The 212,534-nt window shown below is 49.6% G+C and carries 186 protein-coding genes, 7 pseudogenes and 1 other annotated feature; of the genes and pseudogenes, 70 read left to right on the top strand and 123 right to left on the bottom strand.

Translation table 11 applies throughout. The features are described 5' to 3' along the window. Nucleotides 1–335 precede the first annotated feature (335 nt). The 3 genes from D3P07_RS19145 (at nucleotide 336) to D3P07_RS27165 (ending at nucleotide 3,484) form a co-directional block, all read left to right on the top strand. Complete coding sequence (locus D3P07_RS19145) at nucleotides 336–1,070, top strand: SDR family oxidoreductase (RefSeq protein WP_259391594.1); 735 nt, start codon at nucleotides 336–338, stop codon at nucleotides 1,068–1,070. Between the two features lie 46 nt (nucleotides 1,071–1,116). Continuing rightward, nucleotides 1,117–1,334: a binding site (T-box leader), on the top strand. Nucleotides 1,335–1,380: 46 nt separating this feature from the next. Next, nucleotides 1,381–3,267, top strand: coding sequence for an arginine--tRNA ligase (locus tag D3P07_RS19150; protein WP_119801857.1), 1,887 nt, complete (start codon nucleotides 1,381–1,383; stop codon nucleotides 3,265–3,267). Nucleotides 3,268–3,292: 25 nt separating this feature from the next. Further along, nucleotides 3,293–3,484, top strand: a complete 192-nt coding sequence (locus tag D3P07_RS27165; RefSeq protein ID WP_182914424.1) for a hypothetical protein — start codon at nucleotides 3,293–3,295, stop codon at nucleotides 3,482–3,484. 16 nt (nucleotides 3,485–3,500) lie between these two features. Here the strand turns inward: D3P07_RS27165 and D3P07_RS19155 are convergent, their stop codons facing one another. The 3 genes from D3P07_RS19155 to D3P07_RS19165 form a co-directional block, all read right to left on the bottom strand. Then, the gene (locus D3P07_RS19155) at nucleotides 3,501–4,766 is read right to left on the bottom strand and encodes a cell wall-binding repeat-containing protein (protein WP_119801858.1); all 1,266 of its coding nucleotides are present in this window, start codon (nucleotides 4,764–4,766) and stop codon (nucleotides 3,501–3,503) included. Nucleotides 4,767–4,901: 135 nt separating this feature from the next. Further along, nucleotides 4,902–5,984 carry a sensor histidine kinase gene (locus tag D3P07_RS19160; RefSeq protein WP_119801859.1) on the bottom strand — a complete coding sequence of 361 codons (1,083 nt, stop codon included), beginning with the start codon at nucleotides 5,982–5,984 and terminating at the stop codon, nucleotides 4,902–4,904. Further along, entirely contained in the window at nucleotides 5,981–6,673 is a 693-nt protein-coding gene (locus tag D3P07_RS19165; protein ID WP_119801860.1) for a response regulator transcription factor, read from the bottom strand. Before D3P07_RS19165 ends, D3P07_RS19160 begins: the two co-directional genes overlap by 4 nt. Nucleotides 6,674–6,902: 229 nt before the next feature. Here D3P07_RS19165 and D3P07_RS19170 point away from each other — a divergent pair, with 229 nt between their 5' ends. Continuing rightward, nucleotides 6,903–7,940: an LLM class flavin-dependent oxidoreductase gene (locus D3P07_RS19170; protein WP_119801861.1), complete on the top strand. Its 1,038-nt coding sequence runs from the start codon at nucleotides 6,903–6,905 to the stop codon at nucleotides 7,938–7,940. Between the two features lie 62 nt (nucleotides 7,941–8,002). On the opposite strand, the gene D3P07_RS19175 is transcribed toward D3P07_RS19170, so the two are convergent. From D3P07_RS19175 to D3P07_RS19200, 6 genes are all read right to left on the bottom strand, one after another. After that, on the bottom strand, nucleotides 8,003–8,839 hold the full coding sequence (locus tag D3P07_RS19175; protein WP_119802043.1) for a YitT family protein: 837 nt from the start codon (nucleotides 8,837–8,839) through the stop codon (nucleotides 8,003–8,005). Nucleotides 8,840–9,052: 213 nt separating this feature from the next. Then, complete coding sequence (locus D3P07_RS19180) at nucleotides 9,053–9,703, bottom strand: TetR/AcrR family transcriptional regulator (protein WP_119801862.1); 651 nt, start codon at nucleotides 9,701–9,703, stop codon at nucleotides 9,053–9,055. 186 nt (nucleotides 9,704–9,889) lie between these two features. Then, entirely contained in the window at nucleotides 9,890–10,273 is a 384-nt protein-coding gene (locus tag D3P07_RS19185) for a hypothetical protein (RefSeq protein WP_182914403.1), read from the bottom strand. A gap of 136 nt (nucleotides 10,274–10,409) precedes the next feature. Further along, nucleotides 10,410–10,889, bottom strand: coding sequence for a transcription elongation factor GreA (gene greA / locus D3P07_RS19190; RefSeq protein ID WP_119801864.1), 480 nt, complete (start codon nucleotides 10,887–10,889; stop codon nucleotides 10,410–10,412). Between the two features lie 59 nt (nucleotides 10,890–10,948). After that, entirely contained in the window at nucleotides 10,949–11,290 is a 342-nt protein-coding gene (locus tag D3P07_RS19195) for a zinc ribbon domain-containing protein YjdM (RefSeq protein ID WP_119801865.1), read from the bottom strand. Between the two features lie 326 nt (nucleotides 11,291–11,616). Then, nucleotides 11,617–12,498 carry a VOC family protein gene (locus D3P07_RS19200; RefSeq protein WP_119801866.1) on the bottom strand — a complete coding sequence of 294 codons (882 nt, stop codon included), beginning with the start codon at nucleotides 12,496–12,498 and terminating at the stop codon, nucleotides 11,617–11,619. Between the two features lie 206 nt (nucleotides 12,499–12,704). On the opposite strand from D3P07_RS19200, the gene D3P07_RS27915 reads away from it, so the two are divergent. After that, nucleotides 12,705–12,884: a DUF4234 domain-containing protein gene (locus D3P07_RS27915; RefSeq protein WP_119801867.1), complete on the top strand. Its 180-nt coding sequence runs from the start codon at nucleotides 12,705–12,707 to the stop codon at nucleotides 12,882–12,884. Next, nucleotides 12,881–13,291, top strand: a complete 411-nt coding sequence (locus D3P07_RS19210) for a DUF2752 domain-containing protein (protein WP_119802044.1) — start codon at nucleotides 12,881–12,883, stop codon at nucleotides 13,289–13,291. The genes D3P07_RS27915 and D3P07_RS19210 overlap by 4 nt, the downstream gene beginning before the upstream one ends. Nucleotides 13,292–13,390: 99 nt before the next feature. Here the strand turns inward: D3P07_RS19210 and D3P07_RS19215 are convergent, their stop codons facing one another. The 3 genes from D3P07_RS19215 to D3P07_RS19225 form a co-directional block, all read right to left on the bottom strand. Next, a complete protein-coding gene (locus D3P07_RS19215; protein WP_119801868.1) occupies nucleotides 13,391–15,925 on the bottom strand; it encodes a J domain-containing protein in 2,535 nt (844 codons plus the stop codon). 3 nt (nucleotides 15,926–15,928) lie between these two features. Further along, entirely contained in the window at nucleotides 15,929–17,626 is a 1,698-nt protein-coding gene (locus D3P07_RS19220; protein WP_119801869.1) for a molecular chaperone HscC, read from the bottom strand. A 249-nt stretch (nucleotides 17,627–17,875) separates the two neighbouring features. Beyond that, on the bottom strand, nucleotides 17,876–19,291 hold the full coding sequence (locus tag D3P07_RS19225) for an MFS transporter (RefSeq protein ID WP_182914404.1): 1,416 nt from the start codon (nucleotides 19,289–19,291) through the stop codon (nucleotides 17,876–17,878). Nucleotides 19,292–19,412: 121 nt separating this feature from the next. On the opposite strand from D3P07_RS19225, the gene D3P07_RS19230 reads away from it, so the two are divergent. Both D3P07_RS19230 and D3P07_RS19235 read left to right on the top strand, forming a co-directional pair. Then, nucleotides 19,413–20,309, top strand: a complete 897-nt coding sequence (locus tag D3P07_RS19230) for a LysR family transcriptional regulator (RefSeq protein ID WP_119801871.1) — start codon at nucleotides 19,413–19,415, stop codon at nucleotides 20,307–20,309. A gap of 59 nt (nucleotides 20,310–20,368) precedes the next feature. Then, complete coding sequence (locus D3P07_RS19235) at nucleotides 20,369–22,063, top strand: M3 family oligoendopeptidase (RefSeq protein ID WP_119801872.1); 1,695 nt, start codon at nucleotides 20,369–20,371, stop codon at nucleotides 22,061–22,063. A 90-nt stretch (nucleotides 22,064–22,153) separates the two neighbouring features. Here the strand turns inward: D3P07_RS19235 and D3P07_RS19240 are convergent, their stop codons facing one another. Together D3P07_RS19240 and D3P07_RS19245 are read right to left on the bottom strand one after the other, a co-directional pair. Further along, nucleotides 22,154–22,927: a DODA-type extradiol aromatic ring-opening family dioxygenase gene (locus tag D3P07_RS19240; RefSeq protein WP_119801873.1), complete on the bottom strand. Its 774-nt coding sequence runs from the start codon at nucleotides 22,925–22,927 to the stop codon at nucleotides 22,154–22,156. Further along, complete coding sequence (locus D3P07_RS19245; protein WP_119801874.1) at nucleotides 22,927–23,595, bottom strand: alpha/beta hydrolase; 669 nt, start codon at nucleotides 23,593–23,595, stop codon at nucleotides 22,927–22,929. The genes D3P07_RS19240 and D3P07_RS19245 overlap by 1 nt, the downstream gene beginning before the upstream one ends. A 153-nt stretch (nucleotides 23,596–23,748) precedes the next feature. Between D3P07_RS19245 and D3P07_RS19250 the strand changes: the two genes are divergently transcribed. Next, nucleotides 23,749–24,300 carry a helix-turn-helix domain-containing protein gene (locus D3P07_RS19250; protein WP_119801875.1) on the top strand — a complete coding sequence of 184 codons (552 nt, stop codon included), beginning with the start codon at nucleotides 23,749–23,751 and terminating at the stop codon, nucleotides 24,298–24,300. Between the two features lie 159 nt (nucleotides 24,301–24,459). Here the strand turns inward: D3P07_RS19250 and D3P07_RS19255 are convergent, their stop codons facing one another. The 3 genes from D3P07_RS19255 to D3P07_RS19265 all read right to left on the bottom strand — a co-directional run bounded on the left by D3P07_RS19255 (nucleotide 24,460) and on the right by D3P07_RS19265 (nucleotide 27,873). After that, nucleotides 24,460–24,735, bottom strand: a complete 276-nt coding sequence (locus D3P07_RS19255) for an alpha/beta-type small acid-soluble spore protein (RefSeq protein ID WP_119801876.1) — start codon at nucleotides 24,733–24,735, stop codon at nucleotides 24,460–24,462. 207 nt (nucleotides 24,736–24,942) lie between these two features. Beyond that, a complete protein-coding gene (locus D3P07_RS27315) occupies nucleotides 24,943–27,012 on the bottom strand; it encodes an S-layer homology domain-containing protein (RefSeq protein WP_259391595.1) in 2,070 nt (689 codons plus the stop codon). Between the two features lie 135 nt (nucleotides 27,013–27,147). Then, on the bottom strand, nucleotides 27,148–27,873 hold the full coding sequence (locus tag D3P07_RS19265) for a DUF2332 domain-containing protein (RefSeq protein WP_119801877.1): 726 nt from the start codon (nucleotides 27,871–27,873) through the stop codon (nucleotides 27,148–27,150). Nucleotides 27,874–28,201: 328 nt separating this feature from the next. Here D3P07_RS19265 and D3P07_RS19270 point away from each other — a divergent pair, with 328 nt between their 5' ends. The 3 genes from D3P07_RS19270 to D3P07_RS19280 all read left to right on the top strand — a co-directional run bounded on the left by D3P07_RS19270 (nucleotide 28,202) and on the right by D3P07_RS19280 (nucleotide 31,237). Next, a complete protein-coding gene (locus tag D3P07_RS19270) occupies nucleotides 28,202–28,849 on the top strand; it encodes a pentapeptide repeat-containing protein (protein WP_182914406.1) in 648 nt (215 codons plus the stop codon). A gap of 433 nt (nucleotides 28,850–29,282) precedes the next feature. Continuing rightward, entirely contained in the window at nucleotides 29,283–30,122 is an 840-nt protein-coding gene (locus D3P07_RS19275) for a putative RNA methyltransferase (protein WP_397334609.1), read from the top strand. A gap of 71 nt (nucleotides 30,123–30,193) precedes the next feature. After that, nucleotides 30,194–31,237 carry a hypothetical protein gene (locus D3P07_RS19280; RefSeq protein WP_119801880.1) on the top strand — a complete coding sequence of 348 codons (1,044 nt, stop codon included), beginning with the start codon at nucleotides 30,194–30,196 and terminating at the stop codon, nucleotides 31,235–31,237. 158 nt (nucleotides 31,238–31,395) lie between these two features. On the opposite strand, the gene D3P07_RS19285 is transcribed toward D3P07_RS19280, so the two are convergent. The 11 genes from D3P07_RS19285 to D3P07_RS19335 form a co-directional block, all read right to left on the bottom strand. Next, complete coding sequence (locus D3P07_RS19285) at nucleotides 31,396–32,301, bottom strand: GNAT family N-acetyltransferase (RefSeq protein WP_182914408.1); 906 nt, start codon at nucleotides 32,299–32,301, stop codon at nucleotides 31,396–31,398. Between the two features lie 180 nt (nucleotides 32,302–32,481). Continuing rightward, nucleotides 32,482–33,693: an MFS transporter gene (locus D3P07_RS19290; protein ID WP_119801882.1), complete on the bottom strand. Its 1,212-nt coding sequence runs from the start codon at nucleotides 33,691–33,693 to the stop codon at nucleotides 32,482–32,484. A gap of 14 nt (nucleotides 33,694–33,707) precedes the next feature. After that, complete coding sequence (locus D3P07_RS19295; protein ID WP_119801883.1) at nucleotides 33,708–34,835, bottom strand: Gfo/Idh/MocA family protein; 1,128 nt, start codon at nucleotides 34,833–34,835, stop codon at nucleotides 33,708–33,710. Nucleotides 34,836–34,850: 15 nt separating this feature from the next. Continuing rightward, nucleotides 34,851–35,666: a sugar phosphate isomerase/epimerase family protein gene (locus D3P07_RS19300; protein WP_119801884.1), complete on the bottom strand. Its 816-nt coding sequence runs from the start codon at nucleotides 35,664–35,666 to the stop codon at nucleotides 34,851–34,853. Nucleotides 35,667–35,681: 15 nt separating this feature from the next. Next, nucleotides 35,682–37,184 (bottom strand): ABC transporter substrate-binding protein, encoded by a 1,503-nt coding sequence (locus tag D3P07_RS19305; protein ID WP_119801885.1) that lies wholly within the window; start codon nucleotides 37,182–37,184, stop codon nucleotides 35,682–35,684. A gap of 60 nt (nucleotides 37,185–37,244) precedes the next feature. Next, a complete protein-coding gene (locus D3P07_RS19310; RefSeq protein ID WP_119801886.1) occupies nucleotides 37,245–38,129 on the bottom strand; it encodes a carbohydrate ABC transporter permease in 885 nt (294 codons plus the stop codon). Nucleotides 38,130–38,146: 17 nt separating this feature from the next. Further along, the gene (locus D3P07_RS19315) at nucleotides 38,147–39,070 is read right to left on the bottom strand and encodes an ABC transporter permease (RefSeq protein WP_387477610.1); all 924 of its coding nucleotides are present in this window, start codon (nucleotides 39,068–39,070) and stop codon (nucleotides 38,147–38,149) included. A 204-nt stretch (nucleotides 39,071–39,274) separates the two neighbouring features. Further along, nucleotides 39,275–40,897, bottom strand: coding sequence for a response regulator (locus D3P07_RS19320; protein ID WP_119801887.1), 1,623 nt, complete (start codon nucleotides 40,895–40,897; stop codon nucleotides 39,275–39,277). An 11-nt stretch (nucleotides 40,898–40,908) separates the two neighbouring features. Beyond that, nucleotides 40,909–42,600 carry a sensor histidine kinase gene (locus D3P07_RS19325; protein WP_182914409.1) on the bottom strand — a complete coding sequence of 564 codons (1,692 nt, stop codon included), beginning with the start codon at nucleotides 42,598–42,600 and terminating at the stop codon, nucleotides 40,909–40,911. A gap of 59 nt (nucleotides 42,601–42,659) precedes the next feature. Continuing rightward, nucleotides 42,660–43,601: a P-loop NTPase family protein gene (locus D3P07_RS19330; RefSeq protein ID WP_119801889.1), complete on the bottom strand. Its 942-nt coding sequence runs from the start codon at nucleotides 43,599–43,601 to the stop codon at nucleotides 42,660–42,662. A gap of 290 nt (nucleotides 43,602–43,891) precedes the next feature. Continuing rightward, entirely contained in the window at nucleotides 43,892–51,121 is a 7,230-nt protein-coding gene (locus D3P07_RS19335) for a pullulanase (protein WP_119801890.1), read from the bottom strand. Between the two features lie 358 nt (nucleotides 51,122–51,479). On the opposite strand from D3P07_RS19335, the gene D3P07_RS19340 reads away from it, so the two are divergent. Next, nucleotides 51,480–52,541 carry an endonuclease/exonuclease/phosphatase family protein gene (locus tag D3P07_RS19340; protein WP_119801891.1) on the top strand — a complete coding sequence of 354 codons (1,062 nt, stop codon included), beginning with the start codon at nucleotides 51,480–51,482 and terminating at the stop codon, nucleotides 52,539–52,541. A 70-nt stretch (nucleotides 52,542–52,611) separates the two neighbouring features. On the opposite strand, the gene D3P07_RS19345 is transcribed toward D3P07_RS19340, so the two are convergent. Further along, entirely contained in the window at nucleotides 52,612–53,616 is a 1,005-nt protein-coding gene (locus tag D3P07_RS19345) for a helix-turn-helix transcriptional regulator (protein WP_119801892.1), read from the bottom strand. Between the two features lie 87 nt (nucleotides 53,617–53,703). On the opposite strand from D3P07_RS19345, the gene D3P07_RS19350 reads away from it, so the two are divergent. Further along, on the top strand, nucleotides 53,704–54,888 hold the full coding sequence (locus D3P07_RS19350) for an epoxide hydrolase family protein (RefSeq protein ID WP_119801893.1): 1,185 nt from the start codon (nucleotides 53,704–53,706) through the stop codon (nucleotides 54,886–54,888). 102 nt (nucleotides 54,889–54,990) lie between these two features. Here the strand turns inward: D3P07_RS19350 and D3P07_RS19355 are convergent, their stop codons facing one another. Continuing rightward, a complete protein-coding gene (locus D3P07_RS19355) occupies nucleotides 54,991–55,329 on the bottom strand; it encodes an MGMT family protein (protein ID WP_119801894.1) in 339 nt (112 codons plus the stop codon). Nucleotides 55,330–55,502: 173 nt separating this feature from the next. Between D3P07_RS19355 and D3P07_RS19360 the strand changes: the two genes are divergently transcribed. Further along, a complete protein-coding gene (locus D3P07_RS19360; RefSeq protein ID WP_119801895.1) occupies nucleotides 55,503–56,009 on the top strand; it encodes an NUDIX domain-containing protein in 507 nt (168 codons plus the stop codon). A 22-nt stretch (nucleotides 56,010–56,031) separates the two neighbouring features. Here D3P07_RS19360 and D3P07_RS19365 read toward each other — a convergent pair whose 3' ends face one another. The 6 genes from D3P07_RS19365 to D3P07_RS19390 all read right to left on the bottom strand — a co-directional run bounded on the left by D3P07_RS19365 (nucleotide 56,032) and on the right by D3P07_RS19390 (nucleotide 62,739). Then, nucleotides 56,032–56,820 (bottom strand): hypothetical protein, encoded by a 789-nt coding sequence (locus tag D3P07_RS19365; RefSeq protein ID WP_119801896.1) that lies wholly within the window; start codon nucleotides 56,818–56,820, stop codon nucleotides 56,032–56,034. Between the two features lie 25 nt (nucleotides 56,821–56,845). Next, entirely contained in the window at nucleotides 56,846–57,631 is a 786-nt protein-coding gene (locus D3P07_RS19370; protein ID WP_119801897.1) for an inositol monophosphatase family protein, read from the bottom strand. 161 nt (nucleotides 57,632–57,792) lie between these two features. Further along, nucleotides 57,793–59,295, bottom strand: a complete 1,503-nt coding sequence (locus tag D3P07_RS19375) for a serine hydrolase domain-containing protein (protein WP_182914410.1) — start codon at nucleotides 59,293–59,295, stop codon at nucleotides 57,793–57,795. A 50-nt stretch (nucleotides 59,296–59,345) separates the two neighbouring features. Further along, nucleotides 59,346–60,155 carry a CPBP family intramembrane glutamic endopeptidase gene (locus D3P07_RS19380; RefSeq protein WP_119801899.1) on the bottom strand — a complete coding sequence of 270 codons (810 nt, stop codon included), beginning with the start codon at nucleotides 60,153–60,155 and terminating at the stop codon, nucleotides 59,346–59,348. Between the two features lie 222 nt (nucleotides 60,156–60,377). Beyond that, the gene (locus D3P07_RS19385; protein ID WP_119801900.1) at nucleotides 60,378–61,028 is read right to left on the bottom strand and encodes a fibronectin type III domain-containing protein; all 651 of its coding nucleotides are present in this window, start codon (nucleotides 61,026–61,028) and stop codon (nucleotides 60,378–60,380) included. Nucleotides 61,029–61,263: 235 nt separating this feature from the next. Further along, a complete protein-coding gene (locus D3P07_RS19390; RefSeq protein WP_119801901.1) occupies nucleotides 61,264–62,739 on the bottom strand; it encodes a protein adenylyltransferase SelO in 1,476 nt (491 codons plus the stop codon). A 367-nt stretch (nucleotides 62,740–63,106) separates the two neighbouring features. Between D3P07_RS19390 and D3P07_RS19395 the strand changes: the two genes are divergently transcribed. Next, a complete protein-coding gene (locus D3P07_RS19395) occupies nucleotides 63,107–64,084 on the top strand; it encodes a diaminopimelate dehydrogenase (protein ID WP_119801902.1) in 978 nt (325 codons plus the stop codon). Between the two features lie 67 nt (nucleotides 64,085–64,151). Continuing rightward, nucleotides 64,152–65,522 carry an NADP-specific glutamate dehydrogenase gene (gdhA, locus tag D3P07_RS19400; protein ID WP_259391597.1) on the top strand — a complete coding sequence of 457 codons (1,371 nt, stop codon included), beginning with the start codon at nucleotides 64,152–64,154 and terminating at the stop codon, nucleotides 65,520–65,522. Between the two features lie 124 nt (nucleotides 65,523–65,646). Here the strand turns inward: gdhA and D3P07_RS19405 are convergent, their stop codons facing one another. After that, nucleotides 65,647–66,372, bottom strand: a complete 726-nt coding sequence (locus D3P07_RS19405; RefSeq protein ID WP_119801904.1) for a sulfite exporter TauE/SafE family protein — start codon at nucleotides 66,370–66,372, stop codon at nucleotides 65,647–65,649. A 289-nt stretch (nucleotides 66,373–66,661) separates the two neighbouring features. On the opposite strand from D3P07_RS19405, the gene D3P07_RS19410 reads away from it, so the two are divergent. Continuing rightward, nucleotides 66,662–69,811: an ATP-binding response regulator gene (locus D3P07_RS19410; protein ID WP_119801905.1), complete on the top strand. Its 3,150-nt coding sequence runs from the start codon at nucleotides 66,662–66,664 to the stop codon at nucleotides 69,809–69,811. Nucleotides 69,812–69,992: 181 nt separating this feature from the next. Beyond that, nucleotides 69,993–70,682, top strand: a complete 690-nt coding sequence (locus D3P07_RS19415; protein WP_397334610.1) for a GNAT family N-acetyltransferase — start codon at nucleotides 69,993–69,995, stop codon at nucleotides 70,680–70,682. A 224-nt stretch (nucleotides 70,683–70,906) separates the two neighbouring features. Here the strand turns inward: D3P07_RS19415 and D3P07_RS19420 are convergent, their stop codons facing one another. Both D3P07_RS19420 and D3P07_RS19425 read right to left on the bottom strand, forming a co-directional pair. Next, nucleotides 70,907–73,081, bottom strand: a complete 2,175-nt coding sequence (locus D3P07_RS19420) for a glycoside hydrolase family 3 N-terminal domain-containing protein (protein ID WP_220482035.1) — start codon at nucleotides 73,079–73,081, stop codon at nucleotides 70,907–70,909. Nucleotides 73,082–73,083: 2 nt separating this feature from the next. Continuing rightward, entirely contained in the window at nucleotides 73,084–74,448 is a 1,365-nt protein-coding gene (locus tag D3P07_RS19425) for a glycoside hydrolase family 30 protein (RefSeq protein ID WP_119801907.1), read from the bottom strand. A gap of 133 nt (nucleotides 74,449–74,581) precedes the next feature. On the opposite strand from D3P07_RS19425, the gene D3P07_RS19430 reads away from it, so the two are divergent. Continuing rightward, nucleotides 74,582–75,376, top strand: a complete 795-nt coding sequence (locus D3P07_RS19430; protein WP_119801908.1) for a helix-turn-helix domain-containing protein — start codon at nucleotides 74,582–74,584, stop codon at nucleotides 75,374–75,376. A 50-nt stretch (nucleotides 75,377–75,426) separates the two neighbouring features. Continuing rightward, nucleotides 75,427–76,251, top strand: coding sequence for a lipid II flippase Amj family protein (locus D3P07_RS19435; protein WP_182914411.1), 825 nt, complete (start codon nucleotides 75,427–75,429; stop codon nucleotides 76,249–76,251). A gap of 56 nt (nucleotides 76,252–76,307) precedes the next feature. Here the strand turns inward: D3P07_RS19435 and D3P07_RS19440 are convergent, their stop codons facing one another. Together D3P07_RS19440 and D3P07_RS19445 are read right to left on the bottom strand one after the other, a co-directional pair. Beyond that, a complete protein-coding gene (locus D3P07_RS19440) occupies nucleotides 76,308–78,530 on the bottom strand; it encodes a patatin-like phospholipase family protein (RefSeq protein WP_119801910.1) in 2,223 nt (740 codons plus the stop codon). Between the two features lie 495 nt (nucleotides 78,531–79,025). Then, entirely contained in the window at nucleotides 79,026–79,379 is a 354-nt protein-coding gene (locus tag D3P07_RS19445; RefSeq protein WP_119801911.1) for a helix-turn-helix domain-containing protein, read from the bottom strand. A 142-nt stretch (nucleotides 79,380–79,521) separates the two neighbouring features. Between D3P07_RS19445 and D3P07_RS19450 the strand changes: the two genes are divergently transcribed. The 4 genes from D3P07_RS19450 (at nucleotide 79,522) to D3P07_RS19465 (ending at nucleotide 83,645) form a co-directional block, all read left to right on the top strand. Continuing rightward, entirely contained in the window at nucleotides 79,522–79,932 is a 411-nt protein-coding gene (locus tag D3P07_RS19450; RefSeq protein ID WP_119801912.1) for a hypothetical protein, read from the top strand. Between the two features lie 78 nt (nucleotides 79,933–80,010). Beyond that, nucleotides 80,011–81,150: a winged helix-turn-helix domain-containing protein gene (locus tag D3P07_RS19455; RefSeq protein WP_182914412.1), complete on the top strand. Its 1,140-nt coding sequence runs from the start codon at nucleotides 80,011–80,013 to the stop codon at nucleotides 81,148–81,150. Between the two features lie 61 nt (nucleotides 81,151–81,211). Beyond that, a complete protein-coding gene (locus D3P07_RS19460; protein WP_119801914.1) occupies nucleotides 81,212–82,447 on the top strand; it encodes an MFS transporter in 1,236 nt (411 codons plus the stop codon). Nucleotides 82,448–82,607: 160 nt separating this feature from the next. Further along, entirely contained in the window at nucleotides 82,608–83,645 is a 1,038-nt protein-coding gene (locus D3P07_RS19465; protein ID WP_259391598.1) for a Gfo/Idh/MocA family protein, read from the top strand. An 87-nt stretch (nucleotides 83,646–83,732) separates the two neighbouring features. On the opposite strand, the gene D3P07_RS19470 is transcribed toward D3P07_RS19465, so the two are convergent. From D3P07_RS19470 to D3P07_RS19480, 3 genes are all read right to left on the bottom strand, one after another. Next, a complete protein-coding gene (locus tag D3P07_RS19470) occupies nucleotides 83,733–85,643 on the bottom strand; it encodes an SH3 domain-containing protein (protein WP_119801916.1) in 1,911 nt (636 codons plus the stop codon). Nucleotides 85,644–85,648: 5 nt separating this feature from the next. Beyond that, nucleotides 85,649–86,212 (bottom strand): hypothetical protein, encoded by a 564-nt coding sequence (locus tag D3P07_RS19475; RefSeq protein WP_119801917.1) that lies wholly within the window; start codon nucleotides 86,210–86,212, stop codon nucleotides 85,649–85,651. Nucleotides 86,213–86,432: 220 nt separating this feature from the next. After that, complete coding sequence (locus D3P07_RS19480; protein WP_119801918.1) at nucleotides 86,433–87,983, bottom strand: tetratricopeptide repeat protein; 1,551 nt, start codon at nucleotides 87,981–87,983, stop codon at nucleotides 86,433–86,435. A gap of 213 nt (nucleotides 87,984–88,196) precedes the next feature. On the opposite strand from D3P07_RS19480, the gene D3P07_RS19485 reads away from it, so the two are divergent. The 11 genes from D3P07_RS19485 to D3P07_RS19535 all read left to right on the top strand — a co-directional run bounded on the left by D3P07_RS19485 (nucleotide 88,197) and on the right by D3P07_RS19535 (nucleotide 95,471). Further along, nucleotides 88,197–88,442 carry a spore gernimation protein GerQ gene (locus D3P07_RS19485; RefSeq protein WP_119801919.1) on the top strand — a complete coding sequence of 82 codons (246 nt, stop codon included), beginning with the start codon at nucleotides 88,197–88,199 and terminating at the stop codon, nucleotides 88,440–88,442. 13 nt (nucleotides 88,443–88,455) lie between these two features. After that, the gene (locus D3P07_RS19490; RefSeq protein ID WP_119801920.1) at nucleotides 88,456–88,842 is read left to right on the top strand and encodes a spore coat protein; all 387 of its coding nucleotides are present in this window, start codon (nucleotides 88,456–88,458) and stop codon (nucleotides 88,840–88,842) included. Next, a complete protein-coding gene (locus tag D3P07_RS19495) occupies nucleotides 88,839–89,975 on the top strand; it encodes a zinc-dependent alcohol dehydrogenase (RefSeq protein WP_119801921.1) in 1,137 nt (378 codons plus the stop codon). The genes D3P07_RS19490 and D3P07_RS19495 overlap by 4 nt, the downstream gene beginning before the upstream one ends. A gap of 30 nt (nucleotides 89,976–90,005) precedes the next feature. Then, nucleotides 90,006–90,215, top strand: coding sequence for a hypothetical protein (locus tag D3P07_RS19500; protein ID WP_119801922.1), 210 nt, complete (start codon nucleotides 90,006–90,008; stop codon nucleotides 90,213–90,215). A gap of 4 nt (nucleotides 90,216–90,219) precedes the next feature. Further along, nucleotides 90,220–90,516 carry a spore coat protein gene (locus D3P07_RS19505; RefSeq protein WP_119801923.1) on the top strand — a complete coding sequence of 99 codons (297 nt, stop codon included), beginning with the start codon at nucleotides 90,220–90,222 and terminating at the stop codon, nucleotides 90,514–90,516. A gap of 893 nt (nucleotides 90,517–91,409) precedes the next feature. After that, on the top strand, nucleotides 91,410–91,832 hold the full coding sequence (locus D3P07_RS19510; protein ID WP_119801924.1) for a hypothetical protein: 423 nt from the start codon (nucleotides 91,410–91,412) through the stop codon (nucleotides 91,830–91,832). A gap of 26 nt (nucleotides 91,833–91,858) precedes the next feature. Next, a complete protein-coding gene (locus D3P07_RS19515; RefSeq protein WP_182914413.1) occupies nucleotides 91,859–93,610 on the top strand; it encodes an ABC transporter ATP-binding protein in 1,752 nt (583 codons plus the stop codon). After that, the gene (locus D3P07_RS19520) at nucleotides 93,579–94,046 is read left to right on the top strand and encodes a TlpA family protein disulfide reductase (RefSeq protein WP_119801926.1); all 468 of its coding nucleotides are present in this window, start codon (nucleotides 93,579–93,581) and stop codon (nucleotides 94,044–94,046) included. Before D3P07_RS19515 ends, D3P07_RS19520 begins: the two co-directional genes overlap by 32 nt. 29 nt (nucleotides 94,047–94,075) lie before the next feature. After that, nucleotides 94,076–94,606 carry a MauE/DoxX family redox-associated membrane protein gene (locus tag D3P07_RS19525; RefSeq protein ID WP_119801927.1) on the top strand — a complete coding sequence of 177 codons (531 nt, stop codon included), beginning with the start codon at nucleotides 94,076–94,078 and terminating at the stop codon, nucleotides 94,604–94,606. Then, entirely contained in the window at nucleotides 94,603–95,079 is a 477-nt protein-coding gene (locus tag D3P07_RS19530) for a hypothetical protein (protein ID WP_119801928.1), read from the top strand. Before D3P07_RS19525 ends, D3P07_RS19530 begins: the two co-directional genes overlap by 4 nt. Then, nucleotides 95,076–95,471 carry a hypothetical protein gene (locus D3P07_RS19535; RefSeq protein WP_119801929.1) on the top strand — a complete coding sequence of 132 codons (396 nt, stop codon included), beginning with the start codon at nucleotides 95,076–95,078 and terminating at the stop codon, nucleotides 95,469–95,471. Before D3P07_RS19530 ends, D3P07_RS19535 begins: the two co-directional genes overlap by 4 nt. A gap of 165 nt (nucleotides 95,472–95,636) precedes the next feature. Here D3P07_RS19535 and D3P07_RS19540 read toward each other — a convergent pair whose 3' ends face one another. Continuing rightward, complete coding sequence (locus tag D3P07_RS19540) at nucleotides 95,637–96,119, bottom strand: SRPBCC family protein (RefSeq protein WP_119801930.1); 483 nt, start codon at nucleotides 96,117–96,119, stop codon at nucleotides 95,637–95,639. Between the two features lie 47 nt (nucleotides 96,120–96,166). After that, entirely contained in the window at nucleotides 96,167–96,310 is a 144-nt protein-coding gene (locus D3P07_RS27170) for a hypothetical protein (RefSeq protein WP_182914414.1), read from the bottom strand. 108 nt (nucleotides 96,311–96,418) lie between these two features. Between D3P07_RS27170 and D3P07_RS19545 the strand changes: the two genes are divergently transcribed. Next, nucleotides 96,419–97,852, top strand: a complete 1,434-nt coding sequence (locus tag D3P07_RS19545) for a catalase (RefSeq protein WP_119801931.1) — start codon at nucleotides 96,419–96,421, stop codon at nucleotides 97,850–97,852. A 208-nt stretch (nucleotides 97,853–98,060) separates the two neighbouring features. On the opposite strand, the gene D3P07_RS19550 is transcribed toward D3P07_RS19545, so the two are convergent. After that, nucleotides 98,061–100,166 (bottom strand): TerD family protein, encoded by a 2,106-nt coding sequence (locus tag D3P07_RS19550; protein ID WP_119801932.1) that lies wholly within the window; start codon nucleotides 100,164–100,166, stop codon nucleotides 98,061–98,063. Nucleotides 100,167–100,587: 421 nt separating this feature from the next. Between D3P07_RS19550 and D3P07_RS19555 the strand changes: the two genes are divergently transcribed. Next, complete coding sequence (locus D3P07_RS19555; RefSeq protein ID WP_119801933.1) at nucleotides 100,588–100,965, top strand: hypothetical protein; 378 nt, start codon at nucleotides 100,588–100,590, stop codon at nucleotides 100,963–100,965. Between the two features lie 65 nt (nucleotides 100,966–101,030). On the opposite strand, the gene D3P07_RS27640 is transcribed toward D3P07_RS19555, so the two are convergent. The 9 genes from D3P07_RS27640 to D3P07_RS19590 form a co-directional block, all read right to left on the bottom strand. Next, nucleotides 101,031–101,162, bottom strand: coding sequence for a hypothetical protein (locus tag D3P07_RS27640; RefSeq protein ID WP_259391599.1), 132 nt, complete (start codon nucleotides 101,160–101,162; stop codon nucleotides 101,031–101,033). Nucleotides 101,163–101,398: 236 nt separating this feature from the next. Further along, nucleotides 101,399–101,944, bottom strand: coding sequence for a 50S ribosomal protein L25 (locus D3P07_RS19560; protein ID WP_119802047.1), 546 nt, complete (start codon nucleotides 101,942–101,944; stop codon nucleotides 101,399–101,401). Nucleotides 101,945–102,253: 309 nt separating this feature from the next. Beyond that, entirely contained in the window at nucleotides 102,254–103,753 is a 1,500-nt protein-coding gene (locus D3P07_RS19565; protein ID WP_119801934.1) for a malate:quinone oxidoreductase, read from the bottom strand. Nucleotides 103,754–104,092: 339 nt separating this feature from the next. After that, a complete protein-coding gene (locus tag D3P07_RS19570) occupies nucleotides 104,093–104,749 on the bottom strand; it encodes a GAP family protein (protein ID WP_119801935.1) in 657 nt (218 codons plus the stop codon). Continuing rightward, nucleotides 104,742–105,518, bottom strand: a complete 777-nt coding sequence (locus D3P07_RS19575; protein WP_119801936.1) for a MerR family transcriptional regulator — start codon at nucleotides 105,516–105,518, stop codon at nucleotides 104,742–104,744. The genes D3P07_RS19570 and D3P07_RS19575 overlap by 8 nt, the downstream gene beginning before the upstream one ends. Before the next feature lie 27 nt (nucleotides 105,519–105,545). Further along, on the bottom strand, nucleotides 105,546–105,695 hold the full coding sequence (locus D3P07_RS27175) for a hypothetical protein (RefSeq protein WP_182914415.1): 150 nt from the start codon (nucleotides 105,693–105,695) through the stop codon (nucleotides 105,546–105,548). A 263-nt stretch (nucleotides 105,696–105,958) separates the two neighbouring features. Then, nucleotides 105,959–106,447, bottom strand: a complete 489-nt coding sequence (locus D3P07_RS19580; protein WP_397334611.1) for a pyridoxamine 5'-phosphate oxidase family protein — start codon at nucleotides 106,445–106,447, stop codon at nucleotides 105,959–105,961. Between the two features lie 162 nt (nucleotides 106,448–106,609). Then, nucleotides 106,610–107,452 carry a DUF5666 domain-containing protein gene (locus D3P07_RS19585; protein WP_119801938.1) on the bottom strand — a complete coding sequence of 281 codons (843 nt, stop codon included), beginning with the start codon at nucleotides 107,450–107,452 and terminating at the stop codon, nucleotides 106,610–106,612. Then, nucleotides 107,433–107,930, bottom strand: a complete 498-nt coding sequence (locus D3P07_RS19590) for an RNA polymerase sigma factor (RefSeq protein WP_119801939.1) — start codon at nucleotides 107,928–107,930, stop codon at nucleotides 107,433–107,435. Before D3P07_RS19590 ends, D3P07_RS19585 begins: the two co-directional genes overlap by 20 nt. Before the next feature lie 360 nt (nucleotides 107,931–108,290). Here D3P07_RS19590 and D3P07_RS27810 point away from each other — a divergent pair. Then, a pseudogene (locus tag D3P07_RS27810) lies at nucleotides 108,291–108,395 on the top strand (hypothetical protein); the annotation flags it as partial. A gap of 50 nt (nucleotides 108,396–108,445) precedes the next feature. Here D3P07_RS27810 and D3P07_RS19600 read toward each other — a convergent pair. The 3 genes from D3P07_RS19600 to D3P07_RS19610 form a co-directional block, all read right to left on the bottom strand. Then, complete coding sequence (locus tag D3P07_RS19600; RefSeq protein WP_119801940.1) at nucleotides 108,446–108,652, bottom strand: hypothetical protein; 207 nt, start codon at nucleotides 108,650–108,652, stop codon at nucleotides 108,446–108,448. Nucleotides 108,653–108,803: 151 nt separating this feature from the next. Beyond that, entirely contained in the window at nucleotides 108,804–108,977 is a 174-nt protein-coding gene (locus tag D3P07_RS27645) for a hypothetical protein (protein WP_259391600.1), read from the bottom strand. 23 nt (nucleotides 108,978–109,000) lie between these two features. Beyond that, entirely contained in the window at nucleotides 109,001–112,078 is a 3,078-nt protein-coding gene (locus tag D3P07_RS19610) for an ATP-binding response regulator (protein ID WP_182914416.1), read from the bottom strand. A 418-nt stretch (nucleotides 112,079–112,496) separates the two neighbouring features. On the opposite strand from D3P07_RS19610, the gene D3P07_RS19615 reads away from it, so the two are divergent. Beyond that, nucleotides 112,497–113,264 (top strand): class I SAM-dependent methyltransferase, encoded by a 768-nt coding sequence (locus D3P07_RS19615; protein WP_119801942.1) that lies wholly within the window; start codon nucleotides 112,497–112,499, stop codon nucleotides 113,262–113,264. A 96-nt stretch (nucleotides 113,265–113,360) separates the two neighbouring features. Here the strand turns inward: D3P07_RS19615 and D3P07_RS19620 are convergent, their stop codons facing one another. The 10 genes from D3P07_RS19620 to D3P07_RS19665 all read right to left on the bottom strand — a co-directional run bounded on the left by D3P07_RS19620 (nucleotide 113,361) and on the right by D3P07_RS19665 (nucleotide 126,407). Then, a complete protein-coding gene (locus D3P07_RS19620; RefSeq protein WP_119801943.1) occupies nucleotides 113,361–113,921 on the bottom strand; it encodes an AAA family ATPase in 561 nt (186 codons plus the stop codon). Nucleotides 113,922–113,971: 50 nt separating this feature from the next. Further along, on the bottom strand, nucleotides 113,972–114,415 hold the full coding sequence (locus D3P07_RS19625; RefSeq protein ID WP_119801944.1) for an SMI1/KNR4 family protein: 444 nt from the start codon (nucleotides 114,413–114,415) through the stop codon (nucleotides 113,972–113,974). A gap of 105 nt (nucleotides 114,416–114,520) precedes the next feature. Continuing rightward, entirely contained in the window at nucleotides 114,521–115,087 is a 567-nt protein-coding gene (locus D3P07_RS19630) for a hypothetical protein (RefSeq protein WP_119801945.1), read from the bottom strand. A 48-nt stretch (nucleotides 115,088–115,135) separates the two neighbouring features. Next, nucleotides 115,136–115,870: an SMI1/KNR4 family protein gene (locus D3P07_RS19635; protein WP_310732563.1), complete on the bottom strand. Its 735-nt coding sequence runs from the start codon at nucleotides 115,868–115,870 to the stop codon at nucleotides 115,136–115,138. A 234-nt stretch (nucleotides 115,871–116,104) separates the two neighbouring features. Beyond that, the gene (locus D3P07_RS19640; RefSeq protein WP_119801947.1) at nucleotides 116,105–118,723 is read right to left on the bottom strand and encodes a family 16 glycosylhydrolase; all 2,619 of its coding nucleotides are present in this window, start codon (nucleotides 118,721–118,723) and stop codon (nucleotides 116,105–116,107) included. 537 nt (nucleotides 118,724–119,260) lie between these two features. Beyond that, complete coding sequence (locus D3P07_RS19645) at nucleotides 119,261–120,832, bottom strand: response regulator (protein ID WP_119801948.1); 1,572 nt, start codon at nucleotides 120,830–120,832, stop codon at nucleotides 119,261–119,263. A gap of 3 nt (nucleotides 120,833–120,835) precedes the next feature. Further along, nucleotides 120,836–122,674, bottom strand: a complete 1,839-nt coding sequence (locus D3P07_RS19650) for a sensor histidine kinase (protein WP_119801949.1) — start codon at nucleotides 122,672–122,674, stop codon at nucleotides 120,836–120,838. A 155-nt stretch (nucleotides 122,675–122,829) separates the two neighbouring features. Then, nucleotides 122,830–124,494 carry an extracellular solute-binding protein gene (locus tag D3P07_RS19655; protein ID WP_119801950.1) on the bottom strand — a complete coding sequence of 555 codons (1,665 nt, stop codon included), beginning with the start codon at nucleotides 124,492–124,494 and terminating at the stop codon, nucleotides 122,830–122,832. Between the two features lie 89 nt (nucleotides 124,495–124,583). After that, nucleotides 124,584–125,468: a carbohydrate ABC transporter permease gene (locus tag D3P07_RS19660; RefSeq protein ID WP_119801951.1), complete on the bottom strand. Its 885-nt coding sequence runs from the start codon at nucleotides 125,466–125,468 to the stop codon at nucleotides 124,584–124,586. Nucleotides 125,469–125,486: 18 nt separating this feature from the next. After that, nucleotides 125,487–126,407 (bottom strand): ABC transporter permease, encoded by a 921-nt coding sequence (locus D3P07_RS19665; protein ID WP_119801952.1) that lies wholly within the window; start codon nucleotides 126,405–126,407, stop codon nucleotides 125,487–125,489. 147 nt (nucleotides 126,408–126,554) lie between these two features. Here D3P07_RS19665 and D3P07_RS19670 point away from each other — a divergent pair, with 147 nt between their 5' ends. After that, entirely contained in the window at nucleotides 126,555–127,298 is a 744-nt protein-coding gene (locus D3P07_RS19670; protein ID WP_119801953.1) for a glycoside hydrolase family 16 protein, read from the top strand. 249 nt (nucleotides 127,299–127,547) lie between these two features. Here D3P07_RS19670 and D3P07_RS19675 read toward each other — a convergent pair whose 3' ends face one another. After that, complete coding sequence (locus D3P07_RS19675; protein ID WP_119801954.1) at nucleotides 127,548–128,066, bottom strand: DinB family protein; 519 nt, start codon at nucleotides 128,064–128,066, stop codon at nucleotides 127,548–127,550. Between the two features lie 160 nt (nucleotides 128,067–128,226). On the opposite strand from D3P07_RS19675, the gene D3P07_RS19680 reads away from it, so the two are divergent. Beyond that, complete coding sequence (locus D3P07_RS19680; RefSeq protein ID WP_182914417.1) at nucleotides 128,227–128,847, top strand: class I SAM-dependent methyltransferase; 621 nt, start codon at nucleotides 128,227–128,229, stop codon at nucleotides 128,845–128,847. A gap of 1 nt (nucleotide 128,848) precedes the next feature. On the opposite strand, the gene D3P07_RS19685 is transcribed toward D3P07_RS19680, so the two are convergent. After that, nucleotides 128,849–129,421 carry a hypothetical protein gene (locus tag D3P07_RS19685; protein WP_119801956.1) on the bottom strand — a complete coding sequence of 191 codons (573 nt, stop codon included), beginning with the start codon at nucleotides 129,419–129,421 and terminating at the stop codon, nucleotides 128,849–128,851. Nucleotides 129,422–129,729: 308 nt separating this feature from the next. Between D3P07_RS19685 and D3P07_RS19690 the strand changes: the two genes are divergently transcribed. Continuing rightward, nucleotides 129,730–131,403, top strand: a complete 1,674-nt coding sequence (locus tag D3P07_RS19690) for a copper amine oxidase N-terminal domain-containing protein (protein ID WP_220482036.1) — start codon at nucleotides 129,730–129,732, stop codon at nucleotides 131,401–131,403. 163 nt (nucleotides 131,404–131,566) lie between these two features. Here D3P07_RS19690 and D3P07_RS19695 read toward each other — a convergent pair whose 3' ends face one another. The 6 genes and pseudogenes from D3P07_RS19695 to D3P07_RS19720 all read right to left on the bottom strand — a co-directional run bounded on the left by D3P07_RS19695 (nucleotide 131,567) and on the right by D3P07_RS19720 (nucleotide 138,077). After that, on the bottom strand, nucleotides 131,567–132,589 hold the full coding sequence (locus tag D3P07_RS19695; protein ID WP_119801957.1) for an HD domain-containing phosphohydrolase: 1,023 nt from the start codon (nucleotides 132,587–132,589) through the stop codon (nucleotides 131,567–131,569). A 29-nt stretch (nucleotides 132,590–132,618) separates the two neighbouring features. Then, nucleotides 132,619–132,984, bottom strand: coding sequence for a response regulator (locus tag D3P07_RS19700; protein ID WP_119801958.1), 366 nt, complete (start codon nucleotides 132,982–132,984; stop codon nucleotides 132,619–132,621). A 27-nt stretch (nucleotides 132,985–133,011) separates the two neighbouring features. Then, entirely contained in the window at nucleotides 133,012–135,381 is a 2,370-nt protein-coding gene (locus D3P07_RS19705) for a hybrid sensor histidine kinase/response regulator (protein WP_119801959.1), read from the bottom strand. 259 nt (nucleotides 135,382–135,640) lie between these two features. After that, a pseudogene (locus D3P07_RS19710) lies at nucleotides 135,641–135,829 on the bottom strand (DinB family protein); the annotation flags it as partial. Between the two features lie 58 nt (nucleotides 135,830–135,887). Continuing rightward, nucleotides 135,888–136,793: a methyl-accepting chemotaxis protein gene (locus D3P07_RS19715; RefSeq protein ID WP_119801961.1), complete on the bottom strand. Its 906-nt coding sequence runs from the start codon at nucleotides 136,791–136,793 to the stop codon at nucleotides 135,888–135,890. A 312-nt stretch (nucleotides 136,794–137,105) separates the two neighbouring features. Then, nucleotides 137,106–138,077, bottom strand: a complete 972-nt coding sequence (locus D3P07_RS19720) for an aldo/keto reductase (protein WP_119801962.1) — start codon at nucleotides 138,075–138,077, stop codon at nucleotides 137,106–137,108. A 336-nt stretch (nucleotides 138,078–138,413) separates the two neighbouring features. Between D3P07_RS19720 and D3P07_RS19725 the strand changes: the two genes are divergently transcribed. Then, nucleotides 138,414–138,764, top strand: coding sequence for a MarR family winged helix-turn-helix transcriptional regulator (locus tag D3P07_RS19725; RefSeq protein ID WP_259391602.1), 351 nt, complete (start codon nucleotides 138,414–138,416; stop codon nucleotides 138,762–138,764). Nucleotides 138,765–139,051: 287 nt separating this feature from the next. On the opposite strand, the gene D3P07_RS19730 is transcribed toward D3P07_RS19725, so the two are convergent. Further along, complete coding sequence (locus D3P07_RS19730; protein WP_119801963.1) at nucleotides 139,052–139,750, bottom strand: DUF4386 domain-containing protein; 699 nt, start codon at nucleotides 139,748–139,750, stop codon at nucleotides 139,052–139,054. A gap of 77 nt (nucleotides 139,751–139,827) precedes the next feature. Between D3P07_RS19730 and D3P07_RS19735 the strand changes: the two genes are divergently transcribed. Beyond that, entirely contained in the window at nucleotides 139,828–140,730 is a 903-nt protein-coding gene (locus D3P07_RS19735; protein WP_119801964.1) for a helix-turn-helix transcriptional regulator, read from the top strand. 579 nt (nucleotides 140,731–141,309) lie between these two features. On the opposite strand, the gene D3P07_RS19745 is transcribed toward D3P07_RS19735, so the two are convergent. The 4 genes from D3P07_RS19745 to D3P07_RS19755 form a co-directional block, all read right to left on the bottom strand. Then, nucleotides 141,310–142,056 carry a MerR family transcriptional regulator gene (locus tag D3P07_RS19745; protein WP_119801965.1) on the bottom strand — a complete coding sequence of 249 codons (747 nt, stop codon included), beginning with the start codon at nucleotides 142,054–142,056 and terminating at the stop codon, nucleotides 141,310–141,312. Further along, on the bottom strand, nucleotides 142,031–142,957 hold the full coding sequence (locus tag D3P07_RS19750; protein ID WP_119801966.1) for a DUF2268 domain-containing putative Zn-dependent protease: 927 nt from the start codon (nucleotides 142,955–142,957) through the stop codon (nucleotides 142,031–142,033). Before D3P07_RS19750 ends, D3P07_RS19745 begins: the two co-directional genes overlap by 26 nt. An 86-nt stretch (nucleotides 142,958–143,043) precedes the next feature. Then, nucleotides 143,044–143,178: a nitroreductase family protein gene (locus D3P07_RS27650; protein WP_259391603.1), complete on the bottom strand. Its 135-nt coding sequence runs from the start codon at nucleotides 143,176–143,178 to the stop codon at nucleotides 143,044–143,046. Nucleotides 143,179–143,266: 88 nt separating this feature from the next. After that, nucleotides 143,267–143,845 carry a TetR/AcrR family transcriptional regulator gene (locus D3P07_RS19755; protein WP_119801967.1) on the bottom strand — a complete coding sequence of 193 codons (579 nt, stop codon included), beginning with the start codon at nucleotides 143,843–143,845 and terminating at the stop codon, nucleotides 143,267–143,269. A gap of 160 nt (nucleotides 143,846–144,005) precedes the next feature. Here D3P07_RS19755 and D3P07_RS19760 point away from each other — a divergent pair, with 160 nt between their 5' ends. Then, nucleotides 144,006–145,475 (top strand): MFS transporter, encoded by a 1,470-nt coding sequence (locus D3P07_RS19760; RefSeq protein WP_119801968.1) that lies wholly within the window; start codon nucleotides 144,006–144,008, stop codon nucleotides 145,473–145,475. Between the two features lie 435 nt (nucleotides 145,476–145,910). Here D3P07_RS19760 and D3P07_RS19765 read toward each other — a convergent pair whose 3' ends face one another. Continuing rightward, entirely contained in the window at nucleotides 145,911–147,251 is a 1,341-nt protein-coding gene (locus tag D3P07_RS19765; RefSeq protein WP_119801969.1) for an aminotransferase-like domain-containing protein, read from the bottom strand. 180 nt (nucleotides 147,252–147,431) lie between these two features. Between D3P07_RS19765 and D3P07_RS19770 the strand changes: the two genes are divergently transcribed. The 6 genes from D3P07_RS19770 to D3P07_RS19795 all read left to right on the top strand — a co-directional run bounded on the left by D3P07_RS19770 (nucleotide 147,432) and on the right by D3P07_RS19795 (nucleotide 152,429). Next, nucleotides 147,432–148,379, top strand: a complete 948-nt coding sequence (locus D3P07_RS19770; RefSeq protein WP_119801970.1) for a DMT family transporter — start codon at nucleotides 147,432–147,434, stop codon at nucleotides 148,377–148,379. Nucleotides 148,380–148,577: 198 nt separating this feature from the next. Next, nucleotides 148,578–149,321 carry a GntR family transcriptional regulator gene (locus tag D3P07_RS19775; protein ID WP_119801971.1) on the top strand — a complete coding sequence of 248 codons (744 nt, stop codon included), beginning with the start codon at nucleotides 148,578–148,580 and terminating at the stop codon, nucleotides 149,319–149,321. A gap of 210 nt (nucleotides 149,322–149,531) precedes the next feature. Beyond that, entirely contained in the window at nucleotides 149,532–150,248 is a 717-nt protein-coding gene (deoD, locus tag D3P07_RS19780; RefSeq protein WP_119801972.1) for a purine-nucleoside phosphorylase, read from the top strand. A 30-nt stretch (nucleotides 150,249–150,278) separates the two neighbouring features. After that, nucleotides 150,279–151,616 (top strand): MFS transporter, encoded by a 1,338-nt coding sequence (locus tag D3P07_RS19785; protein WP_119801973.1) that lies wholly within the window; start codon nucleotides 150,279–150,281, stop codon nucleotides 151,614–151,616. 221 nt (nucleotides 151,617–151,837) lie between these two features. Next, nucleotides 151,838–152,083: a helix-turn-helix transcriptional regulator gene (locus D3P07_RS19790; RefSeq protein WP_119801974.1), complete on the top strand. Its 246-nt coding sequence runs from the start codon at nucleotides 151,838–151,840 to the stop codon at nucleotides 152,081–152,083. Beyond that, nucleotides 152,073–152,429, top strand: coding sequence for a DUF2178 domain-containing protein (locus D3P07_RS19795; protein WP_119801975.1), 357 nt, complete (start codon nucleotides 152,073–152,075; stop codon nucleotides 152,427–152,429). The genes D3P07_RS19790 and D3P07_RS19795 overlap by 11 nt, the downstream gene beginning before the upstream one ends. A gap of 48 nt (nucleotides 152,430–152,477) precedes the next feature. On the opposite strand, the gene D3P07_RS19800 is transcribed toward D3P07_RS19795, so the two are convergent. Continuing rightward, nucleotides 152,478–153,071 (bottom strand): DinB family protein, encoded by a 594-nt coding sequence (locus tag D3P07_RS19800; RefSeq protein ID WP_119801976.1) that lies wholly within the window; start codon nucleotides 153,069–153,071, stop codon nucleotides 152,478–152,480. A gap of 67 nt (nucleotides 153,072–153,138) precedes the next feature. Then, complete coding sequence (locus tag D3P07_RS19805) at nucleotides 153,139–154,086, bottom strand: helix-turn-helix transcriptional regulator (protein WP_119801977.1); 948 nt, start codon at nucleotides 154,084–154,086, stop codon at nucleotides 153,139–153,141. Nucleotides 154,087–154,410: 324 nt separating this feature from the next. On the opposite strand from D3P07_RS19805, the gene D3P07_RS19810 reads away from it, so the two are divergent. Then, entirely contained in the window at nucleotides 154,411–155,217 is an 807-nt protein-coding gene (locus tag D3P07_RS19810) for an AAC(3) family N-acetyltransferase (protein WP_259391604.1), read from the top strand. Between the two features lie 113 nt (nucleotides 155,218–155,330). On the opposite strand, the gene D3P07_RS19815 is transcribed toward D3P07_RS19810, so the two are convergent. From D3P07_RS19815 to D3P07_RS19830, 4 genes and pseudogenes are all read right to left on the bottom strand, one after another. Then, nucleotides 155,331–157,463, bottom strand: coding sequence for a sensor domain-containing diguanylate cyclase (locus D3P07_RS19815; RefSeq protein WP_182914418.1), 2,133 nt, complete (start codon nucleotides 157,461–157,463; stop codon nucleotides 155,331–155,333). Between the two features lie 297 nt (nucleotides 157,464–157,760). After that, nucleotides 157,761–158,366: a hypothetical protein gene (locus D3P07_RS19820; protein WP_119801979.1), complete on the bottom strand. Its 606-nt coding sequence runs from the start codon at nucleotides 158,364–158,366 to the stop codon at nucleotides 157,761–157,763. A gap of 368 nt (nucleotides 158,367–158,734) precedes the next feature. Next, nucleotides 158,735–158,872 (bottom strand): annotated as a pseudogene (locus D3P07_RS27920) (DUF402 domain-containing protein); the annotation flags it as partial. Nucleotides 158,873–159,063: 191 nt separating this feature from the next. Next, on the bottom strand, nucleotides 159,064–160,032 hold the full coding sequence (locus D3P07_RS19830; protein WP_259391605.1) for a helix-turn-helix transcriptional regulator: 969 nt from the start codon (nucleotides 160,030–160,032) through the stop codon (nucleotides 159,064–159,066). Between the two features lie 82 nt (nucleotides 160,033–160,114). Here D3P07_RS19830 and D3P07_RS19835 point away from each other — a divergent pair, with 82 nt between their 5' ends. Both D3P07_RS19835 and D3P07_RS19840 read left to right on the top strand, forming a co-directional pair. Next, nucleotides 160,115–160,594: a hypothetical protein gene (locus tag D3P07_RS19835; RefSeq protein WP_119801982.1), complete on the top strand. Its 480-nt coding sequence runs from the start codon at nucleotides 160,115–160,117 to the stop codon at nucleotides 160,592–160,594. Nucleotides 160,595–160,618: 24 nt separating this feature from the next. Beyond that, a complete protein-coding gene (locus D3P07_RS19840) occupies nucleotides 160,619–161,095 on the top strand; it encodes a GyrI-like domain-containing protein (protein WP_119801983.1) in 477 nt (158 codons plus the stop codon). Nucleotides 161,096–161,261: 166 nt separating this feature from the next. On the opposite strand, the gene D3P07_RS19845 is transcribed toward D3P07_RS19840, so the two are convergent. Then, nucleotides 161,262–163,811, bottom strand: coding sequence for a right-handed parallel beta-helix repeat-containing protein (locus D3P07_RS19845; RefSeq protein ID WP_182914419.1), 2,550 nt, complete (start codon nucleotides 163,809–163,811; stop codon nucleotides 161,262–161,264). A 390-nt stretch (nucleotides 163,812–164,201) separates the two neighbouring features. Continuing rightward, nucleotides 164,202–165,464 (bottom strand): MFS transporter, encoded by a 1,263-nt coding sequence (locus D3P07_RS19850; RefSeq protein WP_119801985.1) that lies wholly within the window; start codon nucleotides 165,462–165,464, stop codon nucleotides 164,202–164,204. Nucleotides 165,465–165,598: 134 nt separating this feature from the next. Here D3P07_RS19850 and D3P07_RS19855 point away from each other — a divergent pair, with 134 nt between their 5' ends. Next, nucleotides 165,599–166,201, top strand: coding sequence for a TetR/AcrR family transcriptional regulator (locus D3P07_RS19855; protein WP_119801986.1), 603 nt, complete (start codon nucleotides 165,599–165,601; stop codon nucleotides 166,199–166,201). A 341-nt stretch (nucleotides 166,202–166,542) separates the two neighbouring features. Here D3P07_RS19855 and D3P07_RS19860 read toward each other — a convergent pair whose 3' ends face one another. Then, entirely contained in the window at nucleotides 166,543–167,223 is a 681-nt protein-coding gene (locus tag D3P07_RS19860) for a TetR/AcrR family transcriptional regulator (RefSeq protein ID WP_119801987.1), read from the bottom strand. Between the two features lie 131 nt (nucleotides 167,224–167,354). Between D3P07_RS19860 and D3P07_RS19865 the strand changes: the two genes are divergently transcribed. Continuing rightward, nucleotides 167,355–168,716 carry an MATE family efflux transporter gene (locus D3P07_RS19865; protein WP_119801988.1) on the top strand — a complete coding sequence of 454 codons (1,362 nt, stop codon included), beginning with the start codon at nucleotides 167,355–167,357 and terminating at the stop codon, nucleotides 168,714–168,716. A gap of 252 nt (nucleotides 168,717–168,968) precedes the next feature. Here the strand turns inward: D3P07_RS19865 and D3P07_RS19870 are convergent, their stop codons facing one another. Beyond that, a complete protein-coding gene (locus D3P07_RS19870) occupies nucleotides 168,969–169,424 on the bottom strand; it encodes a DinB family protein (protein ID WP_119801989.1) in 456 nt (151 codons plus the stop codon). A 268-nt stretch (nucleotides 169,425–169,692) separates the two neighbouring features. On the opposite strand from D3P07_RS19870, the gene D3P07_RS19875 reads away from it, so the two are divergent. The 4 genes from D3P07_RS19875 (at nucleotide 169,693) to D3P07_RS19895 (ending at nucleotide 174,055) form a co-directional block, all read left to right on the top strand. Then, nucleotides 169,693–170,802 (top strand): PRK06851 family protein, encoded by a 1,110-nt coding sequence (locus tag D3P07_RS19875; RefSeq protein WP_119801990.1) that lies wholly within the window; start codon nucleotides 169,693–169,695, stop codon nucleotides 170,800–170,802. Between the two features lie 319 nt (nucleotides 170,803–171,121). Then, entirely contained in the window at nucleotides 171,122–171,643 is a 522-nt protein-coding gene (locus D3P07_RS19885) for a MauE/DoxX family redox-associated membrane protein (protein WP_182914420.1), read from the top strand. A 13-nt stretch (nucleotides 171,644–171,656) separates the two neighbouring features. After that, on the top strand, nucleotides 171,657–172,229 hold the full coding sequence (locus D3P07_RS19890) for a TlpA family protein disulfide reductase (protein ID WP_119801993.1): 573 nt from the start codon (nucleotides 171,657–171,659) through the stop codon (nucleotides 172,227–172,229). Then, on the top strand, nucleotides 172,223–174,055 hold the full coding sequence (locus tag D3P07_RS19895; RefSeq protein ID WP_119801994.1) for an ABC transporter ATP-binding protein: 1,833 nt from the start codon (nucleotides 172,223–172,225) through the stop codon (nucleotides 174,053–174,055). Before D3P07_RS19890 ends, D3P07_RS19895 begins: the two co-directional genes overlap by 7 nt. A 274-nt stretch (nucleotides 174,056–174,329) precedes the next feature. On the opposite strand, the gene D3P07_RS19900 is transcribed toward D3P07_RS19895, so the two are convergent. From D3P07_RS19900 to D3P07_RS19950, 11 genes and pseudogenes are all read right to left on the bottom strand, one after another. Beyond that, nucleotides 174,330–174,560, bottom strand: coding sequence for a helix-turn-helix domain-containing protein (locus tag D3P07_RS19900; RefSeq protein ID WP_119801995.1), 231 nt, complete (start codon nucleotides 174,558–174,560; stop codon nucleotides 174,330–174,332). A 241-nt stretch (nucleotides 174,561–174,801) separates the two neighbouring features. Next, nucleotides 174,802–175,719, bottom strand: a complete 918-nt coding sequence (locus D3P07_RS19905; RefSeq protein ID WP_119801996.1) for an endonuclease NucS domain-containing protein — start codon at nucleotides 175,717–175,719, stop codon at nucleotides 174,802–174,804. Nucleotides 175,720–176,041: 322 nt separating this feature from the next. Continuing rightward, nucleotides 176,042–177,049, bottom strand: coding sequence for a carbohydrate-binding protein (locus D3P07_RS19915; protein ID WP_119801998.1), 1,008 nt, complete (start codon nucleotides 177,047–177,049; stop codon nucleotides 176,042–176,044). Nucleotides 177,050–177,419: 370 nt separating this feature from the next. Next, a complete protein-coding gene (locus tag D3P07_RS19920) occupies nucleotides 177,420–178,328 on the bottom strand; it encodes a hypothetical protein (protein ID WP_147384546.1) in 909 nt (302 codons plus the stop codon). Nucleotides 178,329–178,876: 548 nt separating this feature from the next. Further along, nucleotides 178,877–179,161, bottom strand: a complete 285-nt coding sequence (locus tag D3P07_RS19925) for a hypothetical protein (RefSeq protein WP_259391606.1) — start codon at nucleotides 179,159–179,161, stop codon at nucleotides 178,877–178,879. Between the two features lie 125 nt (nucleotides 179,162–179,286). Further along, a pseudogene (locus D3P07_RS27655) lies at nucleotides 179,287–179,391 on the bottom strand (VOC family protein); the annotation flags it as partial. A gap of 267 nt (nucleotides 179,392–179,658) precedes the next feature. Beyond that, complete coding sequence (locus D3P07_RS27925; RefSeq protein WP_119802001.1) at nucleotides 179,659–179,832, bottom strand: IS3 family transposase; 174 nt, start codon at nucleotides 179,830–179,832, stop codon at nucleotides 179,659–179,661. A gap of 88 nt (nucleotides 179,833–179,920) precedes the next feature. Further along, complete coding sequence (locus D3P07_RS19940) at nucleotides 179,921–180,610, bottom strand: phosphoribosylaminoimidazolesuccinocarboxamide synthase (RefSeq protein WP_119802002.1); 690 nt, start codon at nucleotides 180,608–180,610, stop codon at nucleotides 179,921–179,923. A 220-nt stretch (nucleotides 180,611–180,830) separates the two neighbouring features. After that, nucleotides 180,831–181,082: pseudogene (locus D3P07_RS27930) on the bottom strand (DUF6892 domain-containing protein); the annotation flags it as partial. Between the two features lie 104 nt (nucleotides 181,083–181,186). After that, nucleotides 181,187–181,771, bottom strand: coding sequence for a GNAT family N-acetyltransferase (locus tag D3P07_RS19945; protein ID WP_119802003.1), 585 nt, complete (start codon nucleotides 181,769–181,771; stop codon nucleotides 181,187–181,189). Nucleotides 181,772–182,047: 276 nt separating this feature from the next. Continuing rightward, nucleotides 182,048–182,620, bottom strand: a complete 573-nt coding sequence (locus D3P07_RS19950; RefSeq protein WP_028608637.1) for a TetR/AcrR family transcriptional regulator — start codon at nucleotides 182,618–182,620, stop codon at nucleotides 182,048–182,050. 199 nt (nucleotides 182,621–182,819) lie between these two features. On the opposite strand from D3P07_RS19950, the gene D3P07_RS19955 reads away from it, so the two are divergent. After that, nucleotides 182,820–183,755 carry a ketopantoate reductase family protein gene (locus D3P07_RS19955; protein ID WP_119802004.1) on the top strand — a complete coding sequence of 312 codons (936 nt, stop codon included), beginning with the start codon at nucleotides 182,820–182,822 and terminating at the stop codon, nucleotides 183,753–183,755. A 143-nt stretch (nucleotides 183,756–183,898) separates the two neighbouring features. On the opposite strand, the gene D3P07_RS19960 is transcribed toward D3P07_RS19955, so the two are convergent. Further along, nucleotides 183,899–184,609 (bottom strand): ABC transporter permease, encoded by a 711-nt coding sequence (locus D3P07_RS19960; RefSeq protein ID WP_119802005.1) that lies wholly within the window; start codon nucleotides 184,607–184,609, stop codon nucleotides 183,899–183,901. Continuing rightward, nucleotides 184,609–185,550 carry an ABC transporter ATP-binding protein gene (locus D3P07_RS19965; RefSeq protein WP_119802006.1) on the bottom strand — a complete coding sequence of 314 codons (942 nt, stop codon included), beginning with the start codon at nucleotides 185,548–185,550 and terminating at the stop codon, nucleotides 184,609–184,611. Before D3P07_RS19965 ends, D3P07_RS19960 begins: the two co-directional genes overlap by 1 nt. A gap of 148 nt (nucleotides 185,551–185,698) precedes the next feature. Between D3P07_RS19965 and D3P07_RS19970 the strand changes: the two genes are divergently transcribed. Together D3P07_RS19970 and D3P07_RS19975 are read left to right on the top strand one after the other, a co-directional pair. Beyond that, nucleotides 185,699–186,373 carry a response regulator transcription factor gene (locus D3P07_RS19970; protein ID WP_119802051.1) on the top strand — a complete coding sequence of 225 codons (675 nt, stop codon included), beginning with the start codon at nucleotides 185,699–185,701 and terminating at the stop codon, nucleotides 186,371–186,373. Nucleotides 186,374–186,549: 176 nt separating this feature from the next. After that, complete coding sequence (locus tag D3P07_RS19975; RefSeq protein WP_259391610.1) at nucleotides 186,550–187,449, top strand: HAMP domain-containing sensor histidine kinase; 900 nt, start codon at nucleotides 186,550–186,552, stop codon at nucleotides 187,447–187,449. A gap of 119 nt (nucleotides 187,450–187,568) precedes the next feature. On the opposite strand, the gene D3P07_RS19980 is transcribed toward D3P07_RS19975, so the two are convergent. The 3 genes from D3P07_RS19980 to D3P07_RS19990 all read right to left on the bottom strand — a co-directional run bounded on the left by D3P07_RS19980 (nucleotide 187,569) and on the right by D3P07_RS19990 (nucleotide 192,024). Continuing rightward, entirely contained in the window at nucleotides 187,569–189,143 is a 1,575-nt protein-coding gene (locus D3P07_RS19980) for an ABC-F family ATP-binding cassette domain-containing protein (protein ID WP_119802008.1), read from the bottom strand. A gap of 45 nt (nucleotides 189,144–189,188) precedes the next feature. Continuing rightward, nucleotides 189,189–190,049 (bottom strand): S1 family peptidase, encoded by an 861-nt coding sequence (locus D3P07_RS19985; protein WP_119802009.1) that lies wholly within the window; start codon nucleotides 190,047–190,049, stop codon nucleotides 189,189–189,191. 235 nt (nucleotides 190,050–190,284) lie between these two features. Continuing rightward, the gene (locus D3P07_RS19990; protein WP_119802010.1) at nucleotides 190,285–192,024 is read right to left on the bottom strand and encodes an ABC-F family ATP-binding cassette domain-containing protein; all 1,740 of its coding nucleotides are present in this window, start codon (nucleotides 192,022–192,024) and stop codon (nucleotides 190,285–190,287) included. 230 nt (nucleotides 192,025–192,254) lie between these two features. Here D3P07_RS19990 and D3P07_RS19995 point away from each other — a divergent pair, with 230 nt between their 5' ends. Next, entirely contained in the window at nucleotides 192,255–193,439 is a 1,185-nt protein-coding gene (locus D3P07_RS19995) for a hypothetical protein (protein ID WP_119802052.1), read from the top strand. Then, nucleotides 193,436–196,444, top strand: a complete 3,009-nt coding sequence (locus D3P07_RS20000) for a DEAD/DEAH box helicase (RefSeq protein WP_119802011.1) — start codon at nucleotides 193,436–193,438, stop codon at nucleotides 196,442–196,444. The genes D3P07_RS19995 and D3P07_RS20000 overlap by 4 nt, the downstream gene beginning before the upstream one ends. A 69-nt stretch (nucleotides 196,445–196,513) precedes the next feature. Here the strand turns inward: D3P07_RS20000 and D3P07_RS20005 are convergent, their stop codons facing one another. The 12 genes from D3P07_RS20005 to D3P07_RS27935 all read right to left on the bottom strand — a co-directional run bounded on the left by D3P07_RS20005 (nucleotide 196,514) and on the right by D3P07_RS27935 (nucleotide 207,086). Further along, a complete protein-coding gene (locus D3P07_RS20005; protein ID WP_119802053.1) occupies nucleotides 196,514–197,182 on the bottom strand; it encodes a DNA alkylation repair protein in 669 nt (222 codons plus the stop codon). Nucleotides 197,183–197,387: 205 nt separating this feature from the next. Beyond that, the gene (locus tag D3P07_RS20010; protein ID WP_119802012.1) at nucleotides 197,388–198,104 is read right to left on the bottom strand and encodes a response regulator transcription factor; all 717 of its coding nucleotides are present in this window, start codon (nucleotides 198,102–198,104) and stop codon (nucleotides 197,388–197,390) included. A gap of 1 nt (nucleotide 198,105) precedes the next feature. Next, nucleotides 198,106–199,587: a sensor histidine kinase gene (locus D3P07_RS20015; protein WP_119802013.1), complete on the bottom strand. Its 1,482-nt coding sequence runs from the start codon at nucleotides 199,585–199,587 to the stop codon at nucleotides 198,106–198,108. Between the two features lie 3 nt (nucleotides 199,588–199,590). Next, nucleotides 199,591–200,313: an ABC transporter permease gene (locus tag D3P07_RS20020; protein ID WP_119802014.1), complete on the bottom strand. Its 723-nt coding sequence runs from the start codon at nucleotides 200,311–200,313 to the stop codon at nucleotides 199,591–199,593. Continuing rightward, nucleotides 200,310–201,032, bottom strand: coding sequence for an ABC transporter ATP-binding protein (locus D3P07_RS20025; protein WP_182914421.1), 723 nt, complete (start codon nucleotides 201,030–201,032; stop codon nucleotides 200,310–200,312). The genes D3P07_RS20020 and D3P07_RS20025 overlap by 4 nt, the downstream gene beginning before the upstream one ends. Before the next feature lie 28 nt (nucleotides 201,033–201,060). Further along, on the bottom strand, nucleotides 201,061–202,032 hold the full coding sequence (locus D3P07_RS20030; RefSeq protein ID WP_119802016.1) for a hypothetical protein: 972 nt from the start codon (nucleotides 202,030–202,032) through the stop codon (nucleotides 201,061–201,063). A 442-nt stretch (nucleotides 202,033–202,474) separates the two neighbouring features. After that, nucleotides 202,475–203,557: an alkene reductase gene (locus D3P07_RS20035; RefSeq protein ID WP_119802017.1), complete on the bottom strand. Its 1,083-nt coding sequence runs from the start codon at nucleotides 203,555–203,557 to the stop codon at nucleotides 202,475–202,477. Nucleotides 203,558–203,614: 57 nt separating this feature from the next. Further along, nucleotides 203,615–204,400 (bottom strand): SDR family NAD(P)-dependent oxidoreductase, encoded by a 786-nt coding sequence (locus D3P07_RS20040; protein ID WP_119802018.1) that lies wholly within the window; start codon nucleotides 204,398–204,400, stop codon nucleotides 203,615–203,617. After that, entirely contained in the window at nucleotides 204,397–205,098 is a 702-nt protein-coding gene (locus D3P07_RS20045) for an SDR family oxidoreductase (protein WP_119802019.1), read from the bottom strand. Before D3P07_RS20045 ends, D3P07_RS20040 begins: the two co-directional genes overlap by 4 nt. Nucleotides 205,099–205,146: 48 nt before the next feature. Then, nucleotides 205,147–206,139, bottom strand: coding sequence for an NADP-dependent oxidoreductase (locus D3P07_RS20050; protein ID WP_119802054.1), 993 nt, complete (start codon nucleotides 206,137–206,139; stop codon nucleotides 205,147–205,149). Between the two features lie 90 nt (nucleotides 206,140–206,229). Next, entirely contained in the window at nucleotides 206,230–206,808 is a 579-nt protein-coding gene (locus D3P07_RS20055; RefSeq protein WP_119802020.1) for a TetR/AcrR family transcriptional regulator, read from the bottom strand. A gap of 131 nt (nucleotides 206,809–206,939) precedes the next feature. Further along, the gene (locus tag D3P07_RS27935; RefSeq protein WP_119802021.1) at nucleotides 206,940–207,086 is read right to left on the bottom strand and encodes an S-layer homology domain-containing protein; all 147 of its coding nucleotides are present in this window, start codon (nucleotides 207,084–207,086) and stop codon (nucleotides 206,940–206,942) included. A 300-nt stretch (nucleotides 207,087–207,386) separates the two neighbouring features. On the opposite strand from D3P07_RS27935, the pseudogene D3P07_RS28035 reads away from it, so the two are divergent. From D3P07_RS28035 to D3P07_RS20070, 4 genes and pseudogenes are all read left to right on the top strand, one after another. Next, nucleotides 207,387–207,614, top strand: a pseudogene (locus D3P07_RS28035) (response regulator); the annotation flags it as partial. After that, a pseudogene (locus tag D3P07_RS28040) lies at nucleotides 207,591–207,696 on the top strand (DNA-binding response regulator); the annotation flags it as partial. The pseudogenes D3P07_RS28035 and D3P07_RS28040, both read left to right, overlap by 24 nt. Continuing rightward, nucleotides 207,669–208,022: a winged helix-turn-helix domain-containing protein gene (locus D3P07_RS28045; protein ID WP_483870199.1), complete on the top strand. Its 354-nt coding sequence runs from the start codon at nucleotides 207,669–207,671 to the stop codon at nucleotides 208,020–208,022. The pseudogene D3P07_RS28040 and the gene D3P07_RS28045, both read left to right, overlap by 28 nt. Continuing rightward, nucleotides 208,019–209,428 (top strand): sensor histidine kinase, encoded by a 1,410-nt coding sequence (locus D3P07_RS20070; RefSeq protein ID WP_119802023.1) that lies wholly within the window; start codon nucleotides 208,019–208,021, stop codon nucleotides 209,426–209,428. The genes D3P07_RS28045 and D3P07_RS20070 overlap by 4 nt, the downstream gene beginning before the upstream one ends. Nucleotides 209,429–209,659: 231 nt before the next feature. Here the strand turns inward: D3P07_RS20070 and D3P07_RS27940 are convergent, their stop codons facing one another. Both D3P07_RS27940 and D3P07_RS20080 read right to left on the bottom strand, forming a co-directional pair. Beyond that, nucleotides 209,660–209,839, bottom strand: coding sequence for an S-layer homology domain-containing protein (locus tag D3P07_RS27940; protein ID WP_119802055.1), 180 nt, complete (start codon nucleotides 209,837–209,839; stop codon nucleotides 209,660–209,662). A 65-nt stretch (nucleotides 209,840–209,904) separates the two neighbouring features. Next, on the bottom strand, nucleotides 209,905–211,983 hold the full coding sequence (locus tag D3P07_RS20080) for an S-layer homology domain-containing protein (RefSeq protein WP_119802024.1): 2,079 nt from the start codon (nucleotides 211,981–211,983) through the stop codon (nucleotides 209,905–209,907). Between the last annotated feature and the right edge of the window lie 551 nt (nucleotides 211,984–212,534).

Here is a 212,534-nt window from a genome sequence, read left to right on the forward strand (position 1 = left end):
TAAGAGAAAAGACTTGCGAATGTCCTGAGAAATGCACTTGGCATTCTACAGGAGCTGCCGCATCGCTTGCAGAATTAACTAGAAGCGGAGTAATGTCGTCGATTAAGGAGCCGTTTGTATGGAAGTCGAATTAAGATAGCTTTATGCCTCACTCCAAATCCCTCCTTTTCTTCCCATAGAGGAATGGTTGATCTTGAAAGCGAGATTCCGCAATACCACATCGCCTCTTATCTGGGCATTACACCCGTGGCGCTCAGCCGAATTCGAAGGCGCATAAACCTGGGTTAATGCGCCTTATTCTCCTCCGCTCTATAGTGATGCAAGGAGGAGTGGTGATGATGCAAGCAACCGGACATACCGTCCTGATTACGGGCGGAGCCTCGGGTATCGGATTGGCGTTAACTGAGCAATTCATTCAATACGGCAATAAGGTGATCGTCGTGGGGCAAAACAAACAGAAGCTGGATGCACTAAAGGATAGGTATCCAGCCGTCTCGACGTATGCATGCGATCTTCGCAGCAAAGATGCCATTCAGGGACTGGTCGCAGCGCTGTATGAGCGGCATCCGACATTGAATATTCTCATTAACAATGCGGGCATTCAGCATAATTACAACTTTATGAACGGCGTTGAAGCTGACTTGATCGAGGAAGAGATCGGGATCAATCTGACCGCCCCTATTCTGCTGATCGATCAGTTGCTGCCGCTGCTGGCTCGCCAGCCGCAATCAGCCATTATTAACGTGTCCTCAGGACTCGGGATTGTCCCCAAAAAATCGGCACCCGTCTACTGCGGCACAAAGGCTGCACTGCATATTTTCACCAAGTCGCTGCGCGATCAGCTCAGAGAATCACCTGTTCAGGTATTCGAGATCATACCGCCGATTGTGGACACTGCGATGACACAGGGCAGAGGCCGCGGCAAGTTATCGCCGGAGCAGCTTGCCGAACAATTCTTTCGCGATTTCCGGCGCGGCCGTCTGGAGATCGCCATCGGCAAGGTCAAACTATTGAAATGGCTGAATCGCTGGTTCCCTTCTGTAGCTGAAGCTATTTTGCGTCATTCATAAGGGGCTTGCGTTTTGCTGCCGAATCGTTATAATTGGTAAACATATCGAACAATCGACGATTGGGAGAGTAACTGCCAGCGGAAGTTCAAGCGAGCCGGGAGAGTGGGAGCCGGTACGGATGCAGCAGCGAAGCGGACCCATGAGATAGGCTTCTGAACCTTCAGAGTAGGAAGTCTCGGCTGCGGCCGTTATCCGTTAGAGTGGCTGAACGTTGCGTTCAGCAACAAGAGTGGTACCGCGAATGCATACGCCTTCGTCTCTTTTCCAAGAGACGGGGCGTTTTTTTATTTTGCCAAAGGAGGAAGCAAAGATGTTAATCGAATGGATGAGAACGCGCATAGCCGAGTCTGTGCTGAAATTGCATGAGGAATGCGGAGCGGAACGACCGGGAGAGCTGAAGATTAATGTAGAGCAGCCCGTGCACTTGGAGCATGGGGATTACTCGACGAATATCGCCATGCAACTGGCCAAGACGCTGCGCAAGCCGCCCCTGCATATCGCCGGGCTGCTGAAGAGCAAGCTGGAGAGCAATTCCGACTTCTCCGCTCTGGCTCGCCTGATCGAAGTTGCGCCGCCCGGCTTCTTGAATATGCATATCAACTGGAACGTCTGGGCCCGCGGCGAGTTCCATTCGCCTGCAGCTTCGCCTGGCGGCAAAGCGATTATCGAGCATACCTCGATCAATCCGAACAAATCCGCCCATATCGGCCATCTGCGCAATTCCTGTATCGGCGATACGCTTGCCCGTATTCTGAAGAAGACCGGCCGCGAGGTGGAAGTGCACAACTATATCGATGATCTGGGCAATCAGCTTGCCGATACCGTGGTTGGACTGCTTCATGTTCCGCTGAACAAGGACCACGCCCGCTTCGGCGACTTCTGCTGGGATATCTATTCCGGCGTCAACCGGGAGTATACGGCCGATCCCGTCAAACTTGGGGAACGGACGAATGTCCTTCATGCGTTGGAAGAAGGCGGCAATGGCTTGTCCTGGATTGGACTGCTCGTCGCTGAGCGTATTGTGCGCGAGCATCTGGAGGAGATGACGGCGTTCGGCATCGACTACGACTTGCTCGTATGGGAAAGTCAGATCGTAAGGGAAGGATTCTGGGAGGCGGCGTTCAAGCTGCTGAAAGATACTTCCTCCTTCGAGCAGGAGAAGTACGGCAAGCTGGAAGGCTGCTGGGTGCTCAGACAGTCGGCGGCTGGTACAGAGGAGACTCTGACAGAGGAGGCATCCGAGCAGCAGCATCAAATGGATAAGGTGCTGGTGCGCTCGAACGGCATTCTCACCTATACAGCCAAGGATATCGCCTACCATCTCTGGAAGTTTGGATTGCTGGACAAAGACTTCTCGTATCAGCCATTCTCGGATGGACTATGGTCGACGCATCATGGAGGCACCACGTCCTCTGCATACGGCAAAGCCGAAACCGTCATTAACGTCATCGACTACAGACAGCAGTATCCGCAGGCAATGGTGAAGCAAGCGCTGGAGGTGCTGGGATATACCGAGCAAGCAGATAAGCTTCGCCATGTCAGCTATGGGGTTGTGTCGCTGAGCCCCGCCGCTGCGGAAGAGCTTGGGATCGATGTTTCATCCGGCAAATCCTCCTATGCCATGTCCGGCAGACAAGGCGTAGGCATCAAGATCGCCGACCTGCTGGACCGGATGGAAGGCATCATTGATGAGAAGCGCTCGGACGCGACCGGATTGTCCAGCCGCATGATCGGAGCCGCAGCCATCCGTTATTACCTTCTTCGCTTCGCCTTATCGACGGAGGTTGTATTCGATCTTCAGCAAGCGACCGAGGTAACCGGCAATACCGGCGTATATCTCATGTACGCCTACGCCCGCGCGGCGAACATTATGGCCAAGACGGCAGCGAACGGCAGCAGCGGCCCCGTCTTTCCGGCAGAAGCGCAGCCGAAGGAGAATGCGGAGCTGGCTTTGATCCGCCATATCGCTTCTTGGCAGGATACGCTGCATGCCGCCGCCCGGGAGCTGTCTCCGACGATCGTCTGCAACTACGCCTACGAGCTGGCCTCCCTGTTCAATAATTTCTATGCGGCCTGTCCGATTCTGAAGGCCGATGAGGATACGAGGACTTACCGCCTATGGCTCGTCTCCTTGTTCCGGCAGACGATGGGCGAGGCGTTGGATGCACTCGGCCTGCCAGCGCCGACGCGCATGTAAGACGCCGGGCCAGAGGCCAGGATTCATGCATCCGCCACTCAAGTTGCGGGAGGCGCAGGCAGCTGCAGTGCGACCGGTACTAACTCCGCGATTGACAGCCCCGGGCACGAAGCAGCAGCACGCCGTTGGCGGCGGCAGTGTCGGGGAGAATAAGCTTGGTGCAAGGCACCCCAACAGTACAAAAAGAAGCCTCTACTCCGCGATTACCGTGGAATAGAGGCTTCTCTGCCGGGTTAATGATGGGAGCTTCCGCCCCCGCCTTCATTTTCGTCTTCACCAGATGAAGACTGCTCTCCATCTGCCGTTCCGCCGCCATGTGCTCCATGTCCAGCACCCGACTCCGAGACTATCTCCAGCATAGCGTCAATCTCACCTTGCGCTGCTTCAGACAGCTCGTCTGTCGAGCCTGTGAGCCAAGCGTGATTGTAAGGACCTTCAACCGGAGAGTTCTTGTACTTCGGCTGAACGGACATGACATAGGCCATGACGGAGTCCGGCATGCCCTTCTTATCGGTCCAGAGCAAAGGCGCATGCTTGCCCAGATGAGAGAAAGGGGCGGCTGCAAGAGCCAGCTCCGGCGAAGCCTTCGGCACGAAGGAGAAGTTATGGCCTGGCGAGTCAATGCCCCAGCCGAAGCCCGTCTCTGCGTCCTTGTACTTCGCGAACGCTACTGCGTTCTCGTAAGGATCATCCCCGGCAATGCGGACAACCTTTCCATATTGGCCCAGCTGCTCTTCGACTTTGGCCGATACGGCTGCTTCCGGTCCCAGAATATAGATATTTGCTTGTCCGCCGCGCGCGCTTAACGCTTCGATCGTTTCTTGGGGAATCTCGTCCTTCCGGACATACAGCAGCGGCTCCGGCATATGGGCAATCCAATTGACTGCCGGCATGGTGTACTCAGCGCTATCCATCGATCCCACAATTACGGATTGCGGCAGCTCCTTCGTCAAGTCAGCATAGTAGGCATCCACCGCCTTAGCGATAGCGGGAGCATTGATCCCTGCGATTCTGTCCGTCTTATAGCCAAGCGCTTTAATTTGAACCTCTACTTGCTCATCCAGATTGCCGACTAGCATAACTTGAATACCGTCGTTGCCCTCCACTCCTTTGGGACGAAGACGCTTCAGCTCCTGCAGCGTCACGTCCGGAACGCTGTCCTTATTGGCGAATAAGACGGGACCATCGTTGGGATGGTGAATGAGATTCGCACTGACAAGAGCCGTCTGCCAATCCTTCGGGTCGGCAATAATGACCCCCCCAGGTCGATTACTGTCCTTCGTTGCCATCCATAATGTCTGTGATACGATAGCCGCCGCTTCCGCAGGGTGGTCCGCATTGATCCGCGTCGTATTTTTGGAAGCGATCCACGACGCCGATAGCCTCCCCGCATTCTCCGCGCTGCCGGCATCCGCCACAGGCTTGTCCGCGCCGAAGCATCCCGTAAGCGTCACTAGAAGCGCGGCGGATACGATCCCCGCTTTCATTACATTTTTCATTATCCAAAGCCTCCTGCATCCAAAAAAGATCACCAAACGTCTCGTCTCTCTATCCTTCCCTTACTCCATGGCATAGAGACCTCCGCCGGTTAGGATAAGTATAGATCGAGGTTTTGAAGATCTTGTGTAGATCATCTACAGCTGCTTCGGAAGCTTGATATACATCGAAGTGCCTGCCTCGCCGCTTTCCGCATATAGGGTACCGCCATGCGCCGTCACCAGCTGTTTGACGATTGTAAGTCCGAGACCGCTGCCCCCGGTTCGGCGACTGCGGGATTTCTCCGCACGGTAGAACCGCTCGAAGATATAGGGCAGCTCCTCTGCCGGGATTCCGCTTCCGGTATCCTTCACCAGCAGGCTGACTTGCGCCCCCTCGTCGACCGCTTCTACGTAAACGGCGCCCCCTTGCGGGGTATGCTTCAGCGCGTTGCTAAGCAGATTCACCATAATTTGCATCATGCGGTTCGGGTCCATAGCCAATTGAAGCCCCGGGTCTGTCCGGCAAATGAAGTCAACGCCCTTTTCCCTGAATGCTGCATACACAAGATCGCCTGCCCGCCGGATTACCTCTTCTAGCGAGGCCATCCTGCGATCCAATTGGAAGGTGGGAGACTCCACATGCGTCAAGTCCTCCAGTTCCGCCACCAGCTCCGCCAGCCGCTCAATCTCTTCACAACAAGCATGGATACGCTCCGGTGTCGGAGCCCAAATGCCGTCCTCCATCGCCCGCATATGGCTCTTAAGCGTCGCCAGCGGCGTACGCAGCTCATGGGCGATATCCTCGGTCATCGTCACCCGAAGCTGCTCCTGCTGGCGAAGCTGATCGGCAAGCGAATTCAACGAGGCGCCAAGCTGCGCCAGCTCGTCCTCGCCCTTCACATGCACACGCGAATGCCACTGTCCGCTCGACATCCTCTCCGCAATTCGCTTCATATGAACAAGCGGCTCGGAGATGCGCCGCGCGACATAGAAGCCCAGAATAACAGCCAGCGTAATGGAACCGAGGCCCGTCCAGAGTATCGTCTGAATGAGTGCCTGCTCCAAATGATAGGCGAGCGCGCCGGCATTTCCATCCATGCCCGACGCTTCGTGCTGCTCCTGGTACATCGTGAAGTGATAGTGCGTCTCCAGCACGATGCTGATCGTCGCGATCGCGACAATGCCCGCAGCCAGTGCGATGATAACGAGTGCCAGCCGCAGATGAAGACGCCGCTTCATAGCTCTCCCCCCGCAAACCGGTATCCAGCTCCATATACCGTGACAATGTAGACCGGCGACTTGGGGTCGGGTTCGATTTTGGACCGGATATTTTTGACATGCTGATCGATCGTACGAATATCTCCTTCGAATTCATACCCCAGCACTTTCTCCACCAGCTCTTCGCGTGTGAAGCGCCGCTGCGGATGCTTCGCCAGTGCAAGCAGCAGCTTGTATTCATTCGGCGTCAAGCTTACCGCTTCGCCGCCGCAATATACATCATGCTTGAGCGAATCGATCACCAGATGGCCGCCATGGAATACCATGCGGTCGGCCAGCAGCTGGCCATCATCCGTACGGCGCAAGATCGCGCGCACGCGAGCCACGACCTCGCGAGGATCGAACGGCTTCACCACATAATCGTCCGCTCCAAGCGATAAGCCCCTGATCCGGTTATTCCCTGAGGCCTTGGCGGTCAGCATCAGAATCGGGATGGAATGAATCCGGCGTATCGCCTCGCACACCGATTCCCCGTCCATATCCGGCAGCATCAGATCCAGAATAATCAGGTCGGGCGGCTGCTCTTCGACGATCCGCAAGGCCTCCCGCCCCGTTCCCGCTTCTACACACCGGAAGCCCCCTTGGGCCAAATAAGAAACGATCACGTCGCGTATTTTATGCTCATCATCAACCACTGCGATTGTTTTCATGTCCATCCTCCATTAAGCATAGAGATACCTCCATTCTACCTTGGACTTGTGTAGATGCGATATAGAAGACGATGGCGGCGGCAATAATGTGCAAAGCGAATGGTTAGGACCGTGTAATGCGGACTGTTCTATGCCACAATAAGGAAGAGTCAGCTTATTAACTTACTATAATTGATTTACATTCATTTTTATAGTAATATGTATAAAAACAAAGGAGGCGTCGATTAGCATGGAAATTGGAATCAGTACGTTTATGGAAGCAACGCCGCACCCGGTCACAGGCGAGAAGATCAGTCATGCGGAGCGGCTGCGCAATGGGATAGAAGAGATTGTCCTTGCCGATCAAGTCGGCCTTGACGTATATGCCGTAGGCGAGCATCACCGCGCAGACTATGCGGCCAGCGCTCCGGCCGTCTTGCTTGCAGCGGCAGCATCCCGCACGAAGAACATCCGGCTCTCCAGTGCCGTAACGGTCTTGTCTTCGGATGATCCTGTTCGCGTATACCAAGCCTTCTCCACGCTGGACGGCATCTCGAACGGACGGGCGGAAATTATGGCTGGACGGGGATCGTTCATCGAATCCTTCCCGCTCTTCGGCCAAAGCCTGGACGATTATGACGAATTGTTCGAGGAGAAGCTGGAGCTGCTTCTTTCCGTACGCAAATCCGAGAATGTCACCTGGCGCGGAGGCCACCGCCCTGCCATTAACAATCGCGGTGTCTATCCGCGCTCCGTTCAGGAGCCGCTCCCGGTCTGGATCGGAACAGGCGGCAACCCGGAATCGGCCGTCCGCGCCGGCACATTGGGCTTGCCAGTCGTGTTCGCCATTATCGGAGGCATGCCAGAGCGATTCGCCCCGCTGGTGAACCTGTATAAGCAAGCGGCAATCAAAGCCGGGCATGATCCGCGGAAGCTGCAGATCGCGACACACTCACATGGTTTTATCGCCGATACGACCGAGGAAGCAGCGAATTCCTTCTTCCCATACACTCAAGCCCAAATGAACACAATCGGCCGTGAGAGGGGCTGGCCGCATTATGACCGCGAGGCATTCGATGCCGCACGCAGCTTAAGAGGCTCCCTGTATGTCGGCGACCCGGAATATGTAGCGGAGAAGATCCTATTGCTTCATAAGAACCTTGGCCTTACCCGCTTCTTCCACCATGTCGACATCGGCTCCATGCCGCATCGCGAAGTTCTGCGCTCTATCGAGCTGCTTGGCACAAAGGTTGTGCCAATCGTGCGCAAAGAGCTGGCTCGTTCGTAAACTGAAAACGCCGCCCCTGTATGGGACGGCGTTTTTGATTCCACTGTTATTGCTAACGCATGTTATTTCGATATATCGACAAATCCCTCGCCGAATACGTTGCGCACATCGTGAATCGTTATAAACGCATTTTTGTCGACCGACTTCACGATTTTTTTCAGCATGCTGACCTCGGGTTTGGTGATGACGATGTACAGAATATCCTTCGGTGTATTGGTGTAATTGCCTTTGCCGTAAAATACCGTTACCCCGCGGTCCATCACCTTGTTGACTCTCTCCGCAATCAGCTTCTGTTCGTTGGAGACGATCATAACTGCCTTCTGCGAGTTCAAGCCTTCAATAATAAAGTCCATTACTTTCGTGCCTACATACAACATGACAATCGTGAACAGCATGCCCTGAATGCCGATAATGAAATACGAAAGAAGCACAACGATTAGATCAAAGAACAGAAGCGCATAACTGATATTCCAGTCCAAATACTTGTTCATTATTCTGGCCAGGATCGTCGTCCCCGCCGTTGTGCCGCCTACCCGGATAATGATGCCGATGCCGATGCCGGTAAAGACGCCGCCGAAGATCGTATTGATCATCAGGTCATGGGTGGAGATCGTCCAGCTCTCCGTCAGATGCAGGAACAGGGAGTTGAACAAGACGGCAATGATCGTATAGATCGTTGTCGTTTTATCCAAAAATTTATAGCCGACAATAAGCAGGAATGAATTGATGATCAGGCTGACCAGGCCGGGTGACCACTGGAACTGATAATAAGCGATAATCGTCAGGCCGGTAACGCCGCCCTCGCCCAGATCGTTCGGGATGACAAACACATTGATCGCAACCGCAAAAATAAACGCGCCTACCATGATCATCAAAATGTCTATCAGTCGTTTTTTCATTTCGTTCACATGTCCTTTCGCCAGTGCTTTACCCATGATAAAAAAGCGAATACCGCAAGGGCATTCGCTTGAAGTTGTGTCGTTCATGCGTGTGCTTGTTAGGCCATCCCGATTATAGCAAATCAGCAAAAGTTCGGCAATTGAGCGGACTAAAGCGTGCATGATGCCATTGCCTGTACGAGGCACCACCGGTTGATGAGCCAGACGACGATTCTATGCTTTCAAATAATCCATCAAAATATGCTTGAGAACCGCAAGCTGTTTCTCCGGCTCCAAATCCGACTCCAGCCGTAAAATATTGCGTTGCAGAGACAACTTCCGCGAGAAGATCGCGAATGCGTTAATGACTGTCGTCAGCGTCTCGCGCACCGAGATATCGCCGCGCAAGGAGCCGTCCTCTTGGCCGTCTTGAATAATGCGCGAGAACATCAGCGATACCCGCCGATACAGACGATTGAACTCGTCTATGTCTTCCAACGGCTCATCCGAATGGGCGGCATAGTTCTCAAAGTCTTCGAGAAACTTGATGTTGCTGTCGCGGTGATTCGGAAGCGGCGCCATAAAGTAGTCAAATAACAAATCCATCTTCTCCAGACAGGTTTTATCCATCTCGCTAATCGTCTGGAATTCAAGGAATACCTCTTCGATCATTTTCGTTGCGACGGCTACGATCAGCTTCTCTTTCTTAGGAAAATACCGGAATAACGTCGCGATGCCGATGCTTGCTTCCTTCGCAATATGGTGCATCGTCGTCTGCTCGATGCCGTTCTCGGTAAATACGCGCTCTGCCGTCTCCAATATGACGTTTTCGCGATGCTGTTTCAGATCGCTCAATTCTTGCTTGTATCTTTTTTTTGGTTCCATTCTACTCGAACCCTCTCTGCCCATCCAATTTCTTCTTTATGCTATTATAGCTTTACATTTTTTCACTCGCAACAAGTGTTGAATTGCGATATTCATCATCCTTTACGCCATATCATAGTGATCGTTTGTGCCGAAGACAGCCGAGGCTCCCCCAGCCATTGCGAACCATGTTGACACAGATTCAGATCAGAAACCCGTAGAAGTGAGTACAGGCGTCAGCAAATACAACGCATCCCTTTGCTCCCGAATTGGAACAATCATAACCGGACCCCGGCTTCCCGTCAGCTGTAAGCTGACTTGCTCACTATGAATGCACCGCATAATTTCCGTCAGGAATGATCCATTCAGCGCTACCGAAAATACCTCTCCATGAACGGAAGCCAGCTGCACTTCATCCTCGACATCCCCGACCTCTGCCGTCTTCGCGAGCAGCTTCAGACGGTCGCCCAATACGGTCAGCCGGATCAGATTCCCTTCCGCCATTACGGAGACGCGCTCTGCCGACCGCTGCAAAGCCTTGCTGCTTAATCGAATCTCGGATTGGAACGATGCAGGCATCAGCTTAGCCACGCTTGGCATGCTGCCCGCAAGCAGATACCTGAATGAATCCTACACCGCGATGCTTCACCATTTTTGAAGGAACATAAAAAAAAGACAGGTCCAATGACCTGTCCCGCTTCTGTAATGCTGTTGTTGTTGCTATCACTTAGACTGCTTTAATCTCCAGCAGCTCATACTTGATGATGCCCATAGGTGCATCGACATTGATGGTATCGCCGACTTTTTTGCCCATCAGCTCTTTGCCGAGCGGACTTTCATAGGAAATCTTGTTGTCCGTGACATCCGCCTCCGCAGGACCGACTACACGGTACTCGATTTTCTCGTTAAATTCGATGTCGTTCAAAATAACCATGGAGCCAATGCTCACCTGATTACTGCTTAAGCTGCTGGCATCTACAACGCGTGCAATCTTCCGCATTCTCTCCAGCTGCAGGATTCTCGTCTCCATGAATGCCTGATCGTCCTTGGCAGAATGGTATTCGCTATTTTCTTTCAAATCGCCATAGCTGATCGCAACCTTCAGGCGCTCCGAAAGCTCCTTGCGCTTGACTGTCTTCAGCTCCAACAATTCTTCTTCAATCTTTGCCAAGCCTTCCGGCGTCAAAATCAATTCTTCTTTAGCCACTACAGATACTCCCCTTTCACAATCCAATCTTATTGTACCCTATTTGGCCTTACCTTTTCCTATATTTTCTTCACAAATTCCGATTTCAGCTGCATCGCGCCAAACCCGTCGATCTTGCAGTCGATATCGTGATCCCCTTCGATCAAGCGGATATTTTTGACTTTCGTACCGATCTTGATCACCGACGAGCTTCCCTTCACCTTCAAATCCTTGATGACCGATACGGTATCTCCATCATTCAATACATTGCCGTTCGCATCTTTAATCATCCGTTGCTCTTCAGCATGCTCCTCTTCCGCTGTCAGTGACCATTCATGCGCGCATTCCGGACAGACGAACAGATGACCGTCCTCATAGGTATACTGTGAATTACATTTAGGACAATTAGGCAGATTAGACATGTTATCGATCTCCATTGTTTTTATACTAGTATATCGGAACAAGTGCTGGAGATACAGACAAGCCAAGGAAACGATGGCCATTTCTGACAAATATCTGGGTGATCTTGCTCTACGGCTGAATGGGTACCAGACTTTGCGTTGTCGAATCGTGTCGGCAAGTCCGTACTGGCTAGCCTGCATCGCTATTCTTATCCCGAATGGAACTCCCGATTGCAGCTAATCGCCAAAGAAGATATCTGCAAAAAAAAAGAAGCAGTGCGCCACATCAGCACACCGCTTTATTTGAACATATTTCTTGCCTGCAGCGACGCGTCGCTAGCCAAGTCTCACATGCTGCAAATCGCCAGCGAGTTGCCCTCAGGATCATAAAAGCCGCTAATGCCATTCATCTGGATGCCCCGTCCCCGGAGCTGCTCCAGCATGGACTCGACATGATCCGTGCAGAAATCAATAACACTGTGTACGACCTTGGTATCCGATTGGCGGAAGGCCAAGCGGCGTTCGTCTTCCGTCTCGACCAGATATATATAGGGTCCGCTCAACCGTCCCCCTTCATTCAGATAAAGCATGGCGGACTCGCCGTTCCCGGACGGCTCGTCCAGCAGCCTCAAGCCAAAAACCGATGTATACCATTCAATTGACTTTCTTAAGTCTGTGACCGGTATTTCCACACCTGCAACGCCCCAAATATAAGAGTGACCCTTAAAGCCATCCAACTGAGCGCGGTCATTCCCCTCCGCATGTTCCGCCTTGCATACGCCCAGCGAATTGCCGTCCATATCCCGGAATCCGAAGCCTTGGCGATAGGGTTCCTTCTCCCAATCCACTTCGTTCACATCGGCATGGCGTTCTCTCAGAAAGCTGTAATAGCCCTGAAGATCATGCGTATATAGATCCACAACACTATGGGTATAGCCATAACGCGTACTATTGAATGTCAGCCTCGCCTTGTCATCCGTCTCTACAAGATATAGCGCAGGCGAACCCGCCGCTACAGGGTTGTCCCGAAAGTGCAGCATCGCGAACCGGTCACCTTCCTGCCAAAGCGCCTCCGGCTTTGCGCCCAGCATCTCTCCGTACCAATCCATGGAGCTTCGTAGGCTGGATACCGGAATTTCAATTGCGGCCAGGCCAGATACATGCCATCGTCTCTCTGCTTGATCGGGTTCAGCCTCAGATCCGTTCGCTCGCTTTGCTTCGTCCATCATTCGGAAACAACTCCTCGTTTTCTATTGTTTCTATTTTCCCTTGTCTAGATAGTCATATTTTCATATACTTAGTTCGTCGTCATTTGTAAAATACCTCTAGGATAGTTAAATTTCGTAATAAACCGTTCAATTAAAGCGAATGCTGGAACGATTCCTGCATATCCTGACAAAGCCCAATAATCAACTGGAATGGATGGTGCACGTTCATGATTCGTCAACAAACCCTGGTCACCTGCGGTATCTGGAGCCTCGTTTGGGCTTGCCAAGCGGCTAAGCATATCAAAGACGCACAAATGCGGCGCAGATTCAAACCATCGGACAACGCCATGATCTATGTCCTGCTGTCACTCTTTGGATTCGGCCTATGCCTTGGCTCAATCCGATGACAACAAAATGGCAATACCTTAAACGATTGCCGCAGCGGCATCCCAAGCTCTTCTGGGGCACGATGCTTGGAGCCGGCGGACTGCTGTACGCCAAGGTATGGCTGCCCATTACCGGACTAGCCATACCTTGTCCAATTCACACCGTGACCGGACTGTACTGTCCGGGCTGCGGCATAACCAGGGCGGCGCTATCCTTGCTGGAGCTGGATGTCCACCAGGCACTCCGCTACAATGCCTTGCTTTTCGTGCTGGCGCCTTTGTTCGCCCTGTACGTATGGGCGAATGCCAGGAAGAAACGAAGGTATGGCGGGACGCTATTGATAGTTATGCTGGTAATCACTCTGTTATACGGTCTGGCCCGCAACCTGCCGCCTTGGTCGTATCTGGCTCCAACCGAGTTGACTTAACAAGTACCAAAAGGGATATCTCTGCATCCGCACCCCGGATGCAGAGATATCCTCTTTTTGTAACCCACTCTATTCACGCCGCTTGTTCCGATCTATTCGCTACTTCCTTCCCAGCCAAGAGAACACTGACTTCTTCGGTTCCTCGTGCAGCAGCCTTGCTCGCTGTGCCAGTGTATCCTCATGATCCGGCTCCAGCTCCAGGATACGGTCACAGACTGCCAACGCTTCCCGGGTCTGTCCATTCTCAATGAGCATCGTCATGCGAAGGTGAAGGATGCTCACGAACTGCGAATCCAGAGCAAGGCCCTGCTGAATATAGGCGGCAGCCTCTTCCTTACGCTCCAGCATATAATGCGCCCATGCCAGGAAATCGTATGCGTACGCACTCTCCGAATCAACAGCCAGCAGCTCGTGGCAGAGAGTAATGCACTGCTCATAGTCCTGTGCATGATCATATGTCACATGAATCCTTTTCTCGTAAGCCCTTGTCAGCATAGGATCGATGACTATCGCTTGGTCCAGATGATGCAGGCTCTCCTGCCAGGTCTCATCCTGGTGAAGCAGAATGCCAAGCTGCAGATGATACGACGCGACAGCCGGATCAATCGCAATGGCATTGCGGTATGCCTCGATCGCCTCGCTTCGATCTCCATTATCCCTATGAATATCCCCGATCAAATCGTAGAACAGATCCGCTTGCTCGGCCTGCCCGATCTCCTCGTTCGCCAGACGATAAGCCTCATCCAGCTGTCTCATATTGTAGTAGCTCAGAGCCGCATAATAGACTGCCTGCTCCATACGCTGCTGCGCATTGAGCTTCTCGAACTCTGCCACCGCATCATCGTACTGCTGCATACGGAAGTAGCACATACCTTTGCATAGCAGTGCGTCCCGCTGATCGGCCTCGAGATCCAATGCATAGTCGCAGTTCGCCAGCGCTTCTTCGAATTCACCCATGTTCCGCAAGGCGTTGGCTTTCTCCACATAGAGACTTACATCCCTGAGGTCGTGCCTGACCGCCTGCTGGAAGACATCGATCGTATGGCGATACTGACCAACGCGGTTAAGCATTCTCATCTTGACGACATACGCCTCCGTGTAATACGAATTGATCGACAGTGCTTTGTCCGCTGCTTCAAAACATTCTCCATACCGGCCCAGCGACAGCAGCGCATCGGCCTTCTGTCTGTAGCTGTTCGCAAAGCTTGCATCGTACCGGATCGCCAGATCGGCAGACGCCAGCGCCTCTTCATGCCGTCCCAACAAATTAAGCGTATACGCCTTGTTGTTATACAGCGATGCCTCATCCGGCTTTAACTCGATTGCCTTGTCGTAACAGACCACCGCTGACTCCAGCTCTCCCAGCTCCTCCAGCAGGACCGCCTTCCAATGATGAAGGTCCATATGGTCCGGATAGAGCGCCAGCGCCTCATTCAGCTTGGTCAGCGCAAGCTCCTTCTTCTGCATCGTGTGCAAGGCGACACACAGCTGCACTTGCAGCTTCGCGGAAGGATGATGCGGCTCTAGCTCGCACAGCAGCTGATAAGCCTCCTCCACACGTCCTGTTGCCAAATACGACGTCACCAGCTCATGCGCGGCATCGACATCATCCGGCCTTCCACTCGCTCCCCCCGTCATCTCGTCAATCTGGAAGCGATGCGCGGAAGCCATCAGATTAATGACCTCATGGTCATTCGGCAAAATCTGCTTCAGCTGATTCAGATAGGCAGAAGCATCCGCATAGTAACCCAGACTTACCGCACACTTCCCTAGCGAGAAGAGTACATCCGCCGCATCGGGTCTAATCGGCAGCACCCGCTTATAATCCTGATAAGCTTCCTCATAGCGCCCTAGCCGGAACAGCAGACCCGCTCGGTAATAGCGCGCATAATAGTCCGCCTCATCCCTGTCCAGCAGCTCATTAAGCTTCTGCCCGGCCTCCGCCAGTCTGCCCAAAGCCATGCTATATCGGGTTCCCAGAATAATCGCATCGGGATGAGACGGACACAGCTTCGCCAGTTGAAGCAGCGACTCATGCGCCGTGTAATAATCATAGTCGTCAATCGCTTGCATGCCAGTACGGTAATGCTTGATGAACATCTCCTGCTGACCCGGCTCGCAGCTCAGCAGTTCCTCATAACGAAAAAACTGGTCTCTCTCGATCCGGTTCATGACAAATTCAATAAAGTTCTGATGGTAGTCTTCCAGAAGCTTTTCCTTCTGCTTGCTCCATTCAAAATGAGTATTCAACACCACCCATATCCGGTGAGGGATATGGAAATATTCCGTCAAGAAGGTAAGCGTCTCACGGCTTGCCGCTTCTCTCGTATCAATCAGGTGGCAGACATCCAGTTCAAGCAGCGCTTGCCAGGCTTCCACATCGAGCCTTGACTCGTAGCGATCATAGACCTGCTTCAGGCGGTGAACATACTGCTCCAGCGGAGTCTCAGGCTCGCCGCCCGTCAGTATGCCGGCTTTGGCAGCATTCATCGCTTTCTCGTAAGCTTCCCGGATGTGCTGGAATTCCTCAGGATGCGTCTCCGGGTTATAGATTTTCAGGAGCTGTGTATAAGCCCGCTTAATGATCTTCTCATCCGTCGTCGGTTCGATACGTAAGACTGCAAATTCCTCCATGCTCTACTCTCCCTTTGCCTCAATAGCGTCGAATACGTCCTTCAGCAGCTTCTTCATCTCTGCAATTTTCTTCGGCTCCTGCTTGTCCAGCGCATCCTCAAACTCTCGCAGCAGCTTCGCGATCTCCATCCGCTCGTAGCCGATATGCTCCTCGTACAGCCTCTCGCCCCTGGCAATGATCCACTTGTTCTCCTGCTGCTCGCGAGGATGAATCTTAAGGCTCGCGAGCTGCTCGATGCGTCTCGCCATCTCCTCGGGAGACATTTCGCCGGGATTGCGTTCGATCATCATTTGCTTCACAAGCCCGGTGGAAGGCACCTTCACCTCGACCTCCAGCAAGCCGTTAATGTCGTAGGTATACCGGACGTCTACACTCTCCTGCCCGGCTGGCCGGATCGGCACGGGTACGTTAATCTCACCGAGGAAGATGTTGTCCCGCGAAAGCCTGGCTTCCCCTTGCAGGATATCGACCTTGATCATCCGCTGATTGCCACTAGTCGTATAGAAACGTTCAATCCGGCTCACCGGAATCGCTGTATTGCGCTCAATAATCGGAAAGAAATGCCCGCTCTCATGGTAGCCATTCGACTTCGTGACCGATACCGAGGTGCCCAGCGTATAAGGACACACATCCGTCAGAATGACTTCCTTTAGGCTCTCGTGGCGCTCCTTCAAGCCTGCCTGAATGCCGGCCCCCACGCCAACCACTTCATCGGGGTTCACATTGGCATAAGCCAGCTGCCCGAACAGCTTGCTGACGAACGTGCGGATGAAAGGCAGTCTTGTCGCGCCGCCTACGAGCAGAATAGCGTCCAAATCCCTCACCTTCAGCGAAGCGTCGGACAAGGCGCGCTCGATCGGCGCCCGCAGCCGCTGCAGCAGCGGCTTCGTCGCCTGCTCGTATTCATCCAGGCTGACCTCAAGGACAAGCTCCTTCTCCTTATGCATATGTACAATTCGTGCGGCGCGCTTTTCGCTGAAGGCCAGCTTCCCCGCCTCCGCCTGCTTGCGCAGCTTCGCGAATTCCTTCGGCTCGAATACGTCCTCCGTCAGTTCGTATCGGCTCAAGAACAAATCGATCAGCACCTGCGTGAAGTCCTCGCCGCCCAAGTAATTGTCGCCAGCCACAGCCCTGACTTCCATGACCTGGTCAAACAGCTCCAGGATTGAGACGTCGAAGGTCCCGCCGCCAAGATCGAAGACGAGGAACTTCGTGTCGGCATCCCGCTGATGAAGTCCGTATGCAATAGCTGCAGCTGTCGGCTCGGTAACCAGTCGCTCTACCCTAAGACCCGCCAGCTCCCCGGCGCGCTTCGTCGCCTTGCGCTGCACATCGTTGAAATAAGCGGGCACGCTAATGACCGCCTCATGCACAGGCTTGCCCAGCATGTGCTCCGCATCCTTCTTCAGCGCTTTAATCACAAGTGCGGACAGCTCTTCGGGGAGAAACTCCTGATCGCCAAGCTTAAGCAGCTTCTTGGTGCCCATGTACCGTTTGAAGAAGGAAGCGCTGAGCTCAGGATGAGAAACCTGCCGCTCCAGCGCGATTTGTCCCACGACAATTTCACCGTCGCTATCCACGCTGACAGCCGATGGCGTCAGATGCCGTCCAAGCCCGTTCGGGATCATGATTGGCCCCTCTTCCGTCCAATAAGTAACCAAGCTATTTGTAGTTCCCAGATCAATGCCTATAATCGTCATAATTCCTCCGTCAATCATTCCGTTAATGGTGATATCATCAATATCTTACAAGATTGCTCTATCTCTTGCTATATCAAAGTATATCGGCAGAAAGCCCGGCTCTTCATAACGCGCTCCCCAACCCTCAGACCGAGAATAAGGGCGGCATCAACTGTGCTGGGGAACCTATTCAAAAACAGTCCGAACGGCAGCAAAAAAAGCGGCAGGAACCGTCCGAAGACGGCCCCTGCCGCTGTTGGCATCACAGATTCAATTGAGCTTTCGCGATAGACTGATGAGCAGCAGCACTACGCCGATGCATGCACCAGCCAGAGCAATGATGTGCAGACCTGCAGTTGTCACCGTGCTGCTGAACGCGATACCGAGCAGGCTGGTCGACAGAATGCCGCCTACCGACCGGAATGTCTGGAAGAGACCGGACGCTGCTCCTGTCTCGCCAGGCTTGGTATGCTGATAGAGTGCGGTCTGAAGCCCCATATTGTTCATGCCGTTCGTTATCCCTACGATAGAAGTAGCCAATAAGATGAAGAAGATCGGTGTATTCTCGCCCATAAACAACAGCAGAAGCGTACCTAACAACAAAGCACTGCTCCCGGCGATAATAGCGGGACGATAACTCCAGCGCTGAATGATGCGAACGGCAATAGGTGTAGCCAGCATCCCGATCCCGGCGAATGGCAGCATCAGAAGTCCTGCCGTCTGCGGATCGTAGCCCTTCACCTGGCCCAGCCATAACGGCATACTGAAGAACAAGGAGTAGAACACAATATTCAGTCCGGCGAACTGCGCATATACCGATTGCAGCCGTACATTGCGGGCCAGCATGCGGAGATCGATAAACGGCTTATCGATCCTTAGCTCTCTCATCCCAAAGAGAACCGCGCAGATCAGTACGATCGCAAGCAGCCACCACATAGCGCCTGAGCCCAACGAAGTTAGAAACAGCATAAAGCTGATCAGCATCCCCATGAATAAGAGAACGCCAGGCACATCCAGCAGCTGCAACAAACCGACGCGGGCCTCCTTCTCCACTGACCGCTTGCGATCTGCGGGCATCCAGCGGTAAGCCAGCACCATCACGGCGAGCGCAAGCGGAATATTGATCCAGAAGATCGAGTGCCAGCCGCTGTGTTGCACAAGCAGGCCGCCTAGTGTCGGGCCGAATGCCGCCATGACATTAGCGGATACCGAGATGATGCCCAGCGACGATGTCATGCCTTTTGGCTGTTCGCCACCTGCAGCTGGCTGTGCCACGGACCGGATAATCGCCATTCCGGCCGGAAAAGCTACCGTGCTGCCAAGCGCCAGCATGATGCGGAATGCCAGCAGCCATCCGAAGGACGGCGCCCATACGGAGAGCAGGCTGCTTGCGACCACAATCGCGAGTCCCGTCATCATGACGCGGCGTGCGCCAAGCAGATCGGCCAGCTTGCCCATCAGCGGCTGTCCCGCGGCCGCGGCCAGGTAGAAGCCTGTAATGAGCCAGGTTGCCGTTGACACATCAATGCCGTAGCTAGCGCCAATGCCCAGCAGCGCCACGGCGATCATGGAGGAATTAAGCGGATTGAGAATGACGCTGAGCGCCACGACCCATGTCATTTTACGAAGCTTATGTGTCGATGAATTGGTAGTCATAGTAGCCCTATGTTGTTCCGTTGCTTCCATCTTCATTCATCCCTTTACCTAAAGTATGTCTTGCCCTTATTGTAAGAGGGAACACTCATAAAGAAAAATAGATGTTTTCGAATCAATTGATAATACTTTTATTATAAGGGAGGAGATTTGAATGGACTTGCAGCATCTGAAATATTTTCAGACCGTCGCCCGCCTGGAGCATATGACCTATGCTGCCCAGCAGCTGCACATGGCCCAGCCTGCGCTTAGCGTCATCATCTCCCGCATGGAGGAGCAGCTCGGCATGCCTTTATTCAATCGAGAAGGCAGACGCATTAAGCTGAATGCCTATGGCAAAATTTATTTGGAGAAGGTCAACATCGCGCTACATGCGCTGGAAGAAGGACAGCGCGAAATGGCCGACCTTGCCGGAATCGAGACATCGACAATTACGATCGCCGCTACGACGCTGAACCGCTTCTCGAGTGTGCTCGGCCCGTATTTGGCCGCTCATCCGCAAGCCAACTTCCGCATTACACAGACGGCTGCGGAGGAGATGAAGGTCCAGCTGCTGCACAGCGGCGAGATCGACTTCGTATTTGCCGCGCCTCCGGTTACGTCGGACGGAATTGCGGGCGTGAACCTGCTGACGGAGGAAATTATGCTGGTCGTCCCTCCGACCCATCGTTTCGCCAGCCGGGGCAGCATCCGCCTTAGCGAAGCGGCCGACGAGCCGTTCATTAGCCTTAGACCCGGATACAGCTTTCGTGATCTGACGTTCTCGTATTGCGCGCAAGCCGGATTCGTCCCGCGCGTCGTCTGCGAAGGCGACGAGCCCGCTTCCATTGGAAGCCTGGTCCGCGCCGGGCTGGGCGTCGGGTTCCTGCCCGCTGCAGCGCACAAGAACAACAGCCCGCTGACCTTCCTGAAGATTGAGGAACCGGTATGCAGACGAACGATGCAGCTTGCTTGGCTGGAAGGTCGTTATTTATCGGAGGCCGCCCGGTCATTCCGAGATTATGTTATCAGCTGCTTCTCATCGGACAACAGCAAATTGGAGGTAGACTAACCCCATTCCATCAGGCGTATAATGGAGTATGAATATGACAGGAAAGCAGGTGCAAGCACATGAAATTCAGTACATATGCCTACGAACGGCCAGACGTGAAGACATTCGAACTGCAATTCAAGGAATTGCTGAACGCATTCACGAGCGCAGCCACGTATGAACAACAGGATGAAGCCATGACTGCGATCAATAAGCTGCGCAGTGAGTTCGATACGATGCAGACGATCGCCAGCATCCGCCATTCGATCGATACGAACGACGAGTTTTATAAGACGGAGCAAGACTTTTTCGATGAAAATGGTCCTGTCGTCCAGGAATACATTACCGATTACTATCGCGCGCTGGTGGAATCCTCGTTCCGCGGGCAGCTTGAGGCGAAATGGGGACGGCAGCTCTTCCAGCTGGCCGAGCTGTCGCTGAAGACGTTCAGCCCCGAGGTCATCGAAGACCTTCAGCTTGAGAATAAGCTGACGACGGAATACAGCAAGCTGCTTGCCTCCGCCAAGATCCCGTTCGAGGGCGAGGAGCGGACACTGGCTCAGCTCACTCCCTTCCAGCAATCACCGGATCGCAGCATGCGCAAGCGCGCTGCTGAAGCGTCCTTCGGCTTCATGGCTGAGCATGAGGCTGATTTCGACCGAATCTATGACGAGCTGGTCAAGACGCGGACGAAGATCGCGCATAAGCTCGGGTTCGGCAACTATGTCGAGCTAGGGTATGCGCGAATGAGCCGGACGGATTACAATGCCGAGATGGTCGCACGCTTCCGCGAGCAGGTGCTGGAGCATATCGTTCCGGTCGCCTCGAAGCTGAAGGAGCGCCAACAAAACCGTATCGGCGTCGATGAATTGCTCTACTATGACGAGAACCTGGCATTTCTGTCCGGCAATGCTGCGCCGAAAGGCGATCCAGACTGGATCGTAGAGAACGGCGCCAAGATGTATGCCGAGCTGTCGCCCGAGACCGATGAGTTCTACCGCTTTATGCAGGATAATGAATTGATGGATCTCGTCAGCAAGAAGGGCAAGCGCGGCGGCGGCTATTGCACCTATATCAGCGAGCATCGGGCGCCTTATATCTTCTCCAACTTCAACGGAACATCCGGCGATATCGACGTCCTGACGCATGAGGCGGGGCATGCCTTCCAGGTGTACCAAAGCCGAAGCTATGCGGTGCCGGAGTACAGCTTCCCGACCTACGAGGCTTGTGAGATCCATTCCATGAGCATGGAGTTCTTCACCTGGCCGTGGATGGACCTCTTCTTCAAGGAAGATGCGGACAAATACCGCTTCGACCATCTGGCAAGCGCATTGATCTTTATCCCGTATGGTGTAACGGTCGATGAATTCCAGCATTTCGTCTACGAGCATCCGGAAGCGACCCCTGCGGAGCGGAAGGCGGCATGGCGGAGAATCGAGCAGAAATATTTGCCGCATCGCCAATATGGAGATAATGCCTACCTGGAGCAAGGCGGATTCTGGCATAGACAAAGCCATATCTTCAATTCGCCGTTCTATTACATCGACTACACGCTCGCGCAGATTTGCGCGTTTCAATTCTGGAAGAAGATGCACGAGGACCGTTCAGCCGCGTGGACGGATTATCTGAACCTGTGCAAGCTCGGGGGCAGCTTGTCCTTTACTGAGCTTGTTGCCAAAGCAGGCCTGGTCTCTCCATTCGAGGACGGCTGCGTCACCTCGGTCATTGGAACGATCGACAACTGGCTGAATGAGGTAGACGACCAATCATTATAACTACGCAGCGGGCATAAAAACGGCTGCCGGTGTACAACCGGCAACCGTTTTTTGCTTATCATGGATATGCGCCCCGTAAAGTTTCTTCTTTTAATTAAACTGCCAGCAGCTCAAGCTTAAATTGCCGTACTGATAGCTGCGGTGAAGCAGCTTCGCCTGACGGTTCCCATCACCTGTGCCCATGGCAAGCAGCAATGGGATGAAATGCTCGCTTGTCGGAACTGCATCGCGCGCATGAGGGGCCAGCTCCATGTAACGGAACAGGGCCTCCACATCCCAATCCTCCAGCTTGCTCTGCAACCAATGATCGAAGGATTCCGCCCAGTCGTCAATGCCGTCGCCCGACCGCCAGTTCAACCGGCGCAAATTATGAACCGTTCCTCCGCTGCCGATAATCAGAACATCCTGTTCCCTTAGCTCGCCAAGCGCCTTGCCAATCTCATACTGCTGCTCCGGCGTCAAATCCCGGTTCACAGACAGTGCGATAACCGGAATATCCGCATCCGGATACAGCAGCTTCAGCACGGCCCATGCCCCATGGTCAAGGCCACGCTCTTCATCTAATATGCTTTCGATGCCCTGGCGGGAGAATAACGATTGGATACGCTCGCTTAGCGCGCGATCGCTTCGGGCCGGATAAGTCATTCGGTACAGCTCATCCTGGAATCCGCCAAAATCGTAAATCGTGCTGTATGGCTCTGCCGCGCCAATGGTCTGGACAGGCTCCTCCCAATGCGCGGAAAATAATATAATCGCCTTCGGCTTAGGCGTATTCGCGCCAAATTGCTTCAACAAATCTGTGTAGGCATGTTCCTCCAGCACAAGGGAGGGCGCTCCATGCGCGAAAAAATAAGAAGGCATCATTATCCCATCGCTCCTTTATCATTTTTTAATGCCGCATCCTGCTGCAGCCAGCTCACATAATCAGTCATGTTCTCCTCTGTCACCCCATGATCGGCCAGGTAGGTTTTAAAAGTCAGCTTGGAGGTTACGCTACCCATATATTCGGCTGTCTCATGGCCGATTCGAATCGGGAATACGGAATCGTACACGCCATGAGAGACAAATACCAAGACGTTCCACATCGATTGGACGGCATATTCGGTCTTCACGAATTGCGGAATATATCCGTTCAGCGCCACAATGCCCCTCAGAGCGTTCCCCAGCGTATGCGCAAGCGTCAAGGAAAGAATAGCCCCCTGGCTGAATCCGAGCAAATAGCGGCTCTCCGTATCCACCGGATATTTCTCTGATGCATATGCTATAAAGGCTTCGAGCTGCTGCACAGCCCGGTCGAACGACTCGCGCAAAGGATTGCCCAGGCTTTTTAGCTCATAATACTGATAGCCTGCCCCCAGCAGCAGATCGCCGCGAATATGAATCGTAATAAAGCGGTCTTCAAGCGGCTTCGTCAGACCCGCCATATTGCCCTCATTGGATCCTTTCCCATGGAGCGTGAATAGGGTGGGGTATTTCATGCCTGTCTCCATGCCCTCTGGCAAGTGTATTTGGTAAGCGTACGCCGGTATCATATATAACTCACCTCTCGGCTTAGAATATTAGTAATAAAGAAATTAATTTTATATAAGTAATTTATACGAATGAACACTGGCAAGTCAATGGAAAAATTGATAATATAAATATATCATTCATATTGCAAATATTTTTGAGGATGCGTGAACCCTATGGATATCGGCTCCAACATTCGGGCCATAAGAAAGCGAAAAGCGATCACGATCGCCCAAATATGTGAAGAAACCGGCCTGTCACAAGGCTTCTTAAGCCAGGTTGAGACAAACAAGACCTCCCCCTCCATTGCTACGCTGGAGAATATTGCGAACGCCTTGAAGGTGCCGCTTGCTTATTTGCTTTTGAAAAAAGAAGACCGCATGCACATCGTGCGCAAGTCGGAGCGTAAGGTGACGACTAGCGGCAGCGAGCAGCTGAAGGTGGAGCATCTCAGCTCCTCCAAAAATGTAAAAATGATGCTTGTCGAGTTCCCGTCCGGCGCATCTACGGGCGATACTCCCCATGCCCATGAAGGAGAAGAGGTTCATGTGGTGATCAAAGGCCGAGTCTATGCCGAGCAAGGCGAGGATTCGGCCGAATTCGAGGAAGGCGACTCCTTCTCCTGGAATGCCTGCACGCCTCATCTCGTCCGCAATATCGGCGATGAGCAGGCGATCGTTCTGATCTCCGTCTATACCGAGACCGAACAGCAGCAGCCTTATGCCTAATTGGATTGATCTCTATAAAAGAAGCACCCGATTCAATGATCGGGTGCTTCTTCGCGCTGGTGTCTTAATAGACAACACAGCCACAGTTATTTGAACCCCAACGCTAGATGGTGTCTAACAATTGGGGAGCCGTTCAAGTTATTCCCTGGCGGTTCTATATTATTGCTTGGACAGTCGGTCCTGCGCCATGCGTACGAGCTCTCGCACCATCGAGCCGCCGATCTTGCCGCCGATATGTCCGGCAGATTCCGTCGACAGATCGCCGTTGTCGCCTTGTCTGAGCGGAATGCCCAGTTCCTTGGCCACCTCATACTTTACATCGTCAGGCCGCTCGGGATTCACATCGTACCCTTCTTGCTTCATCACATTGGCTTTGAATGCCTGCATGCCGCGCGCTGCCTCCGGCACAATATACTTTCTTCTTCTCCGGGCCATGCTGATCGCTCCTTCTGCTTTTAACCATAGGATGCCCGTATAAGCCCGGCTTACGCCATGTGATTATTGGCAACAAAAAGAAGCATACGATCTCGAAAATTGGGCATTTCCGTAATAGAAGAATCTATAGTCTAACCTAATTGATGTCCACAACAAAAAAGAAGCAGCCCTTGCCCGATAAGGGGCTAGAACTGCTGTACATTAATGTTAAGCCTCAATGTTCACTTTAAAGGAGAAAGGCTCCTCAGGGTTTCCCACAAAATGAAGCTTTCCGTCACTTGTTTCTAGTACCATATATACGTATAAAGTCTCGCCGATCAGGTTTACAATATTCGGTGTTGCGATGGTAATACCGCCTTGTCCGCCCGAAAGCTCCTGTCCCTCATGAACAAATACGTATTCGCCGTATTCCGATTCCAAATAAGCAATATCCTCGGCTGCCGGGGCTTCATCATACTTGACGGTTGAGATCAGATAATAAGACATGACAGGCTGTACAGGTGCATATTGAACATGAAGAAAGATGCCATACACCGGCGGATCGCCTTCGTATGATCTCCATGAGCTTCCGCTGACTTGTGCGCTTAAGGGCTTGGAAACCATAATGGAGCTGATCTCGGAAAGACCATGTTCATTCTCTCCAACGACAAACAGCGTATAAGTCTCATCCGGCAAAAGCTGAACAGAATATACCGTGCATGGCTCGGTAGCTGTTCTTACACTCATTGGCTCATAGGAAGATGCTGCAATAGCTTTCTTCTTAATTTCCCCATTTGTAAAGGGAGCATGCTCCATGCCGGAATGATAAATAAAGTACAGCTTATCCGCATTCGTCGATTCCACCATAAAATGAATGCCTACATCCGTGAATACAACCGGCTCCACCAATAAAACCTCTGGCACCTGGCTGGGCTCAGGTGTTACAGTCGGCCCTGGCGATTCGGTCGGCTTCGGTGTTCCTGTCGTTCCTGGCGACTCCGATGGCTTCGGTGTTCCTGTCGTTCCTGGCGACTCCGATGGCTTCGGTGTGCCTGTCGTTCCTGGCGACTCCGATGGCCCCGTGCTCTCGTTCGGGTCCGGCGACTCCGACGGCTTCGGTGTTCCTGTCGTTCCTGGCGACTCCGATGGCCCCGTGCTCTCGTTCGGGTCCGGCGACTCCGATGGCTTCGGTGTTCCTGTCGTTCCTGGCGACTCCGATGGCCCCGTGCTCTCGTTCGGGTCCGGCGACTCCGACGGCCCTGTGCTCTCGCTTGGTTCCGGCGTCACCGTTGGTACCGGCGTACCGGTCGGTGCGGTGGTCGGACTTGGCGTCGGCGCCGGAATGTACGGTGCTGGCGGGTTGGTAACCGTTACGGCAGGCGCTGGTGCTTTATCATCCAGCTTATTTCCGAATAGCGATTGGACTGAGCCAATCTCAATAACCGGATTCGAGCCGGAGCCCCAGTGGAAGCCCGGTCGGAACGTGATGATCAGCGTTTTCCCATCCTCGGATAGCGTGAAGCGATCTTCCTGATTACTCAATACGTAGCCATTAACGCTGAACTGAGAGAGATCAACCGATTTCGGATCAATCGCACCCGTGAACGTCAGCTTCAGTTCGCTCGTACCGTCCACCGATACGCCTGACAGCACTGGCGGAGGCTCAACCTGTTTCTTTGTTTCAAACGAAGCTTGGATCAGCTCATCCCTTTTGGCTTGGGACATTCCATCGAATCCACCTGTCTGGTCACCGTTGAGCAGCTTTAATTCAAGCGCTAGCTGAACATAGCCTTTGGCCCAGTCCGATACCATGCCATTTGTTCCGGGTTTTTGATTGGCTTCTCCCTCCAGCCCTAATCCGCGCACCAAAAACGCAGCCAGTTGTTCCTTGGTCACGTTGCCCGCAGGGTTGAACTCTCCCGAGCCTGTGCCCGTCGTAATGCCGGCTTTCTTTATCGCTTCAATATACGGCAGCGCAAACCCGTTAGACGGATCATTGGCCTGCACGTCACTGAAGGTGGAGCTCTTGAGTGATGTGTCCACTTTGAGACCAAAAATCAAAGCTGCAACCTTAGCAAATTGAGCGCGATTCATCTCTTCCTGGAGACCCAATTGCCCGTTGCCGGTTCCATCGAACACACCCGCTTGAATCAAGGCGTCAAACTTCGCTTTCGTCGCCGCATCCAAGTCCTTTAAATCTTGAAAATCTGTCGTTGTTCCATCCTGCGCATAGGCTCCAGCTGCCACCGAAAACATCATGCAGCATATTAAGAGCCATGACACGACAACTCTTCCCATGTCACTCCCCCCCATCGTTTATACATTAAATATAACGGATTTTTCACTGAAAAACATGAGCATTTCTGAAAATTAAATCCATTTCACATTGTGTGCAATCTATTTATATTTACTTATGCCAGATTTAAATCAAATTCAAGAATAAATTCTGCCAAACCATCGGCCGTGGCCGTCTGTTTCTGCAAGAATGGTCTCTTGCGGTACGCCGCCTGTATAGTGATCCAAGCGCAGTTGTCGATCCCGCATATTATTGTAAATATGGCAAATATCACGATGATGGCCCAGCTTCGCAATCGTCTGAAGCAGCTCCTCTTTGTCCCGCCCGGACAATTGGTTTGCCACATGGGTATGATAGACGCATAATACCGATTCCGCGTCGGTTTCCGCCGCCAGCTCGGCAAGCAGCTTGACCCCGTTGCCTTGGACAAGCCGCGCCTTATTTCTCTTCGCAATAGCAGCCGCCCTATCGAAGTCGGCTCTACGCTCGGCATGCTCCGGCCAGATTAGCGCTTGAAGCCAGAGAAGATCTTCCGCTTCCGATAGATCATTCACATGCAGATCGATGCCAATCCGGTCGGTCACCGGCGGACTTAAGTGCAGCAATTCCGGCCAATCCTTCCCTCTCATCTCCGAGGCAAGCACCAGCTCAGAATCCGGATTGCCGTAGATCGTACCAGGCTTCGACGAGTAGGAGTAGCCGTAGCGGTCCCCATGCAGCTGAAGTCCGGCACTCGTTCCAATTTCAATCAAGGATAGCGGTCGCTGCATCGACGCGTAGATTGAGCAAAAGACAGGGTACAGGTAAGCACAGCGTCTAACCTCGTTTGTCTGCACATTTTTACTTGCCAGAATCGGAATGATATCATCCCTCTCTCCGACAGATACTTATACAGACGACTCGACCCGTTGCAATCCTTGGCAAATTGACGAAAATAATCCGCAATGACATCACGCTTCACGATGTTCACTCCCGCCGCTATTTCCATCCACTTTACCATGTTATGGCGATAAGGAAAATTTAACCTCTTCTATATCCTATATAAATATTTCTTATCACTTGAGGGCTAGTATATAACCGCCTGCTGCCACCATTCTCCCTGGTTCCTTCAATATTGATTCATGAATCTGCTATGTTAGTATGAAAGTAGGAAATATCGATCGGAGCCTTACTATATAGGAGATGAAAGCTATGACGAAAAAAAAAACATTAAAAATCGAATCGCCCATTCTGCCCGCAGATCTACCTATCCAGCCAAAGCCTGACCTGGCTGTACAGGATTTCGTGGAGATGGGCATCATCCAGGATTGCGTCTTCGACGATCGCGATGTCGACCGGGTCACGTTCGAGAAAATCATATTCAAAAATGTGACATTCGCGGGTACGTCTTGGACCAGAATGGAGCTGACCGACACCATCTTCGAGAAATGCGACTTCTCCAATGCCGAATGGACAGACGCTGTCATCCATCGTACCGAATTCCGCGATTGCAAAATGATCGGCATGCAGCTAACAGGGGCCACGATTCGAAACGTGCTGATCGATAACGCCCTTGCCGACTATGCTTCACTGCGGGTATCGAATACGAAGCAATTTATCTTGCAGGACAGCTCCCTCAGCCGAGCTGACTTCTGCTTCGCCAAGCTTCAGAAAACTGAGCTGTCCCGCTGCAATATCGACAAGGCCCAATTCTCCGGCACACCGCTCAGCGGCATCGATCTAAGCGATTGCGAGTTCAATGGACTAAGCGTTAATATCGAGGACTTGAAGGGCTGCATCATCTCGCGTGAGCAAGCGTATGTATTCGCAGCGCTGTTCGGTCTCGTTGTGAATGAATGACCCCGGATACATCTAATAAAAAGCTGCCCTCAGGCAGCTTTTTCGATGATAACGGCGCCTTAGGCCGACTACGACATTATCACCGCTGTTGACGCCAGGATTATTGACTGCCGTCCTCCAAGCCAGACAATTGCTTCCTCCATGATAGCGAATCCCAACAGCTTCTGCCGGTCAGATTGTTTCTCGCCCCCGGAACAGCATTCATGTTATGCTGATATAGTACCGCTAATAAGCTCTTTGCGACTGGAGGCAATATTCACCATGATTCATTTCATTCGTTGGCGTTAATGAGAGGCACGGTAGATAAGACTCGGCTTTTTTTCTGAGAGAAAAAGTCAGGTTTATTTGGCTGTGCCTTTTTCATTCAACGAAACGAATGGAAGGGTGTTTATTTGTGCTGAACAAACGCAATCGTATTCTTGCTGCCGAAGCAATGGCTAATCACAGCCATTTATTCCTATGTCCACTGTGTTCAACCTCAATGCGTGTCGAGGAACTTCGGCAGCTTATCTGCCGCAAAGGTCACAGCTTCGATATCGCCAAGCAAGGCTATGTTAATTTCCTGCCGCGTCCCGCGGCATCCAAATACGGGCAATCCTTATTCCGCTCAAGAAGCATGATGAGCGAGAGCGGCTTCTTCGAATCTCTCGATCGACTCATAGCTTGCCAAATACTTGCGCATATCGGGAACCAACCTGTCCGTCTGCTTGATATGGGATGCGGAGAAGGCTCCCATCTGACGCGCATACTGGACATGATGCAAACCGCAGGCTGCCATGGAACGGCTGGCGTCGGACTGGATATTGCCAAAGAAGGCGTCAGGATGGCCGCCAGCCGTCAGCCCCATCTCCTGTGGTGCGTCGCCGATCTGGCTCGCAGTCCGCTGGCGGGTCGCAGCTTCGACTTCATTCTCAATATTCTGTCGCCGTCCAACTATGCGCAATGCCAACGCTTGCTAAAGGATGATGGTTTTCTGATCAAGATCATTCCTGGCGACGGGCATCTGCAAGAGCTGCGTACGGCTTTCCGCACAGCTAATAGGTCAAACTCTGGCTCCAAGCTGGAAGAGAGATTCCGGGATAACTTCAAGCTGATACAATCGCTTCCGCTGCGCACCCGATCGAAGCTCGATGCCGATCTCATCCCCCACGCCATTGCGATGACCCCGTTATCATGGCATGCGGACATAGGGAGTATCCATTCTTTGCAGGAGCTAAGCTTCCTTGACCTTACGCTGGATGTCACCCTACTAATCGGGCAAAAACATCGCTAACAAACACAGACATCCCCTCCCTTCTTCATTCGGAAGAAGGGAGGGGATGATCTCAAAGGGGGATCATTCCCATGAAAGTAAAGGACGCACGCCGGGCAGCGGCGAATTGGGTGCAGACGCATGCCGCTCCAGAAGAATGGTTTCGCGGCGCTTATTTCAACGGCTCGACGATCGATATGCCAGATGACGCCGAACTCCCCGCCAGCTCCGATGTCGATATCGTGGTCGTCACCGCAGAAGACGAGCCGCCGGTCAAGCCGGGCAAATTGGTATTTCAAAACGCGCTGATCGAAGTGACTTTAATATCCTGGAACCAGCTCACCTCTGCGGAAGAGGTGCTCGCTAACTATCATCTGGCAGGAGGCTTTCGCAAAGATACGATCATATCCGATCCTATAGGGCAATTGCGCAAGCTCCAGGACGAAGTAGGAGTGAGATTCAACGAGATGGCATGGGTACGGCGGCGCTGTGAAAGTGCCCGTGACCGGATCGTGAGCGGGCTTGGAGCGCTTGACGTCCACGCGCCGCTGCATGACCGCTTGACAGCATGGCTGTTCCCGACGGGTGTGACCACCCACGTTCTACTCGTAGCCGCTCTTCGCAATCCTACCATTCGGCTGCGTTATGCCGCTGCACGAGAAGTTCTGAAAGAGTACGGCCAGCAACATCTGTACCCGCAGCTGCTGCGATTGCTCGGCTGCAGCCACCTGACAGCTTCACGCGTGGAGCATCATCTAGGCGAGCTTGCCCGTACGTTCGATGCCGCCGCTGAAGCAGTCCGCACTCCCTTCTTCTTCCGATCCGACATCTCGGTTCTGTCCAGGCCCATCGCCATAGATGGCAGCCGGGATCTGATTCACTCTGGCCAGCACCATGAAGCAGTGTTTTGGATAGCCGCAACCTTCGCCAGATGCCATCAAATTTTTGCCGCCGACGCGCCCCACTTGCAGCAGGCTTACCTGCCCGCCCTTCTGGCGCTAAGCGATGATCTCGGCGTGACAGATGCATCCGCCATGGCAAGCAGAGCCGAAGGCGTGCTGCAATTCCTGCCTGAGCTATGGGAAGCTGCGGAGCGTCTGCTTCAGCTTAATCCGGCTATTCAACAGAACGAGTAAGCACAGACGCTTAGCTGCGTCTGGCAACCAGCCCATACCGTCAGCTTACCAGGTCGGAGCCGTACATATAAGCAGCTTATTGCTCTCCTGGTCATACACGTGACAGCCTTGCATACCAGCCGGAAAGTCTTCAATCCGGTCATTCTGAACAATAATTATCACGAATTCGTCGTTCCAGCGGTCCACTCATAATAATCCGTTGCCTTGCTTATGCGGAAGCCTGTGGACTCATATAGCCCCAGCGCTCGTTCATTCTTCACAGCTACCTCAAGGGCGATAGACGCTTGCGGATCTTCCGCTCGGACGGCCTCAATCGCCTGCTCCAAGATTACTCTGCCATATCCGCGTCCACGCTCGCCAGCTGCTACGACAAATCCATAGAGGAACGCACTGCCGCTCACAATGCGGGCATGAATCTTCCCTATCGTACGGCGAACGCCATCCTCGCCTTCGATATCCGCCATATACACACGGCTCGTCCGCGTCCCATTCGGCTTCTCCAATAGATTCGTCGCATCCTCTTCCGATAGCCCGAAACCTTCCACATTAAATCTTATAATGGCAGGCCCGTCGCCCGAATCAGCCTCACGAAGCTTCAAAGCACCAACAGCACGCTCTTGATCGCTCTGAACAGGCGGCTCCGTCAGCCCCATCCAATACTCCGAGTAGCCATAGGGAATGACCCATCGATCCATGACAGCCTTCGCAGATGACGAGCCCTGCTGGCACATAAAGACCAGCTTCGGAACCTCCCTCCGCTGACACTCCTCTTTTGCAGCCTCTACCAGCTTGCCGAATATGCCCTTCTGCCGGCATCTCGGATGCACCATACCGCTAATCTCCACTTCCGTAGACTGGAATTGATAGATGCCCAGAAATCCGACCAGTTGTCCAGATTCATAGTAGAGGAAATCGCTCGTCTCTGAATCCGAACGCTCACGCAGCATATTCCAGTTGAGCTTCAGCTCAATCCCATCATGCCGGTTGCACGTATCGGCCAGCAGCCCAATCGCATCCAGCTCCGCTGCATTTAATGTCTCTCTTGTATGCAAGCCATCCATCATGAATCGCATCCTCCTATATAAGGGCCTTAGCCGCACACTAGATTTTCCAATACCTGAATGATTACTAGTGTACCCTGAATGAACCATGCTGCCTACCCGAACACGCCGCAAACCCGTAAGCGGCTGCTCCATGCGAAGCGCCGGCTTACGGGTTCTTCTAATCTCACCTGTTCTCTATCCTTACATCGTCTCTTGTTTATTGGTTGCGCCGACCGGACTTCCCGCTCTAAGGAACAACTGCCGCAGCAGGAAAAATCCGAGCACACCGCATAATGTAAAAGCAAAGCAAATTTGGTACAGTGTCGATGCGCCCAGGTTCTCGAACATCCAGCCGCCGAGCACACCCGCGACAATTCCGGATACGCCGCCCCATGTCAGCCCGTATACAGCCTGGCCGCTTGATCGATATTCGGCAGGCACCAGATGGGAAGTAAGCTGCGTTCCGATATAGTAATACCCGCCGAACGTGATCGAATGCAGCAATTGGATGAAGATGACCTGAATCGCCGAGCTTGCAATGGACATGAGCAGCCATCGGATTGAGAAAAGCGCACTAATAATGACCAGCCAGCCCAGCATCGTACGGGAATTTTTCTTCAAATACTTATCCAGCAGCAGGAATACCGGCACTTCCAAAATCGCCGTCGCGAAGGCGGACCATCCCACCACCGTATCCGTCCCTCCCAAACCCTTGATATAGATGCCAAGGAAGGTCATGTTGATTGAATTGGGAATCGAGATTAGTACGCCCAGGCAAACGAACATGAGAAAGTACTTGTTCTGAAATACCTTCAGATACCCCTTATTCGAGAATTTCTGTTTTAGCGGTCGTTCATTGCCGCTTGGCATCAGGAAGGTAAAGAAGATGGCGAACAGCAGCATCACATCAAATACGATCCACAGCTTGTTAATGCCCAGCATCCCGATAATCGGTCCCGCTGCTACCGCAATCAGCGCCCATCCCAGCGAGCCCCATGCCCGGAACTCGCCGAACTTGCGGTTCGTGCCTTCGATGACATTCAGAATCAAGCTGTTGCTCTGCGTGAACAACGGGCTTTGGAAGGCGAAATAAAACAGCATAAGCGTATAGATCAGCGTATAGGATTCCGTCATGAACACGAACTGCATACAGACGAAATTGCCGATTAAGCAAATAATCAGGATGCGCTTATTGTTGCGAAGACGATCCGCCCAATACGCCCAGAAAGGATTGGCTACCAGCCCGATGAGCGGGCCGCCTGCTACCAGTAATCCAATCTGCACATTAGAAAGCCCGATATCCTTGAGATAGAGCGCAAAGAACGTGCTGTAGATCGCAAGGGCCCCATAGAGCACAAAGTTGAATACTTTCAGCATTCCTAGCATATTGCGGCTTATCGTGTGGTCCGACATGATTCCTTCATCCCTTATACTAAGACATTGGTGGATTGCGAATGCGCGATAATTTCTTCGGCTGTCACTTCACGTCCCAGTCGATCCGACAGGTATACGCCTTCGCTGATCAGCATCGTCTGCAGCGCGATCTCCGCCGTAGGCAGCAGCGGCACTCTGCCTTGAATCGCGGCAATCCAGTGCTGCTGCGAGGAGGCGTAAGCGTCATAATCCGGCTTCAGCCTGCCCCAGCGCAGATCCATGTCATCCAGATTAACGGTGCTGTCCAGATCCATGTCGGCTACCGTCGTATGGAAGGTGAGTGCGCTTGTCTGCGAGATGGACGAGTACGACGGCAGGCGAACCCCGCCTTTGCTTCCCAGCACGCTGGAGCCTTCGAAGCCGCCCATGTGGACCGACCACGCCTCGATCAGATCAAGCGTTACGCCTTCCTCGAAGCGGACAAAGCCAAGTCCAAGCTCCTCCACGTCGAATTGGGATTCTTCCCGTCTCGCCGCATCCATATCCATCTCCTGATACACCTTGCCAGAGACGCTCTTCAGCGTCGGCACGCCGAGCAAATACAGGATCTGGGCAATGTGGTAGACGCCCATATCCAGCAGCGCGCCGCCCGCAGCCGTCTCCTTGCGATTGAAGAACTTCGTTCCGTAGCCGTCCACAAACGGACGGCCGCGGCGCCGGAAGCCGGTCGATCTTGCATGGTACAGCTTGCCGAGGCTTCCTTCATCAATCAAGGCTTTTGCGGCTTTGGTCTCTTTCTTATATAACGTATTGAGCTGGATATGAAGCATGTTGCCCGTCTCTTTGGCTGTCTCCAGCATCGTGACACCGTCATAGTACGTGCCTGCGATCGGCTTCTCGCAATAGACATGCTTGCCGGCCTTAAGCGCTTCGTTCGTCACCGGGGCATGGAAGTTGTTATGCAGGCAGACGTCGATGGCATCAATATCATCCCGCTTCAGCAGCTCGCGGAAATCCGTATACACATCCGGAATACCGAACTGGCTGGCCACAGCTTGTGCCGCTTGTTCATTAATATCGCAGACCGCTACCACTTCGGCGTCTTGGATTTTCGCATAATTGCTTAAGTGAGTTTGGCCGATCAAGCCAACTCCAACAATACCGATTCTGATTTTGCTCACGGTGCTTCTCTCCTCCTATTGTGCGTTTCCTAGTATCTTTTTCATCGTAGCGAGCGTCCACTCTACCTCGACATACTGATTTTTCGGCGCGTTATGCTCGACTGCCCAGTAGTCGTCAAACCCTGTCCCGACCAGCATCTTCGCAATTGCCGTCGCACGCTCCTCCATCGCAAGCGTATTGCCGCCAAAATGAATATGGCAGGCCCAAGGAGCGATAAGCTCATCGCCAAGTGCCGCGTCGACCTTCCAACGATCCACATGCAGCAGGACGCCAAAGCTCGGATGGTCAATACCCTCAGCGATCTTCTTCAGGAAATGCGGGTTCAGCGACGGTCCCATATGATTCTCCGGGCCAACCTTGAAGCCGTAGTCGGCACCAATCTTGCAATACTCTTGGTATCTCGTCACCAAATGCTCGTATTGCTCATTGCTCATCTCATAGAAATCGCCATTCTCTTCCTTGGAGTACGAGCCGCCTGTATCGATACGGACCGTTTTGGCGCCCAATATTTTCGCCGCCTTCAGATGCTCCAGCGCATTCTGGTATTGCAGCTCGCGCTTCTCCTCATCCTGATCCCATAGCGAAGCCGTATCGATCGCAAAGTTGACGACTGTCATCCCTTTCTCATCCAGCGCCTCGCGAATCTTCACCAGGTAGTCCTCGTCAGCGAGCTTCCATACCGGCTTGCTCTTATCCACGAAGAAGCCATTGTACAGATCGACCGTGTCCAGACCGTAACGGTACTTGACCGTCTCCAGGTAGCCGAATACGTCCATCTTGCCTTCCAGGAATGTATTGTTGAAAGAATATCCACCGATTGAAAGCTTCATTGAATTGCCTCCCGATTACTTATTTTTGGCCCATTCGTCCAGCTGCTTCTGTTTCTCTGCTATGACTTTATCAATTCCCGCGGCCTTCAGAGCGGCGATGAACTTCGGCAGATTCACCTCAGGATCAATCGTGCCGGTCTCCAGCCCCATGGCATATTGCCGGGTAACATTCGTAATGGCCGCCAGCTCCGTCTTCACCGGAATCGGATTATAGGTGAAGCCCAGCGCTGCCGATTTCTTCGCTTCCCGGTTATACTTATCCATCTCTTCCCACAGATTCGGCACATCCGTCGCCCAAGTGTAGGATAAGAGCTGATTGCCGAACATCCAGCCTTGTCTGAGGTTGAAACCGCTGTTGGAAGCGTCCACGCCCGGCGGGAAGTCGATCGAGCTGTCTCCGACCTTGACGTAATGCTTGCCTTCAATGCCCCAGTTGATCAGGTTGACCAGATCCGGGTCAGAGTAAAGCAGGTCCAGGAACATCATCGCCCGATCCGGGTCCTTCGAGTTGGTCGGAATGCCAAGCATGATGCTTGTAATGGATGTGGTGCTCGTGATTTGAGAGCCGATGTCCACCGAAGCCAGCTTCGTGTCGACTCTGTTCTCCGTCTGACCAACCGCCCCAGGCTTTCCTTTATTAATAACGGAGAATCCAATGTTCGCCTTAATGTAATCAACCGCTGTTTCCTTGCTTGTCGCCGCATCCTTATGGATATAGCCTGCTTGATACCATCTTCTGATCGTATTCAGCATGTCGGCATACTCCGGCGTCTCGTACAGATTGACGACCTTCAGCTCATCCAGGTTCGGCAGTACGCCGATGTAGTCGCCAAGGATATCCCATCTCGTCTCAAGCAGCCTGTTCGCAATGGATGCAGCTGCGCTTGCTTTGCCCAGAACATTGACATTCGGCTCATTCTCATGAATAACCTTGTAGATGGCGTCCAGATCATCAATGGTCTTAATATTGCTAATATCGAGCTTATACTTATCCAGCAAATCCTGGCGCATCAGAATAATCGGATGGGATGCAAAATCCCGGTTGGTCGGAATGGCATAGGTTTGCCCGTTCACCTTCGACGCGCCCAACACCTCCGGCTCGAACGCCTTCACAATGCCCTGCCCGTGCTTCTGGACCAATTCATCCAGCGCCACCAGCTGCCCCTGCGCCACTTGCCTGGAATAATCACCTCCGCCCGTCACAATCAAATCGACTTGTTCATTGCCCGTCAGCATGAGAATGGACTGCTCCGCCCACGCAGCGGGTTCAATTCTGACTAACTTCACCGTGGCATTGATCTTTTCCTTCGTGATCTTGCTCATTTCTGCAGCAACCTCGTCCAGATCCTTCTGCGGCGGCCCATAGAACACCATATTAATCTCGTAAGGCGGCAGCCCTCCGTCATCCGTCCCGTTCTGTCCGCTGTTCGCGGGCTCATTCGACTTGCCGCAGCCTGCAAGCACCAAGCTTGCCGTCATCGTCAGTGCCAATACCGTTGTGCTGATTTTTTTGAACATATCCCAAGCCTCCCCTTTTTTTTGGCCATTCGTATGTCGTTGCTATTCTCAATGCGAGCGCTAGCCCTTTACGGCTCCAACCGTAAGTCCCTTTGCAAAGTATTTTTGGAAAAAAGGATACGTAATCAAGATTGGAATGACACCAATGACCGCAATGGCCATCTTCAGGCCATGACTCGGAATGTCTCCAGCCTCAACCATGTTGTCCGCCGCCTGAACATTCGTCATCAGGTACTGCGAGTTAAGCAAAATCGTATTCAACATGACCTGAATGCTATGCAGCTTGCTGTCGGTAATATAGATCAGCCCGTTGAACCAGTCATTCCAATAGTTGATAATTTGGAAGATGCCTACAGCCCCCAGCACCGGCTTCGATAACGGAAGCACAATGCCGTAGAAGATGCGGAATTCTCCCGCGCCGTCGATCTTCGCTGATTCGATAACCTCTGTCGGAATGTTCATCGTGAAGAAGGTCCGAATCAGGATGACGAAGAACGCACTGACGAGCAGGCCCGGCACCAGATAAGCCGTTAGCGTGTTTTTGATCTCGAAGACATTCGTATACATGAGATACGTTGGCACGAGACCGCCATTGAAGAGCATCGTGAAGAACACAATGAATGCGATGACGTTGCGGAACGGCAGATCCTTTCTGGAGATGGGATACGCCAGTAAGGTCATCATGATCAGGCTTACCGCCGTACCGAGCACCGTGACGAAGATGGAGATGCCGTATGCATTCAGAATCATCATCGGCTCCTTCAGTAAGTAGCGGTAGCTCTCCACGCTGAACACGCTAGGCCAGATGGAGTAGCCATTCTGGATAATCGCGCTCTCGCTGGTCAAGGAAGCGGAGATGAGCACGGCGAACGGAATTAAGCAGATGCAAGCGAATAGAAAGAAAATGATATGAATAACCGTCTGTTCCAATCGATTGGCGCGCATAGTCTCTGTCTCCCCCCTTAGAACAACGAATTATCCGGATTGATTTTTTTCACAGCATAATTGGATGCAAGAATAATGATAAATCCAACCACCGACTGGTACAGTCCGGCAGCGGATGACATGCCGATATCGCCATTGCGCAGCAAGGAACGATAGACATAGGTATCAATTACGTTGGTCGTCGGCAACAGCACGCCCGAGTCCAGAGTAACTTGATAGAACAAGCCAAAGTCCGAGTAGAAAATACGTCCGATCTGCATGAGCGTCATAATGACAATGACCGGGGTAATTAACGGGATCGTAATCTTCAGGATTTGCTGGAACTTGTTCGCCCCGTCAAGCGTCGCCGCCTCGTAATACTCCTGGTCGATGCCGACCACAGCCGCGAAGTAGATGATGCATAGATACCCTGCCGTGCTCCATATTTTCACAAAAGTTAGAATGTAAGGCCAATACCCAGGTTCGTTGTACCACATAACGGGATCAATACCGAGCCAAGGCATGATCGTCTTATTCATCAGTCCCGTCTCTGCACTAAGCAGCGAGAATACCAGATAACCGATAATAACCGATGAAATCAGATACGGAAGCAAGACGACGCTTTGATAGAACCGCGACAGAAACCGGTTCTTCATTTCATTCAAGAGAATCGCCAGCCCAACCGCGACCACCAGATTCACAACGATAAAGACGAGGTTGTACAGGATCGTATTGCGGGTAATGATGTAGGCATCTGCTGTCTTGAACAGATATTCGAAATTTTTGAAGCCTACCCAGTCGCTGCCGAGAATCCCCTTTGCAAAGTTGATGTCCTTGAACGCGATGATCATCCCAAGCATAGGCACATAGTTGTTAATCAGCAGATAGACAATGCCCGGAATTAACATGATGTACAACATCTTGTATTTCATAGCTTTCTTCAGGGTACTCCCGTTAGCCATCGCCTTCATGGCCAGCCTCCCTCCCTCTTTCACATGATCGTAACGCCGGCTACAACACCTATTGTAGAGGATCATGTAAGCGCTAACCGCCAACATACTGACCTGTTCATCGCAATATTCTGACTTCTCGACAGAATGGGGGGAGGGGACTTGCCCAAGGTACGGCTTGTCCAAGGGCCGAAAGGCAGCCGGCGTCCGCCGATGTTACGGCTTCCTGCCAGCCGCCTTTCTGGCCGCCTTGCGGTACTCATTCGGATTCATCTGGATAGCGCTCTTGAACACCTTTGAGAAATAAGAGAAGTTCGAATATCCTACTGAGGAAGCAACGTCGCTGACAGACAGCTCTGTGCCGGTGAGCAGCTCTCTGGCAATCGCCATCTTCTCGTCCAATATATATTCCACGATCGATTGACCCGTCTCTTTCTTGAACAACCGCGACAGATAGTCGGGATGGAGATGCACATGCCTCGCAATATCCTCGCGGGAGATGCTTTGGCTGACATGCTGCGAGATAAAGGACTTCACTTTATCCATCACGGTCACGTTATCCTCTCTCTGACGGGCGTAGGCGATGGTTCTTGTCAACGCCGTGCTTGCCCATATCCGCAAATCCGTAAGCGACCGAACGGCTTGCGACATGCGCTCCAGCGACACTTCCTCGCCCAGCACTTGATAGGCCTGCCATTCTTTGTACTGGAAGAAGTGGTACAGCATCTGCAGGAAGTTCTGAAGAAACTGCTGCAACACCTCTGCCTTAAGGAAGCCCACCTCCTGCAGCGATTGCAAATAATGCTCCGTCTCGGAGAGAATGGCATCGTAGGCGCCTTGCTCCAGCATTTTCAGCCACACGTTCATGCGAATGATATCTACAGCTCCCGAGCTGCCAAGCTCCTCGCTCCAGAAGATAACGTCATTGCTGCGGTTCAGCACATTGTCCTTCAGCCGAATGAGGCTGTCGTACCGCGTAGCGATCTCATGCGACAAGCCGAGCTCGCCGACGTAACACGAGATGTCACAGCGGAAGTATCTATTGCAGGCTGCAATATAGTCGGTCAATATCCCTTTCAGCCGCTCCCGGTCATCTCCCAGATACTCCGCGGGCAGAATGGCGACATACAGGTCACCGCTCATGCGTACGAACGGGCGGTGCTCGCAGCCCCGCCATATAATGTCGTCAGCAGCATTCCGAAGCGCGTACTCCATCAGCTTCTCATCGCGCAGGCTCAGCTTCTCCGCCCATCGCTGGACGTAGACCAATACAGGCAGGAAGGCTTCCGTCTCCTTGATCGGCAGACTTTGGTTATGGAGGGCATCCCGTATGCGATCGGGATGAGAGGATTGGCGGCGGTCCATCACATCATGCCAGAACCGCTCCATCAAGACGGGACGATGCGTCTGCCAGAGCATCGAGTAGTACTGGCCTTCCGCCTTGCTCGTATGCTGCTCCCGCTTCTCGTTAACCTTCTCGACTCCCTTCTGCACCACGTTCCGCAGCTCGTGATATTTGACTGGCTTCAGCATATAATCCAGGCTGCCCAGCTGCAGCGCTTCCTTCGCGTAATCAAAGTTGGAGTGGCAGGTGAGGAAGATGGATTCTGTGAGCGCATGCTTCTCTCTCACCCACGACAGCAGCTCGATACCGCTTCCCTGAGGCATCTCAATATCGCAAATCATAATATCAATGGGATGCTCCCCGAATATATCCTTCGCTTGCTTCATATTGTGAGCGATATGAATACGGGAGATCGACAGCTCCTCCCAGTTCACGCCCCCTTGTACGGCCCTTACCGCATGGATCTCGTCGTCAACGATCAATAATTGATACATCGTATCCCTCCTTAGGGCTGGTCTTCAAACTGAAGCGGAAGCCGGATCTCGACATTCGCGCCACCGTCCGGATGATTGGACAACCACAATTGAGCTTTATCCTCATAGATGAGCCGGAGCCGCCGTCTTGCATTCCAGATGCCGATATGATCGCTTCCATGATGCTCTGCGGCGGGTTCCTGCTGCCACTTGCCCAGCGACTCGTCCGAGAAGCCTTGCCCCGTATCCCGAATGATTAAGCGCAGCACATCGCCCTCACTCCGCCCGATCTCGACACGCAGATGAATAGGCTCATCCATTGTAATCGCGTGCTTGATTGTATTCTCCACGAACGTCTGAATCATAAGCGGCGGAATACGCGCTTGCATCAGTGACGCATGGTCGCTGCGAATCTCGTACGTGAAGCCGTCCTGGAACCGCATCGCTTGAATGTTCAAGTAGTTGCGGGTATGAGCGATCTCGTCCTCCACCGTAACCAGCTTCAGATTGCTCTGGAACATAAATCTCATATATTGGATCAAATAATCCGACATGTCCTGAATCAATTGATAGTTACGGAATTGGGCCAGGTTATAAATCGTATTCAGCGCATTCAAGAAAAAATGCGGATTAATCTGCAGCTGAAGATGCTTCAGCTCCGCTTGCTGGCTGAGCAGCTTCTCTTCGTAGACATCGATCTTAAGCGCCTTGATCTGATCCACCATGCTGTTGAACACGTCATTCATCAATTCAAATTCCGAGGAGACGGAATGACGCTCGACCCGTTGATCCAGATTGCCGTCGCGCACCCTGCGCATGACCGTCACAATTCGATTAATCGGGATTAGAATGTTCTGCCGCAGGAACATATAGAAGATTGGCAATATAATGAGCGCGCCCAGGATGACGATATACCAGATGCGCTGAAGAAACGGCAGATGCTCCAGAATGACGCTGTACGGAATTAAGATCAGCAGGGAGAATTGGCCTTGCTCCGACTGGGTGCTGACTTGCAGATAATCATCCACGTTATCCATGGGCATGACACCGTTCATCGGCTCCAGGTTATCCGTTACCAGCAACGACTTTCCCTCCGGCCCCATATCGAGCAGGCCAAGCGGTCTCATCAGCTTCGATGCCTTCACCCAGCCGCCAATATAGACGTTGCCGATCTTCTGGATTTTGGCAATGTAATAGTCCTCGCCAAGCTGGTAGGGGAACCACTTCTCGAAGGACTGCTTCGGCCATGATTCCCGCTCCCGCAGCATGTTTGTCATGCCCTCCCGAATTACCTTCAGTCGATCCATCGTCTCGCCAGCCGGCTGATTCGTAATCAACTCCTGATTGACGGAAGAATAGACGAACAGATACTCCATTTCCTTGTACGTATTGATGTCGCGCTCCAGCTTGTTGAACAAGTTGATTTTGGCCAAATAATAGTTATCGCTGCCGATCTCCTTTGGAGTGTCCAACATAATTAAATCGCTTTCAAAAGCGACCGTTGTTCGCAAATACTTGTCCACTTCCTCCAGACTTCGGTCAATCTGATCCATATAGAGGGCAGCGAGATTGCGGTTGGAATTGGCTACTTGCTCATTTACGACTCTCATCGCGTAATAGTTATCGAAGATCAGCAAAAGCTGAAGCGGAATCACAAATAAGAGAAACCCGACCAGCAGCTTGAAGCGAATTGACTTGTTCGACAGCTTGTGCGTCCATTTCATAACACGCTCTCCCCTCGATGTGAAGCGTTTCTGCCGCGTCATGCTTATTTAAGTCATTGCTATTGCGCATCTCTCTTGGCAAATACCGTCCCAGGCATTGTCCATCGTTCGCACAAGGACTCTCCCTCGATAACGAGACGTTCCCGCTCTATTCTCACAATGACAGGAATATCATTCAAATCATACCTGCCATCCGCTTTTGGAATCAGCTTCTTATGCACACCGCCCGGCGTGATGAGCACACCATTCTTAATGGCAATTTGCCGATTCAAGTGAGCGCTTACATAAATCCCATCGGCGTACACGCCGGTAGAGTGAAGACGGGTCTCCTCCCCCAACTGCAAAAAGGTACTTAATTCCCAGGTATATTGGTCCCATGCTCCATCGGTGATATCCACACCCAGCTTCCGATAAGGGAAGCTCTCATAGAGTCTGCCAGCCCATTGATCATAATCTCTTAGAAAAACCCTATAACCCTCTGCGCCTGCGGGTTTGTCCGCGTAATAAGGATTGTGACGATCTCTGGCCCATATTTGTTCCATAAAAGCTCTGCCGCGACTCTCCTCCATATAGTGAATCGTATCCTCCACCCGTTCCCGATAGTAAAAAACGAGAGCAGGATTCAATCCCTCGATAATCGAGTATATGCGGCTAATGAATAGCTGAAGCTGCCGGAACGATGCCCGGGCAAGAAGAAACGTGTAGATTTGAAATTGAAAGATGCTGCTATCCAGCACGATGATCTCATCGGGCTTCTCTCTCTGCCTCTCTGCGAACAGCTCCCATTTGGCCAGCGCCGCGTCCATATATTCCTCCAGCGAGAAGTTCCAGACATCATATTGCTTGAGATGATCGTACGCTTCTTGTCCGAATTCATGGTCGTGATTCCATTCAATCTCCAGAAGGTCGAGGCCGACAACCTGCTTTCTTGCGACCTTCAACAACTCCATGGTCCCCTTGGTATGCGGGTATTTGCGCACGAATTGGCGGTATTCCTCCAAGGTTAATTGCGCCTCATAAAAAAACAACACGGGATAAGATGAGCCCCGAATTGGTGGACTTCCCTGTAGAGGGGAGTCCCTCCAGCATAATAAGTTTGGGCTTCGTTTGTTTTATCATAGGACCGCTCCCCCTTTAAATCCAATACTATCATATAGGCAAATGATGCAATGCTCCTAAAATAACTTAAAATATGTAAAACCGCCGCGCATAAAAAAAGACCCCGACCATTGGTTCGGGGCCTGCTCTATTCGGAAGTGGCGAACGTCAAATTGCGCCGTCCAGCATCCGTTTAATTGCGAATGTTCAGCATGTTGTAGATCGCTTGCGCGCTCTCTGCGCGCGTCAGATTCTCCTGCGGGGCGAAGCGTCCGCCTGTGCGTCCTTGCACGAGACCAAGCTCGGCAGCTGCAATGACATCCTCCCGTGCCCAATCGCTTACCTGGCTCTGATCGGCGAAGGATGGCACGTCCTTGGATGCCACCTTGGCTTCCATTGCGCGATAAGCACGGAGCAGCATGACCGCCATCTCTTCACGAGTGATTGCGTCATTCGGCGCAAACCGCTCCTCAGCGCGGCCCGTTACAATGCCAAGACGGAAGGCAGCTTCCGCATATGGCGCGTACCAGGCATCGCGAGGCACATCGGCGAAGACGCCTGTCGCAGGCTTCTTGCCCGCTTCCGCATCCAGCGCCCGTACGAGCATCGTCGCGAATTGCGCGCGCGTCACTTGGACTTCCGGCGCGAACTGCTTGCTGTTCATGCCTTCAATTATGCCCTTCACAGCCAGAGACTTAATGGCCTGCGCACCCCAGTGGCTGCTTGGCACATCGGTGAAGCTGCGGTCGGCCTCCAGCACGCCGTACATGCTGAAGTGATTCAGCTTCGCCGTCATGACTCCGGCTTGAAGACTTCCGCCGACATAAGTTGCCATGCCATCCTCGCTGATCAAGTAGACTCCGCTTAGCTCGCCATTGATGCCTGCTTCTACGGCAAAGGTGACCGTCACAGGCTCCTCGAACTGTGATAGCACGCCAACCTCGTTGTTGCCTTGCAGCAGAGAGATGCGGAACGCATAAGCGGTCGAGCCTTGCTTGAACGACCAGCCTTCCCGGTCCTGTTTGCTCAGCAGCGCATCAAGCTCTTGGTCCGTCAGCGGCTTCGCCTGAAACCGGATAACTGTATGCTCAGCCGAACCGCCCGCAGGCAGAAGCGCTGTCGCTGCGGCCAGCACTTCATTCGGCAGCAGGACAGTCAGTCCGTCGGCTGCCAGTTCCAGATCGCGGTCTCCCAGCAGCTTGGCAGCCTGCAAGGGTAGGATAGCGGAGGTGTTGCCGTTGGATAGTTTTACAGTTGTTTTGCCGTCTGCTCCAGTCGTAAGGGCGCTATCCGGGATCACGTCCGCTCCCGGCCCTTGCGGGATCTCCACAACCGGATCGCCGCCGCCTTGCTGCGGAGGCTTCGGCGAGATGCCGCTTAGAATCGCAGTACCTCCGTCCGCTCTTCCCGGAAGCCCAATAGCAACGGTGCGGTTTGCCGAGACTATATACGTCTCGCCGCTATATTCATCCACTGCCTTTGTACCCGGCACGAATGGAACAGGCAGCGTTACGGCTACCGCTTCTTCAGCCGTATTAATGGCCGTTACAATATTGTCATGGCCGTATTTCTTGTTGAATGCCAGATAACCCAGCTCATCCGAGCCTGCCAGCTTCGTGCGGTCGCCCTTGGCGTAGAGCTTCGAATACTTCGCCCGAATGTTGAGCAGCTTTGTATAATGCTCATGCAGCTTATGCTCTTCGTCCAGACGATCCCATGGCATATCCCCACGGTTCTCGCTGAATTGGCCTTGGCTCATATCTCGTGCGTTCGCGCCAGAACGACCGAGCTCCTCACCATAGTAGATGACCGGCATGCCCTTCGCCGTAATTTGCAGCGCGGCTGCAATCATCAGCTTGCTCTTGTCGCCCTCCACGTAATGGGACAGGAAGCCGTCCTCATCGTGGCTGCTCAGAAATTGCGCCATCATCCTCGTATTCGACAGCTTCGATTCACGGTCTTGCAGATAAGCGTCCACCGCGTCGATGCTGCCATTCGCGAAGTTTTTCGCTTGCACCTTGAAGCCGAAGTCGAGTAGCGCATCCATCTGGCCGCTCTCCAGCATGCCGCCGTCACCCTCTACCGTGCCGCCAAAGTATTCGCCAAGCAGCTTGAAGCTTGGATCGATAGCGGTCAGCGCGTTTTTGAATGCGACCCAAGTCGTCGTCTCCACATGCTTCACCGTATCGACACGGAAGTAATCGATAGTGTCGCCGCGATCCGTTCTGGCTCGCTCCAGCCAGCCCGTCTGCCATTCGATAATCTGCTCGCGTACGTCGGCATTCTCCGTCATGAAGTCCGGCAGACCGTCGAGCTCGCCTTTGATCGGATTAATGCCCGCCGACAAGCCGTTCGTGCGCAGCATATCCTGAAAGCGCGCTTTGTCCTCCTCCGTTACGCCTGCTTGATTATCTTCAAGCTTCAGGCCATAGCCCGTATGATTCAGGACGACGTCGACCATGATTTTGATGCCGCGGTCATGCGCCTTCTCAATCAGCTCCTTGAAGGTCTCGATATCGCCCAGATGCTCGTCGAGCTTCGTGAAGTCTTTTGCCCAATAGCCGTGATAGCCATATTGCTTGCCGCCGAAGCCAGCCCCCTGGTTGAAATCGATATTGTCCACGATTGGCGTAATCCAGAGCGTATTGATACCCAGCCCATCCAGGTAGTCGAGCTTGTCGATCAAGCCTCTGAAGTCGCCGCCATGGTAGGCCTCCAGATGCGACTTGTCTGCGTTGATGTTGTTCGTCGCGTCTCCGTCATGGAATCGGTCGGTCAGCAGGAAGTAGATGCGCGACTCCTCCCAATCGAAATCAAGGTCTCCTGCGAACGTTCTCGGCTTGACGGTCACTTGTATGCGCTGTGTATACGCATTGCCGTACTGGTCGACCAGCGTCACAGGGATTGTCTTCACGCCCGCGGTTACCGATTGGTTGACGGCAATGGTATGTGCCATGGCCTCTACATTGAACGGCGCCTTGGCTGCCCCGCCCAGCGCGGTCAAATCCATATAGCCCTCGCGGAATGCCAGCGGCTCCGTACTAGATGCGCTGATGCGAAGCACAGCATTCTCGTTGTAATGTATGGAACCTGGCTGAATGCTGCCCGATAGGGTGACAGCCGGCTTCCTATACACGACTTCCGACTTGCCGTCCTGCGTATTCGTCGGGTCGCCTACTTCTACAGTCGCGCCATCCTTTGTAACCAGATAGCTGTATTCATAGCTGCCTGGAGATACTTTCTGAAGCGTATAAGTAAACCATTCCTTGGATTCGTCGTAAGCCATATCGTACGACCTGCCGCCGATCTTCACCTGAACGCCTTCGATAGTATCCATTAGCCCTTTGCTGAAAAGGCTGGCATCGCGATAACGGAACGTCATATTCCCGTCATGCAGGTAAGGACCATAGATGGACGGGAATACGTCCAGCTCGCCGACCATGCTGTGCACGTTTACTTTCATGTAGCGGTCGCCTTCCGTCAGCGGAATAACGCGGTCATAGGATATGTCTTGCTTCGCCGTATTCCAGTCTGTGCCTTTGCGAAGGACAAAACCGACGCCAATGGCATCATCATGCACTTCAATGGTGGCAGTGGCGATCCCATTCTCTACTTGATCGAACAGTATTTCGTCATCTTGCACACCAGTGTTCCAAACCCAGATGTTCCAGTCCTTATAATCTCCATCAGGACGGATATAGTTGAATTGAAGCGTTCGAACCGTATCCGGCTCAGTGACTTCGATCTGCACCGCAGCCTGGAAGCCCTTGTATTCCACCGTAATCGTCGCGCGCCCCGGGCTGACTGCCTTGATGATGCCTGCCGCAGTAACGGTCGCTACAGATGGCTTATCGGAGACGAAGCTTGCTCCGCTCTTCACCTTCTCACGGCTTCCGCCCTCGTACTGAGCGTACACCGAAATCGTATGGCTGGCATCGGCCCTTAGCGTCTGCTTGCTGCTGTCCAGTTGAATCGCTACAAGCGCCTGTGCCGCCGCATTCATGCGGATAACGACCGCGCTTAGCGGATCGATCGTCAGCGTCTGCTTCGTTAGCGCAAAGCCCGACGGATCAGATACGGCTGTGGTACCGGCTTCATCGTTATCAACAATGACCGTGCCGCCCGTCAAGTCAGTCGGAAGCGTCAGCGTTCTGCTCTCGTCGTCTGCATTGACGAAAACATAGTAATGGCCCGTTCCATCCATTGCGATATTCTTGTAGCCAATTAGAAGATCGGTGTCCCCGATCTCCGGAGCGTCGATCAATGTGACGTTGGAGTTCACCAAGTCCTGATCGCCCAATCGGAACGCGTCCGTCTGTCTGCGAAGCTCAATCAGGCCTTTCGTATATTCGCTTGTCACATGATTGACCGGATAAGCCGTCTCATCGGTTGCCTTCGTCCAGTCGAACATGTTGATCGCATCCGACGAATCATAGGAGTCATGAACGAAATAGCCGAACACCTCGCCGTTCTGATCCTCCAGCGCGTGGTACTTGTGCTCCGGCGTCCCCGGCGCCAGCCACTGCTTCGTACGACCATACTCCTGACCAGCGTGAAGGAATGCCGTTCCCTGCGACGTCAAGACGAGCAGATTCCCCAGACGAATGCGCTGGTGAATCTCCAGATCGTTTTCCTTAATGGCAGGATCTTTCTTGATCGATTGTGCAATGACGTCGTACAACGGCAGATTATCATGCGCCTCAATGTACGGCACAATATCGCCCGGATCATCGACAGCCGTATTGCTTGGCTGGCCTTTAATATTGTTCAGGATGGTCTGGATGCTTCTGGCCCCGCCTGTAATGAACCGCGGTTCGCCCTCGGAACCATAGCCGGACTTCAGCTCATTGCGGATCTCGTCGGAGAATACGCCGACATCATCCGTCTTATCCATCCAATCCTGATCGGCACCCATGCCGGCAAGCGATGGATCAGCTTCATGCCCTGCGAATGTGCGCCAGCCCTCTCCGATAAAAAGCGCGTTCGGATTCAGCTCAGCCGCCGCATCGTACGCCTTCTGAACGGCTGGATACGTCGCATCGCCCATCATGTCCCAGCGCATGCCGTCGATTTTGTATTCATCGAACCAATATTTCACGGAATCCACCATCAGCTTCTCGGCCATCGTGTGGTTGGTTGCCAGGTTGTTGCCGAAGCCTCCGATGAACGTGCCGTCAGGCCGCTGGAAAGCATAATAGTTCGGTACGATGTCATGCAAGAAATCGGACTTTGCCATATGCGTGTAGACTACGTCCAGCACAACGCCCATACCCGCCTCATGAATCGCATGGATCAGCTCTTTCAGTTCCTTGACGCGAAGCTCAGGGTCCTTCGCATTCTCGGAATACGCGCCGTCCGGCGAGAAGTAGCTGTGCGGGTCGTAACCCCAGTTGTATTCATTGTCCCTGGCGGAATAATCAAGCTCGCGGGTATCCATAGCCGCTTCATCACCGTAGTACCATGCCATAACCGGCAGCAGCTGAATATGCGTTACCCCTAACGACTGGATATACGGCAGCTTGTCGATAAACGCCTTGTACGTGCCCCAGCGTGAATGCAGATCGCCTTCGATGGACGGATCGGAGGTGAAGTCGCGAATATGCGCCTCCCATATAACCGCATCCTCGCGTTGCCCGTAGCCGTCGATGGATGCATAGCCGAAGCCGGACGGGCTCGTGCCGCTCAGATCAATAATCGCCGCCTTGCCCACGGTATCGCCGTCCGGGCCTGCCTCGCCTTTCGTATTGACGCGGAACTCGGCCATTGATTTGGCGTACGGATCAAGCACTTGCTTCGTCACGCCGTCATTCGTCACTTCGTATTGATAATAATAGCCGCGCAGGTCGGTGACCGAGCCGCCGGACAAATCGCTTGGCGCCACTGTCGCAGACCATACGCCATAATCGCCTAATGTCAGTTCTGCCGTGCCCATAAGCTTTGCTGCATCGTTTTTGTCGTAGAAATACACGGCCACCTCGCTTGCCTTAGGCGCCCACAGCTTCAGCGTCACGCTGCCGCCATGATACGTTGCGCCAAGATCGTTACCGTTGTAGGCATACTTATGGTCAATCAGTCTCCAACCCACATTTGCCGCAACCGTTCTTCCCTCGTAGGTTACAGACAACGGCGCCAGCTCCAGGTCAACATTCCCGGACAGCGCAAGCTGTACCGTTGTCTGACTGGTAACCGCAGCCATTGAGGCTGTTAACGGATCTCCGTTCTTATCTTCTATCGTGACCGATTGGAGCAAGCCCTCTGCTTGCATGCCTTCTGTCGTCGTAAAGCCTAACAGCAATTCGTTATCCGATACGATCTCGGCCGATACAATCGCTTTAACCACCTCGCCGGTCGGCGAGGAATAGACCTTATCGTCGCCTTGCTTAATCCAGATCTGGTTGTTCGCAACCGATGACAGCACAACCGACTTATCGCCGCCATCCTTCTCTCCCGTCGTGCGATGTACGATGAGGAAACCAACCTTAGTTGAATCGTCTGCAAGCGGCACATCGACATAAGCGCCATAGCTGTCCCGCTTATCCGCAGGGAAAGCTGTCGCGCCGGACGGCCAGTCCGCCGATGGTGACGCTACATGATCCCATAGCCATAGGCCGAAGCCGTCGTAGCTTTGATCCCCGCGCTGATAGTGAATCCGCAGATGCCCATCCGGTACCGGGTCCGCATCGGGATCAACCGGTACGTGATAAAGAGCATTCACTTCATGCGTCGCCCCGTCGTACGTGAACGTAACCGGCAGTTCTTCCGGCAACGCAAGCACCGCGTTCATGCCAGGGTAAGCTGCTGATGTATCCCAGCTATCGCCGAGTATAACCTTGTACTCGTAGTTGCCGCCAGGAAGTGTCGCAACCGCTTCATACACACCGTTGTAATCTTCATCCGTCAGCAAAAGCGATGCATCAGCCGGGCTCCAATTGACCGCATCGCCGAGCGCCGTCTGCAGGTCGCCCACCATTCTCGGCGCCTGCACTTGCGGCAGCGGCGAGTAATAGGTCGAATCCGCAATTTTCCGGGTGGTATGATTGTAGTAGAACGTAACTTCCGTCTCTTCATCGAGATGAAGCACAATATTGCCGCCATCCTCTACTCCAGCCGGATTCGTATAGCTGCCGAAGCCATAGCTTTCGTCCCATGTGCCGTTCAACGCTACCTTGTACGAATAATCTCCAGCAGGCAGCGTTCCGGTAAGCCGATATTCGCCTCCCCCCGCATAAGTCATTGCCGTTTCATCCGATGATGGGTCCCAGTCACCGGCAGCGCCAAGCGCTGTCTGCAGCGTACCCGCCAATGTCACCTTGCCGGGCAGCTCATCGCTTGCCTGTATGGGCGGTATGCCCATCGTTGTCCAGGTCAGCGCAGCGATCAAAACCATCGCCATCAGCCTTCTGAACTTGCTTCTCATAGCCATGCATTAGTCCCCTTTCCTTGCGCAAACGTTTGCATTTTACGCAAAATAAAAACAAACGAACCCAAGTATCGAAATCCGGCCTGCTCAAAATGGCAAAAATCAACTTGAAAGCGTTTGCTTAACGTCATTTTAAGCTCTGAAATAAAGCGCTGTCAATCCTTTTATCATCCTGTTTGGGCTCAGGAAGCAAAAACACACAACTTCTTGCCGCAATGGTAACGTTTGCGCAACGATGTAAAAAGACGCTTAAAGGAGTGGACTCTTCTAGAATGAATGGAAATATAGTACATTTTAGAAAGCGCAAAGGGGACCTCACCATTCGTCCCACTACATGCTTGCTTAGGAGGCCATTCATCCCATGTTCAAAAAAACCATCAAGTGGCTGCTCTGGATTGTACTCATTCCTGTCACTCTGCTAGCCGCGTTCCTCATCTATGCCACTCTAGCTGACTATAAGCCGCCTGCCCAGGTCAAGCTCTCGAATGAGAACCAGCAAAGCAATATCATCAAGCACGGAGAGCCGTTCAAGATTACGACCTTCAATATCGGCTATGCCGGCCTGGACCGGGGGCAAGACTTCTTCATGGACGGCGGAACAGGATCGAGAGCAGCCAGCAAGGAGCAGACAGAGGCCAATTTGGAATCGGCAATCGGCTTTCTAAGTGAGTCCAACTCTGAGCTTATTCTGCTGCAGGAGGTTGACCGGAAGTCCTCGCGCAGCTACAAAATCGACGAGGCTCAGCGCATGGGCAATAGCCTGCAAGACTATGATCAGACCTTTGCCTATAACTATAAGGTGCCGTGGGTGCCCGTTCCCTTGACGCAGCCGATGGGTGCGGTGAATAGCGGACTGCTCACACTGTCTGCCTTCGCAGCCAGCTCCCATACCCGCTTCGATCTCCCGGGCAAGGAGAGCTGGCCTGTACAGCTCTTCGAGCTGGATCGCGGCTTCATCGAGAGCAGGCTGCCTGTTGATAACGGCAAAGAGCTTGTCCTTGTAAACCTGCACTTATCCGCCTTCGATAAAGGAGGCCGAATTCGCAAGCAGCAGCTCGACTTCTTAGGAGGTTATCTGGAGCAAGAGGATAATAAGGGGAACTACATCATTGTTGGCGGCGACTGGAACCATTCCCTGCCGACTACCGACCCGGAAGCTTTCCCCGCGCAGCAAGAGTGGCCGGAGTGGCTGCAGCCGTTCCCGGAGACATTCGGGCCTGACGGCTACCAGTGGGCAGTCGATCCATCGGTGCCTACCGTCCGCACGCTTGACGCCGCCTATGAGGAAGGCGTGAATTTCCTGGCGGTCATCGACGGCTTCTTCGTCTCGTCTAACGTCGAGATTGTGCAGGTTGCAGGCACGTCCCTGGCCTTCGGGCACAGTGACCATAATCCAGTGACGGGGACGTTTGTATTACAGTAACGGAGCTAAAGGGTGCCATACAAGGCGCCCTTTCTTTGTCCCTTCCATGCCCAACCTACAGAAAACACCATCATTCCGTATAACGCTGGGCAATCTGACTCGCCATGCTGTTAATCCTATCCGCTACATATGCAGGCGCAAGCACCCTTACATCTGGCCCATAGCTGAGAATCATGCCATACATCCAATGATTGTCCGGGTAGCTGGCCCTGACCAGCAATGACCCGTCCTCCTGCATCTCTACCTTGTCGATCCCAAAAGCTTCCTCTGCCCGTACCCGCAGCCGCGGGCGAAAATGCAGCAGAAGCGGAACAGCGGGACCTGTTTCGCGATTCCCCCATCGCGAATCCAGCTCCGCCATACGAACACCCCGGTCTGCAAAATGCTCCATATGAATGTTATGCTCGCTTATTCTGGAGAGCCGAAAGGTCCGGTAATCGCTGCGCAGCCTGCAATAGGCATACAAATACCATGTATAGCCTTTCCATGCCAGCCCGATCGGCTCCACCTCTCGCAGCTCGCCTACACCCTCTGTATTTGTATATAAAAATGAAAGAACCTGCCGATTCTTGGAGGCTTGTCGTAACTTAGCCAGCATGCTCCGGTCCTTCAAGCCGCCGCCATGCCAGAGGTTCGTATCGAATAATAGCGTATCTCCCGCTTCTTCCATCTGCTTCTGTTCGGATCGAGCTACAAGCGCCTTAATCTTCGTTAATAACTGCTCCATATCCTGATCGTCAAGCGAGGCCTGCACGCCTCGGAGCGCTACAAGAATAGACTGTAAATCGTCGAAGGTCACGATCTGCCGCTCGATTCGGAATTGCTCCATAATCTCATAGCCGCCGTCTATGCCGGTATAGGAAACAATCGGAATGCCTGCCGTATTGATCGTCTCCAGATCTCTATAGATGGTTCGAAGCGATACTTCGAACTTATCCGCAAGCGTCTGGGCGTTCACCCGGCGCTGGCTTAGCAATATCATGGTGATGCCAAGCAATCGCTCTATCTTCAAGCCGACCCCTCCTTTATCCATAACTTTACACTTGTACGAAAAAATAATCGATATTCTTTTCATTCGTCCTTTCTCCCTGACAGACAGTTGTCAGGGAGTGTGGCTTACACTTAGTACATAAAGCAAACCCAATCCGAGGAGGAATTCCCAATGAACCCAAACCAATCGATTACGGTTAACAAAGAAGCCATCCGTCCCTTCCGCATCCATACTTCCCAAGCCGAACTGGACGACCTGAATCTCCGCCTGCAGCTTACTCGCTGGCCCGATGAAATTGCAGGCTCAGGCTGGAATTACGGCGCATCCTTAAGCTTTGTCAAGGAAATGACCGAATACTGGCGTACAACTTTCGACTGGGGAAAGCAGGAAGACCTATTAAATGAAATCCCTCAATTCACGACGACGATCGATGGAGCCAACATTCACTTTTTCCACATTACTTCACCTGAGCCAAGCGCTACTCCCCTTCTGCTGATTCATGGCTGGCCGGGTTCGCCTGTCGAATTTCTGGATTTGATCGGCCCGCTCACAGACCCGACCTCCTATGGCGGCGACGCTGCTGACGCATTTCACCTGGTTATTCCTTCGATCCCGGGCTTCGGGCTTTCCGGACCTACGACGGAAGCCGGCTGGACCTCTGGTCGCGCAGCCAAAGCCTTTGCACAATTAATGAGTCGTCTCGGCTACGAGCTTTATGGCGTACAAGGCGGGGACATGGGGGCGATGATCGCGCCCGAGCTTGGCCGAATTGCCTCTTCAGAGGTCATAGGCGTACACGTTAATGCGGCTACGATGGGTTTCATTCCATTCGGCCAAGTGGAAGAAGAGGTGATGCAATCGCTCACCGAGCAAGAGAAAATCCGTCTTGCCAGACTCGGACAATTCATGACGGAGCGATTCGGATTCAATGCGATTCAATCCTCCAGACCGCAGACGCTTGCTTATGGACTGCACGACTCCCCAGCGGGCTTGCTCGCATGGACCTGCGAATTGTTCAACGGATTCGGCGATACCATAGACACCGTAGATCGGGATCGCTTCCTGACGAATCTGATGCTATATTGGCTGACCGGAACGGCTAATTCCTCTGCCCGCATGTATTATGAAGGCGCGCATGACCCTGCCGCGTGGGCTCCAAAGGCTCCTTCGAGCACACCTGTTGGCGTGGCGGTGTTCCAACTGTCAGACGTAGCGATTCGCCGCTATGCCGAGCAAGGCAACCGCATCGTCCACTGGAGTGAATATGACAGAGGCACGCACTTCGCTGCGATGGATGCGCCGGACCTTATGATTGGGGATATCCGCGCCTTCTTCAGAGGGCTAGATCAAGGCTAGGCACATACCTGAAAGCCTTAAGAGGTTAGCTGCAATAACGATAAGAACTATCTTCATCCATACAAAAAAGCAGGATGTCGGCGCCCGACTTCCTGCTTCCCTTTACTGCACTTCATCCGGCCAGACCAATCCCTCTCCCGGCTGGTAACGGTGCCTCTCCAGATCTACACGGCCCTCTTCATTCGCCAGCACGCCTTCACTGCTTAAATAAAGAATCTGCTTGAATCGCGACTCCTCATCCATAAGGGCGATCATCCCTTTGGCGTTCACGACTCTGTGCCAAGGCAGCTTGTGAGCAGCGCTCATCGCATGAAGGATACGAACGACCTGTCTGGCTCCTCTCGGACTTCCGGCGGCTTCGGCAATTTGACCGTAGGTCATCACATACCCCTCCGGTATGTTCTGTATAATGTGAATAACTCGTCTCGTGAATGGCTGCATGAAAGGCAATCTCCTTCTTCCAATTTCAACGTGCAGGTACTGCCTAATGTATCATACCTTCGTACAAACATAAACCGATCAGGCCGCTGCTCTCCAGCCCCTCTACGCTCATCGCTATCGAATGAAAATTATACTAGAATAAAGAGAAGCACTCATTCATTTGGAGGTTGAACATGACCACTACAATCTACGCCGACTGGGGCGGACATCACGTCAAATTAACCTGGCTGCCAGGGGCTGATCATCCTGATGCAGCTCTTGTTACAAGCATCCACGGCGTATGCATGGACCAAGGGAAAATGATGCTGGTGCATGTAACAGGCCGCGGATTCAACTTGCCGGGCGGGCATGTAGAGGACGGAGAAACGGCGGAAGAAACCTTGCTCCGGGAGTGTATGGAGGAAGGGTATGTCAGATGCGAGGACCCTCACTTGATTGGCGCCATTCAAGTCAGCCATGAGGACAATCCGCGGTTTGATCCGAGCGGCAAATATCCGTTAATCGGCTACCAGCTCTTCTATCGCGTCCGTGTCGCCGTATGCCTCCCCTATCTTGGGGAGCATGAATGCACGGCGAGAATATGGGTTGAGCCTGAGCTGGCCTCTCGCGTGATGGAGGACCACAATCTAGCGCATCTCATTGTGGAGGAAGCTGTTCGGAAAGCAGATGCCTCGACCTAATCTAAAAAAAACTCGGACCAGCTTATGGAGACAAGCCGTCCGAGTCTTTCTTATTTTCATTGAAATCCAGATGGAAGTGCAGAAACCATGCTTTGCTGAACACCGCATTGAAGGAAGCATCATCGTCATTGAATACAACATCGTATATCTTGGTGAGCTGCTTGTAGTAATGTCTGGTGAAATACAGGAGATTCGCAAGCGTAAGGACCGATGCCACAATCTCGCGAACAATGGAAAAGTCAGACAAGAGCATATACACGCCAATCCACAGCACGACTGAACTTATCAAAACCAGGATATGAAACAGGATGCTCTCGGAGCTATACAGGTTTTTCCGGTAGGATTTCCATCCGTTTACTTTGGTCTTATCATCCTTCCGATACACAAATACCCCTTCCGTGCTCTTCTTCAAATTCCGGTAGAACATATGCTGGACAAGCTCTTTGTTAATCGCTTCTTTCTCGAAGTTATAGAGCTGCTTAAGGACGCGGGACGTAATCCAGTACACTTCCTTGTACACCCGGTATCTCACAACAACCCAAGCAAGCATGATGCCGAGTACAAACAATGCGAGGAAGCTGAGTCCTTTAATCATATTAGACAGATTTAATTCAATGATGGCTGGAATGACAAAGCTGATAATTGCAATGTAAAACGCAATAATCTGGTCCCTTTTCGTTTGCTGGAGGCCCAGCTCGTTGACGCATAGGCTGTATGCTTGCTCCAGATGGTAATCCTTTTTGGAATCCATGATCCTTGGGTCTATCTCGTAATCCTTGTATTGAAATTTCTTCTTCTTTTGACCAGCCACCTGATAGCCCCCGCCTCGTCATGTCCTATTGGTCGTACGGAATCTTCGGCACCTCTTCCGTAACGACCTGCTTCAAGTAATCGTAGTTCTCTCTTGTATTCGCACAGATGAGCGGTATCGGACGATGGAATACGGTTCGATCGAACTCGATCGTTCCTACATAACCGCCCGCTTCCCTGATCAGCACTTCGCCTGCCGCAAAATCCCATGGGAAGACACGCATTTCAAAATACAAATCCACCCGTCCAGCCGCCAAATAAGCAAGCTCCAGCGCAGCAGAACCCAGTCGGCGAATATCGTCGCAGTCTTCGTATACCTTCTCGATAATCCGGAAGCAAGGCCCTGCCAGGTCCTTATTGTACAGGCTCATAGCCGTACAGAACAGCGAATGAGGCATATCATGGTCGGATACCTTCATCGGTCTGCCGTTGACATAAGCGCCCTTCCCTTGCTCGGCATAGAACATCTCATCTCGGTACGGATGATAGACGACGCCCAGCACCGGAACGCCATCCTTTACAAGTCCGACCGAGATGACGCTCAATCCGATATCCCGTATGAAGTTGGACGTACCGTCGATCGGGTCCACAATCCACAGATATTCATGATCGTAATCGCTGTCCTCGCTCTCCTCGCCTATAAATCCGCAATCCGCCACGAGCGGTACCAGACGCTCCTTCAAAAACTGCTGCACGGACAAATCGACGGAAGTCACCTGATTCGATGCCGAGCCTTTGCTCATTACGGTAAACGCTTTATCTTTGAATAAATCACTTGCTTCACGTACAATTTCAATTACTTTTTCAATCATATCTTACACCTGCCCATATATTTTTTACTATATTTAATTTATTGTTTTCGATTATGCTGCATTTGCCGCGTATTTCTACTATATTATAGGGGATATCCGACTAGTTGTGCAGTTGCATTTTCATCATAACGCTTCTTACTCCCATAAACAAAAAAAGCTGCTTATCGCAGCCCCTCTATAACCTCGTGTCCCCTGTCCGTTCTCCGTAAGCGATAAAACAGGAGGAGCCCTTCCAGCAGCCAAACGAAGATAAACAGCATAGGAATAATAAACAGGGCATGCCCCCAGCCCGGAACAAACCGCAATATTGTCCTCCATGGCGCACCCATTTCCACCGGAAATTGAAGCAAAAACAGCAAGGGCACAATCAGATCGATAACAGTAAGCAGGCTTCCGCGCACAATCAACCATTTTGAAACATGTCTGGCAGAATTAGGACCGCCAACAAGTCGGTACAACGACCAGATCAGCCATATAGCCAGCGCAGCAATACCCAGGTTCAAGTAAGGGGCTATGGCCCCAAACTTCACCGGCTCAATCAGCAAGGAGGAAAACAGGGACCCGTTGCCCGCCGCCTCCAGCAACCGGAATGACAGATCGCCATATCCATTGCCATAAAGGCTCGTAAGCAGCACATCATTCGTATTCATCAGAACGACGATTCCCCAGCTGCCGTCCGTGTGCATCATCACATCCGCATGATAATTCTCAGCGTCTCCGCCATGCGAGATCCATTCAGAGGTTGTAAACCATCCCAAGCCATAGGGAAATCCCGCCTCATATCGCTGCATCAGTCCAGTGCTGGCTGCCGACAATACCGTCGCATCCCTATACTGTCCACCATTCATTTGGGACAGCAGAAAATGCGTCATATCCCTCGCAGAAGCAGCTAGATAGCCGGCTGGCACAAGTGCCGGGGATATGTCCGGCTTGATCTCCATGAGCTTGCCGAACACGGTCTGATACCCGCTGGCGAGTCCATTCTCACGGGCTGTAGAGGGATCGGCATAGCTATCCGTCATATCCAGAGGCTGGAAGATATAATTCTCGATATAGGCCGCATACGGCTCGCCAGACACTTGCTCGATAATGGCGCCAAGCAGCATGTAATTCACATTGGAATAGCCAAAGCGTTCTCCCGGCTGCCGCTCCAGCTTCAGCTTGCCTTGCCGCTCCATGATTTCTTCGGCCGTATGTCCTTGTGCAGCCATAATAGCCCTGCCATCATAGGTAGACCATCCACTCGTTTGTCTGAGCAAATCCCGAACCGTCGCCTCTCGTCCGCCCGTTGGTCCGTCCACCTGCAGCCACGGCAAATACGCCAGCACCGGCTCGTCAAGCCTTAGCTTGCCTTGCTCCGAGAGCTGCATTATGGCTGTAGCCGTAATGGGCTTGCTAACGGAGCCCAGAATAAACGGCGTCTCCGGCGTAACCTCCCTGCCGGTATCATCCGCTTTCCCATACCCTTTCAAAAACACAATTCGGCCGTCCTTCACTACGCCGACTGCAAGACCCGGGATATGATAGTCATGCATACCCTGCCTGACTTCCTTGTCCATCTGTGACTCATTGACTATGGCATTGGCATGCGTCAACTGCGGGAGAAGTGCTGTAAGGACCACCAGTATAATCAGAATGATGACAATGAGCTGTTTGATACGCAAGTGGCAACCGCCCCTTTCAGGCTGTATTGGCCCAAAAGAAGCGGAAAGGCTCATTTTCCAGAAAAATATGGCGTTCTTCCCTGTGGACTCTTGCCTCTTGGCAACAAACCGATACAAATCAAAAGAATCGCGACTATGAGCGAGCCCACGAATAGCCCTGCCGACTCGTATTCGCGTATCGCACGGATGATCAGAATCGTAGTGGAATGAAAGGAAATATGCAAAATAACGGAGGCCCAAAGGCTCTTCATACGAATCGCTGCCCATGCAAACAGAAGGCCTAATAGAAACGTATAGCTCACTTGAAGGGGATGGGTATGGAGGAGAGCAGAAAGAATGGCCTGTACGATAACAGCTGTCGTAAGGGAGTAGACGTGACGCAGCGTCCGCAAGACGAGTCCCCGCAGCATGATTTCCTCGATGAACGGAGTCAGAATTCCGGCAGTTACCCATACCAGAAGAATGGGACCAGAGGCCATCTCATCTGCTGCTTTCTGTTCATGGCTGACGGCAAGCTGCCCCCACACATCGAGCTGAAGAATGAGGCCGAAGGCGATGCTGAGCAGCATGCCAAGTCCGATAAAGAGGCCGATTCGCCGCATTCTGATTGTGCGAAAGCCGCAAAACTCCCATAACGACCTCTTCTTCTCCTGACGGGTCACGACAGCAAGAAGGAGCAGGGCGAGCAGTACGCCGGCGATTGTGGCGGCATTCGTATCGAGATCGCTCCACGAAAAGTCTTCCTGGAGGAGGTTCTGAACGATAGCCACACCCAGCGTAGAGAGGATCAATGAGCCGCCAATCAGAAAAGCATACCCGATCAAGTCCAGCCAAACATGCTGCTCCTTATATCTTTTCATATCCGCTAGCCCCCTATCTTGTCCGTACTGCCGGGACGACGTGTTATAGAAGTTATCAATCAAACCAATGTTTATCCAATATAATCCTATTCGACATCATTATACTAATATTACAATCTTCCCGTATACTAAAAAAATGGATAGACAAAATGGTCTGACCGCCGTGCAGGAACAGCAAAAACCCCCACCCGCAATGCGGGTGGAGGCCTTTGACTGCGAAGCTTACGGTACGACGACGGTAAGCGTGTCGCTCAGAACGGTGCCGAACGGATTAATAAGCTCGACTTGATACGTATACGTGCCAGATGGGCGTCTGAAGGTCCAGCTTGCCGACTGTCCAGTCGTATTGCCGAACTCCTCGTAGTAATGCAGGGATACCTCCTGTCCGTTCTCCAATAGACGGCCGGAAGTCGCTTTATTGCCGCTCCAAATTGTCCAATTAATGACAAATTCGCCGGTTGTGTGTAATTTATTGTCATTTAGCTCTATACTAGGTTTGGCAGGCGCTCCAGTAGCCGATGTAGCTACCTGATTAATGGAGTTGGACCAGGTTGTGCCGCATGCATTCTTGGCGATAATCCCAAAGGAATATCCGATATAGCCATTGCGCAGCTCGGTGACGGTAAAGCTGGTATCTTGAATATTTTGGGCAGCGAACGGCGCTCTAGGGGAATAATAGACATCATAAGCATCAGCGCCTGCAGACGGTGTCCACGACAGCGCCATGGAGCGATTGCCCGGGGTTGCAGTCAGCGTAAAATCGCCCGGCTTCTCGCAAGCGACTGCCGGCTCAGCGCTGGCCGCTCCGATTAGGGATAAGGACAGAACAAGCGTTAAACCTAACGCCACCAGTTTCTTTTGAATCTTTCTCATAATCTCTCTCCTATTTCTATAATTGGATTGAATACAGGAGTACTCCTCTATTTGAACTCAGGGTTGGACGTCCATCTATAATATAGCAATTATTAGTATATATGTCAAAATAAGATATTGTGTAGACTCGATGGCCGCCGCGCCGAGATTGAAGCCAGGCTGATGCCGCTGGATTAAGGCTTAAACCGAAAAAGGACCTCCCCAAGAGGTCCTTTTTCCTTTGCCCGTTCCTGCCTTACGTCCCGCAGAAGGTACGATACGGGTAAGCCGACGGCTCGGACAGCGCCGCATATTCCTCCTGCTCCGGCGTATGAGCGTACGGGCTGCGCAGAACGGCAAGCAGCCTCTCCATGACGACAAGATCGCCTTCCTCCACTGCCGCCTCCAGCGCTTCCTCCACCCGGTGGTTGCGCGGAATGACAGCAGGGTTGCTCGCCTTCATCAGCTCCTGCGCCTCATCGGCTGACTCCTGCTGGCGGCCTAGCCTCTCTTGCCAGCGGGCATGCCACTCGCGGAATTCTTCGCTCCCGAATATCGGAGTACCCTCCAGCTTGCCGAATGTCAACGCTTTGAACGTGTTCGTATAATCTGCTTGATGCTCTGTCATCAGATCCAGAAGAGCCTTGATGAGAGAATCGTCGTCCGCCTCCTCATGGAACAGCCCCAGCTTAGCCCGCATGCCGCTCATCCAGTGGGTATAGAAGCTGTCGATGAACCCTTTAATTGCATCCTCCGCCAGCTCGACCGCCTTCTCTTCCTCCTCATGAAGAAGCGGCAGCAGCGCCTCCGCGAGCCTAGCCAAATTCCATGCGGCAATATTGGGCTGATTGCCGTAAGCATAGCGGCCTTGCGAATCGATCGAGCTGAATACGGTAGCCGGATCATAGGCGTCCATGAACGCGCACGGACCGTAATCGATCGTCTCCCCGCTCAGGGTCATATTGTCCGTATTCATTACGCCATGGATAAAGCCGACTAGCTGCCACTTCGCAATAAGCTCGCCTTGGCGCTTGATGACTTCCTTCAGCAGCGCAAGATAGCGGTTATCTCCGGGATCAGCGTCCGCGTAATGGCGATTCCACGTGTAATCGGCCAGCGCCCGCAAATCCTCCGCAGTCCCGCCTCCCGCAGCGTACTGGAACGTCCCGACGCGAATATGGCTGGCCGCTATGCGCGTCAGAACGGCACCAGGCAGCTCTGTCTCGCGGTAGACCGCCTCGCCCGTCGTGATAACGGCCAGACTCCGTGTCGTCGGTATGCCAAGCCCGTGCATCGCCTCGCTGATCATGTATTCGCGCAGCATCGGTCCGAGCGACGCCTTACCGTCGCCACCGCGGGAATATGGCGTTCGCCCCGAGCCTTTCAGCTGGATGTCGAACCGCTCGCCTGCTGGCGTGATATGCTCGCCGATGAGCAGGGCGCGTCCGTCCCCCAGCATGGTGAAATGTCCAAATTGGTGCCCGGCATACGCTTGGGCAATCGGCTGAGAGCCGGCAGGCATTTCATTGCCCGCGAATGCGGCTATACCTTCCTCGCTCCTTAGCGCGTCCGCGTCCAGCCCAAGCGATGCGGCAAGCGCCGCATTGAGAATGACCAGCTTGGGTGAGGGAACCGGGTTAGTGCTTATTCGGCTGTAGAACAATTCCGGCAAGCCGGAATAGCTATGATCAAAGTTCCATCCTGCTGCTTCGTTCGTGTTTTGATCCGTCATGAGATCTCCTTTTGAAAACACTGTTATGGGAAATTCGTCTGCATCATCCCTTATTATACCCTTCCCGGCTCTCGTCAAGGCCCTCCAATCTACTGGGTAAAAAATTTTTTTCGGGTTGCTTAAACGAGTTAATCCACTACTCTATCACAGCAATAAAGCCTTATTCCATGCGGCTTTCACGATTTTTGAATCGTTCGGTTTTTGGTCAAAAAAACACCATATCTTTCTAATTCCTCCCGAACTGGTTTGTACTATGTTATTATTAATTTGCATTATTGCGTTAAAAAACTTAAAATAATACGAAATCGCGCTCTGAGAGAGTGACTGGCTTTAGGCTGAATCTCGCATATTTTTAGGAGGATTTAACATGGGTAGAATCAAGATTGGCATCGTAGGCTACGGCAACTTAGGCAAAGGGGTCGAGAAGGCCCTGGCGCAAAATCCCGATATGGAGCTCGTCGCGGTATTTACGCGCAGACAGCCAGAGCAGCTGGCAACAGGCAGCGTAAAGTTCGAGCACATCTCGGCAGCAGAACAATACAAAGGCAAAATCGACGTCATGATTCTGTGCGGCGGTTCCGCAACAGACCTGCCGGAGCAGACTCCGTTCTTCGCAAGCATGTTCAACACAGTGGACAGCTACGATACGCATGCCAAAATTCCGGAGTTCTACGACGTAGTTAACGCTGCTGCAAAGCAAGGCGGCAATCTAAGCGTCATCTCCACAGGCTGGGACCCCGGCTTATTCTCGCTCAATCGATTGCTTGGCCAATCCATTCTACCTGAAGGCACCGACTATACATTCTGGGGCAAAGGCGTAAGCCAAGGCCACTCCGATGCGATTCGCCGCGTACCGGGCGTTAAGGCCGGTGTGCAATACACCGTTCCTGTCCAGTCCGTCATCGACCGCATCCGCGATGGTGAGACACCAGAGCTTGAGACACGTGAGAAGCACCTTCGCCAGTGCTATGTCGTAGCGGAAGAAGGCGCTGATCAAGACGTGATCCGCGAGACGATTGTGACCATGCCGAACTACTTCTCAGACTACGATACAACCGTAACGTTTATTACCGAGGAACAGCTGAATGCCGAGCATCAAGGCATGCCGCACGGCGGATTCGTTATTCGCAGCGGCGTAACCGGCGCAGGCACAAAGCAAATCATCGATTTCGGCCTGAAGCTGGAAAGCAACCCTGAATTCACGGCAAGCGTACTCGTTGCCTATGCAAGAGCTGCCAACCGATTGAGCCAAGAAGGTCAGCACGGAGCGAAGACGGTATTCGATATTCCGTTCGCTTACCTGTCGCCAAAATCCGGCGAGGAGCTTCGCCGCGACCTTCTGTAATCACTCGGTTTGATAGATAGAAAGTAACTAGCTAGTCATTTTCTCGATAGAAGGAGCGTCCATCCACGTGAACAATGTATTGGTAAAGGAGCAGACCGCCAAGGAATATGTCCAGTCGGTCTATGAAACGATTCTCAACCGCAATCAAGGGGAGCGGGAATTTTTCCAATCGGTAAAAGAAATTCTTGACTCCCTGATCCCTGTCATTGAGGCCAATCCGCATTACATGAAGCACAGCATCCTGGAGAGAATTACCGAGCCTGAGCGCGTCGTCTACTTCCGCGTACCTTGGGTTGACGACAACGGCAGGCCGCAGGTCAACCGCGGATTCCGCGTTCAATTCAACAGCGCACTAGGCCCTTACAAAGGCGGACTTCGCTTCCATCCTTCCGTGAACGCCAGCATTATCAAGTTCCTCGGATTCGAACAGATCTTCAAGAACTCCTTGACCGGCCAGCCGATCGGCGGCGGCAAAGGCGGCTCTGACTTCGATCCGAAGGGTAAATCGGAACAGGAAGTGATGCGATTCACGCAAAGCTTCATGACGGAGCTGTACCGTTATATCGGTCCATACATGGACGTACCAGCAGGCGACATCGGTGTGGGCGCTCGCGAGATCGGATATATGTTCGGCCAGTACAAGCGGATCAAGAGCGGCAACGAAGCCGGCGTATTGACGGGCAAAGGCCTCCTCTACGGCGGAAGCCTTGCACGCAAGGAAGCAACGGGCTATGGCTGCGTCTACTTCGTCAACGAAATGCTGCAAGCCAAAGACATGAGCTTCCAGGATCGTACCGTCGTCGTGTCCGGCTCCGGCAACGTATCCATCTACGCGATTGAGAAAGCACAGCAATTCGGCGCTCATGTTGTTGCATGCAGCGACTCCAACGGCTATATCTACGATCCGAAGGGCATCGACCTTGCACTTGTGAAGCAGCTGAAAGAAGTAGAGCGCAAGCGTATCAGCGAATACGTCCTGACTCATCCTGACGCGGTATACACGCCAGGCTGCGAGAATATCTGGACGATCCCTTGCGATATCGCGCTTCCGTGCGCAACGCAGAACGAGATCGACGACAAAGCGGCGGAGCTGCTCGTGAAGAACGGCGTAGTGGCAGTCGGCGAAGGCGCGAATATGCCATCGACGCTTGACGCAATCGATGTATTCTTGAACAACGGCGTCCTGTTCGGACCGGCGAAAGCCGCGAATGCAGGCGGCGTGGCTGTCTCCTCGCTGGAGATGTCGCAGAACAGCATGCGTTTGTCCTGGACATTCGAGGAAGTAGACGCGAAGCTGCATGACATTATGCGCCGCATCTACCACAACAGCATGGCCGAAGCTGAGAAATACGGCTATCCGGGCAACCTTGTTGTCGGCGCCAACATCGCAGGCTTCGTACGCGTAGCTGACGCGATGATCGAGCAAGGCGTAGTATAATTGCTCCTCGTTTGATATTATTCTTTTTTCCATATAGGAACATGAAGAAACCGGCTTCTGCTCGCAGAAGCCGGTTTTCGTATGTCTCATCCATCTCTTCGCAAACGTCCGCTCGCCATCCCCGTTACAGCTTTATTAGACTATCGACAAGCAGGTAAAGGCCTGTTCCGCTCAGCAGAATATACGTGACGATTCGGAATATGCGCTGATTCAACCTTTTGAACAACATCTGGCCAATCAACAAACCGAGGAACACAATAGGGATGGCATAAAGACTCGATGTCCATATCCTCTCGCTCGTGCCCGCAAAGATAATCTGGGTCAACAAACTTACAAAATAAATAAACAGATAAAAAGCGAGCGTCGTTGCTCTTATCTTCCCCTTCTCCGCATCCGTTCCCGTGAAATACAGCAATAACGGAGGGCCCGGCATCCCGATGCTGGTCGTGAGCAGTCCGGATATTCCGCCTACGACATAATCTCGCTGCCTTGTCGCTTTAACTTTGAATTTGAATACCAGCAGTGCAGTTAACGCCAGCAGAAGGATACTCACCCCTAATGTGAAGGTGTTGATATCCACAGACAACAGAATAAGCAGGCCAAAGGGCACGCCCGCTATACTGCCTGCGGTAAATCTTTTGAGAAGCATGAAATCGATATCCCTTCTTATCTTCACGATTAAGGATGCCGAGATAACCAGCGACAAAATAATGTTGATTTGAATGGCCTCTTGCGGAAGGAATAAGATGAGCAGGAATGGTGTTGCCATAATCGAAAATCCAAAGCCTGTGCTTGTCTGCAAAATAGATGCTGCCAGAATAATAGTGAAGAAAATCAATATGGAATCCACGTCAATCCTCCTATAACAAACCTGCTTCGTTACAGTGTAAGCCTTATGGGCCATCCTTTCAAACCTATAAAGGGATTTGTTCATTCCAAGTTAACATACTTGTCGCTCATTGAACATGATGCCAGAAATAGGCAAGGGTTCGGACGATACCGCGACACATCGCAGAGCATTTAAGCACCCTCACTCAGCTGCTAACCCGTATGCTGCTCGAAATCGAACTCCAGCCCAATGTCACATCCGAATTTAACGATCTGCACTATTCAATAACCTAAAGGAATATTAACCGCTAATGTCGAATTTTATGATCATGATGACGCGACTGCTCAAACATAAAAAGATCACTTATTTAATGATAGCTATTCTATTTCTAGGGTGCTTAACTGGGCTGCGGTTGGTATGGTCGGATATCTTCCCTGCCTCGAAGTCTCATCCCATTGTGGATGGCGTGCTCGACATGCGCGGTATAGACTTGGAAGCTTCGCACTCTTTCTATATGGACGGACAATGGCTCTTCTATCCGGAGAAATTGCTGTCACATCAGGATATGCAATCCGCCGCTCCGCCCCAGACCATTGAAGTACCGGGCAGCTGGGGAAATCTATTAAACCATGAGAAGGGATATGCCTACGGCTATGGCACATACCGCGTGCGCATTCTGACCGACCCGCTCGTGCAGCCCGTATCGATCTGGCTGAAGGGCATTCAAGCCTCATCGGAGGTCGAGATTAACGGAAATTTGCTAGCCAGCATAGGCAAACCCGCTGCAAGCGCCGAAGACTATATGCCCAGGAATGTGTCCTATACCGCCACCTACTCGGTAGAAGGCACGACGGAGCTCGATGTGCTGATTCGCGTTGCCAATTACGATAAGCCAAGCAAAGGCGGCATTTTGCGTTCTCTTCAATTCGGTTCCCAAGCTGCAATCGATACCGTGCGCTGGTATTCGATCGGATTCCAGCTGGTTACGTTCGTGTTGCTTATATTACACAGCCTGTACGCGTTCATTCTCTACTACTTCAATTGGAAAGAGCGTACCCTGCTGCTTACCAGCTTGCTGCTCATTGCCGTCGGCATCTCTATCGCTGCCGGACACGATCACTTGCTTATGCTGTGGCTGCCTATCAACTACACATGGGCGATTAAGATCAAGCTGGTGTCCCTCATGTGGCAGATTTTTCTCATTCTACTCTTGTTCAGACGATTCTCGGCAGCACAACCGGGCAATATATGGATGCGTGCCTATACGATATCCCTTGTTGCCTTTACAGCCGTGCTGTTTGCGGCTCCGGCGCAAATGATCGACTTCTTGATCACCTATAAAATCATTTACTTCTTTTTCTTCGTGCCGTTTATATGGTTTGCCGGCGTTGCTGGAGGCATGATCTTTCATAAGAAAAATGACATTGATATCGTATTTCTGCTGCTGTCAGCCGTAAGCATTATTTCCAATCTGCTATGGAGCTTCGCCTCTACATCCATAGATGTGACAACCACTTATTATCCGTTCGATATTATGGCGGCCATGATCGGTTTCTCTACCTACTGGTTCAAAAAATATTACCGCCAGTCCAGAGAGAACTCCGAGCTCTATGAACAATTGAAGAAGGAAGATAAACTGAAGGACCAGTTCCTGGCCAATACGTCGCATGAGCTTCGGACGCCGCTGCACGGCATTATGAATATCGCCGAAACCGTCGTGATGAAAGAAAAGGAACGGATGAACGCCAGCAGCATCAAGGATATGGAGCTGTTGATCCAGATTAGCCGGCGCATGTCCCATATGCTGGGCGATCTGCTCGATGTCGCACGGCTCAAGGAGCATCGCATCATGCTGAAGCAAGAACCGATGCATATTCAGGCATTGGTTCCCGGCATTATGGCCATGCTGGCGTTTCTTATGGAGGGCAAGCCCGTTCAACTGCAGATGAGCATACCGGACTCCACGCCGCTTGTCATGGCCGATGAGAAGCGGCTGGTGCAAATTCTGTACAATTTGCTGCACAACGCGCTGAAGTACACGGAAGAGGGCCAGATCGACATATCCGCTGAAGTCCGTGACGGCTTCGTGATGATTCATGTAGCCGATACTGGCGTTGGCATGGATGAAGAGACCCAGGCACGCATATTCCTTCCTTATGAGCAAGGAGCTTACGGGGTTAGCGACGGCAGAGGCATGGGGCTTGGACTCAGCATATGCAAGCAGCTGATCGAGCTTCACGGCGGCGAGCTCGCCGTCCAGTCAACACCCGGCCATGGCTCGACATTCAGCTTCCAGCTTCCGCTTGCAGGCGCGGAGCATCTTACTTCCGCACTTAATCCGGCCCTATCCGCAGCCACCGGCAGCGAGGCCGAGATTGCTGCCGGAATCGGCTCGCTGTACGATCCAGCATCATTCACGCAGGAATCCATTCCTGCGCTGCTGAATGACAGCAGGGTTCATATTCTTGCCGTGGACGATGATCCGGTTAACCTGAGCGTACTGGCTGGCATCCTGTCGGCAGAGCCCTATCAGCTGACCACCGCCCATTCCGCACGTGAAGCCTTGGAGCTGCTGCCGACTCGGACTTGGGACCTCGTCATTGCCGATGTGATGATGCCCCAAATGTCCGGTTACGAACTGACTCAGAAAATCAGGGAGCACTATTCCTTATCCGAGCTTCCGGTATTGCTGCTGACCGCGCGCAGCCAGTCTACCGATATTTATACCGGATTCGCTTCAGGGGCCAATGATTATGTGACCAAGCCGGTAGACGCGTTGGAGTTGAAGTACCGGATTAAAGCGCTGATCACACTCAAGCAATCGATACACAAACGGCTGCGTATGGAGGCCGCTTATTTGCAGGCGCAGATTCATCCGCATTTCTTATTCAATACGCTCAATTCGATTATGGCGCTAAGCATGACGGATACCGAAAAGATGCGTTCACTTGTTGAAGCTTTCTCTTCGTATCTTCGCATCAGCTTTGATTTTCTGAATACAGAGGAATTGGTTGAGCTGTCTCATGAGCTGGAGCTGGCGAAAGCCTATCTCTTCGTCGAGCAGGAACGGTTCGGGGAGCGCTTGTCTGTCGAATGGGAAGTGGAACCCGGCCTCAATCCGCTGCTTCCTCCGCTCACCATACAGCCGCTCATTGAGAACGCCGTCAAGCACGGCTTGCTGAAACGCAATAAAGGCGGTACCGTCTTTATTCGGGTCGCTCGCCAGCATGACGCTACGCGGATAGAAGTGCGGGATAACGGGACCGGCATGAGTCAGGAGATCATTCATCAATTGCTGAACCGAACGATGAGCGGGAAGAGCGGAATCGGCGTCTCCAACACGAACCGCCGACTCCTTCAGCTGTATGGCCAAGGCTTGTTGATTCAGAGCACGCCTGACGAGGGAACGCGTGTATCGTTCATCGTGCCTGATCAACAAACCAATGGAAGCAGCCAGTAACTGGCTTAAGCGCAGCTTTCACCGTTAAAATTAAAAAGGACGTGATCGTTCAATGAGACCTCCTGTTCTAAATGAAACGTTAGCAGCGCGCATACAACAATCCGAAGCAGCATTCATGACTTCGCGCATCAGCTCGATAGGAGAAAGAATCGGAAATCCCGAAGGAGTAGAAATATTGAAGGTGGGCCGAACGACGGCTTTTTATATCAAGACAATGCCCTGGGGATTGTTCAATTCAGTAAAAGGGTTCTCTAATGAGGATATCGGCCATCTCGAAGAGATTCTGACCTTCTATCGGGAGAGAGAACGCCGCTTCCAGATGGATATTCAGCCTGCAAGCAGCAGCACGCAGATGCTTCGAATCTTGACTGGGAAAGGACTGTTCCAAGAGGGCTTTCACTCCGTGCTCTACGGGCTTCCGCGAGCGGAGCGACCGGAACTGCCCGCTTCTATTACAATTCAGCCTATCGAGAATGAAGCGGAATTTGATGTGTATGCGGGCATTCACTGCGTCGGCGCTGGCATGAGCCTGGACGATAAGCATCACTTCGTCAACAACAACATCGGTCTGTTGTACCGACCGGGATGGAAGCTGTTCCTGGCCCGCTGGAACGACATTCCGGCTGCTGTAGGCGTCATCCATATTCATGATGGTACAGCCTCGCTTGCACTGGCCGCGACGTTGCCTGAATACCGGCGGAAAGGACTGCAAACCGCGCTTCTGCAATGGCGTCTTCATGAGGCTCATCATGCCGGCTGCAATCTCGTTGCAGGCCAAGCCAGCTTCGGGAGCTCCAGCCAGCACAACATGGAGCGGCTTGGCATGAACCTCGCTTGGACACGGGCGGTGTGGGGGCCTATAGGTAACTGAAATAACTGGCTTAACCAGCTTCACTTTCACCTGAATCCGGCATGACGAAAGACGCTAGAATGCTCCTAAAGGTAAAACCATGTTGCTACACACCACTACTGGCGTTAACCTTTAGCATACCAACCAGTATGATCATCAGATCGCGATCGCTCTATGTATCTCTTTTGCGCATTAAGATCATAAAAAAGGGGGCCTCTGCTTAATAAGCAGAAGCCCTCCTTGCGTTATACAACTTTAACCGTAATCGATTGTCCTTCACTGGAGTTTGGTCCGATCCATAGCGTGAAGTCGCCCGGCTCGACGATCAGCTTCATATGCTGATCGATAATCGCGAGCTGCTGCATACCAACCTTGAAGGTGAGTGCAGCCGATTCATTCGGCCCTATGCTCACTTTGCTGAAACCAATCAGCTTCTTTAGCGGCTGGGTGACGCTTGCCACCTCGTCCCGCAAATAGACCTGCACGACCTCTTCACCCACACGTTCGCCTATATTCGTTACCGTCACCGAAACAGTCAGCTTGCCATCAGCCGCAATTGAGGTCCGGTCGGCTGTAATGTCGCTGTACTCGAACTGAGTATAGCTCAAGCCATAGCCAAACGGAAACAGCGGCTCAGTCGTCGAATCGATGTAGTAGGAAGAGTAGACGCCACCCGGTGGTCGTCCGGTCTTCTTCCGATAGTAATAGATCGGAACCTGGCCGACATTGTGCGGGAAGGTTACCGGCAGGCGTCCGCCTGGGTTGTAATCGCCGAATAACACATCGGCAATCGCATGACCGCTTTGTACCCCGAGATGCCAAGCCTGAACGATGGCATCTGCCTTCTCCTGCAGCCAAGGCAGCGCGAGCGGTCTTCCGCTCAGAAGCACAGCCGTAACCGGCTTGCCCAGCGCGGCCACAGCCTCGACGAGCTTGCGCTGCGCGCCCGGCAGGCCCAGCGACGTTCGGGAACGGGACTCGCCGCTCATCTCCAGCGCCTCGCCCAGCGCCAGAACAACGACATCCGCTTGACGGGCCGCTTCTAGAGCGGCCTCGAAGCCTTCCTCGCTGTCCGACTCCATAGAGCAGCCTTCCGCATAATGGACGGAGGCCGCTCCAGCCGCTTGGCGGATGCCCTCCAGCAGGCTGACGACTTCCTCCGGATTGCCGTCGAATGCCCAGCAGCCGAGCGGGTCCTTGCGGTTGTCCGCAAGCGGCCCGATCACGGCGACCGACGCCCCTTGCTTGCTTAGCGGCAATGTCTTTCCTTCGTTGCGAAGCAATACGATCGATTCTCTCGCCGCCTCACGCGCCAGCTCGATGAACGAAGCGCGCGCTTCAGCAGCCGCTTCTTCCGTTGGAACTGTCACGTATGGCTGCTCGAACAAGCCCAGCTTGATCTTGACTGCGAGAATGCGCAGCACCGATTCGTCTACAGCACTCTCCGGCACGCGGCCCTCACGGACCAGCTTCGGCAGGTGGCGCATGTAGAAGCCGGAATGCATGTCCATGTCGCATCCCGCCAAGATACTGCGCTCGCAAGCTTCTTCTTCACTGCCGGCGACGCCATGCGTGATCAGCTCCTGAAGCGCATTGTAGTCACTGGCTACAATGCCCTCAAAGCCCCACTCTTCACGCAAAATCGTTTTCAGCAAATATTCGTTGGCACAAGCCGGGATGCCATTCACTTCGTTGAAGGAGGCCATAATGCTTAGCGCCCCGGCGTCTACCGCTTCGCGGAACGGCGGGAGAATCACCTCGCGCAACACCCGGTCAGACAAGTCGACGGTATTGTAGTCGCGACCCGCCTCCGCTAGTCCATACGCTGCGTAGTGCTTCGGACAGCTTGCGGTCGCTTGGCCTGCTCCGTCATCTATTTGCGAGCCTTCAACCCAAGCTTTCGCATATTCGCCTGTCAGCAACGGGTCCTCGCCTATGCTCTCGGCGATACGTCCCCATCTCGGATCACGGCTGATATCGATCATCGGCGCGAACACCCAAGCTACGCCATCCGCCATCGATTCACGGGATGCCGCTTCAGCTGTTCGTCTCGCCAGATCCGGATTCCACGCCGACGCCTGCGCCAGCGGGATCGGGAATACCGTCTTATAGCCGTGAATGACGTCACGTCCAATCAAGAGCGGAATACGGCTCACTGTATTTTCTTGAATGAGCTTCTGCAGTTCATTCGCTTGCTCGGCACCGGCCAGATTGAAGATCGAGCCGACGCGGCCTTGTCGAATCTCCTCAACCAGCAGGTCTCGCTGGGACACACCTGTCTCCGGGTTGATCGGGTTATAGCCCCAATCGTATTGCGTCATCTGTCCGACCTTCTCCTCAAGCGACATGCCGGAGAGAATCTGCTTCGCCTGATCAAGGATCTCCGTCGTCATCCAAGTACGCGGTGAAGATGTTGTCATCGTCAAGCCCCCTTATGCACGCTTGGGAAAATCAGCGTTTGGATAGAATGCGCAGGAATATAACCCTCCGCGATTTGTTCGTTGTTGCGAAGCACATACGGGTGCTGCTCGTCAGAACGGTTCAAGATTACGACTACAAGCTCACCGTTCGGGTTTTTGAATGCTGTCGTTTGCAAGGCTTCCGTATATTTGGAGCACGCGACACGAACAGCGCCTGGACGAATGTATTTGCTGAAATGCCCGATGTAGTAGTACGAAGATTGGAACGTCAGGGAGTCGGACTTCGTGTCTGCAATTATGGGCGCGTCACAATAGTTGCCTACATGGTTCGGGCCGCCTTGCTCGTCCAGTACGATGTTCCAGTCTGTCCAGCCCTCCATACCGTTGTTCAGATTGCCGATAATGTCATGCGCATAACGCTCGCCGCTCTTCCATGAGCCGATCTGCACGCCGCCCTCATGGCAGCCTTCGGTGAACATCAGACCCTTATTCGGGAAGCGATGCTTCACAGCCGACAAGGCATCGAAGTGGTCGCCAGAGTACCAGTGGAAGCCAAGACCCCAAATGTACTTGGACGCTTCCGCATCCTCGAATGCCGTCTTCGCGCGATCATATACGCGTTCCTTGTTATGATCCCAAATCATGATCTTCACATCTTGGCGGCCCGACTTATGCAGCTCCGGTCCGAGATAGTCGCGCACAAAATCACGCTCCTCCTCCGCCGTATAAATGCAGGAATCCCAAATCTGCACCGCTTTCGCCTCATTCTGTACCGTCAATCCCCAAAGCGGCAGACCTTCCGCCTCATAGGCTTCAATGAACTTGATATAATAGCGAGCCCAGACATCCCAATATTCCGGCTTCAGCTTGCCGCCATGGTTCATCTCGCCATTGGTCTTCATCCATGCTGGAGGGCTCCAAGGCGAAGCATAGAACGCAAAGTCATCCCCTGCCAGTTGCTTAGCCTTCTGGATGTATGGAATCATAACCTCGCGGTCATGGCTAATATCGAAGGTGTTCAGTTCCACATCCCCGTCCTCCACGTAGGAGTAGTTGCCCAGCGCAAAGTCGCAGCTGTTGATATGCGTGCGGCAGATCGTATAGCCAATGCCCTCCTCCGCGTCGTAATAAGCATTCAGGATACGATTGCTGTTCTCTTCGCTCAGCTTCGCCGCAGTCACAGCGGAGGCCTCGGTAATCGCGCCGCCGAAGCCGATAATCGACTGGTATTCGACGTCTTCATATACATTAATTACCTGGTTCTCTACACCAGCTTCATCCTGCCGCAGCGTCAGTGATGCTACCTCCGTAAGACGGTCTTGCGTACCTTGCGATGTTTGAATCGTTTTAACCGTACGAGTAGTCATAATGAATGCATACTCCTTCCTAGATCCGTGATGCTTTCATTATAAGGGGAGGCCCTCCCTTCTTTGTAGAAACAATATAATCGAATACATCAACAATCTGATTGAATGTTATAATGATGCGGAGGGGAAGTGAATGTCGATGAATCCCATTAACGTCCAACTGAGTGAGTTTTCCAGACATGAGGAACCATTCCGCCAAACTTATGGCACTGGTTTAGATACTTATATTATAAGGCTTCAGGTTGAGGGGATCTGCCAGGCGCTCGTCCATGGCGAGATGAAGGAGATTCGTCCGGGGGACCTGCTGCTATTCCAACCGGGAGATATCTACGATCTGCGCATCGGATACCTGCAAGGGGCGTCCAAGCTCTCCGGTGATTATTACGTCATGAGCAACGGTCCCGGCATGCGGGAATGGTGGAATCAGAAGGCGAGGCCGACACGGACCAAGATTGCCGAAGACAATCGGCTGAAGACGGTCTGGTATCAAATTATTCTGGAGAAGCGTCGTCTTGACGGCGGCAATCCCGATATTGCCTCAGCGCTGGTATGGTCACTGCTCATGCTGATAGACCGCGCAATCGAGGAGTCGCCAGAGGACCAATCTCCGCTCGCCTATCATGCGCTTCGAATGCGGCAATACATCGAGGAGCATGCGTCGGAGTCACTGTCGCTGGACCAGGTGGCCCAGCATACTGGCCTAAGCGTATCCCGTGCCGTTCATCTGTTCAAAGCGCATTTTGGCGTCTCAATTATTGGCTATGCGCAGCAGCTGCGGCTAAGCCATGCGATCAAGCTGCTGGATCACAGCCCTATGTCGCTGGAGCAGATTGCAGTGGAGAGTGGACTGGGCAGCTATGCGTACTTCCACCGGTTATTCCGGGAACGGTATGGAATCTCGCCGGGAGCTTATAGGAAGAAAAGGTAGGATATGGTATGATAGTGTCCATATACAGTAGAAAGAGAGAAGTGTGCACATTGGATGTTCTAACAGGCAAAGTTCTATTTATCGCCTTATTTATCCTCATCATTCATAGCATTGAGACGCTCGCCTACGCCGTGCGGCTGTCGGGAGCCAGGGTCAAGCTGATCGCCTCGGCGCTGTCGCTGTTCAATATGATGGTCATTGTCTCACGTATGGCCAATATGATGCAGCTGCCCGTCACGGGCAGTCTGGTCGATACTGCTCCCAAAGAAAATACGCTTGCTTTCGTGGAGCAGCAATACCGCATATTGATCGGCGCTTCTACGCTCGGCACAATTGTGGGCATTATCTTGCTTCCTACATTCACCGCTCTCTTCTCCCGAGCAATCATCCATATGTCCCAGGAGCGCGGCTCTATTCCATCTCTGGTCAAAAAGGGCTTCTCCCTTGCATATATCAAACGGGGCATTAAGCACATTCATGTTCCGAAGCTCTCCTATCTCAAGGATATCAAGCTAAAGGATGTGCCTCTCCGGCTGTTTTTCTTCAATATGATCGTCACGGCCGTGTACACAATCGGAGTTTTATCGGCACTATACGCATCACTTCTCGCTCCTGACCGGTACGGATCCACCAGTATGGCTTCCGGTCTGGTTAACGGAGTCGCTACCATTCTGCTAGCCCTCTTCATCGACCCCAGAATATCGGTGCTCGCCGACGATGTTGTGAACGGCAGAGGCAGCTATATGCATCTGAAAGGCATCTCCGTCATCATGATCGCCTCCCGCCTGCTGGGTACGCTTATTGCGCAGCTGCTCTTTATTCCTGGCGCTCACTATATTGCCTGGATGACGAAGTTTTTGGTGGAATTTAATTAGCGCAAAATAAATCGCCGCCCGCTCCCTTTAGTGGAAGCGCGCGGCGATTGTCCTATCTATCCTCTTGTCGACCACACCGCACGGCCGTCCGGGCGATAGATGACGACATTGCCGTCGTCCTGTACGACGAGGCGGCTGCCAGGATTATTGAAGGTATTGGAATGCCAGCGGGAGCGGTTAAGCTCATCGTAAACAACCAAATTCCCGTCCGGCTGCATGATGCACACGCCTGCCGGCGCTCCCGTGCCGCTTGCCCAGATCGCCGTCCGCTGAATATTCACCTGCGGCGGGTAGGTTACGTTGCAATTGTTCAGCGCTGTCTGCTTTTGCCCTATGAGGGTGTTTAACTGTCGGATTTCGGCTATGATACCTGGCTTCTCCCTTGGCGACGCTGTAGATAATTCCGCTTGGAGAAAAGCGACGTTGTTTTGCAAATTCTCTATTTCCGTTGCGATCGGACGGCATTGAGACGATAGCGCTCCTGTCGTTCTCGTAATCTTGTACAGGACGAGATTGCCGTCTCCCTGGAAGACAAACGAATACTGCCCGTTCGGCGAATGAATGCCTTGTTCGAAAGCGAGAGTTTCCCCCGGCAGCATATCATCGCCTTGCGCCACAGGACCTGTGGACAACCACAAGCCGCGTTCTGGCGCCCAGGGATGGCGCTCCCATGTCGTCGACCAGCTCTCGGCTTCCGACGGAACATAACCCCCTTTTTGCTGACGCTCGCGCACTAAATCTCGCAAGATATTTTTGAGCGCACGGACCTCCCGCATGGCCTGCAGGCTGGCCTCCATTCTCTGCGCAGGGTGAACCGGCCTGCCGTTGCTGTCGTATTCCAGCTTGAAACCGTTCGCCGCATACTCCAGCTTCCATATCTCATGCCGCGTCTCATAGATCAGAATCGTATTCCGGTCACGAGAATACTCCTCCGCTACCTGTCGGTAATTCGCTGCATTAGCTTGCTTGGCCTGATACGTATCGTCTGCCCTCATATAGCCATGCGCCATGCGGATATCAATGAGGCCAGGATCAATCGTCATAATATCGTGAATATCGTTATCCGGCTGAATAATGGTCACGTTGATGCCTGGACTCCAGCCGTTATGCGGCTCTACCTCGTTAAGTACAATTTCATTGGTCATAATATCGCTTGTCGAGCGGTTAATGACATCCCCTACATTCGCGACACCTACATCAAAGGATGGCAGCAGATGGCCGCCTATGGCACTGCGGGCAGGGTCCATTCGGCTATCCGAAGCCAATACCGCATAAATTTCAGTGGCACCAGCCTGAATAGCCGACTGGATCGGCGCGATCTCCCGTACGCCGCCGTCTACGTAATTCTCACCGCCAAGCTTAACAGGCGGGAAAGCCAGCGGAATGGAAGCCGATGCGAGTGTGCCTTGAATTAAGCTGACATTCAAAGGATTCGTCTGAGAAGGATGCGCCGCTTTGCACGCGGACAACAAGTTGCTCTGATGCGAGATTTGGGCATTCAGATCGCGTATTTGCGCGACCAGCTGCGCCTTCTCCCCGGTAGCGGCTCTATGAAGCTCTTCCTGAAGATTGGCCCTGCTGAGCTCCAGGTTCTTAATCGTATCTGCAATCGGACGGCATTCCGGGGCCAGCATGGGTCCCGTCTGGACATAGCTGACGCTGTCGCGTTCCATCAGCTGGCCGGTCTCGGTCACATATCGCAGAGCGCCGCTCTCCAGGGCAACAACACCCAGCCGCAGCTTAATACCGCTCTGTCTTACCTTGTTCAAATCCAGCTTGGCGGGATCATTCAGCTTCGCTAGAATCGGTCCCAGATTGTATAAGGAACGAGCCTGTGCGTTGACGACTTTGCCAAGCTCTCGTTTCAACTCATCCAAATCGCCTACTACCTGAGCAATATCATAGGCGACCCATGCCCAGCCGATCGGCCCCAGTCCCAGCTTCGCTACCTCCAACGCAACCGTCCCGAGCTGGCGGCCAGCCGACTCGTTCAGAAATTTGATAATTTCCGAGTTCTGAACGTTCACCAGCCAAGCTTCCTCTTTCCACATATCCGCACTCGTTTTCAATTCGCGCCATATCCCCATCAGTCCGCGCAGACCGCGAGTGGCATCGTTGCCGTCTCCCTCGCCTTCCGTAAGCTTGATTGCATTAATCGCACCCACCGACGTGCCTGTTATAACCGTGGGTTTAATGTTGCGTTCATAGAGATAGCGCACCGCTCCTACCTGAAAATCTCCGCGCGCTCCTCCGCCGCTAAGTACCAATCCGACAGCCATTTCCGTTCCTCCCAATTTCCTTTTATTTGCAGACCCGTATAGAGCATATTCTGGGGATTTCGGCTAAAGACTGCGGAGCAAAAAGTTTATATTGCGGAAATTTTCAGTTTTTTATATCCATTCATTTATCGGACCCGAAAGGAGCATACGGTGTAATAGAACAACGGAGTGAGTTGGTGTGATGCATGCAATTCATAAGAGGTGAATTTCATGCAGCCTTTTCGATATCGGTTGGCTCATGAACATCCGATCTTCTTGTTAAGGATAGCTATGGGCTTGTGAAAGGCCGGGGGAGTCTATTAGAGGTTTTGTGAACATGTGGAATCCATTAACCTCGCCATAGGAGGTATTCAATCCGATAGCAGCCCGCCGCATCGTAGCTGTCAAGAATGAATACGGGAACGGACGAAATGATGTCCTGCTTGAGTCAGAATGAATACGCTCCGCATGCGATAAGCGATGAAAAATTAAGGGAAGCTCTTTCAATATGACGCCTTATACCGAGGTATTGCCTTTTACGATCTCTCTCAACACATTCCTGGCGAGCCTTGCCTTCTCTTCATTCGCTTCACGAAGCATGCTCACGACTTCCTGGATGCTTTCATCCAGCGGCGTAGCCTCAAACCCCTCATCTATGTAAGCAAATAGCTGAATCAAGTTCACATCAAGCGACTCTGCGATCTTGGCCAGATTCAAGAGCGACACATTCTTTTCGCCCCGTTCAATCTGTCCGATATATGAAAAATGAAACCCGCCCTTCTCTCCAAGCGACTCTTGCGAAAGCCCTTTCTCCTTCCGCAGCACCCGAATACGGGTTCCCACAAGCTTCAGTACTTCTCTGTCCTTCATGATGGCTCACCTCTCTCTATGACAAAAGTGTAGACAAGTTTCTCAAAGGTAAACACCAAATAAATGATATCATTGATTTTTTTGATATCTATATGTATTATTGTGAAGATTGTACTTTTTCAGGTTCAAGGAGGCTGCCAACGTGGAGGATCACGTTCAGCGTAAGATCGAGGGGTATTATACCCTGGCACATTACCATATGCTGCTGGCCTATCGGTTGCAGGATGACAACCAAAGCCGTACTTCTCTACAGCTCTGCAACTCCGCATTTCTAGCCATGTTGAGAGCGCTATGCTGGCATGAGAACAGGTTCAAGCTTCACGCCAACCTCTCCATGTTGGACTTAATCGCGTGCATCCATACGGATACGAACCCTGGAGACGACCTGCTGATTCACTACACGAAGCTGAGCGACTTGGCGCTCGGCCCTCCTCCTGGCAACGGCACGTTGGAGAACCATAACCTGGACCACATCATCCGACAAACGGATATGTTCCTGAACCGCTTATTCTCACGGATAAGCGGATTGCATCGTTCCTGGCGCTTTGACTAGTCTCCCTTGCTTTCTCCCCGCGGCCATGCCATCATCACTATATAGAAACTTTGCGAAAGAATGGCAAGGAGGGGCACGATGATTCATTTTGAGTCGGATCGTTATGAAGCCGTCTATGCGGGAGAACGCATCCAGCTTCTGCCCAAGGAATTCGCCTTGCTGCGCTTCCTCTATGAGCATGCGGGTCGCTCCTTCTCAAGAGACGCCTTGCTCGATGCGGTCTGGCCGCTGGAGGAGCCAAGCGACCGGACGGTGGACGATCATATCTACCGGGTTCGCAAAAAAGTAGCGAAGTGGTCGCATTTGCTCCAGATTGTGACGATTCGCGGCCAAGGCTATAGGCTGGTGCGCCATGATACGACGGAGCAGCATAGCCCGCTTCTGCAAGACGATCAATTCGCTGCTGATGTAAGCCGCATGTTCTCCAAATATCATAGTCTCGGCATGGGGGCCGCTATGCAATTGCTGGCTGCGAATCGCGAAGTGCTCAGCCTGCCTGGCGATCCGTACTACGACGTCTATATCCACTTTGTGAGGGGAGATTTCAAATCGCTGCTGGAGGCGGACAGTATCAATAGCCTGCAGAAGGCCGCCTATGCGATCTTTATTTACTCCGCCTTGCAACCAGAGCCAGCAGCTTCGATCCCTTTCTTTGAAAAACTGATTGCGCGAGAGCATATCCTATCACCGGCATGGCGGAACGACTTGCGATTAAACGCGGTGCTCATGTATCTGGAAACCGGGATGCTGCTTAGAGCGCGAGAAGAGCTGGATGCGATTCGCGACGACATTGCTGAGCTCCACTCCCCGAGCTTTTCAGCCATATTTCTGTTGAAAGAAATGTACCTTCATGTGGAGGAGGGCCAGCTTCAGGAAGCCGAAGCCAAGCTGCAAGCATGCGAAGAGCTTCTCGCCCTTCACCCGATCCAGCGGGAACGGGGAGCTTGTCTTGTCGCCAAGGCTATGCTGCTGTACCGCCAAGGTGACATCCGCTCCGCGAGACAAGCGCTAGACGACGGCATCGATACAACGAGACGGACGCAGTTCATCCCCCATCTGCTTGCCAACCTGAGATTGGCGCTGTCTTACCTCGGCAGACATCCGTATGATGAGACTTATCGCCAGAACTATCAACGGCAATGGGACCAACTAGACGAACAATATCGCTTCGACGAGCTGCGAACCAAGGCGGAGCGCATGCTTCGAAAGTGTCTCTGATCATTCTCTGACATTCCCCTGTTACGATCATCTTAACGATGTCGTCAGGGGGGTTTTTCTTATGTTAAAAAACAATCGTTCATTCGCCAAAATGTTCACCGCATACGGCCTCGCTGCATTCGGAGACTACTTCGACTTTATGGCGGTCTCCATTCTGCTCGGCTTCATCTGGAAGGCGGATGCCATGACCATTGCGCTCGTTCCGCTCACCTTCGCCGTGCCCAGCATCCTGTTCAGTCAATTGGCCGGCATTCTGGCAGATCGATGGAACAAGCGGAATTTGATGATCGCCACCGATCTGATCCGCGCCATGATTACGATACTGCTGATCTTCGCGCCGAATGCCTGGGTGCTGCTTGGACTTATTGCGATCCGTTCCACCGCTCGCGTCTTTCATTATCCCGCTCAACAGGCGATGACCCGAAGTGTGGTGTCGCCCGAACAGCTTCTGCAGGCCACTTCCTTGAACGGCGCGGTGTTCCAGCTGTCGAAGGTGCTCGGTCCGCTGCTTGGCGCATCGGTAGCCGCTGCCTTCTCTCCCGCAACCTGTATGGCTGTCAATGCCGTCTGCTACATCCTGTCGGCGATGCTGCTTCTGCGCATCCCTGTGAGAGAAGGACGAACCGCCGCCGCTGAATCCGGAGCGACCCTCTCTCTGCGTGCCGCTTGGCGAGATGGCTGGCATATTCTGCTGAGCAGCCGGGCGCTGCAGGTCAGCCTCCTCTTCTGTCTCATTGGACTCGCGGGCATTCAGATGATTGACGCCCAAATTACAGTCCTGCTGCGGGACATCGCACCGGACCAGCCTCAGTTGGTCGGCTGGCTCGTGACCGCGATCGGCCTGGGCGGCCTCGCCAGTGTCGCCTGGCTGCGCCGGTTTCAGCAGCTCTCCGCCTATGGATGGCTGCTGGGCGGAGGGGTTATGCTGATCGGCATCATGTTCGCCGCTGCGGGGATGTTCGAGCCGGGCTTCCCGCTCTGGCTTCTGCTGGGCGCATCCTTCGTCGGCGGGATCGGAACGGGATTCACGTCCATTGGCATGACTTATATTCTGCAGCAGGAAACGCCGCCGGATGCCATAGGCAGGGTTAGCGGCATATTCGATTCCTTGAGCAGCGTGATCTTCGTGATCGCTCCGCTCACCGGCGGCGTTCTGATCGGGCTATGGGGCGCTTCCTCCACCTTCCTGTATGTAGGCTTGTTCGTCGGGGGGATTGGTCTGATCGGCCTCTTTATGCAACGATTATTATGGAGATCGGACCGGACTGCGAAGCAGACCACTTCTATGACAGCGTGAATGATGGACAACAGCAAAAAAGGATAAGAAAAGGACAAGATGCATAAATAGTGGGTCGCGCATACCCGCGGTTATTCGTGATACGATAGGGATGCATGCCAAAACCTTATCTTTTTGCACATCACAACATCCGTCACTATCCACTTAAGGAGAGATCATCATGACATTGAAAGTTGGCGCTATCGGAACAGGCGGCATATTCAAGGCTGTACATTTGCCGGGCTGGCTTACTCATAAAGAAGTCGAAATCGTGGCGTTCTGCGACCCGTTCCGCGCTTCCGCTGAAGCTCTAGCCCTTGAATATCCGGGCACACAGGTGTATGAGGATTACAAGGAGCTGCTAGCAGACCCCTCCATCGATATCGTAGACATCAGCACGCCGAACCTGCTGCATTCGGAAATTGCGATTGCCGCTTTGCAGCAAGGCAAGCATGTTTTCTGCGAGAAGCCGGACGCGATTAACCCGATCGAAGCGCAGAAGATGGCCGATGCCGCTCGTGCTTCCGGCAAGCTGCTGATGGTGATGCGCAACAACCGCTTCACGGAGTCGGCGAAATTCGCGAAGCGCATCATTGAGCAAGGCCAGATGGGCGAGCTGTACATGGGCCGCTGCGGCTGGATTCGCCGCCGGGGCATTCCGGGCCGCGGCGGCTGGTTCACGACCAAGGAGCTGTCTGGAGGCGGCCCGCTGATCGATCTCGGCGTGCATATGATCGACATGGCGATGTGGCTGAGCGGCAATCCGAAGCCGGTGACGGTATCGGGCTCCACCTATCGCAAGTTCGCCGATCGCCCGGATGCCTCAGGTAAGATTCCGGCAGGCACCTTCGATGTAGAAGACTTGGCAGCTGGCTTTATCCGGTTCGATAACGGCGCTTCGCTGCAGATTGAATTCAGCTGGGCGTCCAATATTGAGGAGGAAAAGAAATTCCTCGAATGGCGCGGCACAGAAGGCGGCTTCAGCCTCGTGAATGACAAGCTTAGCCTCTTCACGGAGAACGAGGGCACGCTGATCAATCAACAGCCGTCCTTCAAGGCGGACGAGGTCCCGCAGCATACAGCGAACATTCACCACTTCATCGAATGCGTACTGGGACGCGAGAAGCCGATTATAACGCCAGAGCATGGCGTGGATATGATCAAGATTCTAAGTGCGATCTATGAGTCCGCAGAGCGCGGCAGAGAGATTGTATTGTAGGTCAATTCAAAGAAGGCTTCGGTCACATACCGAAGCCTTCTGCTTATATACCCGGTGCCTTCACAGCGCCGGGTGTATGCTTTTATTTCAATCCCACTGGACTGTTTTACTGCTGATCCAGCCGGCTTGTCCGTCTTTTAGAATGACTTTATACCATAACCGTCCATCCTCATCTTCCATTTGTTCGTTCGAATATACAAGCCGATCTTGGTGATTCACGACAGAGACGGCCTTCGCGTCAAGTGAAGGCTGAACCCTGATATTGGCTTGATTAGTCGTTACGATCAAATAATCATTCTGTTGTTCAACCGACTCAGGCACAGGGGTTATCTCCACAGCAGCGGGCTTTGCCAGCCAAGATTGAATCTTATCGTGCTGGGAATACCCCAAAAATCCGATCAGCAGGACCAATAAGACAGCAGCTACTCTCCATTTCCTTATCAGTACAGGTTTCAGGAAGCTCAAGGCTGTTGTTAGACGAATCACTTTAGAAGTGAATTTGTAGAACTGATCAGGACTATAGACAGCATACCTGCTTCTCAATTCTTTTAATGCAGATTGACGAGGGAAATACTTGAGATCGGTGAACTTCTGTACTAAGGCATGCTCAGACTTATAAGTCTCCTGCAGGAAGTGTGTGAGCATATACAATACTGTCTCCAAGTCTATTGCTGTATCCTCATAGCCTTGCTCACCGCTATAGAAGCCCGTATCATAACTGCGATCCAGCATGGACAACCCGTAGTCTAATCCCACATTCAAATCAGCAGCCCGGCCATGCTTCAAGCTTATGCTGGTCCATGCCAGGATGATTTCCGTTTGCTGAGGAGCACCTATCTTCTTCAAATCATCATCATGAACCATATATGACATTTGCTTATAGATCTCTTGGACCAGGTTCAGAAATTCGAGCTCGTCCTTCCCTTTGATCTCCAACGCCCTCGTCGCCAGGACGGCATACTTATACATATTGGCCATATAGATGAGATCAAATTGCTCATTGAACGGCACCTCTCTAAGCAACGAGCTGTGTTGAACGGCTTGATACCATTGCTCGCTAACCTCCAGAGCTTTCTCTAGCTTGCGGTCTTTCATATGCTTCTCAATTTCTTGAGCAGATTTGCCAGCCCATTCCCTAATCTTAAGCAACTGAGCTTCAGTGAAACGAACGGTGAAGTTATAATCGCCCATGGAGAGCTGATCCATATATAGATTAGCCTTACGAAGGTCCCGGTCAAATTGCAGGACAGTTCCGCCGAATAGAGTAGCCGTGATATGCAGATAGCTGTATTCGTAGCTCTTAATCAGTTCGTCAAAAGCCTCGGCGAATAATTCCCACTTTTTCAAAATCTGATTGGAGAGCTGAATCATCTTGTCTTCATCACTTAGCAATGAAGAGGTAATCTCCCTCGCAATGACCGAGCCGAATATCCCTCCCGCAAGTCCTCCCAGAATGGATGCCCCCATTCTCAGGAATGCTTTTTCCCCCACGCTGTCTTTCATTTTATGGAGCAAATCAGCGAAAGCCTTAATCGCATGTGCATATTCTTTCAGCGCGGTGACGGCTGTATTGGCGGTCGCGTGAATTCCCGATTGAATAAAGCTTTTTAGCTGCGGATCAAGCTGGTAGCGTGTATATCGTGCACCATGATTTCTGGATGCCATGGTTTCAATGAACTGCTTATGCCCATCAAATAATGGATCCAGGGACACCATTTTTTGAATGGCCTGCATCATGTCGTTAGGATTTGTTTTCTCTATGAACAAAATCGTTCTCATCTTTCGATCCATCTTGGGATCGTTTCTCTGAAACAGTTCGTTTAACGGGTTCAGCCGTTCATCCACGATTTGCTTAATATGATTGTACTTTTCATCACGCATATGATAGACAAATGCAGTCAGCTCTTCGGCAACCTCTGCCGGCAAGCGGTCAGTGAATGTATCGAGCATCGCTTGAAATTGTTCGTTGGGTTTCTCAAATTGGACCGCTGCATTCATTTTCGCTAGCTCCAATCCGAAAATAATTTGAAAATTTCAGACAGCATGTCGACACTGCTATCCAAATCAATATCAACATTAAACGAATCTCCGATTGTGGACCAATCCTGTGATGCCAGATCGAACCCGCTCATATCGGTTGCGATTGAGGCATACGAAAAGTCCATATTTCCGAACGCATCCGGACTAGACAATTGCGCAATCTTCTCGTAGTTACCGTTAAAAAAATCAATCCCGCCGGTCAACGCATTAGGTTCTGTATGACCCACTACATCAGTAAGACTATGAAAAGTCTCCCCGTTATGAATATTCTCATAGCTATTAATGACATCACCGTTGCCAAAATCGATTTTACTCCCGCCCATCACGTTATCTGTAATGGTGGCTGTTTCATCGCCAATCGTCATGTTCAACTGCCCCAGAACGCCTTCATGGATTTCGCCAATTACTTCCCCATTTCCCGTCCTCATCTCTAGGTTGCCTGTTACACCTTCAGAAACCTGCAGAGACTGCAAATGCTGATTACGAACTTCAATCATGTTGAACAAAGCGGAATATAAATCCGACACGTCTGGTCCCTCCGATAGGTAGCGTATGTGTAAAAATAAGAAAAATACAGAATGAGTCTATATAGGTATATTGAATTAGTTGAGAGAAAGAATCAAGGGAAATATTAGTAGATTATACCTAATGCACATACATCGCAGTCAGGGCTGACTACCATAAAAAATGTGGCTTTAAGGAAATAGAAAAGGACCCTGTCTCCATCAAGACAGGGTCCCGCTCTTCCTATTCAAAATGTTGGATCAACGCCCGCGCCTCTTCATGATCCGGCTCCGCCTCAAGCAGCTTTCGCGTATAGTCCAACCCTTCTTCAATTAGCTCCAGCTCGAAGCAGCATATCGCAAGACAGTAATGTACAGTCGGCACAATCGTATCGGTGTCTGTCTGGACGGACGCTTCCAGGAATCGCCGCGACTCCTCGTACATCTCCATCTCGAACAGAATGAGACCTGCATCAAGCGCCAGATCATAACGCTGCGCCATGACGTAATACGAAGACCACATCAGCTGAATGCCTCTCCATAGATCCAGCCTCTCTTCGTCATTGGCTTCCGGCAGCAGGCTCGAGATCTGCTTCGCGCTCTGGATGAAAAACTCCGCGTCGTACCCGCCCAGCCGCCAGAATCCCAGTATTTGCTGCATGCCCATGCTGTCGAGATGACGGTCTACCCATTCCTTCAAGCTGAAAAAGTCGTCCGGGCCAAATCGCTCTACGAACCGGCGGTAAGCCAATCTCGTATTGGTATAGCTCTTCGGTGCATCCAGATGAAGCAAACAGCCTACGTTGATATTCTTATAATGATGCGGCGGAAACAGCGCTTCGGCCCCCTGCTGTTCGTACTTATGCAGAAGCGCATGATAGTTGGTCGTTAGCGAGAAGCTTCCGTGCAGAATCAATTCCGGCGGCTCCGCAAACTTCCAGTTATCCAGCAGATGGTCTCCCTTGTCCGCGGTAATCAGCAGGAATCCTTCGTTGGACAGCTTATTCAACCGCTCCAGACAGGCCAATCCTGCAACAGGGAATAGAATATGCGAATCCTCCAGCTGCTCTTGATAGACCGCAATGATATCCCGGTATGGATAGGACTCCTGCTCATACTCCGGCGCACGCCGGTGCTCGTATTGCAAGGAGAGGTTATTCAACACTTCGGACGGTCGATGTGTATCTACCCCTTCTGGATAGTCCATGATGATATCCGTCTCGTAAATCTGTCCGTCGCCCACATAGATCAGCTCTTGCGTAATGCCGTCAAAAAAGTAATTGGCGACGAGAATCAACGGCTGCTTTAAATCACCCTCGCGAATAATTTCGCCTGTAACAACCAGATGGAGTTCGGTATCTTGGATCGCATCAAAACGCGCAAAATCTAGCAATCCCTCTGCGATAAAGGCTTGCAGAGCAGGATGCTCTCTCCACGCCAGCACGTTGCTCATCGCCAGATCGGTCATGACATAACGGAACGGCGGGAGTGCAAGACCCGCATACTCCCTCAGCCGACACAGCTCTTGCAAGACGTGGAAGGCGAAGCGACCCGCTCCTGCGCCCAGCTCGACAATCTGGACGAGCTCTGTATCTTCCCCTTTGCTCGCGCGGTCTTGAAGAAATCCGAAGATCATCTCCGCATAAGCCGCCGCAATCATCGGATTGCTCGTAATATATTGAGGCACCTGGTCATTCTTCCAGGCGTTCAAGCCCTCTTCTTCGTAATATTCCCGCTGCAATTGCCATATAGGCGATTCACTGTAACGGTAACGCTGTTGTCTAGAATTGGTCATGTCTGCTTATCCTGCCCTCTATTCATTATTCATGGTCCCTCAGAAAACCCCTTCTGCCATCATACCCTTTTTTGCAACCAATCACTAATGCAAATCCATTTGAATGAGAAATGACGGCCTAGTGGATGCATCCTTCACTCCTTATATTCGCATAACTTGAAGGGCTTAGGAGATGCTATCTCTGGATATGAAATCGGAGGTGATTCGTTCACAATGAATACTCAGCCACTAGCGCCTCATGAGTCTATGGAATTGCACGAAGCCCTTAACTTTAAGACGCTTTGCCTGGCCAAGTCCAAGCTTATGCAAGGTATCGTATTTGACCAAGAACTTAAAGATTTATTGCAAAAGGATGTCGAGCAATCCACCCAAGCCATTGCGGATTTGCAGGCTATCTACGCAAGAGCCCCATTCCAAGGGCCTGTCCCTCAGAATCGCCCGACACCTATCTTAAATTAAAGGGGAACAAACCGTGAATAACGACTACTTAGACCCGATCAACGCCTTGCATATGCCGGAACTGACGGATATGACCTTGGCGATGGACTTCCTTGTTCGTGCTAAAGAGGGTGTAAGAAATACCGCGGTTGCCCTTACGGAAGCCGTATCGCCGGATGCTAGAGCACTGCTACGCAATCAGCTAAGACAAGGTATTGCCCTGCATCAGGAAATTACAGAGCTTATGATTCGCAAGAAGTGGTTCCACCCGTATGAGTTGGAGGAGCAGTACCAACTGGACATGCTTTCGGCGAGTAACACCGTCAAGATTGGAAAAATGAACTTATTTCCGGAGGATACCCGGCGCAAAGGCATGTTCGATCGGACACCAGATGAACATATTGGGGGACATTTTGCATGAAAGCAGTCACGTATCAAGGGATTAAAAATATTGCCGTCAAGGAAGTCCCAGATCCTAAGATCGAGAAGCCCGATGATATGATCGTAAGAATGACGACCACGGCGATTTGCGGCTCCGACCTGCATCTGATTCATGGAATGATACCCAACCTGCAGGAGAATTATGTGATCGGTCATGAGCCCATGGGCATTGTGGAGGAAGTCGGGCCCGGCGTTACGAAGCTGAAGAAAGGAGATCGAGTTGTCATCCCGTTCAACATCGCTTGTGGCGATTGCTTTTATTGCAAAAACCAGCTAGAGAGCCAGTGTGATAATGCCAATGATAACGGGGATATGGGCGCCTACTTCGGCTATTCCGGCAATACGGGCGGATATCCGGGGGGACAAGCAGAATATTTGCGCGTGCCATTCGCTAATTTCACCCACTTCAAAATTCCCGAAAGCTGTGAGGAACCGGATGAGAAGCTCTGCTTGATTGCCGACGCGATGACTACGGCATTCTGGAGCGTGGATAATGCCGGCGTCAAAGACGACGATACGGTCATTGTGCTTGGCTGCGGCCCGGTCGGGCTGCTGGCACAGAAGTTTGCCTGGCTGAAGGGAGCCAAGCGGGTCATTGCCGTCGATTACGTAGACTATCGCCTCCAACATGCGAAGCGTACGAACAACGTGGAGATCATCAATTTCGAGCAGCATCAGAATACCGGTTCTTATCTGAAGGAAATCACCAAAGGCGGAGCCGATGTTATTATTGATGCAGTTGGAATGGACGGAAAAATGAGCGATCTCGAATTTCTGACCAGCGGCTTGAAGCTGCAAGGCGGCACATTAAGCCCCTTGATTATCGCCTCCCAAGCTGTTCGCAAAGGCGGGACAATCCAAATTACAGGCGTATACGGCGGACGGTATAACGGATTCCCACTTGGCGACATTATGCAGCGCAACGTGAATCTTCGAACCGGTCAGGCACCGGTCATTCACTACATGCCTTATATGTACGAGTTAATTACATCAGGCAAGGTGGATCCGGGCGACATCATCACCCACGTCCTTCCGCTAAGCGAGGCGAAGCGAGGCTATGAGGTATTCGATACGAAGACGGACAATTGTATCAAAGTTGTATTAAAGCCGTAAGACATCAAACAGATAGGAGGATCGTTCATCATGAATAGAACCTATGCTTTGCATGAAACATTGGAGGTTCATGAGATAGCTGCCTTCAAGGCGATCTGTATGACCAAATCCAAGACGATGCAGGCTCTGGTATCGGACCCGGAGCTGCTTCGCATTCTGCAGCATGACGTGCAAGTGTCCACGCAGCAGCTTCAAGAACTGAGCGGCCTGCTCTCTGACTCGCAGCAGCAAGGGAGATGACGAGATGAATCCAATACTGGAGTATTTGACGGGTATGAACACGCTAACCGATGAGGTCATTGCCATGGATCTGCATATGAATGCCAAGAGCGGGGTACGGAACTATGCCATGGCCCTCACGGAATGCGCCACCCCGGAGATTAAAGCCATCCTTGCCAAACAACTCGAGGAAGCGATCGATGCTCATGAGATGATTACCGACTATATGATCCAACGAGGCTTGTATCACCCTCACCAAATGAACGAGCAGATTCAACTGGATCTGCAAAACATTCAGACCGCAATGAAGATCCCAACCTAACATCTAGATGCCAAAGCAGCCGAGGGACCGTCATCGGCTGCTTGCCATTTAAACCTATTATTTTTTATAGTTGACAGACTCTATCACGTTCAAATAATATGAATATTGTTACATTTATTACAATTGTTATATCCTTTTATGAAGGAGGTGAGTCGACATGGCTTGCTCGAATTGCATTAAAGAGTTCTCTTCCTGCACCGCTCAAGTATGTACCAACGGTCTTAGACTTCAGTACAGAATTTGCGGACAAGACGGTAGTACTTGCACAACTCCTGAAGGCTGCATTTGCTAATTTCACTAGCTTTCCACTTTAATTGTTGATCAAATATGCGGGCGTCTGTCGCCTCATCTTTGAAAACGCATACAGTCGCTCGCATTTTTCCCCCACTCTCCCGCCTTTTTCACCTCTATCGTTGATTCATCCTTTGTCTTACTAAGATCAGACAAATTTTGAACACATTATTCAAGTATACCAAAAACCTATTAATTGTAAAATAGTTGACATGTTACACTTTTTTTAATAGAATTCACATTGTAACCATATTATACAATACTTGTTTGCGACAATCGCTTTCCAGGCGACAGGTACATGTATGGCAAAGGAGGTGAAATGCGAGATGTCATGCTCCAATTGCATTCGAGAATTCTCTTCCTGTTCTTCTAGCGTATGTACGAACGGCAACAGACTTCAATACCTGGTTTGCGCACAAAGTGGAAGCACATGTACAACCCCCGAGGGCTGCATTTGTTAACAACTAGTCGATTAGCATAGCATGATTACATATGCGGACTCCTGATGCACGCGTTATGAAAGCGCATTCAGAGTCCGCATATCTGCATTTATAAGCGTTGCTTTGCCTATCCATAGAGAATAGCATAAAGGAGCCCATATCATGCGACAGCATATCCAAATCGGTGATTACTTTCCAGATGTACATCTATCCCCTGATTTAAAGCTATATACGCTGCTGAAGGACTACTTGCTCATCGCGATGGTGAGTACCGAATGCGCGTTATGTTTGCCCGCTTTTGACGAAATCGAGCGATTCGCAGTGGACAATCCCGACTACCGTCTAGTCGTTCTTATCGATACATCGGAGGAGAAATTCGAGCTGGCGAAGCAAGCCTTTTCTCCCCATATACAGAGCTACCGGATTGAAGCCCGACTTGATACCGAAATTAACGGCTATGGCTATCCCTGGGCTTACGGCCTCAATTCCGAGGGCCAGTTGATCACGCACTACAGCTGCAGCGAACCCGGCCATCTGGACATCATTGCCTCACCTTTCGGGCTGTTCCATCCTATAGCCAAATGACGACTTCGCTTCGTTGGTTCCGGATTATGATTCAAGGCTCGGTTGTCAGCGTTAGTATGGTTGTTCTTCTTCTAGCGATACAACCCGGCGTTGGCTGGCTGACCTTTCATCTGAACAAGCAGCTGTTCGACCAAATGGCTGGCCAAGCCATCTGGAAGGAGCTGGCGATCGTCGCGGCGCTGCTAGCTGGATTGAAGCTCGTAGAGCTTGTGTTAGCCGAAGGCTCCCGGCTGGTACAGACACAATTATCCCTTCGCATTCATAACCGCTTGGAGCATCATTTGTACAGCTCGATTCAACCTTCAAGCATTACTCAGCTGGAGACTCCCGCCTTCAACCATGACACCACTACTCTCAAGAACAGCCTGACCCAGATCGAGCAATCCATATCGTCGATTATCGGTTTGGTACAGCAGACGCTTATGCTGGGCGTCTACGGATATATTATTTTCACCTACAGCTGGCTAACGGCGCTTATCCTATTGCTCTTTTCCTTGCCGCTCTTTTGGGTGGAGCTGCTGAGCGCCCTTCGATTAGAGAAATACTTTCACAAGGTCGCCCAGCAGCAGATCGAATCTATGCTGGCATCCGATCTCATCCTGAGGCCGCAAGCGCTCAAGGAAACGATGATCTTCGGCAGCCAGCGCTACCTGCTTCGCCGATGGTCCGAAGCCGCTGAGGCCGTCATTCGCAAGACGTTCTCCTTGAAGCTGGGGGAGTTCAATCTGCGCAGCTTTGCGGTTATCTTTCAGCCCATAGGCTTCTTGCTGGCACAGTTTATCTTCTTCAACAAGCTGGTCGACCATTCGATCACCTTGGGCGATTATGCTGCGTTATCCGCAGCCGCAGTAACCGTATTCGCCAATATGACGCAAATTGCCGGAAACTCCCGGATTTTCAACCAGATTCCGATTGCTACACGAAATTTCAAGACATTTATAGCCAAGTATATCGGGACCCCCGAGAAAGAGCATACCGCTCAGCCCCCATCTGTGCAGCACATTAGGCTGAACCGGCTTACCTTTACGTACCCGAATGCAGCCGCACCCGCCTTGTCGGATATCAGCCTGGACCTATCCGATCGCGATGTCGTCGCCATTGTCGGAGAGAACGGATCAGGGAAGTCCACGCTGGCTAAGGTATTGCTTGGTCTCCATACTGTCGAACCCGATATGCTATACATTCAAAATCATGATATCAACGATATGGAGCGCCAATCTTGGTTCAGGCAAGTATCCGTCGTCAATCAGGATTATATGAAATATTCGTTCTCTGTCTATGAGAATATTGCACTCGATCATCCAAGTGAAGAGATTCGGCATAAAGTAAGGAGCCTCATTGAAGCTTATCCGATGCTTGTTCCAGCCGAGCTGCATCGCGAGCTCGACACGGTACTGGGCAATAGCCTGCAAGGCGGACGCCAGCTGTCCGGCGGACAATGGCAACGAATCGCGATTGCCAGAGCGCTTTATAAGGATTCGCCTTATCTGCTGCTGGACGAGGCAACCTCCGAGCTTGATCCCATTACAGAGCTGGATCTGATCAATCGGATTATTACGGACCGGGCCGGGAAGACGACCGTTCTGGTGACACACAACCTCTCTGTCGCTTCCATGGCGAAGCAGATCATTGTCATGCATGAAGGACGCATTATGGAGAGAGGCAGTCACCAGGAGCTGCTGCTTAGCCGAGGCTTGTACTATGAAATGTGGAATAAGAGAGAACAATACGAAGGGGATAGGGTACATGAGCAAAGTTACGTTTCGGGACTTGTTTGACGCAGAGCTGCTGCAGAGAGAATCGGATAAGAAGAAGAATACGCAGCCGGCGGTACGGGGTGACCTGTTCATCCGAGAGCCGCTTCCCGTCGATGTGGAAGCCATGGAATCCGCCATTGTGTGCTTTGTCTCCCTTAGCTGCGCCAGTTGCATTGACCTGTTGCCTGAGCTTGGCGCATTTGCAGAAGGCTATGAGGGCGACTTTATTCTGGTAAGCAGCGGCACCGAGGAAGAGAACAACGATCTGATCCGCCACTTTCAATTCTCCTTCCCTGTTCTTACGATGTCCAAGGAAGAACGTCTGCAGAAGTATGCGTCAAGCACTACGCCATACGCCTATTTTCTTGAGGATGGCTATATCATGAACACGGCTGTGGTGGACAGCATTCAGGAGCTTGACGCTCTCATTGGACGAGTAGAGAGAAACGAAGCTTAGGCCAGCAAGTGGAAGCAGGAGGTGATTCTATGCATGTACTGGCTTATGGGACCGATATGCTGCTGGCTGCTATGTTTTTCTTGGCGGCATTCTCCAAGCTGGGAGCTTTCTTTGCCGATTTCCGCCTATCAATTGCTGCCTATCGCGTACTGCCAAGGCAGCTCTTATCCTTAGCGGCAGGCAGTGTGCTAGCTGCTGAGTTTGCTTTATGTTTGCTATACGGATTCGGCCTCTTGCATGTATGGAAGGATCTATTTGCGGTGCTGCTTTTCGCGGGATTTACGATCATGCTGTTCCGGAAACGCCGCCTTCAAGAAAGCGACGATACCAGCTGTTCTTGCTTCGGTAAGATCGAAGTTCTGAATAAGTACCCTGTCGTTCGCAATGTCATTCTCATGCTGCTGGCAGGCGGACGTATGGCTTTGCCCGATCGTGTCCCGGCCGACATGGATGCGGCCGTACTCTCACTCACGGGATTAACGATTATCGTCAGCGGCACGATGCTGTGGGAGCTATATTCGAGCCTGAAGCGGAGCAAGGAGATTACAATAGACTTATGACACTATACGCTATTCTATTATGTATGATTATGGCCATCGCAGCCGGGCTCCTGTGGCACTACAGGAAACGCGTAAGCGAGTCCGAATTAGCCTTGCTGCACCGATTGATGGCTTACCATGGTATTCCTGTACACGCACAGATTACGGTCCTGCGCATTGACTATGCTCATGCTTCCTTCAAAACGCTCGAACAATGGCTGCCCGTCCAGACTTCCCAGCCTCATCAATCGCTTATTATTCTGCTGACCGCCCCCGAGTGGCTATGCGGCATCAAACGCAAAAGCTGGGGTACCCAAGCTACTGTCCTGGATGCGTCTGAGTGTCACCCCGCATGGGACACGCTTGTACGTTCCGGCTATACAGTGGCAGAATGGAGCGATAATCGCATTCGCCGCTTCACCGATCAACAGCTTTATTTGAACCATTTCACACCCAGCCCATCATCATCCAAGCAGGAGGTAATCAAGACATGACAGCCGCATTAGCAGGACAATTGGTCGTTGCAGAGAAAGTCGAGTTTGATTCAAGCATTAAAAATCATTCCATTATTCATATTAAGAATCGGGTCGACGTCCGTACATACCCTGCCGTTGCCATCATTCAAGTATGGATCAAGTTATGGCTGAAAAACGAGGAGCGCCAATCGGTCATTCTGTCCATGTACAATCCCAGTGGCCATATGCTCATTCACAATCGAATTGACCAGATTGTCAGCGTCCGGCCTGCCGGCATGCCGCCCGGCATGGACATGCAGCGCGAGATTCGAGTAGTTGTGACGCAGCCGGGGATCTATCCCCTGATTCTTCGCGATGCGGAGCAAAATGTCATTGCGGAATATCCCCTCTATATATCAAAAGAATCATGACGGTTCACACGATGTATCTCTAATCAAGCAGCAAATATTTGCAGCAAAAGGATATGGCTATTCCAACAGCAAGAAAGGAGCCCGTCATATGGCACCCGTCAAGACGTGAACCTGCCTAACAAAAAGATCGGCCCGCCGTTCAACGGCGGGCCAGACTCATAGACATCAGCTCTTCTGAAGCAACTCTACAAGCTGCGCATATTCGTTATACCGTGTCTCCCATACGCTCTTGCGCGATTCAAGCGTCTTGTCCTCCAGCAGAGCCTCAATGACATCCAGACATACATGCCAGCCCGCCAGATCCTTTGGCGTATGGTCTGTTAAGACACGAATCTTCTCGATTAGAACCAGCCGGCACCCGCCCGCTTCCGAGTACAGTTCGAACCGGACTTGATCCTCGCCCCACGTGTATTCAAGTACGGATTGCTCTTTCAACGCCAGAATCGCCATCTCCTCGAACGTGCCATCCTGCATATCAAATTTAATAACTCCGCCTTCCCGAAGGTCGTCCACATACAGCTCGGAAAACCACTTCTTCAGCTGCCCGTTTTCGGTAAGCGCCGTCCATACCTTCGCCACAGGGTGGTTCAACTGGCGCTCGAATCGAGCTCTATATCCCTCTTGGACTTGCCGTAATACCGCTAACATCTATGTCCTCCTCTCTGCTTTTCCTGCTCCTTTACCTTACCATAATATCAACCTTGCCTGCCTTTCTCTGTGAGGATGAGGAGAGAATATTCCTTGTCCGCTTCCACCGCCTGGAACCCGCACAGCTGTATATGCTTAATAATCAGCTCGTGTATACGCTCATCATCTTCGGCGCTTAGAATGGCAGCCATCCCGATTGGGTCACTCCTCCTTTACCCCTTTCATTGTAGTGACATGGAAGCCTGGCCCAAGTCATATGGTAATAAGGATATAATCCTATAGACATAGGAGGTAGAAGCATGGTCGACCCGAACGATAACTCCCGGAAACCGTCAGATCTGACATCGCGGCCTACGGCAGGAGATGAACACCGTCAAGTTCATGTCTCCGCTCAATGGGCAGGCGATAAGCCCGCCGAATTGCATTCGCAGACGATAGGCGATCGCGGTCCTGTACTCGAGCAAGACAACATCCTGCATGAGACGCTGGAGACCTTTGTACATGAGAAAATCATTGAAAGACCCGTACATGTAAAGGGATACGGCGCCTTCGGCTACTTCGAGACGGTTCACTCCATGACGCCGTATACCCAGCTTAGCTTCCTGCAAAGCCCCGGCCAGCAGGTTCCTGTCACTGTACGATTCTCCTTGGCTGTCAGCAACCGGGGCACGCCAGACACATCCCGCAATGTGCGCGGATTTGCCACCAAATTTTATACACATAAAGGAGTATTCGACCTGATCTGCAACCATATTCCCGTCTTTTCTGTGCGGGATGCCATTCGCTTTCCGGAGTCGATCAAGGCGTTCCTGCCATCGCCGGTGAACAACCTGCTCGATCCCGAGCGATTCTGGAGCTTTGTCGCCAGAGCGCCCGAGTCGACGCATTTTCTTCTTTATCTCTACTCTGATGCGGGCACGGTCAAGAGCCTGCGCCACATTCCGGGGCATGGCGTCAACACCTATGTCTGGAGGAACGCGCAGGGCGCCCGCGCTTATGTGAAGTATCACTGGATTCCAACGGCCGGCATTCAATACATAGACCGCCAAGAGGCGGCCAAGCTAAGCTCCGAGAACCCGGATTATGCAGGCCAGGATCTGTACGATACCTTAGCAGCGGGCAAAACCGTAGAATACGGGCTGTACGTGCAGCTAATGAATCCGCAGGATGAAGCGATTCTTCCCTTTGATCCGCTGGATGACACGAAGGTATGGGACGAGGGACTATACCCCATGAGGCCAGTAGGGCGCCTGGTACTTAACCGCAACCCCCATAACTACATGGAGCAGGTGGAGAGGCTCGCTTTCTCGCCCTCCAATCTGCTGGAAGGGGCTGAATTATCGGATGACAAGATGCTGCAGGGACGGGCGAATATCTATTGGGATTCGCAGAGGCGAAGGCTGGGGCCAGACTTCCGCAAAATCCCTGTCAATCATCAGGAGGACTGGACGCCCGCTTCTCTTGTGACCAGCGGTGACGGCAGGCAGGTAGAAGGGCGTCTCCAGCGTTCCGATATCTCGAAGCCTGATGATTTCACGCAGGCCGGCCAGTTCTATCAAGCTCTCTCTCCTGTGCAGCAAGAGCATCTGGTCGATAACCTGGCCGCCGATCTTGTCGGCATCACCAGAGAAACGCAGAGCGTTGTGCTGAACTATCTGTCCCAAGCATCGCCCGAGCTCGGCGATCGGGTGGCGCGGCAGATTCAACACTTGTCTACGAACGGCACTGGCTAGAGAATACCGACTGTATAACCCGATTGGATCGGTCATTGCTGGCTGAACCGAATAGAACTGCACCTGCAGGGATGGTTTCGTGCCAGCCCGCAGGATGCAGTTCTTGTCTGTTACAAAGCAGCGTGAAAGGTTGCTGCTCTCCAATTTATGACGAACCTTTATGGAGCGAATTCCCTAGTGCTTCACGAGCAGCAGGAGTTTTTTTGGATCAGGCCAGATATTCCGCCATAATCTCTTCCACTGCAAACGGCGTAACGCCTTTATCCATTGAGAATACCGCATCAGCCTCATTCACATTCCCGACCAGTTCTCCCCTTGCTATCGCATGGAGCGTGAACAAGTCATGCAGATTAGGCTTCCGCAATGTACACATCGCCTGGCCCATGATGACGATACCGTTTCGGTTCCCTTCCACATTGTTATGGTAGCCGGGATGTCTCGTTAGGGACAAATCCGTCCACACCACTGTACGTGTCACCAGATCCAAAATAACAGGAATCGCAATCCTGGTATTAGCCGTCACATCGATTTTGTCCGCCACCGTAGAAGGCTCAAATATCTCGCCCGAACCAGGCTTTTTGCGCATCATCCAGCCTACGAAGCACTCTGGCAAGTCACAATAAGGCTGGTCTGTATAGGACTGAAGCGTAGCGATGACATAACGGCCGCCCTGTTCGACGATCGAGGGGATATGCAAATCGATGAACTCGCACGCGCCGTGCGGTGCCGCTACAATATCGCCGCTGTGCACTGCACGCATGCTGGCGGATCTTAGATTCGTATACGAGATATGCTCCATATACCTCCAATTCGTGTCATACATGACAGCGGACAAATCGATATCCACACGACCGGTAGGCTTGCCGCTCACGTCCCCTTCCTTCCACCAGCTGAAGAAACGGATCGTATCTCCCTCCGGCATCGCCAGACGGCTTCCCCGGACAATGGTACGCAATGCCTTGCTTGCCGACCGCTGGGAGAACGGAACCAGACAATTCGCCAATCGCCGATCAATATAGGTCTTCCCCAGCGGCGGCAGCGACGAGAAGCGCTCGACGAGCACTTGGTCACAGATTTGCACAATTCCCTCGCACAGCCCACGGTCTATGCCAGGTAGCTGATGCGGAATCGCAACCGCCTTGGCTGCATTTCCTTTTGGAAAGAAAGTCCGCAGCTCGATCCGCTCATGACGGTGTGTGAAGTGCGTTTTCACTTGCAGCAGAACGGGCGTAGCTGCTTGCTTCGCAATCTCGCCGAAAGCCGCTGCAACATATTCCCGATCGTCATCACTTATTCGCAGCAGATGATCCAGTCGTCTGGCAAACTCACCGGGACGCTGCATCAAAAGATCGATCGACGTCCATACATCCCGATATTGCAGAGCCAGCTCGACGCTTCCGCGAAAGGTCGTAAAGGGTTTATTGTTGCGCAAAATATCGAAGGCTTCTTGGCAGCGCGAATAGCGCTCCTTATATTCCGAAGGATGTAAAATTTCACCAAGCCGAATCCAGCGTTGCTTGTACTTCAACATCTCCTCCGTTATGGGGTAGCATTGCTCCAGCAGCCCAAGCAGCAGCCGTCTCTCGGAACGCTTGAATTTGCGGAAGCGTGCAGTCTCTGCGAGACTGACATCGCCTCCCGACCAAGCAACAGCCAGACGAAGAACATCGGTTGCGCTCTTAACGTATCGCCCGATTAACGCTGTATCCGCTTTGTCATGCTTCAGCAGTGCGCCTGTAATGAAGCCCACATTCTCCTTAAACGGGATGTGCTCAGGTAATAGTTCACTCAACTTATGCTGCTCCGCGATTTCAATTACCGCCTCAATATCCGCCTTGTCGGTCTCGGAGATTGATGTATTCGCCTGCATCAGCCTGGACATCATGACGTAGAATTCGGCTTCGCTTCCCAGATCAATCATTTTCAATTTCGTTATATCCAATAATGGAGTTCTCTTGGATGCCTCGTATTCGGGAACGTCCAAGGTGTAATCGTGATAGATTGCGTTCAAATACAGCTCTGCCTCATAAACCGCCATCACTTGGTTCGGAAAGTCAGGATACATCGGTTTATACGTTACATGGGCGCCTGTCAACACCTTCAGTTCGGCCAGCAATTGAACATAAAGCTCCTCGAACTGCCGAACAGGCAAGATGCGTACAGCTTGCATTAATGCAGGCGAGAACGTATAGCCCAGCTGTTCAATATTGTTCAGCGCTGTCGCCAGGTAAGCAGGGGGCAGGCTGCAGCAATTCTCCCCCCGGTTCACAATCAACTTGTTTGCTCTTCGCAAATAAATGGTATGGATGTTCATAAGGACTACCAGGAAAGCTATATCCCTAATCATTGGAAGTTGGTTTAGAAGGAAGGAATATAATAGCCTGGTTGCCTCCTCTCATGAGTACTTCTTCAGGAAAGCTGCGCCCCTAGTTCACCTTTAATGGAATAATAGAAGGAAGGATCCGCGGTAGCCTGAAGGCCAAAACCAGCAGCCGGGGCTGCTCGCCTTGATGTCTCCATCTTCACATAACCGCCACGCTCCGAACAGGGCGGAAGTATTACAAAGCGTTAATTCCATCCTTCATAAACGAATTGCGCAGGCTTATTTAGTTCTCGCATTAAGGGTGGCATTAGAATAAATATGAAAATAATTACCATCCTGGATGATTTCACCTTATAATTAAAGCAAGCGGGCCCCCATTTGCTCATTCCTTATGATCAGAGAGGTGAAGACCATGATTATTTTTATTACAGCTTTAGCCATTATGTCTTTGATTTCAACAACCGTGATCATTGTGCTTATCGTTAAGCAGTTACGCTCCAACAGCCAACACAGCAAACAGAAGAAAATGATTCTTGAGGAAGGCACAACAGCCCAAGCCGTCATTCAGTCCATTCAGCAAACCAATGCACAGGTCGACAATCAGCCGGAGGTACTGCTCCATCTGGAAGTGACCAAGCCGGATGGTGAGGTTGTTCATACCGAAGTGAAGGCCGTTATTCCGATTATCTCGATTCCTTCGTTTCAGAAGGGCAGCGTTATTGAAGTCAAGTATATGATGATCGGCCAGGAACGGCGCTATGAGGTTGTCGGAGCCTACCTGCCATCATAATGCGCAGACCCGCAGAGAGCACAGGAAGTGCTTACTGCGGGTCTTTATCTGAAAGAGCTGATTCGCTATTTGTTGTTATCCTCAAACAGGAACCCTATAATGCCATCCGGCAGCCAATAACGTCTGACGATGATTACTGCCGCAATTACAATGACGGCTATAACTAAATTTTTCGCCAGCTTATTTTTATCCAACACTAGCCCCCCTTCCGCTCTCGTCTGTTCCTCTCTTACTTGTCAAAGCTCTTGCTGGCGCAACGAGACATGGGAAACATACGCCAATTCATTGAGGATTCCATTGAAATCATTGAACATGCGAGGAAAAAAGGGCCTAACTCTGTCATCATTGAATCCTTTCGTATATAGTTGAACACAATACAAATAGCTTTCCCCTTCATAACCATGGAGAGGAAAGCTATTTTTTTGATTCAAGCTTAAGGCTTGGCGACGGATACGAGGAAGTCATTCTCCCCCGAGAGAACCGTTACTTCCGCGGCAAACTCGACATCTCGAATGTACAGAGACTCGCCAATGTCCATGCCGCTAATATCAAGTTCAATGACATTCGGCAAGTGCTGAGGCAACGTTTCCACCTCGATAAATTCTTTATGGATTTGTACGACGCCTCCAGACTTGGTGCCCACTGCTGTGCCCGTAAATTTAACGGCAACCTTAGTGCGCACACTCTCATTCGACTGCACATGCTGGAAGTCGATATGGATAACATCCTGTGTGACCGGATGACGCTGAAGATCCTCTAATAATACCGGCAACTTCATGTCTCCCTCAAGCTGCAACTGAATAATGCCCGATCCGTCTTGCCTGAGCCATCTCTGAAATTCTATGGCTGAAATATGAACCATCTCATTCCTTTTGTTCCTGCCGAATACGATGCCGGGAATACGGCCCGAGTGACGCAGATTTCGAAGCGCCGATGTGTTCATATGAGTACGTTTTTCCGCTAGTAAGCTTTTTGTCATAATAAATTCGCTCCTCTTCATGAATTTAGCGTAAATTGCCTAATCGCTGAACCCTCCCCTGTCGGGGATACAAAGAGAAACATAGCATCACCTCCCCTAACCCTGCCCGCATCCAATTGAGCTATACATTTAATGTAAAAACCCCTTAATACGCGCGAAGGCACTCCACTCAGGAAAGAGTGGAATGCCTATGGATTAAAGATACCTTATCATAGAAGCCGCGTTTTGTCTAAGGTCTGTCTGTTTTTCTGAGAAAGCTGCCGTACAACCTTCCCGTCCTTCGGACAGCCGCCCCATAGATTACATGAATTAGACCGGTTGCAGTTCACGGCTTAAGCGAAGCGTCTGTGCCGTCGTCGCATGAACTTCCTCAAGCAGTGCAGGGTTCTTCAATAAAGATTCTCCGTAAGAAGGAATCATAGCTTTGATCTTCGGCTCCCATTCCTTGATATGCTGCGGGAAGCATCTGTTCAATACTTCAAGCATAACGGAGACCGCTGTCGATGCGCCCGGTGAAGCGCCTAGCAAAGCGGCGATTGAACCATCAGCTGCGCTGACAACTTCCGTACCGAATTGAAGCGTGCCTTTGCCGCCAGCTTCGGTATCTTTGATAACCTGTACGCGTTGACCCGCGACGACCAAATCCCAATCCTCGATTTTGGCGTCAGGAATAAACTCGCGCAGCTCTTCCATACGTTTTTCCTTCGACAACAGCACTTGCTCGATTAAATATTTGGTCAGCGACATGTTTTTAGCGCCTGCTGCCAGCATCGTGAAGAGATTATTCGGTTTGACCGAGGTAATGAGATCGAACATGGAACCTGTCTTCAGAAACTTCGGCGAGAAGCCGGCAAACGGACCGAAGAGCAGCGATTTCTTATTATCGATAAATCGGGTGTCCAGATGCGGCACCGACATCGGAGGAGCGCCGACTTTCGCTTTGCCGTATACTTTGGCATGATGCTGCGCGACAACATCCGGGTTCTTGCATACCATGAATATACCGCTTACCGGGAAACCGCCCATACGCTTGCCTTCAGGGATGCCCGATTTTTGCAGCAGGTGAAGACTGCCGCCGCCGCCGCCGATGAACACGAATTTGGCTGTATGATGTTCGACCGTACCCGTAGCTTCATTCCGCACTTTCAAATCCCAAGCGCCATCGCTGGTACGTTTCATATTGTTTACACTGTGTTTGTACTTGATATCCACGTTCTGGCCCTTCAAGTAGTCAAACATCATGCGCGTTAAAGCACCAAAGTTCACGTCCGTACCCGTGTCGATTTTGGTAGCCGCAATCGCTTCGTTCGCATCACGATTCTGCATAATGAGCGGAATCCACTCCATCAGCTTCTTCGGATCTTCGGAATATTCCATTCCTTTGAACAATGGATTAGCAGACATCGCTTCATAGCGCTTCTTCAAGAACGACACATTCTTCTCACCTTGGACTAAACTCATATGCGGCAAGGACATAATAAAGTCCTGGGGGTTGCGCAGCAGATTGCTATTAACAAGATGAGACCAGAACTGCATGGAAACCTGAAATTGCTCATTGATCTGAATCGCTTTGCTAATGTCTACAGATCCGTCCTTCTTCTCGGACGTGTAGTTCAGCTCACACAGAGCCGCATGCCCGGTTCCAGCATTATTCCACTCATTCGAGCTTTCTTCGCCTGCGCTTGGCAGCTTCTCGAACACCGTGATTTTCCAGCCCGGGACCAGTTCCTTCAGCAATGCTCCCAATGTCGCACTCATGATTCCAGCACCGATTAAGATAACGTCTGATTTGGTTTGTTTGTCACCCATTTTTACCGCCCTTACACACTAATATTTAAAGAAAAGATGTAAGTCTTCCCGCTCTTGTACATAGCAAAGCAGGGTGCGACTCAGTCACGCACCTTTTCTAAATGAACGATTCAGCCGAACAACGAAATATTGTGAATTTAATATATATACTATTATATGATAGTTAGATGGTATTTGAAAGCCGTTAAATTTTAGTGCTGCGACCCTGTTGCTGTTAAGAAGGGAGAAAGCTTCCTCTGCCGCCTGATTGAACAAAAAACCAAAGCTTTGCCCTCATTATATGCTGGGGTTTTGGCTTTGGTCTTGGGTAATGACGTTATAGGCGCCGGACTTCGCGCGTTAAAGATAGTCCAAGGTATTAAAGATAAGGATTAATCCGACGATACACATGATCCAAGAGATTGCCGATCCTGAATGCTTGGAGATATAGGCTTGAAGCTTCTCTAGCGGCCTCTGCATCACTCTTCCTAGTAAAACATGCAAGGCGAACACGACGAGCGGCGGCAAAACCATAATCACATTGTATCCTGCCAGCATCGGCAGCCATTGAAATATCGGCAAGTGATGGGTCGTCATCAACCCGATCGCAGCAAAATACGGAAAGGCTGTCCCTACCTCGATCAAAGATGTTGTGAACCCCAGCGCAATCATGGCCGCCATGCTTTTTGACTTTGGTCTGGGCACACTCTTCTTTTTGCTTTTCGGATAATAAAAGCTGGCTATGAACAATATGGCGCCTATGATGAACAATCCCCAGCTAACCATCCGGTTTTCCAAAATGGTTGACACAGCCGGAAGCAAAGCATCGAGCCCCAGCATTAATGCAACGCCAACTGAAAAATAAAAGGCAGCCACTGTTGCCAAATAAATCATGAGGCGCGAGCTTAACCGTTCTTTTTCCGTAAGGAGCAAATAAACCGTCACGCCCAAGGCTGCTGGACTTAGCGTATCTAATATGGCCAAGCCGCCAACCGTAATCAGAAGCTCATTACTCATCATGCTCCTCCCTTTTTACAGAATCCTCACTAGAGGTGGAGAGATAGACCTCGAAGGCTTTTTCCATAAAGTCGAGAACCTCCTTTTCGATCGGATAAAGCCCGTGCTTCTCCGATTGCTTAGGAGACTTCCTGATGTCCCACAGTTCATTGACGAACTCATCTTTATCGCCGAATTGCTCCGCCTGCTTTTCTGCCATGCGCCGTATGATGTTCTGCACCTTCGATGAAGACGGATCATCCTTGACCAATCGTTTGATTTGGCCCAGCAGGGCAATCCACTCCAGCGAATCCGGGTCTTCTCCGTTCATCTTGGGGAGCTTGGCCCAGAGATCCTGTTCATTCACGTTCAATTGGCGCTCCTTTAAGGCTGGCAAGCCCTTCTGATGTTGATTCGACAGCTGGATCAGCTTCTGGATCGCCAGCGACTCATTCCCGCCCTCCACTGCAATTCCGTTAATCAGCTCACGGAGGGACAACTCCATGCTCCTTAGTCTCTTCTGCTCCTCAAGGATAAAGGACAGCTGGCTCTTCAACCCTGCCGACCAATCCCAGTCAGGGTCTGACAGCATGTCTTTAATCTCTTGCAATTTATAGCCCATACGCTTGAAAAAATGAATATATTGCAGCTTCTTCAGCTCCTCCTCGGAATAAAGGCGATGTCCCCCCTCTGTCTTGGACGGGGCTGAAAGCAGACCGATCTGGTCGTAATAACGAAGTGTTCTAACTGTGATCTTTGTTTGTTTGGCGACATCCTTAATATGAATCAAGTATTCGACACCTCCGGCTGTAGAAACCTAATTTTCCGTTTTGTTATCTATAGCATACTTAATCAGGTACCCTAAGCCTAATCCAATCAGCACGCCGGGGAGTGCCTGATCGAGCATAAGGCCGATCCCGGCACCAACAATGACGCAAGCATAAATGATAATGTCTCCCGATTTCATGAAAATCATCTCCTTTACATCTTCTAGCTGACCCCGCCCTTAAACGGTTATTCTTTGCGTGTTCAGTATGCGGCTATGATGCGTTGAGTTGATTATACAAAATGACGCAACGTCACTTTCAAGGACTTTTTCAAAATTGAAGAATCACAAAAAAACCTGCTACCCACAATTGGAGTGGATAGCAGGCTTCTGGCGCGACGGGATATATGGAATCAGCTATTGCTGAGCCGTATCGCCGCCGCCTGAATCTGACCAAGTGCCAGCTACTTCAACTGAACCGTCTCATTCAGCTTGCTGTCCCCTCCCGCTCCCGTCAGCTGATGCAGAAGCAGCTTCACCGACTTGATCACGCTGCCGCTCTCCCAATACTCAGCAGTCTCCGCATTCACCTTAATAAGGACGACATTCGGATCATCATAGGAAGCGTGAAGCAGCTTCTCATAGGCTTTATTCCAATATTCCTTCTTTTTCTGCAAGTCCTCAACACATTCGGCACTGCCCCTGATCGATACATAGGATTGTCCCGCATACGAGACATTCACGCTAGGATTGTCCCGTATTTCATCGAATTTGCCCGTATCCTTCATTGTCACGAACCATAGATCTCCGTCAAACTCGATTTCTTGTGTCTTCATGGGACGGGACACAAGCCCCTCGCTGGAGATCGTCGTCAGCATGGCCGTATCGATCCCTTTAATCAGTTCTCGAACCTTTTGAATCGCCTGATCACGATCTGTCATTTCTTCTTTCATCATGGTCACCTCTGCTTTAGGATTCCTTGATTGCTTCTCTTCGATTCCAGATAGCGGCAAGCTTGAGTGGTATAAAAAAAACGACAAGACCACCGTCCCATAAGGGAAAATGCTCTTGCCGTTTTTGCACGTTATTAATGGAGGTACAATGTAATCTATGTCTTATTGTTGCGGAGACATGTTGTTGTAGATGCGTGTGGCATTCACTTTGCCCGTGCTGAGGTCCTCCGATGTATAACCGGATACGAAATTGCCGATTTTGAATTCCTTCCCCAGCAGCTCTTCGGATGGCTCGGCGGCAGTCGGGCCGGAGATGCCTAGCATCGTGTCAGGCGTTACCGTTACCCACAGATCGCCTACCTTAAAGCTCTTGCCGTCCGCGCTTACTTCTGTAATCTGTCCGTCAATGTTCACCATAGCTTTGCCCGTAATCGGCGGTGCGCTGGCTTCTTCCTTCGCCGGAGCCATGTTGTTGTAGATGACGTCCGCCGTTACTTTGCCGCTGCTCACATCTTGGGAGGTAAAGCCCGAGACAACGTTGCCAACTTTGAATTCCTTCTGCAGCAGCTCTTCGGAAGGCGCTGTCGCCGTTGGCTCGTTGCTGCCCAGCTTGGTTTGATCTGTCACTTGAACCCAGAGATCTCCGACCTTGAAGCTTTTGCCGTCCGCGCTCACTTCTGTAATCACGCCATCGATATTAACAGCTACTTTGCCCGAGATTGGAGGCTGTGTAATCGTCGTTGGGGGCTGAGTTGGCAGATTAGGCGCCTGCTGATTCGTCGCAATCAGACTAACCGACAATACTGCACATGCTGCAATTCCAACCGTCCAACCTGTAATCGTTCTTTTTTTCGCTGTATTCATTCTAACCCGCTCCTTTTGATCGTTTCTAGTTGATGGTGTAGTTTTATCCATTTCGTTCATCAGCTTCCGGTACGTTGCTTCTTGAAAATCCTCGCTAGTTTTCACACGGGACATTGCAGATTTATAAACTGATTTCTTCATCCTCCAGGCCTCCAATCTTTTCTTTTAAGATAAGGCGTCCTCTTGCAAGCCATGTTCCAACCGTTGCCGACTTGGTCCGCATAATAGCTGCAATTTCCTGGATAGAATATCCCTCATAATAGTGCAGATGAATCGGAATTCGATACTTCTTGTCCAAAGCCAGCACGGCCTGTAGAACCTCGTTTTCTTCCTTCGGGAGGTAGCTTAAGTGTTCGGGAACAGGATTCCTGCTTTTGAACCATCCGGTTTTCAGCATATTTTTGCTTTTATTAATGGTTGTTCGAATCAACCATGCTTTTTCGTGTTCACTGTTTTCAAAGACGGGGCGCTTCTGCAAGTAGGTCAGGAATACATCCTGCGCCACTTCCTCCGCGTCCGCTATATTCTTCAAATACGTAAAAGCAATCTTGATCATGCTTTGCGAATATAGATCCAAGGCCCGCCGTACAGATTCATTGAGCTCATATGAATTGTACACCTCAGCACCTCCTTTCACTTTTAATACAACTGAGGAGGCTTATATTTTTCATCGCGCCCAAACTTTTTTTAGCATCCGGCTATTTTTGACTAATTAAACGCGGTATAAACGAAAAAAGGTTTCAGGGTTTATTTGAAAAAATCAATTGCCCATAGGTCCGGCATGAGCCGTATAGTGGAGAGAGAACGAACGTCTATTGGATTGACTAAAGGAGGTAATGAAGATGCATGTTGTGGTTACGACGTACAGCGAGGGTTGGGTACGTGAATATAACGAGGAGTCTCGTCGGATTCAACAGATCTTCGGGCACATTCTTATGAGGCGCAACGATATGGAGAATTAAAAGAAAGCCTCGCTGTCCGTTTCCCGCAGAACATTGAGGCTTATATGAACGGCAAGGATGCCTTTGTGAAAGAATTGGAGAGAAAGGCGCTGAGGTGGTACGGCGTGAGCAAGAACGTATAAAACCTGAGCAGTTGAAGCCGGTAGAGATTCAAACAGTAGACTGCGACTCCTTACCAGCCCTCATACTCCACTACTGCAAGGAGCACCGCCGGGGAACCAGGCTGCGCACCTGTCTTGGCCATTTGGAACAGCTCTTCGTGGATCGGACCATACGGCGAACCACTCCCAGATATGAGAATAATGGAGTTATAATCCTTCAAGGCATCCCCAATCGTGGCGGGCAGTTGATCCGCGACTGCATCATGCGGCGCATACATCAAATGAAGAGCTATGATTGCTCACCAGTGCTTCTCCATAGCTTCTTCACATAACGCAAAACCGTTCCTTGCATAGAACTCGGTACTGTTGCTGCTAGGCCACAACACAAGAAACTCAACCGCTTGCTCTTTGGCCCATTGCTCCATTGCGCTATGAATCTCGGTGCCAATCCCCGCCACCGATCGCTCTCGTCAAAAACGAGCTGCACACAGTGTGAAACTCCTCATATCGGGCTCCGCTTTGCTTATCCTCTTCCGAGAACTCCCACCGCATTCGAACAAGCTGATCGACGTCTTCTTGTCCAGCCAATCGCACAATCACCATATCACCGCTTCCTCCGATCCATGCTACTTATTTCGAACCTGAAAGGTTATCTTGGTTCCTTGACCTACGGCACTGCTAATATGCAGTCCGGTTCCAAAATGCCGCTTTAATCGCTGGTCCGTATTGATCAATCCGACACCTGTCCTGCCGTTCGCCGTCCTTTCGAATATAAGTTCCAATTGTGCTTCGGTCATTCCGACTCCATCGTCTTCAACGGTGATCTCCGCATGCGATTCATGGACAGCAATCCTGATAACGATCTTGCCGCCTCGACTGCGCTTCATCACGCCATGCATGATCGCGTTCTCCACCAGAGGCTGGATTGACAGAAATGGAACCTTCAATTCCTCGCAATCCTCCTCTATCTCCCACATCACCTGCAGCCTTTCATCGAATCGAACCTGTTCAATGTATAGATAGGAGTTCACCAGACTTAGCTCCTCCTCAATCGGAACAAGTCCATCCATATTGGTAAATCTAAATTTATTTCTCAAATAATTGCTAAACTCATCAAGCAAGGTACGCATCTTATCCAAATTAATGTTACTTAAGGCCGTTACAGCGTTTAGTGCATTGAATAAAAAATGAGGCTGGATTTGCGCTTGTAGCCATGCCGCCTCCAATCGCTGCTGCTCCCGAACAAATCGTTTGATCGTAATTAAGGCCTCAATCCGCGACTTTAACTCTATCGCCTCCACAGGCTTGGTTACATAATCATTCGCCCCCGCCATAAAACCGCCGCGAATATCCTCCGGCTGGCTTCGTGCCGTGACGAGCAGAATGGGCAGCTCCGTAAGGGAGAATCGTCCGCGAAGGATTCGTGTCAGCTCGTAACCGGACATCTGCGGCATCATGATATCCGAGATGACCAGATCCCATTCCTTCTGATTCAGTACAGCCAACGCTTCTTTGCCGCTTGTAACCATCGTTGTGTCATATTCGTCCGGAGGCAGGATCGCTTCCAGCACTTGAAGATTGACAGGATCATCATCCACAATGAGCAGGCGCGGACGGTCGCGATTCCCCTCTATTACATGGGTTGGAGGCAGCGCAGTTGCTTTCTTCGAAGGAATTAATACGTCTTCCATCGGCAGCGATGGCCTATTGATCGGCTCCAATGAGCTAGCAGCCGCGACCTCATCCTTAGCGCTGAACTCGGCAAGCTCTAACGAAAAGGTAAAGGTGGAGCCTTCCCCTGCTACAGAGGACACATCCAACATTCCTCCATGAAGCTCAACCAGTTGCTTGCAGATGCTTAAGCCTAAGCCAAAGCCGCCCTCAATCATGGTCTCGCCTCTACCCGCTTGCTCATAGGGACGGAAGAGACGCTTCAGCATCTCTTCATCCATGCCGATTCCTGTATCCGTAATTCGGATATACGCTCTTCCGTTCTTGACGGCAGCCTGAATGACAATACTTCCTTCATTCGTATACTTCACGGCATTATGCAGCAGATTGAAGATGATTTGAATGACCCTGTTTTCGTCTGCATAGACAGGAGGGAAATCTACCGGTATTCCATTCGTGATGTTAATCGGCTTCACCTCTGCATTATAGTGCAGCATATCCAGCACGCCGGTTACGATAGACTGAATGGAGACGGATGTCTTCTGCAGTCGCGGATTGCCCTCGCGCAAGCTCATCACATCTACCAAATCATTCAGGATCAATGTAAGCCTGCGCCCTACAGTCAGCACCGTTTCCAGTTCCTTCACACTCCGGGCCTGCATCAAATGCCGTTCCCTGTTCAAGACAGTCTGAGACATGTTCAGAATGCTGTGGAGCGGATTGCGAAACTCATGCGAGGTGTTGGCCAGGAATTGATCCTTGTGGTCATTCATTCGCTGCAAGGTTGATGCTATTTCTTTTGTATGAGCATGCATACTGAAGTACTGCTTAAACCAGACAGAAGCCAGGCATCCCATCGCAAAGATCTGATCGAACGGATAGTATACCAGACTAAGGCCGCTATCCCGCCAAAATAACGACCATGCAAAATGATGCACCAGCATAAGAAAGGAAACAAGCAGCAGCAAGTTGCTCCCAATATCCTTCACAACGGTTTTGAAGATGGCCATGATCGTAATGATAATGGCTATAGCTCCACCTAGCATATAAACCGGGAACAGCTGAATAATCTGATCGGGCTGCAAGAACAACGTAATGCCGGCAGACCCTAAAATCATGGCCATCACGAAGGGGTACATACGGCGCCAATACCGAATCTCGCGATGATTCGTGCATTGCAGCAAAGCATAGATGCCCAGCATTAAGGCACAATTCGCCAGCCGGAAATCCCAGGTGGTGCCGATATAAAACAATTGGTGAAATAGCTTCTCGTCGTTACTTAGCAAATTGGCAAATGAGATACATAAGGTCAGCAAAGAGAAGTAAAGGAGCTTCTTCTCCTTATTGCCGAGTAAAAATAAGATAAACGCGTAGGCCGAATGCATGAGAAAGATCACAGTGACCAGAAGCTGCATGGAAACAGAGATTTTCATCTCCTTGGCGATTGCTTCCTCCGAGCCAAATTTAATCGACCGCGCAATGCCACTATTGCGGCTGTCTACATAATTAGCCGCTTGAATGATAAGCTCGATGACACCATTCTCATCGGCTGTAAACGTCGTGGAGTAAGGAAGATTTTTCGCTATATAATCATGCTCCGCGTCAGCAATACGTCCCGTTCCGGCCAGAAGTCTACCGTTGACATATAACTCGGATGAAGTTCGCACGCTCGGCACTCGAACACTGTAGTTCTGGTCCTTCGCAGGGTCTACGTAAAGAAGCAGACGATAAGAGCCATAGCCGTATGGAGTCGGGCGCTCCGCATTCAGCGCGTTGTTCCATCCTCCCGGGACTTGAAGGAGCGCCGGATCACGCTCTCCTGTTGCTTGCTGCCGGTTGCCATTCATCAACCATTGCGAGGGATAGAATTCCCATACCCCATCAAGCAAGAGAATGTCTCCATTCTCTGCATGCCAATCACGCAAGTCCAACTGCCCATTTTGAATGGATACCTGTTTTTGCAGATGGAACCACTCCATCCATAACAGCCGTAAGCCGGATGCAGCAGCTAGTACTACCAGCAGTATGATCATAATACGTGCTTTCTTAAATGGGTATCTTAATGAATCATGTGGCAAGAAGTCTTCTCTCCTAGTCCTATTCTTCTAAGACATTCATATAAAGGCTAACATTATGTCTATTATACGATATAAACTTAACAGATGTTGGGTATTCAACAGAAACAAAAAAAGAATGGTGAACGGAAATCCGTTCATTCATTCTTCCATGATGGTGTAGCTTTTCCATCAATTTATCCGAAAGTTTGGTTTAAATCGTTTTGTAACCTTGTTCTATTTCTAAATAGAAGCCTATACTAGGGTTAATTTTACAAGAAGGTGTGTGATTTATATGACAGTCCTTACATCCGCGATGTCCATTCATAAGGTGCGGAAGGGATAATTTCAACCAATCCCCATCCGTCCTACATTCAGATAACGGAGGGAAAACAATATGTCTTTTAGTCATTATGGTGAGCTATGTACAGAGGTCTATGACTTAACGAAAAAGGTCGGTCAATCTTTTGGAAGAGAACTTGACTACTACCGCGACAGACTGAAGCCTTGCAAAGGACGAATTCTAGAGGCGATGGTCGGGTCCGGGCGTGTGATCATCCCGCTGCTTGAAGCTGGGCTTCTAGTAGATGGCGTGGACTATTCTCCGGAAATGCTGGCTTCTTGCCGTAGGCGCTTCGAGGAAAGAGGGCTCGTCGCCAATCTGTACGAGGCGGACCTTCAAGAGTTGTCCCTGCCCGAGCGATATGAGGCGATCATTATCCCGGCGGGTTCCTTCTTGCTTATTGAGAAGCGCGAGGAATCCATCCAAGTATTGAAGCGCCTATATGAGCATCTTGAGCCGGGCGGACGACTCATTCTGGATCTCTTCCTGCCTGACGCTAATTTCGAAATTGGCAAGGTTGGACCAACATCGACCTTCCACTTGCCGAATGGCGACAGCATTACGCTGGAGGAGAAGCTCGTAGAAGCGGACCTGCTCCATCAATACAAGGTCTCGCACCTCCGATATGAGAAGTGGCGCGACGGGGCCTTGATTCAGACGGAGTTGCAGCGCTTTGGCCTCCGCTGGTACGGGATTGAAGAATTCAAGCTTGTTTTGGAAAGCATCGGCTTCTCGAATGTGGTCATATCTGCTGATTTTGAATACGGGAAAGCGCCCGCCCATGCGAGCCAGACGTATGTGTTTGAGGCTACTAGAGCGTAAATGATTATTGAAACTCAATAGAACATTTAAGCCATCCTATAGAGGATGGCTTTTTCGGGTTAACTATTGCTTAGCCGTGGCTTTGTTCGATGAACCCTATTCCTTGCGAGAAATCGCTACTATACGTTGAATGACCGACTGAACGTCATAGGGTTCTTTTACAACAAATAAATAATTCGCCTCATCTGCTTGAGGTGTGTGATCAGCATCGTTAACCGATTCTGCTTGTTGCCGAAGAAGGACCTCTTCAAACGAGGAAGCACTCCTAAATATGGCTGTGCTCCGAGTGCTATTAGCGACTCGCGCTTGAATGATATCATCTGCAAGATCAAAGTGGACCAAAATGCTGATGAACTCTTCGTTATGAAACTTGGAGAGCAGCTTTAACCGATCCTTGCGATTCCGATTGGAATTGCACAGAATCAGATGAAGACCGGTTTGATGAATGGCGTACTCTACAATAGTCTGGGTCATGGCAAACTTGATTCTATTGGGGCCTTGTTTGGGCAGGAGACTTTGATAATAGGTATTAATGAATTCGGCATGGTTATCTTGATCAATGACAAGTGCGTCCTGAAGCTGTTGCTCTAACGCCTTGGCAAAGGTCGTTTTCCCGCTATGGGTTTTCCCTACTGTAATAATGACTAGCCTGCTCATGAACACAACTCCATTCCGATAAGTCCATCAATCGCCCTATATGTACCTGCTCACCATTCATAAAAGTTGTCTTGTATGAGCTCCTCGAATGAGCTCGCTAGTACCTTCAGTTCCCCGGTGTCGTGATAGCTAATGAGCACTTCTCCTGCCGGATTGATGAATATCGGATCGCCAGAGCCATCCATCGAGATGACATAGCTCTTTTGCAGAACCTCCGCACAAGGCAGTTCCTTGCATTGCTCGCGGAACTCCAGCGTCATATCGGTAACCGTCTCCCTTCCGATGCTGGAGCCGTTAGAGAACGCATGCACCGCAATGCCTGCATACGCCCCTCCGAACGTGCGGATAAATTGCACATAATCCTCATGAAAGCTTACTCCCAGCCGCTGCTCTGCATAATCCACTTCCTCCTGGCTCGCAGGAGTGCCTGCTAAGGTGCTATTATCCTCACGATGAAGAAAGGTTGTTAGCCTCTCCATGAGTGCCTGATTCATCGAGTAACCCTCCCTGTCATTTGACCATTACGTTTTATTTGCCATCCATTCAAACAGCTCGCGAGCGCGGTTAATCTCGTCATGACTAGCCCACTCCCCTTGCTCTTACAAATGATAAGGCGTCGCTTTTCCTGCAACGATGTTGTCAGGATGTTCGTCAGTCTGCTCATAACCACTCATACGAATCAGGATATACTCCACTTCCTCCAGAGGCATGTGCAATTGCTGACTCACCTCGTAAAGCCCCATATCTTGCGCAAGAAGCTCTCTCGCCTGCCCGATCTTCCCCTCCAGCCAATTGTTCTCCAGCATCCATCTTCTCACCTTCGCCAATAATTGCTGCTGGTCTTCCGTACCCGCATACTTCTTGTACTTCGCAATCGACTCCGCCAAATAGGAATAGAGTTCAATTCCTAAAGCCTCTCGCTGCTCGTTTTTGGACATTCGCAGATACTTCTCATAAGGGATGCTCATGTCCAGCGTTAACGTTTGATCCCGGCTATCCATTCGCCGGAATGTCTTGCGGCCGTAGCTTTCCGGCAATACACGCCACATAAAGGCGATATGATAAGGAAACCTCCACGCCTTCGCCAATTCGGTGAGCGGCGACAGCTCGTCTATTAATTGGCCTACGCATGTGCCATATGTATCCAAGCCAAAGGTTATGTCCACTATCCCATCTCCCTTAGTAGACCGAATGATTTGCCTGTCTCGCTGAAGTTACCCTATGCATCCTTGCGACAACAACCATTGCTCCATCGTAACGAATGCTTGCGCAGCATCCTCTTCATATATAACAGCCACCTCTTGCCCGTAGGCATAATTAAACCGAATATAGCCGCCTAATTCCTGATAGAACAATAGACAGGTATATTCGTTTTCGACGACCAAATCAGGTGGAAAAACCTCCCGGAACATGCCCGACAGCCCCTGCAGCGTCAGTCCATTCGTGCCCGGCAGCAGACGCAAAAAACGATGATTCCGTGTCTCCGTCCACGGTTCATAATAGGCCGCCTCCCGCTGGCCACATCCGTATACTTGGCGATAGATGGCATCCAATGATTTAGCGTATGTCTCGTCATTCACCGGCTCCTGTACCTGCACAGCCATACTCTCAATACGCTCTGCATGCCGGGGCAGCCAAAGCAGCTGCTTCGTCTGCGGATGCACCGCCAGAAAGTCGCCATCTGCGGTATGGCCTATTGCGATGCACTCGCCAATCTGCTCTTGTGTAATCGGGCTGTCCGCATCATGCTCCCATAGTTCATATTCCGGGAACGGACGAAGCACCTCGTTATCCGGTGTGTAGACATTCATCCAGCCCCTATACGTCCCTGCACCAAACCGCTTCAGAAACCGAAGATATCCTGGCGGAAAAGAGATGGCTGAATTCAGCTCTATTGCTTCGATCTGAGCCGATGATAGCGGCCCTGGCTGTGACACCAAATACATCATTTTCCTCCTTTGCACTCTGCTTTTATTCTATGTACGGATACCGCACGCCTTAAGTTGCTGGAACTGCTAAGTTTAGCCAATAGGGACTAGCTTGACCGCAAAGGAAGCCTATGCCCATAATGCCAAGAACCTATATGACGTTAAGGCGATATAACAAGATAGGCGAGGGGAAATCTTGCTTCCCCTCGCCTATCTATGGCATTACTCTGTTATGCTCCAAACCAAGCACATCGCTTACTCAGGCGTGCCTTGCGTTACCCCATGGATATACGTGAACCATGTGGTATCCAATGCTCCTTGCCCCGGATTATAGGTGAAGGAATACTCCACGGTATCCCCTTGCTGCAGGTTATTGACCGCGTAGGTATAGTTGCCGTTGCCTGTAGAAGTCATCGCTACGTTAAGCTGCCCGCCGTTATTGATCTTATAGTGCAAGTCGGCAAAGGTGGCGCCATTCACGTAAAACTGCAAGTCGTTACCGATTTTCTTGAGCCCGCGTACCGCGTCGCCAATGACGATAACAGTAGATGCCGCAGGCACAACCGTAATGGTGCTTACAGCCGTCTTATTGCCGTCTGCGGTGGTCACCGTAACGGTGGCTGTACCCGGAGCGAGTCCCGTCACCTTGCCGCTCTGATTCACGGAAGCTACACTCGAGTTGGACACTGTCCACGATACCTGCTTATTCGTGGCGTTGGATGGCGCTACCGCAGCATTCAGCTGTACGTCCTGACCTACTTCCACTTGTGCGGCTGTCTGATTCAGCGTTACGCCAGTAACGGATACATTCCCTGGATTCTCGCTGTCGCCTTCTTTGTACACACGAACATAATCGACCTGCATCGTTGCCGGGATATCCTCAGGGTCCGGGCTCAGAAGTCCGTCAAAGTAACCGCCGATTGCCAAGTTCATAATCAGGTAGAACGGCTGATCGAACGGAGCGTTCGGATTATTCGGCGCTGCCACGGAATACCATTGGTCTCTCGTTACTTTGAAGAAAAACTTGCCGTCGACATACCACTTGAAGTTGTCCTCTTCCCATACCATGGAATAGACATGGAAATCATTTTCGAACGTTTGGCCTTCAGGGAAGTGATACTCGCCTGCTATATAGCGGTTCACCGGCCATTGTCCGCCGAAGTGCAGCGCACCGCTGGTCGTGCCAGGCAGACGTCCCTTTGCTTCCATAATATCGATCTCACCGGATGCGGCCCATGCGCCGTAAGCGGCATCTTCCGGAAGCATCCACAGGGCTGGCCAGACGCCATTGCCTGTAGGCAGCTTCGCGCGAATATCCACTCTGCCGTACTGGAAGGAGAAGTTATCCTTCGTATTCAGCTTGCCGGAGGAGTATTGCGCATAGCGGCTAGGATCCTGCGGGAAGTTTTTCGGATCGTTCAAGGCCCTGAGATTCAGCTTTCCGTCTTGGACAAATACGTTCTGTGCACTGTCTGTATAGTGCGCCAGCTCCGCATTGCCCCAGCCCCAGCTGTTAGGGTCGTCATTGATGTAATAGCCTGTTTCATAATTCCATTTGCTCGTATCAAGCTGCGTACCGGCGAACTCATCATTCCAGATCAGGTTCAAGCCATCGATCGCCGAATCGGTTGGCGTTCCGATTTCAATATCATCATGGTCGGTGACATCCGGTCGCGGGGCGTTCGGGTTGCCAATGAAGGTGTAGTAGACGTAGTTGTTGCCTACATTGCCGCCGGACTGCCCGTTCAGCGGATAGCCGATACGGATCTGCATGTCTACTTGGATAGGCTGGAACCACAGACCGTAGATATAATCGGCCCAGTAACCCCATTGGTTGGCATCAGACATATTGTTGTAGCCATTCGGGGAGTAGGCAAATCCGCTTTGACTGGAGTTCGCCATATCTACCCATTGTCCGCCCACATTAATCTGATAGACGAAGTTACCAAGCTCTGTGCCGATTGCCGCCCCACCGTCAATCTTAGGCAGCGGTATGCCGATGACGCCGCTCTGATCTGCGGTGTAGGTTGTTCCGTCATACGGAGTTATGGTATATGAATTTCTGACCGGCACATTAAAGTTGATCGTATATATGACGTTGGCCGAAGAGGTTTTGGATTCCAGCTTCACATTAATGGATTCCGTAACGGTGAACCAGTAGCCGCCGCCGCCTTCAGTGAATTGACCGAAGTTGTTGTCGTAGATCCAGCCGCTGGCTGCGTTATTCTCAATATCAATCCATGTGCTGCTGCTTACTGGCTTGACGTATACCTTCAAATCATCCGCTACGGCTGCATAAGGGATGGCCGCATTATTATTGAAGGTAGGATAAGTGAAGCCTGCTCCGCCTGTAAAGCTTGCTGTAAGCTGCGGTCCTTGCGTAGGAGTCATAGAAGTAATGGTTGTTTTGTTAATGTTCTGGAATTGCAGGGTGTAGGCAAGCGTCACCCCTGGATTGGCTTTGGAGTACAGCTGAATCTCGGTTGTAGCGGAGAGGGTGAACCAGTAGCCATTCATGCCGCCGTCGCTCCAGTGCCCCCAGTTCTGGTTGTAGACATAGCCGCCTACACTGTCGATGTCGACCCAATTGCCGCCTACTTTCACATTTACGCCTACATCGCTGGACACATCATTCCAAGTAGCCGAGCCTCCATTGAAGATCGGCATCACGAACCCGTAGCTGGCTTGCCCAACCCCGGATTGGGAGATAACAGGTCCGTCTTGTGGGGAGAAGTAAGTCATGGAAGTAACAGCGGTTCCTGCCGCCTGGACCTTGGATGGCGGCAATAAGCCCACGCTGGCGATCATAGCGATGACTAAGAACATACTCAGTACTCTGTGCTTCAATCTATTCTCCATCGGGTAATATTGCATTACACTTGTCCTCCTTTAATATATAGATGTTTGTGATTTGTCACGATTAACAGGATAATATTAATTAAAAAGCATAAATATGTCATTTCTTGGGTGTTGGGAACTATCTCATTAAGCGCAGCTATGCCCTAATGACCAGATGGCTCCCCGTCTATCCATGCTTCACTGGTCATCGCCGTTCATTGACGACCCCTTCTGCATATAGATGTTACTCCCATATGAAGCCCGAGCGATCGACGCGCTGCATGGTCCGCTTGCACAGATAAAGTACTCCCGCTCCGAATACATGGCTAGCTCATGTATAAGTCGCTGTTATACCTTCTGTAAGACCATAGAGCCTCAAGCTTTCCTGCCCGTTTCTTCGCTCTCTTCGGCCTTCGGCTCCTGTGTCCGATGATACGGATACGTCTGCGTCTATCTCAAGGAAACCGCTTACATAGGAGAATATCTTTATTCTAACGAATTTCGCGATCCCCTGAAAAGGTACAATTGTTTTTGTTATGACCCAATATTTTAGATTACAGCGCTATGGTTGGCTCATAGCGCTGTATCTTGGTATTTTCCTTCTCTCTCATACTTCCGCCGCATGAGCACCCTATACTCGGTGGGCTGCATGTTCATGACATCCCGGAAAGCCCTCGTAAAGCTCTTATAGCTTTCATAGCCTACCATGGCCGCCACTTCGACGATCTTGTGCTCCGTCTCCGCCAGCAGCCGCCGGGCTTTATCCAGGCGTACATCACGCAAGTATTCCGCGAAGCCCTTGCCTATATTTTTCTTGAACAGGTTGGAGAAGTAAGCGTAATTCAACGATACGTGATTGGAGACCATCGCCAGATCCAGCGGCTTGTGATAGCTCTCATGGATGAATCGTATCGCCTCATTCAAGTCCTGCGAGTTGCGGTAGCTGCACTTGAATTCATAATAGAACTGATTCAGCCGCAGCAGCTGCTGCTGCAGCGCCTGGATGTAATCGCGGATGCCTGGATAATCGAATAGATTGCGCAAGCAGTCGATATCCAGCGCTTCCTCCCCCATATAGGGACGAATAACACGCTCATACTCCTCCAGCATCTCTACCATGGCTCGACAGAGCTGCTGCGTGTAGCGGATATGATAACGCTGCAGGATATCTTTGTGGAACATCGAGGAGATGCCTTGGGCGATTTTGCCGCTGTTCTTGGTGCCTATTAGCTGGAACAGCGCATATATGTCCTCATAAGGAAGCTGCCACTGCTGTTCCAGCCGATCCACATGCGAGGGCAGAATACATCGTTTATCGGGGAACAAATAGCTATGGCGGTACAGCTCCTGTACTTGCGTGTAGCTACCCGGAAGCTCCTTTAGCCCTTTCTGCGGGCCGGTCATGACCGTAGTGGCATCAATCTGTGCGGCCTTGAGCGCGGTGGGCAACGCCCCCGTATCTACATCCGCAGCAACCGCGAGGATCAGATGCGGGCCGTGCTGCAGGCATATACAGCCCCGTCTGCCATAGACGCGGTAGGCAATGGATTCCATGCTATGAGCACTGATGGCTCCCGGCTGGTTGATCCGCAGCTCCTCACGCAGCAAGCACAGGCGGTAATGGCGCCATAAATCTGGATTTTGCTGCTGGGTCTGGATAATCCACGACTCGTCATTGGCAGCGCCCTGCATATACATGCACAGCTCCTTGCGATCCGCTTCCTTGGCGCGGCGAGAGACATGCTTCATATTGCGCGAGAGCGCCTGCCGTGTCTTAATCTCTTGCCATACATGCTCGACCGCCGTCTGCAGATCCTCCCGCTTCACGGGCTTGAGCAGGTAGCCCTTGGCTCCTAGCCCGATCGCCTTCTGGGCATAGGCGAAATCGCTATAGCCGCTAATAATCAGATATTCCACCTTGATCCGTTCCTCTTTGGTGTGCGCCATCAGCTCCAGCCCATCCATATCCGGCATCATGATGTCGGTAATCACCAGTTGGATGCTGTGCTGGCGCAAGATGCTCAGCGCCTCTACCCCATTGGCTGCACAATAGATGGTGTCAAGCTCCAGAGGAAATTGGCGCAGCATGGCCTGCAGGCCATCGCGTATATGCTTCTGATCGTCCACAATCAACATGTTGATCATGCTCTACCACCCTCCAAGATTCACATTTTCCCAAGGCAAACGAATTGTGACACAGGTATAGGCGCCCTGCACACTCTCAATCCACAGACCGCAGCCCTTGCCATAATGAAGCTGCAGCCGCTTATGCACATTCTCAAGTCCCAACCCATTCTTGCTGGTCACAATCGGTGTATCCGAGTCACCCTGCAGCACAGCCTGCAAGCTGTCCAGCATCTGCGGGTCTACACCCGCTCCATCATCGCGGATGTTGATAAGCAAACGACTGTCATTCTCCACGGAGACGGTAATCCCAATCCGTACGCTGCCGCCACGCGGCGCCGCATGATGAACGGCATTCTCCACGATCGGCTGCATGCACATTTTCGGAATGGTGTAACGCAGCACCTCCGGCGGGAGATCCGCTGTCAGTTCAATGCTGCCGCCTTCCATGAAGTTAATAAATTGAATATAGCTTTGAATGTTCGCCAGCTCCTCGCTGAGGGCCACGGTATCGCTGCGCCACTGCATGCTGTATCGAAGCAGCGAGCCTAACGAGACCAGGGCATCGGCAATAGCTGGCTGCCGCTGAACCTCCGCCTGCATACGGATAGACTCCAGCGCGTTATACAGAAAGTGCGAATTGATCTGAGAATGCAGCGAGTGCAGCTGCGCGTTCTTGGCAATCAGCTGCTTATCCACCACCTGCGTCATCAATCGCTTGATTTCATCCAGCATGTTGTTGTAGCTTACAGCCACTTCATCAATCTCATCGCCGCTCTCTTTGTCATCGAGGCCCGTATCGATCTTCGCATCGAGCTGCCCTCTTCGCACCTTGCGCATAGAAACCAATATACTCTCGAGCCTGCGGAACATGCGCCGGGTCGTATGCGAGACGAACAGCATAATGAGCAATAGCACGCTCAAGGTAATAGCTACGACCAAGGCATACCAGTTGCGCGGACCTTTCATTAGCGCCTGGTGAGAAGCTATATCCACCACATAAGCGTCCAGCGGGGCAATATACTTGTACAACGCATAGTAGGTATGATCCCCTACCTTGACCTTAACGGGGTCATCCTGCTCCAGCACATCCAGCTGCCGGTGAATGCTGCCCAGAATATCGCCCAGTTCCTCCCCTGCATTGCCGGTAAATTCATGCTGAGAATTATATACCGTACGGGCAGGGTCCTTGCCATCCATCACAACCGAAAAGAAATTCCCGCCGGTCTCCTCCAGCATGTCTTTGAAAAATGTGCTGTGCTCTACGCGAATCTCCATAATGCTGGGACGTTTCTGCTGCTGCCCCTGAAGGCGAACGAGCCGGTAGTAGGACAGCGTATGCTCCCCATCCTGTAGAGCAAAGATGCGGTATGCCGTCCCTCCTTCATCCCGCAGCGTGACCCAATAATCCTGCGGATAAAAGTTGTCATAATGGTAAATTTCCGGCCAAATTTCATGCAAATTCGGATTATCGACATAAAAGCTGAGCTGACTAATCATCTCATGGCTTTGAATAATATTGTGCATCTGCTCATATTGGTTCTGTCTGAATTTCACCAGCCTAAGGCCGTCGCTGCGCATATTGGAGTGGATAAAATCGACAAACGCCTTCTGCGTCAACGCCGTAGAGGAAGCGTTTTCAATCATATCCATTCGACTGCGCAGCTGCTCGTTCAGCCTGGACACATGGCTGCTTCCACTCGCCATCGCATCCTTGTAGAGTTGAGTTTCCTGCGTTCGGATAAACAGAAAGGATACCAGCACGGCAGGAATCGCGATCGTCAGGCTAAAGGCCATAAAGAACTTTTGGGATATGCGGGAATTGCGGTACAGCTTTCTCATTCTCGTCAGCAGAAATTTCATTCTAGCGCCCTCCCCTACCTCTGTAATATACCATGTATTACAAACCGGCAGGTAGGTAATCAGGCAATATAGCACCCTTTGGCTAGTTCCCGTAAAAGTAGGGAATACCGGCCACCATTATGGCAGCCGGCAATTAATATCCTATAACTATTCGATTACTCCGCCATTTTGGCTTTGCGCACATCCAGCTCGGCCTGACGGAATTCCATCACCTTGTCAAAGCCGTAGCTTTCGCGGCGTGCAAGGAAGCTCTCGAACACTTTGTCGAAAGTAGCCTCGTCCTTAGCGGTAATCAGCTCCGGCATGACTTCCTCCCAGTTCTGGGAGATACGCGCCCATGCTACTGCTACATCAGAATCGCCAAGCGGGTCGAGACCCTTGTAGATGCCGCTGTCAATATCGGCTTGAGCGTTCGCGAAATCCTCCATCTGCTTCAGAACAGGAGCCTTCTCCGGTCTCCATTGGTTAATAATAACCGGGTTGCGAACCATCCAGTACGTATCCATGACGCCGTATTCCTTCTCCAGCTTCTCAATATCGTTCGAGAGAAGATCCACCATCTCCGACTTCAGCGTCGGCTTGCCGTCGACCATATCCCATGTCTCGCCTTCTTTGCCAAGGAATAGATCGCGCTGGCCTTCTTCGCTGGCCAGGTACGTCAGGAAGCGAATGGCACGCTCAGGGTTTTTGGTCGTTTTGCTGATCATGGTAACCATCCAGCCGTCCATATTGCCCGGGAACAGCTTCGCGCTGTCGCCGTTGCTGTTCTGTGGTCCATCCACAGCAATGTAGTATGAGTCCGGGTTGGCGCTTGCAGCCAGCAGCGGATTAACCGCCGCCATACCGTTCCATTCGCGAACCATCATGAAGTAACGGGCGTTGTTCGTTTTCTCCTCCACTTGCGTATCGGAATCGACCAGGAAATCGACGTTGATCAGTCCGCGCTCGTACGCCGTGCGGAAGGTCTTCAGCCAGGTAATATAATTCGGATCGGTAATGCGGTCGTAAACTTTGCCTTCTTGCTCATGCGGAATAGCCAGCAGGTTCTGCAGATACTCGGTCATGCCGTAAGGCACATTGCCTTGTGCAAAGAACGGGCTAATTGGCTGGCCTTTGTATTCCGGATACTTATCCTTCAGCAATTGCAGAGCGTTCAGGAAGCCCTCCGGCGTGCTTAGATCCGGGCTGCCCATTTCCTCATACAGATCCTTACGCACCAAAAACGTTTGGTTAGCGGCAGTCATGCCCGTTTCTTGCATCAGGTTCGGGCTATACGAATCATTGGGTATACCGTACGTATTGCCATTGTCTTGACGATACCACTTCAGTGTGCCGTCGCCCGCTACCTTGTAGAAGTAGGGGTCGTACTGGTCTGCCAGTTCATTCAAAGCATACACGAAGTCGCCTTCCCATAGCTTTTTGACAGCGTTTTCCCAAGAGCCCATTGTAATAAGATCCGGCAGTTTACCGGAAGTCATCATCAGCGTAATATGCTCGTTCGCTTCGCCCGAAGGCACTTCAAGCTTGACTTTGACACCTGTTTTTTCAGTTACATACTTGGAGGCCAAGCTTTCGCCCCAGGAATGCGGATACCAGGAAGCCCCTACGAACCACGATAATTCGATCGGGCTAGTATCCAGCTGCCAGGCCGGAACCTCAGGGTTCGGCGTTGCTTCGCCAGCTGGCGGCTGCGAGTTGTTCGAAGGCTGTGAAGTTGGTGTGTTCTCATTGTTCTTCGACCCGGTACACGCGGCCAAGCTTAGCACCATAATTAAAGCCAGGGCCATAATGATGCTTTGCTTCATGCGGTTGCGCTTCATGACATGATCATCCTCTCTTTGTTATCCCTTTTTTAGTGTATATGGATCATACGCCTCTCCGCTTATAAGCTTAGATCGGCGTATGACGCTTACCCTTTAATGGCGCCAATCATAACACCTTTGACCAGATAGCGCTGAATAAAGGGGTAAACCAACAGAATAGGTAATGTAGCTACCATCATGGAGGCGAACTTGATCGAGTTGCCAGGCAGCCTTGCGCCGAATTGCGCCATCGCTTGCTGCTGCATGAACGACATGGAGTTCTCTGCAATAATCTTGTAGAGCATTGTTTGCAGCGGCAAATTTTCTTGCGAGTAGATATAGATGACACCCTGGTAATAATCGTTCCAGTGATATACCGCCGAGAATAGCGAGATCGTCGCAATAACAGCCATACTGTTCGGCATGACGATGCGGAACAATACGCCGTAATCAGAAGCTCCGTCTACCTTCGCCGATTCCTCCAAACTATCCGGAATGGTGCGGAAGAAGCTCATGAAGATGACCATATTGAAAAACGTGTACATCGCCGGAATGATGAAGACCAGGAAGTTGTCGTAGAGACCCAATTTCGTCATGAGAATGAACGTAGGAATTAGTCCGCCTGAGAACAGCATCGTAATTAGGGCAATCTTCATATAGACCTTACGGCCGATCAGATTTGTCTTGCTCATGCCATACGCTACGATTGCCGTGAACAGCACATGCGCGGTCGTACCGATAAGGGTACGCATCGTGGTGATGTAGAAGCCATTCATTAAACCTTTATCATTAAAGACAACGCTGTAGCTTGCCCACGAGAACGCTTCCGGAAACCAGTTGACCGTACCCAGTATCGCCTTCTCCGGCGCATTAAGCGAGTTGATAAATACGAACCAAATCGGGTACAGCGTCAGAAAACAAACCGCCAGCATAACCAGGGTATTGCAGACTTCAAACACTCCGATGCGCCGCACTCTTCTGCGTAATTCCATGGATCTGCCTCCCCTTCGTTAGAATATGCTGTCGCCTGTCAGTTTTTTGGACATGTAGTTGGCCAAGAACAACAGTCCCAGCGCCACGATCGAGCGAGCGAACAACACTGCTGTCGAGAAGGAGTGACGCCCGGATACCAGACCCATGTTATAAATGTACAGGTCCAAGCTTTCCGCCATTCTCATGTTCATGTTGTTCTTAAGCATGAAGATCTGCTCGAAGTTGCTTCCCAGCATCCCGGCTACTGCCAGAATGAACAGGATTGCGATGGTCGGACGAATGCTCTGCACCGTAATATGCCACATTCGCTGCCAGCGGTTGGCACCATCAAGCTCTGCTGCTTCATACAGCGCCGGGTCAATGCCGGCAATGGCAGCAATATAGATAATGGCACTCCAGCCCGTTTCCTTCAGCACGTCGGAGAAATACGTAATCCACCAGAAGTACTTCGGATCGCTGTTGTATAGAATCTCGCGGTCCTGAATACCAAGCCCCATCATCAATTGGTTCATGACACCGCCTTCACCCAGCCAGTTCAGCATGATGCCGCCGAAGATTGTCCATGCGATAAAATGCGGCAAATACGAGATCGTTTGAACCGTGCGCTTAAAGCGTATACTCCGTATTTCATTCAGCAACAAGGCGAAGAAAATAGGAATCGGAAAACCGAATACCAGCTTGATTGCGCTCATGCCCAGCGTGTTGCGAATCGAACGCCAGAAGCGGTCATCCCCTATAAACTCCTCAAAGTGCTTCAGCCCGACAAAGGGTGATTGCAGCATAGGCTTGGCAATGCTGTAGTCCATAAATCCGATAATCAGCCATAACATGGGGATGTAGCAAAAGATCAACATCCAGATAATCCCGGGGATTACCATGCTCTGCAGCTGCCATTGCCTGAGCAATGACTTAACTAGTCCTGTCCTCTGTTGGAACATATTCTGTGCCCCCTTCCATTTCATCGTATGAGAATAGGCCTAGGAAAAAAAGGCCATGATTTTTGACCCTATCCCATTTTTTTGGATTTGTTCCACCAAGCCCTAAATTTCGATATGCTGGGATGAAATGAAGGGAGTGTGCAGAAGATGAACAAGCTAATATGGCAGCAGGATTTTTTGGACAGCCGCACGGATTTAAGCTCTTGGAATATTCGCCTCGGCAACGACTTGCTGGATAACGACGGCAAACCGATCCACCCGGGCTGGGGAAACGGCGAGCAGCAGTATTATACGGATCATGACAGCAATCTGTATATGGATGAAGCTGGACTAAACCTGTGTGCGCGCCGCGAGAAAATCGATACCGCTGACGGACGGAGCTTTCACTATACGTCCGCGCGTCTGGATACGAAGGACCACTTTTCTTATCTCTACGGCAAATTAGTGATACGCGCCAAGCTGCCGGTCGGACAAGGGTTATGGCCTGCCATCTGGCTGCTTCCGCAGGAACAAGTTTACGGGCCATGGCCCGCTTCCGGCGAGATCGACATTATGGAAGCCAGAGGCCGCCTGCCTCAGCAGGTATCCGGCACGCTTCACTACGGGAAGGACTGGGACCACAAGAAACTGGATGAGTATTCATACCAATTGGAAGACGGCAGCATCAACCAGTTCCGGGATTACACGCTGGAGTGGAGCGAAGACTCCATCCGCTGGCTCGTGGACGGCCATTGCTATGCCGAACGCCGCATGGAGACGGACATGCCGTTCGACAAGTCCTTCTACCTGGTGCTTAACCTCGCAGTAGGCGGCTGGTATGACAATGTAGCGATCGATGAAGCCGCGTTGCCGGCTGTGATGACGGTATCGGGGATATGGTTGTATCAGTAGTTTAAGAAAGTAGAAAAGCCGCTGCAGATGCTGCAGCGGCTTGCTTGTTGTTATCGAGCAGCTATGTAAGTAAACGAATTTCTACTTGACGGGGTAATACCAGTCCCTGCACCGCCATCTTTGGGCTTTCGGTTTCTTTTACAATTTAGAGGAGGGCGTCCCTTAATTTTGGACAATCACACACTTTCGGCGCGATTAGCTGTTTGTGATGCTACTATTTCGCCTTTAGGCACAGCCTCTTTGCAGTGGCTAGTTCTCACTCCCGCATGCCAAATCATACGCAGCTTCAAGCTCGCGCTGCTGTCGTAGATGATGCCGAGAGTGCATACCAATAAGACTGAACCACTCCAGCGCATTCAACCAGCCGAAGCCGCCATGCCTTACTTTATAATTCGGATTGATAGCCTTTAATTTATCTTCCCACTCCGATATTCTCTTTAGAACTAGGTCGAGCCCTTCCGATAGATCATCTTTACTTCTCAAATTATTGGGATTATTCTCGGGCCCGTCCGGCAACTTGATCTTGATTGCAGGGAATGCGCCAGCACGAAAAAGCTGCTCACCTACCTCCGTCTTGCCGCCAGCTTGCTCTTCATTAGCAGACGCACAGCCTTCTACTTGGTCCAGATAATCCAGTGCCGTTAGAATAAGATGATCGTACATTTGCCCAAGAGACCATACCTTTGACACGGATATGTAACGAAGCTGCTCTGCAGAATATTGCTGTAGATCACTCTTGTAGGCCTTTATACATTCAATATGGTTCATCTGAACACTCCTCCAAGATTTGAGCTTCCACTCCCTCTACTTTACAATATTATACACAACCATATTTCTTAAAAATTGCTCCGTTTCCATACTTGCCAAAATGCTGAGACGGTATCGCTTCCACCAGCGATCCATAATCAAGAAAAGAAGGTGCCCTAAAATGAGCAAATCCGAACGCTTCTGGGACAAAACAGCAAGCAAGTATGATCAAATTGAGATGAAAGATGCTCAGACTTACCAAAACGTCATCAACCGGACAAAGAAGTATCTCAAATCATGCGACATAGTCATGGACTTCGGCTGCGGGACTGGAATAATAGCCAATGAGATCGCAGAAGATGTGCAGGAGCTTCATGCCATTGATATTTCTGCGAATATGATTGAGATTGCCGGGAAAAAGGCATACGATCGGAGTATCGCCAATATCAGCTATGTACACACGACCATTTTCGATGAACGGTACAAGGAAGGCTCATTCGATGCTATCCTGGCCTTTCATATTCTGCATTTGCTGGAGAATGAACAAGTTGTACTGCAAAGAATAAACGAGCTGTTAAAGCCCGGAGCATTATTGATTTCGGCAACACCATGCATGGGTGAAAAAAGAATACTTAAAGGCCTGTTGTCCGTTGCAGGTAAAGTGGGTCTAATGCCCGCTATTCAAGCATTCAAAATTAACGATCTCGTCGATGCATTTAAAAGAGGGGGCTTCTCCATTGTAGAGACAGATTGCTTAAACCCGCGCTCCCAGGAATATTTCATTGTGGCCAGGAAGAACTAATCTATCCTTGAACGTACAAATCGCCAGAAAGCTCCTTGGCCACATCCCCGTTCATACCAAGCTCTCCACTCCAAGCTGCCCACGGCATCTCCATATCCGAGCGGCCTTTTGTATTCGTAAGCTTCTCTTCTTGGTTCACCATAACCTCATAACCCGTCCATCTTCCGAAATCAGTCTGGACCAGCAGGTTTGGAATAACCCCTGCTATAGCGAGCGAGTTCATTATCCCCCGCCGCACGTATTTGTTTTTCGGCATGGTCTTCTCTGCCGCCAGCCGTTTCTCGAATTCACCCGGAGTTTCATCCGGCCCCGAACGCGCCAAGCTGCCCAGTAAGCTTCGAAATACGTCGATATCCTCATTCGTCGGCTTGACTGGCGGCTGCTCGGCCAGCTCCTTCAGGTCGAGGAGCGCCCCCCAAGGGTTCGAGCCATACGCGTTGCCTAAATAAAGGGCGTAGTGAAGGTAGGAAGCATTTTCCCAAAAGCCATCCTTCTTGTCCTTCGAGAAGGAACATACCCGGCAAGCCGCATAACGCTCCCCCTCCTGAAACTCATGCTCCGGGATATTCTGCATCGTGATTGACCGGCCAATTCATTTCCTTCAGCAGCTCTTTCTCCGATCTGATAATGAATCCTCCTGGTACAAGCTCACTTCCCGTTCGCGATCATAGATGTAGTTAGTGGCTTGATAAAGCTTTTCTTTTTATCCATATCCGCATACCTCCGAACGATCAAGATAGTTCCTATACGCTTCCATGGAATGGAAGCAGAGAGGCACGGCTCGCCATTTTCGATTGATCCCGTTTAATAAATAACATTTGACGGCAATAGAGCATTGTGAAAAAATGGGCATGACAACCACAACTTGGGAGGCAACCAAACGTGAAAAAGTTCCCTTGGACTTCTGCATTTCTAATTGTTCTCATCTCTACTTTGCTACCCTTCGGCAGCTTTACGGCTGCCAGCGGGGGAAGCCCCGAAATTACGGCTACTATTGACAGCCGTCCCGTCTACTTTGATGTTGCTCCTCAGAAAATAAACGGTCGGGTAATGGTTCCACTACGCGCCATTTTTGAAAGTATGGGTGCAGTGGTAGGCTGGGATGACTCCACTCAGACCATTACAGGCAAGAAGGCCGACATTGTTGTCACCCTTCGCCTTAATGACACCAAGGCTGTGGTCAGCGGCAAGACCGTCACGCTAGATGTGGCCGCAACCAAGATGGAAGGAAGAACCTTCGTCCCGGCCCGTTTCGTTGCTGAGAGCTTTGGAGCTGACGTCCAATGGGACGATAACCGCAAGCAAGTCATCATCAGCACAGGTGCGGCTGCACCAGAAGGTCGCTACTACTTCGTCTACAACAGTGAGAAGGTAACGGCCCAAGACATGGCATCCATTAAGCTATTCGCTAACAAATTCAAGCAAACCCATAACATTCTGCTGGATGCCGCGCAGTATAAAACCGCGCCACAATTGTATGACGCTCTAAAAACAGAGCAGAAAAAACTCGGCGGAAAGGTTGCCGGCGTGCAAATTTTCGGAGTTGCTGGAGATGTTCCTGCCTTTTCCTACGTCCATAAGATGAAGACGATTGAGGATAATGGAAGATGGGACGGCGTTGAACATAATAAGGACGAAAAGTATGTGACTGACTTCTTCTACTCCACTTTCAAGAACGACAGCAAGCATCTGAAAGGTGACGTTACCGTCTACGGTATCATACAAGAGAATCTTCCGATCAGCATCGTTCCGGAATGGCCAGTCTCGCGTCTTCCGCTGACAAAAGGAGAAATTTCCAAGTACATCGGGGGCTATGATGCCTACCGCCAGCAGATCGATGGAAAATCGGTTCCGACCGTCGTCCTTTCGGCCCCGACCCAGTTCCAAGACGGGTACGCTCAGAACGACCTCGCTCTTTTCATGAAGCGCCTGAAGGACGAGAACGAATTTGCCCTCTTCAAAAGCACCAGCCAGCGTATCTATTACAAGGATCTTGCAGCAAGCTTGGCAAAGGAAAACAAATCCGGGGCAATGGATCTTGTGGTGAACAGTGAGGGGGACAATGAGGGAGCAAAGCAGAATAAAGCTGCCTTCTTCGACCGCAAAAGCGTCGTCAACTTAAACGCCAACCACTATACAACGTTCTTCTGGGGCATGGCTGCCGCCAAGGGCCTTGATGCAAACAGCATTGTCCACGACGGTCTTGCGAAGGGGAAGATGATTAACCCTATTTCGCATACAGTCAATGCCACCAACGGCGGCATTGCAAACTATATTTGGACGAGGGTACCTACGCCAGAAGGTGAGCAGGATGGCGACTGGCACGATTATGTCGCAGCCAATAAAGAGCTTCTAGAAGAGACAACCAGTCCCTACTTCTTCGTCTATACATACTTCGAGGCCATCCAAAACGGTAAATCTCGATTGGAAAGCTTCCATGCGGCGAAGGTAGCGTACGCCAAGCTAAGCGTAAGCAATAAGAGCAACCTGGGAGCAGCTTTCGGCTTCGAGAACGTCATCTCGCTGCACTACCTGGGTGTGGCCGACTACGAGTAACAAGACAGAAGAACTCTTGGATACCCTCCAAGGGTTCTTCTATTTCCGTGTTCTGTTTCCAATCTTGCTCCTCTGTCATCTAATTTCTGTACGAGACCAACGATGTTGTTGAAGTCTTCCATCGTCATGTAAATTTGTTGCTGACTCTCCGCGGTTGAGGATGTTACTGTTCTTCAATCAACTGAATGAACATATCCACTAGCTGCGGGTCAAAATGTTTCCCTCGCTGTGCCTCTATCTCTGCAACTGTCTCTTCTCTTGTCCATGCCCTCTTATACGGACGCTCATGAGTCAATGCGTCGTAAAAATCGGCAAGAGCTACAATTCGGGCTTCGAGTGGAATCTCTTCCCCTTTCAACCCTTGGGGATAACCGGATCCGTCCCATTTCTCATGGTGCGACTCCGCAATCAGCCTGGCTACTTTCAGAAGCCTGAAAGAGCTGCCCTCCAGTATGCTGGAGCCAATCGACGTATGTAATTTCATTCGTTCAAATTCATGGGGCTCGAATCGTCCAGGTTTGAGCAGGATGTGATCAGGGATGCCGATTTTCCCTATATCATGCAAGGGAGCTGCCGTCCGAATCATATGTACTTCCTGTTCAGAAAGTCCTAACCGTTCAGCAATTTGCCCTGATAACGCGCCTACACGCTGCGTATGCTGGCCCGTCATATCATCGCGATATTCCGCCGCGCGACCAAGAAGCTGTAAAATTTCCACTTGGGCTTGCTCCAGTTCTTCCGTTCGCTCCCGCACCTTTTCTTCCAGCAGATTATTGTGATGCTGCAACTGATTGTGCAGGAATCGGGTTCGGAGCAAATTGGTAATACGAAGAATCACTTCGGTTCGATCGTAAGGCTTAGTCAAAAAATCGTTAACACCCGCCTGCAAGCCTTGTTGCTTGGCCTCTGTGGTCATGTCAGCCGTTAGCATTAACACCGGCAAATAGTGGTCGGGATCAGACTGCTCCCGAATCATCCTCAAGGTCGCAAGCCCATCCATACCTGGCATGTGCAGGTCAAGCAGAATAACATCTGGATTAACTTCTGTAAGCAAGCGTCCAACCTGAAGAGAATCCATGGTGCTATAGACATTCTTGAATCCTGCTCGCCCCAGAATTCGTTCCAGAAGACTGACATTATACTCTTGATCGTCTACAATTAGAATGTTGGCCGTCATGACTTCCATAAATAGTCTCCATTCATATGTCGTTTCATTTATAGTCCTAATGCCATATTTATTTTTTCAAGCAGCCTTTCCAGAACAACCGGCTTGGTATCAAAATCGTCACACCCCGCGCGGAATGCCTCCGCTTCATCCCCCGCCATCGCATGGGCGGTCAAAACAATGACCGGGATATGCTTCGTGTTATCCCTGTTTTTGAGCAATCGGGTTGCTTCCCAACCGTCCATAACAGGCAAGCTCAGATCCATCAAAATCAGATCGGGATGTTGCTGAGTAGCCAGGTCCACCCCTTCTCTTCCATCTTCAGCCGTAATAACCTGAAATCCTTTGCGGCTCAGTCGCCGAGACAACATATCGCGGTTCATCTCATTGTCTTCCACAAGCAGTATCGTCTTCACTTTGATCTGTCTCCCCTCAGCTGCTTATCACTGTTCTTGTGGTTCCACCACATATCGTCTAATCTCGGCCAACAACGATTTGTGGTCGAATGAGCCTTTTTGAATGACACCCTTCACATAACCATTAAGCTTCAAACGATCTGCCACCGTAATTGATTTTGCCGTCACGACGACAATCGGTATCTCGCTCCAGGATTCCTGTTTACGCAGCTCTGCGATGAACTGAAACCCGTCCATCTCTGGCATCATGAGGTCAAGCAAGATCATTTTGGGCGCTGCTCTCATCATACAATCCAAAGCAATCCGGCCGTTTTGGGCCTGGGTGACGGCATAACCCTCTTTTTGCAAGAGCCGGGTCATTAATTCGCTTGTCGCTGCATCGTCTTCAATGACCAGCACGGTGTGATCTGTGCGCTTCGACACATATCTATCCATTACGTGGATAAGCTGTTCCCGATTGACCGGCTTCGTCAGAAATTCGGAAGCGCCCAGCGCGTAGCCCAATTGGTTATCATTGGTCATCGACCAGATCACGACTGGAATACTCTGCAATTCGGGATCGCTCTTGATCGCCGATAATACATTCCAACCATCCATGCTTGGCATGAGAATATCGAGACAGATTACCTTCGGGCGAAGCTTCTTGGCTAGCTGAAGCCCTTCCTGCCCGCTGGACGCAAATGCGAGCTTCCACCCTTCATTAGCCAGATAACGCTTCATCAATTGATGGTTAAATGGCTCGTCATCAATAAGCAAGATGCTGATTCCGCTATGATCTTCCCTATAATCGTGATTGTCTGCCCGTTCTTCAATTTCCCGTTTCTCTTCCTCCACGGATGTCGGAAGCCAGCATGTGAAGACACTCCCCAAGCCGCTCTCGCTTTCAACCTGAATCGATCCGCCTATCAAATCGCAGAAGCTTTGGCTAATGGCGAGTCCCAGACCCGTTCCTCCATATTTGCGCGTGGTAGAGGAGTCCGCCTGTGTAAAGGGCTGAAACAGCTTCCCAACTTGTTCAGGCGTCATTCCGATCCCTGTGTCCTTGACGCGGAAACAGTAGCCTGGCCGATGATTGCGAGGCTCACGATATACCTCAAGGGAGATGGTTCCATCCTGCGTAAATTTGCTTGCGTTACTGAGCAGGTTGATCAAGATTTGCCTCAATTTGGTGATATCGGTTGTCATCTCGCCTTGCTCCAAGCGGGTCTCAAGCCTATTCCCTTTCTTATCTATCAGCGGCTTAACGGTAGTAATCACATCCTGAATAAGTCCTGATATAGTAAAGGTCTCCATATGAATTTCCATCTTGCCTGCCTCAATTTTCGATATGTCTAATATGTCGTTAATCAGCGACAGCAGATGTTTGCCTGCGTTCCGGATCTTCCCCAAGTCTTCTACAAAGACCTGCTCGCCAAGCTCCTCCGCCTCTTCCGCCAGCATCTCGCTGTAGCCAATGATCGCATTGAGCGGGGTTCGCAGCTCATGACTCATATTCGCCAGGAATTGGCTCTTAATCATGCTAGCCTTTATCGCTTCATCATGAGCCTGTTCAAGCTGTTCCGTGCGTTCCTTCACCAGGCTCTCCAAATTTTCGTTCAACTGCCGCAGCTCCTGATTCATTTGATAGATTTCATTGGCCTTCTCCTGAATCTCGGAGTCTTTATACGAAAACTTATTGGAAATATAGATCCCAAGCAAGGATAAGCCTAGCGTAAATAATGTTCCTCCCGAAATGAAGTAACCGAGCCAGTTTTGATCCAAAATCATTCCCGCAGAGGACAGCGATTTATCCCCCAGATGAAAGTGGGCCGCCGTCATGCCTGTATAATGCATGCCGACGATTGCGGCGCCCATAATCAGCCCGCTTCCAAGCTTCTTCCATGCTGCTCCGCGTTTTCCGCCTCTGCGGAAGTAGAACGACAACCATAAGGCAGCAATAGAAGCTACTAGAGCAATGACAATAGAGAGAATAAAATAGAAGGGATCATACGAAATATCAATAAGCATGGCAGCCATGCCGATATAATGCATTGCGGATATGCCAATGGCAAGCAACAGCCCGCCGCCAAGCAATTGACGTAAGGTTAGTTGATCACGACCGACCACATACAATGCAATAAATGAGGCAATGATGGCTACGATAACGGACAACACAACCGTATACAGATTATAAGCAACAGGAACAGGCAAAGAAAAAGCCAGCATGCCGACGAAATGCATCGACCATATCCCCATCCCCATTGCAAATGCGCCAAAAGATAGCCATAACCAACGGACTCGTCCGGTTGATGTGGTAATTCTTCCGACCAAATCAAGGACCGTATAAGAGGCTACAACGGCAACTACATAAGAAAAAACAACTAAAACCGTATCAAATGAACCATGCACATGTTCCATTTCGTTCCTTGTCTCCTTTCAAGCAACTCTTCTTGTATCTTATGATCGTCAAAATTGTATAATATTGTATTTTAAACCTGAAAAATGGCTTTATCCTGACGTTAACAGCCATTATATTTTTTGAAATTATAGGATATAGGTATAACATCTCAAATTTTTCATCTCACTGCAACAGAATTATTCCAACTTCTGTTCAAGGCCATTGGATCATTTATAGAGCAAAATGAAAAGGCACCCGAATTGGGTGCCCTTCACTTCATTATGATAATTGTTGGCGTCGTTCCATCAAATAAAGCAAATAATCGATCGGGACCCCGGCATAGCTCTGCTGCCGCAGTATCGCCGTCACATTGCCCCGATGATACGTCCCGTGGTTGACCACATACAGCAGGATGTTGGAGAAGGACGTATGGAGAAGGCCGTAACTCGAATACTCGATTGGCATCGCAGCGGAAGCACCCTCTTTTCCTAATGTGATTGTATAATCTCTCTTCGGAGCGCTGAGTTTAGATGTTATCAGCAACATTGCGCGCCTGCTCATCCAGTTTCTGCGCGAAATCAACGATGCTGTCGAAGTCCTCCATCGTCACGCGGATTTGTTGCTGACTCTCTATAATGGAAGACTGGATGCGACTAACCCCCTTAGAAGTGTGGGATATTTCCTTTGTAATCCCGCTAATGGTTCCTTCAATTTGAGCAATGGATTCCGAGACCTCCTTGGACAGCTTGCGCACCTCGGCAGCTACTACCTCAAATCCTTTGCCATAGGGCCCCGCATGGGCCGCCTCAATGGCTGCATTCAGGGCAAGCAGGTTCGTCTGAGACGCGATGTCCCGAATAGTCTGGACAATGCCCTGGATTGACTTGGCCTGCTCCTGCAGCCCCTTAAGAGTGAGAGTATTGTCCTCTGCGACCTCAGCAATCCGATCTACACTAAATAGCAGCTGCCGGCTTCGGCTGATTCCCACTTCCGCACGCTGGTTAAGGTCGTGAGAGGTCATCTCCAACTCCTTGACCACCTCGGTTAGGCTGGATTGGCGTTCCGTAATATCTGTCGCGATTTTGGAAACGCCGATGATCTCGGATTCCTGTTCATCATATATAGGCATATAGGTAGCCTCGAGCCACACCGCTTCGCCGCTGGCATTTCTCCGTACAACCTTATTCTGAAAGCTTTGCCCGGACAATAGCGCACTCCATAGCTGTTCATAGGCAGGCGAATGAGCATAGGAGTCAAAGCAGAAATCCCGGTGCTGCATTTGCTGTATATCCTCAACTGAATATCCCATCGTATCGGCGAATACCTCGTTAACATAGGCTACCTTTCGATCCCTGTCAAAACGGATAATGGCCAGATTCCTCTCTATTGCTCGAAGAACTAATTCATTCGTTACATGTTGTTGCCTCATCATTCATGTCGCCTGCCTCTTCTATTTAATGCGAGCATTCATGCCGTTCATATCCTGTTCGTAGCTCATAGCTCAAATCTGTTTATGATTTGCCCCAATAGAAAAGTTTAATGGCTGTATCTATACAAAAAATATACAAGCTGAAAGCGTTACGATTTGGAGTATCCCCATACAAAAAACCGCCCGGTAAACGCGACGGCGGCCTTACAGAAAGGGTGGTAATCAGGCTTTTCTTGCATGGCAATATACCGATAGAATGCCGTATACGCCTCCTATACCTGACTTTCATCATGTTTTGTCCTATGTGCGTCAAATTTATACTAATGGATGTGGAATATACAACTCCTCTAAACCGGTAATTTCCTCTGAAGTCAATTTCACCGATAACGCCGAAACCGCATCTTCGAGATGGCTGATTTTGGTCGATCCAATAATCGGTGCTGTGACCTCCTCCTTTTGCAGCAGCCATGCAAGTGCAATTTGTGCTCGCGGAATCCCTCGGTTAGCGGCAACCTCCGCAACTCTATTCGCGACTATGCGATCGGCCTCTTCCGTTTTAATAAACAACGACTTTGCTACTTGGTCATTCTCGGATCGCGAGGTCTGCTCATTCCAAGCCCGGGCTAATCGGCCTGCAGCTAAAGGAAGGTAAGGCGTGACGCCAACACCCTCATCTTTGCAAAGAGGGAGCATTTCTCTTTCTTCTTCGCGATAAAGCAAGTTAAGTCTATTTTCCATAGATATGAATCGTGTCCAGCCGTTTCGCTCTGCGACATGCTGAGCCTTCGCAAATTGCCATGCCAGCATGGAGGATGCTCCGATGTATCTGACCTTGCCCATCCTAACTAAATCGTGAAGAGCCTCCATTGTTTCCTCAATAGGCGTATTCGGATCCCAACGATGGATCTGGTACAGATCAACGTAATCCGTCCCAAGTCGTCTTAGGCTATTATCTATTTCGGTCATGATGGACTTGCGGGAAAGCCCCATGGCATTGGGTCCTTTGCGCATGGGAACAAATACCTTTGTACTGATAACGACTTCATCACGACAAGCAAAATCCTTTAAAGCACGTCCGAGAATTTCTTCACTCGTTCCGTCGGAATACATATTAGCACTACTGAAAAAGTTAATGCCCCATTCTAGTGCCTTTTTAATAATCGGTCTGCTTTGCTCTTCATTCAGCGACCATGGGGTATTGCCACGTTCAGGTACTCCAAAGCTCATGGTTCCAAGACTTATTCTTGAAACCTCTAATCCGCTACGTCCAAGTTTTGCATATTCCATTTTATAACACACTCCCTGAGTTATTATATTTGAAGATCAATCTGGGTTGGTTCCCCTGTTCAAAGGAACGGACTATCATGCATGGACATTGAACTCCTTTCATGTGTATTTGCTGTTCATAAACAAAAACATTAGGTTGATACATCAACCACATGCTTGCAAACCTCCATTTAGGTTGATATGTCAACCCAAGTGTACTTTAACACCTTGATGTTGATATGTCAACCGTGCTATTATATTTGCATGGATACAAACGAATTAAACGAAAACGAGATGCAAATATGGAATATGTGGAAAGGCTCCTTTAAACGAGTCTTCGGTCGCGTGGTAAAGGAGATGTCTGAACAGACAGGACTATCAGAGGGCGATTTTGGAGTGTTAGACCGATTAGTCCAATTTGGGAATGGTACGCTTCGCCAACATGAATTAGCCATCTCCATGGACTGGGATAAGAGCCGACTATCGCACCATCTAACGCGGATGGAGAAACGCGGTCTCGTTCTGAGAAAGCCACTAGACACAGATCGTGGCGTTCAAGTCATCATTACTTCGGCCGGAAAGTCCGCCTTAGATGAAGCACTTCCCATAGTCTCAAATTCAATACGCAAGCATTTTCTAGATCTATTAACTGATCAAGACATTGAATCGATTACTAAACTGTCGGAGAGAACAAAAAAGCGATCGTAGCCTTAGGTAATCCCTATTGCTTTGATCGCTTATTTGGCGGTGTGCATATTGCATACCTCAAAACCAACAAGAAACTGAAGCAGCCATTTTTTAACCCTATTTATCCTCATACCGCCATCGGTTTGCATCCTGTTCTACAAAGGCGGGAGCGGACATTTCATTCACGACCCAGGATCCAATCTCCAAGTTATCTTCAATATAAAGGATTTCTGGAGGCATGTCGTTCTTTCTTCCGGTTTTAAGAAGCCGCTTCTGACAATGGAGCGGCTTCTTTGGATAGAGCTTCTCTATTTCGCTTTTAACTTTTCGAGGTTTTTCTTATGAAATCCCTTCACAATCAGCCAGACTGCCAAACTTAGCTCATATACACCTACCGGCAGTGCAATAACTCCTTTAGCTGCAGAGAGAGGTTCCACAACACCAAACATTTCTAATAGACCGGCTGTGAAAACGAGTACGGCTGTAATCATGCCAAATAGCGCTAACGGTCTGGGCACTAAACCTGTTCGGAATAGCAAATAACTATATATGGCCGTGTTGATACCCAGCATCAAATTGGGACCTAGCATAGAAGTCCAACGATGGAAAGCTTGCAGCATGTAGCCGACCTCGCGAAGATTTTCTTCACTTGCTATGCTGTTTGCTTCATAATGAATACTAAGCTGCAATAAACCTAATATACTCACCACACCTACTACAATAAGAACGGCTTCCATGAATCGAAAGCACAGGTGGCCCAGTGCAAAGTGTTCGTTCCAACGACGAAGGTAGGGAAACAGCATTACAGCTGTACCTACTGCCGTCATAACGAGCAAGAGATCGTTAAAAACTCCGAGTAACACCTTTGTTCTCAATCCATCTGCCACAGCCGTATACCATTGCTCTGATAATACCGGCTCATAAGAAATAACAGCGATGACCGAAGTGACCGCAGCTGCAATATATAAAATGCCAATTATAATCCCATTCTTTCTGTCTTGCGTCATAAACCTTGCCTCCTCTGGCTAGTCACTAATATTAAAATCATTACAGAACATTCCTATAATGCGGATTGGGGATATTTATGGACCATCATGAAGTGATAGAGAGTGCTTTAATCCATATTGAGAACAATTTAGGCCAGCCTTTATCCCTGGAGTCTGTAGCTCATACCTGCAACATGTCCAAATACTATTTTCACAGACTTTTTTCTGCCATGATGGGTTGTTCTTTGAACAGCTACATCCTATCCCGAAGATTGAATACATCCCTGCAATTGATTCAAACCGATCATTTGCCGCTAACAGATATTGCCTATCAGCTAAGCTTCGGAACCCCCTCATCGTTCACCCGCGCTTTCAGGCGCCAATACGGTATAGCTCCAAGCGCTTTAAGGATAAATGATCTACACATGTCCCAGACGCCTATGCCTACAGTGGTCAGAAGACCCATTAAAAACATCAATGGAGATATTGTTGCCGATTTCACCCTAACGGAGTTCGAAGCCATCAGGCTGTGCGGCATAGCCTTTGAGGTAGACCTGGCAACGGATGATTACAAGGCGAAGATTCGAGCTCATGCGCGCAAGCTGTTAAATAACATTAGCAAAGCAGTCAGAGGTCCGTGTTATGTCATTTATTCCAATTGCCAGCCTAACTCAACCCGCTTCAAGGTCTTGTTCGGAATTCCGCATGATATTCAAATCAATAAGCCTTTTTATTTTACCGTTGATGTACCACAGCTTTTCTGTGCTAGATTCAAATATTTTGGCGATCTCCTTGATATAGGAGATGTCCTTAAAACGGACTATGCCAGATTTCTGAAAATCTCCAGGCAGGAAACGGAGGATTCTCATATCGAGCTCATTCAAGTCTTTAATGATGCTCATAATCTGGAATCCACTTATCACATTTATGCTCCTATTAAAAAACTGCCTATTGATTCAGATGATGGGTATGCCCTCCCTTCTGATTCCGTCATAATCTAATGAACACAAGATAACATAGTGGACGCGACACGCACTTTCCCAATCTTGCTGTAATCAAAAAAGCACCTCATTCGAGGTGCATGTCCTGATCAAAATTTCCAATTAGCTGTTCACTCGGAATTCTCGTTTTTCCGGATTTAGGGTGGCTTGCGTTACTTAGAGTTTTGATGCTTGGTATATATTCAATCAAATCAGAACGCTGGCAATTGAATGTGTCACATATATTGCGTTTCAAGGATTACGGGAAAACTTGTACAGTTCATCCCGAAGCAGGTTTCTGTTTTCTTCGGAGGCATCTATATAAAGTATGCTTAATAAGCCCTATTCCGATGAAGGCTGAGAAGGAAATTCTATTACAATTGCTCCGCCCGGAGCTCTACACACCTGAGACCGTTGAACAGATCGTCACCCGCCATCTTCAGGAGCTATGCTCGCAAGCTATCTCCAAGTCATGCAACTCCTTCCGCTCACACGTAATGACTCCATTATGCCCATCTCTACAAAAAGTTTGCCGGCACTTATGATACGGTTCAGCTTAACGGGCCCATCAGCGGAAAATAGCAAAAGGAGCTGAGATGTCTACCGATTGATATGATGCATGATTGCACTATAAAGAAAATCTGCAAAATCCTCATTGCTGTATTGGCTAAAATAGTTCTTGAATCGGGCATCGGATTTATAGGTGTTGGCAATGCAAGCGAGCAGCTCCGCATCACATGTCATGAATTGCATTAAATTATTTTCCCATTCCCCGACTAATCGCTGAACCTCATCGGAGGAAGGATCCTGATCGACACATGATGCAATTTGTTTGAATATTTCCTCCATGGATTGAAAACGTTGCTCTTTATCATCTGGCGATAATTTTTCCAACGTTTCATTAAACTCTTTATACGTTTCGGTTTCACCATAAATGAACCTTGCCTCATTTGCATACTGTTCCTTCAATGGCAACACGGAGGAACCATTGAAGATTTGCAAATGAGTAATATCTTTCCCGGATACGTATTCTTCGAGAGCTTTCATGATCGTTTCCAGCCTTTGTTTTCTCGATAATAAGGTTTGTCTCTGCTTCTTTAATAGTTGTTTCTGTTCTTGCCTGGTCAGCTTTAATATGTCCGCAATTTCTTTTAAAGAAAAATCCAATTCTCTTAAGAACAAAATCGTTTGAAGTTTTTCCAAACTGCTCGGATCATATAGCCGATACCCTTTTTCCGTCAGATGCGTCGGTTTAAACAAATGGATTCTATCGTAATAATGCAGAGTCCGGCTTGTAATGCCTGTAATCCGAACAATATCTTTAACCGCTAACAATGGTTTCTTCATCCCAAAATCCTTTTACTTCATCTAGTATTTGAGCAGCAGGCGTTATTGTGGCCTCAAAAATCGTTTTTCCTGTCCTTTTTAAATAATATTGGATTAAATAATATCCGCAAGCGTAGCCAGCGCTATAAGGCATATTGACCGGTTTAAAGTTTTGAAGTGTGGCGATCTCGTCACCGTAAAGATACGGGGCAAATTGATCAAACCCGGTTAATTGCAATTGCTCTCTAAGCACAGGCTTTATGCGTCTGTTAAGCGTTTCTGCGTTTGTTTTCGTTACCCAAGGGCCGAGCCATTCTTCTCCAAACATGAATGTAGCATAGTTTTCGGCTAATCCCTCACTTACAATTAACTCGCCCAAATTAACGGTGTGATCCCACTGAATAAATTGATATCGCACATTATGGTTGCATTCATGCGCCAGCGCCACCTTCATTCGAGGAATCGTGTACTCATTGGGCAAGAGGGTACCCCAGATAAACCCAGGAATACCCCCAAAGCCGCTATATCCTTCGTTTATGACTAAGGCACGGCTCTCCGGATTTCCTAGTTGAATGGTAAACAAATAGTCGGATACGGGGAGATTGATATCATGTTCTATAAACTGATGGAGGCTTTTCCTTACAGCATGCTCGCACTCTGACCAAAAGGAATCGGACGAAATCAACTCTACCTCAGGCATAATCTGCCCGGTAATCTGATCAGGGGATCGATGCATCATACTATTAAACGTGACAACATCAAAACCATTCTCCTCTTCAGCTCTAAAAGGCATCTGTTGGATTTGCCATTGCTTCATAAAGGGAGCCATCATTTCGTTTCTGAATAACTCAAGCTTATCCTCGGGCGAAGCCTGGGCAACTTTTTGATAAATTTGGTCTGAACGCAATGTTTTTATATTCATATCCTTCACTCCTAGTCAGGTATTCTTAGAGTGATTATGTACTATGACCTAACGTCATAGTCAAGAACTTAATAAAGGACTCCCCTCTAGGCTGAGAAGCTGTTCCAAATGATCGTATCTTCAACAGGGATGCGGTCGGACGGATGGGCAGGGGCGACCCCTTTGCCAATGGCGACCAGCAGGACTGGAATGTACCAGGACGGGACAGCAAATGCAGCCATGAATGCTTCTCTATCACAGCCGCCCATAGGACAAGCGTCGAGCCTTTGGTCTAAGCGTAGGATTGTTCCCACGGAATAAATATCATCCTTACCCGTTCTCAGGAGCGAGCTGCTTCTCCAGGAACAGCTCCGCAGCCTTCCGGAAGTACTCCGGATCGGAATCGGACTTATCCAGGTAGCTCTTCATGACGTATCCGTCATACAACATCCTCAGCTGCACAGTCAGTTCCTCGGGCTGTCGCGCCCCTCCTTCAGCTGCAAGCTCTTGAACCCGAGACCAGAAGCTCCTCTGAATGTCCAGCAATCTAATGTGGGCAGGGTGGTTTGGATCCGGGAATTCAACCGCCGCGTTCAAGAACGGACATCCCCGGTAATCCGGCGTCCCCAGCTGTTCGGTCACATCGCGAATGAGGGTGCCGAGCTGTTCCTTAGGGGAGTTCGGATACAGCCTCCTCAATCTCTCCAGTTTTTCTACTTTTAGTTCATCCCTGGCTTCAAGATAAGCAACCGTCAGATCATCTTTCGTCGCGAAATTTCGATAGAAGCTTGCCTTGGCAACGCCGGATTCCTTGATAATCCGATCAATGCCAACCGCCCGTATTCCCTCCATGTAAAATAATTCCGAGGCGGCACGCAATATACGCTCTCTAGCCGATTCTTTTTTCATCTTCGATCCCCCGTATCTATAAGTTTGGGAAATAGTGCATTGACAGGAGACAGATCTGTCTGTATCATGTCGTCATGAAGAGACAGACCTGTCTCATCCATTATATGAATTCCTCTCGCCTCCTGTCAATCGAGCGAGCAGGGAGAAAGGGGAACTTTATATGTCCAATACACTCTCGGACGCTTCCGCCCAGTTGTCGCGGAGTCGCGAGCCCGTCTCCAAAGGAGATGGACGCAGATCGCGTCTGATGCTGCCGGCTCTGCTATTGCCTGTATTTATGGCCGTGGCGAACGTATTCATCGTGAACGTAGCTACGCCTTCGATTCAGGAAGGGCTCGGGGCCAGCTTCGCCGATGTACAATTTATTCTTACCGGGTATACTCTTACGTTCGCCGTTCTGCTGATTATCGGCGCCCGGCTGGGCGATCGGTTTGGACGCAGGAGAATGCTGTTCATCGGAGTAGCCTTATTCACGGTCGCTTCTCTGTTATGCGGCTTATCTGTCGATGTCACTATGCTCATAGCGTCGCGCATTGTGCAAGGCATCGGCGCCGCTCTGTTTATGCCGCAGGTTTTGTCCCTCATTCAAGCTAATTATACTCCGGAACGCCGAGGTGCGATCTTCGGCATGTATGGAGCGACTCAGGGAATCGCTGCAGCGGCCGGGCAGATCATCGGCGGGCTGCTTCTCCGCATGAACTTGTGGGGTATGGATTGGAGAGCAGTGTTCCTGTTCAGCGTCCTGCTCGGGGCTCTAATATTGGTCCTGATTCCGTTTATTCCGGAATCCGGCTCCCCGATTCGCGCCAAACTGGATTGGGTTGGAGCCGCACTCGCCGCGGCCGGCTTGCTGATGCTCGTCTATCCGCTCGTGCAGGGACAGCGGGAAGGATGGCCTGCCATCCTTATCATCAGTTTGCTCTTGTCGGCCCCTGTGTTAGTTTTGTTCGCCTGGTACGAACGACGGCTGTTGCACCGCGACCGGCTCCCATTCATGAATGTCGATCTCTTTAGGCATAAGGTGTTCACGTCCGGCATTCTTGTCTTGCTGCTATTGATGTCGACGCAGGGCGCCTTCTTCCTTGTCGCCGCCTATATGCTTCAGCTTGGACTTCATTTCTCAGCTCTGCAAGCAGGCCTTGTAATCGGGTCGATGGGCATGGGCTATTTCCTCGCATCGCTGTTCTCTTCCCGAGTCACTGCGAAGCTTGGAGCCCATGTACTGACCGTCGGTTCCATCTTGACGACAGCAGGATACCTGCTGCTTAGCTGGGCGGTCCAAACGACCGGTGGTTCATCCGATATCGGCCTGTGGATCCCGGCTCTGGCTGTGCTTGGCATCGGTCAAGGCCTCGTCGGCGCGCCGCTGACTAATATCGTTCTGGCGAAAATCCGCACAGCGGACATTGGCTCCGCATCCGGTGTCATGACAACCAGCATACAGATCGCCTCTACGATCGGCATCGCCCTGATCGGCATCATTTGGCTTAACGCTCTTGGGGCCCATACCGGCTCGGTCTCCGCTTATTCCGACGCGTTTGTCATTTGCCTATATGTGCTGGCCGCCGCGACTGCTCTCATCCTGCCGCTGGCATTGATGCTGGCGGGGCGGAACGGAGCCCATCTATGACCGTGGACGCCGTTCGTCATCTCCACGCACGCCAATGGAGTGGCAGCGGAAAACGTAGTGGTATCGCTGGCTAAGCGCGAGGTGCGGACATCGATTATAGAACTCTGTTCTTCGGTATATGTAGAAGAGGGGACCAACCGCTGGCCGGATATGCACCCGCCTTGACGCCGCACATCTATACCGCCTTGCTTTAGAACAGGCGCCCGCCGGTTCACGTCTAGACGGGGTCGCAGATAAAGAGTGCCCTTTCGCGATCTCGAACAGTCCCACTACTTCAACCATTGATTGGAATGCTCCCGTATGACCTCGCCAGAGGGTACGGGAGCATATTTCTTTTTACAAACCAAGAGCTGCTGCACCGGCATTATGCAAAAAGAGTAAGCTATTGTTCTGGATATGGGATCATGGGGTCAGACATGCCGCATCGCCATACTGCTACTTGCTTTCCTTTCCTATTTCCTCGATTATCACCTTAACCCCTTCATCGATCTGCTCCGGCTGGGTCTGGGAGATGCTGATCCGCAAGAACTTCTCTCGCTCCAGATAATTCAATAAATAGAACCCTTTGCCGGACACGACACTAATTTTTCTTCCAGCAAGCCGTTTTAAGAGACGTTCTATGTTAACCCTCGGCTTCAGCTTGAAGTGCGTATAGATGCCTGAACGAATGGGGGGCACTTCTATCAGCCCCTGTACATTGTACCGTTCCACCGACTCGTTCAAAGCCCTCATTCGCGAATCGTACAAGCTGACTATCTTGTGCTTGTGCCTTTCATACATGCCATTCTTGATATACACTTCGAGAGCCGCCTGCGACAACAGCGAAGTGTCGGGGTATATTTTGTATGCATGGAAGGTCTGGAGCAGCCGTTCCGGCAATACGATTGCGCCCACCCTTAGACCCGGAAAGATAATTTTAGAGAAGCTCTTCAAATAAATGACGTTCGAACCTCCATCGTAAGCGTAGATGGGATCGAATTGCCGCTCCGCACCCAAGTCAGCCATGTAATCGTCCTCCAACACGAATACGTCGTATTGGCCAGCCAACCTGGCGATAGCCTTCCTCACTTCCGCGCTATAGGTTGTGCCAAGCGGATTATGATATCTTGACATGGTATAGAATAATTTGATTTCCCCGCTTCTGAACCTCTGTTCCAATTCCTGTAAGTCAATACCTGCCGCCGTACGAGCGATGCCATATACCGGTATGCCCTCCGTCTCCAGAAATCGCAAATACAGATCGTAAGTCGGCTGTTCTACCAGTACCGCCTTCTTACCGTTTGGGAACGGCATTTTCGCTAATATTTCCAGCGCCTGCTGCGCTCCTGAGGTGACGATGATCCGCTCCACCTTGGAGAACACTTGGTCATTGGCCAAATGAGAAACAAGCGTGTGGCGAAAGGACTCCAGTCCTTGCGGTTCGCCATAGGTAAACAGATCGTACTTGTAGATATCAATCGCTTTGTTTAAACAATGTTGAAAATCCAAGAATGGAAATGCCTCCAAATCCGGCAGCACCGTAGCGAAATTAATCATTTGGCTATCTCGATTGTCACGCCAATCTCCCGGCTTCTCGACCATATAAAAGCCGCTTTGTGGAACTGAATAAATAGCATGCCGCTTCTCCAGTTCCGCGTATGCCCTCGTAATCGTGCTCATGCTGCACCCATAGGTTTCCGCTGAACTCCGAATGGACGGCAGTTTTTGCCCAGGAATGTATAGTCCCTGCCGGATCTTGTTTTCCATATCGGATAGAATCAAAAAATACTTTTTCATGATGATTTCCCCCGTCCGTACTCCTAATCTTCTCTTCACATTATACCGTACACTTGCCAACTGTATCGATACAGTTGGAGCAAAATGGCGTTGTTCCATTAGCCAGTTTGTCATATCATCAACTCAAAGGTTGAGGCGTTCGCGAACACGCTCACGTATATTGTAGAGGATGATGCCATTATGAATTCAAAAGAATTGAAGCTTCCTTATCTCTTCGCCGTGTTTAATGCGGTCATTATCGGATTGTCTTTTTTGTTTGCCAAAAAAGCGCTCGATTACGCCAGTCCGCTCGACACGCTGGCCTTTCGTTTCGCAGCTTCGTTTTTGGTCATGTCCGTCCCGGTAGCGTTCGGCTGGGTCAAGCTCGCGTACCGCGGCAAGCCGTGGCACAAGGTGCTGCTGCTCGCAGCTATGTACCCGCTTGGTTTTTTCACGCTTCAAGCGTACGGACTGCAGCATGCTACCTCAGCAGAGGGGGGCATATTGTACGCGTTCACCCCGATCGTAACGATGATCGTCGCCTCCGTTTTTTTAAAGGAAGCGACCACCCTCTTACAGAAGCTGTCGATCTTTTTATCGGTGTTCGGCGTTGTGTTCATCTTTGCTATGAAAGGCGGTGGCATTGATTGGTCCAACTTTACGGGGATCTCTTTGCTGCTGTTGACATGCATCGTTTTTGCCGGATATACCGTAATGGCCCGATCACTGACCAAGCAGTTCAGCCCGGCGGAAATCACTTATATGATGATGGCCATTGGATTCGTCGTTTTCCTCATCGTTTCGTTCACCGGTCATGTGACGGCGGGTACGCTCCATCGCTTCTTCGCACCGCTAGCCAGCCGTACCTTTGTCGTATCCATTCTTTTCTTGGGCGTTGCATCCTCGCTGGTCACAGCATTGTTGGCCAACTACATCCTGTCCAGAATGGAAGCGTCGAAAATGAGCGTATTTGCCAATCTTTCTACGATCGTCTCCATTGCGGCCGGAGCGATCGTTCTCGGAGAAGAAGTTACGGTATACCATTTGATCGGCTCCGTGCTGATTATAGCTGGGGTTATTGGCACACATCGTCTAGGGCGAAAAAAAGCAGTGGAGAAACGGTTGTCAGCAGAACATGCAAAATCATGAAACCTGAAATAAACAAATGAAGGAGTTGGACGTAAATGTTATCTGCTGCACAAAAATGGTGCGTATCTCCAGTCTGCACTTTTGGACCCAATCTTCATCCCCTCTCTTCCCGCACCCTCATTCCACCCAAACTCAACGATTACAGGTGTGCTATAATATGCTCTATCTGATGAATTAAGAGAATAGGTGTGTGAACCGATGGACATAAAGCCGGGACATCTACCCAAAGAAAAAAAACCGCTATACCTTACCGTATACGATGAGCTCTTCAAAAAGATCATGAGTGGTGTGTTCCCCTCCAATAGTCAATTGCCTACTGAACCTGAACTTGCCAAAATGTTCGACGTAAGCAGAATGACATTAAGACAAGCATTAGCTTTATTGCAGGATGACGGGCTGGTGACGAGTATTCATGGCAAAGGGAACTTTGTTACCCGATCTCGCATGATGCAGCGAAATGATGGGCTGGAGAAAATCGGAAATCCTATTTATAAGTGCCATACAGAGGACATTGACCATGTCGACATCCAGTTCAGACTGGACCTCGAGAGTGACTACACGAAAGAAGTCCTGAAAAGGAAAGCCACGGCCGTAGTCGCCATTGAGCGTTGGTATAGGAGCAAAGGACAGGCGGTGGCTTACGGGTTTACCTTTATGGCCATTGAGGCTGTAACAGAATTGAACTTAGACCTCCAAAATGAAGAGCAACTGCTGGGCATGCTTGAGAATAAGGTGTATGAGCTGGCTAACTCCGCAACGGTGGAGGTCAAGCATTCCACGGTGATGAATACCTCATCTCAAAAATATAAACTCAATGCCAGCGACGGATGTGACTTGCTGCTGGAAAGTCTATACGTAAATGAACAGTATCCTATCGTATACAATAAATATTATATTCCCAAAGAATTTAGCCAGATTGTGATCAACGCTTCGAAAAACTAGAACGAATGATCTTTGCAGGGCAGTGGTTTCTCCATAAGGGAGAGACCGCTGCCCTTTTACATAGGAGAGCGACTAAAAGGAAAGAATATGAGAAATTTATCCAGAAAAAATGAGTTGATAAGGGCATGCGATGTGTGGTACTTTATCCTTGTACCAATTAGACAACTTACTATACAACTATACCAATTTGTAAAGAGAGGGAGATTTGACATGAGCACATCTCATAAAGAAACACCGCATATTCAACCTGGAGGCGCAGAGATCGCCGAGACGATTCTATTGCCTGGCGATCCCTTAAGAGCGAAGTTTATTGCAGAGAACTATTTGGAAAATGTCGTCCAGTTCAATCAAGTCCGCGGTATGCTGGGCTACACGGGAACTTTCAAGGGCAGAAAAATCTCCGTAATGGGAACTGGGATGGGAACGCCAAGCATGAGTCTGTATTCCTGGGAGCTGATTCATGTATTCGGTGTGAAGAATCTCATTCGAATTGGTTCCGCAGGGGCGATTCAAGATCATCTGAATCTGTATGACATTGTTTTCGCGATGGGTTCTGCAACCGATTCCAATTATGGACACCAGTATAATCTCCCTGGCCACTATTCGATTACGGCCTCATTCGAGCTGTTGGAAAAAGCCAAGAAAATAGCCGATGCGCAGGGGCAGAAGGTTCATGTAGGCAATGTGCTCTCCAGTGACATCTTCTATAATGCGGATCAAACGGCACTTAAGAGATGGAGTGAAATGGGCATTCTATGCGCCGAGATGGAATCTGCAGGCCTGTATATGAACGCAGCCCATGCGGGCGTTAACGCATTGTGTATCTTGACGATCAGCGATCATATCTTCAGACATGAATCCACAACCCCTGAAGAGAGACAGACCGCTTTCACTAAAATGATGGAAATTGCACTGGAACTTGCTTAATCATCTGATTCCAAGAAGGGAATGTGGCGAATGGCTACAATAACTGAACAAGCACCGCAAACTACCCCATCCTTTCAAGCGAAAAGGGCAGTGCCTGTCATTCTGCTCTTTTTCGTCTTTGCCTTGATCATCGACAACTCCTTCAAGCTGGTTTCGGTAGCTATAGGCGATGATTTGGGAATCTCGGCAACTATGGTTAGCCTGCAAGCCTCATTAGCGGGACTTGTGATTGGCATTGGCGCTGTCATCTATGCCTCCTTGGCCGACTCCATCAGTATCAGAAAGCTGCTGATTGCAGGGATTATCTTAATTTGCATCGGTTCGATTATTGGGTATATTTTTCAAGATTCTTATCTAATCGTTGTTATTGCCCGTATGATCCAGACAGCAGGCCTGGCCGCGGCTGAAACTTTATATGTAATCTATGTAATGAAACACCTGCCCAAAGAGGAACAGAAAAAGTTCCTGGGCCTCAGCACAAGCAGCTATTCGCTTTCTCTTGTAATCGGTTCCCTTACAGGGGGGTTCGTGTCCACCTATTTAAGTTGGACAACGTTATTCTTAATCCCGCTGCTGTCCTTAATCCTGCTTCCCTTCATTCTGAAATATTTGCCGAAGGAGCAATCTAGGAAGAGTCATGTGGATCTCATCGGTCTGATCCTGGTATCCGCCATTACGACTTCAGTCTTGATGTATTTAACGGATTTCAACTGGATCTTTATTGTGAGCTTCGTAGCCACAGCAGCACTATTCCTTGGCTATATCAGCAAGAGCAAGAAGGCGTTCATCGGGATTTCCTTTTTCCAAAATAAACGGTTTGCAGCGGTTCTTGCCATCGCCTTTGTGATTTATACCGTTCAACTGGGCTACATCTTTATTTTCCCATTCCTGCTTCAAAAGATGTATAATCTTCAGCTCGACACGATCTCACTGCTGCTGATACCAGGTTATGTAACGGCGATAATCGTCGGGTCACTGTCTGGCAAAATAGCAAAAGTATTGACCAATAAGCAAGCCGTTTCCATTGCTATGGGCATTATCGTATGCAGCCTGGCTTTGCCCGGCCTTATTGGAGGCTCGGTTCCTGTATATGTGATCTCCATGCTGCTGTTCTCGGGGTCATTCGCATTCATGTACGCACCTATGCTTGATTCATGCGTACGCTCCATCCCTGCAGAAAAGTCAGGAACAGCCATTGGATTCTACAACTTGGTGTTGAATGTAGCCGCTTCTATCGGCATCACCTATACTGCGTCTCTCATGGATGTAGTTTCTTTTGGAACGGTGTTATGGATTCTTGCCAGCGTTACCTTGTTCGCTCTATTGATGTACGGGCTGCTTGTAGGCCGACTCACGGAGTCCAAATAAGGTAAGATACCCTTGGCTTAAAACGCCCGGAACACTTCCTCTTTACATCAGATCGATCGCTATGTGAACCTGACGGAATCATGAATTTCGTCAGGTTCTTTCTGCATTCTGGGCTCGTGTCCAATCAAAGTAATTTAATTAAAAATAAAGTTATTTTATTCTTTTGTATAAGTTTGCTTTACTTTTGTAAAAAGTGAGTTTATAATTTGAGTCAAGAGGTGATGGTCGTGAAGAAAGACTTTGGTGATTCGATATCAAATAAGGTTTATGAATATCGTGTACTTGCCAGAATGTCTCAGCAAGAATTAGCAGAGCAAGTCGGGGTTTCCAAACAAACCATCTTCGTAATGGAAAAAGGAAATTATGTTCCGACTCTGCTGTTAGCTTTTCGAATTGCCGAATTTTTTAATGTAGATGTAAATGATATTTTCACTTATATGAAAGGAAATGATCAACATGGAAACTAAGTCTATCTCAGATCGGATCACTAGCGCAATTTTCAACCCTTTGAAGTCCTGGGCTGAACAATCTCCGGGAAATTGGAATATTCTCATTGGTATCGGTTTTATATTGCTTTTGGTCGGAGGAATTCTAACCTACGTCTTTCACAAAAAAATGGGTAAGGCAGACGAAAGAACCACGCACATCTCTTTAAAAGGCTCCCTCATTATGTTAAGTGTAATCGTATTGTGCGACATCCTTTTCCCGAAGGAATATATGTGGCAAATTTTCTTCTTATTTAAATATTCTCTTGCATTCCTCGCTTCGGGAATCTATCTAGCTGTTCGATATACAAAAGATTTTTTTAACTAACCAGTCCGCTTGCTGCACAAGCGACGCCGAGACGACTCCGATCCAACCTCACATATGCGCTGCCCTCCAGGCGTCATCCAGCCGCTTCCTCTGCAGCAAATGATGGCGATAGTGCATGTCGATTAGTTGGAACCATTCGAGCGCATTCAATCCGCCGAAGCCCGGATGGACAACCGTATTTCGCAAGAGCACAATAGCCGTACCCTTTCCTGATTCCCAATTTGCTTGGACAACCGGATCAAGCGCCGCCATCGCCGGTTCGATCTCGGTCATCTGACGAACCGTGTCGCGCAGCCCATCCACGAGTTGTTCCTTACTTTCCGGTTGCGGCGGTGTGTACCCAGGTGATGGGGGGACCTGGACGCGATCTGGCGGGAAGCTTCCCGCCCTGAACACGTCCTCCCCCAGCTTCGTCTTTCCCGTCGAAGAAACCTTCGGATTGCCGTTCGGCGCCAGGCACATCGCGACATTCTGCAAATGCAAGAACTGTGCGGAATGGATCAAATGCACATGCATCTGACCGAGCGACCATTCGTCTTCCGCGGGCTTCCACAGTAGCTGCTCAAGGCTGAACCCCTCCAATCCCTGAATATAGCCGCTGACCGTCTCCTTGAATTTAAACAACATTTCCTTCGTATCCATTACCGAATCCAACTCCTTCTAGCTTAAGCTGGCTCCAGCATACAACAAAGCTACTGACACCAGTCTGTCAGTAGTGTTCAAGCATCTTTTCAATTTCCTCACACATTCGTTCCCGCAGCGATTCCGGCTCCAGCACCCGCACCGCTGCGCCCCAGCCGAGCGTCCATTGCAGCAGCTCCTCGATCCGCCGGACGCGGAACGTTGCCAGCCAGCCTTCCTCTCCTGGTTCGAACGATTCCATATAGAAGTTGTCCGCTTCCTGAATCCGGTCCGCGACAGCCGAGTCGACCAGCATCCGCACGATCACGTTACGATCGTCTACGGACTTGTGGTCCTGAAGGTGAAAGCCGGGAAGGAACTCAAACGATTCTTCCAGTACAACCAGCTCATTCATGCGGGATAACCGAAAGTGTCGAATGTCGCGCCTCAGTCCGCAGAACGCGATAAGCACCCACGCCCCCTGGGCTAAAACGAGCCCGTAAGGGTCAACCGTACGCTCACTATGACGATTTCCATCCGATTCCGGCATGTTTTTGGAATAGCGGAAATGGATTCTGCGCTTCTGTAGAATCGCCCGGCGCAACTGCTCGAACGTTTCTTTTTCCTGCCCGCGCGTTCTTGCCGCCCTTTCGTTCAGAAGCCGGATCACCGACCGCACCCTAGCTGTCTCCTCGCGCACGTTCTCCGGCAAAATCGCCTCGATCTTCTCCTGCGAGTTACGGGCCTTCGCGCCGTACTCAGCGTCTAGCCTCAATTCGACGAAGTCCGCCCCGATGAGCAGCGACACCGCTTCCTCCGCCGTGAAGCTGACCGGAGGGAGGAAGTAACCCTCCATTAGGGAGTAACCTGCGCCCGGCTCACCCGCCACAGGTACTCCCGCCTCGCTAAGCGCTTGCATGTCACGGTAAATCGTGCGGATACTCGTCTCGAACCGGGCAGCCAAATCCTCAGCACGCAGCATGCCTTTACGCTGTAACTCGATGACGATGGCCAACATCCGATCGGTTTTGTTCACAAACCATCCTCTTCCTTTCCTTCACGTGCACTAACGGAGCCTCTCCGTTCGTTAAGAGCAGGGTAACTGTCATCTTACGAATACCGCACCGCTCCATGATATCAGATAGAGAAGCTCCGTTTAAATCCATTTGTATTAAACAAGGCCGCCTCCCTACAACAAAGGAAAAGCTATTGCCGCATAGAAGAAGGATTGGTACAATATAGAGAGTAATGAAATTTCAGGGCACTGCTCCGCTAGCACTGGCTAGAGACAACCCCGCTACTTGTAGCCGGGTTGTTTTTTTATTTTTGATATTAAAATGACAAGGTGGAGATTCCGATTATGATCACGAAGGAAACAAGAGCCATCCTTACCAAAGAAGATCTCATCGACAAGTTCAAAGGTTGCGGACTCATGGAAGGACAAACCGTTATGGTCCATACTTCGTTAAGCAAGCTTGGTTTTGTTGTAGGCGGGGCCGAGACGTTCATTCGATCCCTTCTTGAAATCGTCGGAGCAGAGGGAACCCTGATCATGCCATCCCAAACGTGGAAAAATCTCGACCCTGCCGCAGGCGTGCACTGGGAGGAGCCCGTAGAGTGGTGGCCTGCCATTAGAGAACACTGGCCCGCTTATGACAAGGAGGTTACCCCGGCAATCGGCATGGGTGTCGTAGCCGAGATGTTCCGCAAGTGGCCGGGAGCCAAGAGGTCCAACCATCCTGCGCGTTCCATAGCGGCAGTGGGCAAGCATGCGTCATATCTAACGGAAAATCATGATTTAAGCCATATTTTTGGAGAAGGCTCCCCGCTCGACAAGCTGTACCAGTTAAATGGTTACGTGCTTTTGGTTGGTGTCGGCTACGACAAAAACACGTCGCTGCACTTGGCGGAAACAAGAGCGAATTTCCCTGGCAAGTCGTTCTCCGAGGAAAGCAGCGCCATGATGATTAACGGCAAGCGCGAATGGGTTACTTACAAGACGCAAGCCGTGGACGACGAGGATTTTATTCAACTGGGGCAGGAATACGATAACGAAAGCAAAGTGAAGATTCATCAAGTCGGAAACGCCGATGTCCGGTTCTTAGCACAACGACCGTTGGTCGACTGGGCTACAGCATGGATGGAGCGCAACAGGGTGTCGCCTTAACCGGTTTAATCCTCCAAATCCTTTAAAGGGGATTTGGCTTGATTATTCCATTGCCGGAATCATTGTCATCCTTTATCAACAAACAAGATGAAGGGCACTCTAATCAGAGTGCCCTATCTAACGCCCATATCTTCTTCTTGATATACAAATACGTTATTCTTTCCTGAGTGTTTCGCTTTGAATAATTCTTTATCCGCATAATTAATCATTTGCTCTAAAGGATATTTTTTTGTATTTAGGTTGGCTCCCCCTATACTTACGGTAATAGGAATGGAAATTCCTAGAGCTGATGTTATCACTTCCTTCTCCACATTTTTTCGGATCCTCTCTGCTTTTTGCATACATTGCTTCAACGTTTCATCGGGAATTGCCACCATAAACTCTTCTCCGCCATATCTGCCTACCCGATCCTTTTCTCCTATACTAGCTTGTATCAGATCTGCCACACGCTCTAGCACCCTATCTCCTTCCTGATGCCCGTAAACATCATTTGTCCCCTTAAAATTATCCACATCAATCATCAGGATACATAGTGTTCTATTTGCATTATTGCTTTCTTTAAGCTGCTCATACATTTGGGTTGTTTCTTCGAATAACTCTTTACGATTAATGACTTTGGTTAATGCATCATACTTGGATGTATATTCAACTTCCCTATATAGTCTAGCATTCTCTAACCCAATTCCCAGATAATTAGAAAGGGTCTTTAATGTACTCAGGTCTTTTAAGTTAAAAAACTCTTTCTCATAAGCTTGCGTACTTATCACACCTATTACCTTATCTTGCATAACGATAGGTACAAATATAAGAGAGTAAGGTATTGTCTCTACGACATACTCCTGTTTCTTCCTTACCTTCTCTAAGTATTCCTTAAAATCTTCAAAATAACGGCTATATTCCTGTTCAATATCATGAATAAGGATATCCTGCTTGTGCTTGACACTATATGCCCAAAAGCTATCCTCTAATATAGACATAGGCCCTATGACCAAACGTTGTCCCTTTTCGATAGACAACTCATTGTAAAGAATCCCTTCCTCCTCGTTATAAATGCCAATTTGAATAATATCCGCCTGGATCAAATTCTGTATTTCTTTCGCAACAATAGTAAAGATACTTTCCTTGTCCAAGTTGGACAGGATATTCTGACCCACACCGTTCAATGCTTCCGTTTGATTATACAGAAACTTGTAGATTTTCCCCTCTTCCTCTTCTCTTTTTCGATTCAGCATTTCCATACTCTCAGCACTTCGAATAGCCTGCATTTGTTTTTCTAATTCCATATGTTTTTCTAGATACGCATAGGCTTGTTCATAATTTCCCAGTCCTTTAAAGCCTTTGCTCATATTCAAATAAACTCTATTTAAATTCCTTATGGATTTGGCATTGTCTATCTCTTCTTCTACGTGTTGCAGCTTATCAACCGTTTCCTTATAGCGGCCTTGTACCAAATCTAGCTCTGCCCAGTACAATAGTGCGTCTTGAAGATACAGCTGCGCCCCTCCCGCTTTCGCCAATTCTACACTCTTGATGAAGTATTCTTCTGCTGTACCGTAGCACCCTTTAGTCGCGTAAATATGAGCCATTTCCTTTAATACATTGGGCACCATTTTGGGAATGTATTCTTCTGCTAACTCCAGCGCCTTCGTGATATACACGATCGCCTGATCTGAATCGCCCAAATGGTTGCAGCATTCTGCTTGATTCGTGTAACAGGCCACTTTAAAAGCATTGCTATAGACACGTGGTATGTTTACAATCTGATCTAATAGCTCTTTTGCCTTTTCATGCTCATCGATTTCCATATACAGCGCTGCGAGGTTCCCTTTGATTTGAGTGAGCCGCTCATAGTTACTCACTTTTTCTGCTAGTTCTATGCCTTCCATGCCATGCTCAATAGCTTGCGTAAGTTTTTGCTGAACCGAGTAACCGCTTACAAAAGCGCTGCAAGTGGCCAAATGGCCATCGTTATTGTTATTTTCTTTAAAAATAAGGTAAGCCTCTTCAAAAAGTGCGGTCGCCGCTTTAAAGTCTGTGGAATCAAAGTATAACCAGCCTTTATTATAAAGGATCCATGGGTAAGCACAGGTTAACATATTATTTTCTCTTGCAAATTTAGTAGCTGCTTCGTAGGCTTCTAATGCAATTTTAGATTCCGTTCCTCTTATTTTTTCACATATTTTGATGATGTAGTTTTCATCATCCTTCAACTTGCCCAGTTCTTTGTTTAACTCCTCCAGCAACATGTCATATTCACCTAGTTTCTCAATTGTAGTAATCTTGAAATCGTAGTAGGCAACTTTACTCATTGGGTGCAACGAGGAGATACTAGATACTAATAAAAGATGGCATTAAATATCATTGACTTCGTTCACTCTATTATAATGAATAATTGGGAAGTGTTATAGTGTTTTTGCTGTAGGAGAAGACGAACACCACTTTTTACAATGAGGAATATATAAATGGATAGGCACTTATCCCAATCATGCTTATTCTGGTAAAGATTACAGGCCTTCCAAGCAGATCAATGATTGAATATAATGTTATCGGATGTTCCATTCTTCTAATGAGAATACCCTCAAAACTTCTTTGTCCAACTTTTCCTCCAAAAGCTTCTCTAGAGGTTCACGACTTGGATCTATACCTATTTCTTCCATGACTTTTTTGATACTATCTTTAAATTGGTCTTTTATAATTGCAGATGCTATGTATTTACTATTAGTTTCGTTAATCTGTATTTCTTCTCCGTTTCTTTTAATCAATATCGCCTCATATTGTTGATTACCCCAAATATTAATATATACTCCGAACCGATAACTAAGTGGTTTCATCATCCAATTCATTTTAAGTTTGTTCATATCTTGTCGTTTATCATTGCAATTTTTCTTAGCCTCAACGACCAATAAATTGAATTTATTTGTTCTTCTTTTATGAAAAATGATATCCGGTCTTTTATTTTCGTAATTTCGTTTTGCTACATCCACTTCATTATTTAACCAAAAAATATACTTACTAAGTTCGTTGCATAAGTGATGTGTCAAATTCCATTCTGTCATGCCTGTTTGACTTGTATAATCAAAGAAATCATTTTCATTTTTAAAAAAGTTTTGAATGGATGAATAAATGATGTTCTTTATTAGGTTTTCCATTCCTTTCACTCCTTTATGGAATATCCGCTACCATTTTAATCATGAACTTCATGAGTACCTATGTTAAAACCTCGTGTCTCAATTACTAATGCATATTATACTACGGCTTAGAAAATAGTGGACGGAATACTAGTCAGAACAAACTAAATACCCCTAAACCTAAAGGTCGTAGAGGTTAAATCCTTTCCATTCCACAGGCCTGCCAACCTTACCCGGCGTACCAATCACCCCCATTTTTCGCCGTCACTTATGGCACTGCTCCTCATCTATATCATTACTTTGAGTGTTTGATAATCTCTTTTCCATCTATGAATTAAACTATTTCTGTTTTCCATTAGTATCGTTCTAATTATCTCTTTTTCCCTAACGGCTAGGTCATACTGTTCTACTGATATCACCTTGTCATTCTTGGCTGCCAATAGCTCATCCTCATCTAAAATATATACTTCATTATTGGGCAGCAGTATTACATCTATATACAGATCATCAAAGTATGGTACTCCTTTATTACGGTTGTCAACATATGATGTCCTTCATCAGGAAAATGTTCAAGCCATGTATATTGATCATCAATAATTTGAGGACTAGCGGATTATAAGCTGATTAATTTCCAAATCGTCCTCGATAACTAAAGTTCATGATGGAGTCATACAGATACTTCCCTTTGGAGCCTGTTCGTTGCCGGATCGGATAGAATTCAAGGAAATTTTAATTTTACTAAACGCTCTTCCAAAACCATGCGCAGTTCATCAGGAATCCGCTCAAACTCGACCCCTTTCCCCAAAAACAAAAGCCAATCCGCGTAATACGCCAGCGCCTCAACATCGGACACATCCAATTGAACATTAAAAATCCCGCTCGACTGGAACATCCCGGTAAGGGACAAAATAATCCCCGGCGGGTGCATACGCTTAAAGCGCCGAATCCCGGTCGCATCCAGCTTCACAACAAGATTTGACTCCCGTGCGCGAAGCAGTTTTTTATTTATAATCTCTTGCTCAGACCATTTCATCTTCTGCTCGGAAATTGCCGAATCCCGTAGCATCTCAACAGGTAAATAATGAAACTCATCCTTATCAAAATCATAAACCTCGGCAAGCCACTGAGCGTTCGAGTTGAAAATATGCAGTAAAAAAACGTCCATCAACTGCGGCCAGCCAGGACTCAGCTCATAAGTCAAACGCAAGTGCTTATCCCGCACAGCAAGCGAAATCAGCTGGTTCAGCTCCGGAGGCGCCGCATCATCCAGCTCCAGAAGATTCGGATTGGCAGGATTCGTATTTTCAAAAAGCACGATATGATTCAGCTCGATCAGCTCGTCTTGCTGGGTTTGCGACGCGATGCCAATCAGTTTTTCAGTGATAGAGCGGCGATTTTGCAGATAAGGCAGTTGCGAATTTTTCGAGGCGATAAAGCTGATAAAAATCGCCTTCAGCTCTTCTGGCGTGAAGCGAACGGCGGGCAGATACTGGTTTTGCAAGACATGGTAGCCACCACCGCGCCCAAGTTCAGTCGTCAGCGGAAAACCCAACGCCTGAATCTCGTTAATGTCGCGAATCGCCGTCGCGCGGGAAATCTTGAACTCCCGCTGAATCTCGGCAATTGTAAAATGCGCGCGGTTATTGATGTAGCGCATGATTAGGTTAATTCGTTCTGTTTTTTTCATGGTCCATAAATAGTATCATTTTTCGATACATTTGACCAATAGAATCAATCTTGTAAAATAAAACCTCAAAGGAGCGAATAAAATGACTAACTACTCCATCCAAACCATCTCAGAAAACTACAAAATGACTGCTTTCGGTGTTACACTAGAGGACTACAACGATTGGGCAGGTAATGCGGCAAAAACTGCAGCGAAAAAAGCTGAAATCACTGAAAACGGCAAGCTTGCTGAACTTCTCGCGCTCGCCGACGGGCAAGAATATCAAATCAACTACAACCTCAGCGGCAAGGCTTGGCGGGGCTTCGGCGTGATGGGTGAGTTCGACGTGGAAGGCGCGGTCTTCCTCGATTTCCTTGCCGGCGACTACCTCGTCGTGCCTGGCACAGGCGCTGACAAAGACTGTCTCGCTGACGAAATCACAGGCAAAGTTTTCGGCGGTATGTTGCAACAAATCACAGACTACAAATACGTGGGTCCGGGTAACTCCACCTTCGTCAAAGCAGCTGAAAATGGCGAGTTTTACGGCGAAATGTGGCTTCGTGTAAAAAAAGTCGAAGGCTAATCTCTCGAATAAAGGAGCGCTCGCATGACAGATTACACGCTTGAACACAAAAAATCATTCACATTGACCGCATATGGGTTCTCAATCCGGTCGAACTTCCAAGACATGTCGGCTTTGCAAAAGGAAAAAGCCGAGTTTTGGGGCAGACTCAAGGCTGATGGACGTTTTGACAAGCTCAAAGACGCCGCAAAAAACGATCGTGAATGGTCGGTCAACGAGGTTTATCAAGGCAAACCGTGGAATTATTTCGCAGTAGAGGCTGGGAAATCCGTGGTTGACGCAACGCGCATCATCGAGTTTCCAGAGAGTGAGTACATCGTGGTCGCAGGAAACGGGGAGAAGGAAGCTTTGTTTGATCAGCTGACTTACCTTGCTTTTGGCGAAGTTTTGCCCCAAATCACGGATTATGCATACATCGGCGGTCCAAATGCAACTTATCGCAAAGATTACGGTGACGGTACTTTCTACGGCGAATTTTGGGTGCCTGTGGTTAAAAAATAAGGATTCGGAGTTTTCAAGTTAAGCACTAAACTATTTGTGATACGGTTCACGTATATATAAGGGGCGCCGCTGTAGGACGCCCTTTATCGATATATGTGTTTGCTGTCATGACCAATTCTATCTACTCTTTGACAGCGGGCAAATGAAAGGAGAATCTCCTGCCGACTTAGTTCGCGTCGGCAATGACGATCTCATCCAGGTAAAGACTGTCACCCGGGACTCCTGACGGGTTATAGATCTCAAGATAGACGTTTGCAGTTCCGTTCGGCGCGGCAATGTTAGCGACAGCCTGCTGCCAGTTAGCCGACAAACCGCTCAGCGGCACAAGATCGGTTTGCAGAACCGTCTGGCTGCTATCGACCCATTTCACTCGTAACGTCACTTCGAAGATAGAACCGGCACCTTGCTTGGCCCAATAACTCACCCGCTTATTACCTGCGCTTGCTTCAAATCCGGGCCAATTAGCGGTCTGTATGCCCCAACCCCACGGATCCGTTACGTCTGCTTGAAGGCTGCCGCTCCCACGGTGTGCTTCGTTCGTCGATGCCGTTACCGCAGCCGAATACCAGGATTGCCACTGACCGGCCGAGCTTTCGCCGCCGGCTGTATCGGCATCAATCGCATTCGGCGCGTCGCCTACGACCATGTCATCCAAGTAAAAGTAATCTCCCGGGTTTCCTAATCCGTTAAGCGATACAAGCGCGGTTGCCGCTCCTTCAGGCGCATCGACCACTGCAGAGGCATTCTGCCACGCGGTCGTCAGCACAGGCAATACCACTTCGTTCGTTTGCAGAACAGCATGGCTGTCATCCAGCCATTTGACCATCATCTTGGGTTGTATGCTGGTCCCCGATCCAAGCTTGCCCCAGAAGCTGATTTTCTTCACTCCCGCTGTCGTGGCAAACCCGGGCCAGTTGGCGGTCTGTACTCCCCAGCCCCAAGGGTCGGTAATATCGACGCGAAGACTGTGCGTTCCGTTATGCGCCTCTTCCGCAGACTGCGAGATATTCCCGGAATACCAGTTCTGCCACAGTCCGATAGATTCCTCAAGACCAGCCGTGTCTGCGTCCAGATCGTTCGCGGCAGCCGCTGGCGGCGGCGTGCCTCCATTCGATCCGCCAGCTGATCCGCCATTGTCGGGATCGCCGGTGAACGTGCTGTTCGCATCTTGGTTGAACGACGCAGATCTCCATGCGTTGAACGAAACGGTCTCCCCGTATCCCTTGGCAAAGCGCCAGTCGCCGAAGTATTGATTATCATGGAAGCTGTTGTTGTTTTCGAACATCACGTCATGTTGAATACCGGCAACGGTATAGGGCGACCAGGGCATATTATCGGCACCTGTTGCAATTAAAGCTTGAACGCCGCAATAAGTGCCTGCACATGGTACAACTTGATCATCATAATGAAACTCGTTGTCAAAGACCTCAATATTATTGGCATGCCAGCGGCAGTCGGTCGTGTACGGTTCGCCCGCAATGTCGGTATAGCAAGGATGCGTATCGCTGATCGGATTCGGATAATCGTAGTTGCGTTGCTCAGCGTCTATAAGCGTTGGCGTCACGAACGGCGTACAGTACCCCTTGCTTGTATTGCCGTTCGAGTTGCAGAATCGGTTGGCATTTTCATAGATGGATACGCCCGAGAAATTATCGACGAATGAATTGTTATAAATGCGGATCTTGGGAGCTCCGCTTACTGTCGAAGCAAGACGGGAATCGCCGCCGGATTCGGATAGATAAATGGCGGGACCGGGCGAGCCTTGATTGTTATTGCCGCTTACCCAAGCGTTGCGGCTGATCCAGTTATTGCGGATCGTAGCGTTGTAACTAATTTCGTACCAAATGCCCTCGCCGTCGTTATGATCAATATAATTGCCCTCAATCAGGAAATCGATATTATTCGTATCTGCCCACAAGCCGGTTCCTTTGTTATCGTGTATATAATTGTTAGTGACCGTGGCGCCATTGACATCCCAAAACTTGCCCCCACCCGTACAGCCGCAGCCGGGATACTGAGCTTCCCAGTTATCCGTATTGTTGCCTGCAACCTCGTTATGATCAAGGACGATATTTTTAATGGCCGAGTCGCCTTCAATCGGCGGTTTAAACATACTAAAGCCATATTGTCCGTTGTCCTTCAGGCAGTTGTAGCTGACTACATTATCGGTGCCTAGAAATACCCCTGCACCGTCATTGCCGGAAATCGTGTTATATTGAATAGTCCATCCTGTGCCGGAGTCATGGTTAACAACGCCTTCATTATGATTGTCGTTGCCTCGGCCGAAGTTTTTGATGGTGAGGTACTTGATGGTTACGTTCGGCACGTCGCCTGTGAAAGCATACAAATTAATATTCCGGCCATCGAGAACGGCACCCGGAGCGCCAATATAGGTCGTGTTGGCTGTTGCGATAATCTGACCATAAATATCATCCGCAAGCGTGTGAGTCCCGGTCTCGAACCAGAACGTCGCCCCCGGCCGATTGAAATTGAAGCTGCTGTTGTCCCCTGCAGGCACGATCACAGCCCCATCGGGAGCAACGCTTGGACCGCTTAATAATCTCGAGTCGCTGCATACAGCCGCTGGCGGAGAAGTCGGCCAAGAATCATCCGCATAGGCATCATTGACGAAGGATGGCACAGTGGTTCCAGCGATAAGAAGGGTCAATAGCACGACAATGAACTTCGTTCTGTGACGATGACGAATGGCTTGCATTTGGCACTCTACCTTTCTTGGTGGCATTTTCCTTTCATAGTGACTTTCTTTGATACAATACGTCAATGATTATAAAGCCTCGTTCGTTCTGTGGGTATATTGGCCTATTAGCTAACTGCGCAGTCACCAATCGTGACCAGGCCATAAAGAAATGCTTGGAAAAGGGATTAATCTCGTAGCAATAAAAAATCGATACGGTTCAACGCAACATGCTAATGGAATTTCTATCATGATATAAATACACAATCAAAACCCTCATTGGAAGAGGGTTTTGATTGTGGTTAAGTCATAAGAACCGCTCTTACACTCCACATCTGACGAGTGCCGAGCATAGCGATGGCAAGCTCTTCCCTTTTTAGGTGAAGAGCTTGCCTTTTCTCATACACTAAGTTAAAGTGCCCCGCTTACTGCAACCTTCTTATTTTGAATGCTAAGACCCCTTCTATGTGTCATGAATAATACAAAGTATCCCAGTGTGACAAGGATACAAATCATGATGTCAACAAGGATCAAATTCTGATAATTCCGGAAATAATCGAAGGAAAAACCTCCAATTAATGCACCCGCAATGCCACCGCCCTGGTGGAAGAACAGCAATATACCGGTATGTTTTCCTTTTCCGTTTGCAAATTCATTGATGACAAGAATTCCCCCCGGCACTGCGCTTAAGTAGGTCATTCCGAACGCTATCGCAAAAACAATAGGTGAACTTCCCAAGTGCATAAAGAGGAAAACAAAGCCCAGTATACGTATACCATACAACATAGACATCATCATTAATTTATTATATCGGTCCAGAAAATAGCCGCAAATGAGTGATCCTGTAATTTCCATAATGCCAAGTATGCTCATAGATAGGGCGATCATGCTTGGTGACACATCTGCCAGCTGATGTATGGCTACTAAATTCATTTCGACGGATCCCATATTGACTCCGCAGGTGAAAAGCGCAATTGCGACCACAACAAAGATAGGAAGATGAATGAATTTTTTGGAGGATGGAGTTACTGTAAGAGGCGTATCAGGCTCTTCAACTGCAATTGAATGATCCGATTGGGGTTTCTCCATACCTTTCTGTTGCCGGCTCTTAATTCCTAGCCAAATTACAGGCAATGTCACAAAAATGCCTAGGGCAAAGGAAGCCATAAAGGCATCCTTCCAAGTCAGCCAACCAACGGATACGAAAATTGGCGTAATAATCGCTAACCCTACAGAGGATGCGCTCGCCAACAACGACATTGCTTTAGCTCGGTGATGCTTAAACCATTCTAACATCAATATATAGCTCGTCGTTGCCCCAATGCCAGCTAATCCAGAGATAACGCCATATCCAATAAAAAAGACGATAGGATCGTTCCCTAACAAGACAACGCCAGTGCCTATCGTACTCAGGATTGCACTTAAAAAAAGCACCTGCTTTGTGCCGTAACGATCGGCAAGCCAGCCTCCCAAAAGCGCGCATATAGCTGTTATAAATAAGTTGGTTGACCATGCCATTGAAATAAATCCCCTGCTAATCAGTAAATCCTCCGATATTTGCACCTGAAAAAAAGCCATGCTAAATCGGGTCAAGGCGCCAATAAATCCAACAATCCAGAGAGAACCCAATCCAATCCAAGCATGCTTGGATTCCTTAAACCATGTCGCGCCCACTCTTATCCCCCCTGTCGTTCAAAAAAAGATACCGATCGGTATCTTCAATATTAACATAGATGCATTGTTTTGCAAGAGTGGAAATTCATTTGATATACTACGTGTACAAATAGAATTAAATGAGGGGGATGACGATGGAGAAAGGCGAAAAAACTCGTGAATTTATTATAACTAAGGCCGCTGAACTTTTTAACCAAAAAGGATATTCGGGTTCATCCTTATCCGATATAACAGAGTTGACAGGCATCAAAAAAGGCGGCATCTACCGCCATTTTTCCAGTAAAGACGAAATTGCATATGAAGCTTTTAGCTATGCCGGCCATATTGTAGGAGCCCAGCTTGCTCAAGCAATCAGTCAACAAGAAACGGCCTCTGGCAAGCTGCTGGCCTATTTGCGCGTATACGAGAAAGTAGTGGAAGCGCCGCCCTTCATCGGAGGTTGTCCGCTTCTGAACACAGCTATTGATAGCGACGACAGTCATCCAGGCTTACGTGAAAGAGCCAAGCAAGCCCTAATAGACACGCTGGAATCCAAAAAGAAAATCATTTCCCAAGGCTTGCAAAGCGGTGAATTTAAAGAAGACCTCGATATAGAGGAACTGGCTACCTTCTCGCTTTCCATCATGGAGGGCGGTATCATGATGAGCAAGCTCGAAGGCAATAATCGGCATATGCGGATGAATATCAAGAGCTTTGCTGCTTATCTAGAAAATGTGTGCCTCCGTGAACCTCGTTAGGTCCTTCCATAATAAGTCCTGCCCTTATGACGGCTGCATTTATTTACTATACATCCTCGTCTACTCGCCGCTAAATGTACGTTACCATAACAAAAGCCCTCAGAGTGATGGAGGGCTTTTGAGTAAGCTTCTATATGTTAGAACAGTATTCTTTGTCCTTTAAAATCTAATTCCTATATAATTGTTTATATTTATTCGTAGGTTTAATTGACCAATGAGACAGATCGGCATACTTACGTTTCATTCTTCACTTCGCCCCTTTAGGATTGTCTCCTGATATACAGCGCAAGAATTTCGGAAATGCCCACATCCATAGTACAAGACGCGCAGCTATTTATATCCTATTTCTCTTGCTCCTTTATCACCTGCTCAATCCCCGACAGAATCAGCTTCAAGCCGAACTCAAACGCCACATCGGTCCCCATCAGCTCGAACAAGCCGTTATTGAACATCCTCCGAAACAGGCCCGCTTCCGTCTCGCTCATGGAGTCCAGCAGGCGGATCATCTCTTCACCCGAAAGCACGCCCTGTTCTTTAAGGATAGTGGATACATTGCGCTGATGCTGGTAATCGTCCAGAACAAAGTAGAAGACATAATTCAAAAGCGTAAGAACCGCCTGAAATTTCTGATCCTGCTCAAGTGGAGTCGATTCCACGCAGAGCAGCGTACGGTTGGTGAACCGGATATAATCCGGCTCGTGGGGCAGCGTCATCATCATAAGCTGCGTGGAGCAGGGGTACCGGCAAAGCACACGCCGTACCGTCTCCGCAAGCCCTGCCAACTGCTCCTTCCAGTCCCCATCGGAGTGGAACTCCTCCACAATCATTTTCGATACCTGGTTGGCCAGACGCTGGTAGAGATCTTGCTTGCTCTTGAAGTACCAGTATAGAGAGGGAGCCTGAATTCCCAGCCGATCGGCCAATCGTCTCATACTGAATTTCTCTATTCCTTCCTCCCCCAGAAGCTCCCAAGAAGCTTCTAGAATCATTTCCTCCGAAATCTGAGGCTGCTGTTTTTTCATCCGTATCCGCCCTTTTATCTAACAGTGTAAGATTGTTGTTTACAGGTTCATAGGTTCATGATATCATCTAACACTGTAAGGTTCAATCTAACACCGTTAGATAAAACAAAATGAAGAAAGAAGTGACCCGCATGGATGCAGAAAACCTTCATTACTTTGAAAAAGCTCCGGTCGCAAAAGCCGTAGCCCACTTCGCTGTACCGATGATGCTAGGCACGTCAATGAGTGTCATCTATTCCATCTTGAATGCCTTTTTCCTTGGTACACTAGGTAATACAGCCATGTTAACCGCACTTGCACTAACCTTGCCGTTATTCGCGGCCATTATGGCACTAGGAAACTTAATTGGCATTGGCAGCGGTACATTTATCTCTCGTTTGCTTGGGGAGAAACAATATAATGTTGCAAAGCATGTGTCATCATTCGCCTTTTACAGCAGTTTGGTTCTCGGTCTTATTGTGATGGCCGTCGGCCTCCCGTTGATCGATCCAATCGTTCATGGCTTAGGGGCAACTTCTGACTCCTTCGGATTCACGAAAGACTATGTCACGGTTATGCTTTTGGGCTCGCCATTCGTCGTTCTATTCTTCACGCTGGAGAATATCGTTCGCTCGGAGGGTGCAGCAGTCACGTCGATGATCGGTATGATTCTCAGCGTTGTCGTGAATATTATTCTCGATGCGCTTGTCATCTTCGTCTTCCATTGGAGCGTAATTGGCGTTGCGTCCGCCACGGTCATTTCTAACTTGGTTGCGAGTGTTTTCTACGCCTTCCATATGAGACATAAAAGCCAATTCTTAACCATCTCCATAAAATGGTTCAAGGCAACCAAGAACATTCTGGGCAATGTGTTCAAAATCGGAGTTCCCGTCTTTGTCATGAGTATCTTCTTGGGTGCCATGTCGCTCATCCTTAACCATTTTCTTGTCGAGTATGGGGATCAGGCCGTTGCGGCTTACGGAATTTCATCACGTTTATTGCAATTCCCTGAGTTTATTCTGATGGGCTTATGCGAGGGAGTCGTGCCGTTGATCGCTTTCTCTTTTACAGCGAATAAATTACGTATGAAGAATACCATTGGATTTACGATCAAAGCGATTGTGGCGTTAGCAGTCGTATTTGGCATCATCGTCTATTTGATTTCCGACCACTTGATTGGTCTATTTACAACTGACCCTCAATTAATTGAAATGGGCAGCTACATTCTACATGTGACATTCTTATCCTTGTTCATTACAGGAATGACCACATTGTTTATCGGGATCTTCCAAGCAACAGGGCAAGGAACTGCCGCATTTATTATGTCAATTATTCAAGGAGCTACTTTGATTCCTGTGTTGTTCATCGCCAATCAAATGAACGGATTCCACGGGGTGATTTGGTCGCTCGTCATTGCGGATGCCGTCGCATTCCTTGTTGGTGCCATCATGCTGTATGTTTTGCGGAACAAATTGCAGCCTGCAGAAGTACTGACCCAAACTACTTCCAGCTAAACTAAAACCACCAATATCCTCCTGAAAAGGTGTTGGTGGTTTTTCGTTTTATTCAAGCATTTCTTTATTAATACGTATAATCTCTCAACGGCAGGCGCAACGTTACGAACCTTTCAATATCCGATTCTTTTTTCATAAATCTACACAGAAAGGTGCTGAAGTTATCGGCGGCTTTATGATTGATGATTCAACTATCGTTCTATGTTCGTTCAATGCCAATCCCATTCGGAGTAATGATGATTATTAAGCCTGTTAGAGCCTCGCGAACGTGATGTAATCGACTTGGACAGGCTCTGCCGATTCGATCCGAAGTGCCCGGTTGATCTGTCCCCGGTGATACTGCCCATGAAGGAGGACCTGCAACAGGATGTCCCGGACGGACGTTCGGAACGCCCCACCGCTTTGGTTCGCATAGTCGATCATCTCGTCCAATCCGGATTCCTCGAGCCCTTCGATATAGACGCGATATTGCTCGGCGTTTTCTTCGAACATCGTCCGGACCGGTGCCAGTTCTTCCGCCTCCTCCCACAACGAATATTGCGCGCTGCCCATGCCCTGCAATCGGGACATCCAGACTCGTTCCGCGACCGCGACGTGCCGGACCAGCTTCAGAATGTCCTTATTCTTCGTCTCACTCTCCTCGAGCGCGTCCAAGATGCGTCTGTCCGCCCAGTACATGTGGTCCATCATGCGCTTGATCGTCTTCATTTCGGTTTCCTCCTCTTCGTCTCATCAGTTACTTGAACCTGCCGTTATCCGTTAGCATGCCTATAAAAGGCCAAAATTCCCAATTAGTTGATACCAATTCTTGATTCCAATTCACTATAATCAAACACCTCCCATAATGATTATAAGGGAAATTATAGAAATGACGAACACCACTTTTTACAATGCGGAATATACAAATGAATAGGCACTTATCCCAATCATGCTTATTCTGTGGCGAATCGGAATAGGTACAAAGGAGTGTTTCAGATTGGCAGTAAAATCATCTCATTATTTTGCCCACGGCAACACAGCGCACGGAGCCCATTTCTTGTATACATCCGCATTTGAAGGGCAGAACAAGATATTCGTCCTCACGGGGCCCCAAGGTACGGGGAAATCGACAGTCATTCGGAGCTTGGCGGATAGCCTGCTGGATAAAGGCTTGCATGTGCAATGCTTCCACTCCCCACTCCGTCCCGACGAGCTGGATGGCATCATTTTAACGGAATTGAAGGTTGGTATTGTCGACGGGCGAGTCTGTAAGGGGATTTCCGATTGCGGGGCCGGTGAAATCGTATCCGTCCATTTCGGGGAAGCGTTTGATAACAGCCTTATTTTACCGGAACACAACATAACGATAGCATATCTTAGAGGCAAGCTTGAGACAACCTATTCAGATGCGTATGAAACGTTCGCAACGGCATTGCGGATTCATGACGAGTGGGAAAAATTCTATATCGATAACATGGATTTCTCGAAGGCCGACCAGATTGCGCAGGATTTGATTCAAGAATTATACGCCGGTCATGAAAACGATACGCCCACCGCTTCGCGTCACTTGTTTTTCGGAGCTGCGACTCCGAGAGGGGCATTCGATTTCATTCAAAGCTTGACCGCCCAGCTGGAAAGACGGATTTTTGTCAAAGGAAGGGCGGGATCTGGCAAATCGACTCTGCTGAAAAAGCTTGCTTCTGCTGCCGAGACGAAAGGAATTGAAGCCCAAGTGTTTCATTGCGGCTTTGATCCCAACAGTCTTGATATGCTGATATTCCCGAAGCTTGGAACAGCTATCTTCGACAGTACCGCCCCGCATGAATACTTTCCAGATCGGGACGGGGATGAGGTCTTGGATATGTATATACGGGCTATCACTCCTGGAACAGATGAAGCCCATGCCACCGAAATAGCCGGTATTAAAGCTCGATATTCAGCAAAAATGAAAGAGGCCACCTCCCATCTGGCGGAAGCCGAAGCCATCGATTCCCAAATCAAGGCCTACTATGTAGCGGCCACAGATTATTCGATCGTAGAGAAACTCCATCTGCAATTACAGTCCGAATTGAATGAACGGATCGGCTCCATTCAGCTTTCAAAATAAAGATTACAATTTAAAAACGTTCTATTACAGACAGGACGGGGCTCAGCAATGTAATACAAGCTGAGCCCCGTTTGTGATTGAATCTGCTCCCACTTCTCTTATCTCCTTCTCCATCGACCACTCGTATACATAGCTTCGAAAATGCATTTTATAGTAATTCTGCACATAACTAGAGTAATAGACGACATTGTGATAGGCGATTCCAATAATTACAATATTCACAAGACAACTCCCATGAGAGCAAAGGGGAGAATCGAAGAATAGACAAGCCATTCAATCTAGGTTGAAACCACTCATGACTACACTCAGGGAGGTTGAGATGAGCGTCCCAAGCTTTATTCAAATCGGTTTGGCTATTATTTTCGGTTTATCTGGCGTACTGAAATTGTATTCTCCATCTTCTTTGAAAAGCACGCTTATGGCTCTCGGTATACCTAAGCCGCTCAGTTCAGCAGGCGCTTGGTTGGTTCCTTTGTTCGAAGTGCTGACCGCCGTTTTATTGTTATCGAGTGCAACCGTATGGATTGGGGAAACCCTTGCATTCGGCTTAATCGGAGCGTTTATTTACGCTATTCTTGTAGCGTTGCTTAAGAAAGAGCGAATCCAATGCAACTGCTTTGGGAAGCTGCAGGACGATTATCTCGGGCGGAGCACGATACTGAGGATTGCCCTATTAATCGTTATGAATAGTTACATTACGATTGCCAATCAACCTGTTTCCTTTGCAGCTGTAAAGCTGGAAGATTTGATTCTGTACATCCTTTCGTGGACCGGCATTTTGGGCCTATATTTCATTGTTCCTATTATACTCAACGCTATTTCACAATCACAAACGGATTAAGGGAGGGCTTATCTTGTCAGCTATATTCTATGTTTCGTATGTCATATTGTGGGCGCTGGTCATCCTCTTAACGGTAGCCTGCATTCATCTCTTAAAAAGAAAACCGGCTAGCCTGCATCAAGACACCCCCTTACAGAGTGATTCGGATGAACTGGAAGGCCTAGGCTTGCCAACAGGAGCGCCCTTTCCGAATGACGGGCGGTTAACGTTGAGTGGTTCCGTACCTGATTTTAAAAACTCGCTAATTATCTGTTCGATGACTTCTTGCGGGTCCTGCGAAGCGATGTATCCGAATTTGCTCCGATTCCATCGACAGAATCCGCATGTTTCGATCTACATCTTGTTGTTCACGGATCAGGAAGATCAAATTCAGCAAACGGTCGATAAAAATCAACTTGATCTGCCTGTCCTTGCTTGCACGCCTGAGGATACTGACTTTTTCCAAACCAAGTTTTTCCCATTTGGCTACGCCGTTAACCAAGACGGACTCGTTTCTTCTAAAAGTCATCTGAATAAAGAAAGTGATTTCGATCTTATGGCTTCAACCCTTGCGGATTATGAAGTCCGCTTAAAAAGAGCATGGTAAATCTTCTTAAAGCTGCTTCCTTGAAGAGTATTGCGGAGCAAACCCGATTATCGCTGCAGATGATGTTCCGGATGATTCGCATTTTGTTCAAGCTGACACCAGCCAACATGATCTTTTTAAGCGTTGCCCAGATTTCTACCGCCATCATTCCCGTTCTGCAAGTCTATGTGACCATTGAATTGGTGAATCGAGCCGAACAGGTGATTCAGGAAGGGTCATCGCAATTTGGACCTGCTTTCACCATTCTGCTGTACCAGCTGCTCCTGTTCTTGTTGCAATTGGTGCTGGAAGTGTATGTTGATTTCCTGGTAAACAAAATAAAGCTGGTCGCCCTGCTGCATTTCGGCCAAGAAGTGAATCAGAAATCTTCCCGGCTATCCCTGCTTCATTTTGAAAACCATGAATTTTTCGATCTGCTGCAAAGAGTGTCAACGGGCTTAGAGTACCGGGGGATGCAATTTTTCCAGTCCTTTCTGCAAATTGCTAAAAACCTGATTACCATTGCCGGCTTTGTCGTTGTATTGCTGGGCTTTCACTGGCTGCTGGCGTTCGGAATTCTGCTGTTGATTTTCCCATCCTTATATATAGACATTAAGGAAAGCAGCTTTAAGGTATCCCAGTTCGTGAATCAAACGCCGGTCCGAAGAAGATCGATCTATTTCTCCTCGTTGCTAACCGAACGGCAATGGGCAAAGGAAGTCCGTATTTTTGGCTTAGCCGATTATTTCATTCATCAATGGCGGAAGTACACCAGGCAGAATGGTCAAGAGCAAATCGATCTGGAACGAAAAATGTCCATGTTCAAGGTCGCTGTTAATGGGTTTCTGCTCGTTGTGGTAGCACTGATAAGCGGTTTCTTGCTCACATTGGCGGCTGCCGGGGCCATGACCATTGCTAGTTTTATAGCATTGATTCAAACCATATTCACTGTTCAAACGAATTTAAAAACGATGGCCGTATACATCGCCGGAATCTATGAGCAAGCCTTATATACCCACGATTTGTTCCGGTTTCTTGCGATGAAAGAGGAGGAGACTGACGACACACCTAAGTTACCGTTCCCTGCCTCTTTGGAGCATGGCATTTCGGTGAACAATCTCGAATTCGTGTATCCAATGAACGGAAGAACGATTCTGCGAGATATTTCGTTTGATGTGAGCAAAGGAGAGAAAATCGCTATCGTAGGCGAGAATGGTGCCGGAAAAAGCACCCTTGCCAAATGTTTGCTTGGGCTCTACCAGCCTACCGCTGGCACGATAGCCTACAACGGCATTCCACTGAACCAAATGAATACGAATGAATTCCGTGAGCACGTAACCGCTATTTTTCAAGATTTCGCGCAATATCAGCTTACTCTGCGTGAAAATATCGGGGTAGGTCATGTTGAATGGATGCAAGAGGAGACCCGGTTGCAGGTAGCAGCCGCAAAATCGGGCGTAGACGATTTCTTCCATGAGCTATCGGAAGGATTCGATACCGAACTGGGACATAAATTTTTTGGCGGGCATGAGTTGTCCCATGGTCAATGGCAGAAAATCGCGATTAGCCGAGCCTTTTTCCGCGACTCTGATATGATCGTGCTGGACGAGCCAACCTCGGCTTTGGACCCGATGGCGGAAGCACAGCTGTTCGAGCATATCGCTCAGTTAACCAAAGGTAAGACCACTTTCTTCATTTCGCATCGATTGGGTATTTGCCGGGCGGCTGACCGAATTCTCGTCCTAAAGGACGGCCGGCTGGTTGAGCAGGGAAGCCATGAAGAGTTAATGACATTAGACGGGGAGTATGCCAACATGTTCCGTACCCAAGCGGAATGGTACCAATAGTCGTCGACCTTATGAAAGGAGGTGAAATCTATGTACAAATGTGCATTCGGAGCTTGCCCAGCATCCAGAGCAGCGTATAAGTCGGATAATAACGGCGTGACATGGTACCAAGTCGGTTGCTGCCAATAATACTGAAATCATTTGATCCGAAAACTACGGGTACCCATTTGGGTATCCGTAGTTTTTATTTTCACCAGCAGTTCCATTTTCACTTGCCCGCCAGTCAATCAAAGTTGGGCCATCCTTAGCGGATGGCCCATTTGATTTTGTCTTTTTATTTTGAGTTCTGATTACTCGGTATATACTCAATCAAGTCGGAGAGCTGACAGTTAAATGTGTCGCATAGTTTAAACAAGGTCTCCAGCTTTGTTGTTTCTATATTCGTTTCTCTATAGAGCTTATTAATTGAGTTTCGACTTAATCCCGATTTCTCCATTAACTCAGTGATATCATCTATGCGATGCTTGGCCATAAGCTCTCTTATATTGCACTTAATTCTAGTCATCTTAGTTCCTCCATATCACTATATTAGCGTTGAGGTTGTATTATCATCAATGGAAAGTGACCATCTAACCTTATATAGTTAAAAATAAACTTTACTTTTATCCTTATGTGGTTATATAATAACTCTATAGAGTTAATTTAGGAGGTGCACTTTATGTCCTCTTCATTGGATTCATTAGCAGAACCACAAATGTGTGATTCCTGCTCAAACACAAGAATTTACAAAAAGCCTCCAACTCCGATTAACTCATTTCATAGCTCTTTATTAAAAGTGATTTTGCCCTTTCAAAATGTTCATCGTTAGAAATTGTTATTTCTAAATCCCCCGTTCCGAAGTGTCCAATTTTTCTTACATCTCTTGTGAAACCAGGCTTAATTTCAATAGTATCAGGATTCACTTTAACAAATACAGTGATTTTTCCTACTTGAGGGTGCACTTCAATACATGCAAAGTTTTTAATTCTACGAAAGGCAATGTATTGCTTTAAAACATTTTCCTGTACATCGTCTCCAAGAGCCAATAAAAAGGCTTTGATCGACTCGAATCGATTCTTAATTTCTGAATCAGACTGTTGTAAGTACTCTGACACCGTTTTCTCCGAGGATTTGTTTTGATTAGAGGGACGCTGTACTTCATCCGTTTCTATGTTCTGAGCAGTTGTAGCATTCACCAAATCTAGCAATAGTAATTCTTCACTAAATTGCTTGTAGCTGTACAACTCAATATTCCTATTGATTTGCTGAACAGCATGCATATCATACTTCGTGAATCCTCCTGCAATGCATAACAGTCGCGGAGATGACCAATTGATATTTTCAGCTACGTCAATTCCATACTTTTTCATGACAAGTAGGGTTAATTCCGCTTTATGATCAAGCAGCCAGTCAAGGTAATACAACCCTTGATTTATAACATTTTCATTTGTCGACCGTTTATATTCAATAATTACTGGAGCATTATTTTCATCTATTCCTAAAGTATCTATTCGTCCACTATGTGTTTTACCAGTTGAATATTCAGTAGCCAAGAACCGGATACCCAACATAGCTTCTAAATGCCGTTCTATTAGGGTCTGAAGCGTTTTTTCAACTGCAACAGATTTACCCTCCAGCTCAGTAACTCCTCCATCGCCCAATTTGAACAGCTTAATATCCCCCACAGTCCACACCCCAATTTCATAAGTTAGTTTTATTATTCAATACCATACATACCTTTCCCTGCATTCTTTCATTATTAAGCTAATTCAAAGATGCTATATAGAGGGATTTGACTATCAAAATCTGGGACAAATGGAATGGACGCAATTGCGAAACATCGGTTGACCAATTACCTGTTCCGCCCATTCTCTCAGCGACACTTGCCCAACACTCTCCGTATCGGTTTTTCCCATCGGGCCCACCTTTAACCGTGCCTCACACTGGGGAAACAACAGAAAGACGCCGATTCGCTCGGCGTCTTCCCAGGGCATTCCCCTATTCTACTTAATACTTACCTCCATAGCCCTTATATGTTGCGTAAACTGAATCTGCATATTGATTGGCCAGAATAGGACGGCCATAGGAATCTGTTGCTCCCGGATACCAGTTATCTCCTCCGTTATAGCGCAATAAGCCGTTATAGATGTTGCCGAATCTAACTATTTTTTCATTTAAAATCAGTGCTCCCAAGTACACCTGATCTTGTTCACTGCTGTGATTATATGCACGGCCAAATGTTGAACTGAATTGAGATAAATAAGCATTACGTGTGTTTGGTTCTACCTGCATCAATCCGTCGCCGGCTGATGGACTACCTGGTAAGCCTGCTCCAAAGCTGCTTTCTTTTTTGATAACAGCACTCAGCAATAAAGCAAAATCTCCGCCTTTACCAAATTTATTGTCCGCATTCATTGTATAGGTCCATATGTGGCTTGGAACTTCGGAAGGCTTTGTGACTGATGGAGTTGGTGAACCAGTATAAATCTTAACCGACGACATTTTGTCATTGACTGTATTGCCAACCCAGGAAGAGCTTGAAGTATAGGTCCATTTTGTTCCTCCAAAATGATCATTCTGATATACTTCAACAGTCCAGCCGCTTGGTACCCTGAGAGAGGACATCCAGTCATTCGGAATTCCTCTTGCGTTCAACTGAGACAGTGTATAATTGCCTACCCCAAGTGTTATTGCTGTCCCGCCATAGTTTATATCTGCATAGAATGTCACTCCGTTTGGTGGTGGTGGTGGTGGTGTAGTTCCGCCGCCACCACCTTTCTGCCATAAAGCAGGAACATTGGATGGTTCCCAACCTACAAGGGAAGTATGTGCCTGAAGACAGGTGTAAGTGCTTCCACTATATGTCACTGTATCATTTATTGCATATGCAGTATTTGGAGCCCATGCTCCTCTAGCGGCTGCACTTACCGGCGAGATCACGTAAAATGTGGATAGGATAAATGCAAAGACTAACATAAGCGATAGAGCTTTAAATGAAAACTTCTTAATTGTCATTTTAAAACCTCCATATATTTTATTTATCTGCGACTTATCCTGAGACGAGCCGTACTTAAAGTGAAGCTTGAACAGGATCTTGCAGTGATATCATTCATTGCTGCAATCAGATTTACGATTAAGCATTCATGGTATATCCTCCTTTATTTTAATTTGTACAAGAAGATTCAAGTACTCTAAAAGCTTAGTTGTTTGTTATATTATGAATCAGCAATTAATAACAACATATTCAGCGAATTATTTTTTATTCCCCTTTAAAATCCGGTTTCCCGTATCAACTTTAGAGCGAAATCAAAAGGCACCCAATTAGGTGCCTTCAAATGAACACTTTACAGTCTTTTGTTGGATATCAATTATAAAACCGAAGCCATTAACTGCTCAAAGTATCATTTATTGTATATACCCCACCTTGTCCTGTTTCCACTAAATAAACATCAAAATTATTTGATCCCCACATGACAATTCTAAATTCCTTGCCTCTAGGGGCTCTCACATGCACGGTTTTATAAGAGCTGGCGGTATTGCTTATCTGACCAAGTAAAGAAACTGTGCGGTCTGCACCTGCTAATAGTAAACCTTTATCCAAACTTTCGGTATCGTTATAGAAATGCAGGATAGGATGCGTATCGGCAGTATTGTCCGAAACAGCTCTGACGGATACACCACCATCCACCGTAGCCGCAATAGTAAATCTTTTCCCAGCTTTCAGTTCCAAGTAATGTTCATGCTCGGAAACATACTTTTCTACACGACCGCTTTCGAGGTTGTAAAATAAGTCGGCTGATAATGTATTAGGCCACAACCCATTAACCTCAGAACCATCCGCTAAAGTCGCCTTCATAAAATATAAAATCGTGGTTTCGCTGGGCATTCTCCTTGTAGGCACCAGCTTTGCGGTAACATCACTAATCCAGTGTTTTAATAAGCTGTCGTTTAGTTTCAAGTCTTCTGATCCCCATCCTAAACGGAGCAAAGCGATCTGTGCTTGAGATAAAGCGTAGTTCATTCCAAGCTGAGGAATGATACGTTCAAATGCCGTTATCGTTTTGGCAATGTCTAGTACCGTCTCTGATGCACCTATTGCTGTATTTCCGTACGTAGAAACGACTTCTGCTTTAAAATGAGAATCAAGGAACATAAGTGTGCCTTCATTCTTATTCAATAAAACTTTCAGTGTCGAATGTGAAGTTCCTTCATTATTAATCTCTAAAGCTCTGTTATAGCTACAAGCCTCTCTATATTCCCCTGTATCGGAAATGATACCGAATCGTCTCACCAATAGCTTGAGTTTTTTCTCCAAGAATTAGAGAAAGAGAACAACATGCCCGAAAGGAGCAACCAAGGATTAACGGACGGTATGAATGTTGATATTCAATTTCTAGGAGCGGCTATCATAGGGGTAGTGGAATGGTGGTTCAAGAATGGAAGCCTCCTTCCTTTATGGCGTGGAGGGTAGGCGCATTGCTTGAACGGAATCTTGAAGCTGATTTACCGCTTTCATGAAGGAGACTTCGACCAAACCACATAGTGTAACCATTGGAAAAATCATAATCTCAAAACTATGCAATGTTTACTTTACGTATGAATTGAATCGACGACTAAAGAAAAAACGCCCCACCCTTTTGCTCATCGCTTCGAGAGCGGGTTCGAAGATGTGGTCAAAGGCTAATGATTAACAGGAGCAGACAAGTCGCAAGGTCGAAGGTATCAAATTTTGGGTTGAATCTCCCTTCTCTTGCTGGTATTGCCCCTATTTAGAGCATTTTTGATTTTCCTCGCACATGTACTTAAAAAAATCCTTCCATTACTTTGTTGGGAATACGCGTACTAATCTTCTGACATTTGCCAACCCGTTTCCTCATCCCAGATGGCATCCGTATCATCTAGATGCACATGCCAATCCCCATTAGAAATACTTCTTCTGATATCCGTCAAACAGGTCAACCAATAAAACAGCGCATGCAATGTATCTTCAAAATCATCTGAAAAGGGTAGCTTTGTTGAACCTGCAAAGATCACTGTTGGTTCATCCTGATCATAGTCATAAACACAAAATGTTTCTCCGATATCCTTCATTTCAAAACCCGCATTGCATTTATCAATGATGGCCATTATCTCTTGCTCCTCACTGTTGGTAAGGTTATGGTTTCTCATACAAGTGTAATAAACAGAAACCCCCATGCTACATTTCTCCTTTTTTCTCTGCATATCAGAACTAATGTTCTCGTGGACAATTTTTAACACAGAACTTCAACTGTAAACCCTCCAGGTGCTGCTTCATAGAACGTATATCCATGTGCATGTTGTGGAGGCTCAACTTCAAAACCGTCTTCTTCGAACTTTAGTTGGTCGCATTATTCTAATAAGGATATCAGTTTGGTGAAATACTTTTATGGATAACACAGGAGGTGAAAGATAAAGTGAGCACGAAGTCCAATCCCGAAAAAAACACACCAAAGAGTAGCCCTTCACGATCTAATGATCCGAGTGATCAAGGAAAACCTAAAGTGCAAAATAAGACGAAGTAACGCTGTCAGCAAAAGCGGAAGAGGCTTTCCCTTATTTGAACTGCACCCCGTCAAGTAGACAGTACAAAAAATAAAAATCAGTTATGCGGCCTTAGTCCTGAATTCCATTGGACTAAGGTCGTTTAATTTAGCTTGCAAACGTTCGTAATTGTAAAAGTGAATGTTGTCTTCAATGTCGCCCTTCAATTGCACAAAGGTTTGGTAGATAGGCAAATAATACTTCTCGCATTTCAAAGTTCCCCAGAAGGATTCCATTGGGCCGTTATCAACACAAAAAGGAGCACGAAGGCCCCCTTGCAAAAGATTTGTCTATATTGACATACCATTTCAGTGTTAGTATGTATTATTTGTTCGAAAGCATGATTTTCTCTAATTCCAACGGTTCAATATATTGACCGTCTTTGTAGGCTCTCATATTCCCGCCGGAAATTTCATCGATCAATACAATTTTCCCGTCTTGATCGACTCGACCGAATTCGAATTTGATATCGTACAGTTCGATTCCTTTTTGTGCAAGTTCATTTTTTACGATTTGACCGATTTGCTTAGTAAGTTGTTTTAAGGTACGGTATTCTTCCGTGGAGAGGATGCCAAGCATGTCGAGCGCATCTTCGCTGATTGGAGGATCTTGCCGCTCATCGTCTTTTAGCGTTACTTCAACAAATGCGTCTAAAGGCTGCCCTTCTTGCGCATACATGCCATAACGACGTAGAAAACTCCCCATTGCTCTGTAACGGCAAATCACTTCAACGCCTTTGCCGAACACAGAAGCTGGTCTAACCGTCATCGTGGCTTCTTCGATATTGGCATCGATATAATGTGTAGGGATTCCCGCTTCCGCTAATTTTTCAAAAAAGTATTTGGTTAAGCTTAGCCCTGCTCGGCCTGCGCCTTCCATCACCAAGCCAACCGTATTCGCGCCAGGGTCAAAAACGCCGTTTTCTCCGGTAACATCATCTTTAAATTTCAGCAAGTAATTTCCACTTCCTAGGGCGAATACATCTTTAGTTTTCCCCTGATATACCAGCAGCATCTTAACGACTCTCCATTCGCAATTTCCATGTTTTACGTACCATTATATCGAAAAGGAGGCGATTTCAGCAAATGTGATAGAGCATCATTACCACCTTCAATTTTGGCACAAACATTAGCGCCATGTTCCAATAATAAACCGAGAGCGGACAAAAGCTGTGGATGCGGAAACAATTAAATCAGGGGGGTTCTCTGCCGAAGCCGAACCCTCCTAAACATGCTTAAGGCTGTATAAAAACACGAGTCAGTAGAATTACCGATTGAACATCAAATTGGCCGTCTTCACCATCCCAATCTGGCTGGATTAAGTGATAAATTTCATTCCCGCCATCAAAACACAGTTCAATTACTCTATCCAAATCTTGAAGTTCCAATTTCAAATTGCTGAAAAATATTAACGTTTCTTTGATTGGCTCTGAAGTACTATACCATTCAAACTTGTCATATTTCTCTTTTAGAATTTCTAACTCCGACTCAAAAGATGGAGATTGATTTAAGCTCTACGATAGATGGCACGGCGCTGCAGCTTGCCAAGGAACACTTCCTGTTTTGTCAATATGTGTTGGAGACGTTTGATTCAGTCGGGCAATACGCAGCGTATCTCCGCCGCAAGCAGTTTTTCCCGCAAAATAGAGTAGACGGCAATGTCGATGAACCGGCCTTTCTCGAATTCATGCTGCCGAAGCTTGCCTTCGTACTGGAAGCCAAGCTTGATGAGAAGATGGCCCGAGGCCTCGTTATCTGGAATAATTTTGGCTTCGATCCGGTTGACGCCCAGATTGCGGAAGCCGAAATCGATCACCGCTTCGGCGACTTCGGTCATAATGCCTTGTCCCCAATAACGCTTAGCTAGATCGTACCCCAGCTCGATGCGCCGGTGCCCGGGCTCGTAGTTCAAGTATCCGCATGTGCCGATAATGGTGCCGGACGAAGGATTTTCGATCCCCCATCTGATTCCGGTTCCTTCGGTGAAAATGTTTGTGCACCATTCTACAGCCTTCATGCCGTCTTCGATGGTCACGTACGGTTCGAGCGGCGTATATCGTACGACCTCCTCGTCCGCATACAGCGCCGCCATGTCGCCAGCGTCGCGGCGCTCAATCGGCCGCAGCACGAAGCGGGCGGTAGTTATCTTGGGCATCTCAGTAAATGGAAACGACATTTCTTTACTCCTCCTTCAGAACGATGCGCGTACTTCATAACGGGATTCTCTCCCGCTGATGTATTTTATGGCTTACAAAACCAACACAATCTATTCGGAAAATGTTGTCAATTATCCTTTATATTCGCCGCCACCGGCTAGTATTTTGGCCAAGCCTGTCGTCTCGCTCTTTCTTAGATAGATCAATTATTTGACTGTGTTATATCTGAATTTTCAATTTTGTTATGGAATCTCTAGCGATCCATAAATAACCTCATCCCACTCACACATCAATCATTAACCATTGCCAATCAACCCGAATAACAACAGACGGTTCATCTCAGCCATCTTTTCTTTATAGTTTCCTGACTTTGCCCAAGTTAATTGAATGGTTCCAATCACATTTAACAATTCAAGAACAGTCTCTAGAGAAACTGAAGAGTGAATCGCTCCTTCCTTTTTCGCAAGCTCAATAAGCTCTTGAAGCATTTGAATTCTAATTTTATTCGTATTTTCACTATAGAGACTTGATAACACATGGTCCTTTACGGCGCCAGGCGAACCAAGCAATTGATAGTCCTGATCGGCGCAAATATCCATGATTTGAACGATTTTATCCTTGAAATCGATGTCTTGGTTCATGATCTCTTCGGCCATATGAAGGGTATTTTGCATCAAAACGTTTGCGCATTCCTTGACAATCCCTTCTTTGCTTTCGAAATAGTTATACAGCGATACGGATGATACGCCGGACTCAGCGGCAATATCCTTTATGCTGACATGAACGAAACCTTTTTCTTTAAAGAGCTTTAATGCCGCATTAACAACTGCCGTCTTCTTTTTCTGAGTCCTTATTTCGAATTTATTCATTACACATTCCTCCAACCCGCATCCTAACTACAATCAATGTAGCACAATTCGAAAGGTTTTTAAATTTAATGGTCACAAATTTAAAAAAATATTGACGAACCATTCTGATCGGAGATAAAATCAAATAAAATATTTTTAAATATTGCACCTTGATATTTAAAAACTTTTTATTGCGAAATAACCAAAATGGAGGAATAATATGAGAATATTGGTCTACGGAGCAGGGGTTTTGGGAAGTTATTTAGCTCACGAATTAGTGCACGGGGGCAACGAAGTCACAATGTTAGCCAGAGGACGGCGGGCAGATGAGTTACAGCAGAACGGTAATGTGATCCGCCATTATTTACAGCTCCGAACAACGGTCGATAAAGTAAACGTGATTCGTGAATTACAGCCGGAGGATGTTTATGATCTCATCTTCGTAGTGATGAAATATCCGGATTTCGAGGCAGTCCTTCCTGCCCTTGCAGCGAATCAAAGCAAACATATTATTATTATGGGCAATAATGCAAGTCCTATTGAAATGCGGCATTATTTGCAATCTAATAGCCCTGCAGAGAAAAAGGTTGCCTTTGCTTTTCAGACGCTTGCCGGATGGAGAGAGAACGGTCGGGTAAACTGCTTGCGCGGTCCAAAGGTGACCTTGGTTTTCGGCGGCCTGGGAGAGCAGCTACATTGGAGATCGATCATTGACCAAGCTCTAAAGAACACAAGGTATAAAACGACCACCTTTACAAATATGGATGAATGGCTGAAAAGTCACTTCGTTATGATCTTGCCTTTGAATCGCATAGCCGTCTCGTATAATGGGAATCTGCGCAAAGCGGCCAGGGACAAAAGGCTGCTTAACTACGTCATTGACGCAATAGATGAAGGCCATCAAGTGTTGATAAAAAATGGTTACACAATTGCGCCTGCGAATCAACAACAGTTAGTCCAAAAATACCGCAAGATGTTTTTTACCGTTTTGAAGATTATATTATCAACCCCCATCGGCAGAATCATACTAAGCGATAAGGCAGTATCTGCCAACGAAATGACTGCGTTGGACCAAGCTTTTTCCGACTTAAAGAAAAGAGGTAACATGGCTACACCAAATTGGGACAAGCTCTACAATTACACCCCTTTGCAATAATGGACATCCACCAGCGAGCACTATTATTATGCTTCGCAAGGCTTCTCGAAAAAGTTTCGCCCTATTTATGATACGGTTCAACGTAGCATAAATAGGGCGAAATTCTAGGACACCTAATCACTTAGGTCCCTTCGCCACAAATATCATTGTTGTTCAGCAAATCTCCACCATGCAACCGTTCCGGCAAACCCGGCTATTCCTGTGGAAGCAATAACTATGATACTGCTAAAACCCAAAGTTCCATTTTTCAGAAATAAAGCTGGTATTGTCCAAGGGAAATACGCAGCAATCCCCAGCTGCACGACAAGACTGGACAGGATTACAATAATAAAGGCCAGTCCAATTGGAGCCAAATAGCCTTTACTGACGTTAGCAAGCAAAGCGCTAGTTGTGCTGACCGCGACAATCAATAACGATGTTGAAATAAGTGTAAAAAAACTGTTTATAAGCAGAGAGATCGATCCGTCACTAATCCCAATGAATGCGCCCGTGATCGCAACTACCAAGAATGAAAATATGACCAACAGCACATCCCAAATTATAATTACGATGAATTTTGAAGACACCGTATATAATTTGGAAACCGGCTTTAAAAGCACTTCCTTGATGGTTTTATCCGTGTACTCTCTCCCGAAAACCCAGCTAGCGGTAAAAGAAAAACCAATAACCAACAAGGCGGAAATCGAGCCGAGCAGGTCAGTCAGATAGGAATCCCAATCGGCGCTGGAGCTGTCGGAATAGGTTACAAACCCAATCATTAAAGGCATCAAAGTAAATATAGCCAATACCACCCAAAAAACATTGGAAAGCCATATTTTACGCGCTTCGCAGTAAATAATCGAACTTATTCCCATTAGTGCATCCCCCTCGTTGTTTGAATGGTCCGGAGAAAATAAGCTTCCAGGTCTTCGGCAACTACTTGCAGTCGCGTTGGCGGCTGATTAGCGCATACTAACAACTCGGCCAATTTGTCGGGCTGTCCAACCGCGCGATCTTCCGTCAATGTCAGGCATCCGTCCGCAGTTTCCTCATATTCGTATCGATGTTCCGACAGAATACTCTTGATGGCGCTTTTATTACGGCCATTTAGGATCAGACTTTTTTTCAGCGAATGATGTAATCGATCCATATCCATTTCCTGAACCAACTGCCCCTTATGAATAATCCCGATCTGGTCCACCAGCTTAGCAAGCTCCTCCAATAGATGACTTGAAATGAATATGGTGACACCGAAGTTCTGCGATAAATTCAAGAGCAACCCCCTTATTTCTACAATACCGGCCGGATCAAGCCCATTGATGGGCTCGTCCAGTATCAGAACCTCCGGGTTATGGATCATCGCCTTTGCCAGCCCCAACCTCTGCTTGTTTCCCAAAGAAAGGTTTTTAGCCTTCTTGTTTTTATAAGCTTCCAATCCAAGCTTGTGAATGACTTGATCAATTGAACGACGGTCGGGTATCCGCTGCATCCGACGTGAAATATCAAGGTTTTCCATTACAGTAAGCCCTGGATAGTAGGTTGCTTCTTCCATATACCCTACCTTGTTCCACAGCTTATGGTTTCCGAGCTCAATCTTGCTTCCCAGCATATAGATGTTGCCGGAGGAAGGCTTTAACAGGGAAAGGAGCATTTTGATCGTCGTTGTCTTACCAGCCCCGTTCAAACCAAGAAACCCGAATATTTCCCCGCTTTTCACTTCAAGCGAAAGGTTATTGACGGCATGAAATTCGCCGAAGCTTTTGCTGACACCCGCTATTTGTATCGCGGCGGAGGTCCTTTTTATTGCTATTGCCATTGCGTAACAGCTCCTTTTTTCAGTTTAATAGTTCTGAAGCTTCCTGTACTCTAAGCCTCGAACCTAAACTGAACATCAATTTTGCGTCGAATTTTGTTGATCTTGAGTTGATCTTTCGGAGGGTATAATACAAATGGGGGTGAACGCGATGTTTGATATTTTAGTCGTCGAAGATGATGTCAATACCCAAAAGCTGATGTGCGCGGTCCTGAAGCGCGGAGGCTATAACGCTTATGTCGCAAAAGATGGCCATATCGCGCTGAGAATGATGGAGATGCAGCGTTATGATTTAATTGTTCTGGACGTAATGATGCCCGGGATGGGCGGCTATCAATTATGCGAGGAATTACGCGGGGTTGGAGAAAATATACCTGTCCTGATGGTGAGCGCCAATCAAGAATCTACAGACAAACATAAAGGCTTCCTCGCGGGTACAGACGATTACATGACTAAGCCGTTCGATGAACAGGAGCTGCTATTTCGTATCAAAGCGCTTCTGCGCAGAGCACAAATAACCAGTGAGCACAAAATTGTGATAGGCGGAACCGCTTTGGACTACCATTCCCTCACGGTCACGCGAGGAGCTGCGCAAACCGAGCTGCCAAAAAAAGAGTTTTATTTGCTTTTTAAGCTGATGAGCTATCCCAATATGATTTTTACCCGCCTTCAATTGATAGATGAAGTCTGGGGCCTGGAAACAGAAACGGATGAGCACTCCTTGAACGTTCACATCAACAGATTGCGCGATAAATTCAGAAACAACCCCGACTTCGAGATCGTGACGGTTCGCGGTTTGGGGTATAAAGCGGTGAGGCGCGTATGAACCCGATCCAAAAGCGGAGTTCAAAAAAAATCAGTCTCGCTCTTTCCTTGGTGGCATTGGTTTTTCTGGTTATATTATTATCCTTGCTATCAGCGGGATTACTTGCCTTTATACTGAAACGGGTTGGCATTATTGACTTTAATACGGAATCCAATCCCTATATACCGCTTTATATAATGATCTATATTTTCGTGTTTTTCGGTGTTGTGATCGCCACGTTACTGAGCAGGCGTTCCGTCAAACCCATCCGGGATATGATGAAAGCCACCAATAAAGTGGCCACCGGCGATTTTTCGGTTGTCGTGAAAGGCAGCTCTATTTTTGAATTGGACACATTGGCCATGAGTTTTAACAAAATGGTACAAGAACTGAGAGGCATTGAAACCTTGCGCAGCGATTTCGTGAGAAATTTCTCGCATGAATTCAAAACGCCTATTGTCTCGATCAGCGGCTTCGCAAAGCTGTTAAAAGAAGGCGGCATAAGCGACGAGGAAAAGGAGGAATACTTGACTATTATTATTCAGGAATCCGAACGGCTAGTTGACCTATCCACTAGCGTCCTCAACTTGTCCAAGGTAGAAAATATGCAAATCATGAGTGATAAAGCGGTCTATCGATTGGACGAGCAGATTCGGCTTGCGATCTTGATGTTGGAGTCGAAGTGGAGCGAAAAAAACCTCCATATGGAGGTTACGCTGGAAGACGAAATTATAATTCTAGGCAACAAAAATCTGATTCAGCAGGTTTGGATCAATCTTCTAGATAACGCCATTAAACATACGGACAACGCTGGTAAGCTAAAGATAGGCTTGCGGCGGGAGGGACACCATGCGTTGTTCCGGCTTGAAGATAACGGATGCGGCATGAGCGATGAAACCATTCGGCATATTTTTGATAAGTTTTATCAAGGAGACGCTTCCCATTCGATGGCGGGGAATGGATTGGGATTGACGCTCGTCAAGAAAATTGTCGACCTTTGTGAAGGAACGATTGCGGTGCAAAGTGAACTTGGACAAGGAAGTGTATTTACCATATGGCTGCCTATGGGTATAGAGAACTCGGAATATATAAAATAATTCGCCTACTTGTGATACGGTTCACCGTATCACTCTAACGGCGAATTTTAAGGCACCCCATTGGGTGCCCTTACTTTGTAACATGTACGCTGTGAGGTACCCAAGAGAACCATGTTCCCTTATAAGCTTTGTTCGGTCACTCCTGTTACCGGATCGAAGGTCAGCATTTTCGTCCCTATCTTATCGATGAAGAAGCGATCGTGGCTTACCGTTATGACGGCGCCGGGAAAATGAATTAGAGCTTGCTCCATGACCTGAATACTCATGAGATCCAGATGGTTGGTAGGCTCGTCCAGGATGATAACCGCCGCGCCCGATAGAAGACACTTGGCCAACGCCACCCGAGCCTTCTGTCCGCCGGACAGATTGCCGATCACCTTGCTCAGATCCGCCTCCGAGAATTGCAGCATCGATAGAAATTTGGCCACCTTTTTGCGCGGGGCGTCCAGTCCCAATCCATACGTATTCACCGCATGGCTAACGGTATCCTTGGGATCAAGCTCCTCCCACATCCGGTTGAAGTAGGCGTAGCTAACGCCCTTCTCCCAGATAACCTCTCCTGTCTCCGGCTTCTCCGCCCCGGTAAGCGTCTTGACGAGCGTGGACTTCCCGCTTCCGTTCGGCCCCGCGATGACCAAGCGATCTTCCTTCTGAATATCGAAGCTAACGTTCTCGAAGATCTGCCTGCCCTCGTAGGTCTGCCCAATCTTCTTCACTTCGCAAAGCTTGTCCGGGAAACGCAGCCTCTCGTAAATATCGGTAATCAGTACATTAACGGGATGCGGCTCGATCCGCTTCTTGTTATCCGCCAGCTTCCGCGAGAGACGGTCCTTGGAAGCGGATTTCCTGCTCGCGCGGTCGTCGATCGCCTCGGACTCCATGAGCAGCAGCTCTTCCTCCCATTCGAACTGACGGTCCAGCTCCTTCTTGCGCATCTTCTTCTTACGGACGTAATCGGTGTAGTTGCCTTCGTATTCCTGAAAATGATAATTCTCGATCTCGATTATACGCGTGACGACCTTGTCGATGAATTGCCGGTCATGCGACACCAGAATCATGGCTCCCTTGAATCGGTACAGCCACTGCTCCAGCCATGCAATGCCTTCCATATCCAAGTAATTCGTAGGCTCGTCGAGCAGAACGACATCGGGCAGCTCGATTAGTAACTTCGCGAGCGCCGCACGGTTACGCCATCCCCCGGACAGCTCATCGATCGGCTGATTGCGAGATCTGTCGTTGAACCCTAGCTTCGTGAGCACTGTATTAATCTCGACAGACACGTTCCAGCCATCGAGATGTTCCATTTGCTCGAATAACTCCGCCTGCCTCGCTAGCAGCCTCTCCATTTCGTTATCGTCTGTAACCAAACCCAGCTTATCTCCTACCTCTTGTAGCTCTCGTTCGATAAGGGCAACCTGCTCGAAGCACATTTCCAGTTCTTGCTGAACGGACAAGCTTCCGCTCAATTCCGAAAATTGAGAGAAGTATCCGATTTTCAACTGGGGATTTATTTCTACTCTGCCGGAAGTCGGCTCTTCCTTGCCCATGATGAGCTTAAATACCGTCGACTTGCCGGCACCGTTTCGTCCGATCAGGCCGATACGTTCCCCTTGCATAACTCGAAAATAAATATCGCGAAAAATCATGGACTCTTCATACTTCTTCGTAACGTTCTCCAAACGTATTACGCTCATGGCTATCACCCTTACTTTAGCATGATGTCGAAAATATAAATGTTTTTATTCTACTGGCGGCAGCAAAGTTCGCAGCAGGGTCTCCATGTCGGCAATCGGTACGGCCAAACCAGCCTCTATCATTTGGTCTTGATGCCCGACATCGGCAGTGGCGAATACAACGGCAATGGCTTTGCCACGCTTGTTCATAACGGGAGAGCCGCTATTGCCGTTATAGATCGGCGCATCAAGAGCCATGACCGACGTCTGGCGGCCTTGGATCGGGACCAAGCCGATAATAGTGCCTTCGATGGCGATTTGCGTGAAATGAAGCGGATTGCCAATCACGTAGATTTGTTCATCAGGCTCCCACTGCTTGTTGTCTCGCTCGACTTCAATAAACGGCAGCCGTTGATCCCCGATGTCCGCCTTCAGTATGGCGATATCCAGATCGGGATCGCTGACCGACAGCTCCGCTTTATAAATCTGACTTTGCTCCGGGAATTTCACTACAATATAGCCGTTATCTTCGATGACGTGATAGTTGGTCACAATATAACCGCCGTTAATGTGAAATCCGGTGCCCTTGCCATTATCCGTGCTGACTGTAACAACCGCTTCTTTATAGCCTTGGATTTCAGCTTGGCTGGATAATTCCTTCGACTTAAACAAGAGGGGGAGCGTCTTCATGTTGTAGATTTGCGGCAAGAAGGCCACTATATTTACGGCTAGAGCGGCCACGAGCAGGAATATGATCGTATTTCTGATCCACTTCCGTCGGCTGGCTGATGAACCCCCGTCGTCCTCCTCCTCTTCCGACTCAAAGTCCCACTCCTCGTCTGCATCCGGGTGGTCATTCTCATGTTCTTGCATATCTTCGGAATTAGAAAGAGAATTCTCTTTGTTTCGACTCGGATTATTTTCCATGCGCATCCCTCCCTACTCGCCGTAATCTTGTCCCGTTATTGTATCATCAAATTGCCTATCATTGGGGGAAGATGGCGGCAACGTCCTGCGTCGCATGGAATACATGATTAGTGCAAAGGAGAATTCAAACAAACCACTTCCGGGAATGGAGTGGTTTGTTTGGGTTACTACGTTGATATTGTTCTACCATCATCATGTTTTATTGCTGAACTGGCTTCACTTCGAGGGTTGTCATTTAAAGCAATTGAATCAGCTCTTCCAGCTCATCTACCAATCCTTTTGCAAGTTCAAAATCAGTATTTTTTAGAGCCAATTCTATTTTCATTTCAACTGACTTTTTCTTTTGTTCCGTTTCCAAATAGTCTTTATCAAAATGACTATCATAAATCATCCCTCTAAAATTCGGCAAAGTCATTTTTCTAATCGTCTTATCGTCAATAATTAAAACATAATCCATTCCATTTACAACAGAATAGAAATCATGAGAAATCATGAGAATCGCACCTTTAAATTCTTCAATGGCTTTCTCCAGAGCTAGTTGTGAATAGGTATCTAAATGGCTTGTCGGTTCATCAAGAAGCAATACGTTTGCTTTACTGGCAGAAACCTTAGCCAATTGAAGCAAATTTTTTTCTCCGCCAGATAGAGATTCTATCTTTTGACTAAGGGTTTCTCCTTCAAAGCCGTAGTTTGAAAGATACAATCCGATCTCATCGTAAGTTGTAAACCCTGCATCGATGAATTCTTCTAGTATTGTATTAGCGTCCTGTAGCATTTCACCTTGAAACTGAGATAAATAAGCCACTTTAACATCAGCATTGATTTCAATGGAAGCATGATTATTTTTGAAAACATCTCGAAGTAAAGTCGTTTTCCCAGTACCATTTGCACCGATAATCGCTACTTTATCCGTAGATTTTATCTCAAAGTTAACATGGTCTAGCAGCAGCTCATCAAAGCCAGCACTATAATTATGGACACTTACAACAATAGTGTCTTCCACTTCATTATCCATACCAAAACGGATATTCGGTTGTTTAATTTCAACGAATGGCGCTTTAATTCTACGCGCTTCCAGTCTTTCTTGAAATCTGACTCTTGCTTTTAACGCTCTCCCTCTTGAAGCGTCTGAATTATAAGTTGCGATAACTCTAAGATTGTTGATGATCGTATCGTTTCTCTCCATCTCTTCTTGTTCAGCGACTGCGATTTCTTGCAGCTCAATTTTTGTCTGAAGTAAGGAGAAGTTATACTCGATATATCGCCCATCAAACTCCTGGATCTCCCTATTTTCAAGGTGAATAATTTTGTTGAAACAATGATTCAATAGATATCGGTTGTGCGTTACAACCAGCAGTATGCCTTTGTACGAGTTAATTAGTTTTTTAAGCGCATTTAGGTTTTCGAAGTCTAGAAACACATCGGGCTCGTCCATAATCATGAAGTCGGGACGATTAAGCATTTCCTTCATCACTTGAATAAGTTTGAATTCCCCGCCGCTCAGGTCGGCTACCTTACTATCTCTTCGCTTCATAAGGTTTGCTACATTTAGCTGCTTATGAATGTTGCTTTCAAAATCATCCCCGCCAATAGCATCCAATGCGTCTAAAGCGAATTGATACTTTTCCAGTAACGGTTCTATATCTGTTGAGGTTTCCATTTCCGTGCAAATCGATTGAATTTCATTTTGAAGCTTAATAAATGGTTCTCCTATATATTCAAAAACAGTTGTTTCTTTTGCATTGTCTAGTTCTGAGAACTGACTTACATAACCAATCGTGCAATCGGGGTCCATCTCTAATTTTCCATCATAAAGATATCTTTCCGGGTCCATCAGTATATCTATTAACGTACTTTTCCCACTGCCGCTTGTTCCGATAAAAGCGCAATGCTGTGCTTCTTCTAACGTAAATGAAATGTTGGTATATAGTTCTTTTTGCGGAAACGAGAAGGATAAGTTATCGACTTTTATCATAGTGTTACCTTTCTTGATAGCTAAAATGGTGACTATTATTGGATGTATTGCAAACCTTAGGTTATGAGTTTACCGCTGTTAGAGTAACACTGTTTACAACCAACTTCAATCCTATTTTATTGGGTCCTAGATCAATGGTCTATAGGCTGTATGCCGTCTTGACCATTTATCGTTATAATGAAGGAACGAATTTACGAGCGGCCAAGCTCAAGAAAGGAATAACTGCCATCATGACAAAAAAGAATTCGAATTCACCGATCGGGCTGAGCGTTGTCCAGTGGCAGGATCTGATCGCCAGCTGCGCCCGGAAAACGGCGAACACCCCGTACGAAATAAATTATGGCACCGAGGTCCGCTCCATGGTGCGCCCCTTCATGTCGGAGTTCACAACCGAGGAAGCCTGGCTGTTCGAGCTGAACGTCGGCCTGTTCTTGCTCCGCAAGCAATCGACCGGTCGCCACTTGGGTTACTTCGCCCAGATGGCGGCATCCGATACGCTACATGCCATCGAGAGTCAACTCCATAACGACTTGCCGCCGGAGATCGCAGTCAAGCAACAGGGGCGACTACTGGAGACGGCTGCATATATTCGTGATACGGCAACCGCGAATGCATGGTCCCCTCCAGCCTATCTGGATATCTACGTGGAGCTGTGGCTGATCCTGGTATCCTCCGCTGCGGACAGCTCTCGTCTCGTCAAGGAGGAGCTGGCGCATTTGGCCGAGGGATCCGGCAAGGAAAATAAGCTCTTCCCGCTCGTCGCCCTCGCCTGGATGCGCTTCTGGCTGGGGGAGGATCAAGAGGCTTGGCGGCTGCTGGATGCTGCAGAGCGGCATGGGCTCGAGCCCGGGCAGGTATTTCGTTTCCTGCGCCAGCTGGAGGAGAATGACGAATGGACCCGGCTTGAAGCCTGGCTAAGCCATTGCGCGAACGAGCAAGTTGGGCGCAGCCCCGGCAGCCTTGGTGAATATGGCCACTATTGGGATGCCGTCGCCCGGCGACTACCGGAGGCCGAGGAACGAATGTGGAGCGTGATTGCGAGCCTGCCTCCCTACTGCAGCAGCTTGTACGAGGAGAAACTGATGCGCTATGGCCGCTTCCGGCAGTGGATTGACTATCAGCTTAGCCACGGCAGCGATCCGTTCGGCTTTCGAGCCAAGGATCTGCAGCCCATCGAGAAGGAGGCGCCGGATGCGCTGCTGCCTTTTTACCACCAAGGCGTGGAGAAATACGTGTTGTTAAAAAACCGCGACGGCTATAAGCGGGCCGTCAAGCTGCTCAAACGGCTGGCCAAGCTGTACAAGAAGCTGAAGCGCGAGCAGCGGTGGGAGTCGTACATTGAGACATTCGCCAGCCGGTATAGCCGGTTGCGAGCCCTCCAGGAAGAGCTGCGGAGGGGAGGACTAATTCCATGACGAAGACTACTACTTATAACCTGGATACCATCGCGGTTCGAATGGTGCTGACGTCGCATGGCGACGCGTTGTTCTTCGCGGACCCGGATTCGCTGCGGGAGTGGACCGGACCCCAGCTGAAGCATCGCCTGTTCGCCTGGCACGAACCGTCCTTCTATGGCACCGAGCTGGAGCTCGTCAAAGTCGGGGAGCTCGAGGCCGTCGTTCTGCCCGCCGAAGATGTCATTGCCTTCTTCGCCTCGGGACCGCACCTGGAGCATATCAAGTGGAAGTGGGAAGACGATGCCGCGCGCTTGGCCGCATTAGCGCCGCTCTTGGGCGAGTGCCTGGAGAAAGGGCTGTATGCGCCCGACCTTGCGGCTTACCGCAGAGGCTCCCTGCGCTGGAGCTGGGATGCGGCTGCGGTCTGCGCGACCTTCGGACAGGCGCGTCGCGACGAACTGGACCTGGAGCGCGGCAGCTGGAGCGTTGAGGCGCGCGACGGGCTAATGGCGGCCTTCTCAGCGGCCGTAACGAGCCCCTTCTACGGTACGGAGCCGGACGAGGCGGATCTGCGACGGGAATTCCCGGCTCTGTTCGCGCGCGAGAACGCGGCGGCCGCTACGGCGGGACTCGACGACGAGACCTGGCTTGTGCAGATCGGCTGGAAAGCGGATGTCGCACCGTTCCGCCCCCTGCTGCAGCTAATGGAGCCGTGGGAGGGCGACGAGCACTCCCGCTGGCGGCTGCGGCTCGTGCTGCAGGACAAGAGCGATCCGGCTAAGCTCCGAAGAGTGCGGCTCGGCGACGACGGCTCGGCGGCAGGCAAGTGGCCCGACGCATGGGCGGAAGCTATTCGGAGCCGCTCGGACGGTTGGCTGCAACGGCTGCGGGTTAGTCTTCCGCACGATCGGCTGTCGCGCGGCGAGGACGTGCTCGGCAAGCCGCTTGACGACGAGGCGGCCTGGCGGTTCCTGAACGAGGACAGCCGCCGGCTGCTCGAAGCCGGCTGGCAGGTCCTGCTGCCCGCATGGTGGGAAGCTGCAAGCCGCAAGAAGCCGCGGCTGCGCGCGGCGGTGCAGTCGGAGGACGAATCCAGGAAACGGGGCGGCGGCAAGTCTTTGTTTGGTCTGGATGCAATTATGAGCTTCAACTGGCGCATCTCCATCGGCGACGCCGACCTGAACGAGGAGGAGTTCGACGAGTTGCTCGCGCGAGGGGAGCGTCTCGTGAAGTTCCGGGACCGCTGGATCGTGCTCGACCCGGCATTGATCGCCCAGATCCGCCGCATGATGGAAGGCATGGACAAGAGCCAGGGATTAAGCTTCCAGGATGTGCTGCAATTGCATCTGCTCTCGCAGGGCGAGGCGGACGGCGACGCGGATGGCGGGGCGACGGACGCCAGCACGGAGACTTTCGGGGCCGATGCCGCCCGCGTCCAGCTTGAAGTCGAACTGGGCGCGCATTTGACCGGGCTGTTCGCCAAGATTAATCAACAGAGCGAATGGCCTCGGCTCGATCCGCCGGCCGGTCTGCGTGCCGAGCTGCGCAGCTACCAACAGGATGGATTCGCCTGGCTGGCTTTTCTCCGCCGCTTCGGACTCGGTGCCTGTCTCGCGGACGACATGGGCCTCGGCAAGACAGTCCAGTTGATTGCCTACCTGCTTTACGCCAAAGAGCAGACGGATGAGGGCATGCGGCTCCCTTCGCTGATCGTCTGCCCCACGTCGGTACTCGGCAACTGGCAGAAGGAGATTTCCCGCTTCGCCCCATCGCTGCAAGTGGCCATGCATTATGGCTCCAGGCGTAAGAGCGGCGACGCGTTCCGGAACGAGGCGCGCAGCGTTGACGTCGTGCTGACCTCCTTTGCTACCGCCTCGCTCGACCAGGAAACGCTGGCCGCTTTCCAATGGGGAGCCGTCTGTTTGGACGAAGCACAGAATATCAAAAACGCCGGGACCAGGCAGGCCGCGGCGGTCAAGAGCTTTCCCGCGCTCCATCGCATTGCGCTCACCGGAACGCCGATCGAGAATCGGCTGGCGGAGCTATGGTCGATCTACGATTTTACCGTGCCCACTTACCTTGGCTCCGCCAAGGCGTTTCAGGACCGCTTCGCTACCCCGATCGAGCGCGAACAGGACGGTCGTCGCACGGCTGAGCTAAAGCGGCTAGTAAAACCGTTCATGCTGCGGCGCAAAAAGAAGGATCCCGCCATCCAGCTCGACCTGCCGGACAAAAACGAGATGAAGACGTATGTTCCGCTTACCTCCGAGCAAGCTGCCTTGTACGACAATTGCGTCAAGGAGCTGCTCGAGAAGCTGAAGAAGCTCGACGGCATCCAGCGCAAAGGCGCGATTCTCGGAGCGCTGACACGTCTCAAGCAGGCATGTAACCATCCGGCTCTACTGGATGAGGATACGGGAACGGAGCTGGAGGATGGCCCTCTGCAGACGGAAGCGATCGTCGCCCGCTCCTCCAAGCTCGAGAGGCTGCTGGCGATGGTCAAGGAGCTGCGCGAGGCGGACGAGCGCTGCCTCATCTTCACGCAATACATTGGCATGGGCAAAATGATTCAGGATGTCCTCCAGCGCGAGCTGGGCGAACCCGTGCTGTACCTGAATGGCAGCACGCCGAAGACGCAACGCGACCGGATGGTGGAGCGGTTCCAGTCGCATGACCTGCCGGCATCCGATCAGCCCAACGTGTTTATCCTCTCCCTCAAGGCGGGAGGCGTCGGGCTTAATTTGACCGCGGCGAACCACGTCTTCCACTTCGACCGCTGGTGGAACCCGGCCGTCGAGAACCAGGCGACCGACCGGGCCTACCGGATGGGCCAGACACGCGACGTGCAGGTGCATAAATTCATTTCGCTCGGCACGCTTGAGGAACGCATCGACGAGATGCTGGAGAACAAGCAGCAGCTAAGCGACAACGTGATCTCCAGCTCGGAGAGTTGGATTACCGAGCTCTCGACGGATGCGCTGAGGGAGATGTTCTCGCTGCGGCAGGAGTGGTCGCGCGATTAAGCGGGATTTGAGCAACCACTAGCAAAAAGGATCTGGAAGCTTTCTTTCAGATCCTTTGTTCAGGGGTAACTAGTTATTATTTCGTTTGTTAACTTCAATCGCAATGAACTCCGGCAAATAATTAGGAGTACAGCCCTTTGATACCATTTCATCTTTATAAAGACCCGTTTTCTCCCCAAGTTTCATACAACGTGCACGATTCTTTTCATCATAAACGCCTATCCAGCCTGCGGTGAAATTCATAGCCCATTGCACTTCCGGTTCTTCCTGCGTAATATTAGCTTCTAATTTAGATAGTAAGTCTGCGGTGTTATCAGGCGGTGTTTGTCCCGTCCATCTCAATCGCGCTTGATAATACCAGAAAGCTCGCCTTTGAAGAGCAGAAGGGCTATTTTCCCATGACTCCATCAAAGCAATTGTCTTCTTGTCTTTGGTGAGCTGATTTGCCATTAACCAATCCATTACGTTATTTCGCTCATCAAAAGTGTGAATCTGCATATCCTTATCAAGCTTATTTAGCACTTCTTGTGAAAGAAGTTTTTTATCCATAATTAAGCTTGCTAATAGTCTGGGCAAAAACTCTTCGGTTGACCAAAGTTCCATAGCTAGTTCGTGATCTTTTTTAATGTCCTTCGCGATCTTTCGTAAGTCGCCTAGCTTAGTTTTACTATTGATCTGTGATAGAATGTTTTCTGCTTTTGAAGAGCATTTCATTTCTGTACTTTTATTCTTATTTATTTGACACAACTCCTTTATTAAAGCACTCTTTCATAATATGTCCTTGGCGTGATATATCAATAACTTCATTTCGTTATAAGAATAATTGCATACCATTGTAAAAGGCTTGATTCATTTCGCCGTCACTTATGATAAGGCTCACCGTACCCAACTAAACGCAAAAAGAAGCAGTGCCCGGAATTATAGGGAGGGACTGCTTGCGCATTTACACCTTGAAGCGATACCCCGCGCCCCATACGGTCTCGATAAACTGGTGTTGTAACGGGTCCTTCTGGATCTTGTCCCGGATCTTCCCCACATGGACCGTGACCGTGGCGGTATCGCCATAGTTCTCGATCCCCCAGACCCTATCCAGCAGCACCTCCTTGGAATATACCCGATCCGGGTTTTCCGCGAGGAACAGCAGCAGGTCGAATTCTTTTGCTGTCATCGTAACCTCCGCCCCGCGCAGCGTCACCCGTCTTGCATCGACCTGGATCGTTAGTTCGCGAATGTTCAGCTCACGCGGCTTCTGGGCATGCAAGTGACCGGTGCCTGTTGCGACACCGGTCAATCGGTCATATCGTTCGAGATGCGCCTTCACCCGCGCCACGAGCTCCGTTGGGCTGAACGGCTTCGTCACATAATCATCCGCCCCTAAGCCGAGGCCTCGGATCTTGTCGATATCCTCCTTGCGGGCGGACACCATCAGCACCGGAATAAACTTTGTCTCCCGGATCCGTCGTAATAGATCAAAGCCGTCCATGCCCGGCAGCATGACGTCCAGAATGATCAGATCGTATTCTTGCTCCAGCGCCTCCTCAAGCGCTTGCCGTCCGTCTGCCCGAAGGGTCACCTCATAGCCGTGTACCTCGAGAAAGTCCCGCTCCAGCTCAGCGATCGCTTGATCGTCCTCAACGATTAACACTTTCCGCTTCGACATCTCACGCTCTCCTCGCATCATTGCTATCCCGCTTTATCGGAATGCTAATCATCACCGTCATGAACTGTCCCGGTTCGCTTCTCGCATAGATCGTTCCGCCATGATTCGCAATAATCTGCTTGACGATGGCAAGGCCTAACCCGGAGCCGGCCACGTTCTGATTCCGGAACGCATCCCCCCGATAGAAACGATCGAAGATCCGTTCCAGTTCGTCCGGTCCCATCCCGGGTCCGTTATCCGTAACCGCGAATACCCAATCCTCCGACTGCCGCCCGAAGTAAACATGGATATGGGGCTCCTTCTTGTCCATGAATTTCACCGAATTGCCGACGATGTTCAGCATGACGCGCCTCATCTTCTGGACATCCATCGTCACAACATCATTTTGCCCCGCCTCATATTCGCTCGTCAGCCGCACGCCCGCGCTCTCGTACTCCATTTGCAGTTCACTCATCGTCTGCCGATAGAACGACTCCAGCGGCACCGTCTCCAGGTGGAAACGCTCCTGTTCGAGATCCAGCTTCGACAATAGGAACAGATCGTCGATCATCCGGTCCATATCGAGCGTCTTCGCATAAATCACGTCGATATACTTCTTCAGCTTCTCCGGATCGTTCGCGATGCCTACCCGAATCCCCTCCACATAACCCTTGATCGAGGTCAGCGGCGTCTTCAGATCATGCGAAATATTCGAGATCAGCTCCTTGCGGTTCTCCTCCAACGCTAGCTGAGTGTCGATCGATCGTTGCAGCTCGCTGCGCATCTTCTCATACGAGCGGATCACGCTTCCCACTTCGTTGCGCACCTTGGATTCCAGACGGAAGTTCAAATCCCCTTCCGCAATGCGCCGGGAGCCCTGTTCGAGCTGTCGCAGCGGCCTTACGATATCCCTCGTCGTGATCCAGAGAAGCGGGACCAGAATGATACCGATTAGAATCGCAATGCCGAGAAGCACGAATAACTCGAATCGGTTTGTCTTGCTCCCTGCATCCGTCATATCGGCGACCAGGTAATACGTTAGAGGACTGTCGATCTCAGGGAAGTCGTACCCTACCGAAAGCAAGTCGCGTTCCTCCCACGCGCTCACGACGAACATGTCGTCTGCGTTCGGCCCAATCGTGGACACATCCTGCCGCAGCTGCCTCAGGAACGCTTCTCCTTCGCTGAGCGCGCCGTAGCTTTCCCAGCTCTCTCCTTGCCGGACGACAAGGAAGCCCCCGAACGGCTGCAACCGATCGCCAATGGAGGCTGCAAACGCGGGGGACGTCAGATCCTCCGGCGTGTACCGCTCCGCATAGCGCAGGTCCACGAACAGATCGATGCTCCGAGAGAACGCTTCATGCGGGGACTGATCCTTCACGATACCGCTTGCGAGATACGAAAGAATCGCCGTGACGAGTCCGATTCCGGTCATCGCAACGATAATCGCCGTCAGTAAAGTGCCAAATAAATACGCTAAAATGAGTTTCAATCGAATGGACATAAGTCAGATCTCTTTCCTTTGGAAGGCCAGCAAGCCCAATATAGTGCCAATGATATAGTAGGCTGTCATAAATAGCAACGTCGAAACTGTCATAGTGACATCCCCCCCGTACAGGAGCGGTTGCAGCCAATCTGCATAGTTCGTGACGAAGAATCGATTCAGCTGCGGCTCGAAAAATCCGACGACGCTCATCGCCATCCACAGCACGACACTCACCACCAGCCCGACACCGCTGCTCCCCACCCATAGGGACACGCTGTTCGCCAGTACGAGCAACAAACCGCTGAACAGGATCGCACCGCCAAGCTCCGCTACACTCGCCCAAAGCGAGGACGGCGCAGGCACGCCGTGAAGAATTAAGCCTCCAATGAATGTCGGCACGAACATACACAATATGATCAAAGTACCGGCCGTTAAGCCCGCGAACAATTTCCCCATGAAGAGAAACTCTCGGCTGACCGGCAGCTTCAGCGCATGCTTGATCATCCCCTTGTATTCACCAACCATAAGGTCACTGCCGAGCGCCCCCATGAAAAAAGGAAGCACGACCGCGAGCAGCAGCTCGATTGCCGTCAGCGAGAGGTTATCGTCCAGTCCAAGTCGGTCGCCGATAAAGACGAAGAGAACACCAATGATGAAGGAGAGAAGTAGCAGAACCTTCAGCTTGCTTCCGCGGAACAGCTTGCGCAGCTCCTCTGCGGTGAGGTAATTCATCTGCGTGATCATTCGGCCCCGCTCCTTTCCTGTGCGAGATGATGCAAATAATAACCCTCCACGCCTGCAAACGACTCCCGGATCTGCACGATGCCCGCCGTATGGACATGCCGCCCCTCATAAATAATGCAAGCATGCGTGATCCAGTCCTCAATGTCGTGCACCTGATGCGACGACACGATAACGCTCATCCCCGTGTCGGCCACGAGGCCGCGCAGCATCAAAGCGATCTCCCGTCTACCCTCGATGTCCATGCCCGAGAATGGCTCATCGAGCAGCAGCAGCTTCGGCCGGTGGAGCAGCACGCTAGCAAGTTCGATCCGCTGCTTCATGCCGGTGGAGTAATTCTTGATCTTCAGGTCTCGGTGCTTCATCATGCCTACGAGCTCCAGCGTCTGCCGGATGCGTGCTTCATCGACACCCGGGTATAGCTTATGGTAGCATCTCAGATAGTCATATCCCGTGAGATAGAGGTACGGAGACGGCTCTCCGATCATCAAGCCCATGTGCGGCCTCGTCAAATCGGGCCGGTCGGCGACGGAGGCGTTGTTCCAGCACGCTTCCCCTCGGTCTGTCCCGATCCAGCCAGCCATCGCCTGCAGCGCCGTCGTCTTCCCAGCGCCGTTCGGTCCCAATAAGGCGACAACCTCACCGGAATGCACGGTGAGGTTCAACCCTTGGATGCCGCGACCGCCGGGGTAGACCTTCGTCAGATCGTTCACTTCGAACATTTGCATGGTCCTCCCGAAGTCAATTGTTTTAGCTGCGGTCGTCGAACATTGCCGCGTCGAGCATTTCGACGGACTTGCCGGCAGGGTCATACGCATCCGGCGTCGTGGCATTGATGCCGCTAAAGTCGCCTGCGCCTTCCATCTTCACGCGGTGGGAGACACCCGCTTCATCTTTGCCGCTCACTTCAAGCTCACCTTGCACGGCTTGCACCTCGTTATTCGCATCGACCGTCATTTGCAGACGTACATGTTCAATTGCAATGTCTTCCGTCAACTCCGGCAATTGCGCCTCCAGGTCGATTCCCTCAAGTCCTTGGAAGAAAGGAAGCTGTTTAAGTTGCCCCCACTCCGCATGCGCTTCCGGCGTATGGGCGTGCCTGATCCTGTCCTCGGCCGATGCAGCGTCCATTAGTAAACGTAACGGGAGCGGAATGTCCTCCTTGCTGATGTCGACCGTAATCGTCTTCGATCCGTCCGCCTGGTTCGACACGCTGAAGTTGTCCTTCAAGTCGCCGACCATGAAATCGAGGAGCGCTTCTTCCGCTTTGTTCATCGGGCGATCCTGGAAGTCCTCCTCATCCGACCAATCACGATATTCGCCGGTGTGTTCATCGTTCAAGTTGATCACCTGATAATGCAGATCATGCGTCCGGTCTACAAGATAGACTTTGTCGTCGCCATTGCTGTACAGGCTGGCGTTTCGTTCGATACCCATGAGCGTAAAGTCGAGGTCGCCGCTGACGTTTTGCCCGCTGCCTGCTTCTCCCATCTTCGCCGAGCCGTCCGCCTTCAGCACCGTCTTGCCGTCAACCGTAACGCTGAAGTTTCCGTTGACCGTCGCGCTTTCGATTGCGGCCCCCGACGTATGATTCGCTTTAAGCACCGCTTTGAACGCATCGTAACCTTCCGTATTCGGAGAATACGCGAAAGCCGTCGCCGTAAATACCGTCATTGCAGCCAACGCCGCGCAGATCATGATGATTTTGTTTTTCTTTTTCATTTCCCACTCGCTCCTTTAAGGTTGTATGGTCTCTCTCTCTTGCCTACAACCTTATTCTAAAGGAGGAGTCTAAAGTCCCTCGAAAGCAATTCGAAAATTTTTCTAAAATCCAGAAATCAGGCAATTGCGCTACCCTGGTGTATGCGGCACCCGTAGCGTTTCTCGCCATTCCCAGGCTACCCTGCCAGTTAAAAAAGGCCCAACCCCTGAATACAGCGAGGTTGAACCCTTCGGTTACATTTCCTTTATCTGGGGATTAACGTTTGATTCTTTCTCCCCCAAAAAATTGCTTCAATTATGGTACGGTTCTCCGTAACGGGTCTAACGGCGAATTTTAAGGCCCCAAAAGTTGAAATAGAACAAGGTGACGCTGGTTGAGGACCGTCGCCATCTTGTTCCAAAATATTTGTGAAAACTTGATTTATTACACTATGAGCTATGGTTACCCTTCTAGAGATTTTATTTCTTTCATCGTAGGATAATCCGTATAGCCCTCGCTTCCGTTACCAGAGTACAATGTTGTACGATCTGCTTCATTCAAAGGAAAGCCTTCTTTAAGACGTTCAACTAAGTCCGGGTTAGCTAATGACCATACCCCGACTGGCGCCATATCAGCAAGGCCATTATCAATATCTACACTAAGATTTTCTAGAGCCCGTCCAGCTCTATTGACTAATAATGGATTTGGCCAGATGTTGCGAATTTCACGGAGAAGTGTTTCGTTCCCTAAATGCATAACATGGAGGTAAGCTAAATTATATTCAGCTAATTCTTTTACAAGATGAAGATAAACTTCAGGACCGTGTTCGCCCTCATCAATTCCGTTAAGAGGTGTTCCCGGCGAAATACGGAAGCCTGTTCGTTCTGCTCCAATTTCTTCAACAATTGCTTTCGTTACTTCAATTGCAAAGCGAGCACGGTTCTCTATCGATCCACCGTATTTATCCGATCGTGTATTAGAACTCTCACCAATAAATTGATTAATCAGATAACCATTTGCTCCATGAATTTCAACGCCGTCAGCTCCTGCTTTAATAGCTGCCGCTGCTGCTTTCCGGAAGTCTGCAATTGTCGTCTGGATATCTTCTTCACTTAACTCTCTTGGAACGGGTATTTCCTGCATCCCTTTAGCCGTAAACATTTCTACACCGGGTGCGATCGCAGATGGTGCAACGGGTTGACGATGATGTGGTGTATTGTCGGGGTGCGAAACCCGACCGACATGCATTAATTGGATAAATATAAATCCACCAGCTTCATGTACCGCATCCGTAACCTTTTTCCAACCTTCAATATGGTTTTCCGTATAGATGCCCGGTGACCTTAAGTAACCTTGACCATCATCAGAAGGTTGTGTGCCTTCAGTAATAATTAAACCCATCGATGCTCTTTGAGCATAATAATGGGGAGTTAGCTCTCCCGGCGTACCATCCTCTTGCGCTCTACTACGTGTCATTGGTGCCATCGCTAACCGATGAGGTAATTCCAGGTTGCCAATTTTCGTTCTGCTCCACAGTTTTTCCATTGTTAAAAACCCCTCTTTGAATTGAGTTTATTTTATTAACTCCAATGTTTCTTTCGACTATCGCTCCACTTTAGCCTGTGCGGATCTGACCGCATTTGTCATGAACTTGCGAGGCAGCAACCGCGGTAAGAACGCCATGAATTTGTTGCGCCCCCCTGTTATGATTAAAGTCTTGCCCCGCAAGAATTCGCGATATCCTATGTCAGCCACCTGCCCAACTTCCATGACGCCGCTTCTAAACAGCTTTGAGGTGGCTAGCCCAGCACGATCGACAAAGCCAGTCGCTGTCGCTCCCGGGCAGAGTGCGGACACAGTCACGCCTGTGCCGCGCAGCTCATTCTCCAAAGCCTCGGTGAACGATAGCACGTACGCTTTTGTCGCGTAGTAAACTGCCATTAGTGGTCCAGGAAAAAAAGCCACCAACGAAGCCACATTCAGCACGCCCCCTTGGTGCCTTTTGACCATATCCGGTAAGAACACCTTCGTCATTACAGTCAGAGCCTTGATATTGATGTCGATCATATTCGCCTCTTGCTCCAGCTGTGTCTCCAAGAATTCCCCGTACAAGCCGAAGCCTGCATTATTAACAAGAAAGTCGACGGTGATCCCTTTTTCTTTAAGCTCCCAGTAGATTTCCTCCGCCACGCCAGGCAACGCAACATCTTTGGCGATGTATGTCGTTTGGATACGGTACTTTTCCCGATATTCCCTCGCGAGATCCACGAGCTTGTCCTTGCTGCGTGCGACCAGCACCAAGTCGTATCCGTTTTTGGCGAAACGATCCGCCAGCTCTTTGCCAATTCCGCCCGACGCTCCGGTAATTAGTACAGTTTTGCTCATCATTTAAGCTGTGGGTAAATAGCAGAAACACCGCCAGCGAGAGTACGCTGGAGTTGACGGCTCAGTTCATCAGCAAGAATTTCAAAGCTATCGGACTCTATTCCATCAATTGCAATTTTTGCAATATCAGCAGGGTTGGACTTCGGAGCTTCAACGCCTGACGTCATGTCCGTATTCATAAAGCCCACATGCAAGCCAGCTACTCTCACATTTTTAGGGTACAGACTTAATCGCAACTCGTTCGTCATTGCCCACTCGGCCGCCTTTGCAGCCGAATAAGCGCCTTCACTCCCCCCACTACTGAACCATGATAATGCGGAAAGGATATTCAGTATGGATCCTCCACCATTATTAATAAGAATAGGTGCGAAATTGCGAATCATGGATAATGTGCCAAAGAAGTGCGTATTAAATTCCAACTGAATTTGATCGAGATCACCGTCAAGCAAAGTAGCTCCTGTAGCCGAGCCTGCATTGTTGATCAGAAGCGTAACATCTTGAGCGGCCATAGCAGCTGCCGCTACCTCTTGAGGGTTCGTAATATCAAGCTTTACAGGAATTGCACCGGGAATGTCAATGGACTGCGGATTTCTTGCTCCGGCATACACCTTAGCCCCCCTGGATAGAAGTTCAAGGGCAAGATGGCGACCAAAACCTCGGTTCGCGCCAGTGACAAATGCAACTTGTTGAGAAATATTCATTTTCATGTGCTCCTTTTATCGTTTATTTTTGGTTATATCAGAATGCGATTACTTTATTCTTAATATGATTTTCCCTTTTGCTCTGCCCGATTCGGAGTACTCCAACGCCTTTTGAGCGTCTTCCAAAGAAATTATACGATCAATAACAGGCTTTATTTTCTCTGATTCAATCAATTCGGAAAGTATCTCCAGTTGTCTGCCGCTCGGTTTCATGAACAAAAAGCTGTATTTGACATTGAATTTTTTCTCTAATTTTGTGATCTTACGGGCTACCAATCGAAATAGATTCGTTTTGACGAAGCCAGCCCTCTCCTCTTCTCCGAAGCGCGCATTGGGCGGCCCTACGACGGATAAGATTTGACCTTGCTTTTTGACAACTTTAAAGGCTTTCTCTAAAGTCTCTCCGCCTTTAGTATCGAAAACGGCATCATAACCTTGTAACAGCGTATCGAATTGCTCTGTTTTGTAATTAATGATTCGATCGGCTCCAAGCGACTCGACCAATTTGGCTCCAGCTTCGCTTGCCGTTGTTGCGACATAAAGTCCCATCGCTTTGGCAAGTTGGATAGCAAAAGTACCGACTCCGCCGGAACCAGCTTGTATCAATACCTTCTGTCCGGCCTTTAGTTTCAATTTTTCATGCAATACTTGATAGGAGGTAAGCCCGACCAATGGAATGGACGCCGCTTCCTCAAAGGTAAGGTTGCGAGGCTTGAGCGCGATATCGTCTTCATTCACGGAGATATATTCAGCGAAGGCTCCGCCCTTGCTTGGTCGTCCGTATACTTCATCGCCGACCTTGAACTTTCTAGCCTTCCGTCCCGCTTGAATGACCACGCCTGCAAAATCATATCCTAATACATGAGGCATATCGATTTTCTGCAGGATGCGTATTTTACCGTCTCTCACCAGAAGATCGAGAGGGTTCACGCTGGCCGCATGGATTTCCACCAGCACATCGTGATCGCCTACTGCGGGCATTGGAATTTCAGTTGATCTGAGCGGGAATTTCCCGTATTTGTCCAATACCATAACTCTCATCTTTTCTTGTTTAAACATTGACTGGTTCCTCCTTTTTAGTTTCGGTACGCTTTTGGGAACGATCATTCTAGTTTAATCAAAAAAAAGCTATCACCTCTCTAATAGTTTCATAGATGTATGTGTGATACGGTGAAGTTTTTCTTTGGCAACCGACATTCTTGCCATTGCCCTTAAACCAACCCATACATTATGCAGGTATTCCGCCAATTCTCCGGCCTCGTAATCCGTGGTGAATTCGCCTTCCCGCTGCCCCCAGAGAATAATTTCCTTGAGTTGCTGCTCTGCACTTGCAAATGCTTGAGTGAGCTTGGCATCAACCTCGGCATCGCGTACTGCCAATTCTACTGCGGAATTCACCATTAAACAGCCGGAAGGCGAGTCTGCTTGTCCATCAATCATGAAGCCGAATATAAATTGAAGAGCTTCCTTTGCAGTCTTGGAACGTTTAATTCCAGATGCAAGCTCAGCATTGATTTTCTCGCTAAAACGATCCATCGCTTTTAAAAACAGCTGATGTTTATCGCCAAATGTGTCATACAAACTTCTTCGATGGATTCCCATGTGCTCGACCAGATCGGTCATGGACGTCTTCTCGTAGCCCTGTTGCCAGAAGAGTCTCATCGCTTTATCCAATACTGTACTCTCTTCAAATTCCTTGCTTCTCGCCATTTCTTTTCCCCCCGTTATCAATATAGCATATTGAGAACGATCAGTAAAGAATCGACGCCTTAACGACTCACCCTATCACGAATTCGCCGTCATTTATGGTAAGGCTCACCTTATCAACTATAGAGCGAAATTTAAAAAGGAAATCTCTGAAATAAGACGGCTGCTTCGGCTCTTGTTGTCGGTTCATCCGGGACAAACTTATTTCCACTTCGCCCTCTTAGAAGTCCATTCTTATGGGTTGCTGCGATATACGACTTAGCCCTGGCTGGTATTCGCACATCATCTCCTCACTGTTGGCCTCCCACCTCATTGCTCTTGAAACCATCACCGCCATTTCTGATCGGCTTACCATTTGCTGTAAACGCGTTGTCCAATCGGGATATCCCTTGAGAATTCCCTCTGCCACTATCTTAATGAATTCTTAATGAATGTTATAAAGTATATATTTCTCTATTTATTATTGTTATGATTTGATCACGATTATGAGTGGTTGCATGTCACTTATGAGGGAGGAATAATTCACCATTATAAACATTTTAATTGTAGATGATGAACCCGAAATTCGTCAGTTAATTCGAATGCACTTAGAACAAGCAGAACTGCAAGTCATTGAAGCCCATTCAGGACGACAAGCTATTCAATTGTTACAGAAATATACGGTCGAATTATTAATACTGGACCTCATGATGGATGATGGCAACGGGTTCGAGGTGCTGCAATATTTGCGAGAAACAAATGCTAAACCGTTAGTAATTGCGCTTAGTGCAAGACGAGAAGTGCAAGACAAAATCCTGACGCTCGGATTAGGTGCAGATGATTATGTCACAAAGCCTTTTAGCCCAGTGGAATTAGTTGCTCGCGTGCAAGCACAGTTAAGAAGACATCGCCCTCATTCTTCTTATCCTGCTAAGATTCTACGTTTAAATAAATTAGTCCTGGATATAGATAATTATCTTTTTCGAAATGATGGAATATCATTTTCTGTAACTCCGGTAGAGTGCCGACTTTTAGAAATGTTCATGCAAAATCCAGACCGCGTTTTAACCAAAAGGGAAATTTACAAGCAGGTATGGAATCATGAGAACTTTGATGATAACAATTTAAGTGTTTTTATAAGCAAACTGCGAAGCATTCTTGAATCTACAGAGGACTCGCCTCATTACCTTCACACCATACGTGGGATCGGTTACAGATTCTCAGGTGATGGTCAATGAAAAGTAGAACAAAGCTTTGGCTGCTTATGCTCATTAGTGTAATCATTAGTATTCTTCTGTTTTCTTCACTTAGCCTCATTATGGGCAAAATAGGAGACCGGGGATATAATCTGAAAGCCCTGAACGACATCTCGCAAGAAGTCCTTGAAAAAATGGCTACGCGTCAATCTTTCCATATCGAAGACATAAAGCCAATACTGGATGATGCTCATAGCAACCACCCTAATATTCGTTATGAGTGGATTTCAACAGATGGATCGACGGTTTATGATACCTTCGGAGAAAAGAAATCGTATGATTTCGGGCAGCTTGCAAATCGAATGCTCAATATGCCTCAGAACCTATGGGGGGGCGATGGACCGATCACGCTTACTTACTCCATTAGCCAAGAGGGGCAACCCTATTATTTATTGATGAGCTTATCCAGCGGCGACATGAAAAATGGGCAAATTTACTTCTTCATGCGCACGTTTAAAGCCATGTATACTTTTATGCTACCGTTAATTGTTGCTTTATTAATTCCCTATCTGCTATCTCTATGGTTTTTCTCTTCCATGAATAAACGAATTAGTAAGCTTAACCAGGCTATAGGACAGCTTAATCTCCAAAGTGAAATTACTGTACTAGAGGACACGAAAAAGGATGAAATTAGCCTGCTCACTTCGCATTATAATGCCATGGCACGCCGTATTCAGAGTCAAGGCGAACAAATCAAGCAATTTGACACCAGACGTAATCTACTGCTGTCTAATCTTTCTCATGATCTACGCACCCCACTAACGATGATTTTAGGCTACGCAGAAACGATTCGCGCTGGGTTGTATAAGGATGAGAAGGAGCTGCAAGCGAGTGCCAAAGTTTTGCTGCAGCGCTCTCGTTATATCGATAAGCTTTTAGATCAATTGTTAGATATTACTCACCACGATGAGGGAAATTTAGAGCTTCATGTCGAAGTGCATAATGTATCTGAAATGATGCGAAAAATTGCTGCCGACTACTTGATGTTTCTTGAGGGACAGAACTTCACTGTTGAAGTAAATATCGCTGATGAGGATATCCAAGCCTGGATTGATGCCTCCCTAATCGAACGCGCGCTGCGAAACCTGTTGGATAACGCGATACGATACGGATCAGAAGGCCATTATCTCGAAATGGGACTTTCAGAAAAGGATGATACCCTATTCATGATGGTTATCGATAAAGGACGAGGCATCTCTTTACAGGATCAAGAGCATGTTTTTGAACGTTTCTACCGTATTGATGACAGTAGAAAAGGCGAAGGACTCGGCATAGGACTATCCATAGTGCAAGAGATCATTGCCCACCATGACGGATCAATTACCTTGACGAGTGTTCCTTTTGAAAAGACGGTTTTTGAAATCCACCTACCAAAAAGGTCGGCGTAAACAGTAGTAACGCTGACCTTTTTACCTGCATCCAACCAACGTGCCACACTCCCCGTAGAGAGTAACTATCCGCGCTCTTATTTTTTAAAACTCATTCAGAATAAAGAGTAATATCACTTCTTAGAGCATGAGAACAATCAACGTCCTAAATAGGGAGTCTAATAGGGTACCCTTTGGGTGCCCTATTAGCTATAAATCATATATGAATTTCCAAATATGCTTACTTTAACTCTATTTACTCTCTTGAGCGATCATCTTCAACAGAATCGTTACTGCCTCTGCCCTTGTCGCCTTATCATTTGGAGCGAATTTGTTTGCACCTTTTCCTGTTATTAGACCAAGACTTTCAACGCTGCTACAGAGCAGAGGGGGGTCATCCCACTGTGCTCTGTATTCAAGGTTAGCATACAGCTAGATATCGTTCGGCTGTAATTCGTCCCCGGTTACCCGTGCCGTTCACGACAGCAATCGTCAGTTTAGAGGTTCTGATTCGGATTGTTCGGGCCGTTTGGGTCGTTTGGGTTGTTCGGGTTGTTCGGGCTAGGTTCCGGACTTGGACTCGGACTTGGGCTCGGACTTGGTGTTTGTGCCGTTGATTGCCCGTTAATAGCCTTCACGCCAGAGAAGTCCTCCTCATTTTCAAAAAACGATGCAGGATTTACTTCAGGTGGAACGATTAGATTATGAATAGAAGTGCTGGCACCCAAAGCAAGCTGAGTGTTGCCTCCAGCTAACTGCATCGTATCAATCCCCGGCACATTCAGGGAAACACGTCCGGCATTGACGGGCATTGTCACCTTTCCGATATTGCTTAAACCGGCGAAGGAGGTTAAGGCGTTTAGTGCAGGGGCACTCAAAGCCAAAGTATCGATAGTCAGCGTACCGATTGGCAATTGACCGTCATATTCCACGCCAACACCACCGTGAAGAGTGAGTGTATCAAGCTTAGAAGACTCATCGAGACTGAGTTCGGTATCCACCCCCGCTATAAAAAAAGAACTATTTATGTTTGCAAAACTAACATTTAAGGCATCGTGATTTCCACCAATGCTTCCTAATGGACTAGTAATTGCTCCTACCCAAAATGCAAGACCTTCCGGATCTGGTTGTCTTCCGAATATATCCGTGTAGCTTGCGCTAATAGTTGGGTCTGTACTAGTCCAATCATTTCCAGCACTATATTCAGGAAAACTTGCGAAGCTCTCGGCAGTCGCAATAGTGAAGTCGGCATTAATATTGTCTAGGTAAAAACTTATGTCCGCCGCGGAGGGGTGGTCAAAGTATGAAATATAAAGTTCAGAGACAAATGAGATATCTACCGCTCCCAGGGTGCGGACTTCTCCCTTTGACTTGGAGCCTGGCTGGGACGTCTGGTCCTCACTGGCATCAACCTTTTTCACTAGAGCGCTGTTAAACAAAAATAATTGGCCGAGATCGCTATGCTCGAACCATATATTTGTGATCTGTGAATTCGGACGACCATTATCTTTCAGGAAGACCGTTTTGCCTTGAACGAGCACGTTGAAGGCAAAGAAATCCGACTGAACTGCCGGGGCCAAATTCAAATCCCCTTTAACCTCCAAGCGAGCTACCGCAACCTGATTTGCGCTCACAATTACATTTCCGTTAACGGTGTTGCCTTTAGCATCAAATATGATAGGTGCAGCCATTCCGGCTAATGCGTCTTTGTATCCGATAATGAGCCCTTCAACAGACGAAATCGTATCCCCCGTATTAGTAAATTGAATCGCCGCATTGTGTAATGCAGCTTTGTTCGACAGTTGAAAAATGCCTTGTACCGATTTGCCCGCGCGATAGATTTGGCCATCGATCTTAATTGTGCCGTCATCGGCAATGTCCTGAATAATAGACGGACTGAAGAAGGAGCGATAAAGCAGAGTTATCCCTTCGGCCAGCACAATGTTTGCGTTCGGAGCGAAGCTATCCTTCGATTTCCCTGACACAATACCCGCTTTCGTCAATGCGCCTACTGCGCCAGCGTACCAGCTTTGCTGCGGAACATCACGGAATTGGCTACCGCCTTGCGGCTCTGACTTCAACTTTTTGGCCGTAACAATCAAACTCGCCACTTCAGCCCTTGTAATATTTGAGTTCGGGCGGAATGTGCCGTCTGTGTAACCTTTCGCCAGCCCCTCATCATGGAGGGCAGTAACATACCCGGTTAATTCGCCATCTGCAGGTATATCCTTAAACTTTGAGGCGTTTTTGGAAGGGGACAGCTCTAGCGAGATCGCAAGAAACCTGGCAAACTCGCCGCGTGTCATAACAAGCTGGGGACTCAACTTATCTCCTTGCTTCGGATTAAGAATCCCCAGCATAACCCAAGTGTTAACCGCCTCTGCGTACCATGCTGTATCTGGTACATCCGAATAGCGTTGCTGGTTCATGATGAGAGCAGAAGTAGCAGATCCCGCTTGGCTTACCTGCGTCTGCGGGACTTCGGCCGCCGCACTAAAAGGAGAGCAGATGGACAGAAACAACAACAAGACAAGCGCAACAGATAGAAATTTAGTACGATTAATAGTAAATATCATTAGGATTCTCCTTTATGTTCGTCTGATTAACGGAAATAAACTACGCGTCAATAATCATCCTAACATTATTTACATCATCGAATCTTAATGAAATCTTAATGGATTCCCGTAGCTAACCTTCGCGAATACGAAGCTAGTAGTAGAACTGAATAGGGCTTACAGTCTTTTAAGCTCAGAGCGGAGTAGCTATATTGCGAGTATGAATTTCTAACCCTTGCATTCCATATTGTTCCTATTTTCGTTTCCGTTTTCCCAGCGTACACAAGGAGTCCCAAGCGATGAAGAGGTCCCCATTCGTTCGATCACTTTGACCCCCCAAAAAACAGGATCACTTGATGGCATGTTTTATTAAAAGTAAGATAAAAACTCTTTTAACATACATCGCAAATAACTACAAGAGAAAGTAAAAGCCCACCCCAAAGGTTGATATGCTCCCCTTTAGGTAGACAGGTGAAATAATAAAACCTGTTTATCAAGGGGAGTTTTTTTTCATGTCCAAAATAAATGAGTACTGCGTGGAAGAGAAATTAGCCATTTTGAAGGAGCATGAA

The organism is Paenibacillus sp. 1011MAR3C5, assembly GCF_003591485.1.
Taxonomy (GTDB): domain Bacteria; phylum Bacillota; class Bacilli; order Paenibacillales; family Paenibacillaceae; genus Pristimantibacillus.

Coding starts and splice junctions, on each gene's coding strand:
- D3P07_RS19145 (WP_259391594.1), top strand. CDS start 336: ATGATGCAAGCAACCGGACATACCGTCCTGATTACGGGCGGAGCCTCG.
- D3P07_RS19150 (WP_119801857.1), top strand. CDS start 1,381: ATGTTAATCGAATGGATGAGAACGCGCATAGCCGAGTCTGTGCTGAAA.
- D3P07_RS27165 (WP_182914424.1), top strand. CDS start 3,293: ATGCATCCGCCACTCAAGTTGCGGGAGGCGCAGGCAGCTGCAGTGCGA.
- D3P07_RS19155 (WP_119801858.1), bottom strand. CDS start 4,766: ATGAAAAATGTAATGAAAGCGGGGATCGTATCCGCCGCGCTTCTAGTG.
- D3P07_RS19160 (WP_119801859.1), bottom strand. CDS start 5,984: ATGAAGCGGCGTCTTCATCTGCGGCTGGCACTCGTTATCATCGCACTG.
- D3P07_RS19165 (WP_119801860.1), bottom strand. CDS start 6,673: ATGAAAACAATCGCAGTGGTTGATGATGAGCATAAAATACGCGACGTG.
- D3P07_RS19170 (WP_119801861.1), top strand. CDS start 6,903: ATGGAAATTGGAATCAGTACGTTTATGGAAGCAACGCCGCACCCGGTC.
- D3P07_RS19175 (WP_119802043.1), bottom strand. CDS start 8,839: ATGAAAAAACGACTGATAGACATTTTGATGATCATGGTAGGCGCGTTT.
- D3P07_RS19180 (WP_119801862.1), bottom strand. CDS start 9,703: ATGGAACCAAAAAAAAGATACAAGCAAGAATTGAGCGATCTGAAACAG.
- D3P07_RS19195 (WP_119801865.1), bottom strand. CDS start 11,290: ATGTCTAATCTGCCTAATTGTCCTAAATGTAATTCACAGTATACCTAT.
- D3P07_RS19200 (WP_119801866.1), bottom strand. CDS start 12,498: ATGATGGACGAAGCAAAGCGAGCGAACGGATCTGAGGCTGAACCCGAT.
- D3P07_RS27915 (WP_119801867.1), top strand. CDS start 12,705: ATGATTCGTCAACAAACCCTGGTCACCTGCGGTATCTGGAGCCTCGTT.
- D3P07_RS19210 (WP_119802044.1), top strand. CDS start 12,881: ATGACAACAAAATGGCAATACCTTAAACGATTGCCGCAGCGGCATCCC.
- D3P07_RS19215 (WP_119801868.1), bottom strand. CDS start 15,925: ATGGAGGAATTTGCAGTCTTACGTATCGAACCGACGACGGATGAGAAG.
- D3P07_RS19220 (WP_119801869.1), bottom strand. CDS start 17,626: ATGACGATTATAGGCATTGATCTGGGAACTACAAATAGCTTGGTTACT.
- D3P07_RS19225 (WP_182914404.1), bottom strand. CDS start 19,291: ATGGAAGCAACGGAACAACATAGGGCTACTATGACTACCAATTCATCG.
- D3P07_RS19230 (WP_119801871.1), top strand. CDS start 19,413: ATGGACTTGCAGCATCTGAAATATTTTCAGACCGTCGCCCGCCTGGAG.
- D3P07_RS19235 (WP_119801872.1), top strand. CDS start 20,369: ATGAAATTCAGTACATATGCCTACGAACGGCCAGACGTGAAGACATTC.
- D3P07_RS19240 (WP_119801873.1), bottom strand. CDS start 22,927: ATGATGCCTTCTTATTTTTTCGCGCATGGAGCGCCCTCCCTTGTGCTG.
- D3P07_RS19245 (WP_119801874.1), bottom strand. CDS start 23,595: ATGATACCGGCGTACGCTTACCAAATACACTTGCCAGAGGGCATGGAG.
- D3P07_RS19250 (WP_119801875.1), top strand. CDS start 23,749: ATGGATATCGGCTCCAACATTCGGGCCATAAGAAAGCGAAAAGCGATC.
- D3P07_RS19255 (WP_119801876.1), bottom strand. CDS start 24,735: ATGGCCCGGAGAAGAAGAAAGTATATTGTGCCGGAGGCAGCGCGCGGC.
- D3P07_RS27315 (WP_259391595.1), bottom strand. CDS start 27,012: ATGGGAAGAGTTGTCGTGTCATGGCTCTTAATATGCTGCATGATGTTT.
- D3P07_RS19270 (WP_182914406.1), top strand. CDS start 28,202: ATGACGAAAAAAAAAACATTAAAAATCGAATCGCCCATTCTGCCCGCA.
- D3P07_RS19275 (WP_397334609.1), top strand. CDS start 29,283: ATGGCTAATCACAGCCATTTATTCCTATGTCCACTGTGTTCAACCTCA.
- D3P07_RS19280 (WP_119801880.1), top strand. CDS start 30,194: ATGAAAGTAAAGGACGCACGCCGGGCAGCGGCGAATTGGGTGCAGACG.
- D3P07_RS19285 (WP_182914408.1), bottom strand. CDS start 32,301: ATGATGGATGGCTTGCATACAAGAGAGACATTAAATGCAGCGGAGCTG.
- D3P07_RS19290 (WP_119801882.1), bottom strand. CDS start 33,693: ATGTCGGACCACACGATAAGCCGCAATATGCTAGGAATGCTGAAAGTA.
- D3P07_RS19300 (WP_119801884.1), bottom strand. CDS start 35,666: ATGAAGCTTTCAATCGGTGGATATTCTTTCAACAATACATTCCTGGAA.
- D3P07_RS19305 (WP_119801885.1), bottom strand. CDS start 37,184: ATGTTCAAAAAAATCAGCACAACGGTATTGGCACTGACGATGACGGCA.
- D3P07_RS19310 (WP_119801886.1), bottom strand. CDS start 38,129: ATGCGCGCCAATCGATTGGAACAGACGGTTATTCATATCATTTTCTTT.
- D3P07_RS19315 (WP_387477610.1), bottom strand. CDS start 39,070: ATGGCTAACGGGAGTACCCTGAAGAAAGCTATGAAATACAAGATGTTG.
- D3P07_RS19320 (WP_119801887.1), bottom strand. CDS start 40,897: ATGTATCAATTATTGATCGTTGACGACGAGATCCATGCGGTAAGGGCC.
- D3P07_RS19325 (WP_182914409.1), bottom strand. CDS start 42,600: ATGAAATGGACGCACAAGCTGTCGAACAAGTCAATTCGCTTCAAGCTG.
- D3P07_RS19335 (WP_119801890.1), bottom strand. CDS start 51,121: ATGGCTATGAGAAGCAAGTTCAGAAGGCTGATGGCGATGGTTTTGATC.
- D3P07_RS19340 (WP_119801891.1), top strand. CDS start 51,480: ATGTTCAAAAAAACCATCAAGTGGCTGCTCTGGATTGTACTCATTCCT.
- D3P07_RS19345 (WP_119801892.1), bottom strand. CDS start 53,616: ATGAAAAGAATATCGATTATTTTTTCGTACAAGTGTAAAGTTATGGAT.
- D3P07_RS19350 (WP_119801893.1), top strand. CDS start 53,704: ATGAACCCAAACCAATCGATTACGGTTAACAAAGAAGCCATCCGTCCC.
- D3P07_RS19355 (WP_119801894.1), bottom strand. CDS start 55,329: ATGCAGCCATTCACGAGACGAGTTATTCACATTATACAGAACATACCG.
- D3P07_RS19360 (WP_119801895.1), top strand. CDS start 55,503: ATGACCACTACAATCTACGCCGACTGGGGCGGACATCACGTCAAATTA.
- D3P07_RS19370 (WP_119801897.1), bottom strand. CDS start 57,631: ATGATTGAAAAAGTAATTGAAATTGTACGTGAAGCAAGTGATTTATTC.
- D3P07_RS19380 (WP_119801899.1), bottom strand. CDS start 60,155: ATGAAAAGATATAAGGAGCAGCATGTTTGGCTGGACTTGATCGGGTAT.
- D3P07_RS19385 (WP_119801900.1), bottom strand. CDS start 61,028: ATGAGAAAGATTCAAAAGAAACTGGTGGCGTTAGGTTTAACGCTTGTT.
- D3P07_RS19390 (WP_119801901.1), bottom strand. CDS start 62,739: ATGACGGATCAAAACACGAACGAAGCAGCAGGATGGAACTTTGATCAT.
- D3P07_RS19395 (WP_119801902.1), top strand. CDS start 63,107: ATGGGTAGAATCAAGATTGGCATCGTAGGCTACGGCAACTTAGGCAAA.
- D3P07_RS19410 (WP_119801905.1), top strand. CDS start 66,662: ATGTCGAATTTTATGATCATGATGACGCGACTGCTCAAACATAAAAAG.
- D3P07_RS19420 (WP_220482035.1), bottom strand. CDS start 73,081: ATGACAACATCTTCACCGCGTACTTGGATGACGACGGAGATCCTTGAT.
- D3P07_RS19425 (WP_119801907.1), bottom strand. CDS start 74,448: ATGACTACTCGTACGGTTAAAACGATTCAAACATCGCAAGGTACGCAA.
- D3P07_RS19430 (WP_119801908.1), top strand. CDS start 74,582: ATGTCGATGAATCCCATTAACGTCCAACTGAGTGAGTTTTCCAGACAT.
- D3P07_RS19440 (WP_119801910.1), bottom strand. CDS start 78,530: ATGGCTGTCGGATTGGTACTTAGCGGCGGAGGAGCGCGCGGAGATTTT.
- D3P07_RS19445 (WP_119801911.1), bottom strand. CDS start 79,379: ATGAAGGACAGAGAAGTACTGAAGCTTGTGGGAACCCGTATTCGGGTG.
- D3P07_RS19455 (WP_182914412.1), top strand. CDS start 80,011: ATGATTCATTTTGAGTCGGATCGTTATGAAGCCGTCTATGCGGGAGAA.
- D3P07_RS19460 (WP_119801914.1), top strand. CDS start 81,212: ATGTTAAAAAACAATCGTTCATTCGCCAAAATGTTCACCGCATACGGC.
- D3P07_RS19465 (WP_259391598.1), top strand. CDS start 82,608: ATGACATTGAAAGTTGGCGCTATCGGAACAGGCGGCATATTCAAGGCT.
- D3P07_RS19470 (WP_119801916.1), bottom strand. CDS start 85,643: ATGAATGCAGCGGTCCAATTTGAGAAACCCAACGAACAATTTCAAGCG.
- D3P07_RS19480 (WP_119801918.1), bottom strand. CDS start 87,983: ATGACCAATTCTAGACAACAGCGTTACCGTTACAGTGAATCGCCTATA.
- D3P07_RS19485 (WP_119801919.1), top strand. CDS start 88,197: ATGAATACTCAGCCACTAGCGCCTCATGAGTCTATGGAATTGCACGAA.
- D3P07_RS19495 (WP_119801921.1), top strand. CDS start 88,839: ATGAAAGCAGTCACGTATCAAGGGATTAAAAATATTGCCGTCAAGGAA.
- D3P07_RS19500 (WP_119801922.1), top strand. CDS start 90,006: ATGAATAGAACCTATGCTTTGCATGAAACATTGGAGGTTCATGAGATA.
- D3P07_RS19505 (WP_119801923.1), top strand. CDS start 90,220: ATGAATCCAATACTGGAGTATTTGACGGGTATGAACACGCTAACCGAT.
- D3P07_RS19510 (WP_119801924.1), top strand. CDS start 91,410: ATGCGACAGCATATCCAAATCGGTGATTACTTTCCAGATGTACATCTA.
- D3P07_RS19515 (WP_182914413.1), top strand. CDS start 91,859: ATGATTCAAGGCTCGGTTGTCAGCGTTAGTATGGTTGTTCTTCTTCTA.
- D3P07_RS19520 (WP_119801926.1), top strand. CDS start 93,579: ATGAGCAAAGTTACGTTTCGGGACTTGTTTGACGCAGAGCTGCTGCAG.
- D3P07_RS19525 (WP_119801927.1), top strand. CDS start 94,076: ATGCATGTACTGGCTTATGGGACCGATATGCTGCTGGCTGCTATGTTT.
- D3P07_RS19530 (WP_119801928.1), top strand. CDS start 94,603: ATGACACTATACGCTATTCTATTATGTATGATTATGGCCATCGCAGCC.
- D3P07_RS19535 (WP_119801929.1), top strand. CDS start 95,076: ATGACAGCCGCATTAGCAGGACAATTGGTCGTTGCAGAGAAAGTCGAG.
- D3P07_RS19540 (WP_119801930.1), bottom strand. CDS start 96,119: ATGTTAGCGGTATTACGGCAAGTCCAAGAGGGATATAGAGCTCGATTC.
- D3P07_RS27170 (WP_182914414.1), bottom strand. CDS start 96,310: ATGGCTGCCATTCTAAGCGCCGAAGATGATGAGCGTATACACGAGCTG.
- D3P07_RS19545 (WP_119801931.1), top strand. CDS start 96,419: ATGGTCGACCCGAACGATAACTCCCGGAAACCGTCAGATCTGACATCG.
- D3P07_RS19550 (WP_119801932.1), bottom strand. CDS start 100,166: ATGAACATCCATACCATTTATTTGCGAAGAGCAAACAAGTTGATTGTG.
- D3P07_RS19555 (WP_119801933.1), top strand. CDS start 100,588: ATGATTATTTTTATTACAGCTTTAGCCATTATGTCTTTGATTTCAACA.
- D3P07_RS19560 (WP_119802047.1), bottom strand. CDS start 101,944: ATGACAAAAAGCTTACTAGCGGAAAAACGTACTCATATGAACACATCG.
- D3P07_RS19565 (WP_119801934.1), bottom strand. CDS start 103,753: ATGGGTGACAAACAAACCAAATCAGACGTTATCTTAATCGGTGCTGGA.
- D3P07_RS19570 (WP_119801935.1), bottom strand. CDS start 104,749: ATGAGTAATGAGCTTCTGATTACGGTTGGCGGCTTGGCCATATTAGAT.
- D3P07_RS27175 (WP_182914415.1), bottom strand. CDS start 105,695: ATGAAATCGGGAGACATTATCATTTATGCTTGCGTCATTGTTGGTGCC.
- D3P07_RS19580 (WP_397334611.1), bottom strand. CDS start 106,447: ATGAAAGAAGAAATGACAGATCGTGATCAGGCGATTCAAAAGGTTCGA.
- D3P07_RS19585 (WP_119801938.1), bottom strand. CDS start 107,452: ATGAAGAAATCAGTTTATAAATCTGCAATGTCCCGTGTGAAAACTAGC.
- D3P07_RS19600 (WP_119801940.1), bottom strand. CDS start 108,652: ATGTATGCGCCGCATGATGCAGTCGCGGATCAACTGCCCGCCACGATT.
- D3P07_RS27645 (WP_259391600.1), bottom strand. CDS start 108,977: ATGGTGATTGTGCGATTGGCTGGACAAGAAGACGTCGATCAGCTTGTT.
- D3P07_RS19610 (WP_182914416.1), bottom strand. CDS start 112,078: ATGATCATACTGCTGGTAGTACTAGCTGCTGCATCCGGCTTACGGCTG.
- D3P07_RS19615 (WP_119801942.1), top strand. CDS start 112,497: ATGTCTTTTAGTCATTATGGTGAGCTATGTACAGAGGTCTATGACTTA.
- D3P07_RS19620 (WP_119801943.1), bottom strand. CDS start 113,921: ATGAGCAGGCTAGTCATTATTACAGTAGGGAAAACCCATAGCGGGAAA.
- D3P07_RS19625 (WP_119801944.1), bottom strand. CDS start 114,415: ATGAATCAGGCACTCATGGAGAGGCTAACAACCTTTCTTCATCGTGAG.
- D3P07_RS19635 (WP_310732563.1), bottom strand. CDS start 115,870: ATGATGTATTTGGTGTCACAGCCAGGGCCGCTATCATCGGCTCAGATC.
- D3P07_RS19640 (WP_119801947.1), bottom strand. CDS start 118,723: ATGCAATATTACCCGATGGAGAATAGATTGAAGCACAGAGTACTGAGT.
- D3P07_RS19645 (WP_119801948.1), bottom strand. CDS start 120,832: ATGATCAACATGTTGATTGTGGACGATCAGAAGCATATACGCGATGGC.
- D3P07_RS19650 (WP_119801949.1), bottom strand. CDS start 122,674: ATGAAATTTCTGCTGACGAGAATGAGAAAGCTGTACCGCAATTCCCGC.
- D3P07_RS19655 (WP_119801950.1), bottom strand. CDS start 124,494: ATGAAGCGCAACCGCATGAAGCAAAGCATCATTATGGCCCTGGCTTTA.
- D3P07_RS19660 (WP_119801951.1), bottom strand. CDS start 125,468: ATGGAATTACGCAGAAGAGTGCGGCGCATCGGAGTGTTTGAAGTCTGC.
- D3P07_RS19665 (WP_119801952.1), bottom strand. CDS start 126,407: ATGTTCCAACAGAGGACAGGACTAGTTAAGTCATTGCTCAGGCAATGG.
- D3P07_RS19670 (WP_119801953.1), top strand. CDS start 126,555: ATGAACAAGCTAATATGGCAGCAGGATTTTTTGGACAGCCGCACGGAT.
- D3P07_RS19675 (WP_119801954.1), bottom strand. CDS start 128,066: ATGAACCATATTGAATGTATAAAGGCCTACAAGAGTGATCTACAGCAA.
- D3P07_RS19680 (WP_182914417.1), top strand. CDS start 128,227: ATGAGCAAATCCGAACGCTTCTGGGACAAAACAGCAAGCAAGTATGAT.
- D3P07_RS19685 (WP_119801956.1), bottom strand. CDS start 129,421: ATGCAGAATATCCCGGAGCATGAGTTTCAGGAGGGGGAGCGTTATGCG.
- D3P07_RS19695 (WP_119801957.1), bottom strand. CDS start 132,589: ATGGAAGTCATGACGGCCAACATTCTAATTGTAGACGATCAAGAGTAT.
- D3P07_RS19705 (WP_119801959.1), bottom strand. CDS start 135,381: ATGGAACATGTGCATGGTTCATTTGATACGGTTTTAGTTGTTTTTTCT.
- D3P07_RS19715 (WP_119801961.1), bottom strand. CDS start 136,793: ATGATGAGGCAACAACATGTAACGAATGAATTAGTTCTTCGAGCAATA.
- D3P07_RS19720 (WP_119801962.1), bottom strand. CDS start 138,077: ATGGAATATGCAAAACTTGGACGTAGCGGATTAGAGGTTTCAAGAATA.
- D3P07_RS19725 (WP_259391602.1), top strand. CDS start 138,414: ATGTCTGAACAGACAGGACTATCAGAGGGCGATTTTGGAGTGTTAGAC.
- D3P07_RS19730 (WP_119801963.1), bottom strand. CDS start 139,750: ATGACGCAAGACAGAAAGAATGGGATTATAATTGGCATTTTATATATT.
- D3P07_RS19735 (WP_119801964.1), top strand. CDS start 139,828: ATGGACCATCATGAAGTGATAGAGAGTGCTTTAATCCATATTGAGAAC.
- D3P07_RS19745 (WP_119801965.1), bottom strand. CDS start 142,056: ATGAAGAAACCATTGTTAGCGGTTAAAGATATTGTTCGGATTACAGGC.
- D3P07_RS19750 (WP_119801966.1), bottom strand. CDS start 142,957: ATGAATATAAAAACATTGCGTTCAGACCAAATTTATCAAAAAGTTGCC.
- D3P07_RS27650 (WP_259391603.1), bottom strand. CDS start 143,178: ATGGCTGCATTTGCTGTCCCGTCCTGGTACATTCCAGTCCTGCTGGTC.
- D3P07_RS19755 (WP_119801967.1), bottom strand. CDS start 143,845: ATGAAAAAAGAATCGGCTAGAGAGCGTATATTGCGTGCCGCCTCGGAA.
- D3P07_RS19760 (WP_119801968.1), top strand. CDS start 144,006: ATGTCCAATACACTCTCGGACGCTTCCGCCCAGTTGTCGCGGAGTCGC.
- D3P07_RS19765 (WP_119801969.1), bottom strand. CDS start 147,251: ATGAAAAAGTATTTTTTGATTCTATCCGATATGGAAAACAAGATCCGG.
- D3P07_RS19770 (WP_119801970.1), top strand. CDS start 147,432: ATGAATTCAAAAGAATTGAAGCTTCCTTATCTCTTCGCCGTGTTTAAT.
- D3P07_RS19775 (WP_119801971.1), top strand. CDS start 148,578: ATGGACATAAAGCCGGGACATCTACCCAAAGAAAAAAAACCGCTATAC.
- deoD (WP_119801972.1), top strand. CDS start 149,532: ATGAGCACATCTCATAAAGAAACACCGCATATTCAACCTGGAGGCGCA.
- D3P07_RS19785 (WP_119801973.1), top strand. CDS start 150,279: ATGGCTACAATAACTGAACAAGCACCGCAAACTACCCCATCCTTTCAA.
- D3P07_RS19790 (WP_119801974.1), top strand. CDS start 151,838: ATGGTCGTGAAGAAAGACTTTGGTGATTCGATATCAAATAAGGTTTAT.
- D3P07_RS19795 (WP_119801975.1), top strand. CDS start 152,073: ATGGAAACTAAGTCTATCTCAGATCGGATCACTAGCGCAATTTTCAAC.
- D3P07_RS19800 (WP_119801976.1), bottom strand. CDS start 153,071: ATGGATACGAAGGAAATGTTGTTTAAATTCAAGGAGACGGTCAGCGGC.
- D3P07_RS19810 (WP_259391604.1), top strand. CDS start 154,411: ATGATCACGAAGGAAACAAGAGCCATCCTTACCAAAGAAGATCTCATC.
- D3P07_RS19815 (WP_182914418.1), bottom strand. CDS start 157,463: ATGTTGCTGGAGGAGTTAAACAAAGAACTGGGCAAGTTGAAGGATGAT.
- D3P07_RS19820 (WP_119801979.1), bottom strand. CDS start 158,366: ATGGAAAACCTAATAAAGAACATCATTTATTCATCCATTCAAAACTTT.
- D3P07_RS19830 (WP_259391605.1), bottom strand. CDS start 160,032: ATGAAAAAAACAGAACGAATTAACCTAATCATGCGCTACATCAATAAC.
- D3P07_RS19835 (WP_119801982.1), top strand. CDS start 160,115: ATGACTAACTACTCCATCCAAACCATCTCAGAAAACTACAAAATGACT.
- D3P07_RS19840 (WP_119801983.1), top strand. CDS start 160,619: ATGACAGATTACACGCTTGAACACAAAAAATCATTCACATTGACCGCA.
- D3P07_RS19845 (WP_182914419.1), bottom strand. CDS start 163,811: ATGCAAGCCATTCGTCATCGTCACAGAACGAAGTTCATTGTCGTGCTA.
- D3P07_RS19855 (WP_119801986.1), top strand. CDS start 165,599: ATGGAGAAAGGCGAAAAAACTCGTGAATTTATTATAACTAAGGCCGCT.
- D3P07_RS19860 (WP_119801987.1), bottom strand. CDS start 167,223: ATGAAAAAACAGCAGCCTCAGATTTCGGAGGAAATGATTCTAGAAGCT.
- D3P07_RS19865 (WP_119801988.1), top strand. CDS start 167,355: ATGGATGCAGAAAACCTTCATTACTTTGAAAAAGCTCCGGTCGCAAAA.
- D3P07_RS19870 (WP_119801989.1), bottom strand. CDS start 169,424: ATGAAGACGATCAAGCGCATGATGGACCACATGTACTGGGCGGACAGA.
- D3P07_RS19885 (WP_182914420.1), top strand. CDS start 171,122: ATGAGCGTCCCAAGCTTTATTCAAATCGGTTTGGCTATTATTTTCGGT.
- D3P07_RS19895 (WP_119801994.1), top strand. CDS start 172,223: ATGGTAAATCTTCTTAAAGCTGCTTCCTTGAAGAGTATTGCGGAGCAA.
- D3P07_RS19900 (WP_119801995.1), bottom strand. CDS start 174,560: ATGACTAGAATTAAGTGCAATATAAGAGAGCTTATGGCCAAGCATCGC.
- D3P07_RS19915 (WP_119801998.1), bottom strand. CDS start 177,049: ATGACAATTAAGAAGTTTTCATTTAAAGCTCTATCGCTTATGTTAGTC.
- D3P07_RS19925 (WP_259391606.1), bottom strand. CDS start 179,161: ATGGCCATCATTGATAAATGCAATGCGGGTTTTGAAATGAAGGATATC.
- D3P07_RS27925 (WP_119802001.1), bottom strand. CDS start 179,832: ATGGAATCCTTCTGGGGAACTTTGAAATGCGAGAAGTATTATTTGCCT.
- D3P07_RS19940 (WP_119802002.1), bottom strand. CDS start 180,610: ATGCTGCTGGTATATCAGGGGAAAACTAAAGATGTATTCGCCCTAGGA.
- D3P07_RS19945 (WP_119802003.1), bottom strand. CDS start 181,771: ATGTCGTTTCCATTTACTGAGATGCCCAAGATAACTACCGCCCGCTTC.
- D3P07_RS19950 (WP_028608637.1), bottom strand. CDS start 182,620: ATGAATAAATTCGAAATAAGGACTCAGAAAAAGAAGACGGCAGTTGTT.
- D3P07_RS19955 (WP_119802004.1), top strand. CDS start 182,820: ATGAGAATATTGGTCTACGGAGCAGGGGTTTTGGGAAGTTATTTAGCT.
- D3P07_RS19960 (WP_119802005.1), bottom strand. CDS start 184,609: ATGGGAATAAGTTCGATTATTTACTGCGAAGCGCGTAAAATATGGCTT.
- D3P07_RS19965 (WP_119802006.1), bottom strand. CDS start 185,550: ATGGCAATAGCAATAAAAAGGACCTCCGCCGCGATACAAATAGCGGGT.
- D3P07_RS19970 (WP_119802051.1), top strand. CDS start 185,699: ATGTTTGATATTTTAGTCGTCGAAGATGATGTCAATACCCAAAAGCTG.
- D3P07_RS19975 (WP_259391610.1), top strand. CDS start 186,550: ATGATCTATATTTTCGTGTTTTTCGGTGTTGTGATCGCCACGTTACTG.
- D3P07_RS19980 (WP_119802008.1), bottom strand. CDS start 189,143: ATGAGCGTAATACGTTTGGAGAACGTTACGAAGAAGTATGAAGAGTCC.
- D3P07_RS19985 (WP_119802009.1), bottom strand. CDS start 190,049: ATGGAAAATAATCCGAGTCGAAACAAAGAGAATTCTCTTTCTAATTCC.
- D3P07_RS19990 (WP_119802010.1), bottom strand. CDS start 192,024: ATGATAAAAGTCGATAACTTATCCTTCTCGTTTCCGCAAAAAGAACTA.
- D3P07_RS19995 (WP_119802052.1), top strand. CDS start 192,255: ATGACAAAAAAGAATTCGAATTCACCGATCGGGCTGAGCGTTGTCCAG.
- D3P07_RS20000 (WP_119802011.1), top strand. CDS start 193,436: ATGACGAAGACTACTACTTATAACCTGGATACCATCGCGGTTCGAATG.
- D3P07_RS20010 (WP_119802012.1), bottom strand. CDS start 198,104: ATGTCGAAGCGGAAAGTGTTAATCGTTGAGGACGATCAAGCGATCGCT.
- D3P07_RS20015 (WP_119802013.1), bottom strand. CDS start 199,587: ATGTCCATTCGATTGAAACTCATTTTAGCGTATTTATTTGGCACTTTA.
- D3P07_RS20020 (WP_119802014.1), bottom strand. CDS start 200,313: ATGATCACGCAGATGAATTACCTCACCGCAGAGGAGCTGCGCAAGCTG.
- D3P07_RS20025 (WP_182914421.1), bottom strand. CDS start 201,032: ATGTTCGAAGTGAACGATCTGACGAAGGTCTACCCCGGCGGTCGCGGC.
- D3P07_RS20030 (WP_119802016.1), bottom strand. CDS start 202,032: ATGAAAAAGAAAAACAAAATCATCATGATCTGCGCGGCGTTGGCTGCA.
- D3P07_RS20035 (WP_119802017.1), bottom strand. CDS start 203,557: ATGGAAAAACTGTGGAGCAGAACGAAAATTGGCAACCTGGAATTACCT.
- D3P07_RS20040 (WP_119802018.1), bottom strand. CDS start 204,400: ATGATGAGCAAAACTGTACTAATTACCGGAGCGTCGGGCGGAATTGGC.
- D3P07_RS20045 (WP_119802019.1), bottom strand. CDS start 205,098: ATGAATATTTCTCAACAAGTTGCATTTGTCACTGGCGCGAACCGAGGT.
- D3P07_RS20050 (WP_119802054.1), bottom strand. CDS start 206,139: ATGAGAGTTATGGTATTGGACAAATACGGGAAATTCCCGCTCAGATCA.
- D3P07_RS20055 (WP_119802020.1), bottom strand. CDS start 206,808: ATGGCGAGAAGCAAGGAATTTGAAGAGAGTACAGTATTGGATAAAGCG.
- D3P07_RS20070 (WP_119802023.1), top strand. CDS start 208,019: ATGAAAAGTAGAACAAAGCTTTGGCTGCTTATGCTCATTAGTGTAATC.
- D3P07_RS20080 (WP_119802024.1), bottom strand. CDS start 211,983: ATGATATTTACTATTAATCGTACTAAATTTCTATCTGTTGCGCTTGTC.